This window comes from Aestuariibius sp. HNIBRBA575, from assembly GCF_040932005.1.
Lineage (GTDB): Bacteria > Pseudomonadota > Alphaproteobacteria > Rhodobacterales > Rhodobacteraceae > CANLNM01.
The window spans coordinates 903834-1133518 of record NZ_CP162414.1 but is presented as its reverse complement, the minus strand read 5'-3'; the positions used below and the strand labels follow the sequence as shown (position 1 = coordinate 1133518).

Genomic DNA, 229685 nt, shown 5'->3' with positions numbered 1-229685 from the left:
GGTCTGGCCGTGATGCAATCCATCACCAAAACCGATCCTGAAACCGGCGAAGACGTCACCGTGCTGGAACCGTTTGTTGAAAACAAACCGATCATGCAGCCCTTTGGGGATCGTTCCAAGGTTGTGATCGAGCCGATGTTGACCGATCAATGGTTTGTTGACGCCGCCAAAATCGTTGGCCCCGCTTTGGATGCGGTGCGCAATGGTGACGTGAAAATCATGCCGGAATCCGGTGAGAAAACATATTACCACTGGCTGGAAAACATCGAGCCATGGTGCATTTCACGCCAACTTTGGTGGGGGCATCAGATCCCGGTTTGGTTTGACCAAGATGGCAATCAGTTTTGTGCAACGACAAAAGACGAAGCTATTCTCCAGGCAAAGGATTACCACTCAATCCGGAATCCAGAACTTTCTATCGAAGTTGCCGAGGCTAACGCTGGACAAATGCGGTTGAAACCGGATTCTGCCGGGCGGCAAGATGAGGCGATTACAAATACCCAATCTGGATGGGTTAACGGGGGCGATGACGTCCTTTTCATCGAATTACGCCGCGACCCCGACGTGCTCGACACGTGGTTCTCATCCGGGCTTTGGCCCATCGGCACGCTGGGCTGGCCCGAAGACACCGATGCGCTGAACAAATACTTCCCGACCAGCACGCTGATCACTGGGTCAGACATCCTGTTTTTCTGGGTGGCGCGGATGATGATGATGCAGCTGGCCGTAGTCGATCAGATCCCGTTTGACACCGTTTACCTGCATGGCCTTGTGCGCGATGCTAAGGGTAAAAAGATGTCAAAATCCACCGGAAACGTCGTTGATCCACTTGAAATCATTGACGAATACGGCGCAGACGCGCTGCGGTTTACCAATGCATCCATGGCGTCGCTTGGCGGTGTTCTGAAACTCGACATGCAGCGGATCGCCGGGTACCGCAACTTCGGTACCAAGCTCTGGAACGCGGCCAGCTATGGCGACGTGATGATGGATGCCTACGGTCTGGATCGCGGCGCTGAGCCCCCTGCGGTCACGCTGACATTGAACAAATGGATCATCGGTGAAACCGCCAAAGTCCTAGAAGACGTGAATGCCGCCCTTGATGCGTTCCGGTTCAACGACGCCGCCAACGCGCTTTATGCCTTTGTCTGGGGCAAATTCTGTGACTGGTATCTGGAGTTCACCAAACCCATCATGCATGGCGACGATGAAGCCGCCAAATTGGAAACCCGCCGCACCTATGCGTGGGGCATGGACCAATGCCTGTTGATGTTGCACCCGATCATGCCCTTCATCACCGAAGAAATCTGGGACGTAACCCCGGATCGCGGCCAGAAAACCGGCGATGCGGCCAAAATGCTGATCCACGCGGATTGGCCAACCTACACGGCCGCCGATCTGGTGGATCCAGCGGCCGAGGCGGAAATGTCTTGGGCGATTTCCATGATCGAAGGCATCCGGTCCGCGCGGGCGCAAATGAACGTGCCTGCCGGGTTGAAAGTGCCGGTGATCCAGCTGGCCGCCGATGACGCCGCGCGCAAAGCCTGGGCCAATAACGAAGTGATGATCAAACGGCTGGCCCGGATTGACAGCATGACCGAAGCGACCGAGGCGCCCAAAGGGTCGCTGAGCATTGCCACCCAAGGTGCGTCCTTTGCGTTGCCATTGGCCGACATCATTGATGTGGACGCGGAAAAGGACCGCCTGAACAAAGCGTTAGGCAAGTTGCAAAAGGAACTGGGTGGCCTGCGCGGTCGGTTGAAAAACCCGAAATTCGCCGCCTCTGCCCCACCAGAAGTGGTCGCAGAAACCAAAGAAAACCTCGCTCTCAGAGAAGAGGAAGAGGCGCAACTAAACGCCGCCATGGCCCGGCTAAACGAGATCGATTAATCAAAATAGGGCCCGCCAGAATTTGGTGGGCCCTTTGCTTTTGTAGTCCTAATTCGTTCGCCGGTGGCGTTATGCCGATGGCCTCGTCAGTCAAATTTCGGGGCGCGTTTTGCCATATTGGCTGCGATCACTTCCATCATTTCTGGCTTACCGATCAGATCGCTTTGTGCGCGACTTTCGGCATATAAAACATCGGTTTCTTCGCCCGTATAGGCCACGTCGATCAACCGCTTAGCGGCCCGTATGGCCGTTGGGCTTTTGCCTGCGATTTCAACCGCCAGTTTCAGCGCCGCCGCTTTGGGATCGTCGGATATTTCTGTAATCAGCCCCCAATCCAACGCCTGAGCCGCCTCAATCGGTTCCGCCGTATAGGTCATACGTTTCACCACATCCGCGCGTGTCAGCCGTGGCAACAACACCATGCCGCCCATATCCGGGATCAGGCCCCATTTCATTTCCATAATCGCCAGTTTGGTATCCGGGGCCGCAATGCGAATATCTGCGCCCAAGGCCAGCTGAAACCCAGCGCCATAAGCCACGCCATGCAATGCAACGATCACCGGCATGGGCAGGCGCGACCAAATCATCGAAATCTCTTGGAATAGATTTGCGTTGCCATGGGTGCGTTTCATCACCAGCTCTTCTGGGTCTTGCTGCGCCATCATCGCAAATGACATCACATCCAGACCGGCGCAGAACGCGCGGCCTTGGCCGGACAAAACCACGGCCCGCACGTCATCGCGATCCATCAGATCCTGCCCTGCCGCAACCAACGCATGGCTCATTTCCATATCCATCCCATTCATTTTCTCCCCTCGGGTCAGGGTGACTTGGGCGATATGATCTTTGATTTCGACGGAAACGCGGCTCATTTTGTCCTCCAAAGCGATTGCTAAGGTGACTTAAACGTAAAGCTTAGCAAAACACTAACAGGACGTTGGGGCATTTACCGATTGGCTATGGGACCAGCCGATCTATGGCCCGCATCGCGCCGATGCTTTTGTCGTAAACAAGCGTCAAAATACGGCGGCCAGACGGCTTGGTGGCAATCTGTGGCAATGCACGCACCGATAGGCTGGCCGCGGTGACGGCCAAAAATCCACGTCGGGATAAATCAGGCATCGGTTCTCCTTTTTTTTGCCTCTAATTGCGAACCATTCTCATATAAAGTGAAACATTACGAATTCAAGATGTTGCCCCCTCCTAGTGCAAATGGTTAACGTTCGACCATGACGCAAAATGATCCACGACTGACCCCGCTTGCTGCCGCTTTGCCGGTTTCTGTTCCCTTTGTTGGCCCCGAAGCCCAAGAACGCGCCCAAGGCGGCGTATTTCAGGCGCGATTGGGGGCAAATGAAAACGTATTTGGCCCATCGCCCAAGGCGATCGCAGCCATGCAAGCCACCGCATCCGAGGCTTGGATGTATGCAGATCCAGAAGCGCATGATCTAAAGCAAGCCCTTGCCTTGCATCACAAAATTCCGGCCGACCATATCGTGATCGGCGAAGGGATTGATGGGTTGCTAGGGCTGTTAGTACGTCTGTTGATTGAGCCAGGGGACGCGGTGGTCACATCTGATGGGGCCTATCCCACCTTTAACTATCACGTGGCCGGTTTTGGTGGTGAATTGCACAAAGTGGCCTATGCCGGGGATTTTGAAGACCCAGAACGCCTGTTGGCCAAGGCCAAAATGGTTAACGCCAAGCTGATTTATTTTGCCAATCCCGACAATCCGATGGGCACGATGCATGACCGCGAGACTGTAAATAGGATGATCCGCGCAGTCCCTGAGGGCGCGTTATTGATCCTGGACGAAGCCTATTTGGAATGCGCGCCAGACGGATCAGCCCCGGTTTTGCGCCCAACTGAGGCCAACGTGATCCGCATGCGGACATTTTCCAAAGGATACGGATTGGCAGGCGCGCGTGTCGGCTATGCGATCGGCCCTGCCCCGTTGATCAACGCATTTAACAAAGTGCGCAATCATTTTGGCATGTCCCGTATGGGATTGGCCGGGGCGCTGGCGGCGGTGCAGGATCAGGACGGTTTAAAAAACATCCAAGATCAAATCGCCGCGTCTCGGGGGCGGATCGATGCCATTGCTGCGGCAAATGGATTGAAAACGGTGCCTTCTGCGACCAATTTCGTGGCCATTGATTGTGGTCGGGACGGGGAATTTGCCCGCGCGGTGCTGGACGCGTTGATTGCCAGGGGCATTTTTGTCAGGATGCCCTTTGTGGCGCCGCAAAATCGCTGTATCCGGGTTTCCTGTGGCACTGACGCGCAGATGGATTTGTTATCCGACGCCCTGCCCGCCGCATTGGCAACGGCGCGCAGTTTGCTTGATAAAACAGATACCTAAGGGCGAACACTTTGCGCGGCCGCGTCACATAAATGCTGGCTGGCCGCGTCTAATGCCCCTGCGCCATGCGGGATATTCAACGCCTTTAGCCCCATATCAATCGCACCCAGCATTCCCATAATCATATGGGCGCTGACATGTCCCATATGGCCGATCCTAAAATATCCAGATGCCGGATCACGCCCCAATCCGATCCCTAATGTGACCCCGGCAACCGTTTCGGTATAGGCCCTCAGGCGGTCGGCATTGGGCGCGGTCATGGCGATAGATGTGACCGCGTTTGACCGTTTTTCTGGGGTGGCAATATTAAGGGTCATTTCCCCTGTTTGCCCCCAGACATCCACCGCGGCCCAAATCGCCCCAGCCAAGGCAGCATGCCGCGCCCATAACGCCTCCAGCCCCTCTTCTTTGATCATGTTCAGGGCCTCGCGCAGACCATAAAGATGATGCGTCGGCGCGGTCCCATCAAAATGCTGCCAATATTCATCCGCATTGGCACGCGGTTTCCAATCCCAATATTGTGAGGGCTGGCAATTTTCCCGTGCAGCGGCCGCGCGATCATTGAAAAACACGAACCCGACGCCCGCCGGGGTCATCAATCCCTTTTGGCAGGCCGCGATGGTAACATCCGCCCCCCAATCATCCATCCGGTATTCATCGCATCCCAATGACGCGATGCAATCAATCATCATCAGCGCCGGATGCCCCACCAAATCCAAAGTTTTGCGCAACCCAGCCACATCGTTTTTCACGCTTGTGGATGTGTCCACATGCACCGCCAGAACCGCTTTGATCTGGTGATCAGTATCTGCGCGCAATGCAGCTTCGACTTGGGTCAGGTCAATGTCGCTCTGATTGCCAAAATCCAGAATCTGAGTTTTGAGCCCCAGATCCCGCGCCATTCCGCCCCAGCCCAGACAAAACGCCCCAGTGCCCAATACCAAAACCGTGTCCCCGGGGGATACAACGTTGCTTAGCGATGCCTCCCATGTGCCGTGTCCGTTGGTGATATAAATCGCCATCTCATGTTGGGTGCCGACCAATGCCTTTAGGTCCGGAAACAGGGTCCGCGTCATATCAATCAAAGGTCCGGTATAGATATTGGGCGATGGCCGATGCATCGCCGCCAAAACGCGATCCGGAACAACAGACGGGCCGGGAATGGCCAAATATGGGCGACCTTGGTGCAGGGACATGTACAACCTTTCTTGCATAACTTTGGCGACCTTATCCCTGTTCATGGCTGCGTCAACGCCCATATGTTTGGACAAGCCGCGACTTGCCCTATATGCGGAATTGGGCTTTATCCAATGGACCAGAATGCGAAAGGTCACATCCGTGTCATCCCCCGACCCCAAAGCTGATCCACACACCGATATGAGCGGAAAACACCTGTTTTCGTGGCTCTGGCGGGCCTATTTGCGCCCTCATTGGCCTTGGCTGGGGGTTGCGGGCCTGATGATGATGATGGAAGGCGTGGTCCCCGCGATCCTGAGTTGGGCGATGGGGCCGCTGTTTGATGACGTGTTCATCGGCGGCAATCAGGGGGCGATGGTCTGGGTGGGCCTAACGATCATGATTGCCTTTGTGCTGCGCGGGCTTAGCTCGGTTGCACAAAAGGTGGTCGTCACACGGATTTCACAGCGCACAGCGGGACAAATTCGCGGGGATTTGCTGCGGCATCTGATGCGGCTTGATACACAATTCCATCAGGAAAATCCGCCCGGTGCCTTGATCGAAAAGGTTCAGGGCGACGTCGAAGCGGTTAACCGGGTTTGGTCGGCAATTGTGACCGGGCTGGGCCGTGATGCCGTGTCTGTTATCGCCCTCTTTGGGGTGACTTTGTACATTGACTGGCGCTGGACCTTGGTTGCGTTGATCGGCATTCCGCTGCTGGTCGCGCCGTCCTATTTGATCCAAACCTATGTGCGACGCCGTGCACGTGATGCGCGCGCATTGGCCAGCCGCATGTCGACCCGATTGGACGAGGTGTTTCATGGCATCACCCCAATCAAACTAAACGCCCTAGAAGAGTACCAAGCGCAGCGTTACGAAACCCTGATCGACGACCGGGTAAATGCCGAAGTGCGCAACGTTTTTGGCCAAAGCATGATCCCGGCCCTGATTGATGTCATGGCGGGTCTGGGGTTTGTCGGGGTTCTGTTTTTGGGCGGCGCGCAGATCGCTGAGGGTGAAAAAACCGTGGGTGAATTCATGTCATTTTTCACCGCGATGTCGCTGACATTTGAACCTTTGCGCCGGTTGGGCGGCGTCACCGGAGTGCTGCAAACCGCGGCGGCCAGTATGGAACGGGTCTATCATTTGTTGCACCGTGTACCGGTCCAAAAAGGCCCCGTTGGCACAGCGTTGCCTGCACCATCCATGACGCAGGCCCCCGAAATTGTGTTGGACAACGTCACCCTTTCATATGGGGATTTCCCGGTTCTTCGCGGCACGTCCTTTGTGGCAGAGGCCGGCAAAACCACGGCGTTGGTCGGCGCATCCGGCGCGGGCAAAAGCACCATCTTTAATCTGTTGACACGGCTGTCAGAACCACAATCCGGGGATGTCACCATCGCAGGGATACCCAATAATGCAATGCAATTGGCCGATCTGCGGGGCCTGTTTTCGGTGGTGTCCCAAGACGCGGCATTGTTTGACGAAACCCTGCGCGACAATATCCTATTGGGGCGCGATGATGTTTCTGATGAGGAGCTGAACGACGTGTTGCAATCGGCGCATGTGACTGACTTTCTGGCGAAAATGCCGGATGGGCTGAACAGTTCCGCAGGGCCGCGTGGCAGCAATCTGTCGGGGGGGCAACGCCAACGGATCGCCATTGCGCGCGCATTGTTGCGTGATACGCCGATCCTGTTGCTGGACGAAGCGACATCCGCGCTGGACACCAAATCCGAAGCGATTGTGCAGGATGCGCTGGAACGCCTGTCCAAGGGCCGCACGACGCTGGTGATTGCCCATCGTCTGTCCACAATCCGCAACGCCGACAAAATCGTGGTCATGGATCAGGGGCGCGTTGTCGAACAAGGTCGCCATGATGATTTGCTGGCGCAGGGCGGCATCTATGCTGGGTTATATTCGCTACAATTCCGAGGGGAAGACACATGAACAATCGGGTGATTTTGGCGCTCACGGGCGCGGATCGGCACGATTTTCTGGACGGGTTGGTCACCAATGTTGTGCCCACAAATCAGGACGGGCTGCGTTATGCGGCCTTGCTGACGCCACAGGGTAAATTCATCGCGGATTTCTTTCTGCTGGAAACCGGATCGCAGCTGCTGATCGATGTGGATGCCAGTGCCGCGCCGGGATTGTTCCAACGTCTGAATATGTATCGTCTGCGCGCGGATGTGCAGATCGCTGAAACCGATCTGATCGTGTCGCGCGGGATCGATACGCCCCCTGCTGATGCCCTGCCCGACCCGCGTCACAGCGCACTTGGCTGGCGTCATTATGGTGAGGTTGATCAATCTCAGGACGTGGATTGGGATGCGATCCATGTGGCACATGTGATCCCGCAAACCGGGATTGAGCTTGGACCAGACAGCTACATCCTAGAAGCCGGGTTCGAACGTCTGAATGGGGTCGATTTCAAAAAGGGCTGTTTTGTCGGTCAGGAAATTGTCGCGCGGATGAAACACAAAACCGAACTGCGCAAAGGATTGGTGCCGGTTCATGTGGATGGTGTCGCTGAAACCGGCGCAGAGATCACCGTGAATGGCAAACATGTGGGCACGCTTCATACCCGATCCGGGGATGTTGCGATTGCCTATCTGCGTCTTGATCGCGCCAAAGAAGGCATGGTTGCCGGCCAAGCAACCCTGTCCATTAGCGCGGCATCGTAAAAATTTTATTAAACCAAAAATCAAAAGCCCCGCCAGTGGCGGGGCTCAACGTCGTTAAATCGTAAACATCCGACGCGCATTACGCGCGTTCTGAATATTCCATTGTTTCCGTACTGACGACAATCATCTCATCTTGGCCCACAAAAGGTGGCACCATGACACGCACGCCATTGTCCAAAACCGCAGGCTTAAAGCTGTTGGCCGCGGTCTGACCTTTGACGACAGGCTCGGTTTCAACGATCTTGCAGGTCACTTTTTGTGGCAATTGCGCGCTCAGCGCCTCTTCTTCGTGGAACTCAACCACGATGGTCATTCCGTCCTGCAGGAACGGACGACGGTCGCCCAAAATCTCGGCTGGCAGCTCAACCTGTTCGTAGGTTTCGGTGTCCATAAAAACCAGCATCCCATCGTTTTCATAGAGAAATTGCTGATCTTTCTGTTCCAAACGCACGCGTTCAACCTTGTCCGCGGACCGGAACCGTTCGTTCAGTTTTGACCCGTTACGCAGGTTGCGCATTTCCACCTGCGCAAAGGCCCCGCCTTTGCCGGGCTTTACGTGATCGACTTTAACAGCGGCCCACAGACCGTCATTATGTTCCAGCACATTGCCGGGGCGAATTTCGTTTCCGTTAATTTTTGGCATGGGTCGCTTTGTGTCAGAATTATGTCAAATGGTTGTTGTTTGCTTAACCAACCCTATATCTTGGGGATGGGTCCAATGCAACTTACCTATATACGGAAACGCCCCTGAATCAGCCATGCACCAAACGCATGGCAGCCATTCCAAAAGAGGCCACCCGAATCAACTGGAAATAGGCATATTCGCCCTCACGCCGGAACTACAAGTGCTAAAAATAAAAAAGGACCTCTCATGAGAGATTTTGTCGATGGTAGCGCCTATAACAACGAACAAGGCAATCGTGCGCGCAAATTATTTGCAGCCGTTGTTTTGGCCGCTTTGGACGATGCCATTGCCGACGATAAAAAGTATGGTAACGGTCCTGAGCAAATTGCACGCTGGGCTCGGTCACGTGATGGCCGCGAAGTACTGACCTGCGCTGGGATTGATCCCAACGAACGGGTTGTCGAAGGGCTGATGTCTTTTGTTGGTAAGGGTGTTCGGACTTCTGTTGCGCTGTCGCGCGAAGAAAGCGAACGTCGTAATGCCGCCGAAGCAGAGGCCGCACGCGCTGCGTGATCCAGATTTAAAAGTCTGCCAATGATGAAAACGCGGCCCTCTGCTCGGGCCGCGTTTTCCTTTTCCGCCCCCAAAACGCGATGGCCCGTGACAAACCCCATGCTGTCCCAGTGCCGTGCCTAAATTTTAGCCAAACAAAATATGGCCCAGATTGCTGATGGCCAGCTCTGCCATCAACAGCAAACCCACCAGCGCACGTTTGATCCAGCTTTTAAACCGACGGTAGAGCAAAACACTGCAAACCAGCACCAGTGACACTTCGATTGGGCCGACAATGCCGGCATGGTGATTGCGGTTCCAATAGCTGACCGGGCTTTGAAAAATCCAATCCGACATGGGCCAGAAATGCGCGCGTCCGTCATTATGATGCAGCGGGAAATCCAACGCCAAATGCAGCAATGCCGCGCCACATAACGCGATCCAAATGGGCCGTTTGGCCCAGATCGCAAAGCTGATCCCAATCCCCCAAAGCAAGAAAGAATTGTCGATCCGAAAAACCGCCTGCCATGAGGATGAAAAGTAGAGGTCGTTAAACACCACATCCGCAGGTGTGTTCAGGATCAGAAAATGCCAGCCCACCAGCAGATATAGCGACAGGTCCGGGATCAAAGCGCCAGACAACGCCGCCGCCGTGGTGCCGCGCACCTGTTCCTGCGCAAAGGCCGCCTTGCCGAAAATCAAATGCGCTGGCGTGTTCATTTGGTCGCTTTCATGGTTTCCCTTCGCCTCGCGGCTTCCTAGAACACTAGGGCGGAGGTTGGAAATGGCCAAATCACATATGCAAGCAAACGCGTTGATGATCCAGGGTGCGGGGTCCAATGTGGGGAAATCCATGTTGGTGGCAGGCCTGTGCCGGGCCGCGTTGCATCGTGGGCTGCGTGTGGCCCCGTTTAAGCCCCAGAACATGTCCAACAACGCCGCCGTGACGGTGGATAGCGGCGAAATTGGCCGCGCTCAGGCGTTGCAGGCGCGGGCCTGTGGGCTTGATCCGGTTGTGGACATGAACCCGGTCCTGTTGAAACCCGAATCCGATTTGGGCGCACAGGTGATCGTGCAGGGCAAACGCAAAGCCACAATGAAGGCGCGGGATTACGGCAAAACCAAACACAAATTGCTGCCACCTGTGTTGCAAAGCTTTGATCGGTTACGGGCCGCCTATGATCTGGTGCTGGTCGAAGGCGCAGGCAGCCCGGCTGAGGTGAACCTACGCGCCGGAGACATCGCCAATATGGGCTTTGCCGAGGCGGCCAACATCCCCGTGGCCTTGATCGGTGACATCGACCGTGGTGGGGTGATTGCGCAGCTGGTGGGCAGCCATACGGTTCTGTCAGAAAACGACCGCAATCGGATCAAAGCGTTCGGCGTGAATAAATTTCGCGGCGACCCCACCCTGTTTACCGCCGGAATGCAGGTCATTGCCGATCACACCGGCTGGGACGGCGTTGGGATCATCCCGTGGTTTGATCGTGCGCATCTGTTGCCTGCCGAGGATGTGATGGATGTGGCATCCCGTCCCGGTGGGGCGCTGAAAATTGTGGTGCCTCGGCTGAACCGGATCGCGAATTTCGATGACCTTGATCCGCTGGCCGCCGAACCATGCGTCAGTCTGGACATTATCGAGGCAGGGCGCGCCCTGCCCGGTGATGCGGATCTGATCCTGATCCCCGGATCCAAATCCACCATTGCTGATCTGGCCCATTTCCGTGCCCAAGGCTGGGATGTGGACCTACATGCCCATATCCGCCGTGGTGGGCGTGTTCTGGGCATCTGTGGCGGCTATCAGATGCTGGGGCAGCGCATTGTTGATGCTGACGGGATCGAAGGCGCGCCCTGTGATGTGGCCGGTTTGGGCCATCTGGACGTGGTCACCAATATGAAGCCTCAGAAACATCTGGCCCTGACCAAGGCCACCTACCGCGCCACGGGTGCGGATGTAGAAGGCTACGAAATCCATATCGGCGAAACCGACGGGCCGGACCGGGATCGCGCTTGGTTGGATATTGGCGCGCGCACCGAAGGCGCTGCCAGCGCTGACGGGCATGTGCGGGGCTGCTATCTGCACGGGCTGTTTGGATCAGACGAATTTCGCGCGACCTATTTGGCGGAATTGGGCGCAAAGGTTGATCCACTGGATTATTCGAAAGGGGTAGAAGACACGCTGGACGCGTTGGCGCAGCATCTGGAAACCCACATGGATGTGGATCGCCTGTTGGCGCTGGCCAGCACGACAGAGGGACCTTAGGATCACCTATATTCTTGGCGATTAATCCAGATTATTCAAAGTCTTGGCTGGACAGAATGCGGTAAATCTCGCGGCGGACCAATTTGCGCACATTGCGGGTGATCCGTTCGCCCAGCACACCTTGCAATTCGTTCCGAACGATTTCAGCAACCATGTCGCGCAACGCTTCTTCGTCGATCAGGTTTTCACCGTCCAGATAGGCCGCCAGATCAGAATCCTGATCATTTGGCAGATCTGCCACCGGTTCCTGTGCCTCTGGCGCCGCAGCTTTGGGCAGCTCAACCACAGTGTCATCCGCTACGGCCGCGTCCAGCGACGGCTCTGCTGTATTGTGAACCTCTGACGCCGTTTCTGCGGTTTCAACGGGCGTGTCGTCGGCCATCACAGCGTCTTCAACACTCAGATGCAGGCGTGGTGCGCGGCGTTCTGTGTCAGGGGTGGCGCTCCAATCCATAACCGGCTGCGCTTCACTGCCATCTGGTTCCCACTCTTCTGGTTGCGAACTGACGGCGGCTTCTAATTCGGCGATGGTTGCCATCAAATCCGCGCGCTGTCCGTTCAGCGTTTCCACATGAGCTTCGCCATTTTCCCAAATGACTTCGGCGCGGGCCTGATCGGATTGCGCGGCTTTGGAATATGCGTCATCCAGCTCGATCTGCTCTGCGACAGGGGCAGTTTCTGGATCATCCGCCCCATTCTGCGTAGCCTCATCGGCGATCTGATCGTCCTGAGACAATTCTAATGGCGCATCCTCCGCCATTGTGTCAGTGGCTGCAGCTAGTTCCGGGGCGGTATCGGACACCAGATTTAACAATACATCTTTCGTCTCTGATGTGGGTTCTGAAGAGGATTCTGGCGCAGCCTGCGCAATTTCCGCCGTATCTGCATCGACTTGATGATCTGTCTCTGCGAAATCAGGCTGCGATTCGGCGTGGGTTTGTGCATCCGATGCGGCATCCGTATCCTCACGGTCCAACACCCGGAATGCCGGGGTCAGCACCAGCCGATCCATGCCCCCATCCTTTGGCAAGGCTTCTTTTGCTGGTTCTTTCACCGCTTGCTCTTGTGGCTCACTCTGCGCCACAAGCCTGCGAATAGATGAAAGGACGTCTTCGATTTCGACGTTGGATACCGGATTTGACATAGTATTACCTGCTCTCGCCTCGTGATGCATTGTAGCTGTCACAAAGCGTTCAAACAACCGATACGCAGAATTTGAACTTAATCGCCAATCGCTTGCAGTACCCGGTCCAGCGCACGCCCCTGATCGGACAATGCGGCGGGGCTGTCTTTGACCAGATTGTAATAGGCCGTTGGGTCATACAATTCGACATTCAGGTTCAAATGATCCGCCGTCAAAAGCCCCATAGTCGACAAAACCGTGTAGCTGGCAATGATTTCATCCACTTGTGCGGAAATCAGATTGGCCCGCGCATCCAGTAATTCCTGTTCGGCGTTAAGCACATCCAATGTGGTGCGTGATCCCAATGTTGCCTCTTCGCGAACACCGCGAAACGCGGTTTGCGCGGCGCGGACCTGGCGATCAAAGGCTTCGCGGCTGGCGCGGGATACGCCAAGGATCGCATAGGCGTTGGCGACATTCTGGCGAATATCATGCTGGGCGATGTGCAAACCAGCGCGGGCCGAATCCCGGCGTGCATAGGCCTGACGCACAGCGCTGGCGATGGCACCACCGGCATAGATCGGGCCACCGGCGCTGATCCCGACGCTCAGGGCTTCGTTGAAACTTTCATCAACGCTCAGCCGACCATCGAGGTTAACGGTGGCATTGGTCGATGCCTCTGCGGCGCGAATGGCCAATTCCGTCGCGGTGACGCTGTGCTGCGCGGCCCGCAAAGAGGGGTGGGACCGCAACGCAAAGGTTTGCGCATCCTCTAAGGATCGTGAAATCGTCGCGCCGGATGCGGGCTGCAATTGCCCCGGAGCGCGGCCAACAGCGGCGCGGAATTCTTCTTTGGCGCGGGTCAATGCACCCTGTGCGCCGGCCTCTGCGGAACGGGCGGCTGCCAGGCGTGCTTCGGCCAGGGCGACATCTGTTCGGGTCACTTCGCCGACGTCAAACCGATCCCTCGCGGCGCGCACTTCTTGGGTGATGACGCGCACGTTGTTTTGACGCAAATCCACAAAGGCGATTTGGCGGCGCACTTCCATATAAGCGGCAACTGTGCGGAACAGCGCCTGCTGTTCAACGCCAATCAATTGCTGACGCGTGGCCAGAACGGTTTCTTTTTGGGCATCGATGCTGGCCTGAGAAACGCCACCATCATAAAGCAGCAACTGCCCCACGATCGACAAAGAGGCCGCATAATCATAGGCGTCATTGCTGCGCCCGGTCACGTTGGTTGCGTAACCTGCGCTGGCGGTCCAGTTCACAACCGGCAACAAATCCGCCACGGCCTGTGCCACGTCTTCGTCTGCGGCGCGTAACAGGGCCCTGTTCTGTTCGATCAGGCCGGAATGTTCATAGGTATAGGCCAACGCATCCGCGAGCGTTTCTGCCCGCGCCGAACCGGTGGCACCCATTGCAATTGTCATGGCCGCCACGGCACACAAGCTACGAATTCCCATAAAAATCCCTTTCACCAGATCTTAACTCCAAAGCTAAGCCTCAGATGGCCCGGCACAAGAGGTCAGAGAATAAATGCACTATGTTTTTCAAATCCGGGCAGCACTGGCGCACCCGCATTAAATGAATATCGCCACGTGACCGCGCCATCCAGCTTATAGCCGATCCGCACAACGCCCAGCGCGCCCTCTGCAAACAGACAGGCAATCCGCCCGCCATCTTTGAGCTGTTCCAGGATCGCATCCGGCAGATGTTCGACGGCGCCCTGCAGCACGATCACATCATAGGGGCCACTTTTGGCGGCGCCTTCGGCCAACACGCCTTCGACGATAGCTGCATTATCCACGCCCTGTTCAGACAGGATTTGCTGACCTTCTTCGGCGCGTTCAGAATCGCTTTCGACGCCAACAACAAATTCAGAAAGGCTGGCCAACAGAGCGGTCGAATAACCCAGACCACAGCCCAGATCCAAAACCACCTCATCCGGTTGCACATCCAACCCGTCCAACATTTTTGCCAATGTCCGGGGTTCCAGCACGACGCGCCCATCACCCAGATCAACGTTTTCACCGATATACGCGGCTTCGCGTTTGTCGGACGGCACGTATAATTCGCGTGGAACGGACAGCATCGCGTCAATGATCGGGAATTTGGTGACGTCGGATGGACGCACCTGCGTGTCGACCATCATTGTGCGACGGGTTTGGTAATCAGCCACGGCTAAACTCTTTCGTTCAGTTCATCATCTATTGTGATGCCACAAAGGTGGATGCGGGGCAACTGTCGATCGTGCCGCATTGCCCCGCAAATGCCCAGGATTTGATGAATTGCACCGTCATTGGCTGCCCCAGACGGCCTAATCCCCAAACCCGCGCTTTGTTTTACCTCAAATATTCAGGCCAAACTGATCAAAAAATCATGTGACTATTGTCAAAGTCCGCGAGGGTCACCCCCTCAAACACCACCACATCAGCCCCGTTGGTCAGGACCACATTTGCGCCAACCTGTGCGGTGTTTGCTGTCCAATCCGAAAACGTGTTGGTGCCGGTCAGCCCGCTCAGATCCAACAGATCCTGCGACTGATCCCAGTCCATCACGCGATCAACGCCATGCCCATTCTCAAAGACAAAGGTATCCGTCGCCCCGCCCCCGGTTAGCGTGTCGTTACCCACGCCCCCCGTCAATTCATCAAGCCCGCGTCCACCAAACAACACATCCGCACCTGCGTCGCCATTTACCTCGTCATTGCCAAGGCCGCCAAATACAGTGTCATTCCCTGTACCGCCATCCACCAGATCATTGGCGCCGCCGCCGAATAACAGATCGTTGCCGGTACCACCTGACAACAGATCAGCCCCGCGCTGTCCATAAAGCGTATCGTTGCCGCCTCCGCCATAAAGCGAATCCCCACCATCGCCACCGCCCAGATAATCATTGCCACCTGTTACGTTGGTTTCGTTCACCGAATCCCCGTAAATACGGTCATTCCCTGCCCCGCCGAGCAGCACATCGTCACCGCCAGTGACAATGCCAACATTGCCGGTATCCCCATAGATCAGATCGGCGCCAGCGCCACCATGAATGGTATCATCGCCCCCAATCAGAGTGCCCGAAATCGACGATGCCGCATCCCCGTTTATGGTGTCATTCCCGCCGCCTCCGGCTAAGAAATCATCGCCACCGGTTAGCGTTCCACCAGACAGAATCTGGTTCACGTCGCCATTCAGAGTATCGCCACCGGCCCCGCCAAACAGACTATCGTTGCCGCCCACAATCGTTCCGCGGGCAACGCTTACATCCCCCACAATGATGTCATTGCCGCCGCGCCCCAACAATCTGTCAGCGCCCATGGTCGTGGCCCCGGTTGTATCAACTGAATTTGCGTCCCCAACGATGTTATTGTCGCCGCGACCACCAAAAATTCGGTCATTCCCACCATAAAAGTTAGACGCGCCGACAATGGAACTGGCGTCACCATAATAAACGCTTGCTCCGGTGGCTCCACTGCGGGCGGTCATCAAATCGTCGCCCCCTGTCAGCGTGCTGGTACCCGACACCGAATTAGCGTCGCCAAAAACGACAACGCGCGACACGCTTCCCAAATCGCGGATGACATCATCCCCCCCCACGATGTTCGAACTGGCGCTCGAACTAACGTCAGCATAAATCCCCCAAAACGTGCTGGTTCCCGCGGCGATCGTAATGACATCATCACCGGCATTAACAATTCCAACGGCACTGTTCACATTGCGAATATCGGCAAAGATCGACCCGCCTCCGGACCCGGCAACCGATATGGTATCCCCTCCCAGGCTCAACACCTGAGAACTCGCTAAATAACTGATATCACCAAATATTGTTGCGCTTGCGGTGGAATCCCCGCGCAGGGTAATAATGTCGGCCGCTGCGGAAAACACCGACCCGGACTGAACATTATTGGCGTCCCCAAAAATAGTGGTGCTGCCTCCGGCTGTTAGCGTTATGCGATCAACCCCACCCACAAAGGTCGAAGAAGACGCCGTTCCGACATCCCCCATAATGGAGTATCCGCGACTGGACCCGACAACGCCGGTAAATGTATCGGCCCCACCCGTTGAACTGGCGGAACCACTTAGGCTGGACACATCCCCAACAAAGGAACCGGTCGTCGGTCCGCTATGGGCTTGTGTTTCGGTGTAAACATCATCGCCCCCATCCAAAGAAGCCCCGCTGCGGAGTGCCCCGACATCACCAAACACGCTCTGAAAGGTGCCGGTAAATACATCATTTCCCGCGGTCAACGTGCCATTGTCGAGAACCTGAAAGGCATCGCCATAAACGCGCTGTTGCGCCCCACCGCCGCCGGTAAACGTATCCGCAAGCGTGGTTACGCTGGTGCCAATTTCGACACTGACAAAATCACCAAAGATGGACGTCACATCATTGTTGTTTCCAAGCACAAATGAATCAGACCCCGCCGCGATTGCTGCGTAAAACGCGCGGTTCCCTGCGGCGTTTATGCCCCCGGGCAGCAAATTGGCATTGACCGACAGGCCTGTGATCACCACATCTGGAAAAGGCAGATCTATGTTAAAAACATTATCCAGCTCAATTTCGATACGATTTATGGTCCCGGTATAAGGCGCGCCGCCCCCCACATAGGACAATCCGGTTCCAGATATTTCGATGTCGTCGCTACCGACCGATGTTGGGTTGAGAAACGAAAAATCCCCCCCATTTTCAACGGCATGCGTACTAAAAACATTAAAAACAATTTGTCCAAAATCAACTTCTCGGTCGGCATTACTTAGATCAAACGTTGCCATAAAACAGGTATCCTATACAGCTGGTCACAAACACAATTCGCGAAAACGTTAACCCTTTTTGTCATGTGCCGCCATTGGTCATCCGATGAATTTGTAAAAAAACAATCGGTTGGCTTGCATCCCTCAAACGAATGATCGTCGCTACAATCGCGCATTATTTGTTATGATCCAGGCACGGCCCTGCCCCGCCTCACTCTCAATTGCCCCATAAAAATTGGGATAAAACGCGGTTTTGCAGGCTAAAGTTATTAAGCAATTCATCTGCGAATGTGGGCTGGACAAGCCTGCTGAAAACGGCAATAAGGCGCCTCGAACATACATTGTTCAGCCAGAATGTCCGAACAATCATCGACATTCACACCACAAAGGCGAGTTGGCGGAGTGGTGACGCAGCGGATTGCAAATCCGTGTACACCGGTTCGATTCCGGTACTCGCCTCCAAAAAAATCAATGACTTGCGTCATCCCACCTCTCCTTCACTGCCATTTTTGAAACAACCGTTGAAACTTTCACGTTTCGCTCTTGCTTCGTTCCATTTGATTTCTCGCCTCTTGAGCGCGCTTCGCGAGCTCCCTTTGCCGGATCGGCCCGCCGTATTTTTTCAGCATCTCAACGCCTGAGTGACCGGTGACGGCTTTGACCATCTCGTCATCACATCCAGCCAAATAAAGCTCGATCGTCGCGTTTTTCCTGAGTCCGTGCGTTTTGTAGTAGCTCGCCTTCTCATGCTTCATCTTCTTTTTGATGGTGCGCATTTCCTCCGCAACGATGCGGTAGCTCACCGGTCGACCTTTGGGGTCGGTCACGACAGTACCATCCGTTCGCGCGAGTCCGTCGAGATGGGCCTTGAGGCGATCGGTGAGCGGGATCCACAGCGGCTTGTCGGTTTTGCCTTGAGTGAAATCGAATCCCTCATCCGAAAAGTGCGCCCACTTCATCTTCACGACATCGCCAATGCGCTGGCCCGTGCCAACGCAAAGCTCGTAGACCAGCCGCGCGCGTTTTGAAGCCAGGGCTTCAAACTCTGCTCGAACATCGTCTGGCCAAGGCTCCCACCCGTCGCTTTGCTGCTTGAAGAGCGGAATGCCCTTCGCCGGATTGCCATGCTCTTTCTTGATAAAACCAATCAGACGGGCGTGGTTCATCAAGACGACCATGACCTGGACGAGATAGTTGGCTTGCCGCCAGTGATCCGCATTTGCCCGGTGCAGTTCATAAATGTGGTGGGTTTCGATCCTGGCCGGGTCTTTGTCGGCCCAGATCTCACGAATGTGGCTGATGTACCGCCGATAGTCGGATCTCGTCCGGGGCTTCAGCTTCTTGTAGGCGTCGCTCTCGTAGTAGCTAAGAATCAACGCCTCAAAATTGCGTTTCACCGGCGCTGGCGCTGGTTTTCCCTTCAGCAGGCGATTGTAATGATCCCAAAATTCCGGCGTGCCCGCTTCCTCGTGCATCATGACCGAGATACCGCGTGGACGCCGGATGAACCGTAGGTAACCCCTGTCATTATAGACGTATTTTGGCAGGCTCTTGCGGGTCATTCGCCCATTCTCAAGTCGCCGTTGAGAAAGTCGTCTGCGGCCTCTGGAGCGATCATGTTGGCATCGACGATGACGCTGCCATCGGGCTTGATCTCGAATTTCGCGCGCTGCCAACCTGCCTCCCGCGCCTCGCGGATGAAGGCCGAGGCTGCCTGTTTCGCTTTTGTTTGTGCACTAGCTTTGGTCATCTTATCGACACCTCTCTCACCTCGTTAACAACGCGCATTATCACCTTGATCCATATTGATATTTCCAATTGCTCCGCGCGTAGAACGTCTGTCTTTCGCCGCGCGAATGGCGCGGATCACTTCTGAATTTTGGGAGTTTCCATTGCGATCTGACTCCGCCTTGATCCACTCTTTGAGCTCTTGCGGAAGCCGAAGCTGCATTGGTTTACGACTTTTCATGAAACGCCTCCAGGTTGAAACCACAACCCGTTAGTGGCACTTAGCCACTATTGCGTCAATTGCTTTTTATGGCTTAGTGCCACTATGCCAGAACAAAGCTCTCAAAATCAGGATAAGTTCATCGTGCGGCTGCCAGATGGCCTGCGCGATCGAATACGCCTCGCAGCTGAGGCCAACCATCGCAGCATGAATGCTGAAGTCGTTGCCCTCCTCGAAGAAAACTATCCAGCTCCTGTGCCGGAAAAACTGGATGACCCCGCCGCGAGGCTGCTCTTCTGGCTTGCCAAACGCATCCGCCGAAGGAACCCGAAACCTGGAACACCAAGGGACAAACAAGCCGCCCTGTATGAGCGCATTGCGGGCGATATTGCGGAACGTATGAAGGGCATCGGCGAATAGCCTTAGTAGGCCGCCCACTCGTATCCGTGGTTGCCTTCGTGATCTTCCCATTCCACACCGACGCCTCGTCGCCAATTTGACGACGAACAGCGCCGTGACGGCAGAACCCATTGCGGGGCGGCGGCTGGTGTCGTGCGTTGCCAGCCGAATTCGCCCTGCGTGCCGTAGGTCCCGAGACGCATGTTGTAGCTCTCAGAGCAATCATCGTCGCGACCGCGCTCGCGATGGCTGTAGTACCGCACATCCCAGACGCGTATCGAGCGGACAAAATCGAATTCCAAACCGCTGATGTCGATATCGGCACCGCCTTCAGCTACCTGAGCCTGAATAACTTGGGCGAGTGTCTGACCATTGTGGTTGCTGGCCTCCCAGATATTCGGGGGCGTGCTTTGCAAAGGCGCGCGCTCAGAAATCCCCATCGGGCAGCGCCAGATTTGCAACGGCGGCTCAATCGGCCAGGGCGTGATCCGACGGATAAACACGGCACGGGCATGGGCACATTCTGCTGACGCGGGCCACCCACCAGCCAGGCAAAGCAGAATGGCGCAGTCAACCTGATAGGCTTTCGCCGCCTGCGGGACCACGGTTGAAAGCAGAGCCAAAGCCGTTCCGGCAGTCCAATTTCTGATAAGTCTGCACCACATATCAATATATGCCTTTTGATTTCATTACTACATTTTTGATACCTTACGGCTACACTCCTCCTTTACACCATATGCGAGTATCCCCTTTGTGAGGCTCGCGCGCGCTTTGTGGAATATATTCCGTAGAGCAATCTCAGCGATCTGGCCGAATACAGGCCATGAGATTGAGGGAAGAAGTAGGGTTAAATATCCGGAATCTAAGAAATTCCAAAGGTATGAGCCAGGAACAACTAGCTTTGGCTGCGGACGTGGACCGCAGCTATATCAGTGAGATCGAACTCGCCAAGAATTCAGTATCAATCGATATTCTGGAGCAGATTGCGCTTGCCCTTGATGTTGCCCCCAAGGAATTGCTTAACGAGAGGGGCTAGTTATGCCCGAACATGAAAGTGTCCGCTCAACGGCTGAAGCCATCGGCCGCATTACATGCATTAAAACAGGCGAAGAAATCGGCCTGCTGTATCGGTGGGACAATGGCGAGACGCAGGCCGCGATGTATAACGACGGCTTGGCTGCTTCGCCAACTTTCGAAGATCAAGCCACTAGACCGGACCTTGGTGCGAATCGCGGCTAGGAGCCGGAATGAGCCCAAAGTACGGGAGGCTGCGGCCAAAACTAATGTCTTCGATGCGCAAAGTGCGGACGCGCATCACGCAACTCAGAGCCTTTGTATTTCTCGTCCCACTGCCCAGAAACAAAGTTAGTGTCGAAAAATCGTATTGGACGGCTGCTCTTTCGTATCAATAGTTCCCGTTCCATGTTCAGATGGTTTGAGATTGTGAAAAGATACGAATAGACGTGACAGGAACAGTGTTTTTCAAATGATCAAAGTTACAATAAGAGTTGGGGATCATGCAGTCTGAGAGTGCGGCGATCGAGCTGAGATCAATAAATAGGCTGATCGTTGATGACGACGGCGCGCCTGCTCGGTACTGGATTCCCGCGTACCAGCGCGGATATCGTTGGGACCGGCTACAGGTTACCCAACTTCTTGACGACATTTGGGACTTTATCCAAGCCAGCGAGGAAAACCGCCGAACCTCCTTTTACTGCCTGCAGCCATTAGTTGTTCGGAAGCTGGAAGACGGGCGGTACGAGGTCGTGGATGGGCAGCAGCGGTTGACAACCATCTTTATCCTTCTGTCTCACCGCAAGGAAATCCTCACTCTGCTCGGTAAACAACGCTTTTCCATCGACTACGAGACCCGCGACTGTACATTTCTTGATGAGATTGATCTCGACCGATCCAACGAGAACGTAGATTTCCACCACATCTGTCAGGCTTGGCGAGCGGTCGAGGAATGGCTTGCCGGCCGAGACCGAATGCATGCGCTAAAGCTGCTGCAACATCTGCTCAACGATGATGAGGCCGGTCGGAACGTGAAGGTCATCTGGTACGAGCTGGCGCCAAATGACGACCCGGTCGCAGCTTTCACCAGACTGAACATAGGCAAGATACCACTCACAGAGGCCGAACTGGTACGTGCCTTGTTCCTGCGCCGTGCGGCCCAGGACGATGCCACCGGCAATCTTTCGTTACGAATTGCTTACGAATGGGACCAGATCGAAAAACGGCTGCAGGATAACTCAGTCTGGTACTTCCTGCAGAACACCGACCTCGATGACGCAAACCGGATCGGCCTTGTCTTTCGGCTCGCTGCAAGGATGGAAGGCCATGCGTTGAACGGGGAAGACTACGCGGTATTTTCCCATTTTTCTGACTTGTTGAGCGCAGAACTAAGTGCCGAGATCGAATGGCGCAAGGTTAAGGATATCTTCATGGCGCTGGAGGAATGGTACGAAGACCGATACCTCTTCCACGTCCTTGGGTTTGTTCTCAATCAGACCGATGGTGGGCTTTCCACGATTACCGAACTGCTTGCTGACAGCCAAGCATTTAGCAAACACGACTTTTCGCAAGGTCTTCGCGATCGGGTCTATCGGATGTTGCTCGGAAGTGATCTATCGGCTGCTTCTGCAGATGAACTTGAGGAAGAGATCACCAATCTCTGCCGTACAGTCGACTACACAAATGCACCCAAGGTGCGGAGCCTGCTCCTTTTGTTCAATCTGGCAACGCTGCTTGAGGATCCGCGATCAAACATCCGGTTCCAATTCGATAGTTTCAAGCGAGAGTCTTGGGATATCGAGCACATCCGCTCAGTGAGCGACGAACGACCTTCACGCCCCCGAGAGCAGGACGAATGGCTGCGCCATTGCTTGATGTTCCTGCGCACTGCCAAGGAAGAAGACGAGCAAGTGCTTGCTGAAAGCATTGAAGCCTACCTCGACCCAGATTCTGAGCCAGGCAGCCGGGCGAGCTTCGAGGAAATCGACGGCAAGATTCTGTCATTCTTCAACGAGGCGATGGACGGCCCTGACCACGACCTCGCAAACCTGACACTGTTGGATTCGCGGACCAACCGCGGCTATCGAAATGCGGTCTTTGCGGTAAAGCGCAGCGTTTTGTTGGAAAACGACAGGTCCGGGATTTTTGTCCCTCTCTGCACTCGTAACGTCTTCCTAAAATGCTACAGTCGCACGGTTGGCAACGTCATGTTTTGGACCGATCAGGACGGACAAGACTACCTAGATGCGATCAGTCGAACGCTGACGCGATTCTTCCTGGGGCAAGCAGGGGCAAGCCGATGACTTCGCGAACCACCTTCGGCAAGCTGATCGAACGTCACGGCCGTGTTGAGATCCCTGTTATCCAGCGAGACTATGCGCAAGGGCGGGCGGACCAGCACATCGTCCGAGACGACTTCCTCAAATCCCTTCACGACGCGCTGCGCCTGCCAAAAGAAGACCCAACACTGCCCCTCGATCTCGACTTCGTCTACGGGAGCATCGTAAACGGGTCCTTTCAGCCGCTCGATGGCCAACAGCGGCTCACCACGTTGTTTCTGCTGCACTGGTATCTCGCTTGGGTCGACGGCTGCAGCGAAGATCTCCGCACTCGGATCGTCACATCGGGACGGTCCCGCTTCAGCTACGAAGTGCGTCCCAGTAGTCGGGATTTCATCAACGCCTTTGCTAACTATATACCGGACATATCGGCCGGGGAATGCGAAGATATTGCAGGGATGATAACTGACCAGCCTTGGTATTTTCGCAGCTGGCGGTTCGATTCAACGATTCGTGCAGCGATATCAATGTTGGACAGGATGCACGAGGTCTTCCGGAAAACGTCAGGCCTTTATGCCCGGTTGATCGACGAAACGGCTCCCGCGATCACATTCCAACTTCTTGATCTTGAGCAGTTTGACCTTTCGGATGATTTGTACATCAAGATGAATGCGCGCGGGAAACCGCTAACTCCATTCGAGACATTCAAGGCACGTTTCGAGAGGCATCTGGAAAACCAGCTCAAGGACGCTCCGCCGGATCTCTGCAATGGGACGCCACTTGCAGACTTCTTCTCTCATCGGATTGATACGCGCTGGTCCGATTTTTTCTGGCCGTTCCGTGATAAGAAAACTGCCACCTTCGACGACGCAATGATGAACCTGCTGCGGGCAGTGATCATGGTGACAAGGGATCCCGAAGCTGCTGCAACCTCGCTTGATCTGGCCGACCTTCGCTCCATGGCGCGAGCTAGCAGCTATACGTGGTTTCACGACAGGGGTTGGCTGGATCAGAAAATGGTCCTGGCGCTGATCACGCTCCTGGAGCTGTGGAGCGCGGGGCCCGAAACGTTCTGCTGCTATCTTCCCGACACGCGGCATCTCGATGAACAGGCTCTTTTTCACGACATACTCACCAAACCGACCACCCTTACCTTCCAACAGCTTGCTCAGCTTGCCGGTTATGCCCAGTTCCTCGTCCATTCGCCCGGAGAGATTGATTCCAATGCTTTCGATGCATGGATGCGGGTCGTCTCCAACCTCGCAACCAACACCGATTACAATCGCCCCGAAGACCTGCGTCGGAGCTTTGCTGGTCTCCGGGACCTCACGCCGTGGATGAACGATATCCTCAACCACCTCGCGAGTTCGGACGGCGACGTGAGAGGTTTCTCCCGCGAGCAGGTCGCAGAGGAGCGGATCAAAGCTCATCTCATCGGTTTCGGCGACGGCTGGCCGGAACGGCTCGACCGGGCAGAGCGGCATACCTATTTTCGAGGGCAGATTGGGTTCTTGCTACGCTGCTGCGGCTTGAAGCTTGATGAGGTAGATGCCGAACTTGAGCGTCTCGACACAGCTACCGCAAGCGAACTAGTGGAACCGTTCGAACATTATCTCGCATGCGCCTCACAGATGTTCGGCGACCTTGTGAAACACCCGAAGGGTTCTGGCCTGCTCTGGGAGCGCGCACTTCTCGCGGTCGGAGATTTCTTGCCAAATGTCGGCAGAAATCGATCGTTGCTGACCACGTCATACGACGAGGCCTGGGGTTGGAAGAGACTTCTTCGCAATGCAGCTGCGGGTGGTCGGGCAAGCCAGATTCTAAAGGCTCTCTGGGACCAACTTGAAGACCCGGGCTCATATGCTGCTGATCTTGGCGGCGTCATCGAGTCTGCATCGGAAATCGATCCGTGGCGTGAGGCAATCCTCGCAACGCCGTCGGTCTACGACTACGGCACTTACAGAATGATGCGCTTCTCAGACGATGGAGGTATCTACCTTCTCAGAAAGACGCAGATGAACGGACGACATGCTGAACTGTTTACCTACTGCCTATTCGAAACCCTGGCGTCCGAATTGAAGCCGTACGGCTTTTCGGTAGAATATTATGAGGCAACATCGACCGATGATGAGCCTGGTATTTGTTTCACCAGAGACCTTAGCGGCTCCGAAATCACATTCTACCTGACTTTGTATGAGGCACCCAAAAAGTACCAGCTTTACTTAGAAGATATTAATAAGGCGGACGGTAGTATTAGGGAACGTCTCGAAGAATTAGGTTTTGAGGAAGACGAGGATGGTTTTTTGACAAAGATTGGCGGAATAAACAAGCTGAGAGCTAAAGTGGTGGGTTTGGCCAAATCACTTAATGAAGGTGATTAAAGTGCGCTCCCTAACGTAGGGGCTGATAATTTTGAAGATCGCGAATGGCTGGATTGTCCGCACCGGCGACCTTCGCCACCATGATTGTGAGTGGCTGCTTTCGCGACGACGCAGCCACTGTTATCTACCACTCCTCAAAACTTCCAAAACGCGCGCATAGTCCTCGCTGACTGCCCGCACTTGCTCAAAAACCTCGCGTCGCGCTTGGTCCTGGCACCGGAAGTACTGTTCGGCATCGACAAAGTATGCCTCTGCGTCACGCGTTAACAGGTCAGCATAAGCCCTGACATCATCGGGATCGGTGAGCATCAATGGCGGCACAGGTGGCAGGCAACTGCCCGCGAACGAGGCTGACCCATAATTCAAAAAAGCCAGTGCTGCCCATGTTTGTTTCAAAAGCGCCATATTATCTTGGCTCAGCCACTCCGTTGCAGTAAATTCGTTTCAACGCATGAATGGCGCAATAACTCAAATTGCGCCTATTGATTGCAAAATTATAATATTGTATCGGTTGGGTAGTCCATGAGGGACTGCCGGGCCAATGCACAATTCTGCAAGGCTCGATCCTATGAATTTGATGCAAGACGCCCCCAATGTTGTCAGTGAAGATGGGCTGCGCACGCTGCTTGCCGAGGGTCATTCGGCGGATGTTGTGTGCCGGGTTACGCCCAAACGTACAGGTGCTCAGTGGTCCGGAGTTTGGACCGTGCATTGCGTGTCGCCAGATGGTGAGACACGTCGCCTGCTTGTCACGGCACGCAACAACATGGCCGCGCGAGAGTTCAAGACAATCAACGGCCTATCCAGCTTCCTTGCCGGACTTGGTGTTTCGATCGTCTCAATCCCAATGGTCGAAGGCAAGATCGCCTCGCACAACCTGTACGACGAAGGCTAAACGACTTGCCGTACTTGCAGCATTCTTTGCTACCCCCGCCTATTCTGAAGGCTTCGTGCTTTCCATGCGGGCCGATGGTCAGCTGGAAATCAAAGCCCCCCAATCGGGTTTTGCGCAAAGTTATGTCGACGGGATTGGCGCAAACCCACCAGAGCTGATCGTATTCGCAGCGCCTGAACCTGAAGCTCCCCCTCCTGCACCAACCCGCGCGATCCCCCGCCCCGAAATCCTTGCAGCCCTTGAAAGCACCGCGCATCGCTATGGCGGGCACCCCGCATTGCGCCGCGCGGGTCTGTCTGTTTCAGAATGGCAGGCACTTTTCCAAGCCAATATCGAGATCGAAAGCGCCTATCGCCCGAATGCGCGCAGCTCCGCAGGCGCGATTGGGCTTGGACAGTTGATGCCTGCGACGGCCGCTCAGCTTGGCGTGGATCCGCATGACTGGCAGGCCAACCTGGATGGCTCTGCTCGTTACCTTCTCATGATGCTGGCACAGTTCGGCACGCCCGAACTCGCGCTTGCCGCCTACAACGCGGGGCCTGACGCGGTCGCGCGCTATAGCGGCATCCCTCCCTACCAAGAAACCCAAAGTCACGTGCGCCGGGTCATGGCTGTGCGTGACCGACTGACTGGAGCCTCCTGATGCACACACAATTCCGCACGATCCTGTCGCTGGCGCTGGCCAGCTTGATGATTGCCAACCCGGCCTTTGCCCAGAGCATCGACCTCTCGCCCGTGCAGAACCTTCTGCAAGGCATCGTCGACACGATCACCGGCCCCTTGGGCATTGTCATCGGCACCTTGGCTTTGATCGGTGTGTTCCTCTCCTGGCTCTTTGGCATTCTGGACTTCCGCCAAGCCCTCTGGGTGCTGGTTGCCATTGCAGGCATCGCAGCTGCACCGACGATCGTGACCGCCATCTGGGGCGCGTAAAATCAACATGGCAACGCAAACCCGCCTCTTTCTCGGCCTGATCCGGCCGCCAAAGCTCATCGGCTTGCCGATCATGTATGCCATGGTTTGGCTCTTCGGGTTTGTATTGCTGTTTCTGTGGGTCCAGAGCTGGCCGGTGATCATCATCGCCGCTCTGGCCTATCCCGCGCTTTGGAAAGCCGCTGACTGGGACCCGGCCTTTCTTGAGGTGATGGTCACAGCGCTGCAGGAGACGCCACCCACCCCAAACCGCAAGATCCATTCGGGGGACAGCTATGCTCCTTGACCCTTCGGATGACTTTGCCATGCTGCCAGACTGGGCGCGCAAAGAGCGGCCGATGGCTAGCATGCTGCCCTATGTCAGCCTCGTGAATAAAGTGACGATCCGCACGCGCGGCAATGCACTGTTCCAGTGCATCCGTCTTGACGGCGTCAACAGCATGACCAGTGATGACGCGCATTTGGAGAAGATCCGCGCGCTCTTCGCGGCGATCATCGCGCAAATCGGGCCAGAATACAGTTTCTACGTGCACAAGGTCTCAAAAGCGATCGAGACCGTCTTGCCACCGGTGCCAAGTGAGGGCTTTGCGCAAACGCTCGATACCCGTTGGCAAGCGGCCATGGCGCGGGCGGGCCTGCGGGACAAAACGCTCACGCTGACAGTGCTGAAACGTCCACCCCTCGGCACGCGACTGCGCCTGAAGCGCTCAGACTCAATCGCTCAACTGAAAGATCAGACGGCCAAGCAGCTGCGCAAGCTCGAGGAGGTCGTCGGGTTTCTGCGATCATCCTTTTCTGAGATGAGCCCGCGTCTGCTCGGCGCTGAAAGTGGCGAGTTACTGGGCTTCCTGGGTGCGCTCAACATCGGCCAGGAACGGCCGCTCTTCGCAAAATCCCGCTTTGGCATCATTGCCGAAGATGTGTCCAACACCCGCGTCACGTTTCACGGGCGAGACTTCACGCTGGACAATGGGACGCCAGGCAAGCGGTTTGGTACGAGCTTTGCGATCAAGACCTACCCGGCCAAAACCAACTGCACCATGTTCGATGAGCTGAACCTGCCCGTCGACATGGTGGTCACGCATTCCTTCACGCCGATCAACAGCAATATCATGGCCAGCCGGATTAAGCGTCAACAGCGCCTGATGAAGGCCAGCGATGATGGCGCGATTTCACTCGCCGAAGAACTGGTCGACGCACTCGACGATCTGGAATCCAAACGGCTCAGCTTCGGCGATCATCACATGACCGTCACGGTTTTCGCCGAGACAGAGGAAAAGTTGGAAGCGATAGCCGCCGAAGTACGCAATATCGCGGCCGGTGAAGGGGTCAATCTGGTGAACGAGAGCTTTGCCGCCCGAACCCACTATTTTGCGCAGCATCCTGGCAACGGGCAGATGCGCAGCCGAAAGGCTGCCATCACGAATACAAACTTCGCTGACCTTGCGGCGCTGCATCGGGGTCAACTGGGCAAACCTGGACACAAAGTGCCTTGGGGCAAGCCGATTACTCTCTTCCCGACGCCTGAACGTTCGGGCTTTCTGTTCAACTACCATGAGACGGGTCAGCCGGACAAAGAACCAACAGGTGGACATACATTGATCCTGGGCCGCCCTGGCTCCGGCAAATCGGTGTTGTCAGCCTTCCTTATGACCCAAGCCCGTCGCTGCGACGCGCGCGTGTTTGTCTTCGACTATCGCGCGGGCATGGAAATGGCCGTGCGCGCCAATGGCGGGCGTTACAGCGCCATCAAGGCCGGTGAAGCAACCGGCCTCAACCCGCTGCGCACTGAAATCGATGGGCGCGGCCAAGCCTGGCTGTCTGATTGGCTGGCCACGCTGCTTCATCGCGCCGACAACCCCCTGAGCCCGGTTCAAATCAACCGCATCCAAGAAGTCGTGCGACAGAACGCAGGGGCAAGCGATGCCGCTCTTCGCAATTGGCGGGATCTGGCCTCGCTCTTTGTGGCGGGGGCTGATGAAGGTGATCTGTTTGAGCGGATCCAGGAATGGACCGCAGACGGCCGTTATGGCTGGATCTTCGGACAGAGCGCCGAGGATACATTCTCGCTCGATGGTGATGTCGTCGGGTTCGACCTGACCGGTATTCTCGACAGCGAAAGTGAGAAGGAACGCATGGCGGTCCTGTCCTATCTGTTTCGGCGGGTGGAGCGCGTGATCGAGGATCGCAAGCCGACGCTGATCATCATCGATGAGGCCTGGAAGGCTCTGGATAACCCGTATTTTGCAGATCGGCTGAGCAACTGGCTCGTGACCGCGCGCAAACAGAACGCGGTCGTCGTTATGATGACCCAATACGCAAGCCAACTTGAGAAAACCCGCATCGGCAAGACGATTGTCGAGGCCGTACCGACGCAGCTTTTGCTTCCCAACATCCGCGCCTCGGCCAGCGACTACACCATGCTGGGGCTCACTGACAAAGAGCTGAGCGTATTGCTCGGCACAGGCAGCAGCTCCCGTCTGGCACTGGTGCGTGATGATCAAGGCTCGGTGGTAATCGACGCTGATCTGAGCGCCCTTGGCACTTACCTCACGATCCTTGGCGGCATGGAGAAAGGCGAAGCGCTGGTCGGCGCGGATTATCGCCAGAACCCCGAATTTTGGAGACAGATTGATGCGTAGATTGTTCGCCTTGACCCTCACCCTTTTGACCCTGACAGCCTGCGCGGAATACCGACCGTCTGAAGCTGAATGCTTCAACTCCTTTGCCGAGGTGAGCCGCAGCAATTGCAATTTCGAGCCGCTCGGGCCGATTGGTGGACTGAGTGAATAGTTTTCGCCCGCATATCCTAGCAGGCTTGTTGTCGCTGGCCGCGCCAATTGCCTCGGCCCAAGGCGTGCCCACGTTTGATGCGGGCATGTTCTTGCAGCGCGAGCGTGTGCTGCAGCAGGGCGAACAAGATTTGGCGCTTCAGCGGGATCGGTTGACCAAAGAGGAAGAGCTTGAAGAGCTCGAGCAAGAACAACTTCAGGCGCTGGAAGACATCCTTGATGCCACGACGTTGGTCAGCGGGAATTCCGGCGAACTGATCGCGAGTTTGGAAGCTGGTTCATCACCTGAAAGCGCCGCAAACACGCTCTACGGTCCGGTCGATCCAAACCCCGGCACTGCCCAGATGTTCGGCGATGCGTCTGGCTCGATCGAACAGCTGATCATTCGCGCCGCTCAAGAAACGCACCATATGTCCGGCGTGCACGCTGCGGGTCTGTCGCCTAAGCAATGGCGCTGCCTGTTGCAGGCGCTGATCTGGCAGGAAAGCCGCTTCACCGTCGGCGCGCGCTCCCCTGTCGGCGCTTTTGGCCTGACCCAGATTATGCCCGGCACAGCGCAGGATCTCGGGATCTATCCAGCCTATTACGAAAACCCCTACATCCAAGTCGCGGGCGGCGCGCGCTACCTAGCACAGATGCTGGCCATGTTTGACGGCAACATCATTCACGGTCTAGCCGCCTACAATGCCGGTCCCGACAATGTGCAACGTTATGCTGGTGTGCCGCCCTTTGCTGAGACCCAGCACTACGTGCAGGTGATCCCCGAGCGCTACAATCTCTACCTTGCCCGCGTTGGCGGCGTCGATGCGCTCGGCACCATCGATCCCGTTCTGCTTGCCAACTCCACCATGAGCCTGACCTCCTTCGGCGCGGGGGTATATGGCGACTACTCATTGGTCTCAGTTCAAGCGGCCGCGCTTCGGGTGCAGGACATCATCACCCGCATTGGCGAGACAGATGACATTCACGCGGCCATGTCGCTCAACACCTACGCGCGAGCCGAACTCGCCCGTCTGATCGCGATCCGCACGCGCCTCAAGGCCGCCCATACCCGCCCGCTCAGCGCGACCGAGCTGGCTATGGCGGCCGCGCAGGCACGCGAACAAGACTTCATGCAATTCGATCTGGAGGCACACCGATGATCCGCTTTCTTTCTACCGTTGCCACTTGCGCGTTGCTGGTTGCTTCACCCCTTTCCGCCCAAGGCGTTCCCACCGTCGACACGCGCAATATCGCGCAGGAAATTCGCCAGCTGCAGCAGATGCTGGAGGATTACGGGATCCAGACCGACCAACTAGACACGCTTCTCGAACAACTCGATCTTGTCCAGCAGCAACTCGACACCCTCAATGAGACCTACGCCGCCCTGACTGGTGCGACGGACATCATCGAGATGGCCATGGGCGGCGATCTCGACGGGCTTCTCGATCAGGAATTCGGCGACCTCCTTGGCACCATCCGACAAATCCAAAGCGGCGATTTCAGCGGCCTGATCGGCAACGCGGCCCCTCAGATGGAAGGCCGCATGACGCAAGCCTTGGAGGATGCAGGGTTCGGCCAAGATACCCTCTCCGACATGGCCAGCAGCGGCAATCCGGGGGCTGAGCGCATTGCCAGTCAGGCGGGCACTGGGGCCGTAATGTCAGCAGCCGCTGAGAACAGTTATGACGAGGCCGCGCAATCCCTTGAACGGGTCGAGCAGCTGGTCTCCCTGATCCCGGACATGGAAACGCTCAAGGAAGCCGTCGATCACAACACCCGCGTCACAGCCGAGCTGGCCATTGCCATGACGCGCATGTGGGAACTCGAAGCCATCCAGACGGTCGGCGCTGGCCAATCTGGCGTGGTGGATGCCGCGACACTGGCTGAAGAGCGCCGCTACATGGACTTTACCCTGCCAGACCTGCGTGCGGACTGACCCCATGAGCAGCGAGGCAGAAATCATCGAAGAAGAGCTCGTCTACGGAGCACGACGACGCGAGTTCATGTGGCAGAAGCTGGGGCTGACAGGCATGGCGTTTGGCATGGCAGGTTGCCTCGCCGCCACCCTCGTTGCCCTGCTCGACGTGGACCCGCCGCCCATGATCGTGCCCTTTGATAGCGAAACCGGCATGGCCCTCCCCAATGCCATGGTTGAAGCGGTCTCACTCACGGAACGCCCCGCTATCATCGAAGCACAGGTCTACCGCTATGTGATTGATCGAGAGACCTACAATCAGCTCGACAATGACGTGCGGGTGCGGCGGGTCCTGGACCAGTCGGACGGGGCGGCCGCCGCAGGACTGCGCGCGCTTTGGACCAGCGGCCATGAGGCCTATCCGCCGGACAGCTATGGCACAGATGCGCGCCTTGAAGTCGAGGTTCTGTCTATCACCCATATCAGCGCCAACCGTGCCCAGGTGCGCCTTCGCAAACGGCTCAATTCGCCGCGCGGCAGTCAAAACGGGTTCTTCACCGCAACCCTGATGTTTGAGTTTCGGCCCGAGAATAGTCGGTCGATCGACGATGTCTGGCAGAACCCTTTCGGCTTCACCGTCACCGAATACGCGATCCGTTCAGATCGTTTGGAGTAACAAATGCGCCGCCTGTTCCTGATCCTCGCTTTCCTCGTACCTCTTGCTGGCACCGCCAATGCCGAAACGCAGCCGCGCCAAGGCCCCTATGATGCCCGCGTCCGGCTGGCCACCTATCAGGATGGGCAGGTCTACCGCATCCGCACCAGCCTGACCCATGTGACCAGCATTGAATTCGGTCAGGGTGAGACCATCCGCTCGATCATTGCGGGCGACACTGAAGGGTTCCTCCTGGACGGCGTACCCGGCGGCCAGGCCTTTGCGATCAAGCCAGTCTCGCGCGGCGCGCATACAAACATCACCGTCTACACCAATCGGTGCAGCTATTACTTTAACGTCACCGAGGCGAGCTCGCCGACCTTCTACGTCATTCGCTTCACCTATCCCGAGGCGGCCCCTCGGCAATCGCGTGTGGCTGCAGGCGCGCCAGCAAATCACGCCTATGGCGTCAGCGCACGATCCGAGATCACCCCGCGCGAGATTTGGGATGACGGCACATTCACCTATTTCCGTTTTGCCGCGAACGCACCGCTTCCCGCGATCTTTCGATGGTCTGGGGGCAATGAGCGGAGCGTGAATGCGCTCGCGCGGCCAGACGGCGTGATCCGCGTGTCAGGTGTCAGCGATCGATGGGTTCTCAGGCTCGGCGAGGACGAGATTTGCGTGCAAGAGATGAGCGAGGCAAACCACGATGAGTGAAACGACTGAGCTTAAGAAACGCCTCGAAGCGCTTGAAGGAAAACCACAAAACCCAAAGGCACGTCCGTCTTTAATCACCGTTGCGCTCAGCATTGGGGCAATCGCGGCCCTTGGCGGCCTATTGCTGTTATTCTCTGGCGGTTCTGAACCCGCAAGCTTGGAAACCGCCTCACCGGACGAATTCCAAGCGGCCGGTCCGGGGTTTGGTACGCTCGAACCCACGCCTGCACCGATTGAAACATCGCCACCGCCTGAGCCGGAACCGGCCAGCGAAACAGAAGAGCTGCGTGCGCAAATGGACGCCATGCGGCGCGAGCTCGAAGCCATGCGCAACGCACCTGCACCTGAAGCCCCAACTGTCGACCTCGAGGCATTGGAAACCTTGGGCGCAGAGATCGACGCCCTGCGCAGCGAGGCAGCTGCAACGCAAACCGCCTTGCGCGAAGAGTTGGAAGAACGTGCGCGGCAAATCCAGCGCCTGCAGAACGATCTTGAGCTTGCACGCCTGGAAACCCCTCGCACGCCTGCGCCAACTGGCCCTTCGGCCGAAGAAATGCGCCTTCAGGAGCTCGAGCGGCGGCGGCAAGCCGAACTTGAGGAGCTGCAAGCCCGTATCGCCAGCCCAATCATCGCCTTTGGCGGCACCGGAGGCGGCAACAATGAACCCGCCGCGCAGCAGCGGCGGCTTGATGGCGACACAGACTTTGTCCGCAACGGCGCTGAACCTGCTGAGGTGACGCAAGCCCAGTTGATCGTGAACCCGTCAAACACTGTTGTTCAGGGCACGATGATCCAGGCCGTGCTGGAGACCACAATCGACAGCTCGCTCGCCGGTCAGGTCCGCGCGATGGTGTCCGAAGATGTCCACGCCTATGACGGCTCGCGGATCCTTATCCCGCGCGGCGCGCGTCTGATAGGACGGTATCAATCTGGCCTCGACATCGCGCAGCAACGCGTGACGATCGCCTGGGACCGGATCATTCTTCCGAGCAACCAAACCGTTGAAATCAGCGCTTTTGGTGGAGATGAGCTGGGGCGCTCTGGCACGACCGGTTTCGTCGACAGCCGTTTTGGCACGCGGTTTGGGTCCGCCGCCCTGATATCTCTGATCGGGGCTTTGCCCGCTGTGGCAGCCCAGAACACCGAAGATGAGATCACCTCTGATGTTCTCGAGGGCATTGGCGAAGACCTGCAAGACAGCGCGCAAAGCGTGATTGGCGAATATCTCTCCGTCTCGCCCGTGATCTATGTCGATCAAGGAGCCCGCGTCACAGTGATGGTCGACCGCGATCTGGAGATCTTCTGATTATGGCGGCCAGCTATCTGCAAAGCTCGATGGACAAGATCCCCGTGGCGCGTGACCCAAAGTTGATTGAGCTCTGCATCAACCCTGACGGCACACTTTGGGCCGAGTTTCAGGGGGATCATTTCATGCGGCCAATCAATCGGCCGCTCTTCCAAAATGAGATCAAAGACCTTGGCAACCAGATTGCCTCCGCCGCGAACACCACGCTCAGCCGGACCAAGCCGATCGTGTCGGTCAGCATCACCTATCGCGGCCGCCCGATCCGCGTGCAAGTCATTCAGCCTCCCGCCGTTGATGGCGGTTACGCGATTTCTCTGCGGTTCTTCGCCGACCTGCCATTGGAGCAAATCAGGCTGTCCTATCTCTTCGGAAAAGAGCGCAGCAACGAAGAAGCACGACGTAAGCGCAATGCCGAGCTGCGCGATGTCGTGGCCAACGGCGACATCGACGCCGCGATCAATTTCTGCGTCACGCACAAGCTCAACATGATCGTGTCCGGTGGCACCTCGACCGGCAAGACCGTCACGGCGCGCAAGATCCTCTCTTTTGTGCCCACCGAAGAGCGTATCGTCACGATCGAAGAGGCCGCTGAACTGCGCCCGACGCAGCCCAATGTCGTCACGCTGATGTCTGATCGCGACGAAGTCACCCGCAGCGCTGATGTCCTGCTGACCTCCACCCTGCGCATGCGTCCAGATCGCATTGTCCTCGGCGAAGTACGCGGCAGGGAGGCCATGACCTTCCTCGAGGCCATAAACACCGGCCATGGTGGCTCGCTCACCACGCTGCACGCTGAAACACCGCAACTGGCTGTCCAGCGCCTCGCCATCGCCGCCCTGAAAACCGATGTGCGCATGACATACCAGGACATGAACGATTACATCACTCGCTCAATAGATGTGATCATTCAGGCCGGTCGCCACGAAGGCGCGCGCGGCATCACCGAATTCTACCTGCCGGTTGATCCGGCCCAGTCAAAGGAAACAGCCCATGTTTGAATACAAGATTGAACAGATCAACACCGCCAAAACCAAGCCACCGAAGATCGAAGCGCAGCTGACGGCTCTTGGCCAGGATGGCTGGGAACTGGTCTCGGTCGTGCCGGATTTTGACGGCGAACACATCTTGAAGGCCTTCTTGAAGCGTCGCACTGGTGAGAGCGCCTAAATCCAACCAAGGGGGATCCGATGGGCGTCGTCACCTGGATGGTAGAGACAACCGACAACTTTCTGGACGACGCGGCACAAACCACCTTTGGCAACGTCGCTGGTCAGCTGGGTGGTGTCATTGCCGTGGCTTCGACGCTCGCGGTGATCGGCGTCTTCCTCAACACGATGTTTCAGTACAAATCGATGGATGGGCGGACCGCCTTCTGGTTTGCCCTCAAGCTCATGCTCATCTCTTTGTTTGCGATGAACTGGGTCCAATTCAACGCCGTGGCTAGCGCGCTGATCAATGGGCTCGACCAGCTCGCGGGCGGCATGGTGGCGGGGCTGGGCGGCGGCGGTGCAGGTGCGTCCTACTTTGCCGAGGCCTTCGACGATCTCATCGAAGAGTTCGGCGACTACCTGAACGCGGCCGGTGACAACATGCATTGGATGGCCGGAGCCCTGATCGGCGCAATCGGCGCTTTCCTCCTTGGTATGATCGGCGCGCTCTGCGGCCTTGTTCTGATTTTCGCAAAGATCATGCTGGCCTTTATGGTCGGCATAGCCCCAATCATGATCGCACTGTCGCTGTTTGATGTCAGCAAGGACTATTTCCATCGCTGGCTTTCCAGCACGGTATCCTACGCGCTTTACCCACTCGTAATCGCGGGCGTGTTTTCCACCGTCGTCGGGATGTCGCGCTCACTCATGACCGAACTCGGAGACCCCTCCGGCGCGAGAAACATCGGCGCGCTGGTGCCCTTCTTCATGATGATGTTCCTCGCAGGCGGTATGATCATCGCCACCCCGCTGATCGTCCGCTCAATCTCAGGCAACTTCATGATGGCCGGACCGCCGAGCATTCCCGGTCCCGGCGGGTTCGCAAAGGGCTTAATTGGCACCAAAGGGTCACGGGCGCGGGCACGGTTTGGGACCAGGTCAAATGCTGAGATCGCTGGGGCTGGAATACGTCAGGCAGGTGGCGCGACCTTTTCGATGGTTCAGCGGGTAGCAGAACGGGCGAAGCGGTTGGAATAAAATGTACGTACCTTGGTCATACTGGTTGAAACCAATGTCTCAGAACCACATTTTCTAAAAAGTGTTCATCCATGCCTTCTGCGATACATCGGCATGGTGACAAGCGCTGCATCAAAGCCAACTCTCTAAATACCCTCCCTTGACTTTCCATGAGCAACTAAGCGTTCATGCGAACATATTGCGTAGTTTATTTTGGAGCATGAAATTGCTACTCTGCGGGCGAGAAAAAGAACTAAAAATATTGGCGGAGTGTTGGCAACGCGTCAGCGATGTACAAAATCCCGAGCCTCAGCTTGTGATCTTGAAGGCTGAGCGCGGTGTCGGCAAGACCCGCCTCGCGCTTGAATTCTATAGATGGCTAAGTGAAAATGTGGATAAGCGCGGACCAAACGGGTACTGGCCCGACTCTGCAGCCGTACTAAAACGCAGCCTTGACGTGAACCCTGATCCGTATGACTGCAAATACGATCAACCGATCCCATTCCTCTGGTGGGGATTGCGTGCAGCGGATAGCGGCCTTGAGAATGCGATCTCCGGTGACGCCGTCGCGACCTATGATCGGTTCCTTGCCCCTCACCTTGTTGCTCTCAGCATGCGAGCGCGCTCGTTAAAAACTGGGACGGCGCTTCTGGGTGTCTGGGCCCAGTTCGCCAAGGGAGAAGCAGCCAGCTGGTCCGGCTACGATACTGTAATAACCGCCGGAGAAAGCCTGCTCAAGACAGTCAGCATTCTAAAGGGTTCAGCTGCGAAGACTCAGCGTCTGGCAGCCAAGGAAATTGGAGAGCGGCCGATCAGCCGGGTTGATGCGATTTTGGAAGATCTTGAGGCATCTTTCAATCCACGCTCGCTGACATTTGCGAAAACTCCGGGCGTCATATTTATCGATGATGCTCAATTTGCGACAAACGACCCCGGATTGTCGGTTTTCGTTGAACGCTTGCTTTACACGGCAATGAAACAATCCTGGCCGGTTCTGATTCTGGCGACGCATTGGAAGCGCGAACTTTCCCCTGAATTCGTTGATACCGAACGTTCCTTTGCCGGTATTTATCACCATGCGCTTTCGGGGTCTTCTGCTGCCAATGGGCCTGCGGCGGGTTTGCCCGGTGGTTTTCTAAACGATGAGAATACGGTGGAAATTGATCTCCCACCTGTGCTGGATCTGTCACAAGCGCTGACGGCGGCCTTGCCCGGACTGCTTCCTGATCAAGCAAACGCACTGCTGGAACATGCAGGCGGCAACCCTCGGCACCTGGAACAGATCATCGCTTTTCTGGACGAAAACGAAGATTTCTTCGAAGATTTTGACCCGACCAATGCCCTGACCGAAGAAGGCCTAGAAGAGGCTTTGCGCGAAACGCATGATATCTTCAAGGTCGTGATGCGACGCCTGCGTGATGCACCGATCGAAGTACAAGAGGCAATCTGTCTGGCAAGTTTGCAGGGCATTCGTTTTGTGTCTGATGTCGTCGAAGACTTGGCAAAATCCTTCTTAGACGAAAGCCGAGAAGGCAAGCTCGACCAGGCGATATCCCCTTACAGCATGGTATCACGTGAGCAATCCAAACTGATTGCAGAGTTTTCGGAGCGCTTGTTTTATTTGGTGGCAGAGAAACGGCGTAAATCCTTGAAGACCTTGCGTGATGAAGTAACGTTGCGCGAAACGCTCAAGGATATCTTGTTGAAGCGTATGCATTGCCTAGATGTGGACAATCTATCTGACCACGCGTCCGCCACTTTGATATGCGATTCAGTTGCCAGTCTTTTCTCATCTGAAGCACCTGAGATCGGTATGAACGCGTTGGTAAAACTCTGTGCGGTTGAAAACCATTGTAATTCATCGTTGGCAGCTCTAAGTGCTGCCGAGCGTTTTGTGGATCTGTATAAGCTGCAACTCAAAGAAAATTATGTCCCCAGTTTTGAGGGCGAAATCACACTATTTGTCCAAGCTGAAGACCCTGAGGGTATAGTTGGGACGAGCTTTGAGGATATGTATGGAATGCGCCTAGAGGAAATAGCCTTCGACCTTGATCACCATGCAGTATTAGACTGTATCTACACGCTAATATCCTATGGCCAATTAAGCGATGCCAAGCTGATAGGAATTTTTAGGCTGGCAGAAGCGCGCCGGAAATTTCAAGAGAATCAAACCCCAGAAAACCAACGACATATTGCGTCACTTCTGGCAGCGATAGGAATCGCCGCCAACGATTCAATGGATCATTATGGTTCTAGCCAAGCCTTCATAGAAAGCTTAGCTTTGCGCCGGGAATTATATGAAATTGAAGAAGATCCAAAGGATAAACGGTGTATTGCGAGCTTGCTACTAAGCATAGGTCGCATTGATTTAGTAAACTTGGATCCCGACCACGCGGCTATAGCGTTTGACGAAGCTTTGCTCATCATGCGTAATCTGGCTGAACATTTAGGTACTCCGGAAAGTGAATTGGATCTAGTTGCAATCCTAGACGCGATAGGGGATATGGCCCTTTCTCAAAGGGATCTGGATGCCGCAGACCTAGCATTCGGTGAAGGTTTAAACATCTCACGAAAACTGGCTGCCCAACTTGATGAACCTGACAGCCTTCGGAGCACAGTTGTTTTCTTGATAAAATGCGGGGATGTTGCGGAGGAGCGCGGTGATCTGGGCGCGGCAGCTAGAGCATATGATGAAGGGCTGAACATCGCTCGCAGCATAGTCAATGTACGAAGCAATCCTCAGAATTTTCGAGATATTGCGATACTACTAATGCGTATCGGTAACCTAGCCGAGAGGAATTCGAGCTTTGACGAAGCCTCCAGAGCCTATGAAGAAAGTACTGACATTTTGTGGGACCTTGCCGATCAGTTGCACACCGCTGAAAGCCATCAAGATCTAGCTCGTTCTCTAAGCAGAGCCTCAAGAGTCGCCAAGATAAAAGGAGATCTAAACGCCACTGCTCGCCCATATGACAAAGGACTAAGAATCCGACGAGAGTTAGCCGAGAAACTGGGCACAGAGAAGAGCCGATTAGTTTTTGCCGACTGGCTGATTTGGATCGGTAATTGGGAGAAGGATTTCGACTTAAAGAACATGGCATATTTAGAAGGTGCGAACATCCTTCGAAACTTACCGCAAGATTTTAACACGCAACAAAACCTTCGCAAATTTTCATCCTTGCTAAAAAGAATTGGCGACCTTGCGTTTGAACAGAATGATATGGATGCCGCCGTGCGCGCTTTTGAAGAACGCCTAGAAATCCACTGGTCTATAGAAGAAGTAGAGAGCACCGAGTACAGCCTGTATGATTTATGCAATGCACAAACGCGTCTAGCGGAAGTTTACCAAAAAACACGAAGAGAAATAGCTGCGCACAAGCTGATTAGGGAAGGTTTGGTGTTGTCCGCAAAATTACCAGATTATTGGCGAGACGTAATGACTGAGGGGTTTGTAAATCTAAGAGATGCGACCAAAAGTAATTCATAGTAATAATCGCTCCGAATTGGAAAGAAGCAGTGCCAGAGGTCTGCTTTCTCTGACGTAGAGATTTTCCTGCTGCCTACGTGTGCAGAAAAAATTCACCGTGACCGATTTGGTAACTTGCATGGGGCGGCTCTCTTATAAGCAGATTTTTGACACCTGCACTATGGCGCATTGCGACGCCGGTTGAAGCAGGAGCCATCCACCCCATCAGAAACCCCTCTTTCATCCCAGAACCGCATCTTCCATAAACTTTTTCACCCTCTCAGTTCCGACTTGATAGTCACCCGAACTGGCCTGAGCATCTGACTGTGCACTTTGACTACCGGACGCCAACTCCTCAATCTCATCGCGCCGTTTTCCGCCACCGGCAGAACTGTCACAGGCATCCCCTCGCGGCATCTCGAGAAGCTCGAATTTCGCCTCCAGCGCCTTGATCTGTCCTTGCAGCCCGCGCATCTGGTCCCCTGCTGAGGGGTATGGCAGATCGCCGGTCTGCTTGTCGAAGATATGCTTAAAGAACCGGTCGTCATAGTATTTGATCCGCTTGGCGCGGACGGGCATTTGCGCGTCGACGACCAGAACAATATCACCAAGATCCATGCGTCGAGCCTCATCCTCGGGTAGGAGCGCGGTTTCTTCGGTCCGTTCAGACATACTGCGCCCGGTAAATGGGTTGCGGCCGACGGAACGCGAGCGGGTCACAACGCGCTTGGTTGTTTTGCCGACGGCTTTGCTGAGCTCTTCGATGGTCTTTTCATCTGAGGGGGTCAGATAAAGCTTGATACCTGCGTTGCCCTGGAGCGCGCGGCGGGCATTTTCGCCGTAGATTTCATCTAGCGCCGGGATCGTCTGCGTGACGATCGCGAGATTGGCGCGATATGATCGCAGCGTTTCGATACTATCGAGAACGATTGGCATTTTGCCCAGGCGGTTGAACTCATCGAGCATGATCATCACCGGCCAGGGTTCGTCCTTGCCGGGTTCATGATCCTGAAGCGATGCCAGCAAATCCGAGAAGAACAAGCGGATCAACGGCGCGAGCGGTTTTACCATCAGCGGTTCAACCACGAGATAGACCGAAAACGGCGTTTTTCGGATGTCGCGAAAATCGAAGTCTGACGTTGCGGTCGCACGGTCGATCGCAGGGTTCGACCACTGCTTGAGACCTGATGTCATCAAGAGCGACAGGTAAGACGTCAGCGTGTCGTTGTTGGTCGAGGCCATGCGCATGAAGATCAGCTTGGCAGCTGGATTGACCACCTCATCTGCACGGCGGCGATATTCCTTCTGCTTGTCCCCGCCAGACGCGGTGATGCGGTAGATTTCGCCCAAGGTCGGCCGCTTACGCTCGAACGCCAAAAGCCCTGCCGCCACGAACAGATCGATACCGCCATCGAGGAGCCCTTGAACCCGGTCGTTATCAGCCTGAAGGAACAGCGAGGCCAGGAGTTGCAGCTCCATCTGCTGGCGGTCGACATTTTCGAGCGCCGATATGCGCAGCAAGGGATTGTAGCGGTGCGAGCGGCCGTCCTTCCAATCTGTGGGCGCGAACCTAAACACCTTGTCGCCCTGCGCTGCCCTGTGGCGCGCCGTCGCCTCGAAGTTTTCGCCCTTGACGTCCAGCACCACGGCACTGCCCTGATAGGTCAGAAGGTTCGGGATGACGAAACCCGTCGTCTTACCGCGCCCGGTCGGGGCGACGATCAGGGCATGGGGGAACACCTTGGACATCACGAAGGGTTTGCGACTCTTGGGCTTGCCCATTTTGCCGACGACAAAGCCGTGGCCGGGCTTGCCGAAGAAACCGTTTCGTTTCATCTCGGACATTTGCTGCCAGTGTGTTTCCCCAAATTTGGTCAGCGCATCGTTCATCAAGACCGCACTGAGTAAAACACCGGCACCGGTGCTGATCCCCACGATCAGGTGAACAATCTGCATATCGGCCGGATGGGTTGTTCGTAGAACCCCATAGCTGCGTGCCAACATCAGAAAATCGATGTCCGCCCCGACACCGAACCAGCGGAACGTCAAAAAGGCCGACGCCAGAACATAGCCCAACACCGCTCCCAGAAGAGCAAAGCTCATGACGCCGAGTGCGATCCGCGTCTTACCCATGCGTCAGCCCCTTTTCGCCGTCGGCATCGACTTGCCGCTCGCGTTGAACATCAATTTCTTCATCGGCGATCTCGTCGAGGACGTGCTCCATGGCCACGCTGTTCGCCAGAGCTGCGTCGCTCTGCAGATAGGCCTTAGCCGCATAGAGCCGGTCCAGCCGATCGCTCATGTGTTCCTCGAGCGTGGTATCATCACCGATTGCCAAGTCGGGGGCCTGCTCTTCACCGACCAGTTCCTCCAGCTCCGCACGCAAAGTCTCGCGTTCTAGATCGCTGTGGAAAGGATCTGCTGTTGGGTCGTCCCTCATACGGCTTAGGATGTCAGAAGCGGTCGGCGGCAACCTGTCGACCAAGGCTTCCTGCCGGTCGGCTTCCGCCGCCCCACTGTCTTTGAGAACCTCAGCATTGGCCAAGACACGGCCCAGATCGCTGTGAACCTGGTCAAGAAGGTCGATTGCTTTCTCGAGCTCATCGGCGCGCGCCAGGTCAAGGCCTTCCTTGTCGGCAATCGCCTTCAAATCCTGTCCAAGCCATTGACGCTCCAGCGCGGCATTGCCCGCGCCGATTTCGACGCGACGAGTCACATCCTGCGCATCAATGCCGGTGCCTTTCAAAGCCTGCTGAAGATGTTCGGTAAGAGCTGTATCCCGCAATGCGCTTTGGGCGTCGGCCTGAATATTCCCGGCCGAATAGATCCCACTCTTGGACGCATCCTCAAGCAAGGTATGGGACTGCGTTCCCATTGGGCTGAGATGCGACAAAGAGCGATAGATGTCGTTCAGCTCATGCTCGAGCGCTGCACGCCGCTCGACCGGAGCTTCAGCGACAATGCGTTCGGCTTGGTTGATCTTGTCGTGAAAGGCATCAACGACCTCATCAAACGAATGCTGTTCTTCGGCCATGCCATATACCTTTCCATCTGCTTCAACCGGTTTGCCCTGCGCCAAGAGCCGCGCGGCTTTGTCCAAGGCAGCTGCAATGTCATGCTGGTTCTCGCGCGAGGCCTCGGCCGCAAGGCCGCGATAAAACCGGGCGTTCTGCGCCACGTCAGCCAAGGCACGGTCAAGCTCCGGCCCCACGCGCTCACGCTCGGTCAGCTTCTGCCCCGTGGCTTCTGCACGACGTTGGTCCACATCGCTTGGCCTCTTCGTCGTGATCCCACGCTCCAGCTTTCGCGTCGCCTCAAGCCTCAACCCATAGCGGTCGGACACCTCCACCATGGCCTCGCGAAAACCGTCGTAGTTGAAGTGGTGCCCTTCCTTTAGGAAGAAGAACTCGCCGTCCTTGCTGCGCCGGTTCAGGACGATATGGGCATGTGGGTGGTCCCGGTCCTCATGCACGGCGGCGATGTAGTCAAAGTGACTGCCTTCGCCCTGAAAGAAGCGCTCGCAAATCTCGCGCGTGATCTCGGCGACATCTTCGCCGCGCGTGCCAATTGGGAAAGCCATCAAGAGATGCGAGGTATGTCCCAGCTTGGGATGGAACCCCTCATTCCACTGCGCTGCAAATCGGCGTGTAACCTGCTCGATCTCTTTGACTGACAGAACGCGTTGGCCGTCATAGGTGCCACGGCTGTCGATGATAAAGCTCGACTTGGTAGTCAGGTATTCCAACTGGTTGCGAAGCTGCATTTTGTTGTGTGTGCCGCCGTCGCGAATGGCTTTGAAGATCGCAGGGGAATGGCCCGTGGCCGCGCGGGCCATCTGCTTTGCCCGAGCGCGCGGTACGCTTCCGCGAATGCGGCTCCAGTCACGATCGAAGAAGGCCTCCTGCGCGGCGGCAACGGCGCTATTCCGGGCCATCGGCAAAGCCTCCCAGTACGCGGGCAACCTCGCCAGACAGCGCGCTTCGGCGGCGCTGCGCCATGTCCTGAACCTGGTCAGCGATGTCGAAGATCAGCCCAGCCAAGGCGCGCACCTGGCGATGGGCAGAGTTGCCATAAGGCGGCGTCTTGCCCTGGCGCTTTGCCTCGTTCAGGCGCTGCGCAATTTGGTTGATGTTGTTGCCGGTGCGATTGAGAGAGGCCGACAATCCCTGCATCTGATTGGCCAGTTCATCATCAGGGACAAAGAGAGCGTTCGAGGCATGGATCAGCCGACGCAGCCCTTCCGCCCGGCTGGCGATATCATGCCGCGTCAGCACCGCATCAAAGCCTGCCAGCTCCTTTGGCGTCAGCCGGACATTCACCAGTTCGGAGCGCACGCGCGCATCAAGCTTGCGGCTTTGATCGGCCTTCAACGTGTAGAATATGCTGCGGGGCGTGACGCCGAATTCATGGGCCAGATCCTCGATCGGCACCCCTTCGGCACGCTTGCGCACGATCGCAAAACGCTGGTTTTGCGTCAGTCGCTTGTGCCGTGGTGCGCGCGGTCGGCCCATGTGAAGTAATCACCCCTATTTCTTGCCAACATCATACAGGCAGCCCAGTTATGGCACTTCGCCATGATTGATTCAATATTATAATATTGCATCAACTGCCTGTATTCCGTTTGGAGCAGCCATAGGCTGCGATCGCCGGGCAAAGCCCGGCCACATGCGCAAGGCATGGCACCACTAATCGTGGTTCCATGCCTCAGCATCGCCAAGCAATTGCAGCGCTATTGTGCGGGCCGCGCCTTCGGCGCTGGAATAGGTTTGATGGTCGGGCAGCTCGTGTAGCTCAAAGGGCTGTTGCGGATCGTCTGGGGTCTCCACCCGATCATAAATCGCCCAGCCACCGATCCGTGCTGGATCATCACAATACTTTTGCCCGTCATCGGGCAGATTGTAGACCCCATGCAGCGGACATAGAATTACAGTCTAATTTCCCGATCTTTCTCTTTCGCTTGCCCTCTAGCCTTTTCGACTATCTCGCGACCTTTCCCAGAAAGCTCAATGTCAACTTTTGACAGCGCGATATTAATTATTCTCTTCTCAACCAATAGCTGTTTGATCGCACTCTTTATCATTTTGTCCAGCTCGAAGAATAATCCTTTTGTATAATCCCAGTCTTCATCTGACATGTTGAGCAGAAACTCATACTCAACCCCGTCAACTTCACACACTTGCACTCTCTCGCCTTTTTCTCCACCTTCATCAAAGACCACCAAGTCCCACTCTTCTTTCGGTACATTTGCTGAAAGCACACCCGGAAAAAAGAGATAGGGATCAAAAGTTGCGGCATCCTCAATGTCAAAGAACATCTTCTCCATGCCCGGATCAACATTAGCGTCATATATAATCTTTCTAATTGATTTTTTTAAATTTTTCCCACTGACGTTATTCCTGATAAGCTGATCAACATGTATTTTGGGATCAGGGTAATACTCTGGATAGCTTGAGAAGTGATGCTCTTGAGGCTCGTAAAAAGGGATATTTAGTTCAAGGTCATCCCAAAGAGAAACCATTGACGTTATAGCATCGTTCAAATCGTTTCTCATCAACACCAAACTTTCTCTCGTAGAGGCTAGAGATTGCTGTCGGGCTTCTGTGACTTGTCTAGCAGCATACCAAATTGCAATAAAAGTGAATACGGCAGCAAGCGGATTTATCCAGCCTCTCAAGCATATAACAGGCTTTTCATCAGCTTGGCACATCGCAGAGTATAAAGAGGCATCCCTGCCCCAAAGGTAATAAGCGGCTAGAGCAAGAGACATTGCGAAAACAAAAATCAGAGACGTGCGAACGGTACCCTTCAAGACAATTTTCCTTTAAATTTTGAGTTCATCCAAATTCTCATGCGATTGATGCACGCAAATTGCCTATGGTCAACGCCGCAAACTTACTCCTTCGGAATCCACCTCGACCTAACTCGTACGTGCCCTTTGGTTCGTGGCTGTATCGCTGCTCTGATCTCGGCCGATTTCCGGTTGCGCTTGTCTCCCCGGTAGAAAATCTTTGTCGTGATGGTCAGGGATCATGCTGCCACCTCGTCGCTCTGACCTGCTGCTTGCAAAACAAAGTCAGCGGCCTTTTGCGCCTCGGACGCCGCGCGAAAAATCGCCCGTTTGTCCTCTTTGAGCGCTTTCAAACACCCTTCAACATAGGCGGCGCTTTGGTCAAATTCCGTCGCGACGCCAATCTGAGTTCCAAGGAAACAAGCGCCGATTTCCGCCACCAGCTCTTCAAAGGCATAGGCCTCACGGTTCTCAAACTTCTTGATCCGCCCCAGCCGCTTTTCGCTGCCGGTCCAATGGATCACCTCATGAGCTAACGTCCCATAGTAGCCTGCCGCATTGTGAAACGTGGCAATCGGCGGCATGTGGATGTGATCTTTGGCGGGGCTGTAATAGGCGCGCGGGTCGTCGCTGGTGAGGATCTCCGCCCCTGTCCGGCTAAAAAACGCCTCGAGCTCTGGATCTTCCGCCGTGCCAAGATCGCGCGGGGCCTCGGGATGGATGTAGTACTCCTGCGGCAAACCTTCGATCTGATCCGCGTTGAAGACGCGATAGGCGCGCGCATAAGGCAGTTCTTCCTCAATGCCCAATTCATTCTCTCGGGTGAATGTCCCGTATTTGACCACGGTCGACGACGTTTCACCTTTGCGGACCTGTCCACCCAGCTCCTGAGCCTGTTTGTAGGTCATCCAGCGGCTGGACACATAACCATGCTTGGCCGCCATGACCCAGAGCATCAGGATATTAATCCCGCGATACTCCTCGCCATTGTGCCGTGTCGGCAAGGCAATGCCGGACGCGCTTCCGGTCCAGGGCTTACGCCATGGCGGCGTGCCTGCCTCGATCTCTGCAATAATGGTGTCGGTGACATGGGCATAAACATCAAACTTCGGTGCCATTTGTGGCCTCCTCGATCAAAGTGACGCGGGTGAGGCTTCGCGCCCCCTTCCGCCGATGGGCTGCGCCTCGGCCACCTGATCTGACCGAATACGCATGTATTCGGCGGAACAGAGTGGGAGAGGGCAAAGCCCGACCCACGACCCTGAACGGGGCTGTCAATCGGCCACATTTGCGAAGAAAATGTCTGCGCCGAAATCAGACGCCAATTTGCCGCGCGAGGAATGACTCGCCCTCGAGACAGGGGAAATTGGTGGCTGATTTTGGGGATGGACTAAGGTTGACCGCCACGGTCAGGGATGTTGGGCGGACAAAACAAAAAAAGGATGTCTGAACAGGGGGGAGCGGGCCTGCGGCCCGTTGAACCCCGGTGCAGTCTATTGCAATCAAGCCGTCCTAACGGGACGACAATCACGCAATTTCGTGTTTTAAGTGTGCTGCAAGACCAATTGTTAGAATCATGTTTTCAAGGAAAAATCGTGCAACCAGAGGGCTCATTCGGTCGAACAATCCAGCTTTTCCTCGTAGACGGAAAGCCAACCGGGCTGCGAAAAGCGACGATCCATGGTTGGACAGGTTTGCTTTTTGTAAGCGGGGCTTCAGCTTTCGGCGATCTGACCGCTCGTGAAGAGGTCGATCGGACCGGCATCTACATACTGTCAGGTCCTGATCCAGAAAAGGCCGGTGCATCCCGCGCCTATATTGGCTCTGGGAACTCTGTGGCTGAGAGGATCAAGCAAAGCGCGATCAAAAGAGATTTCTGGGAAACAGCCATCACCATCACCACAAGTGACGACGACCTATCCAAAGGGCACGCGGAATACCTTGAGGCGCGGCTCATAGAACAAGCAGCTCAAGCAGGCCGCGTCACGTTGGACAATGGCACTCAGCCGGACACAAGCAGACGACGACTGCCAGAGGCCGACATCGCCAATATGGAGCAGTTTCTATCAAACCTGCGCATCATCCTGCCCGTGATTGGCCTGGATTTGCTCAAACCACAACCGCGCGCGGTGACACAGACAGCGAAGCCGGTCGACGAGCGAACAGAAGGTGATGTGCAGTTCGAGATCCGCCACAAGAGCGGCGTCAAAGCGACCGCTGTCGAAGAAGATGGCGAATTTGTTGTGCTGGAAGGGTCCGAGGCGCTCACCGAGACCGGCTATGTCCAACAAAGCTACGGCGGCTTGAAGGAAAAGCTCGTCACAGACGGTGTCTTGGTCGCGGACGCGGGCCAAAAACTCAGGTTCACGAAACCTTGGTCCTTCAATAGTCCTTCAGCCGCCGCAGCTGTCATCTTAGACCGAAACAGCAACGGCCGCCTGGAGTGGAAGGTCAAAGGATCGAAGCAGACCTACCATGACTGGCAACAAGCTGAAGCGAACCGCCCCTCCTAGGCAGCGTCAACGCTTTCGCTAGACTTGCCCGCCGACCCCTTTGAACTTTTCGACAAAGGCCGAAATCTTCTCGAAGACAATCGTCTTCTTAGTCCGAAACTGCGGATTTAGTGGGCTCATTTTGGGAAGTATGGCATTTAGGTCGGCACCGTTTTCACTTGCAAATTCGCGTTTTATGGAAGCCGAAATATAACGCTTTGCGGCGTCAGAATTTAGATCTTCTGACTTGATAAGCTCCTCGACTTCCTTGCGTTGCTCCGCTTGGGCAAATGAAAAAAATGCGTCGATCACACCAGCCTTGTCATCAATCTGATCGAGATCAGTCCGGTTGATGAAGTCCACTATCAGACTCTCTTTTGCCCGATTGCCAAGACTGCCGCGAATGACACGCCGGGCATCTTCAATCAGATCTCCTTTGCTCTTCACCTTCTTGTTCTTGTCGAAGATCAACTCGAGGATGTAGTCGAGGTTGATCTCTTGCGATTTCAGAAGGTCGACCTCGAAAACGACGTCATCCCACTCGATAGTGTTCTGTTCTTGCTCAGCAGACGACTTTTCTCGACGTAGCCAATCGCGAATATCATTGTACGACGATCTATAATCTTGAATCGCCCTCTCTGAGGGTAGGTCTATTGCCTCCAAGTCACGAAGGTCTTCATCGTTCAAGTAGTGCATTTGCTTGAACTCTTCGACGGCATCAGCGTCTTTTGGGTCTAGGCCCTGATAGGCCTTCAATGCTGAGAATTCATCGTAGTTCCGAAGCACATTTTCGACTCTCAGATACTCACCAAAGAGCCTTGCAAACTCCTTCTTGTCTTCTTCTTTGACGATCTCGTCCGGATTGGGAAAGCGTTCGGTTAGCTCCTTCACAACATCACTGAACCCGCGTCGCGCCGCACCGGTTTCCTGATCAACGAAACCATTCATGTACTCGTCGTAGCTCTTTTCCAGCACAACGTTCTTTGTGTTCTTGTCACCGAACAACGTGATCGCATCAACTGTCGCTTGTTCAAGGTCCCTGAACGCTACGATATTGCCGAATGTCTTCGTTGCATCGTAGATCCGGTTTGTCCTGGAGAACGCCTGCATCAAGCCATGGTAGCGGAGGTTTTTGTCAACAAACAAGGTATTGAGCGTCGGAGCATCAAAGCCGGTAAGGAACATGCCGACGACAATTAGCAGGTCGATATCCTTCGAGCGAACCCGGCTGGCAAGGTCGCGGTAGTAGTTCTGAAAACCACTGCTATCGACACTGAAATTCGTCTTGAAAAAAGCATTATAGTCTTCGACTGCGGCGCTCAAAAATTCCTTCGCACTGCTATTCATCGCTGACACATCAAAGCTCTCGTCCTGAATGTCCCCGATCGCGTCTTGCTCTTCGTTGGCCGCAAACGAGAAAATCGTCGCGATCTTCAGCGGCTTTTCACTGTCTGCCTGCAGAGCGTTTAAGGTTTCGTAGTAGAGCTTGGCCGCATCCACACTGCTGACGGCGAACATAGCGTTGAAGCCACTGCTTCCCGCATGCATTCGGTGGGTTTTCTGACGGAAATTGTTTAGTATGTACTGCGAAACTTCTCGAATACGTTCTTGATGAAGCAGCGCTTGCTTGTTCTCAGCTGCGCTGAGCTTTTTTTCGTCTTGCTCTGTTTCAATGGCTTTAAACCGGGGACGTACATCGTTGTAGTCGACCTTGAATTTCAGAACCTTTTCGTCGCGAATGGCGTCAGTGATCACATAGGAATGCAACTCACGTCCAAACACGCTGGCGGTCGTTTCAGCCCCCAGTGCATTCTCAGGAAAGATCGGTGTTCCGGTGAAGCCAAACTGATAAAATCGCTTGAACTTCTTTTTCAGGTTCTTCTGCGCCTCGCCAAACTGACTGCGGTGGCACTCGTCGAAAATGAAGACCACCTGCTGATCGTACACCGGCAGATCGCCTTCTGATTTCATTAGATTATTCAGCTTCTGGATCGTCGTGACGATGATTTTGTTATCGTCTTTACTCAAGTTGCGCTTCAACCCGGCGGTACTGTCAGAGCCGTTGACACTGTCAGGGGAAAATCGCTGGTATTCCTTCATGGTCTGGTAATCGAGATCCTTACGGTCCACGACGAAGAAAACCTTGTCGATAAATCCCAGCTCAGTCGCTAACCGCGCAGCCTTGAAACTCGTTAGGGTCTTGCCAGAGCCAGTGGTGTGCCAGATGAAGCCACCACCCTCTGGCTTTCTCCAGTTTTTGGCCTCAAATGAACTCTTGATCTTCCATAGAATGCGTTCTGTCGCAGCAATCTGGTAGGGGCGCATGACCAGCAATGTGTCGCTGACATCGAAGACCGAATACTGCAGCAAAACGTTCAGCAGTGTGCGCTTCTGAAGGAACGTCGCGGTGAAGTCCTTCAGATCTTTGATCAAGCTGTTGTCCGACTTCGCCCAGTTCATGGTGAAGTCAAAGCTGTTTTTGTTGCGCTTGGTGGTGTTGGCGAAATACCGGGTGTCGGTGCCATTCGAAATCACGAAAAGCTGCAGGAACTTGAACAGGGAATTTTCGCTGTTGAAGCTCTCTTTGCTGTACCGGTGGATCTGATTGAACGCCTCTCGGATCGCCACCCCGCGCCGTTTCAGCTCAATTTGAACCAAGGGCAAACCATTGACCAAGATCGTCACGTCATAGCGATTGGAATGACTGCCCACTTGCTCGAACTGCTTGATCACCTGCAGTTTGTTGCGCGCCTTGTTCTTTTTGTCGACGAGGTAGATGTTCTGAATGCGCCCGTCGTCAAAGACGAAATCATGGATATAATCGTCGTGGATCTTGCGGGTTTTGTCGACGAGGTTGTCGCTGGGTTTGTCTAGGTAAGTCTCGGCAAAACGCTTCCATTCTTCATTCGAAAACTTGACGTTGTTCAGTTCTTCTAGCTGCACCCGAACGTTGGCGAGCATGGCTTCTTGGGTCGTGAGTGCAGGCATAAATTCATAGCCCTGATTGACCAGGTCCTGAACCAACTCACGTTCCAGATCATCTTCGCTCTGATACCGATCTGCGGCGTCCCATTCCTTGTTGTACTTGTCGAGGACGATGAAATTCTTCGTTTCCGCGATGGTTTTCGTCTGCTCACCCATTTTGCTCATCCTGTCGCCAATAGGCGTAATTCTTCACCAAGTTATCCAATAAGAGCTTCACAGTGTTTTTCTCGGCGGGCGAAGGATCCCTGACCTGTTCATTCGAAAGCGCCGAATGGGTGAAAGTGTTGATTGCCCGCACGTAGGCATCTTTGCTGCCTTCCACCGTGTCGAGCAGATCACTCCACCTTGCATAGCCCAGGAACCCAGCCGTTTTCTCATAAAGGTTCCGAAGCAGCGTAAAATGGTATCGCTCGACAGTGTTGCCGGCGATCGCCTCCTCCAACACTTTCTTCAAATGCAAATGATAGGAAAAACTCTTGTTCGCATCGCCGTATTTGACGTTCAGATTGAAGGTCCCATCTTCCAACCGTTCAAGCAGATAGCACCCTTCCTTCTTGCCCTGCTTCTTTAGATCAAGCTCGTTGTGCAAAACGTTGTAGAACAGAGGGCTATGGGTTGTGATGACGAATTTCAGTTGCTGCGGCGCAGCTTGGATCAGGTTCGCCAGGTTCACCGCCAATTCGATCAAGTGGTTTTCATCAAGAGAGCTGACTGGGTCATCAACAAAAACGTACTGCAGCCCATTGAACTGATCTGTTGGTCGATCGCCGACCTCGGCAATGTTCAGAACTGAAACCACTTCCTCGAGCAACGTGAAGAAGATGCTCCAGACGAAATTGCTCTCTTCGCCCTTAGAGATTTTCACAACGTCATATTGTTCGGTGACAATCGGATTGCCATCCTCGGCGACGATCAGCTCTCCTTCTTCTGTGACAAGATTGGTCGGATTCACTCGGAAAGTCACTTCTGAGTTTGCAGGCACATCAATCTTTTTGCCGTCTTTGTCAGTTACCTGATATACTGCGTTGAATGCTGGAGTGACCTTGTCTGTTGCGTACTTCTGAAAGTTGTTGACGATGTCCACACCTTTCCCCTGGTCCACCAAAATCCAGTCCGTAAAGCTGTTCGGCTGGACCCTTAGCCTTGGTATCGTGTCAGACTCAAGGTCATTGTCCCAATAGAACAGGTCCTCAGTGAAAGCATTGTAGTACAGTATTTTTTCGCGGGAGAGCGCGCCTTCCTCCCCTTCTTCGGGTTTCGGGGCAATGAGCTCCTTCATTGCCCGGGACAGGCGGGTTTTGCCGGTGCCATTGAATGCGTAGATTAACTGTACCTTTTTGTTGGCATCCCGCAGCTGCCTTGCGATCTCTTCGAGGGTCTGGCTCATTTACGCAGCCTCCTCGGATTTGGGGAAGCTCAAGAGCAGGTCGCGGTAGTATTCATACTGCTGCTGACGCAACTTGATTTCACGCGGCAGGCCCTCGCTGAGCGATGTGGTCAGCGTGTCAAACTTGTCGAGGATGGCAACGATGCGGGCCTGCTCTTCAAGGGACTTTTCAGAGTCGTCAGGACAAGGTACCGGAATCTCCGCCTTTCCAAACGCCTTTATAAGCAATGTGTTTACCTTAGTTCGGGCCACATATTTCGACTTTTTGGTGATAAATGACGAAGCTTGCATGCAATAAGCTACATACTTGGGATTCAATTTGTGCCGAAAAGCATAGCAGTGATCATGGATCGCGACCTTTGAGTCTCCAAGCCATGCAACAGCTTTACCCACCTCGTCTACTGTCTCACCGACGTCCGTCAAAATAACGTCGCCCGGCTCTGCATATTTAAGCGATTCGGCCAGATCCTTGCTGACTTGAGAAAACACTTGTGAGGCGTAAACCCCATAACGAGTATAGATCTCTCCATAGTGAATGACATCGACGCCGTCATCGACATAGTCGGCCTTTGTAAAACGCTTCCCACGAATAAATTCACCAATTTCATCAAGTGGTTTCCAGTCGACGTCACAACCCTCAAAGCTTAGCAATTGATCGCGGTAGTAGTTGTATTGTTTGCTGCGGGCCTTAAGCTCGGCTGTCAGCTCGGCTGTCAGCTCGGCTGTCAGCTCGGTGAAGCTCTCCAAAATCCGAACGATCTCAGATTGGATGTCACGCGACTTCTTTGGATCGTCTGGGCATGGAACCGGCACCGGGTATCGAATGATTTCTGGTTTGCTGCCGCGAGGCATCTTTGCCCCTTTGGAGTGCTGAATATTGAACTCAAAGAATTTTTCATCTGTGAGGACCTGATACAGGTAACGCGGATTCACAACGTCGTCTGTTGGATGGATGACCAGAACGTCACCGTTGGTTCCGCCTGTTCGGTCGGCAAGCCAGATCTTCCTAAGGTAGGGACGAATATTCCCGATTAGAATGTCGCTCGCCCGATACTCCGTCAGATTGCCAGAAGTGGGCACATAGCTTGAATCAACCCTTCCCGCTCGGTTCTGCAGAAGGTTGTCCACGCCCACATAATTTGTCTTGTCGAGGTGCTCTGAACTGATGCGCGTCTTTGAATACTGCGCGATATCGCCCAACGGCATCCATTCCACCGAAGCCCCATCCAGCAGCATTTCCAGGAAGCCTAGTTCGCTCATGCCTCGATCTCCGCGACGATGGCGTCGATGTCTGCGCGCAGTTGGTCGATCTTTGCGACAGTGGTTTCCAGCGCAGCATTCAGCTTGGTAATGTCGATAACTTCGCGGGTGTCCTTTGGCTCGACATAGGCGCTGACCGAAAGGCTGTAGTCTTTCTCGACAATCTTGTCGTAAGGGACGGTTTCGGCCACGTGAGCCACGTTCACTTTGCTTTCGAACATCTTGATGATTTCGGCAATGTGCTGGTCTTCCATGAAGTTGTTGTTCGTGCCCTTGCGGAAGAACTCCTCACCCGTCGCATCGATGAACTGAACGGCCGTGTCGGTCTTGTTCTTGGCAAGCACGAGAATGTTCACCGCGATAGTCGTGCCGAAAAACAGGTTTGGCGCGAGTGCGATAACCGTTTCGACAAAGTTGTTGTCGACCAGATACTTGCGGATCTTCTGCTCTGCCCCACCACGATAGAAGATACCCGGGAAGCAAACGATTGCAGCGCGCCCTTTTGCCGACAGGTAGTGCAGCGCATGAAGGACAAAAGCAAAGTCCGCCTTGGATTTCGGAGCAAGCACACCAGCTGGTGCAAAGCGTTCATCGTTGATCAGGGTCGGATCATCCGCGCCCTTCCATTTCACCGAATAAGGTGGGTTCGACACGATGGCATCAAAGGGCTTGTCATCGCCGAAATGCGGGTCTTCCAGCGTGTTGCCATGCTGAATGTTGAACTTGTCGTAGTTGATGTTGTGCAGAAACATGTTCATGCGGGCGAGGTTGTAGGTGGTGTAGTTGATCTCCTGCCCGAAGAAGCCGTCTTCGATGATGTGTTTGTCGAACTCATCCTTGGCCTGCAACAGCAACGATCCAGACCCGGCCGCCGGATCATAGATTTTGTTGACGCTGGTTTGCTTGTGCAAGGCCAGCTTGGCGATCAGCTTGGAGACATGGGTTGGCGTGAAGAACTCGCCGCCTGACTTGCCCGCATTGGCCGCATAGTTTGAGATCAGGAACTCATAGGCGTCGCCAAAGAGGTCGCCTTCGTTTTCGTCGAAGTTCAAGGTTACGCTTTCGACGCCCTTGAGGACTTCCGCCAGGCGTTCGTTCTTCTGCTTAACCGTGTTGCCAAGGCGGTTGCTGGTGGTGTCGAAGTCAGCAAAGAGGCCAATGATGTCGTCTTCCGACGGGTAGCCACTCGCTGAAGCCTCGATCGCCGAAAAGACTTCTGCCAAGTCGGTGTTCAGGCTGTCGTTCTTGCTCGCGGTCTTGGCCACATTTTGAAAGAGCTGACTTGGATAGATAAAGTATCCCTTGGTCTTGATCGCATCGACTTTGACGTCATCGGGGATGTCAGCGTCAGACATTCCAGCATAATCGATACTGTCGTCGCCACCTTCGATGTAGTTGGTGAAGTTCTCACTGATGAAGCGATAGAACAATGCCCCTAGGACGAACTGCTTGAAGTCCCAGCCATCGACCGCGCCGCGCACTCTATTTGCGATTTGCCAGATTTCCCGGCGCAAAGCCTCAGCTTGTTGCTGACCCGTCATTTCTGCTCCCCTTCTTGTTTTTGTTCCTGCTCAGCAATCCAGCGATCGATCTCGCTTTTGCGAAACCGCCATGCGCTTCCCACCTTGAACCCGGGAACCTTCCCCTCAGATGCGAACCGATAGGCCGTTTTCTCAGCGATTTTGAGATACTCAGCGAGCTCTTTCACGGTCAAAATGTCTTCATTGGGCATTTCAAAAATGTCCTCTCTGAGGGATATGGATTGAAACTAGTTGAAAGGAGACGAAGCGACAAGCTTAGCTTTCCAGTGATCGATTGCGTTCATTTGATGCCTACCCGTGGCGGCGCGCCAGGGCGAGAAAATCCGCCCTGGCATTGAGGTCACTCAGTGACCTGTTCTTCATCTCGACGCGGGAAGGCGACCATTTCGACGTCGGGGAACATGCTGTGTTTGACGTTGATCGACGTGATGTTGCCGCTGTCGTCGGTGTTGACGAAGAGGACGCCGCAGCGGTCCCAGAAGTTCTTGCCGTCTTTTTCGCCGGATTTGACGTTCAGTTTCAGAGTTTGAGTAGCCATGTTTTGATCCTCACTTTGAGTGTTTCGATGAACAGGGCCAAAGCAGGCACTAAGGGGAAGTCAGCGGGAAAATTGGCTCGCGAGGAATGCGCTGGCGCAGGGGAATTTTCTAGTTGAAGCGGGGCTTGCACCGCGTCTGGCACGGCTGCCAGCTTATGTTCAGCAATCAGAAACACGGCGTTGAGGATCTGAGTTTGGCCCTCAATCTCTGGGCTGGCCCGTCAAAGCTTGCTTGGAACGCTGCAACTACTGTACTGGGCCTGCAGATTGCTCACGGTAAATATGATCTACCGACCATAAAACGGAAATATGATCTGCGGATCATACGGCATGAAAGGCAATCGCCCGACGTCGTATGCCAGCAGCAATGGCATCTGCCAATGGCTGTGGAAACCCATCCGGCAGATCTGCTAGTGTCTTGCCCAAGGCGGGTTCAAGCTCAGACGCGACGCCCGACAAGACCTCTTCCGCCAGCGCCACACCAAAACCTGCCGCCTTCGCAGCCTGCAGGAAATGGCGGGGCACCACCTCATTGATCCGGTAGTGCCCGTCGACTGCCATCGCGAGACGCATCCGGTTCTGGCGGATTTGACCGTCATCCACGGCTTTCTGGGCGCTCAGCACATCATAAAGCGGGGTCATGCGGAACCCGCCGGGGCGCAATGCAATGCTGAAGTTCTTGGCGTGCCCGTCCGTCGCTCCCAAAAGCCAAAACAGCACCTGCGTGCGGAAAAACACGCGCTGATCCGCCTCGGGGTCATCACTGCCAGTCAGCAACCCGATTCCTTCGGTGATCCCCGGCCCGCCATCCATTTGGTATTTCTGGCTTGGCGGAACTGTGAGCGCTTGGCAAAAGTCTTCCTGCGGAAGGCGGATCAAGCGGCCATCCTTGGTCCAACGCCGATCGAACCGCGTCACAACAAGGCTGCGCACGTCTTCAAAATCAGCAATCTCGACCACCGCGACATCCATGCCCATGGCACGGCAAAAGCTCATGCAGAAATACTCGTTCTCAACGCTGTCGGACAAATCGATCCCAGCGGGCAGAACGCCGAGTTGGGTCTTGAGGATATGGGTTGTGGGGGCAAGCCCCGATGGACGGATCCACGTTCCCTCGTGGCGCAGCAGCGCTGTTTTCTCCTGCGCCCCAGCGATCGAAATGCGGAAGTCGTCTGCCTCATCCAAGCCCAGCGGAGCGCTCGCGAGGTTGCGCAGCATATCAGCAATCTGCGCCTCAGTTACGGGCTCTCCCTCGAGTGGGCCAACCTCGGGGACCTCACCCGAGACGAACTGCAACGCCCCTACGCAATCGCGCCCGATCTTCTCCAGCATGTGCCACGCGTCCGTGCCGCCCGCACGCACCCGCGCGGCAACGCGCTCACGTATCGCCTGATTGTCCGGCAGCAGGTTTTCCAGGTAGGCAATGACAGGGCCGCCTTGGTGCGCCTCTTCGCGCAAAGGCAGGGACAGCGAGATGGGCATGGCGTGCTCCCACGACAGCCAGTCCGGATCATAGTTGAAGCTGATTGCGCCTGAGCCAGCGAGACGCAAAGCCCCCACCAGCCTTCCATTCAGAAGAACCTGCATCGTGCCGCTACGCCCGCGTTTCGCCATCAGAAGATATCCTCGATTTCAAGCGAGCCACCGCGCTCCACCAATCTGAACTCAAGCCCAAGAGCCGCCATGACAGCGAGCACAGTGGCGAGTTTGGTGCCCGCGTCGCCATTCTCCAGCGATGAAATCGTCGCGACGCGCAAATTCGTGCGCGCGCTGATATCGCTTTGGGTCCAGCCGCGCGCTTTGCGCGTCCGGCGGAGTGCCTCGCCAATCTGCTCGGCCGTTCGTGCTGTGAAGTCCATGATGCGGCTCCTTTTACGGCGCAGCGTAAATGAAAACAAATTACGCCGCAACGTAAATATATACTTTTTACGCTATAGCGTAGCAATAGAGTCGCGCTCATGCCTGCAGCCCCGCAGCGCGCACCTGCTCAGGCGTCACCACCTTTGACGCGATTAAGTCCTTGATCTGCCCGTTGGTGATGTGGCGGCACAGGGGATGGCGCTCGTGGATCCACTCGGCGAGGCTGGCGCGACCTTTGGCTTCGGCCTCTCGCGCCTTCTCGCGGTCGGCTTGCAACTGGGCGAGCCCCTTTTCCCAACGGCGCATCTTGAACCAATTGTCCGAAAAACAGACCTTGCTGCGTGTATAGCCCTCGCTTTCCTTGGCATAGGCTTTGACCGCCTGCTGCAGGTCATCGGCCTTAACCCCTGCTTTCACGGCCGCTGCGATCAGGCGCAGACTGGTTCGCCGGTCTCGGATCCTGTCCTCGGGATAGACCGCCAAGATCGTCTCAGCTTCAAGATCTTCAACCTCCGCCGCCGCCTCGCGCCTGCGCGTAGGTGGTTTATGGATGGTTTTAGGATGGTTTGGGGTCCACCGTGAACCCCGTACCCCGTTCACCGTGGACCCCGTGCCGGGTTCAGGCTGGACGGGGTTCACAGTGACCCCCGTGTCGATGTCGGGCTCAGCCGTGGGTTCGAGCGCGGCAACGCGCTCCAGTACGATGCGGTAAATGACGGTGTAGCCGTTCTTGCAGTGCCGCCGCCCTGTCTCAATCAAAATGCCTTCGCGCAAGAAGTCGATGATGGTGCGCTTGACCGTGCTCTCACTAAGCTCTGTGTGGCGCTGGATCGTCCCTTTGGAGCACCAGATGCCTGAGCCGTCATCGCTCGCCTTGTCGGCCAGGAACATGATGATCTGTTTGCGCGCGGCGCTGCCAAAGCGGCGCTCGGCGCATTCGTTTGCGATGCGCCAGCTCATTGGACCACCTCGCCGCTCAGAGACCACGAAAAAGCCGACTGAGCATTTGCGGTGCAGCACTGGCCCATGCTAATGTGCTTCGAAAGCTGACAGGCTTTTTCTATTTGGCCCCGGTTCACAGTTGCCGCTGTGACGGGGCCTTTTTCGTTTTGAACCGGCGAATTTGGCTTTGAAACTTTCGCTTTTTGTTCACTTTTTGTCAGGGGGCATTTTGCACCCCTAAGCCGTTGTTTTTGCTTTATCTCTTTCTGGATTGCAAATCCGTGTACACCGGTTCGATTCCGGTACTCGCCTCCATTTAATTTCAATGGGTTAGCTACATTCGAAGGTTTTGAGCTTTCGATCTCTACCCATTTCCCTACTCATTCACGTTTTGTTTTTGTTCTGTCCCCGCCGTTTTTGAGCGTTCTCAGCCCGTGTTATTTGCCTCGTTGCCTTGCTGTAGTGAGCAAACATCTTAGGCGTTTTGTGGCCAGTGATCGCCATGCCCTCTTCATCCCCGCCACCTGCAGCTACGATCTCAGACGCAACGGTGTGCCGGATGTCATGGATAGCATGATCTTGCGCTCCAATTTCCTTCCGCAGCTTCATTACCGCGTCATGAGCGCCACGATACGACCACTTTCCCTTGCCTTGATAGTTAGCCAGGATCGTTGGGACTTCGTTGTAACGCTTCGCCTCCCTTAAGCATTTGGCCAGTTCTTCGGTAATTGGCAGAACCAACGGTGTTCCGGTCTTATTCTGCCGCACTGATATTCTTGAACCTTGAATGTCAGTCCACTCCGCATCAAGGACATCGCCAATCCTCTGACCGGTACAATACAGCAACTCAAACAGCAGTCGGGTCCGATCACCGGAGGGTCGGGCTTCCCGCGCTTTTTGGATCAATTCTAGAGGCCAAGGTTTAGCCTCTCGCTTTTGGTATTTAAGCGAAGGTATCCCTTTGGCGGGGTTGCTTGATAGAGCATCTAGATCAATTGCAAATTCAAATAATGGCCGCACAACACGGAGCCAATAATTGGCAAAATGTGGGGTGTGTTTAACCGCAAGTTGATCACGCCAAGCGATGATGTTCTTCCGCTTAATTGAACTAACGCCAACCGCTCCGGCGTTTTTCCCAAAAACATCCAGATACTTGATGTAGTCCTTTCGGCTTCGGTCAGCCAAATTCTTGAACTTTGGGGAATCATAATAGCGGGCGATGAGATCGCGAACCAGAAACACCGTGGGCTTAATTTCTACGCCGTTCAGTGTCCGCGCATATTCGGCCCAAAACCCGTCATTCAAAATCTGGTTCTGAAATCGATAAGTTTTCCATCCTCTACGTTTGAAATACAAAACACCCTTGAGGCGGACAACATATGCAGGAAGGTCTCGTTTCAATCATCCATCCTCACTAAATCCGCAACGTCGTGATGCTTCGAGTTAGGAGCATCGTTGTCGCGGAAATCAAGATGAACAACGTTGTTGTCGATCCTGACACCACAAATATGTCGGCCCTTTTGCTCGAAGTATTCAATCAAAGCATTTGCCCTGTCGGCCTGTCTCTCAAGAGATTTGCTTAATTTGATCACCATAAACCAATCCTCTTCCACATATTTTGAGCTGACTTGATCCCAACTACAATCTGACTTCGATCATCCATGCGCGGCCTCCTGATCGGCGTTGACTTTGAGGTGCGCGCAGTTTGCGCCGACCAGTGCTGCACCCATGTCGGGGCAGACGCTGTTGCCGCAGCAGCTGACTTGCGTTGCTTTGGTGAAGGGGTTCCATGTCCATTTGTCGGTTTCGGCTTCGTGGTTCCAGACGCCTTCGATTACATAGTCAGATGGGAAGCCTTGGGCGTTGAACAATTCGCGCGGGGTCAGCATCCGCATTCCGATATCCGCGATCACATAGGTTTCACCGTCGATTTCCAGTGTGACGAACTCGCCCCCGTCCCAAGCGTCATGGGCCCGCAGAAAGTCTGCAACTTCACGGGCACGGCTTTCCATTTCAGGGGTGAATGGCGGGGCTTGTATGTCGGCCTGCATGTGGCCAAAGCGATCCTTCACGGTGACCGTGTGCATGGGGTCGTCGGTCAGGGCCCCGTCGCCGGTTCCGTAGTATTTGGCAAACCACGACGCAATCACGCCTTGCTGGCTACCTGTACCTGTCACGGTGGATGCGGGTTGTTCCAAGGACCGGCCCGGATTGACGCCTTTTCGCGCTGTGTTGTGCTGGGCAAGGAAGGCCGTTGCTGCGCAACTGTCCGCCTTGGCTGTAATAGTCGCCAAAGGTTCGGGGCCACCCCTCGGTCTGCTTTGTGCCGCGCGACCACCGCAACCGACGATGGTTGGAATGATCACCGCATTCTGATCCTTGCTGTTTGCGCAGATTGTGTGGTGCGGGTCTGTGACCGATCGGTTTGATCCGCCTTGTTGGGCATAGGTCAGGACCGGTGCTGCAACATACAACCCTGCGCCCCCAGCTGTAATTGTGTGGGTAGGTTCATCTGCGTGACTAAACGGCTTCTGAGCGTTGCGCATTGTGGCGACGTGCGGTGCGATCAGCGCAGAATGAAATCCGCCGGCTAAAATCGTTGGATGTGGTTCAACGGCTGAACTGGATCGGCGCGATGTGCCTTTGAGGCTCATGAGGCTGGGTGCGATTACAGCGTGTCTATTTTCGGTTGTAACGGTGCGCAGCGGCTCTAATACGTTTGCGCTGCGCTTTCCCCGATTTCCAGTGTGGCCATAATAGGTTGCCAATGCCGGTGCCAGCAATCCAATCGGTGCGGCCCCACCTGGGCGTTTGATAAAGCTGTTCGCTGTAACCGTTGCCATTGGGTCGGTGATCGCGTGGCCTGTCGCGCCAGAATTGAACCGGGTGATCGATGGGGCAACCTGTCCACCTTGTGTCATGTTCACCAGAAAAGGGCGTTCCGCATCCAGAACATACCGTTTCATGCCGCGTGCAATCCGGGCCAGCGTGTTAACAGCCAGCGGGCGTTTGGCGGTCATGGGTTGAAACTAGTTGAAAGGAGAAGAAGCGGCAAGCTTCGCGCTGTAGCGAAGGCGATGTTCCATCACGCGTGGAACCAACGCCGTGCTCAAGCGCAAGACGCCATCAAGTCTGGAAAAGACCAACTTCGTGTTTTGGACAAGCAAATCGAAACGCTGCTGTCGCGCATCATGGAATCAACCAATGGCACCGTGATTGGCACTTATGAGACCAAGATCGGGGCGTTGGAAAAACAAAAGATCATCCTCGGCGAACAGCTGACACATCAAGCCGAACCGAGAGGAACTTACGAGGAAAAACTAGAACCGGTCCTCACATTCCTCTCAAATCCTCGGAAACTCTGGGAATCAGGTCACACAGCCCTGCGTCGCACAGTGCTAAAACTGGCCTTCGCAGACCGCATCCAATACGACCGTTTTAAGGGACCTAGAACCCCACAAATAGCCTTACCGTTCAAAGCTTTAGAGAAGATTGCAGACCAAGGTGTCTGTTTTGGTGCGGTCGGGGGGACTCGAACCCCCACGAGTGTTACCTCACAGCGACCTCAACGCTGCGCGTCTACCAATTCCGCCACGACCGCCGTCAAAGCTTGGTGTGCGGGTCAATAGCGGGGACAAGGGCGGATGTGAAGGGCAAAAATGCCGCCAATGCCGATTGATGATTGCATTCCTGCATTTGCAACACCGGCATGACAATTGCAGGGGGCCATCTGATGTAGGTCACGCAAATTTTGCACCTTTGCGGTGGTTTTTTGATGCTGCGCGCGCCTGCCGCCCGTTGGCATTCGTTAACGATGGTGGTAAATTGACCCTAACGGCAAGTGAGCGCAAATTTGGGGTGCTCCTGCCCAACAACAGGAGCGCCACTTGTCCCCTTCCCCGATGGAAACTGCCCGTCAACAGGTGCTCACTTGGGTCAAAAATCCGACGATTTGGATCGCGCTGATGTCTGCGGGGGTCATCTTTGGGATCGCGGGGCCATTTGAAACCCATGACAAATTATCACTGCTCGGACGCCTGATCTATTGGCCGGTCATGGTCACATTGACGTTTTTTACCGGCGCAATCGGCAGCATTTTTGCCGCCGAACCCATTCGCGCCAAAAAGAAGTTTCCCTATTGGGTTTCCGTAGCCGCCGGGTCAGTTGCAGCGGCGTTGCTGGTCTTGCCCGAGGTCGCCTTGGTCAATTGGTTGGTTTTTGGATTGGATCTGGCCGATATGAAAACCATGGTGATGTTGTGGCTAGAGGTGCTGGCGGTTGCGATTTGTGTCACGTTTACCTTTGCCATGATCAAATTGCGCATCGCCAAACTGACGACAGATCCCGTTTCTGCCACGTCCCGTCTGCTGGACCGGTTGCCCGCTGACAAACGCGGCGATCTGATATCGTTGTCGGCCACGGATCACTATGTCGATGTGGTGACAAACAAAGGCGGCGAATTGCTGTTGATCCGATTGACCGACGCCATCCAAGAAGTGCCGCCAACCAAAGGGTTGCGGGTGCATCGGTCCCATTGGGTCGCCCTGAACCAAGTGACCGATGCCCAGCAGACAAATGGGAAAACGGTTTTGCGGCTCAGTGATGGGCGTGACATTCCGGTATCGCGCACCTATCTGCCAGCCGTAAAGGAGGCCGGGCTGTTGTCCGGGGTAGAACATGGTTGAATGGATCACATCCCAAGGGCTGACCGATTACGACACGGCCGTCGACTTTATGGAGGACCGCGCCAATGCCATCGCGCGCGGCGACGCCTCAGAAGCGATCTGGCTGGTGGAACATCCCCCGCTTTATACGGCCGGGACATCGGCCAATCCGCGTGATCTGACCGATCCGGACCGGTTTCCGGTTTATGACAGTAAACGGGGCGGGCAATATACCTATCACGGGCCGGGTCAGCGGGTGGCGTATGTGATGCTGGATGTTGGCAAACGCGGTCATGATGTGCGCGCCTTTGTGCAGCAGCTAGAGGATTGGGTGATTGCCACATTGGCCGAATTCAACGTCACCGGTGAAAAACGCGACGGGCGTGTCGGCGTTTGGGTGGTACGTGACGACAAACCACTGACCCTCACCGGGGCCAAACCCGAAGACAAAATTGCCGCCATCGGAATCCGGCTGCGCAAATGGGTCAGTTTTCACGGCATTTCCATCAATGTAGAACCCCAGCTGGACCATTTCGACGGGATTGTCCCCTGTGGGATCACCGAACATGGGGTGACATCGCTGGTTGATCTGGGGCTGCCTGTGGGGATGGATGATGTCGATGTGGCTTTGCGCAAATGCTTTGATCAGGTGTTTGGCGCTTAGATTATTTTCCTCACATCTGTCATGGAGTTGTTACGTATTTCATATATTCGTGAAATATGGAATCACTGCTACTAGATCGTCTGTCTGCCCTGAGCCACCCCAAACGCATGGATGTGTTTCGTCTGTTGATGCGGCGGTGTCCTGATGCCCTGCCCGCAGGTGAAATTGCGACAGCGCTGGACCTAAAACCCAGCACTGCCTCGGTTTATTTGGCGACCCTTTCGCAGGTCGGGCTGATCCGCCAAAGTCGGGCGGGCACATCACTGCTATACGATCTGGATTTATCGGCGGCCCGATCCGTTGTGACCGATCTGTTCGATGATTGCTGTCGCGGTCGGCCGGATATGTGCCCCCCCATGGTCACCACCCCAGCCAAAGCCACCTATAACGTGCTGTTCATCTGCACCGGAAACGCAGCCCGGTCGATCATTGCCGAAGCGATCCTGCGCCATCTGGCACCTTACCGGTTCAATGTCTATTCGGCCGGAACCTGTGCCAAATCTGCGCCCAATCCCCGGGCGATTGCGGAACTGGAACGTCAAAATATCGACGTCTCGAATTTGTATAGCAAAGACCTCTCTCAGTTTCGCACCCCGGATGCGCCTCAGATGGATTTTGTGTTCACCATTTGTGATCGCGCCGCCAATGCCGATCATCACCTCTGGCCCAACCATCCGATTTGCGCCCATTGGGGCCTGCCTGATCCGTCGCGCAATGGGCCGACGTCATTTCAATCGGCATTTACGGCAATGTGGACGCGCCTACAGGCCTTTACATCCCTTAAACTCGACACGTTTGATCGCGTGACGCTTCAAAACCATATGGACGATATAGCAAGGACATCGACGATATCATGACCACTTATGCAATCAACGGTCTTGGCCGGATGGGTAAACTGGCACTCAAGCCTTTGTTGGACTCCGGCGCAAAGATCGCCTTTGTGAATGACGCGGTGGGGGATCCACATATGCACGCGCATTTGCTGGAATTTGACACGGTGCACGGTCGTTGGGACGCTGATTTTTCCGCAACAGACGACAGCATCACCATCAATGGCACCACCATTCCGGCCCTGTCGACCCGGTCCCTAACCGATCTGCCATTGGATGGCGTGGATGTGGTGATCGACTGTACCGGCGTGTTCAAAACCAACGCCAAACTGGCTCCCTATTTTGAGGCTGGCGTGAAAAAGGTCGTGGTATCCGCCCCAGTCAAAGAAGACGACGCCGCCAATATCGTAATCGGTGTAAACGACGATATCTATGATCCGGCCAAACACCGGGTTGTCACCGCGGCGAGCTGCACCACCAATTGCTTGGCCCCGGTCGTCAAAGTCATCCACGAAGGCCTGGGCATCAAACACGGATCCATGACCACCATCCACGATGTGACCAACACCCAGACCATTGTTGACCGCCCGGCCAAGGATTACCGCCGTGCGCGGTCTGCGCTCAATTCCCTGATCCCAACCACCACCGGATCGGCCACGGCGATCACGCTGATCTATCCCGATCTGGTTGGCAAATTAAACGGCCACGCCGTGCGGGTGCCGTTGCTGAACGCATCGCTGACCGATTGTGTGTTCGAAGTGAACCGAGCCACCAGCGTAGAAGAGGTGAACGCCCTGTTTGAAACCGCTGCCAATGGTGAATTAAACGGCATTCTGGGCTATGAAACCCGCCCTCTTGTGTCCACGGATTATACCAATGATACGCGGTCTTCGATTGTTGATGCACCATCCACCATGGTGGTCAATGGCACACAGGTCAAAATCTATGCCTGGTATGACAATGAATGGGGCTATGCCAACCGGTTGGTTGACGTGGCCCTGATGGTTGGCAAATCCCTGTAAGGGACTGACAAAAGGACCATTTACGTGACCAAACCTGCGGGCTTTTCGGCTTATATCGCTGTCACTGCTGCCTATTGGGCGTTCATGTTGACGGATGGCGCCTTGCGTATGTTGGTGCTGTTGCATTTCAACGGGCTGGGGTTTTCCCCGGTCCAGCTGGCCTATCTGTTCATCCTCTATGAGGTCGCAGGCATTGCCACCAACCTGTCCGCGGGCTGGATCGCGGCGCGGTTTGGCCTGACCAGCACGTTATATGCCGGGCTGGGCATCCAAGTCCTCGCGCTCTTGGCCCTGTCCCAGTTGAACCCGGACTGGTCCGTTCTGGCATCGGTCATTTTTGTCATGGCCATCCAGGGCCTGTCCGGCGTGGCCAAAGACCTGACCAAGATGAGTTCCAAAAGCGCGGTCAAATTGCTGGCCCCGTCTGAAAACGGCGGATTGTTTCGCTGGGTTGCCGTGTTGACCGGATCCAAAAACGCTGTCAAAGGGCTGGGTTTTTTGATCGGTGCCGCCGCACTGGGCCTGTTTGGATTTGTGCCAGCGATTCTGGGCATGGCCACAGCAATTGGCCTGATCCTGTTGATTTTGCTATTCAAAATGCCGGGTGGATTGCCCAAAGGCAAAAAGAGCGCCAAGTTCAAAGAGGTGATTTCAAAGAATAGCCGCGTCAATTGGTTATCTGCTGCGCGGGTGTTTCTGTTTGGCGCACGCGATGTGTGGTTTGTGGTGGGCATCCCGATTTATTTCCACGCTGTTTTGTCCCACGGCACCCCGGATGCAGATCGCACCGCGTTTTTCATCATCGGCACATTCATGGCCTTGTGGGTGATCCTATATGGGGCGGTGCAGGCCAGCGCGCCACGGATTTTGGCCGCCAAGGACAAAACCACCGACGCAATCCTGCACGACGCCCAGCGCTGGGTTGGTGCGTTGTTTTTCATCCCTCTGGTTTTGGCCGGGGCGGTTTGGATCGCTGGGGCCCCTGCCCTTTGGTTGACCATTTTGCTGATCATTGGATTGCTGGTTTTTGGCGCGGTATTTGCGATCAATTCATCCGTGCATTCCTATCTGATCCTTGCGTTCACCAGCGACGACCGGGTGACGATGGATGTGGGATTTTATTACATGGCCAATGCATCGGGGCGGTTACTGGGCACATTGCTGTCGGGGCTGACCTATCAATTTGGCGGCCTGCCACTGTGTTTGGGCACCGCCGCGTTGATGGTGGGCCTCAGCTGGCTATCAATCGCAAAATTACGTCAGGTCCCAGCCCCATTGCACCAGACCGCCCCGTGACCTAAGCCTGTTGCAGCACCAAACAGGCATCCGTCATGATCACGATCTTTCTTGCTATCGCTCCGGTTTTTGCCCTGATCCTGATGGGGTATGGATTGCGACGCGGAGGTATTCCTTCGACCGAGTTTTGGAACCTCAATGACCGGCTGGTCTATTGGGTGCTGATGCCCGCGCTGTTTTTTGCCAAAATTTCAGCCGCCGATCTGTCGGGGGATCTGGGGCAATACGGATTGGTTCTATATGCGGGTTTCTTTGCGGCTATCGCCTGTGGCTGGTGGTTTGGCCGCAGATTTGACGCACCCGTCGCGTCGTCCTTGTTGCAGGGTTCGGCGCGGTTCAACACCTTTGTGGCGCTGGCCATCGCCGAGGCATTATTTGGCACGCCGGGCCTGCAAATTGCGGTTTTGGGATCGGCCCTGTTGGTGCCTGTGGTCAATGTCACCGTGGTCACGTTGATGACCCGGCAATTGGGCGGCGGCAATGGCGCGGTTCTGATGGGGCTGGTGAAAAACCCGTTGATCCTGTCGATTGGCGCAGGGGTGGTGTTTAACCTTTTGGGGTTGAACGAGGTGCCCGTGTTGCACGAAATCGCCCGCATTCTGGGCCAGGCGGCCCTGCCGATCATGCTGCTATGTGTGGGCGCCAACCTAAAGCTGCGCGGCATCGGTGGCTCACGTCGGGCCATTGGCCTGTCGATGCTGGGTAAATTTATCATCAATCCGGTTGCGGTCATTTTAGCGGCTTTGGTGTTGGGCGCAGATCCGCTAACGGCCCAAGTCGCCATCATTTTTGCCGCCCTCCCCACAGGTGTGGCCAGCTACACCTTGGCGCGCCAAATGGGGGGCGATGCACCGTTAATGGCCGCGATCATAACCGTGCAAACCTTGGCCAGTTTCCTGACCTTGCCCCTAAGTTTGGCGCTGGGACAATATGTGCTTGGGGCGGGATAGAACGCCCCATAGCCGCAAATGCCACTGCTATTCTGTATAGCTGTCCAACGTGATGTCCAATGTATGAGACAACCCCATTCGGCCGGGCACCAAGCTGTAATGTATTGGTTCATCCGACTGACCAATGACATAAATATGGAACGTATTACTGCGTTTCATCCGATAGGTTTTGGGCGTTTCATCAATTGCACGTAACCCGATCAGCGCCCCCAGACTGGCTTCGCGAGCACGGACCGTTTCAGGCATATAACCCGCAAAAGCTTGCACTTTGTGCGTGATGTTCGCGACAGTTTCCGCTTCGTAAATCCGGACAACAATAGTGACGTCCGGATCAGCAAACATTGTTCGCAGGATTGCGGCAAAAACGACCGCCAAACCAATAAAAAATAGATACGACCGCATAATGCCCTCTCTTTGAGGTTACGTTAAACACGTCGCGATCTGACGCAAGTGCCGAAAATCGGTGCCACAGCAGCCGCCCAAAACCGTGAGCTGCGGGGCCTTTTGCAACAGACCTGCCATCAATTGTCCAAATTCAACCGGGTCACCGGCATCTAGGACTGTGGCTTGGTCAAGCTCTGCATGTGAACAGCGCGACGCATTGGCAACGATGCCCCGCACCCGTGGTTGTGTGGCGAAATCGATCAAGGCCATGTGATCTGGGTGGGCGCAGTTGACCATATAATAGGCAGCATATCCGTCGGTTGCGTCATCGACCTGCGCAATTGCACCGGCCAAGTCCATGCCATTTGCCAATCGCCCATTGGTTTCCACCGTAAAGGCCGCCATCACCGGCAGATACACTGCATTTGCGGCGCGGATCAATCCGATGACTTCGATCGGGTCCGAAAATGTATAGGCGCTGATCAAATCCACCGGCGTTTGCGCCAAGGTGTTTAACTGCGCGGCGTGATATTCCTGAGCTTGGGGGACCGACATCTGCGCATCTGCCGCATAGGCGTCCCGGCGCGGGCCGATATTGGCGCTGATGATGGCTGATGGATCATGATGCAGTCGCAACTGCGACAAAAACGCAATCGCCTGTGCGTTGCGCTGTGCCAAACGGGCCGCGTCATAGCCCAGCGCCGCCCCGCGATCCGCGTGCGCCAGCCAAGTCGGCGCCTCTAGCAGCACCCGCATCCCCGCCGCCTGCCCCAATGCCATCAATTCCACATAATAACGCGCCAATGCTGCGCGCCCCTGATCCGTTTCCAGCAACGGAAAGCTGGCAAATCCGGGCAAATCAATGCCTTGGGTGAAAATCAGATCGGTTTCATACCCCGTATAGGTCAAAAACCGGTCGGTTGTCTGGTGCGGCAAAACACGATTTAAACCCATGCTGATCCCCTGTTTAAACTGCGATTGCAGCCCATATAACCGCACCTTAGCAGCGATATTCAGGGTTCCAAACCCACGTCATCACCCACCGAATAACGATTGATCTGTATCAAAGACCCGCCCCCAATCCTGTCTTACATCCAGCGCAAACACACAATCTGTCCGCATCTGTGGGGGCGGGTCATCTGGGTGCGCCAATTTTTCACAACATAATTGGCCCTTGGAACATTGCGACTTGGAACAACTATCCCTAAAACCGCATGCAAGAGGGCGTCCGACAAGTGACTCGGCCGTCCCATTTTGACGCCAAGAGGGAGAGCCACATGGCAGATGCAGCCATTCACGGCCATGATCACGAGGACGACCGCAGCTTTTTCGTCCGCTGGTTCATGTCCACCAACCACAAAGATATCGGGCTTTTGTACCTGGTCGTGTCCGCGCTTGTCGGCCTGATCGCAGTTGCCTTTACCGTTTATATGCGCCTTGAACTGATGCACCCCGGTGTTCAGTACATGTGCGAAGAAGGGGCGCGTTTCTTCTCAGCCGCACCGCTGGATGAATGTACGCCAAACGGCCACCTTTGGAACGTGATGATCACCTATCACGGCGTTCTGATGATGTTCTTTGTGGTTATTCCTGCCTTGTTTGGTGGGTTTGGTAACTATCTGATGCCGTTGCAGATTGGTGCGCCGGATATGGCGTTTCCACGGATGAACAACCTGTCCTTCTGGATGTATGTTGCCGGTGTTAGCCTGGGCGTTGCATCGCTGTTGGCACCAGGTGGCAATGGTCAGCTTGGCTCTGGTGTGGGTTGGGTTCTGTACCCGCCGCTATCCACCACCGAAGGCGGCTATTCCATGGATCTGGCGATCTTTGCGGTTCACGTTTCGGGTGCCTCTTCGATCCTTGGTGCGATCAACATGATCACCACATTCCTGAACATGCGCGCGCCGGGCATGACCTTACACAAAGTGCCGCTGTTTGCGTGGTCGATCTTTGTCACCGCTTGGTTGATCCTGCTCTCTTTGCCGGTTCTGGCCGGTGCGATCACCATGTTGCTGATGGATCGTAACTTTGGCTTCGGCTTCTTTGACCCTGCACAGGGCGGCGACCCGATCTTGTACCAGCACATCCTGTGGTTCTTTGGTCACCCCGAAGTGTACATCATCATTATCCCCGGCTTTGGCATCATCAGCCACGTCATCGCGACATTTTCGAAAAAACCAGTGTTTGGCTACCTGCCAATGGTTTACGCGATGGTTGCAATTGGTGTTCTGGGCTTTGTCGTCTGGGCGCACCACATGTACACCGTCGGCCTAAGCCTGTCTCAGCAGAGCTATTTCATGCTGGCCACCATGGTGATCGCCGTGCCGACCGGTGTGAAAATCTTTAGCTGGATTGCCACAATGTGGGGCGGCTCGGTGGAGTTTAAAACGCCGATGCTGTGGGCCTTTGGCTTCCTGTTCCTGTTCACCGTTGGCGGTGTAACCGGTGTGGTTCTGTCCCAGGCCCCAGTGGATCGCGCCTATCACGACACCTATTACGTTGTTGCGCATTTCCACTATGTGATGAGCTTGGGTGCGGTGTTTGCGATCTTTGCCGGGATCTATTTCTACATGCCTAAATTCACAGGCCGGATGATGCCAGAATGGGCCGGGAAATTGCATTTCTGGGCGATGTTCATCGGCGCCAACCTGACGTTCTTCCCGCAGCACTTCTTGGGTCGTAACGGCATGCCACGTCGCTATATCGACTACCCAGAAGCGTTCGCACAGTGGAACTTCTACAGCTCCATCGGCGCGTTCCTGGCTTTTGCATCCTTCGTGTTCTTCTTGGTGATCATCATCAAGGTGCTGCTGTCACCAAAGAACTGCACAGAAGCAAACCCATGGAACGAATATGCCGATACGCTGGAATGGACCCTGCCATCCCCGCCACCAGAGCACACATTCGAAATCCTGCCAAAGCAGGAAGACTGGGACAAAGGCCATTCCCACTAAGGGAGCCGCCAGAACCTAAACAAAAGCCCCGGCAGAAATGTCGGGGCTTTTTTGTTGAGCGCATCGTGTTGGCCACTCGCTGAAACTGCTGAAAAAGAATTCATATGGACCGGTGCCGAAAGAACGAATTTTGGCGCAGAATGCACCGAATGTCAGCGTTGAACTCAATCTGACCGGTTCTGCACTGCGTGTGAATGTCGGCTTTGTTGAAACTACACTGGTTGCAGGAATATGTTTTGCCTTTCGGTAGAAAAGAGCGTCCTGTTTGCAACGGGCTTAGTAAGGTCAGTCGGTAATTGCTATGATCAAACAGGTATTTCGATCAATGAAAACAATGGTCAGCATTGTTCTTGCCGCGCTTTGTGCAGGCAGTTCTGCATTTATCTACGAGGCGAATGTGAACCCTGGCCATGGGGCAATGAGCCCTTGGAATATAGCAGGAATTGCAAGCCTCGCGGCGGGAGCTTGGGCTTGGATTGTCTTTCCGAAGATGGGAAGAGGGTGGATAACGGATCTCCTCTGGATCACGGCTGCATTTCCATTCGTTGGCGGTGTTGCGGGGCTTTTGGCTGCTTTAGGTCACCCTCTCGGAATTCTGATGGGGGCTTACGTGGCCCTAATGCTTCCGGTGTTGTTTCCGGTAAAGGTTTTGCCAATATACCTTATCGGTGCGATGTTGGCGTTTACCTTGCCTCGTGTAAGCCCAAGGACCTGATAGTCCCACTTGCAATAGGGTCGATTGGTAGACATTCACCGCAACGCATGACGGCTTTGCTCACATAACTACCGATTTGGACTAATGGAAAAGCAGTTTCTTTGCCTTCCCCCCAAAACAGATCAGACCGCGCTTATGCTCGCAAACGCTAAACAACAAACACGTCCAATATCTGCACCGCGACATCAATCTAGATGAATATGGTTTGAACTCTGATATAGTGCACCCGCGTCGTGACCCCACATTTGACCGGTTAAGACCAGCACATTGATCATAGTCCCGGAGTTGCGCCATGTTATATCTCTTGCTCCTCATCGTCCTTGCGCCCCCTGCCTTTATGGCATGGCGTGGATATCATGCGCGGATGCTTTATCTGGCGCATGGGGCGGGGCTGGCGGTTTTGGTGCTGTGGCAATGGCTGGTCTTCACATCATGGTCGCAGGATGCGCTGCGGAATTGGGTTTTGCCATCTTCGCTGATCGTGCATCTCGACACAGCCCCCGCGATCGGTGGATCTAGCGCCTCTTTTAGCTGGTTCACCAACCCATTGCTGGCCTGTATCGGGTTGGCATTGGCCAATTGGTCGGTGCGCAGCAAAGTTGGCACCACCTATGCATGGGCGGTCATCGCGTCACATATGGGCGTGTGGTATTGCCTCAATCAGATCATCCCCAAAGTGCAGGCCTATGTCGCCGACACTGCGTCGGTGGGGTTGCCCCTGCCCTTTATTTTGGCCGGAATTGTCAATCTGGTCTGGATCAGCGTGGTCTTCTTTGCCGCGGCCCATGGGATCAATACCTGGATCAAACAATCCCGCGCCGCACGTCAGGCCCGCAACGCCGACTGATGCCCTATCGCTGGTCCAATCCCGATCCGGACACATCAGAGCTGCGTCTGTGGCCGCACCGGTCCCTGCCCCGGCGCGGCTTTGTCGTGTTTATCGCATTGACGGTAATCCTGATTGCGATCCCACTTTTGTCATTGCTTGGTTCACCGTTATTATGGGTGATGTTCCCGTTTCTGGGGGTGGCCATTGCCGGAATGTGGTGGGCGTTGCAGCGATCATACCGGGATGGTGCCCTACATGAAATCCTGACCCTGACGGATGACATCGCCCGGCTCACCCGCCATGATCCACGCAAGCCCCCCCAATCATGGCAGGCCAATCCCTATTGGGTTCAGGTCAAAATCCACCCTGATAGCGGCCCGGTCGAAAACTACTTAACCCTCAAAGGCAATGACAGAGAGGTTGAAATCGGCGCGTTTCTGAGTTCTGAGGAACGCCAAGTGCTGCTGGATGAGCTGCGCAGAGAATTTAACCAAAGAGGTGCCTGATATGGCGCAGGCCCAAGCCACACCAAAATTCAAACGAGCCCGCAATTTGCTGTTGGCATCATTGGCGCCATCGCTGGCGGAACGTTCGGATTTACAGCCATCAGAACGACAAGCCTTAGAGGCGCGACGCCGCCACATCACCGCACCCGCCAAACAGGTCGTGTTCCTGATCCCATTGGTCCGGCGCGGCGACATTCAGGATTGGCCCGCAGTGTCGGCCCGGTTGGCGGCCACGATCAACAGCCTGAAATCTCAGACCAATCCCAATTGGCGCGCGGTAATCTGTGGTCAGGATCAACCCGAAGCCATCCACTTTGACGAACAGGTTCAATTTCTGCCCTTTACAAAACCTGTGGATGGCAACGACAAATGGGACAAACTGAACGCGTTGGCCCAGAACCTAAAGGCCACTCAGACCGGTCCCTCTTTTGTTATGCCATTTGACGCAGACGACCTACTGGCGCCAACCATTGTCGACGAAATGCTGACCCGTCAGGCCAGCGGTTACGTTGTGCAGGCGGGCTATGTTCTGGATGCGGGCACGGGTCAGGTTGCGCTTACCGCTGCCCAAAACCTACTGCAACCGGGGCAAAAGGCCTTCTGGAAACTCTGCGGATCCTGCGCGGCCTTTCGTTATGAAACCGCCGCAGATGCCGATTGGATTCAATCCATCACCGCCCATGAACATCGCATGTTTCCCTATCTGGCACAGCTTTCCGGGCGCGCCTTGATGCCGCTGTCACAGCCTGCAGCACTTTATGTGCTAAATCATGGCGATAATTTCGGGGTGCGCCGTGGACGTGTCAGTTTTAAATCGCGCTACGTCGAACGATTTGCCCTGACAGATACAACCACATTCGACGTCACATTCCCCGGCCAACGCGGCGCGTAACACCATTACCATGCGCCCGCCGGACCGCCCATCAGGCGGGCCTGATACAGCGACGGGCCCCGCAGGGCCCGTCACATTTTAGCAAATTGTCTGATCGATTATCCCAGTTGGGATTTGACCATCGGGCCCACGGCCCCAAAATCCATTTGGCCAGTGAATTGCGCCTTCAACGCGCCCATCACTTTGCCCATATCGCGGATGCTTTGCGCCCCGACTTTTTCAATCGCCTCGGCAACGGCTTTGGCCACTTCACCATCATCCAATTGCCGGGGCAGGAACTCTTCAATGATCTCAATCTCTGACCGTTCCTTTTCGGCCAGTTCCAGACGTCCGCCCTCTTCGTAGGCGCGCGCGCTTTCTTGACGCTGCTTGACCATCTTTCCGAGAATGGCCAAAATCTCATCACTTCCGACGGCCGCTTCTTCTCCTGTGCCACGGGCCGCAATTTCGCGGTCCTTGATGGCGGCATTGATCAGCCGCAGGGTCGAAAGCCGACCGGCTTCTTTGTTTTTCATGGCTGATTTCAAAGCGTCAGCAACACGAGTACGCATGTCCATCTCTTCCATCCTTGTGAGCGGTAACACGGGCCGCGACCATAGCGATGTGTTTGAGAACTGACAACCATCCAACTTTTGCTGTATCCTATGCTTGACCCCACGGCGCAGGACCCGTACTCCAAAGCCGGTTTTGGGTTAGGGGAATCGCGCCATGACAGTTCACACCGACAAAAACAAACCCACTGCTTGCCTTGTGCTGGCGGATGGAACGCTTTTCTACGGCAAAGGGTTCGGGGCCACTGGCCAAACCACCGCCGAGCTGTGTTTCAACACCGCCATGACCGGCTATCAGGAAATCATGACCGACCCGTCTTATGCCGGTCAGGTTGTGACCTTTACCTTTCCCCATATTGGCAATACCGGCATCACATCCGAGGATGACGAAACCGCCCAACCCGTTGCCGCGGGCATGGTGGTGAAATGGGACCCAACCGACCCGTCCAGCTGGCGGTCTCAGCAGGATTTGACCGCGTGGCTTGCCAGCACGGGCCGCATTGGCATCGGTGGCATTGATACGCGCCGCCTGACTCGTGCGATCCGCCAACAGGGCGCCCCCCATGTTGCCATCGCCCATAACCCCGACGGCATTTTTGACATAGAAGATTTAGTCGCTCAGGCCCGCGCCTTTTCCGGCCTCGAAGGTCTGGATCTGGCCAAAGAGGTCACCTGCGCGCAATCCTATACATGGAACGAAAAACGCTGGGCCTGGCCTGAGGGCCACGTTGCCCAGACAGACGCCAAATTCAAAGTGGTCGCCGTCGATTTTGGGGCCAAACGCAACATTCTGCGCTGCCTTGCCTCCGCTGGCTGTGACGTCACCGTGTTGCCCGCCACCGCCACCACCGCCGAAGTGCTGGCCCATAACCCCGATGGCGTTTTCCTGTCCAACGGCCCCGGCGACCCGGCGGCCACAGGCGCATATGCCGTGCCGATGATCAAGGGCGTGTTGGATCAAACCGACCTGCCTGTGTTCGGGATTTGCCTTGGACATCAGATGCTTGCGCTGGCTCTGGGTGCAAAAACGGTGAAAATGAACCACGGTCATCACGGCGCCAATCACCCGGTCAAGGATCTGGAAACAGGCAAAGTGGAAATCACATCGATGAACCACGGCTTTACCGTGGACAGCCAAACCCTGCCCGCCGGTGTCAAAGAAACCCATGTGTCGCTGTTTGACGGGTCCAATTGCGGGTTGCGCATGACGGATCGCCCGGTGTTTTCGGTGCAATATCACCCCGAAGCCAGCCCCGGCCCCCAAGACAGCTACTATCTGTTTGAACGCTTTGCCGCTGCCATGCAGGAACGTCTGGGCGAAACCGTCTAAGATCGGGCACTTACGCCGCCAGTTAACGCGACATTAACCTTCCCTACCGTAGGGTTTCCAACGGGATTATTGGGACGGAACGTTGGCTTATTCACGGCATCTCAAACTCGGGATGGACCGGCCAGATTTGACGCCGGGATCACAGCGCCATTCAGCGCTGGGACTGGCCTTGTTGCGTCGCGGATTGGTGTCATCGCGGCGTTTGTCCCAACTCGAAGCTCAGAGCCTGTCCCGCGAAGTGCGGCTGGCGGATTCGGTGCGCCTATCCCTGTCGATCCCCCCCGAAGCCTTGGCCGAAGCCGAAGCCGAGGCCTGTGACGCGCTGTTTGTTGACCCGATCAAAACCCCACCCGATGGGCGTTTGATTTCTGCGATCGATCCAGAAACCTGCGTTAAATACGGTCTTTTGCCATGGCGTCGTATGGGCGGCACCACTGTCATTCTAACCTGCCGCCCCGAACAATTTGTGCGCCACCAAAAGGTGCTCAGCGCCCTATTTGGCCCGATTTCAATGGCGATCGGCACAGAAAAGGCCATTGCGACGGCCATGAAACGCAGCGCAGATCGAAAATTGATCCACAGCGCCGAAACCCGCGTGCCAGTTCAAGAAAGCTGCCGAAACTGGAATTCGCGAGCGGCGTTTAACGTCGGGCTTGCGACGATGATCGGCTGTATGGTCTGGATTATTCTATCACCGGTGACGGCCTTTGCGGCGCTGGTTGGCTGGGCCGTTGTGACCCTGACCTTATCAAGCTTATTGAAACTGGCCGCGCTGTTTTTCTTCTTAAAACGCCCACAGCAGATTTCCCAAAACCGCCCCGCAACCCCGGCCCGCCTGCCCACGGTGTCGATATTGGTGCCATTGTTCAAAGAACGCGCCATCGCGTCCCATTTGATACAGCGTCTTGAAAAAATCGACTATCCGCGCGACCTGTTGGACGTGAATATCGTGCTGGAACACGATGATCTGACCACACGCAACACGCTGGCGGCGACAGATTTGCCCCACTGGATCCGGCCCGTTGTGGTCCCACCGGGGATGTTAAAAACCAAGCCACGTGCGTTGAATTACGCGCTGGATTTTGCCCGTGGTTCCATCATCGGGGTCTATGACGCCGAAGATGCCCCCGACCCGCAACAGATCAAAACCGTGATTTCCAGATTCGCGCAAAGGGATCGAAAAGTCGCGTGTTTACAAGGCGTTCTCGATTTTTATAACTCAAACACCAATTGGCTGTCGCGGTGTTTCACATTGGAATATGCAGTGTGGTTCAGGATCATGCTGCCCGGATTGGAACGTCTGGGGTTGGCGCTGCCGCTTGGGGGGACAACGTTGTTTTTCCGGCGGGACGTTTTAGAGGAACTGGGCGGCTGGGACGCCCATAACGTGACAGAGGATGCCGATCTGGGGATTCGTCTGGCGCGCTACGGCTATCGGACGGAAATGATCCCCACCATCACCCAAGAAGAAGCAAATTGCCGGGCCTGGCCATGGGTCAAACAGCGGTCTCGTTGGCTCAAAGGCTATGCGATCACCTATGGTGTGCACATGCGCAACCCGATCCAATTGTGGCGCGATCTGGGGACATGGAAATTTTTCGGGGTGCAATTGCTCTTTGGCGGTACGTTGTCTCAGTTTGTGCTTGCCCCCGCATTATGGTCATTCTGGCTGGTTTTCTTTGGTTTGCCCCACCCCCTGACTGGCATGATCCCAAATGGATGGCTGGTCAGTTTAGGGATTTTGTTTTTCTGTTCCGAAGTTTTGAACATCACCACCGCCATGTTGGCCGCGTCCCATGCCGGAAAACCAAAGGTGATGTTCTGGGCGCCCACATTGCACGTCTATTTCCCGCTGGCGACATTGGCCAGCTACAAAGGATTGTGGGAATTGGCCACCCGACCGTTTTATTGGGACAAAACCGCCCACGGGGTCGAAATGGCCAAGAAACCTATTCGTTGGCTTCGACGGCCTCCGCGTCCAGACGCAAACGGGTGACAAACGCCTTTGAAATATGGTCGCGCAGCGCGGCATAGGCCGCATCACCGTCACGCGTTTCAATCGCTTCCACGATGGTAGTGTGTTCTTCTAACGTGCCCTTTGACCGTCCTTCAGCCGCGAGGGATGTGGTGGCCAACAAGGCCATGGACCGATGCACCAAATCCAGTTGCCGCACCAGAAACCTGTTATGACTGGCTAGGTGAATTTGCTTGTGAAATCTGCGGTTTGCCCGGCTCAATGCCTCTGGGTCGTTCAGCAATGAACGGTCCGCTTCCAGCATTTCACGCAAAACGCGCACCTCTTCTGGGGTGGCATGTGTGGCGGCCAGTTTGGCGGCCAGACCTTCTAGTTCGCCCCGGACCACATAAAGTTCAGCCAGTTGGTTGTGATCCAACGAAGCCACGATCAACGACCGCCCATCCCGCGTCAGCAAGCTCTGAGTTTCGAGACGTTGCAGCGCCTCGCGGATCGGCGTGCGAGACACTCCAAATCGTTCGGCCAGCTCACTTTCGACCAGTCGGTCCCCCGGCCCATAAAGCCCGGTATCAATCGCCTCTAGGATCAGCGTATAGGCGTCTTTTTGGCTCATAACTGGCCCTCATTACATCCGTTCAGCTAGCTTATGCCTGCATGTGGCTGAGTTTCAAGCCAAACCAATTGCGTCCCATCCCCACGCCGCCTATGAAACATCCATGGTTGCTGCATCTTTTTCTCATGTGCGTGCCTGGGTCTTTGATCTGGACAACACGCTATATCCGCCACGGGCCCGGTTGTTTGATCAAATCGAAACGCTGATGACCCAGTATGTTTCGGCAGAATTGGGCGTTTCACCAGCCCAAGCAGACCGGCTGAGGTCCAGCTATTGGGCGCAATACGGGACAACATTGGCCGGGCTTATGGCCGAACATGACATCGATCCAGAGCCGTATTTGCACGCCGTGCATGACATCGATTTCAGTGTGCTAGACCCCGATCCAGATCTGGCGGCAATGATCCGCGCCCTGCCCGGACGGCGCATTGTCTATACCAATGGCGCACGGCCATATGCGCTAAATGTATTAAAAGCCCGCGGCTTAGACGGTGTTTTTGATGCAGTATACGGTGTCGAACACGCCAATTATTGCCCCAAACCTGAACAGGCCGCATTTGAGGCGGTATTTGCCTTGGACGATCTGCGCGCGGATCAAGGCGCGATGTTCGAAGACGACCCCCGCAATCTTGCCGCTCCGCATGCGATGGGGATGCAAACCGTGCTGGTCGCCCCAGAGCCACATCCCGGCGACCACATCCATCACCACACATCTGATCTGACGGGTTTCTTGTCGCAACTGGTCTGATGCCCCTTTTTATCCTGTTGAAACACGCCTAGTTTCCGGTTCATGACATGTGACACAGATATCCTGATTTCGGGCGGCGGCGTGGCCGGGCTCACGGCGGCGGCGGCGTTTGGCAGCGCTGGATTTCGCGTGGTGATTGTTGATCCGACCCCGCCCGTTACGGATGAAAATTCCACTGGCGCTGATTTGCGAACCACTGCGTTTTTGCAACCCTCCCAACGGTTATTGGAACAGGCGGGGCTGTGGTCGCGGTTGGCGCCGTTTGCCGCGCCGCTGCAAATCATGCGCATTGTGGATGCCGGCGGCGTTGAGCCAGAGCCGCGCGTGATCAAAGATTTCGACGCGGCGGATTTGTCAGAATTGCCGTTTGGCTGGAACCTGCCCAATTGGCTGCTGCGCCGTGAAATGGTGGCGCGGTTGGCAGAGCTGGGCAATGTCGATTTCCGACCCGGAATTGGGTTTGCATCCATGGTGACCCGTCAGGCCCATGCGCGGGTACGTTTGAGCGATGGAACCTCGCTCAATTGCAAATTGGTCATCGGCGCGGATGGACGTAATTCAGCAGTGCGCAACGCGGCAGATATTGGCGTAAAAACAACGCGCTATGGACAGAAAGCCGTGGTTTTCGCGGTTACTCATGGGCTTGCGCATCAAAACATCTCAACCGAGGTACACCGGTCTGGCGGCCCGTTCACATTGGTGCCGCTGCCCGATCAGGATGGCCGCCCCTGTTCGTCGGTTGTCTGGATGGAAAAAGGCCCTGAATGCCTGCGTCTGGCTGCGCTCAGCGATGCTGATTTCGAAGCCGAAGCCACCGCGCGATCCGCCGGCATGTATGGGCAGCTGAAACTTGCTTCGAAACGACAGGTTTGGCCAATTATCAGCCAAATTGCCCATCAGATGACCGCCGAACGCACCGCATTGGTGGCCGAGGCCGCCCATGTGGTCCCCCCGATCGGGGCGCAGGGGCTCAATATGTCATTGGCCGATATGATTTGCCTGCTAGAGCTGGCGCAGGCCAATCCGGATCAATTGGGCGACGCAAAAATGATGCAAACCTATGAACGCCGCCGCCACCCTGAGGTCGCGTTGCGGGTGCGGGGCGTTGATGCGTTGAACCGCACATCAATGTTAGGTGCGCCCAGCCTGCGGGACCTGCGCGCCAAAGGGATCGAGGCGCTGTACAGCCTGACGCCTTTGCGCAAATCCTTGATGAAATTGGGTTTAGGGACAGGTCGATAAAGGGCGCAATACACTGCGCCCGCTCTTTTGTAGGTGAAATACCCGCGCCAAAGGCGGCTATTCCGTCAAAACCGCATCCAAAACCGGCAATAGACGCGCCACCGTAGCGTCCACGTCATAAAGTTTATCCAGCCCAAATAGCCCCAATCGGAATGTGCTGAACCCGTCTGGTTCGTCACATTGCAACGGAACCCCGGCGGCGATTTGCATGCCTTTGGCACCAAATTTGGACCCGTTTTGCATGCCGGGATCGCTGGTATAGCTGACCACAACCCCCGGCGCGCCAAACCCATCCGCCGCCACGGATACAATCCCGCGTTTGGCCAGTTCAGCCCGCACTTTGTCACCCAATTCCCATTGCGCATCACACAATTTGTCGATGCCATAGTCGCGGGTTTCGATCATCGTGTCACGAAGCTGGCGCAACCCGTCAGTCGGCATTGTGGCATGATAGGCATGGCCGCCGTTTTCATAGGCCTGCATAATCGACAGCCATTTCCCCAAATCACCGGCGAAACTGCTGGTACCATTGGTTTTTACCTGCTCCGCCGCATCCGTAGATAGCATGACCATCCCCGCGCAGGGCGTGCCTGACCACCCTTTTTGCGGGGCAGAGATCAGCACATCCACCCCCAGCGACTTCATATCGATCCACGCACAGCCCGACGCAATGCAATCCAGGATCATCACCGCCCCCACCTGATGCGCGGCCGCCGCCATGGTTGCGATATAGTCATCCGGCAAAATGATCCCCGAAGACGTTTCCACATGGGGCGCCACCACAACATTGGGGCGTTCCTTTTGGATGGTTTCGACCACCTGTTCGATTGGGGCGGGCGCAAATGGGGATTGCGCGGCATTCCCTGTGGGGCGGGCTTTTAGCACGATTTCTTCTACGTTTAGGTTGCAGGCTTCGACGATCTGGCTCCAACGGAAGGAAAACCAACCGTTCCGGATCACCAGCATTTTGCCGGACCCAGCAAATGACCGTGCCACGGATTCCATCGCAAATGTGCCGCCGCCGGGCACCAACGCAACCGCATCTGCCTGATACACATCCTTTAGTGTGTCCGAAATATCATTCATAACCCCCTGAAAAACCTTTGACATATGGTTCAACGACCGGTCCGTGAAAACGACGGAAAACTCTGACAATCCTTGGGGGTCGATATCGTTGCGCAATGCGGCCATGGGGAAACTCCTTTGATCCTCTAACGCTAACCTGCCAAGGCGAACTTGGCAATCATACCCCCAGTGGACCGGGGCGGCGTTCCTCGCTCAGCAAGACATTTGCCTCAACGTTGCCCACACCGGGCAGCATCATGACGCGGCGCCGCAAAACCCGTTCAAAGTCGCCTAAATCCCGCGCCACCACGCGCAGACGATAGTCATAAATGCCCAATACATGCTCGACCGATTGCACCTCTGGGATCGCGGACACAGCGCGTTCAAAATCCTCCAGCGACACCTGCCCTTTGGTGGCCAATTTCACCCCCAAAAACACCGTCACCCCAAATCCAAGCTTTTCCGCATCCAGAACCAACCGCGTGCCGGCAATGATCCCCAAATCCTTTAGCCGCCGGATCCGACGCCAAGTCGCAGGCTGACTGAGCCCAACTTTGCGTCCCATGGCCCCGGCACTTTGTCCCGAATCCTTGCTCAGCAGCTTTAGCAGCGCCCAATCCACGTCATCTAAGTCGAAATCATGGCTCATAGCGGTAACGTTTCTTGGTGTTTGACTTGGGAAATGGTCATCAACGCTTCGATGTCGGTGATATGCGGCAGCGTTAAAATGCGCCCGCGATAGATGTCCTGATAATGGGGCATGTCACGGGCGATGATCGACAAACGCACATCCACGCGCCCCAGAAAGGTTTGGATTTCAATCACCTCTGGCACGTCCCTTGCGGCGTCGATAAATTCGTCAAACGCCCGGCCTTCGGTTTTGTCCAATGTGACGCGCAAGGACACCTGCACCGCATAGCCCATCACCGCCCAGTCGATCACCGCCGCGCGTCCCTTTAGGATTCCCGCCTCTTCTAATCGGGTCAGGCGGCGTTGGGCCTTGGCGTTGGTTAAACCGGCCAGCTCGGCCAGTTCCGCAATGGTCAGGTCCGGGTCCGATTGCCACAGACGCAACAGGCGTCGATCAATGTCATCATGCATGATTTATCTGTAAATCAACCAAATCGCGAATAGAAGCTTTTTAATGTCGTAAAATTTACGCTTTCCTAGTCTCGCATTCATCGCAGTATCCGATATTGTGCCCCCAACACGAACCCAAACCAGAAAGGACCGCCAAAATGCGCGTCTATTACGATCGCGATTGCGATGTGAACCTGATCAAAGACAAAAAAGTAGCCATCCTTGGTTACGGCTCACAGGGCCATGCCCACGCGCTGAACCTGCGCGATAGTGGTGCGAAAAACCTGGTTGTGGCCCTGCGCGAAGGATCGCCAAGCCAAGCCAAAGCCGAAGGCGAAGGCCTGACCGTGATGGGCATCGCCGAAGCGGCGGCTTGGTGTGATGTGATCATGTTCACCATGCCCGACGAATTGCAGGCTGAAACCTACAAAAAATACGTCCACGACAACATCAAGCCCGGTGCAGCGATTGCATTTGCCCACGGCCTGAACGTTCACTTTGGCCTGATTGAGCCCAAAGAAGGCGTTGACGTGATCATGATGGCGCCCAAAGGCCCCGGTCACACTGTGCGCGGCGAATACACCAAAGGCGGCGGCGTTCCTTGCTTGATCGCGGTTGATACAGATGCATCTGGCAAAGCCCACGAAATCGGCCTGTCCTATTGCTCTGCTATCGGTGGCGGCCGGTCCGGCATCATCGAAACCAACTTCCGTCAGGAATGTGAAACTGACCTGTTCGGTGAACAGGCCGTTCTGTGTGGCGGTATCGTTGAACTGATCCGTTGTGGTTTCGAAACACTGGTCGAAGCAGGCTACGAGCCCGAAATGGCCTATTTCGAATGTCTGCACGAAACCAAGCTGATCGTTGATCTGATCTATGAAGGCGGCATCGCCAACATGGATTACTCGATCTCGAACACTGCGGAATACGGTCAATATGTGTCCGGCCCACGCATCCTGCCATATGACGAAACTAAAAAGCGGATGAAAGACGTGTTGTCTGACATTCAAACTGGTAAATTCGTCCGTGACTTCATGCTGGAAAACGCGGTTGGTCAGCCAACACTCAAAGCGTCCCGTCGTGCCAATGACGAACATGAAATCGAACAAGTTGGTGGCAAATTGCGCGCAATGATGCCATGGATTTCTGCAGGCAAAATGGTCGACAAATCTAAGAACTAAGTTTGGTTCAAACCAAAACTATTTCTCGGGGGCGTCCATCAGGATGCCCCCGATTGCGTTTAAGAGGTGCCATATGACCGATCAACCACGCCCATCAGATTGGATGTCTATTTTGGCCCTCGGCTTTGTCTGGGGTGGGACATTTATGGTTATTTCGCTTGCACTTGACGGATATGGCCCGCTGACGGTGGCCTGTGCGCGCACCACATTGGGCGCGCTCAGCCTGTTAGGATTGATGGCCGCCACAGGCCGCCCGATGCCCCGCCCTGCCCCCAAACTCTGGAGCAGCATTTTCTGGATCGGGATGTTTTCCACCGCCGTTCCGTTTTTGTTGCTCAGCTGGGGGATCCGGTTGGTGCCCTCGGCCTTTGCGGGTATTTCGATGGCAGCAGTGCCGCTGTTTGTGCTGCCATTGGCGCATGTGTTTTCCGATGAAAAACTGGTGATGCGGAAATTCGCCGGTGTTTTGATCGGCTTTGTCGGGGCGCTGGTTTTGATTGGTCCGGGTTTGGCAACATTGGGCCAAGGCAGCGAACCTTTGGCGCAATTGGCCTGTGTGGGTGCGGCGCTGTGCTATGCCGTATCGTCCATCACCACACGGCGTTGCCCCCCGATTGACCCGATCACATTATCCGCGCTCACTCTGGCTGTTGGGTCCATCGCATTGATCCCATTGATGTTATGGGTCGAAGGCGTGCCCGGCTGGGCCGGGGCAAAACCCGGATTTGCCATCCTGTTTTTGGGGCTGATCCCAACGGCGGCGGCGACATTGCTGCGCGTGCGGGTGATCCGCAGCGCCGGGGCGGTGTTTATGACTTTGGTGAATTATCAGGTGCCGATCTGGGCGATGATTTTTGGCGCGGTTGTTTTGTCCGAGGCTCTGCCGCTTAGGTTTTTTGCGGCATTGGGCCTGATTTTAACCGGGCTTGCTATCAGCCAGTGGTACAGCCTGAAACGGCTGCTCACTGGCAAATAACGCAGGTTTAGTAGCGTCCGATGATCACGTTGGTGACGGATTCCAGAACCTGACCGTCGGATGAGACTGCTTTGATATCAACGCTATAGCGGTTCCCTGCCCCACCGGAACACGGGGGCAGATATCCAACCGATGCATAATCCCCGGTGCCGCGTCCCGCAGACACAACCTGCGCCCCGCCGGGCAGGTTCGTGCTGTTGGCTGGGACCGCTGGCAGGGTCGTCACTGCCCCCTGAACCGGGAACCCGATCACACCATGGCCGCCATTGCGCGACAGGGGCCGATAGGATTTGTCGTTAAACTCTGCGATCAGCCATACCGCACCGTCAGGCACGCCAGACACCTGCATAGGTGGCGTTTCCCCATGGCCGCCCTGCAATGCGCAATGCTGGCCATTCGGGATGTTGCGACCGCCCCATGGGGCCTGCAATTCAACCGACATATCCGCCAGCGCGGTCCCTGCCGCCATGAAACAGACACATGTGGACGGCAAAATTTTTGAAAGAAAAGTGCGCATAAAAACCTCGTTTGACAGCTGAGGCCATGATCAACATGCGCACTCTGGTTCGTCAAGCGAGTTGCGTCGCCACGGTTTCTACTTCGCTAACAATGCTGTCAACAACGCGGGCCAACAGGGTTTCGTCTTCGCATTCGGCCATCACCCGGATCAACGGTTCGGTGCCCGATTTGCGGATCAAAAGCCGCCCTTTGCCGATCAAATCCGCCTCTGCTTGGGCGATGGCCGCTTTGACGTTTTGGGCATCAAGCGGCGTGACCCCGGCATCATAGCGGACATTTTTCAACATTTGCGGCACGGTTTCAAAGCTGCGGGTCAATGCCGATGCGGGTTTGTCCGCTTCGATCATCGCAGACAGGAATTGCAGCCCTGCCAACAGGCCATCACCGGTGGTTGCATAATCGGTCATCACGATGTGACCGGATTGCTCGCCGCCCAGATTATAGCCCCCGGCGCGCATGGCTTCGACGACGTAACGATCGCCAACATTGGTGCGTTCCAGACGCAGCCCACGGCCATCCAGATACCGTTCCAACCCCAGATTGGACATCACCGTCGCCACCAAGGTGCCGCCTGCCAATTTGCCCTGATCGGCCCAGCGTCCTGCCATCAACGCCATCAGCTGATCACCGTCGGCAACCTGACCGTTTTCGTCCAAAATCATCACACGATCGGCGTCACCATCCAGACAAATCCCCACATCCGCCCCGTGGCTTACGATCGCTTCGGCGGCGGTCTGAGGGCTGGTTGAGCCACAATTTTCGTTGATATTATAACCGTTTGGGTTGGTTCCGACGGGAATGACCTCTGCGCCCAGTTCCCACAGAACTTCGGGGGCCACTTTGTAGGCCGCCCCATTGGCGCAATCGATCACAACCTTTAACCCATCCAGCCGTTTTGTGCCCGGAAAGGTCGATTTCACCCGTTCAGCATAGCGAAACCGTCCATCATCAATCCGCTTGGCACGGCCGATATTCATGGCCTGCGCCGGATCGATTTCAGTTTCCAAAATGGCTTCGATGTCTTCTTCGGCTTCGTCAGATAATTTGAACCCGTCGGGGCCAAAAAATTTGATCCCGTTGTCGTAATGCGGGTTGTGGCTGGCGGAAATCATGATGCCCAGATCGGCCCGCATTGATGTGGTCAATAACCCAACTGCCGGCGTCGGAACCGGCCCCAGCAGCAGCACGTTCATGCCGGTGCTGGTCAACCCGGCGGTCAGCGCGTTTTCAAACATATACCCCGACAATCGCGTGTCTTTGCCGATCACAACCCGGTGGCCGTTGGACCCGTCATTGCGGAAATAGCGCCCCGCCGCGGCCCCCAATTTCAGCGCCAAATCCGCTGTCATAGGATAGGTATTGGCCCGTCCACGCACGCCATCTGTTCCAAAAAATTTGCGCATTACTCGTCCTCGTTCTTGTCCGCGTTTATGGCCAGTTCAAGCGTCAAAGCCTGTCTGGTTTCTGTTATATCATGAACGCGCAAAATCTGCGCGCCTTGGCGTGCTGCAAAAAGAGCAACAGCCACCGACCCCGGCATCCGATCTTTGGCATCTGGCGTCTGCGACAGGGTTCCGATGAACCGTTTTCGCGACGCGCCCAGCAGGATTGGACATCCAAGCGCATGATACAGGGATAAATGCCGAAGCAGATTCAAGTTATGTTGCACCGTCTTACCAAACCCGATGCCCGGATCGGTGATGATCCGTTCGGGTTTGATCCCCATCTCAAGTGCTGCGTTGATACGCGCGCCGAGATAGTCGTAAACATCGGTTACAACATTGGAATAGTAAGGGTTTTTCTGCATTGTTGCCGGGTCGCCCTGGGCATGCATCAAACAGATCGGTACATCCGCACGCGCCGCAACCCGTCCGATTTCCGGATCAAAGCTTAGGGCCGACACGTCATTGATCATGTCCGCGCCTGCATCCAATGCGGCCTGCGCAACGTCGGCTTTGCGGGTATCGATTGAAATCGGCGTGGTGATCCCAGCGTTGCGAATGGCATGGATCACTGGGGCCGTACGCTGAATTTCTTCTTTGGTATCAACAGTTTTTGCACCGGGACGAGTGGATTCACCACCAATATCAATGATGTCCGCATGGCGCGACAAATCCTGCGCGCGGGCAATTGCATCGCTTAGATCATCGTGATCCCCCCCGTCAGAAAAACTGTCGGGGGTTACGTTCAAAATCCCCATGATCCGCGGGCGATCCATGGATAGCCCACAGATATCGGCACGCGGCTGCGTTAGTTTAGTCAAAAGGTCCGCGCTCAGATCCTCTGGTAAAAACAATTCATCTGGATCGCCCGCCAGATCGGTGACCATGTCAAACCCAACATAGGAATTCCCGGCCAAGCTCTGATCCGCTCCGCCCCCCACCGATCCGGTCGACGCAATGGCCAATGGATAGGTCAATGTCGCGCTGGGTTGGGTCATGACAGCACCTTTTGCACGGGGTGGGATATTTTCGGGGTGGTTTCATCCTTCAACGTCAGATTGGGATTGCCGATTGAAATCAATGCGCTGGCGCCCATCAGATCAACAAACCAAGCGGTGATCGCATCTGTATCGCGCACGTCGCCCGGGCCATCCACCGCATCCAGAACCATCTTGGACGGGGCCCAAACGCTGATTTGCCCGTTGCGCATCGCCCAATCAAGCTCCGTTCGGCTATCGACCACCTTGCATCTGTCGTCCTGCGCGGCAATCACCCAAGCATTGACGTCATAAGCCAGCAGATCAATACGTTTTTGCGAGGTTTCATTGGACACCTGCGGCTGGTTTTGGGCCACCGGCCCCGCGATCAGGATCAAGGCCGTGTCGTCGCTGGCAGTCAACTGATCTATCCAATTGGGCAAATACCCAGCCGCAATGGCGGCATGAGACAGGGACACAATTCGCGGGCGTGGCAATGGGTCGGCGGACGTGACATTTGGCAGATGCCCCCGGTCACGCACAATTTCCACCCCCAGCGCATAAGGCCCGCGATCCACCTTTTCGATCCGGACAAAAACACGTTGCGCCTGAGGTTCCAATAGAATGCGATCCGCGACGTTTTCTGCCAATGTTTCCAACAGGTTCAAACGTTCCGCAGCCAGTTCGGCATCAATCGCTTCGCTCACGCGGTCATAGGACAAAATGCGATCCACATCATCCTCAAGCGGATCGGTCACAGCCCCCACTTCGACCACCACGTTGAATTTAACGCGCTGCATCACATCGCGTTCTAACTGGAACGCGCCAATTTCGACCTCTACCACATAATCCCGCAGCGAAATGCGATCCAGCGGCGCGGGCGAACTGGCCATGGATTTGGCCCGCTCAAGCAGGGGATCAAACGCGGTGCGGGTGGTATTGCTCATGCCAGATGCCTTTTGTGAGTGGTGATTTCACATACGCGCCCAAATCTGGTCGGGCAAGCAATCTGGTGTGACAATTTATGTCACAGGCGGTTTCAGGATCAAAACCGCCCGAGACTATGAAGGGTCATGTGCCTTAGTTGGACGCCGTGCGAACCGGCTGGCGGTAAAAATGATGCACGCCAATTGTCGCGGTGCGTGGGAACCGACGCGCCCAGGACGGGCTGACGGCGCGGGTGTGGTAATGGGTTGCGCCTTCGGTCAGATCCCGTGGTGCCCCATCCATCAACAGACGGGCAATGCGCCCTGTGCGCACAAAGGCGGCGGGTTCGTTGATATGTTCCGGACGGCCATCACATGTATAGGTGAACTGACAGGCAAATTGGCGCCCCGTGCCCTGATTGATCACCCCGCAGATCGAATTGGGGTAGCGGCTGCTATCGACCCGGTTCAAGATCACTTCGCCCACGGCAAACAGGCCACGCACACTTTCGCCGCGTGCCTCAAAATAAAGCGCCTCAGACAGGCAGCGCCATTCGGCATTGCCACTGGGGGCGGGCTGGGTGGCCAAAAATGCGTTGTCATAGGCGAAATTGCTGACGGTCGTTTCGATGTTGCGCGCGGATGCGGGTGGCGGCGCGGTCAGCGCGCTCAGGCGTGCAGATGGGATCACCTCGATGGCTTCGCGTTCAGACCCCAACAGAGCCTCAAGCCGCGCGGCCATCAAATCATTCGCCAGTACAGTGCCGGTTGATCCAAAAATTGCCATCGCAGCGATCATAAATTGAACGCGTTTTCCCACCAGTTTAAACATCATCGATCCCACCAAAGTCATGAGCAAGCCCTCATGCAGACCAAGGCGAATTACGGCAATATCTGCTTAAAAGATAGGCTTTGAGGCGCAAACCGGCTTTGCGATACGAAAATGTCACGGATAAATTGAGGCGTCGACAGGATGTTGGCCTCCCCCCTTGTGTCGCCCCAAAATCTAGATTGCCGCATGATCCCGAATAGCCAGCTGCGCCGCGGATAATCGCGCAACAGGCACCCGGAATGGCGAACAGGACACATAATCGAATCCCTTTGAGCGGCAAAAATCGATCGCAGAGCGGCTTCCGCCATGTTCGCCACAGATCGACAATGTGATGTCAGGCACAGATTCGCGGGCACGTTCTGCGCCAATCGACAGCAATTCCCCGACGCCTTCGACGTCCAATGTGTGGAACGGGTCCTCTTCGTAGACGCCCTGCTGCACATAGACCGACATAAACCGCCCCGCATCGTCGCGTGACAACCCATAGGTCATTTGCGTTAAATCATTGGTGCCAAATGATAAAAACGCCGAATGTTCTGCAATGTCATTTGCCCGCAATGCCGCGCGTGGCGTTTCAACCATCACCCCTAGCCGATAATCAAACGCCTCTCCGGTTTCGTTGGCGACACTGGCCGCGATGCCGTCGATATTGGTTTTGACCAACTCGACCTCTTTCATCGCACTGACCAAGGGAATCATCACCTCGGGCACCACCGGGGCGCCGTTTCGGCTGGCTTCGATTGTGGCTTCGAAAATCGCGCGGGCCTGCATTTCGTAGATTTCGGGGATCGTGACCCCCAAACGCACGCCGCGCATCCCCAACATGGGGTTGTATTCTTCTAGCGCTTCGACGCGGGACTGAATGTCGCTCATGGTTAGGCCCAGCGCATCGGCCAGTTCGCGCATCCCTGATTTGTCAAAGGGTAGGAATTCGTGCAGCGGCGGATCAAACAGCCGGATACAGACGGGTTGGCCCTGCATGATTTCGAACAACTCAATGAAATCAGCACGCTGCATCGGCAGCAGCCGATCCAGAACAGCACGGCGATCCTCTGGGCTGTCGGCGAAAATCATTTCACGCATCACCGCCATACGCCCCGGTTCAAAGAACATATGTTCCGTCCGACACAGCCCAATTCCCTGCGCCGCAAAGTTGCGCGCCGTCTGGGCATCTGCGGGCGTATCGGCATTGGCGCGCACACCGATGTCGCGATAATCATCCGCCCAATCGAGCAACGTTTTAAACGCACCGTCCAATGCCGCCTCTAGCATCGGGGGTTCCCCAGCCAGAACATCACCGCTGGTGCCATCCACTGTGACGGTGTCGCCTTCGGAAAAACGGCGCCCATCAGGGGCGACGATTTGCTTGGCTTTGCGATCAATCACCAAATCAGAGGCGCCTACAACACAGGGAACACCAATGCCGCGACCAATCACCGCCGCATGGCTGGTCACGCCGCCGCGCAACGTCAGAACCGCTTGGGCGACATGCATGCCACGGATGTCTTCGGGGGTGGTTTCACGGCGCACCAGCACACAGGCTTCGCCCCGCGCCGCCGAGGCCTGCGCGTCATTGGCGGTAAATACCAGCCGCCCTGTGGCCGCACCGGGCGACGCAGCAATCCCGCGCACAATCAGGTCGCGGTCCGCGTCTGGGTTGACCTGACGATGCAGCAATTCGGACAGGGCTGTAGGTTCGACGCGCATGATCGCTTCTTGGCGCGGAATGATGCCATCCTCAGCCAATGCAACAGCGATCCGCACCTTGGCGCGCGACGTGCGCTGGACCAGCACCGCGTCCAAAATACGCAGAACGCCATCTTCGAGGGTGAATTCGATCTGCATCTCTTCGCGCAGGCTTTTGCGGCAAATTCCGCCAAATTTCAGCAATTGCGCAAAGGCTTCTGGGCAGATCTCTTGGAGGGATTTCCCCCGAGGATCCTTGGTCAGATATAGGGCACCGGATTCAGCCGTCAGCGCTTCGCGCCCCTGAGATTGGCTTAGATATCGCCCTGTGATTTGATGTAATCCATTGTTTGCATTCACAAACTCGATGACGCCTGATCCGCTTTCGCCTTTGCCGACGCCCAATGCCATCGCCTGAACCACGAGCCCAAGTCCCGCATCCGCAGGGGCCCCTCTGGCTTGGCGCAGCAATCTGGCGGTTGTGCCTTCCCATGCGCGTGCCATGGATGCCAAAACCGCTGAAATCTGACGGGCGGGATCCTGTGGAAATGGCTCATCCATTTCCTCTTCATAGGCTTTTAACGCCAATGCCAACGCTTCGTGGGTTGGCGTTTCGGGCAGATCAAAACTGTCCGGGTCCAGATGCGCCACTTCGACGGCGTAGGATTGAATGAACCGTAAATACAGGGACGTTGCGGCCGCTTCTCCGACGGTTTTGCACATTTTCGCATGCAACTGATCCGTCATGCCGATGTTCAGAATCGCACCGGGTCCCCCCCAGTCCGGGTCTTGGCTGCTAGGGCGCACAGATAAGAGCGGCGCATCCCCAAAAGGTTCCAGAATTTCCGTCACATCCGGCATCAGACCTTCGGCGATCTTTTTGACCGCATCAAAGGACAAGGCCACCGTTGTCGGTACCGGCAAGTCGAGCCGCACCAAACGCTGAAGGCATTTGGCACGACCACCATGAATGGCGGCGGACATCGGCACAGACGGTGTAATCAACGTCGTGTCGGGATATGCAATTTCATTCTGCAACGCAGCATCCTTTCAGAGGCACCATAGGGCCCCAGCGATTCGCTGCAAGGTTTCTGTTAAGAAACTGTTAATTTTGCGCGAATGATCAGCCTTCGATTCGGTTTAAATCAGCGACCGACAAACAGATCCCCCGGATACGGCTCAGCAAATTCAGCCGGTTGCGACGCAAAATCTGGCTTTCTGCATTGACCTGAACCGCCTCAAAAAACGCATCAATCGGCGCGCGCAAGCTGGCCATTGCTGCCATGGCTTGACCAAAATCCTCAGATTCCAGGGCCGGGGCGATCGTGGCTTCGGCCTGATCCAGCGCTGCAAACAGGGCCTTTTCGCTGTCATCTTCGGCATATTTCACGTCCGCACCGTAGGAATATTCGACACCATCCTTTTCTTCGGCTTGGGTCAGGATGTTGTTGGCGCGTTTATAGCCCTGCAACAGGTTTTCCCCATCATCCGTGGCCAGAACCGCGGACAACGCTGACGCTCGGTTCACCAACAACAGCAAATCATCATTGCCCGGCATCGCCAAACAGGCGTCGATCACATCATGCCGGATGCCTTCGTCGCGCAAATGCTGTTTCAACCGATCATGAAAGAAGCCAAGCAAACTGACAGAGGCATCTGGCACCTTCTTTTGCACCAGTTCAACAAAGTCGCCCTCAGGACGGTCCAGCGCATCAATGACACTGCGATAGGCCGCTCCGAAAACACCATGTTTGGCGATTTCCGTTGCGATATCTTCGAGCACCAGAATGTCTTGGGCACTCGCGGTGGTGCGGTTCAACTCAATCTTGTGTTTGAGCAATTGAAGATCAAAGAAATGATCCAAACGCAGACGAAGTTTATTGTCCAAAATCAAACGGATAACCCCAAGAGCCGCACGGCGCAGCGCATAAGGATCCTTTGAGCCAGTGGGCTTTTCATCGATGATCCAGAACCCGGTCAACGTGTCCAGTTTGTCGGCCAATGCAACGCTGACGGATACCGGCGCGGTGGGCACGTCATCGGATGGGCCAAGGGGCTGGTAATGTTCCTGTGCCGCCGCAGCGATATCGTCGTTATGCCCCGCCGGACCGGCGTAATAACGGCCCATCAGCCCCTGTAGCTCAGGGAATTCATAAACCATTTCAGAGCTCAGATCGACCTTGGCCCAACGCGCCGCCTGTCCGGCAATATCTGCATCGGCACCCGCAATCGGCGCCAGCGATTGCGCAAGCCCGGCAATACGGTCAATCCGTGCGGCCTGACTGCCCAATTGATTGTGGAAGGTCACATTTTCAAGGCTGTCGATCCAGCCCTGCGCGCCCTGTTCTGCCACACGTAAGTCATTCTGCCAAAAGAATTTTGCATCCGCCAGACGGGCCGCCAGAACCTTTTGGTTCCCGGCCAAAATAGTGGCGCCATTGTCAGAGGTTTCAACATTCGCAACCGTAACAAATCGCACGATCTGGCCTGATTTTGGGTCCCGAACTGAAAAGAATTTTTGGTGTTCTTTCATCGAAGTTGTCAGAACTTCTGGTGGCAATGCCAGAAAATCGGCGCCAATTTCGCCCATCAGAACGACCGGCCATTCAACCAGCCCAGCGACTTCGGCCAGCAGAGCTTTGTCTTCGACCAGTTCCAGCCCAACCGCAAAAGCCTGATTGGACGCATCCTGCCAAATTGCGTCGGCGCGTTCATCTGCGCGCAACACCACCTTGGCCTGCTTTAACTTTACTTCGTAATCATCGAATGACGTGACACGAATTGCGCCCTCAGATAGAAAACGATGCCCCATCGTGGTGTCGCCAGAAACAATCCCATCCACGTCCATCGGAACAACTTTTGCGCCGGTATCGTCGGTCAAAATGCACAGGATCGAATGCAGCGGTCGCACCCAACGCAACGCACCAGCCCCCCAGCGCATGGATTTTGGCCAAGGGAAGTTGCGGATTGTTGCTTCTAGAACATCTGCGATTATGTCCGCGGCGGGTCGGCCTTTATGTTCGATTATTGCAAAATACACTTCGCCTTTGGGCGTTTCACGCGCCACAAGGTCGGATTTTTGCACGCCCGCCCCCCGAAGGAAGCCTTCCAATGCCTTGTCTGGTGCACCGACTTTGGGGCCTTTGCGTTCTTCGCGTGTATCCGGGCTTTCGCTGCTCAGGCCTTCGATGGTCAGGGTCAAACGACGCGGTGTCGAAAAACTGGCCGCAGAGGCATAGGTCAGGCCAGCCTCGACCAAGCCATCTGTGATCAGCTTTTTCAGATCCGCGGCGGCCTTGGCCTGCATACGGGCGGGAATTTCTTCGGAAAACAGTTCAATCAGAAGATCCGGCATTTAGTTCCCCTCTTCGGGCAGAGCAGTTTCAAGCTGCGACGCATCAGGGGGCGTCGGGCAATTTTCGGGTGCGGGCTGGCCGTCAAAGACCACTTCGCCGCATGTATTGATCTGATGCCAGGAAAACGCCCGGCCATCAGGCATCACCGCAACAATGCGATCAATGCCGTATTTGATATTTTCCTGCCCCAGAAACGCGATTGCATCCCCGGTTTCCAAAAACGCGCCAATTTCAGCCGCATCAAAACAGTCAAACCAATCCGGAGCGTGATTGGGTTCTGCAGCCTCATAGGTCAGGAATTCTTCGGTCAACGCGGCCTGCGACATCGGGATGTCAAAACATGCCCGATACCGGATCGGAGAAGAGTCGCTGTCAATCGCCTTGAAGTTTTCGAACATTATCTCTTCTGGTTCGCCGGTGATCAGCGATGTGAGTTGCACATTTCCAACCTGAGGCGCTGATACCTCTTCGTAATAGGCATAGACCTGAAGGTAGTACAAAAAGACACCTGCAAACACGGCAGACATGACGATGGCTCCTATCGCTATCTTGGCCTTCATTGTGTGTCCACGGCGGGTTCAACGGCCAGATTTCCACCTGCTTCGGTCTGAACAAAGGCATCAGCGCATAGTTTGGCCAAATTGCGCACCCGTCCGATATAGTTCTGACGTTCAGTCACCGAAATCACCCCACGCGCATCGAGCAAGTTGAACATATGGCTGGCCTTGATGCATTGATCATAGGCAGGATGCGCCATGATGATGCGTTTGCCGGTTTTGGGGTCCAGCGCCTCTTGGGACAGAATGGTTTGGCATTCGGCCTCGGCCTCTTCGAACTGTTTTAGCAACACGTCGGTATTGGCCACGTCAAAGTTCCAGCGGGAATATTCCTGCTCTGTTTGGCGAAACACATCCCCATAAGTCAACGGAATGATCCCATCCGGATCATTGTAGGGCATGTCCATCACGTGATCCGCGCTTAGGATATACATCGCCAAACGTTCCAGACCATAGGTCAATTCACCGGTCACAGGATGGCAATCATGGCCGCCAACCTGTTGGAAATAGGTGAATTGGCTGACTTCCATGCCGTCACACCACACTTCCCATCCCAGTCCCCATGCGCCCAGAGTTGGGCTTTCCCAATCGTCTTCGACAAATCTGATGTCATGTTTGGACATATCAATGCCGATGGCGCGTAATGATCCCAGATACAGGTCCTGCAAATTAGGCGGGCTGGGTTTGATCACCACCTGATATTGGTAATAATGCTGCAACCGGTTCGGGTTTTCCCCATACCGCCCATCGGTGGGACGGCGTGACGGTTGCACATAGGCCGCAGCCCATGACCGCGACCCCAGGGATCGCAGCGTTGTGGCGGGGTGGAACGTACCGGCGCCCACCTCCATGTCATAGGGTTGCAGCACAGCGCAGCCCATTTCGCTCCAGTAATTCTGAAGTCGCAAAATGATTTCCTGAAAACTGCGCGGTGTGTCGGCCATGGTGCCCTCAATCTTTGGTCGAGGGTTGGATAATCCGTGCTGGCAGTGCTGACAATGGGGTCAATTGGGCCTTGGACGCTTAATTCGTGCAAAAACGGCCAATATTCCGGTTTTCCCCCCTTGTGCTTTGGCCCGTATTTGAGTTGGTAGCAGTGTTAAGATCAAAAAATAAATGTTGGGAAGCGTATGAAACGGGGTTTTTCTGGGATCATTTTAGCAGCGTCGATGGCTGGGGCTTTGGCTGCGCCGGCTTTTGGCCAGGACGTCGTTTATGTGCAAATCGAAGCACAGCGCACGTTAAACGCCGCGCAGAACAAAGTCCGCGAATATGCCGGAAGCCTGCCTGACGTGAATGGGTATTACCTTGGATCGGGCTGGTACGGCATCGCGTTGGGCCCCTATAGCCCGGATGACGCCAATGTGGCCCTGCGCCAATTGCGCGCCCAAGGCGCCATCCCGCGGGACGCCTATATTGTTACCGGCGATCAGTTTCAGCAGCAATTCTGGCCCGTTGGTGTTGGCGCACCGACCGATGCACAGCCCCTGCCCGACAATTTAGCCTCAAATGATGTGCAAACAGGCGACACAACGGCCGAAGCCGCCCCAGAAATTGTCGAGCCTGATCCGATTCAGGTCCCCGACGAAACCCTGCGCGAAGCCCAAGCCAGCGAATCCCAACTGACCCGTGATCAGAAAAAAGATCTGCAAATTGCTCTGCAATGGGCCGGGTTTTACTCTGCTGCCATCGATGGGTCCTATGGCCGTGGTACACGTCAATCCATGCGCGATTGGCAAGAGGCCAACAACCACGAAACAACCGGCGTGCTAACCACGGCGCAACGTGCTGAATTGTTTGCACAATATAACGCCGTTCTGGATGGCATGGATTTGCAGATTGTACGCGACGAAGCGGCCGGGATCGAAATCATGATCCCCACAGGGGTCGTTGGTTTCAGCGAATATGAGCCACCCTTTGCGCGGTATGACGCCAAAGGTGACCTTCAGGCGCAGGTGTTGTTAATTTCCCAAGAGGGCAATCAGGACCGTTTGTTTGGGCTTTACGAAATCTTGCAAACCCTTGAAATTGTGCCACTCGAAGGCGAACGTCAGCGGCGTGACCGGTCGTTCACCTTGGAAGGTGTGAATGACGACATCCATTCCTATACTCAGGTTGAATTGCGCGATGGCCATATCAAAGGGTTTTCCCTGATTTGGCCCGCCGGTGACGACGAACGTCGCACGCGCATTCTGGCTGAAATGAAAGACAGCTTTGCCATAGTCGAAGGAGTGCTGGACCCCGCCATTGCATTGCCGGATGAAAGTCAGGCCATTGATCTGGTTTCAGGATTGCAAGTGCGCCGCCCTGCCCTGTCGCGGTCTGGGTTTTACATCGACGCCCAAGGCAGCGTGTTAACCGTTGCCGAGGCCGTGCAGGGATGTGAACAGATCACGCTGGATGCGGATCACACCGCGACCGTAGCCCATGTGGACGAAGATCTGGGAATCGCAGTTTTGCGCCCTCAGGATGCGCTTGCCCCGCTGGATGTTGCAGAATTCCAAGTCGGTGTGCCCCGCCTGCAAAGCCAGGTTGCGGTGGCAGGATATCCGTTTGGTGGCTTGCTGAGCGCGCCAACGATGACCTTTGGGGTTTTGGCAGATCTGCGTGGTTTGGATGGCGAAGAGCATGTCAAACGCATCGCCATGAATGCAGATGAGGGCGACGCTGGCGGCCCGATTTTTGACAATGGCGGCGCGGTATTGGGCATGTTGTTGCCACGTCCGGCTGGTAATGCGCGGGTTTTGCCACAGGATGTCAATTTTATCACCGATGCCGAGGCGATTTTGGGATCTCTGAATGAGGCAGGTATTTCAGTGTCCACCACCGATGCTGCGGCCTTTATGGAACCCGAAACGTTGACCTTCAAAGCGGCAGATATGACCGTCTTGGTGAGCTGCTGGTAATTTGCCAGCACTGACCAGCCCGTTTTGCGGCTAAATTTGCTTCAAGTAGCGGCTGATTTGACCCAGTATCGACTGAGTCTTTTCGGCAAGGTCGCGCACATTGTCCGAAATCAATTTGAAACCAGCCCCTTCCTCTCCGACGCGCGCGGCCTCTAACGCCGCGTTGATGGCGATCATATGGATTGTACGGCCAACCTGATTGGCGGATGTCACAGATTCCATCAGGCTGGACACATTGGTTTTGTCGCGTTGATCCTGCGCATTTCTAAGCATTTGCGTCATCATCACCAAAAATTTGGTAACTTTGGGTTCGAATTCGTTCAAGCAAAAGCTTTGATAATCTTCAAATTTTTGCAATGCTTGCATTGGGTTATCAGATGCGCGCGTCAGGTGGTGGTGCAATTCCTGCACGCAATCACGTGCCTCTTGATAGAGGTGCAACAATTCAGGATTTGGTTCAATTCCAGCGGCAGTAAATTCAGATAGCACATGTTTACTGAGCGCCGTATGCGCCGCGTCGATACGATCAATCGAGAGTTCCAAGGCAGGCGCCTGAGCCACCTCTTGGGTCGTGAGGTTGCCATTTTCCAACGCAAATAATGTGAGCGCAGCAATCCGGCTGGGCCCAATAGCCATGAAAAGTTCAACCTGAACATCACGGGGACGTTTGCGCGCAGTTTCAATCATACTCAAAATGCAACCATGTTATCGAAATGTGTTTGGTTAATTTCTAAACGTAGAAACGTTTCCAAACTTCTAACTCAACACGATTTATTGGCGCCAGAATTGCCAAGTGAGAATGGTTAATACAGCCATAATTTCCAACCGTCCGACCAACATAGCGACCGTTAGCACCCATTTTGCAGTCGCGCTTAGGCCCCAGAAGTTACCGGCTGGGCCAATTTCGTCGCCCAAACCCGGTCCGATATTGGCCAACGCGGCCGCGGCGCCAGAAATAGAAGTCACAAAATCCAACCCGGTCATGCTGAGCGCGATGGCAAACACGCCAAGCGACACAATAAAGGCGACAAAGAACGCCATGACCGAGCTGAGGATGTCATCGCCAACGGCACGGCCTTCGTAGCGGGGCGTAAACAGGCCGTGTGGCGAATGAATGCGACGGATTTGCACTTTAATAGAGGCAAATAACAGCTGGTAACGAAACACTTTTATCGAACAGGCGGTCGATCCCGCACATCCACCAATAAGCCCGATGAAAAAGAACATCGTCACGGCAAATGGCCCCCAGATTGTGTAATCCATGCTGGAAAATCCGGTGCCTGAAATGATCGATGTGACGTTAAACAATGCCTCTCTGAAGCCTTGTTCCAGGGGCACGTCCGTTTGCGTGCGCCACACCCATAATGTCATCACCGCGACCAGCACCGATAGCGTGATGAAAAACACCCTGATCTGGCTATCGCGCCAGAGGGGCTGTGCAGAGCCAGAAATCAATTGCACGTAACGCACAAACGGCAATGCGGCGAGGAACATGAACAATGTAGCCACGTAATGCGCCCCGGCGCCAAACGCCCCAAAAGACGCGTCGTAATTGGCCATGCCTCCGGTGGCGACCGTGGTCATTGCGTGTGTCATCGCATCAAATGACGACATGCCTGCGGCCGCATATGCCACCGCACAGGCCATCGTCAAAGAGACGTAAATCACCGAAATACGAGACGAAATTTCTGTCGCCCGAGGAAGGATTTTTCCAAAAGTATCAAAGCCTTCGGATCGGAAGATTTGCATCCCCCCAACTTTGAGCTCTGGCAAAAACACCATGGCCACAACAATGATCCCGATCCCGCCGAGCCATTGCAGAATACCACGCCAGAGTTTGATCCCTTCGGGCAGGCCATCCAGCCCATTCACCACCGTTGCCCCTGTTGTGGTCAGGCCGGACATGGCTTCGAACATGGCGTTGGTCAGGTCCAGCTGCGTCGCCCCGATCATAAACGGGATCGCGCCAAATAACGGCAGCACTGACCAAACCAAAGTGGTCAGCAAAAACGTTTGTCGGATCGACAATCCCTGTGACACGCCGTTGGAACAGGACAAGGCGATCAACCCGCCCGACAAAATGGTTAAAAACGCGCTTTCTAGGAAAACCGGCCATTGCCCATTGCCTGCGGACAAATCGGCCACAAGCGGCGCCAACATGGTTAACCCAAGCGCGGCCACAAGCAGGCCAATAACATATCCGACAGGTCGAAGATCAGGCATTCGGCAGCGTTGGCCGCACCGCGTGAAAGTGTCAAGATGCAACCGGGCTTTGACAGGTTTCGACCGCACATAATGCGTGGTTTTCATCGCGTTTTGGGCGGCTTCAACTTGGTAAATGCCCAACTCATTGCCCTTAATTGCCCCAATCTTGTCCTATTGTCGCAATATCAGAAACGATAATATCTAAGACGAACAAAATTTCGGGGCATCACATGGACCATCCATATTCGGATCTGCCAGATAAGGCGTTTTGGCGAAATGGCGTCGTACAGACCGACCGTAATCGGTTTCCGGATTTGTTCACACCCAAGTTCGACATCACGCCAGACACCCGTGTCGCCACTGCGGGCAGTTGTTTTGCCCAACATATTGGACGGGTATTGCGGCAGGCCTGTTGCACCGTGTTGGATGCCGAACCCGCCCCCAAGCCCCTGACTGACGAGGATGCGAAAGCATTTGGTTATTCCATATTTTCAGGGCGTTACGGCAATATCTATACCACCCGGCAATTGCGTCAAATGCTGACTGACATCGCTGACGGTTTCACAGATCCACGTTTTGTCTGGGCCAAAGACAGCACCTTTGTCGATGCGTTCCGCCCGACGATCGAACCCTTTGGCCTGTCCAGTGTCGAAGAGGTGCTGCTGCATCGCGACTACCATCTGGAACGCACGTCGCAAATGCTGCGCCAAACCGATGTGTTTGTCTTTACCCTTGGGCTGACCGAAGCCTGGGAAGACGCCCCAACAGGGCGGGTTTTCCCGATGTGCCCGGGTGTGGTTGCCGGGACATTCGACGATGAAACCCATATTTTCCGTAACTTTCGGTATGGTGATATCCTTGAGGATTTAGAGGCCATTCAGAAATTACTGCGTCGGTTCAATCCGGATATGAAAATGATTCTGACCGTTTCCCCGGTGCCTTTGACGGCAACGGCCACGCAGGATCACGTTTTGCTATCAACCACATGGTCCAAATCGACATTGCGCGCCGCCGCCGGTGATTTTGCCGCCGACAACGACGACGTCGCCTATTTTCCATCCTATGAATTGATCACATCCCCCGCGACAGGTCCGGAAACAGGCGGTCCATGGTTTGAAAAAAACCTGCGCAGCGTGCGCCCGGACGGCGTGGATATGGTGATGGGGATCTTTTTGGAATCGCATGGATTGCTGGATCAGACCACAGATACCGATGCGCCAGATCCATCAAACACCGAGTCAGAGAACGAATACACATCCGACCAGGATGAAGAGGACGACCTGATTTGTGACGAACTTTTGCTACAGGCTTTTGCAAAATGAAAAAACGTGTCCTGATTTTTGGAAATTCCCATGTCGCCGCCCTCAAAGAGGCCGCATCGGCGCATCCAGACCTGTGGTCTGACTTGGACCTGACATTTGTCGGCACGCATCGCAACATGCTGCTAGAGACCACAATATCCGAGTCGGTTCTGACCCCGAATACAGACCGGACGCGGCAATATTTTGTGGATTACGGCGGGCAGCCATCGTTTGATTTGACAGAATATGACGTGTTGGCGATTGCCGGATGTCAGGTCACGGCCATGCGAATGATGCAGGTTTACCGGTTCGCGCGTTACATGAGCTTGCCCTCGATGACCAAGGTCAACGATCTAGCCACCATGTCACCCGCATTGGTGTCGCAACACGCCTTTGCGGCAGGGATTGCATCGTCGATCAAACCCACCCTGGGCGCCACTTTCGCCAGAAAGCTGAGACACGGGACAGATGCCCCAATCCTGTATCTTTCCCAACCGCGGGTGGCGCAGGCCGTGATGAAAACAACCAAAAACGCCCTTGGTGCGTTGAAAAAACCCGTACATCATGGGGATGGCCCGTCCCTGTCACATCTGTTTGACACCACCATCACCGATCTGATGAACGCCATTGATGTCACGTTTGTTCCTCAACCCCAAGACACCGTTTTTAAGGGGCTTTTGACGGCGCAGAAATATGTCAACGGCGCCATCCGACTGACAAGTGAGGGCCGGATCAAACAGCCCAAAGAGGACCTGCTGCATGCCAACAAGGCCTATGGCAAAAAGGTTCTCGATCAGGTGCAACAATTGGTTGCCGCCTAGCTGATCTAGCCGCTTTAACCGACGTGAAACAACGTGTTGAACAGTTTCGGATCCAGACTGTCTGCCGCAAAGGTGGGGCCTTCGGTCAGGATCGACACTGCATCATGGGAATGCAGGCTTTCTTGGTGGCTGGCCACAACCCGGAAATCGCCAATCCGTGGATCCGCACGTAGTTTTTCACAAAACAGCCGCGCGGCATCTTCGACAAAAATCGGATGGGCCGCGTTTAATTCAGCAAAGGCCTGTTCATCTTCGCGTTTGACCATCACCTGAGTTTCGGTCGGCACCGCATCGCGGGCCAATTCGATCAGATCTTCGTACCACAGGCATTTTTCGCTCTGAACTTTGACCGAAATGCGGGCCACGGACCGCTGGGAATGCGGCGTTGCCAATTGGCCGCGTACCTGACGGGCATGTTCGCTGAGTTCCAGTGAACACGGGCAAGTGGACGAATACACATAGTCCAAATGCATAATTTCACTGCGTTGCCCGCCCACATCCACCAATTCCAAGGCGAAATCGTAATATTGGAAACCCGACAGGCCCGATCGCAGGCTTTCGATGCGCATCGGAAACGAAAACCGCATCTGAATACGCGCATCAAAACTGTCCAGATCGGTTTTGTACGAATCAAGCGCGTTTTCAATCACCCCAAAACTAAACGTCTGTTCGGCATGTTTGTAGAAACTGCGCATGATCCGGGACATGTTAATGCCCTTCTTTTCCGCCTCTAGGCTGACGGTGCCGGTGACGGATGTTTCCAGCGACAGGTCATTGCCATCGCGACTGTGAAACCGGATCGGCAAACGGAAATTGGAAATGCCCACATGCTGAATCACCGTATTGGCGCCTTTGATCAACGAAGACGGGCCATTTTGCAGGTCAGGCAGGCTGGATTTATAGGCCGCATCGACCGTAAAATCGTCAGGATATTGGTTGTTCAGCGCCGGATAATTGGACAATTCCTGCCCCGGGATCAGCCGTGCAATGGCAGGATCAAGCGCGGCCACCTGTTCAGGGCTGGCCGATTGCGCCCAGCGCCGCAGCACCAATAGCGCCGTTTCAGCGTCATCCCGATCCGGGGACAATGTCAGGTCTTTGACATGCGAATTCATGTGGGCGTCCTTTGGGCAAATCCAGCAAATGCCAGACCAGTATATGAGATTTGTGGTCCCCAATGCCAATGAAAGCGGAGTTTTCTGTGCGCGAAACGTCAATTCCTATCTGAATTAACGATTTGCGGCCCCATTAGGGACCGCGCGAACTCTGCGCCGAACCGTATTACAGCGCGGTAATGGCACCGTTCAATTCGTTGATCAGATCACTGACATCCTCTAGCCCAACCGAAATACGGATTAGACCGGGCGTGATGCCCAATGCAATTTTCTGATCATCTGGCAGACGCTGATGGGTGGTTGTCGCCGGATGGGTCGCAATCGATTTGGCATCGCCCAGATTGTTGGAAATTGTGATGATTTCCAACGCATTCAGGATTTTGAACGCCGCCTCTTGGCTGCCTGCATCAATCGACAGAACCGTGCCGCCGCTGCCGGTCTGGGCCATGGCCAAATCATAATGCGGATGGTTGGTCAGCCCGGGATAGATCACCTGTTCCAGCTTGTTGCTGCCTTGCAATGCGGTTGCGATTTCCAGCGCAGAATCCGCCTGCGCGCGCACGCGCAAATCCATCGTTTCCAATCCCTTTAGCAACAACCAAGCGGTAAAGGGCGACATCGAACCGCCGGTATGTTTCATATAAGGTTCAAGCGTGCCGCGGATGAACTCTTTGGTGCCCAGAACCACACCGCCCAGCGCCCGTCCCTGCCCGTCAATGTGTTTGGTGGCCGAATAGACAATCACATCCGCGCCGTTTTCAGCTGCGTTGCTAAACACAGGTGTGGCAAACACATTGTCCACCACAACCAACGCACCCACTGCATGGGCCAGCTTTGAAACCGATGTGATGTCAACAACTTGCAATGTTGGGTTGGCGACGGATTCAAAAAACACCGCTTTGGTATCTGGACGCATGGCCGCCTGCCATTCGTCCAGATTAGCCCCATCAACAAAGGTCACTTCGACCCCGAAACGGGTTAGCACCTCTTCTAGGACATAAAGACAGGACCCAAACAGCGCGCGGGCCGAAACCACGTGATCGCCCGCCTTAAGCAGCGATGTCAGCGCGCCATTGACGGCCGCCATGCCAGAGGCACAGGCAAACGCATCTTCTGTGCCTTCCAATGCCGCGATCCGGTCTTCGAACATGGCCACGGTTGGGTTGCCATAGCGCGCATAGATAAATTCATCCGGCCCGCTTTCGATAAACCGGGCTTCGGCGTCTTCGGCGCTGTTGTAAACAAAGCCCTGCGTCATATAGATCGCTTCGCTCACTTCGCCATATTGGCTGCGGCGAATGCCGGAATGAACGGCCTTGGTGCGTTTGTTCCACGTCTTCATCGTCTTCTCCTTGGGCGGTTGCCCGTGTTGCGGGGGGCGTTTTGACAACAAAAAACCCCGACACCGGACAGGTATCGGGGCGCACCCGTACACCTATTTAGCGGAAATGTTTTACGTGGCCCGCAATCCGGTAACAAATCGCCACGACGTTCCAATAGCGCCGACACAGACCTGCCGTCAAGTCACGTCGCACAAGCTGCAAATTGTTAACCCACCGTTACGGTCCTGTTACGGCAATTTTAACCACTTGGCCGATGGTTTTTGCAGCAATACCGCAATGTATGGGGCTGGCATGGCACTTCTTCCGATAAATGCTGCTGATACGTATGATCCCGACGCCCTTAGCGCAGGATTGACCGGACTAAAGAAAGACGCCCCCGTTGTGGTCATGATCCATGGGTACAAATTCTGCCCCCATGCCGCGCCCCATAATCCCCACACCCATATCCTGTCCCTATCCCCCGCAAATCCCAGCCGCAAAGCCGTGCCTTGGCCGGCCATGTTATGCGTGGAAAAGGCGGGCGGTTTGGCCATCGGGTTTGGGTGGTCGGCGCGCGGGTCCATCTGGCAGGCGCATAAATCGGCGCAGCGTGCGGGCGATCAACTGCGCCGTCTGTTGACGCAGATCGAACAGCTGTCGCCCGGTCGGCAGGTGCATATCATTGCCCATTCTTTGGGGGCACGCGTCGCGATAGAGGCCCTGCATGATCTGGCACCGGGGATTGTGCGCCGGATGATCCTGATTTCAGCGGCCCTATTTCAACGCGAAGCCAATGCCGCCCTGGCCAGTGCTGCGGGTCAAGAGGTCGAAGTGTTCAACGTGACCGGGCGTGAAAACATGGCCTTTGACGTGTTGCTGCGCGCGGCCTTTCCGGTGCATGGCGCCACAACGGGGCGTGGATTATCACATCAAAACTGGCTGGATTTGCCGCTGGATCAACCGGATCGCCTGCGTGGATTGGCGCAATTGGGGTTCAACATCGATCGCCCGGATCGCAATATCTGTCATTGGAGCGGCTATGCGCGCCGATCCGTCTGGCCGCTTTATCGCGCTATTTTGCTGGCTGCGGATGAAACGCCGTTTGCTTTGCTCAGCGCGGCGATCCGCACCAACACGGCGACAAATCCGCGATCCTGTGCATCTGATCTGTTGCCATTGGGCATATAATCGCCATCCTGCGGGCAATGCATCAGCCAGCCGCGACAGGAAACGTTATGACCCCAATCGAGCTTTATTATTGGCCCACCCCTAATGGTTGGAAAATTTCCATCGCTTTGGCGGAAATGGATCTGCCGTTTCACGTCAATCTGATCAATATCGGCAAAGGGGATCAATTTGCGCCCGATTTCCTGAAAATAGCGCCAAACAACAAAATGCCGGTGATTGTCGATGCAGACGGCCCGGATGGCGCGCCCATCACCGTGTTCGAAAGTGGCGCAATCCTACAATATCTGGCACGCAAAACCGGTCTGTTCTATGGGCAAACCGAACGGGACCGGATTGCCGTGGATCAATGGCTGATGTGGCAAATGGGCGGCGTTGGCCCAATGGCCGGTCAGGCGCATCATTTCCTGAAATACGCGCCTAACATGACCCCTCCGCAGGATTTGCCCTATGCCAAGGATCGCTATCGCAGCGAAGTGGCCCGGCTTTATGGTGTTTTAGACAGCCAATTGGCCAAATCAGACTTTGTGGCCGGGGATTTCTATTCGATCGCGGACATGTCGATCTGGCCTTGGGCCAGCCTATGGGAAGGCCAGCAACAGGACCTGTCAGACAAACCAAACCTGACCCGTTGGTTGGATCAGATGGCACACCGCCCGGGCGTTCAGACCGGACGGGCATTGCATGCGGATCTGCGCGGTGAGCTGCAAAAAGACCAAGCCGCGCTAAAGACGTTGTTCACGCAACCCAAATAGCGGCCAATTTGGCCTGTGGTTTCTGGGCCCGATCCGCGGCCCTGAAACCCCTTGATCGCCCATTGCCCTTTTCATCTCTTGCGCATAAAAGCGCTGCGACGACAGATTGGGAAAGATAATGCCAGTTCTGGTAATGAAATTTGGCGGGACTTCCGTCGCAACACTCGACCGCATCAAACGCGCCGCCAAAAAGGTCGGCGTTGAGGTGGCCAAAGGCTATGACGTGATTGTCATCGTTTCGGCCATGTCCGGCAAAACCAATGAATTGGTGGGCTGGGTCAACGAAACTTCACCGCTGTTTGATGCGCGTGAATATGATGCGGTTGTGTCCTCGGGTGAAAATGTCACCGCCGGTTTGATGGCGTTGACATTGCAAGAAATGGACGTGCCCGCGCGGTCATGGCAAGGCTGGCAAGTGCCGCTGCTGACCACGTCTGCGCATTCCTCTGCCCGGATCGAAGAAATTCAAACCGACAATATCAACGCCAAGTTTGGCGAAGGCATGCGTGTCGCTGTTGTTGCCGGATTTCAAGGGCTTAGCCCAGAAGGTCGGATCACAACGCTGGGACGCGGCGGGTCTGATACCACGGCGGTTGCCTTTGCCGCGGCGTTCGAAGCAGAGCGCTGTGACATCTATACGGATGTGGATGGCGTTTACACGACCGATCCGCGCATCTGTGAAAAGGCGCGCAAACTCGACAAAATCGCGTTTGAAGAAATGCTTGAACTGGCTTCGCTTGGGGCCAAGGTTTTGCAAACCCGCTCGGTTGAGCTGGCAATGAAATACAAAGTGCGCCTGCGCGTGCTCAGCTCTTTCGAAGAACAATCCGACGAGGCCGGGACACTGGTCTGCGACGAGGAGGAAATCATGGAACAGAATGCCGTGGCCGGTGTGGCCTATAGCCGTGACGAAGCCAAAGTGACCCTGATTTCGGTCGCCGACCGTCCGGGAATCGCCGCCGCCATCTTTGGCCCCTTGGCTGATGCGGGTGTGAACGTCGACATGATCGTTCAGAACATTTCCGAAGACGGCCGCACGGATATGACGTTTTCCTGCCCCATCGATCAGGTCGCGCGCGCCGAAAAGGCCATGAACGCCGCCAAGGCCGCAGACAGCATCAATTTCCACGATCTGGTCGCGGATACGGATGTCTGCAAAGTGTCCATCGTTGGCATCGGCATGCGGTCCCATGCGGGGGTTGCCGCCAAAATGTTCGACTGTTTGTCGCGCGAAGGCATCAACCTAAAGGTCATCGGCACCTCAGAAATCAAGGTTTCTGTGTTGATTGATCGAAAATACATGGAATTGGCCGTGCAAGCCCTGCATGATGCCTTTGAATTAGAGAAAACCGCCTGATATAGACGCCTTACAACCGTGGCGCGAATGTCAGGGGCACCAGAAGGTGATGAGGGCGTATGTCTGAGAGCTTTGAGAGCGAAAGTCGTAAGCTATTGGGTCGCCTGCGCGATACAATGGCCGAAGATGCTGCTGGGCAGGAACGTCTGAACAAAATTGTTCAGCTGATTGCCCATTCTATGCAGGCCGAAGTCTGTTCAATCTATCTGTTTCGCGACGAAGACACGCTGGAACTATGCGCAACCGAAGGGTTGGCCGCAGAATCTGTGCATCAGACCCGCATGAAAATCGGCGAAGGTCTGGTGGGCAAAGTGGCCCGCACCAAACGTATCCTCAACACCGAAGACGCCCCGTCTGCCAAGGGGTTCCGCTATATGCCCGAAACCGGCGAAGAACGGTATTCAAGCTTTTGTGGTGTGCCGATCCAGCGGTTGGGCGACATGATGGGCGTTTTGGTGGTGCAATCCAAAGAGGCCCGTAAATTTGTCGCCGACGAAATCTATGCCCTCGAAGTGGTGGCAATGGTGCTGGCGGAAATGACCGAATTGGGCGTGTTTCTGGGCGACGGTGCGGCGCTATCTGCGCGCCATCAACAGGCGGTGATGCTGCGCGGCGCAACCGGCCAAGAAGGCACCGCACAGGGTCAGGTTTACCTGCATGAACCGCGTGTTGTGGTCACCAATCCGGTATCGGATGATCCGGTGGCCGAAATAAAACGCCTGACCGAGGCGGTGAACACGCTGCGTTTGTCGGTGGACGATATGCTGTCAGCCACGCCATCGACCAACACCGAACAGATGCAGGTCATGGAAGCCTACCGCATGTTCGCCAATTCCCGGTCGTGGATGAAGCGCATGGAAGCGGATATTTCCAACGGTCTGTCCGCAGAAGCCGCCGTGGAAAAGGAACAATCGCTGGCGCGCACTCGGATGGGGCAAGCCAAAGACGCCTATCTGCGCGACCGCCTGCATGATCTGGATGATCTGTCCAATCGGCTGCTGCGGATCCTGACCGGCCAGGGCGCACATACGGGGGCGGAAATGCCCGCCAATCCTGTGCTTGTGGCGCGCAATATCGGTCCGGCAGAATTGCTGGATTACGGCAAAAACCTAAAAGGCATCGTCTTAGAAGAAGGGTCCGTTGGCAGTCACGCCGCCATCGTAGCCCGTGCCTGGGCCATCCCGCTGATCATCCACGCCCGTGGGATTATCTCAGAGGCGTTGAACGGCGATGCGATCCTTGTGGATGGTGACCAAGGCATCGCCCATCTGCGCCCGGATGAAACAGTTCAGGCCGCGTTCAGCGATAAAATCGCCATGCAAACCCGGGCGCAGGAACGGTATACGTCCATCCGTGATTTGCCAGCTGAAACACGTGATGGCCAGCAAATCACGCTGCAAATGAATGCCGGTTTGATGGCGGATTTGCCTTCGCTGCCCACATCCGGCGCCGAAGGGGTGGGTCTGTTTCGGACCGAATTGCAATTCCTTGTGCGCAATCAAATGCCGCGCCGCGCCGAATTATCCGCACTTTATGCCCGTGTCATTGATGCCGCCGAAGGCCGGCGCGTGGCGTTTCGCACGTTGGATATCGGATCCGACAAAGTGCTGCCCTATATGAAGCCCAATGACGAACCCAACCCGGCCATGGGCTGGCGGGCGATCCGTGTGGGGCTGGAAAAACCCGGCGTTTTGCGGATGCAGCTTCAGGCGCTGATCCGTGCGGCCAATGGGCGGCCATTGTCGGTGATGTTCCCGTTTATTGCCCAGCTCGAAGAATTCCGGGCCGCGCGCGCCGAAATGGACAAAGCCATGGAACGCGAACGCATCCTCGGCCATCCCCTGCCTGCGGATGTGCAAATCGGCGCCATGTTGGAAACCCCATCGCTGGCTTTTGCCCCCGAAGTGTTCTTTGACGAGGTGGATTTCCTGTCCATCGGCGGCAATGACCTAAAGCAGTTTTTCTTTGCGGCGGATCGCGAAAATGAACGGGTGCGCAAACGCTATGACACGCTGAATGTGTCCTTTCTCAGCTTTATCGAACAGGTCATTGCGCGGTGTGAACCCCACAACACTGACCTTTCTTTCTGTGGCGAGGACGCCGGTCGCCCCATCGAGGCGCTTTGTTTTGCGGCTCTTGGCCTGCGGTCGCTATCGATGCGCCCGGCCTCTATTGGGCCGGTCAAACACCTGTTGCGCCGCAGCAATCTGTCTGAAATCCGCGATGTGATCGAAACCGCCAAAGCGTCCGGCGCCATGACCGTGCGCCCAGCCATTATGGATTATCTGAAAAAACAGGATTGGTCGATTTGACTGCGCGCTGTTTTGGCCTGTTTTGGTTGCTATGAAACCCGCCCCCACAAACGTGCGGCGCTAGTTGCGGATCACCGGCAGTTTTGACGCGGCCAATTGACGGTGGAATTCGTCCAAAACGTCGGCTTCGTCATGGATGCGCGCCAAGGCCCGCAACCCAAAATGCACCTGCGCCATTTCCACATAATAGCTGGTAAAGGCAAAGTTGGTCCCAGCCCCGGCCGCTGCGCCCAAAACCGGCACCGCTTGGCTGGCCAGTTTTTGCCCCAGCAAGGTGGCAAATTTCGGCGCGATGCTCTGGATCAGTTTATTAACGGCGGGCCCGGTCAGCGACAGGCGCGCCCCCACAAAGGTGGTGTCGATCCCATCATCCGCATCGCCCGGACCACCTGATCCAAACACCCGCAGGCATTCCACGCGGGTTTCTGGCGCGGTGGGATCTTCGCCCAAACTTTCGGCGACATCCTGAACCGCGCGGAAAATCAATGTCGTGGCCACCGGCAATTCTGCCAGCGCCGTAGGCAATCCGCCCAGCCCGCCCAGCGCCCCGGACACAGAGGCCAGCACTTTGTTGGCGCGGTCGCCTTTGACGCCAACGGATCGGCTGCGCCCGGCCAGATCATAGGATCGCACCAATGCGTCGCGCGCGCCGCTTTCTAATCGGGTTCGCGCCCCTTCTGGCAGCATTTTCAACGCGTCTTCGACCTGACCACCGGCAAAGCTGATGACTTTCATCAACACGGTGCCTGCCTTGTTTTGGCGGGCCACCAATGCGGCGATGTCAGACTTGGCGTCATCGCTCAGTGCCGGTTTGGTTTTGGCGGGGTTGATGATTTTCATATTTGGGTCAAGATCGCTCATCTTTCTAAGATGGGGGTGATCCCGGCCCACTTCAATCACAGAGTTTGATCTGCGCGCGCCACCTGCCCTGTAATTCCATCCCAGGCACCGGCGGTCAGCGCATAGCCCAAAACCCGATTTGGATTGGTGGGCGGGGGCATGATCACACCTGAAACGGGCATAAACCCAAACCGCTCATAATAAGGTGCGTCCCCAACCAGCAAAATCCGCGCCCAGCCCAATTTGCGCGCGCGGTCCTGGACTTGGGCGATCAATGCCCCCCCCAGCCCTTCGCCTTGGCGGGTGGGATGCACCGCCACAGGCCCCAGCAGCAATGTGGGATGCCCGGATATATCCACTGGCCAGACCCGGATCGCGCCGCCCAGAATGTCGGCGTCGTCGCGCATGACCAGACATAATTCAGGCACCGCCGTAACCCCATCGCGCAGCCGATAAGACGACAACGCTTCGCGGCCCGGTGCAAAACACAGATCATAGAGCGCCTCAACGTCCCACCAATCCTGTGCATTCTCTTGCCTGATCTGATCCATGCCCGATCCTTTTCACTGGCCGCCGACCTAACATGCGCCTAAATCTCGTGCAAACGCTTGGAGTCGCGATATGTTCTATCAGCCAGAAAACGGGCATGGCCTGCCCCATAATCCGTTTAACGCCATTGTCACCCCCCGCCCGATTGGCTGGATTTCCACCCGCGGCGCATTGGGTGACAATCTGGCACCTTATTCGTTTTTTAATGCTGTGGCCTATGAACCGCCGCAGGTTATGTTTGCCTCTACCAGCGCCAAACCGGATCGGGACGACACCAAAGACAGCATGGCCCAAATCCGTGAAACCGGGTGTTTTGCGGTGAACATCGTGGAATTTGCCGCGCGCGATGCCATGAATAAATCATCCGGGGCCTGGCCAGCAGGGCAGGATGAATTTGCACTTGCCGGGATCAACAAAGCGGAATGTGACACCATTGATTGCCCGCGCGTGGCGGATGCGCCTGCCACGCTGGAATGCAAAATGACCCAGATCGTGCAATTGCCCGGCGCGACCAATTTTGTGGTTTTCGGCACCGTCACGGGTGTGCATCTGCGCGACGATTGCCTGACGGATGGCCTGTTTGATGTCACTAAATTTCGCCCGCTCGCGCGGCTTGGATATCGGGATTACACGTCTGTCACCGACACATTTAGCCTGACACGCCCAGACGAATAGACGGACCCTATCAAGTTAGATCCCCCAAAAACCGGTACGTTTGAACGCGCCGGTTTTTGCTGATTCTGGCCGTGCGAATCCAATCATCTACAGATGGTCACTAACCATCGGACATACAAAATCACGGTAAAATTAGGAAAAATACGAAAATATGCGTAGATTTGTATCATCCATTGGAAGAAAGGTATAAGCCGCGCCGCCCCTTTCCGCCCCAATGTAAATGCACTGGATCAAAACAATCCGTACTTTCTGGGAGGAAACCATGAAATCTTTACGTAACACGGCTCTCGGCTTGACCCTTGGGGTTGCCGGTGCATCGATGGCCAGCATGGCCAGTGCGGGTGAGCTGACAATCGCCACCGTAAACAACGGCCACATGATCGAAATGCAGAAATTGACCCCTGTATTCGAAGAAGCCAACCCCGGCATCACCGTCAATTGGGTGACCCTGGACGAAGGCACATTGCGCAGCCGCGTGACCACCGACATCACCACACGTGGCGGTCAGTTCGACATTATGACAATCGGCATGTACGAGGCGCCAATCTGGGGCGAACGCGGCTGGTTGCAGGCGCTGGAATTTGGCGAAGACTATAACGTCGACGACATCCTGCCTGCCATGCGCAACGGTCTGTCCCATGACGGCAACCTTTATGCGGCACCGTTCTATGGCGAAAGCTCGATGATCATGTATCGCAAGGACCTGTTGGATGCGGCTGGCATGACCATGCCCGACAATCCAAGCTGGGGCCATGTGGCAGATGCAGCCGCCGCCATGACCGACAAAGACAACGGTGTTTATGGCATCTGTCTGCGCGGCAAACCGGGCTGGGGCGACAACATGGCGTTCCTGACCACCATGGCCAACAGCTTTGGTGCGCAATGGTTCAACGAAGACTGGACCCCCGCGTTGGACAGCGCCGCCTGGAACCACGCAGTGCATTTCTATGTGGATCTGCTGAACAATTACGGGCCTCCGGGATCATCCGGCAATTCGTTCAACGAAATTCTGGCCCTGATCAACGAAGGCAAATGCGGCATGTGGATCGACGCCACCATCGCGGCCTCTTTTGTGTCCAATCCTGACCAATCCCAAGTGGCCGACGTGATCGCATTTGCACAATCCCCGCAAGCGGTGACAACACGTGGCGCCAACTGGCTGTGGGCGTGGTCGCTGGCCATCCCTGCCGGGACAAACCAAGCCGAAGACGCACAGAAGTTCATCGAATGGGCCACATCTGCGGATTACATCGAACTGGTGGCTGAAACCAATGGCTGGGGCGCGGTTCCAACCGGGACACGTCAATCCACCTATGACAACCCGAATTTCCAGGATGCAGCGGTCTTTGCCGATGCTGAACTGGCGGCGATCCTGTCTGCGGATCCAGAAAATTCGACCCAGAACCCATCGCCTTATGTCGGGGTTCAGTTTGCCGCCATTCCGGAATTCCAAGCAATTGGGACAGCCGTCGGTCAGCAAATGTCAGCCGCATTGGCCGGTGACGTAACCGTCGAAGAGGCACTGGAAGCCGCCCAAGAAGCGGCCGACCGTGAAATGCGCAAGGCCGGTTACTACTAAACCCGGACCTTCCTCCACTGGGGCGACTTCGGTCGCCTCAGACTTTTCCTTTTGCCCCCGAGGTTCAACGCCATGAATCCGACACTTGTCAGATGGCTCCAAGCCCCCAGCATCATTGTTCTGTTTCTGTGGATGATCGTCCCGCTCAGCATGACGATCTATTTCTCAACCATCCGCTACAATCTGTTTTACCCAGAACGCACCGGATTTGTTGGCCTACAGAATTACGAATTTTTCTGGACCGATGCTGCGTTTTTTCCCGCCCTGCTGAATACGTTGATCTTGGTCGGGTCGGTTTTGGTGATCACCATCGTGTTGGGGCTGGCCATTGCCATTTTGATTGATCGCCCATTTCGGGGCCGTGGCATTGCCCGTGTGATGCTAATTTCGCCGTTTTTCATCATGCCCACTGTGTCGGCTTTGGTGTGGAAAAACATGATGATGGACCCCAATAATGGTCTGTTCGCCGCCTTTGCTAACGCACTGGGATTTACGCCAATCGAATGGCTGCAATCGGTGCCGTTGTTGTCGATAATCATCATGGTCAGCTGGCAATGGACCCCCTTTGCGATCCTGATTTTCATGACATCCCTGCAATCCCAAGACCAGGAACAAAAAGAAGCCGCCACACTGGACGGCGCCGGGTTCTGGGCGCAGTTTTTCAACCTGACACTGCCGCATCTGGCCCGCCCTATTTCTATCGTGCTGCTGATCCAGATGATTTTTCACCTGTCGATCTTTGCCGAAATATTTGTGACCACATCCGGTGGTCCCGGCGTGTCGTCAACCAACCTGACCTACCTGATCTACATCCAGTCCCAACAGGCCTTTGATGTTGGTGTGGCCTCGGCCGGTGGTGTCTTTGCAATTATCCTTGCCAATATTGTCGCGATTTTCCTGATCCGCGCGGTTGGCAAAACCCTGACGGTGTAAGCTCATGACAGATAAGCAACTGAAAACTCTGAAAAACCGTCTGGCCGTCGCCGGTGCCTGGATCGCCGCATGTATCTTCTTTTTCCCGATCTTCTGGATGGTCCTGACCAGTTTCAAAACCGAAGCCCAAGCCATCGCCGTGCCGCCGCTGCTGTTCTTTGAACCCACGTTGGACAATTACCTCGAAATTCAGGAACGCACGAATTACACCAAATTCGCGATCAATTCCGTGATCACCGCCTTTGGGGGCACGGCCATCGCCCTGCTGATCGCCATTCCGTCGGCCTATGCCATGGCGTTCAACACCACAAAATACACCAAAGACATCCTGATGTGGATGTTGTCGACCAAAATGCTGCCCGCTGTGGGGGTGTTGATGCCGATCTATCTGTTGGCGCAGAACTTGAACATCTTTGACACTAAAATCCTGCTGGTGGTCATCTATGCGCTGATGAACCTGCCCATCGTGATGTTGATCCTGTTCAATTATTTCCGCGAAATCCCCAAGGAAATTTTAGAAGCCTCCCGTATGGATGGCACATCGACCTATAACGAAATCCGTCAGATTGTTATGCCACTGGCATGGGGCGGCATCGCGTCTACAGCGTTGTTATCTATCATTCTTTGCTGGAACGAAGCGTTCTGGTCCATCGTGCTAACCACCACCGAAGCCAGCACGTTGACCGCCTTTGTGGCGTCATTTCAAGCCCCAGAAGGCCTGTTCTGGGCCAAGGTGTCCGCCGTGTCCACGCTGGCCTGTGCGCCGATCGTGGTGTTTGGCTGGCTGGCGCAAAAACAACTGGTCCAAGGCCTGACATTTGGGGCGGTGAAATGACAAACCACCCAATTCCAACCGATTTGACGGGAAAAACCTGCATCGTCACGGGCGCAAATGGCGGCATCGGTGCCAGCGCCGTGGAACATTTCGCCGCCCAAGGCGCTCAAGTCTTTGCCACCGATCTGGGGCCGCAATTTACTGGCGATTTCGACGGCGCTGATCGGGTTTCATATCAGGCGTTTAACCTGTTGGACGCAGACGGGCTAATCAACTGCCTCGCTTGGATCAAATCCGCTGACCCGGACGTGTTGTTCAACAATGCCGCGATTTTTGACATGGGCACAGTACTGGATGCGGATCTGGCGCAATATGACCGTCTATTTGGCCTGAATGTCCGGTCCTTTTATGCGGTGATGCAGGCCGCCGCCCAATCCATGGTTGCGCAAAATCGCGCCGGGTCCATCATCAATCTGGCGTCCCAAGCGGGCCATCGCGGCGAAGCGCTGGTCGCCCATTACTGCGCCACCAAAGCCGCCGTCATCAGCTATACACAATCCGCCGCATTGGCGCTGGCCCCTCATCATATCCGGGTCAATGCCATTTCCCCCGGCGTGATCGACACACCCATGTGGCAGGACGTGGACGCGTTATTTGCCAAGTTTGAAAACAAAGCCCCGGGCCAGAAAAAGCGCGAAGTCGGCGAAGCCGTGCCGCTGGGCCATATGGGATCCCCCTCCGATGTGGCCGGCACAGCACTTTATCTGGCATCGGATCTTTCCTCTTATGTGACAGCCCAAACGCTCTGCGTGGATGGCGGAAATGTGCTGAGGTAGACATGTCCATCATCCAACCCGAACTTGAATTTGTTGACCGCACCACCCGGTCCATCCGCTATCTGGAACATGGCTGGCCGTCTGATCTGTGCCGGTGGCATTACCACGAAGAATACGAATTGCACCTGATCACCAGCACCCGAGGCAAGGCGTTTATCGGCGACTATATCGGTGAATTCACCCCCGGAACGCTATATCTGACCGGCCCCAACCTGCCCCATAATTGGATCACTGACACGGTCCAAACCCAGCCCGTCGATGTACGCGATATGCTGGTGCAGTTTTCACATTCCTCGATTGAGGCGTTGGCCCAAGGGTTCCCCGAATTTGGCGAAGTCACTGAAATGCTGAACATGGCGCAATCGGGCATCGAATTTGTCGGCTTCAATCCGACCTTTGCCCGCGGTCACATGGAATCCATCCGCGACAATACTGGCCCGGAACGCATTCTGGCCTTTATCCGGTTTCTGGTGCGCCTGAATGAACATGCAGAAAAGAAAACCCTGTCAGTTGCGCGATTGATCCAGCCCTCAGGCGGGTCGCGTCAGGCCCGTATTGGCGAAGTTGTGGATCATATTCTGCAAAACTATGCCGATGACATTTCTGTGGAAACCGCCGCCGACATGGCCGGGATGAGCCCTGCCAGTTTCAGCCGAAATTTTCAAACCATGACCGGGCATCGTTTTGTTGGCTTTGTGAACCGTGTGCGTGTGGGTCAAGCCTGCGCGCTCTTGCTGGCATCAGACGATCAAATCACGTCGATCTGCTATCAGGTTGGGTTTCAGAATCTGGCCAATTTCAACCGCCATTTCCGCAAAATGAAGGGCATGACCCCATCCCAATACCGCGATACAGCCCAACGCGAACTGATGCGTTCACCGGAGACATTACAATGAACGCGCCTATGCAAAATGATTTATATTCAACATCTTATGATCGAAACGCCTGTAAAATCGGTGTCGTTCATTTGGGGTATGGCGCGTTTCACCGTGCCCACCAAGCGGTCTATCTGGATGATTACATGCAGGTCAGTGGTGATCTGCGCTGGGGCGTGGCTGCGGTCAATTTACGCGCCGGTGAAAGCAATGATTTCGCGACAAATGCTGATGTCGAAAACGGATATATCGTAAAATCATTTGCGCCGGATGGGGCTGAAAAACTACGACAAGTTCGCGCGCATCTTAGTTTTCATGATTGGGCCGTTGATCCGGTGGACGCAGAAAACCTGCTGTGCAACCCGGATGTGCATATGGTCACCCTCACCGTCACCGAAAGCGGATATTACGGCGATGCGGCCGGTGTTTTGGACCCAAATGCCGAAACCATAAAAACTGAAATCGCTGGCGGTCCCAGTCGGTCTGTTTATGCCTATCTGTCTGCGGCGCTAAACCTGCGACGCATCCAGATTGATCAGCCGATTACCATTCTTTGTTGCGATAATATCCAGCAAAACGGCCTGAAGCTGCGCGATAATATGATGTCTTATCTGTCGATTACAGGGCAGGATAAATTGCTGAACTGGATGCGCAATCACGTGACGTTTCCCTGTTCCATGGTGGATCGGATTACCCCACGCCTAACGGCCGATATGCGCCACCAAATTGAGGCTGATCTAGGCCCTCAATCCGCCGCACCGATCATCGCCGAAGCGTTCAGCCATTGGGTTCTGGAACGCAACTTTGCCGGGCCGATGCCGCAATTGGACCAAGTGGGTGTGATCGTGACCGATGATGTGCATCCTTTTGAAGAAGCCAAAATTCGCATCCTGAATGGCGGGCATACCTGCCTGACCTATCTGGCCGCACTCAAAGGCATGGACACCTTTGACGCCGCCATGTGTGATCCAGAATTGCGCGCCCATTTCACCGCCTACGAAACCCAAGAGGTGCTGTTTGGGATCACCTTTGATTTGCCGTTTGATAAATCCGCCTATCTGGCTGATATCACTGCACGATTTGGCAATCAGGCCATTGGTGACACGATTGCACGGATCTGTGCGGATGGGATGGTCAAATTCCCGATCTTTATTCGCCCAACCTTGCGCGATTGTCTGCGTCAGGGGCATATCCCCCGGCATGGTTTGCGGTCTGTGGCATCATGGTACGTGTTTGCAAAACATGTGGCTGCCGGGCGCATTCCTTTCAAATATGTCGAACCGGGCTGGGATGAAATTGTGCATCTCATCAAGGATCCCAGCATGGATCGCTTTGTTTTATCAACAAAACTTTGGGGCGACCTTCCTGAAACTTATCCAGAATTCGCACGCACACTGCGCGCCAGCATTACAGAGGTAGAAACACAATGGCCGGTTTAACAATCCGAAACCTAAAGAAAGCATATGGCTCTGTTCAGGTGATGCACGGGGTCGATCTGGACATCGAGGATGGTGAATTTGTCGTGTTTGTCGGCCCGTCAGGCTGTGGGAAATCGACATTGCTGCGCATGATCGCCGGGCTAGAGGAAATCACCAGCGGCGATGTGTCCATCGGGGACAAAGTGGTCAATGATGTCGACCCCTCCAAACGCGGCGTGGCGATGGTGTTTCAGACCTATGCGCTGTACCCGCATATGTCGGTTTATAAAAACATGTCCTTTGGGCTGAAACAGATCAAAACCCCGCCCGATGAAATTGACCGCCGCGTCAAAGAAGCCGCCGAAGTGTTGCAAATCAACGATTATCTTGACCGCAGCCCGCGCAATCTGTCGGGCGGTCAACGTCAACGTGTCGCCATTGGCCGGGCGATTGTCCGCGATCCAGAGGTGTTTTTGTTTGACGAACCCCTGTCCAATCTGGATGCCGCTCTGCGCGTGCAGACCCGTCTGGAAATCGCCCGATTGCATGAACGGTTGGGTGCTACGATGATCTATGTGACCCATGATCAGGTCGAAGCGATGACGCTGGCGGATAAAATCGTGGTGTTGCGGGATGGACGTATCGAACAAGTGGGCAGCCCGCTTGAACTCTATGAACGGCCAAAGAACGCCTTTGTCGCGCAGTTCATTGGCAGCCCCAAAATGAACTTTTTCCAGCCGGCCGATATGGCTGAAAATGCCCAACCGCCGCGTGCTTTGGGGGGGGATGACTTCATCGGTATCCGCCCGGAACATTTGCGGGTTTGTGATCCAGAACGGGCCATTGTCAGCGGGAAAATTGAACTGGTCGAACAATTGGGGGAATATGCGTTGGTGCATATGACCGGCCCACAGGGTGCTGATTTCATTGTTAAAATGGAACATGCCCCGACTGAACCCAAAGGGACGATCCTCTACTTTGATGCCAAACCAGAGCTGGTGCATTATTTCGATAACACAACACAACAACGCGTGGATTCATAGGCGCAAAACAGGTCTTTTGACGTTAGGGCAACTTTTCTCTTCTAAAATCGTTAACTTCACCCTATGGTTGTTTAATGGACTTCATGAACACCCAAAACGTTTTCTGAAAACCACGACCACCACTCACTAAAACGGAAAAAGCCACCCGGTTGGGTGGCTTTTTTGTATCGGTTAAACGGGCGGATTAGTGACCGCCGATGATCCCGGTGCGCACAGAATATTCTGCGGCGATCTGATAATCAGGATCGTCGTCGCTATCCACCATCAGATGCCCGGCCTTGGACAGCAATTGATGGCAGTCACGGCTGAGGTGGCGCAGCTGGATCCGTTTGCCCGCCGCTTCGTATTTGCTGGCCATGGCTTCGATGGCTTGCAATGCGGATTGATCCGCCACACGGCTGCCAGCGAAATCAATGATCACTGTGTCCGGGTCGTTTTCGACGTCGAACAATTCGATGAACCCTTCGACGGACCCGAAAAATAGCGGGCCTTGGATTTCGTAAACCCGTGCGCCTTTTTCGGAATCAGAATCGCGGGTGATGGCGTGAATGCGCGACGCGTTTTGCCATGCATAGGCCAGCGCGGACACAATCACACCAACAACCACAGCCGTCGCCAGATCGGTCGCCACAGTCACAACCGTCACCAAAATGGTCACAAATGCATCCGTGCGCGGGACCCGCGCCAACAGCTTGATCGAATTCCACGCAAACGTGCCGATCACCACCATGAACATCACGCCCACCAATGCGGCCAGCGGGATTTGTTCAATCAAACCAGAGGCAAACAGGATGAAGCTCAGCAGAAACAGCGCCGCAACAACGCCCGCGATCCGGGTGCGACCGCCGGATTTCACGTTGATCATCGACTGGCCAATCATCGCGCAACCACCCATGCCGCCAAAGAAACCGGTCACCGTGTTGGCCACGCCTTGGGCCACACATTCCTGGGATGATCCGCCCCGTTTGCCGGTCATTTCCCCGACCAAGTTCAACGTCAGCAAGCTTTCGATCAGGCCAATCGCCGCCAAAATCACCGCATAGGGCAGCACAATTTCCAGCGTTTCCCAGTTAAACGGCACGTTGGGAATGTGGAATGTCGGCAGCCCGCCTTGGATCGATGCCATGTCACCCACGCGCGGCACATCCAGTCCAAAGGCAATCACGATGATCGCGACAATCCCGATCCCGGCCAAAGGCGCGGGGATCAGATTGGTCAGCTTTGGCATCACCCAAATGATCGCCATCGTCAGGGCCACCAGCCCCAACATCAGCACCATCTGCCCCCCGGCCAGCCATTCGCCGCCCGACATGCCATGGCCAGATGCTTCGGCCGATCCGGGCACCTGAAACTGGCTCATCTGAGCAAGGAAAATCACAATCGCCAGCCCGTTCACAAAGCCAAGCATCACCGGATGTGGCACCAATCGGATAAATTTGCCCCAGCGCAAAATCCCGACGGCAATCTGAATGGCCCCCATCACCAGCACCGTGGCAAACAGGTATTCCACGCCGTGCTGCGCCACCAAACTGACCATCACAACGGCCAACGCGCCGGTTGCCCCCGAAATCATCCCCGGACGGCCACCGATCAACGCGGTGATCAACCCGACGATAAACGCCGCATAAAGCCCCACCAACGGATGCACCCCTGCCACAAAGGCAAAGGCCACCGCTTCGGGGACCAAGGCCAGCGCGACGGTCAGGCCGGACAGCACTTCGATGCGGATGCCCGCAATGGTGATTTTTTCCGCTCCGGGACGGTCATTCAAATTCAAACGGTCGGCAAAAGCCGCCATGAGGGCACGGCGCATGAGATATCCTGCGTATATGGGAAATGTTAGCGCCGCATTAGCGTATTTTCAGGCGATTGTCACCCCGCAACCGCGCCGTTGGAGCTTTGCGGATCAAACAGGGGCGTGACGTCGAATGCCATACGCGCTGCGCACGAAATTGGTAGGGTTTTCACCCGGCACCCGCGACGATAGTGCCGGTTAAAAATGCGCCCTCAATTTCTTAGGGTGGGCACGCTTCGGCACAAGCCGAATGCCTTGAAAAGGTCGAATTACTTGGGTTTGCCACTAGAATGGAGACAGTCCAAGGTAGGTTGTGACTGCGACCAAAATGATGACAGATGCGAGTAACAACCAAAAGTCCAAACGACTATTTGGATCTGGACCAATTTGGAATAACGCCAAAACTGCGAACACGCGCTTAAACACTCTGTTGTTTCTCTCGCTGTTTCGCTAGCCCACAGTATCGACGCATAGTATTTTGACTGTCAAAAAGGGCTCGGGATCGACCTTTCTCTGCCCTAATCTGCATTGTATGCCGCGATGTCCTGAATTAGTTTCAACCTAAACGCGCATCATCAAGGGGCACGCAACATGAAAACCAAAATCGGGATTATTGGCGGGTCGGGTGTGTATGACATTGACGGGCTGGAAAATGCTGAATGGGTTCAGGTCGATAGCCCCTGGGGCGCGCCGTCTGATCAGATTTTGACCGGGCAATTAAACGGGATCGACATGGCGTTTCTGCCCCGCCATGGTCGGGGTCACGTGCATTCCCCGACCGATGTACCGTATCGTGCCAACATTGATGCGTTGAAACGTTTGGGTGTGACGGATGTGATCAGCGTGTCGGCCTGTGGATCCCTACGGGCTGACATGGCGCCGGGGGATTTTGTCGTTGTAGATCAATTCATTGACCGAACGTTTGCGCGCGAAAAATCGTTCTTTGGATCGGGCTGTGTGGCCCATGTCAGCGTTGCACATCCAACCTGTCCGCGGCTGGGTGCGGCCTGTTTGACGGCGGCGCAGGATGTGGGTGTCACGGTCCATAATGGCGGCACCTATCTGGCCATGGAAGGCCCGCAATTTTCGTCCCTCGCCGAAAGCAAACTCTACCGCGAAGTCTGGGGCTGTGACGTGATTGGCATGACCAACATGCCCGAGGCCAAACTCGCCCGAGAGGCGGAACTTTGCTACGCTTCGGTTGCGATGATCACCGATTTTGATTGCTGGCACCCCGACCATGACAGCGTCGATGTCAGCGATGTGATCGCCACATTGGGCGCCAATTCGGCAAATGCCCGCGCGCTAATCGCCCAATTGACCACGCTGCTATCCCCCGATCGCGCCCCCTGCCCGCATGAATGTGATCGCGCGTTGGAACATGCGATTATGACCGCGCCCGCCAAACGGGACCCGGCCTTGCTGGCCAAACTGGATGCGATCATCGCGCGGGTGGCCTAACAGGCCGCGCAATGCGCCCTCTTGCAAAATAGGGCGGCTTGGGCAATGTCCCAATCGTGAACACAGAACCAAAGGTGCATCTCATGGCCCCCAAAACTATATCCGTTAAGGATTACATTCGCACCATCGTGGATTTCCCCCACGAAGGGATTATGTTTCGGGATGTCACCACGCTATTTGCCGATCCACGCGGGTTTCGCATGGCGGTTGATCAGATGCTGCACCCCTATGCGGGGATGCAGATCGACAAAGTTGTCGGGCTTGAGGCGCGTGGATTTATCCTTGGCGGCGCGATTGCGCATCAGTTGACCAAAGGGTTTGTACCGATCCGCAAAAAGGGCAAATTGCCCGGCACCACCATTTCGGAAAGCTATACGCTGGAATATGGCGAGGCCGTGGTAGAGTTGCATGATGATGCGATCCAGCCCGGTGAAAAGGTGTTGTTGGTCGATGATTTGCTGGCCACGGGCGGCACAGCCGAGGCCGGGATCAAGCTGATCGAACGGCTGGGCGGCGAAATCATCGGCTGCGCCTTTATCATCGACCTGCCCGAACTGGGCGGCCGCAAAAAGCTAGAAGATATGGGGATGGAAGTGCATGTTTTGTGTGACTTCGAAGGGCTGTAAGCCGCGTATCACTGATTTTTTAGTATCTTGCCCAGATCGAACAACTGGCGCGCCCCGCTTCGATGTCCGGTGAGCGGGACGAAGTTGCAGTTAACTGTTTTCGAATGAAGGTCTGCTACTGGGGGGTGCGGCCTCAGGTAAGACCGCAAACCCTCGTTCAATGTGTTTCAAGCGAGACGAAGACATCCATCTCTGCTTCAGGGTCGAAGTCGCTGAGGTCCATAACTGAGAAGAACATCGCACAGACGGGCGATTCCATCTCTTTTTTGACTACGTCTACGTAGTCATTGTGACTGCGAAACTGTATGATATCGAGGTAGCTTCCATCGGGCTTGCGAACAAGTTCACGGCGCAAAACGCCTGGCTCGTGCGCGACAAAGTCTCTTTGGAAAGCCGCCGAGGCCGCGATCAAATCGGCCTCTGTTTTGCCTTCAGCAAGTTTGATTGGTGCAAGAACGGTAACGGGTGACATATTATCTCCTTCAATGGTTGTCGTGTCAGGAGGGTTTCTATTGCTTAATATGACATTTTATGTCGTATTTCTATGATGGCGCGCTCGAATTCACATGATCGGCTAAGACGGCTTGAACTTCTTGCTGCACAGCTCAAGCAGGAGGGCTTTTGCACTATCAAGGATCTGGCGTTAAGTCATGACGTGAGCGAGCGCACGATCGCACGCGATCTACAGCTGATGCGAGAGCAAGGCCTTCCCATCGAAGCGGATCGTGGGCGCGGCGGTGGCGTCCGGCTGGATCGCCACTGGGGTATCGGGCGCCTCAATCTAAGCTATGCGGAAGCGGTTGATCTGCTGATCAGTATTTCCGTTGCCGAACAAATGAAGTCCCCAATTTTTCTTGCGAGTCTCGCGTCCATCAGGCGGCAGCTCGTTGCCTCATTCTCAGCAGAGAAGCGGGAAAGGGTTGATCGGTTGAAGTCCCGAATACTGATCGGAGAAACGGCTTCGACTTTCGTTCAAACGTCTGTTGTTTCGACCAATGGAAAAGCAGTTCAGAAACTGCACCAAGGCTTTCTGGATCAGACCAATCTGACCATTCTATATGAAGACGAACGCAGCAAAGTAACCACCCGAGAGATTGAGGCGCATTACCTTCTGCTGAACTATCCGATTTGGTATGTGCTTGCGGTTGACCACTTCCGCGGCGCTCTGCGAACATTCCGTTGCGACCGTATCCTGAGTGCTGAACTTACCAGCACTAGATTTCGGACATTGCCGCGGGCAAGCTTCGCGCAACCCCTCGAAGGGAATGTACTATTGAAGTAGAAAACCGGCCATTCGTGCGCTTTGCAGCATCAGTGGTTTTTGGGCTCAAACCGGACATTCGCTGCGTTCTGTCGAACGAACGGTTCTCGTTGTCTGTGTTAGTTATTGACGAAAAAGCCATAGGTATCTGACGTTTAACACAGGTGACGGCTTTTTGTTGGCTCAAATACTCAAATCACCCGGTCGCCAAAACCGCGCCGGGATTTAGGATTCCGTTCGGGTCTAGGGCCGCTTTGACCGCTTGCATCATCTGCAACTTCGCTGGATCGCCGTAGCGTTGCAAATCCGTGGTTTTCAGACGTCCGACCCCGTGTTCGGCACTGAACGAGCCACCGTTTTCCTGAACCAGATCATGCACGATGCGCTGAATGTCTTTGCTCAGATGCGTATAATCGGCACGGTCACGCCCCTTGGGGGGGAACACGTTATAGTGCAGGTTTCCGTCGCCCAAATGGCCAAAGCAATTGATCCGAAAATCGTCCAGCTTGGCCAATTCCGTCATGGCATGGGGGATAAAGGCCGGGATTTTGGACAAAGGTAGTGAAATATCGTGGCTGGAAATCGATCCGATGCGCCGATTGCCTTCGGGGATGTTTTCGCGCAACGCCCAAAAGGCCTGCCGCTGCGTCAGGGATTGGGCGATCACGCCATCGCTGCACAACCCGGCCTCATAGGCGGTTTCGAACACGTGTTCCAACGCATTTTGCGCAGACATTCCTGCCGGTAATCCCACGTCGATCAGCACGGACCAATCGGGCATATCCGCAAAGGGCAGCGTGACATCCACGCCAGTTTCCACAATAAAATCTGCGCCTTGGCGTGACATCAGTTCAAACCCTGAAATGTTGTCCCCCAGTTGGTCCGCAGCCAAAGCCAGCAAATCCAGCGCGGCCTGCGGCGACGCCACGGCCAAAATCGCCGTGCCGACCACGGCCGGTTGCGACATCAATTTCAACGCAGCACCTGTGATGATGCCAAGCGTGCCTTCGGCGCCGATCAGCAGGTCGCGCAGATCATAGCCGGTGTTGTCTTTGCGCAGGCGGGTCAACCCGTTCCAGATATCGCCGTTGGCCAGCACCACCTCTAGCCCCAGACATTGCGCGCGCGCATTGCCATAGCGCAGCACATTCACGCCGCCCGCATTGGTGGACAACACGCCACCCACTTGCGCTGTGCCTTCTGACGCAAGTGACAGCGCAAACAACCGGTCCACATCTGCGGCTGCAGCCTGAACATCGGCCAGAACACAGCCTGCATCGGCCACCAGCACGTTTTCGGACGGGTAAACCGCGCGGATGGACCGCATCCGTTCAAGGCTGAGGATCACCGGTTTGGGGCCGTCAGGCATGATCTGCCCCCCCACCAGACCGGTGCCGCCGCCATAGGGCACGATGCCCACCTTGGCCTTGGCGCAGGCTTTGACCACCTGCGAAACTTCGGCTGTGGATCCAGGTGCGATCACCAATCCCTGCCCTGTCCACCGGCGGCGCGGTTCTGTTAGATATCCGTCGCCCTGCCGAAAACAAGCGTCAGGCAGCAGGCCCCGCAAGTGGGCTTCGACATCCGCATCAACCGGGTTTAGTGCCATGTCTGGCCTCCTGCGCCTTAGACGGCCAGCCCCACATCGGTGCGGCCGCGTCTGTCAGATCGTAAATTGGCATAAAGCACGTGATTGCGCCAACGCCCGTTAATCTGCAGATAGCTTTGGGCGACGCCTTCGTATTTGTAGCCGCACTTTTCCAGCAAACTGCGTGACGGTGTGTTTTCCTGCAAACACCCGGCTTCGATCCGGCTGAGGTCCAGCGTGTGGAATGCGTAATGCACCACTGCCTGCACCGCTTCGCGCATATAGCCGTTGCGCGCGTGGCGTTCGCCGATCCAATAGCCCGTCGTGCCAGCCTGTGCCGGACCACGCCGAATATTATCAAGCGTGATCGCCCCCAGCAGAGCATTGTCCGACCGGCGGACCAAAAACAGCGGCACCGCATTGCCATTGCCAATGGATCGCTGCGCCCAATAGACCCGATTGGTGAAACTTTTGCGGCTTAGGTGATCTTCTGCCCAGGTGGGTTCCCAGGTTTGCAAAAACGCAGCACTTTCGCGTCGCAAGGTCGACCATCCGAGGAAATCGGAATGCACCGGGGGGCGCAGGGTCATGCGTTCGGTCTCAATCCGGACCTTTTTGCGCGCCCGCAGCATCAGCCAGACAGCCTTTGACGCAAGGCATCCAATGTGGGGGCGTGATCGATGGGTCCGTAAACGGCCATCGCGGCGGCCGCATCCTGGGCCAGTTTGCCACCAAAGCTGCGTACATCGGCCAGCGTCACGGCGTCCACTTTCTGCACCACTTCGTCGATATGTGGCACCCGGCCCCAGATCGACACCATCCGGGCAAGTCGCTCTGCGCGGCTGGACGGGCTTTCCAATCCCATCAGCATTCCGGCCTTCATCTGGGCGCGGGCACGGGCGATTTCGACCTCGCTCATGTCGTCGGCGGCGCGTTTCAATTCGTCCATGGTCACATGGGCCAGTTCATCAATCTGCTCGGCTGATGTGCCGGCATAGATTGTGGTCAGGCCGGTATCCTCATAGGCGCCCGCTTGGGCAAATATCGTGTAGCACAGCCCACGTTTTTCACGGATTTCCTGAAACAGCCGGGATGACATGCCGCCCCCCATGGCCACTGCGTGAATTTGCGACGTGTAGATTTCGGGGTCACGATAATTCGGGCCGTTCAGGGCCAGCGCAAAATGCACCTGTTCCAGATCTTTGCCTTCGCGCCGTTCACCACCGCGGAAATCTGCGGGTTGATACAGGGTGTTGGCGCCTTTGGCGGGCATCTGGCCAAACAGACGTTCGGCCATGGCCACCACTTGGTCATGATCCACGGATCCTGCGGCAGATAGAATCATTTCGCCGGACTGGTAATGTTCATCCACAAAGGTGCGCAGATCGGATTGGCCGAAATTCTGCACCCGTTCGGTTGGGCCCAATATAGTGCGGCCCAGCGCCTGATCGGGAAACGCCGCCTCTTGTAGCCAGTCAAACACCACGTCATCCGGCGTGTCCAACGCTTGGCCGATTTCCTGCAGGATCACGCCGCGCTCAATCTCGATCTCTTCGGGATCAAAGGCCGGGTTCAACAGGATATCCGCCAGCAATTCCACCGCCAGCGGCACGTCGTTTTCCAACACACGCGCGTAATAGGCCGTGGTTTCGCGGCTGGTATAGGCGTTTAGATAGCCGCCCACATCTTCGATTTCTTCGGCGATTTGCAGGGCAGACCGCTGGGCCGTGCCTTTGAACGCCATATGTTCCAGAAAATGCGCAATCCCGTTCTGTTCCACACGTTCGTGCCGCGCACCGGCCATTACCCAGACGCCAATCGACGCGGATTTCAGACCCGGCATATGTTCTGTTACGACACGAAAACCATTGGAAAGCTGGTGTTGTTGAACCGTCAAGCGTTGATCCGTTCTTTGATTAGGGTTTGCAGCGCTTTCAGGTCATTGGGGACCCGTGTGACGCGTTCTGGCCGGTCATACAGGTCCGCCATCCGGGATGGAAGGGGGGGACGAGTGCCGGTCGCATCCTCAACCGCATCCGGGAATTTGGCCGGGTGCGCGGTGGCCAATGTGACCATTGGGGTTGCGCCCAAACGGGACTGGGCGACATTCACCGCGACCGCGCTGTGCGGGCACAGCAATTCGCCGCTATTGGCCAATTCGGATGTGATTGTGGCGCTGGTGGTTTCCTCAGAAACGCGATCAGAATCGAAATGGTCACGCAGGGCCTGAATGGCGCCTTGGCTGATGGTGAACCCCCCGTTGGATTTCAGATCGTCCATCTGTGAAGCGACCGCTGCCCCGTCGCGGCCATAGGCATCAAACAAAGCCCGCTCAAAGTTAGAGCTGACCTGAATATCCATCGACGGGCTGATCGATGGTGTCACCGTGCCGGTGGTGTAATCGCCCGTGGACAAAGACCGGTGCAGGATGTCGTTTTGGTTGGTTGCCACAACCAGACGGTCGATGGGCAGGCCCATGCGTTTGGCGATATAGCCGGCAAACACGTCGCCGAAATTGCCGGTGGGCACGGTAAAGCTGATCTGACGGTCCGGCGCGCCCAGCGACACAGCCGAGGTGAAATAATACACCACCTGCGCCAGAACCCGCGCCCAGTTGATAGAATTGACCCCGGCCAGACGCACGCCATCGCGGAACTCAAAATCGTTGAACATGTCTTTGAGTGCGGCCTGACAATCATCAAAATCGCCATCCATCGCCAGCGCATGCACGTTGGATTCCGATGGGGTGGTCATTTGGCGGCGCTGCACTTCGGATACGCGGCCATGGGGGTAGAGGATAAACACGTCGACATTGGACAGGCCGCGGAACGCTTCGATCGCGGCGGATCCTGTGTCGCCCGATGTGGCCCCAACGATGGTAATACGATCGCCCGAACGGGTCAGCGATGCCTGAAACAATTGGCCGATCAATTGCATGGCGAAATCTTTGAACGCCAGCGTCGGCCCGTGGAACAATTCCAACAGGAAATGGTTGGGGGCCAGTTGCACCATTGGCGCGCGGGCCGCGTGACCAAAACCGGCATAGGCTTTGGCGATCAGATCCTTGAATTCCGCATCCGCGAACGTGTCGCCGATAAACGGTTTCATCACCCGAAACGCCACCTCTTCGTAGGATAGACCTGCCATGGCTTTGATGTCCTCATGGGACAGGGTTGGGATGGTTTCGGGCACATATAGCCCCCCATCGCGGGCCAGCCCGGTCATCATCGCCTGCTCAAAGCTCAGCGCTTCGGCGCCACCACGGGTTGAGATATATTTCATGGATCAGGACTCCTTCGCCTGAAGAGTTCGAAAAATCAGATAGCCGGTCATCAGGGCCCAAACGGCCGCCAACATGAACCAGGTGATTGCGTATTCTTTGTGATCGTTGGAAATGCCCGATGTGCCCACCGGCATCGGGGTCAATTGCGGATCGGTGCCGCCATGATCGGCTACAACAATCATCACGTTTTCGGCGTTCAGCGCTGCGGCCAACGGTCCGACATTGCGCGCAAAAATCAGATCACCGTCTTGGGCCGGGGTCCATTTGTCGGCCTCTTGGGGCCAGTGCAGATTGCCGCGATAGGTCACCTGCCCTGCATCCGCCAGATTGCCACGCAGATCAGCGGTGATAAACCCGCGATCCACCAACAGGCGGCGTCCCTCAACCAGCATCACGGATACCACCCGATAGCCCGGCGATGTGCCGCGCACAGGGGCCAGCATGTAAACATGTTCGTCGGTGATTTGGCCGGTTACAGTGACGGGCAGATATTTATCGCGGCTTTCGTCGGTGTCATCGGGCAAGGCCACAGGCGCATCGATAATGCGGGCTTCTATTTCGGCCAGATAGGCCTGTTTTTGGCCCAAGCGATCCACCTGCCAAAATCCAAGCGACATCAGCACAGCGCAGCCAGACAGGCCCAGCAAGATCGGGAAGATAAGTTTGCGCATGAAAGCCTTCCGAAATGCGAAAACGCGCGGGGTAAAACCCCGCGCGTCTGTTTCATCCTGATTGAGCAGGAGGGTCAAGACCCGCCCGGGCGAATTATGCCGCTTTATGCCCCCTGGCCCCAAATGTAGACCGCAACGAACAGGAACAACCACACCACGTCAACGAAGTGCCAGTACCAAGCTGCCGCTTCGAAACCGACATGTTTTTCAGCGGTGAAGTGACCGCGCGCAACGCGATACCAGCACACCGCCAAGAAGATCGTCCCGATGATCACGTGGAACCCGTGGAACCCAGTTGCCATAAAGAAGTTGGAGTAGAAGATGTTGCCACCAAATGTCCAATCATCATGCAGGATCAGTTCACGATATTCGTAGCCCTGCAGGATGGTAAAGATGATGCCCAGAACCACCGCGATGCCCAGACCTGTGGACACGTCTTTGCGTTCCTGTTCTGTGCCTGTGCCGTGGACCAGCGCGTGGTGCGCCCAAGTCACCGCACAACCCGACAGCAACAACACCAAAGTGTTGATCAGCGGCAGGTGGAACGGGTCAACCACGTGGATATCAGGCAACGTGTATTCTGTGCCGTAATAGGTGTGCATGGAATACAGCGCGTGTTTGAAGAACGACCAGAACCAAGCGGCAAAGAACATCACTTCGGACATGATGAACAGGATAAAGCCGTAGCGCAGACCGATGCGCACAACCGGTGTGTGGTCTATTTCGCCCTGCCCTTCGACCACCACTTCGCTCCACCATGCAAACATAGTGTACAGCACAGCGATAAAGCCGATGATGAACATGTAGGGTTGGTTATTCTCTACATTTGGTGACATCCAGAGCACCGCTCCGAATAGCATAAAAAAGGCCCCAACTGCGCCGGTCAACGGCCAGATAGAGGGGTTCAGGATGTGATAATCATGGTTCTTTTCATGCGCCATTTCGATTGCTCCCCAAGGATGGTCTAATTCAAGTCAGAGGCGGGTTGCGCCCCAATGATGTCGGCCTGCGCGATCTCTTCGGGCAGGTCAATTTCGTAAAACGTGTAGCTTAGCGTGATTGTGTGCACGTACTGGCCTTCGCGGTCATCCACAATCGCGGGGTCCACAAAGAACGACACAGGCATGTCAACGGATTCACCGGGCATCAAAACCTGTTCGGTGAAACAGAAACAATCGATTTTATCAAAAAAACCACCGGCCTCATAAGGCGTGACATTATAGCTGGCCTGCCCGGCAATGGGGCGGTCAGAAATGTTGGTGGCTGTGTAAAACGCCAATCCGGTTTCGCCGATGCGCAGGTCCATTTCGCGCACAACCGGCTTGAATTCCCAGGCCAATCCGCTGGCGATAGATCCATCAAACCGGATGGTGATGGTTTCATCCAGTATGAGATCACTGGCAGATTCAGCCACATTGGTGGCCCCGCCAAACCCGGTGACCCGGCAGAACCAGTCGTAAAACGGCACCGAGGCCCAGGACAACCCGCCCATCAACAACACAACGCTGACCAATTGGATCACCGTGCGTTGGGGGCCTTGGATATTTGGGAAAAGCTTCATTCGCTGTCCTCAGTCGTTGCGGGGGCCGCATTGGTTTGGGCCTCTACTTCGGCATCTGTGGGCAGCAATTGTGGCCGCAGTGCGTGATCGGTACGTTCAAATTCCGCGATATGTTCGAGGTTCAGAACCTTAACAATCGTCAGGCCAAAAACGATGGCCACAAACCCAACCAGCAGCAGGCCAACACCATTGTTGCGGCCTTTGCGACGGGTGTGCAATTCGTGTTCTACTTTGATCGCCATTACCAGCCTCCTAGCCCCCAAGGGGTCAATGCGGCCTCGGCCAGCAATGCGGTGAAATGGCCAAACAAATAGGCCAGCGATACCTTAAAGGCGCGGCGTTCTGCGGCGAATTTGTCGGCTTCGGCGGCGTCTTCGTTCCGGCGCCAAACCACGATACAGGCCTGCAGGAACCACAGGTTCAGACCCATCGAAACCGCCAGATAGATCGGCCCGCCAATGGATGTGAACGCAAGGCCCAGCGCAACAGGGATCAGGCAGATCATATAGCCAAGGATATGGTTACGGGTCACGCGGCGACCATGGGTTTCGGTCAACATCGGCACGCCCGCATTGCCGTAATCAGATTTCACAAAAATCGCCAACGACCAGAAATGCGGTGGTGTCCACATAAAGATCAGCGAAAACATCAGCACGCTTTCGATGCTGATTGATCCGGTTGCCACGGCCCAACCGATCATGGGGGGAAACGCGCCCGCCGCGCCACCGATCACGATGTTCTGCGGGGTCGAGCGTTTCAGCCACATGGAATAGACCACGGCATAAAAGAAGATGGTAAAGGCCAGAATGCCCGCCGCCAGCCAGTTTGACGCCAGCCCCAACAGAATGACCGAGAAACCGGACAAGGCCAGACCAATGGCCAGCGCTTCTTGGGGTTGGACGCGGCCCGACGGGATGGGCCGGTTGGCGGTGCGTTTCATGATACGGTCGATATCCGCATCCCACCACATGTTCAGCGCCCCGGACGCCCCGCCGCCAACAGCGATACACAGGATCGACACAAAGGCCTCAAACGGATGCAGGGATGCGCCGGGGGCGACAAGGATCCCAACCAGAGCCGTGAAAACAACCAGCGACATCACGCGGGGTTTCAGCAAGGCAAAATAGTCGCCCATGCCCGCCTCTTGCGTGGTGCTGTCCTGATAATTCAGATCGGTCATCTTGGTCCTAGCGCATCATCAAAAAGGCAATGCATGTCTGGGTGCAGTTTGGAACAAAGCGGGCCCCTCTGGGCCCGCCTCAGGTTCGGATCAGGCCGATTTAGGCCGCAAACTCGTCTTTGGCATTGATCAACCAAGCGTCGTACTCTTCTTGGCTCACAACTTTGACGGTGATGGGCATATAGGCGTGGTCTTTGCCGCAAAGCTCGGAACACTGACCAAAGTAGATGCCTTCTTCTTCGGCGGCGAACCACAGCTGCGCCAAACGACCGGGAACCGCATCCTGTTTCACGCCGAACGCTGGGATGGTCCAGGCGTGGATCACGTCCGCACCGGTGACATCCATCACAACCACAGTATCCACAGGCACAACCACAATAGTGTCAGTCGCCAGCAGCCATTCGTCTTCTGTGAAACCGGCAGCTTCCAGCTCAGCAATAGTTGCGTCGTTCAGGTTAGACCCGGCACCGATCATCCGGCTTTCGAAATAAACCGCATCATCGACATATTCATAGGACCAATACCACTGATACCCAGTGACTTTGATGTGCAGTTCCGCCTCTGGCATTTCCTGCTGTTTGAACAGAATCGGCAGTGAAAACGACCCGATAAAGACCAGAATAACGATTGGCACCACAGTCCAGGCGATTTCCAGCGGAGAATTATGGGTGAAACCCGCAGGTTTTGGGTTCGCTTTGCTGTTGAAACGCAAAATCACATAGGCCAGCAGGCCAACCACAAACAGCGTGACGGCGGTGATGATCACCAGAATCATTCCGTCCAGCCATTGCAGGTCACGCGCCAGTTCACTTGCAGCGGGCTGAAATCCCAGCGCGCCCGGTGTTGGTGCACCGATGATTTCACCTGCTTCTTGTGCGGTGGCCGCCGTGGCCCCCAACGTCAATGCAGCAACAGCTTTGGCAATATTGGTCAATCGCATGTCTTTCCCTGTCTCTCACTCGCGAAGGGGGTCCGACCCTGCCATTCGGCGGGCACATGCCTCCCTCCAACGGAATCCCGTTGTATCCGCTGATGGGTTTCCCATATCCTACCTCAACAGACAAGAAGGTGAGTTGCGGCAAACTGACCTTTTTTGACCCAGATCAATGCAAAAGTGGAATTCACCCCCGATGAATCACGATCCTTTCCGCCCATTCGACACGAATTTGGACCAAGAAACCGCGCTTGCGGCGCTGCGCGATGCCACAGCGGGGGCGGATGACGGTGAATTATTCCTCGAACGACGCCGATCCGAGGTGATTTCGTTTGATGATGGCCGGGTGAAAACCGCGTCATATGACGCCTCAGAGGGGTTCGGCCTGCGGGCTGTGCGCGGGGAAACCACCGGTTATGCCCATTCCACCACCCTGACCGAACAGGCCCTGCGCCGTGCGGTTTCGACAACCCGGCTGGCCGTCGGGGCCGGTGGCGGCACGATGGCTGATGGGCCGGTGCGCACCAATGTACAGCTTTATACGGATGCCGATCCAATGGCCGAGGCGACATTCCCGGCCAAAATCGATCTGTTGCGGGAAATTGATAACTTTGCGCGCGGGTTGGACAAACGCGTGGTTCAGGTCACAGCCACCATCGCCGCCTCACACCAAGAAGTGGCGATTCTGCGTCCCGAAGGCACGTTAGTGACGGATACACGCCCCATGTCGCGCCTGAACATTTCCGTCATTGTCGAAGAGAATGGCAAACGCGAAGCGGGAAGTTTTGGCGGCGGGGGTCGTGCTGGTTTGATCGGTTTGATTGGCCCGGATCACTGGCAACCCGTTGCACGCGAAGCGTTGCGGGTGGCGTTGGTCAATCTCAGCGCCGAAGCCGCCCCTGCCGGCGTGATGGACGTGGTGCTGGGCAATGGCTGGCCCGGGATTTTGCTGCACGAAGCGGTGGGGCACGGGTTAGAAGGTGATTTTAACCGCAAGGGCAGCTCTGCTTTTGCGGGGTTGATGGGCCAACAGGTGGCCGCCAAAGGGGTGACTGTGCTGGATGATGGCACGATTCCCGATCGCCGTGGATCGATCACGATCGATGACGAAGGCACGCCCAGCCGGAAAAACACATTGATCGAAGACGGTGTTCTGGTTGGCTATATGCAAGACCGCCAAAACGCGCGGTTGATGGGTGTGGACCCGACCGGGAACGGTCGCCGCGAAAGCTTTGCCCATGCGCCCATGCCACGCATGACCAACACCTATATGTTAGGCGGCGATACGAACCCGCAGGATTTGGTGGCCGATCTAAAGGATGGGATTTACGCGGTTGGATTTGGCGGTGGTCAGGTTGACATCACAAACGGCAAATTCGTGTTTTCCTGCACCGAAGCCTATCGGGTGATCAACGGTCAAGTGGGCGCACCGGTCAAAGGCGCGACGCTGATTGGCGATGGCGCAACGGCAATGAAACAAATCCGCGGGATCGGCAATGATATGGCACTGGATCCGGGTGTGGGCAATTGCGGCAAAGCCGGCCAATGGGTGCCTGTTGGTGTGGGGCAGCCCAGCCTGATGATCGGTGGTTTGACGGTGGGTGGTGCAGCGGCCTGATCCGCGGCCACCGTTGCTAACTCTCAAACCTGTTCGGCTGTGCCTTAGCTAGACCAGTTTGCTGTTTCGAGCATGCCCATCCCTGATCGGATCGGGCATGGAGGTCTGATCCGTTGGCCGCATAGAGGCGGCCATCATCAACCCGACGCTGCCATATCCAACAACAAAATAGGTCCCAATCGACATCCACAGGCCCCAATCCATTGCCCAATATGCGATAACACCGCTCAGGGTGGCCAGCGTTGCCCCAATCATCAAAAAGAACCAAATCACAGCGATATTTCCTTTTTGTTGTCAAATATCCATTAAAATCTAAGGCATCATCGCCTCGTATCCCTTTCCAAGACGTTAACGACTGGTCGGATAATCAGGCAACGCGCCTCTCGTGCAGTTCCTGCACATGTATCGCGCAAAATATCGTGAAACCTTGGTGGCTGCGGCCCTTAGAATGCGGGTCATATCCATTGTAAACCTTCCGTTAACCTCGACGGCGTAAACCTGATTCTGCAACAAGCGGAGACCAGGATGACAGAGGAACTCACTTCTTCCACTCACCCCCCACTCCCACCCACCACGGAAGACGATAGGTTCGCTAGCCTTCGCTTGTTGCGCTCTCGACGTGTTGGCATCTCAACCTATTACAGATTGTTGCGCGAACACGGTTCCGCCCAGTCCGCATTGGCGGCCCTGCCCCATGTTGCGCGATCCGCTGGTGTATCAGATTACACCATCTGCCCAACTGGCGTCATCGACGCTGAAATGCGCAATGGTGATCGCGCAGGCGCGCAGCTGATCTTTCGCGGGACGCAACACTATCCTTTGATGTTAAACGATCTGCCGGATGCGCCGCCGTTTTTGTGGTGTTTGGGGGATGTATCGCTGTTAAACCGCCCCGCCATTGCGATGGTGGGCGCGCGCAACGCATCCTCGCTGGGCACCCGAATGGCGCGTAAATTGGCGACTGACCTTTCGGCCGAAGGGTTCGCCATCGTGTCAGGATTGGCGCGCGGGATCGACGCGATCGCCCATTCTGCGGCGCTTGAATCGGGAACAATCGCGGTTCAAGCCGGAGGGGTCGACGTTATATACCCGCTGGAAAACACTGAAATCGCTCAGAAAATAGAAAAGTCCGGGTTACGTATATCTGAACAACCGATGGGGTTAAAACCACAGGCGCGCCATTTTCCGATCCGCAATCGTATCATTTCGGGCCTGTCTCGGGCCGTTGTTGTGGTAGAGGCCGCCGCCAGATCCGGCAGCCTGATCACCGCACGAAATGCCTTGGACCAAGGGCGCGATGTCTTTGCGGTGCCCGGCCATCCTTTTGATGCACGCGCGGCTGGCTGCAATATGTTATTGCGCGATGGGGCAACGCTGATCCGGGGCGCTGTTGACGTCACCGAGGCGGTTGGCCCAGCCAGGGACGTCGAAAACACGGTTCCCGATCAACCTGATCTGCAATTTGACGCCCCCTCATCCCAAAGCCCCCCCAAAAAACCACGCCGCAGCCTAAGGGAAACCGCCGATCTGCATCAACAAATCCTGAACAGACTGGGCCCATCCCCCGTCGCAGAGGATCAGCTGATCCGCGATCTGAACAGTTCCGCGGATCAATTATCTGCGATCCTGCTAGAGCTAGAGCTTGACGGCAGCCTGCATCGTCAACCCGGCGGGTTGCTATCGCTGGCCTCTTAGACAATCGCAACCATACCTATTTGCAATAATCCGCGATCACAGCGCCGTATTCGTCGCAATAAGGCGTCCAAGAAAACCAAACATCTGTGGATCCCATACCGAAATGCACCGCAACCCATGTCTGCCCTGACAATCGATACAAAACCTCGATCTGGGTTGGATCACTGATGACCGTATCAATCGTCCCACGCGCGAACCCCGGCGTGGATGGTACATGAATGGCGCCACCGCCCGGGCGCTGGGCCGATAACATCGCAAACCCATATTCCCCCGAAACCCGCAGGTCACGCACCACGAATTGAACCGGCGCGCAAAAAACCCACTCTGCATGGGGGCGCATCGCATCCATCAGCGCCGCACGGGTGTCGCTGCCGCGTTCAGGTTCGGTCCAGCCCCACGCCTGTGCGGCACCGATCACAATCAATATCATCGAATAAATCCAACGCATTTCAGCCCCCTTTGTAAATTCTGTGGCATAATATCATGTCAATTTGCCACTCCCTTAAACCAGCGCATTGACATTCCTACCCAAGCGCCCACATTTTGCGCGGCCATAGCACTTCGTTTGTATTCAAAGGATTCCCATGCCCGTTGTCGTCGTCGAGTCCCCCGCTAAAGCTAAGACAATTAACAAGTATTTGGGCTCTAACTATACGGTTTTAGCGTCGTATGGCCATGTTCGTGACCTGCCTGCCAAAAACGGTTCGGTCGACACCGAAGACGATTTTTCGATGATTTGGGAGGTCGGGAATGATTCCCGCAAACACGTCAAAGCGATCGCAGACGCCCTAAAAGAGGACAACGAACTGATCCTCGCAACTGACCCGGATCGCGAAGGAGAAGCGATTTCGTGGCATTTGCAGGAAACCCTGACCAAACGCCGATCCATCAAAAAGGACACTCCGGTCAGCCGGGTTGTGTTCAACGCGATCACCAAATCCGCCATCACCGAGGCGATGAAAAACCCACGCCAAGTGGATGCGCCATTGGTCGAAGCCTATCTGGCCCGCCGCGCGCTGGACTATTTAGTTGGGTTCAAATTGTCGCCGGTGTTGTGGCGCAAATTGCCCGGTGCGCGGTCCGCGGGACGGGTGCAATCCGTGTGCCTGCGCCTGATCGTGGAACGCGAAACTGAAATCGAAGCCTTTGACGCCAAAGAATATTGGACCGTCAAAGCCCTGCTGACCAACCCGCGCGGCCAAGACTTTGAGGCACGTCTGGTCACATTGGCGGGCGATAAGCTGGATAAATTTGATCTGGGCGATCAAACCAAGGCCGAATTGGCCGTCGCCGCCGTCCAAAGCCGCGATTTGTCGGTGACATCCGTTGAGGCCAAACCAGCAACCCGCAACCCGGCCGCACCGTTCATGACGTCCACGTTGCAGCAAGAGGCCAGCCGCAAATTTTCCATGGGCGCGCGCCAAACCATGAGCGCGGCGCAGCGTCTGTATGAGGCTGGATATATCACATATATGCGGACCGACGGGATCGACATGGCCCCCGAAGCGGTCACCGCCGCACGCGACGCCATTGGCACGAAATTCGGCGACAGCTATCTGCCCAAATCGCCGCGTATCTATAAAAACAAAGCTAAAAACGCCCAAGAGGCGCATGAATGTATCCGCCCGACGGATATGATGAAATCCGCCGATGATCTAAGCATCAAGGATGCCGATCAGCACAAAGTCTATGATCTGATCTATAAACGCACGATTGCCAGCCAGATGGAATCGGCCCGGTTTGAACGTACAACGGTCGAAATCGGATCTGCTGATGGTCAGGTTGGCCTGCGCGCATCCGGTCAGGTGGTGATGTTTGACGGCTTTATGAAGGTCTACGAAGAAGGCCGCGATGACGTGGTGGATGACGATGACAAACGTCTGCCAGCCCTGAGCCAGGGTGAACCAACCGCCAAGAAAACCGTGACACCTGAACAGCACCACACCCAGCCGCCGCCGCGCTACACCGAGGCGACTTTGGTGAAAAAGATGGAAGAATTGGGCATTGGCCGCCCGTCCACCTATGCGTCGGTGATCACCACGATCCAAGATCGCGAATATGTGCGCAAAGACAAAAACCGCCTGTTCCCAGAGGATAAAGGCCGGATCGTCACCATCTTCTTGATGAATTTCTTTCGCAAATATGTGGGCTATGAATTCACCGCGAATTTGGAAAGCGAGCTGGACGAAGTATCGGCCGGGGATCGCGACTATAAGACGGTTTTGCATGGGTTCTGGAGCGATTTCCACAAAGCCATCGATGAAACGTCTGATTTGCGCATTTCCGAAGTGCTGGACATTTTGGATGACGCGCTGGCGCCACAGCTGTACCCGCCCCGCGACGATGGCACCGATCCACGGGTCTGTCCGAAATGCGGCAATGGCAGCCTGCATTTGAAAACATCGCGCACCGGCGGGTTTGTCGGCTGCGGCAATTACCCCGAATGCACCTATACGCGCCCCATCGCGGGCGAAGGTGCTGATGGCGAAGAACGGGTTCTGGGCGAAGATGCAGGGGATGAAATCCACCTGAAATCAGGACGTTATGGGCCGTATGTTCAGCGCGGCGATGTCACGCCTGAAAACAAAAAACCCAAACGGACATCTTTGCCCCAAGCCCGACATGGCGGCTGGGAAAAGGATGCAACCACGCTGGAATTGGCGGTGCAATTGCTGTCTTTGCCACGCAATGTGGGTGAACATCCTGATGGCGGCCGGATCAGTGCCAATCTGGGGCGGTTTGGCCCCTATTTGATGCATAAATTGCCTGGGGATGAAAAACCCGTCTATGTGAACTTCAAACAATATAACGAAATGTTCGAAGTGGGCATGAACCACGCGGTGGAATTGCTGGCTCATAAACGTGCCAATCCCGGACGTGGCCGCACGGCAGCCAAAGCGTTGAAAGAAATGGGCGAACACCCCGATGAGGGCGGGCCGGTAAATGTCATGGACGGCAAATTCGGGCCTTATGTGAAATGGGGCAAAGTCAACGCGACGATCCCCAAAGACATCGACGTCGCCAACATCACAATGGATCAGGCGGTGGCCTTGATCGCAGAAAAAACCGCCAAGAAGAAGCCAGCCCGCAAAGCCGCAGCCAAGAAGCCTGCAGCTAAGAAAAAGGCCCCCGCAAAGAAGCCCGCGACCAAGAAGACAGCGGCGAAGAAAACTGCCGCGAAAAAGACCGACGAAGCCTGATTTTCACACCCTGATTTTCAACGGGTCAAACGGGGCTTACGTAGGAATACGTAGCGCCTGTGTGACCCGTTGACTCGCGCCCTTCTCAGCGTATCAAAGATGCAGATACTCTGAGGAGGCACCATGAAGAAAATCTATCCCAATGCCGCCGCTGCCCTGGACGGGCTGCTGAAGGACGGCATGTTTATTGCAGCTGGCGGATTTGGCCTATGCGGTATTCCCGAATTGCTGCTGGATGCGATCCGCGATGCGGGCACCAAGGATCTGACATTTGCGTCCAACAATGCGGGCGTTGATGACTTTGGCATCGGCATTTTGTTGCAGACCAAACAGGTCAAAAAAATGATCAGCTCATATGTTGGGGAAAACGCCGAATTTATGCGCCAATACCTGTCAGGCGAGCTGGAGCTGGAATTCAACCCCCAAGGCACGCTGGCCGAACGCATGCGCGCTGGTGGTGCTGGCATTCCGGGCTTTTTCACCAAAACCGGTGTGGGCACTGTGATCGCCGACGGCAAAGATCACCGCGATTTCAACGGCGAAACCTACATCATGGAAGAAGGCATTTTTGCCGACCTGGCCATTGTAAAGGCGTGGAAAGCGGACGAAACGGGCAATCTGGTTTTCCGCAAAACCGCGCGCAATTTCAACGCGCCCGCGGCCACATGTGGCAAAGTCTGCATCGCTGAAGTTGAGGAAATCGTCCCCACAGGGTCGCTTGATCCAGATGCGATCCACCTGCCCGGTATTTATGTGAACCGGATCATTCAGGGCGATCACGAAAAACGCATCGAACAACGCACCACAAGGAGCGCATAATATGTGGGATCGTAATCAAATGGCGGCCCGCGCCGCACAAGAACTGCAAGACGGCTGGTACGTTAATCTGGGGATCGGCATCCCTACTTTGGTGTCCAACTACATCCCCGAAGGTGTCGAAGTGACCCTGCAATCGGAAAACGGCATGCTGGGCATGGGCCCCTTTCCGATCGAAGGTGAAGAAGATGCCGACCTGATCAATGCGGGCAAACAGACCATCACCGAATTGCCCCAAACCGCGTATTTTGACAGCGCCCAAAGCTTTGCGATGATCCGGGGTGGCAAAATCGCCATGGCGATCCTTGGCGCGATGGAAGTGGCCGAAAACGGCGATCTGGCCAATTGGATGATCCCCGGCAAGCTGGTCAAAGGCATGGGCGGCGCGATGGATCTGGTCGCAGGTGTTGGCCGCGTTGTGGTGGTCATGGATCACACCAACAAACATGGCGACAGCAAAGTTCTGCGCGAATGCACCCTGCCGTTGACAGGTAAATCCGTTGTGGATCGCATCATCACCAACCTTGGTGTGCTGGATGTTGTTGAGGGTGGTTTGAAAATCGTCGAAACCGCCGATGGCGTGACCGAGGATGAATTGCGGGCCGCCACACAGGCAACCATTGTTTAATTCCAGACCACTTAGATCCCAAAAGGGGCCGCATTTTCCGGCCCTTTTTCCTCCCCCCCACTTGGTTGCTTTTTGTTGGTAAAAACATTCTTATCAACAGGTAACCTTAGGCGTGGCGGAATTTCATGACACACCAAAATGATGATGGCTGGACCAAATCGGCTGATGCCTGGATCACCACATTGGGCGACATTGGTGATCAAAGCCGCGCCTATGTGTTGGATCAGCCGATGATGGCGCGGGTGCGGGCCAGCGGGGCCAAACATCTGGTTGATGTCGGTTGCGGAGAAGGCAGGTTTTGCCGGATGGCCCGGAATGCGGGGCTGCAAACACTTGGCATTGATCCCACTCCGGCCCTTTTGGAACAGGCCCGGGCGCTTGATCCTGTGGGCACATATCTATCTGCCTTTGGCGAAAACCTGCCCCTGCCCGATGCCAGCACCGATCTGGTGGTGTTTTATCTGTCGCTGATCGACATCCCCGATTTTCCTGCCGCCATCGCCGAGGCAAAGCGCGTATTGCGGCCCGGCGGGCATATCCTGATGGGCAATTTGTCCGGCTTCTTTACCGCAGCGCGACAAACCGGGTGGACCGTCACAAAAACCAATACCGCAGATATCCACCTGCGCGGGTATCTGGAAAATGACGTGTATTGGGCCGAATGGAACGGCATAAGGGTCCATAATTGGCATCGTCCCCTGACCGCCTATTTTCAGGCTTTCCTGTACGAAGGCCTGATTCTAACCCATTTTGACGAACCGCCATCGACCCATCCGGATGCCGCAATTCGCGACCAATACAACAATACGGCCTATCTGATGCTGTCAGAATGGCAAAAACCAGCCTAAAAATCGTTTCCAAAATCGAAACAGCTTCACATTGTTGCCCCATTTTGTCGCTAATCATAGCGCAATGACCACAAGTAGCCTGCATAGCACCCCGCCCCATGCGCCTCAGCCCGCCGCGTCCGAAAAAAACCGGCGCTGGCGTGACATTGCCCTATTGGCAGTGTTGTTTGGGTTTGTTTTGGCCGGATTGATCAGTCTGGCACTGGCCACTGGCTGGGAAGAAACCAAAGCGCAGTTGATGAAACTGAACATGACACAAGTTGTGATCCTGTTTGCGCTGTCGCTGGTAAATTACCTGTTTCGCGGTGCGCGGTGGCATTTATTTGCCCGCCGACTGGGCCTGCCAACGGGACTGATCCAGGATTTGCGCCATTTTCTGGGTGGGTTCGCCATGTCCGTCACGCCGGGCCGGGTGGGTGAATTGATCCGCATGCGCTGGCTTCGTCGCGAAACCGGTTGGCCGGTCGAACGCACTGCCCCGTTGGTTTTGGTGGACCGCGCATCGGATTTGGCCGCAATGGCGCTGATCCTTGCACTGTCGATTGCACTGGGCACAGGCGGCATCAGTTTTGCGGTTCCTGTGGCCGCGCTGGCCCTGTTGGGGGCGGTGATTGCCACACGCCCACGCCTGTTGGCGGGGCTGACCACATTGACCTATCGCGCCACGGGGCTGTTTCCCCGGCTGATGGCGCGCATTCGCAGCGCTGCGCGGTCATTGACCGCCTTTACCTCGGCCCCTGTGATGATCACCGCCATTGTGCTGGGCCTGATCGGTTGGGCTGCCGAAGGCTGGGCGTTTCATCTGTTGTTGGTCTGGCTGGGGGCGGATGTGCATTTCGCCATGGCGCTGGCCATCTTCACCTTTTCCACGTTGGCAGGCGGCCTAACGGGCGCGCCGGGCGGTGTTGGTGGTGCCGAAGCCGCGATGATCGCGCTTTTGTCCCTCGAAGGGGTACCGCTTGAAACCTCTATCCCGGCCACGGCCATTATCCGTGTGACCACGCTTTGGTTCGCCATTGGGATCGGCCTGTTGGTCTTTCCTTTTGCTGAACGCATGTCCCTCAAATTCGCCCGCTAAGGTAGTAGAATGACTTGGAATAATATCACATATGCTGGCTGGGGCCGCGCCCGCAAAGCCAAAGGCGATGCCGCCCGGCCCGAACGCGCCCGCGCCCTGACCGCCCTGTCTAAAGAGGGGCCTGCCATGGGCAATTGCCGGTCCTATGGGGATGCATCGCTGAATTCCGGCGGCAAAATCACCGATATGACCCGGCTGGACCGCATCCTGTCCTTTGATGACAAAACCGGTCTTTTGCAGGTCGAGGCTGGCATGACATTGGGCGAATTGGCCGAAATGTTCGCCCCCAAAGGCTGGCTGCCGATGGTGATGCCCGGCACCGGGTTTTGCACAGTGGGCGGTGCCATTGCGATGGATGTGCACGGCAAAAACCACCATAACGAAGGATCCTTTGGTCAACACATCACCCAGATCACCCTGATCCAGAACGGTGTGTCGCGCGATGTGACCCCCAACGATGACGCGCTGTGGCGGGCCACGATTGGGGGCTTGGGCCAAACCGGGATCATCGCCAGCGCGACGATGCAGTTAAAATCCTGCAAAGGCGACGTGATGATGGTCACGGAACGGCGGGCCGAAAACTGGGATGATCATCTGGCCATTCTGGACGCATCCGATGCGACCTATGTGGTGGGCTGGATTGATGCAACTGCGCGCGGCGCGGCACTGGGCCGTGGGATCGTCGAAGAGGGCGAAACCGGCGCGGGTCTGGTGACCAAGCCGAAAAAATCGCGCACCATTCCGATGGATGCGCCGAATTTCGCGCTCTCTGCCCCGATCGTTAAAATGTTCAACAATGCCTATTATCGCCGGGTGCCTGCGGCGGGGCGGACTGTGGTCAAACCGATCCAGGAATTCTTTTTTCCGCTGGACAAAATCCATGACTGGAACCGGCTTTATGGCAAACGCGGATTTCATCAGTTTCAATGCGTGGTCCCGTTGGATCAGGCCGACGCCCTGAAGGAAATACTGGAAAAGATCGCCCATTCCGGGCTCGCGTCACCGTTGGCGGTTCTGAAACGGATGGGACCGGGGCGTGCGGGATATATGTCTTTCCCGATGGAAGGCTACACATTGGCCGTCGATTTCCCGGCGCGGGACGCTGCGCAATCATTGATCCAGCAACTTGAGGATAAATGCCTAAAGGCGGGCGGGCGGATTTATCTGGCCAAAGACGCCCTGTCGCGCGGCGACAACATCAAAGCGATGTACACCGAATATGGCCAATGGGCCGCCGAAGTCGCCAAAGCCGACCCCACAAAAACATATGAGACCGACATGGTCCGCCGCCTGCAATTGAGGAACGAACAATGAGCGAAACATGGATCATTCTCGGCGCGACGTCCTCAATGGCGCGCCCCTTTATGCGCAAACTGGCCGCGGCGGGTCATTCCCTGATCCTGGCCGGGCGCGATATGGACGATTTGAACGCCAGCTGCACAGATGCCATGGCGCGTGGGGCCACATTTGCCGAAGCCGCCGCGCTGGATGTGCGCAATGCGGACACGTTCCAACCCATAATTGATCGCGCTGTTGGGCTGCACAGCATCGTCAATGTAGCGGTGTTTGTTGGCTCGATGCCGGATCAATCTGACATCGACGCGGACCCGTCGCTGATCGACGGCGTTGTCATCGACAGCTTGACCGGCCCGGCCCGGTTCCTGCAAATGATAGCCCCCCAGATGGAAGAAATCGGCGCAGGTGTGGTCGTCGGCGTTGGATCCGTTGCCGGGGATCGCGGACGTATCGCGAATTACGTCTATGGTGCGGCCAAGGGCGGCTTTGCCACCTATCTATCTGGTCTGCGCAATCGTTTGGGACGTTCAGGCGTCCATGTGATGACCGTCAAACCCGGCCCTGTGGACACGGCCATGACCTGGGGACTTGGTAAAATGCCGTTTATGACCACCGCCGATGCTGTGGCCAACGATATCCTCAAAGGGGTGCGCAAAAAGCGCAACACGATCTATACGGCCGGGATTTGGCGCATCGTGATGACCGTAATCCGCTGTGTTCCCGAACCGATCTTTAAGAAGATGTCGTTCTGACACATCCGACATAAAGGCAAAACAAAACAGGGCGCGGGAATTATTCCGCGCCCTGTTTTGATGTTTATGTCGTCTTTGTTACAGCACGCCAATGCGGGCGAACCAGACCTCCCATAGGCCAGCGGCGTAGAACATCAGCGACAATGTGATCAGCAACAGGCCCATGCCGCGTTTGTCTTTGAGCGCAAAAACAATTGGGTCGTAATCCTGTTTTCCGTACCAGCCCAGCCGGATCATCCGCCACAGCCACCAGCCAATCGGCAACAGCGCCACCCACAAAAGCCAGCGATCAGGATAGAGAACCTGCGCCTGATCCGACAATGAATACAGGAAAAAGATCACCAAGGCCCCCGCCATGCCGATCCCGGCCATATTCAACAAATCCGGGCGATCCGGGCGGCCATAGCCGCGCCCCGGCAGACGTTCATCATCCACCGCCAGCGTCAATTCGGTCAGGCGTTTCACACAGCCCAGCGAGATAAAGATCGGGAAGATAAAGATCAGCATAAAGATCGACGCATCCACCCGACTGGCCGCCGCCCCGGCGACAACGCGCAATGTATACAGCGATGCCAGCACCATGATATCGACCCAGCGCATGCGTTTCAGTTTCAGCGAATAGGCCAGCGACAGCGTCATATAGGTGATTACCACCACCAAAAACGGCCCGCCCAGAAATGCGCCCAGCCCAATAGCGATTGCGCCCAGCGCCAATGTGGCCGCCATGCCCACCGATATGGGCACCGCCCCACTGGCAAAAGGGCGTTTGCATTTTTTGACGTGCAGGCGGTCGGCTTCTAGGTCCAGCAGGTCATTGACCAAATAGATACAGGATGCAGCGGCCGAAAAACTGGCCATGCCCAACAGCACCAACATCAATGTCCCCAAACCAAAATGATGCGACGCAATCATCGGCAGGATCAACAGGATGTTTTTCACCCATTGATGGGGCCGCATAGCGCGGATCAGATCGCGTGGTTCCCAGCCACCTTTGATGTCTGTGACCTCATGGCCATCACGGCGCAGTTTCGCGACGCTATCACCGGGATCGGTGACCACAATGGCCCCCGCCCCGCGCTGCCAGATCTTGAGGTCGGAAATGTCGTTACCGGCATAGTCAAACCCGCCTTCTCCGTAGGCGGCGACCAGCGCGTCTGCCTTGGCGTCGCCTTTGAGGTTCACATCGCCATCGGACGCAAATACCCGTTCGATGCCGTGATGTTTGGCCAGCGGTTCAACCAAAGACATGTCAGAGGCTGACGCCAAGGCCACTTCGCGGCCTTCAGATTTGGCAGTTTCGACCAATTCCATGACTTCGGGTTCAACCGGAAGCAAATCCGTGCGCAGCGGCGCGATCTGGGCCAGTTCCGATTTCAGCCGCGCGCGGTCACGCCAGTGCAACAGCGATGCTTTGAGCGTCGCCATGGGATCTTTGCCCAGCCCGGCCCAAAAACATTCCAACAACATATCGGTGCGCAGCAGCGTCCCGTCCACATCTAATACCAGCGGGCGTTTCGTCACGGTAATATCCCTCAATTCACGGAAAAGACGCAGCCATCGGTGATCAGCTGCGGGGGGGTTATGCACAGACCGCGGGCGACAGACCACGCAGCCAGAACTTTGGGTACATAGGCGCGCGTTTCAGCATAAGGCGGCACGCCGGAATTGTCGCGCACCGATCCTTCGCCTGCATTATAGGCGGCCAGCACCAATATCGGGTCTTTGTCGAAATGGTCCATCAGCCATGCCAGATAGGCCACGCCGCCTTTGATGTTATCAGCGCTGTTCATACGGTCCGTCACACCGAACCGTTCCGCAGTGGCGGGCATCAATTGCATCAATCCCGCTGCCCCGGCACCGCTGACCGCATCGCTTTGGCCCGCACTTTCGACGGAAATCACCGCCAGAGCCAGCGCTGGGGACACATCCGTGCCCACCGTGGCCCGCAAAATGTCCAGACCATGAGTGCTGGCAATCCCCTGCAGCGTGGCCAGACGCGGCTGTGGGACCGATCCTGCACGTATCGCCGCCAAGGCCGGGTCCAATCGGCCCGGACCGGATTCAGACACATCAGGTGAAATCGTTTCCCAGAACCAATCATATTCGCCCGGTGGACGTTGCTGAGGGGCAGCAGCGGTGGCGCCCCCCTGCCCGGCCGCATTGGGCGCAGCGGGACCGCTGGGCGCGGAAGGCGCGATTTGCACGGTGATCCGCGGCGCAGTTGATCCCGGTTCCGGGACCCCGACGCTGCGAAAGGTGAAATCAGGTTGCAAACGGTGACTGTCTGCCAACGCAGCCGAAGACAGGCCCACCGCAAGTGAGAGCCCATACAGTATATATAGTGCCATGTTTGATGAGCTGCGCGTCATTCGCGTCTGCCCTGCCTCATTATTGTTAAGACATATATTGCAGAAAACCGGTGATCAGGCCAGTGGGCACGCAAATCCAGGTCCAATTTAGCAGGAAAACGGGGCAAAAACGCCCCATTAACCCTTTATTTACCTTTGGTCATAGGGCGGGATTCGTTTGTAATTCGTTAATTTTCAATAACTTATAAATTTTTCGACAAAAAAACGCATTGCACGAAAATTGAACCAAACCGGCCCAAGTCTCGCCCCATTGTGGGGGCTATATATGTTCATCCAAGACGGGGAGCGGGCCATTGAGAGGCCGGTTCGCAACTGCCCCGGCAAGGTAACATAAACTGAGCGAACACCCCTAGGAGGGACCGAAATGCTGAACTTCATCAAAAACTTCCGTCAAGACGAAGACGGCGCCGTGACCGTTGACTGGGTTGTTCTGACAGCCGCAATCGTTGGTCTGGGCATCGCCGTTCTGACATCCGTTGGTAACGGTACAACCGCTCTGGGCTCCAAAGTTAGCTCGCAGTTGGCCAACCAAACCATCGTAACATATAACTAATTCTCGATCCGAAGGATAAAACACATGCTTAACTTCATCAAAAACTTCCGCAACGACGAAGACGGCGCTGTAACTGTTGACTGGGTTGTTCTGACAGCCGCAATCGTTGGCCTCGGCATCGCAGTTCTGACATCCGTTGGTAACGGTACAACAGCCCTGGGTTCCAAAGTATCCAGCCAGTTGGCCAACCAAACCATCGTAACATATAACTAATTCTCGATCCGAAGGATAAAACACATGCTTAACTTCATCAAAAACTTCCGCAACGACGAAGACGGCGCTGTAACTGTTGACTGGGTTGTTCTGACAGCCGCAATCGTTGGCCTCGGCATCGCAGTTCTGACATCCGTTGGTAACGGGACAACAGCCCTGGGTTCCAAAGTATCCAGCCAGTTGGCCAACCAAACCATCGTAACTTATAACTAAGTTTCGACGGCACGAATTGAACGGGACCGCATCCCTGATGCGGTCCTTTTCATTTACCCGGATATGACGTTCTCCGTCAGGACCATATCACGGCAAAACATGCCACGATCAGACGACACATCCAGCGCAATTTGAGTAAAACTCTGTCTAATACCAAACACAACGGCGCGGTTTTACCCATCAGGCACCAGATTGCTGACACATTGTCGGCGTCCAATGCCCTAAGCCTGGGTAAAATAATTGGAGATCCCAATGTATAATTTTTTTCAGCGGTTTCGCGGTGACGAAACAGGTGCTGTAACGGTTGATTGGGTCGTGTTAACGGCCGCCATTGTTGGGTTAGGTATTGGTGTGGTTACGATGATTTCTGTGACAGCAACAGACAGATCAAAAGGCGTGGGAAATCGCGTCGAAAATCAGGCTTTGGTTCAATATAACTAAAAATGCGTTGGGGCCGTCTAATCGCCCCGGCAGCGACCAAACCTTGTCCTGTTTTTGCCGCAATTTCGTGTCAGGAATCGAAACAGTGAATTTCATCTGACGTCAAAAAGTCAGTACAGGTCGAAAGGAAAGAGTATGCGAGCAGTGTTTGGATTGGTCTTGGTTATTGGGATGGGGCTTGCCGGCTTTGCCGTCTACATGGCCAAGGGTTACTTCCAGCAGCAGCAACTTGCTCTGGATCATGAACGCGCACAGGCAGCGGCGATCGTTCCCACAGTTGATGTCTTTGCACTAAAGCGGACGATCAATTACGGCGAACAATTGACCAAAGACGATGTGCAAATCATCCGATATGTAGAAGCCGCCCTGCCCGAAGGTGTGTACCGCACCGAAGAAGAGCTGTTTCCAGAGGGTGACGAAGAATTGCGGGTTGTGACCCGTCGAATGGAACCGCTGGAACCCGTTTTGGCCAGCAAAGTGTCCGATCCCGGCGAAGTTGTGGGGATTACGTCCCACCTGACTCGCGGCATGCGTGCCTTTGCGATCCGTGTGGATGCCACATCAGGTGTGTCCGGATTTTTGCGCCCAGGGGACCGTGTCGACGTTTATTGGTCCGGTCAGGCCCAGGACCAACGCGGCAATGATATCACGCAGCTGATCGAAACCAGCATCCGCATTATTGCGGTGGACCAATCTGCAGATAGTGGTGTGACCGAAGCATCCATCGCACGGACCGTCACAGTTGAGGCCAGCCCACATCAGGTGGCCGCCTTGGCTCAGGCGCAATCCAGTGGCCGTTTGTCATTGGCATTGGTGGGCGCGCAGGACGATTCAATTGTCAATGACGCCATCGCCGTTAATCAGGCCTCGTTGCTGGGTGTGACCGAACAGGCGCCAGAAATTGTAGAAGAAGAACGGGTTTGTACCATCGTCAACCGTCGTGGTGCAGATATCATCGAAATCCCGGTTCCCTGCACAAACTAATAAACCATGAAACACCTCAAACGCCCGGTTCATCCGGGCGTTTTTGCGTTTCAAAAAACGCCTTTGTTGCCACTTATCCACACAAACTTCACCCTCCAAGCAACTGATTCTTGCAAAAAACTATTAATTAGGGCAGCTTGGCCAAAGTATAGGGCAATAAGACCCATAATTTGGTCGTGGCACAGAGGCAGGTCACATGAAACATAGTAGATTTATAAAGGCCGCACTTGTCGGCTTTACACTTGCGCTTTCCACCACGGCGACATCTGTCCCCGCGGAAACATTGCAAGTGACACGCGGCGCTCCTTCTCGGGCGTTGGCTGTTCCCATGAACCGCGCGGTGGTCGTCGAAAGTGACGCGCCATTTGCACAGGTTTCCATCGCAAACCCAGGGATCGCGGATATTTCCACGCTCTCCGAAAGCACAATCTATGTGCTGGGCAAAGAGCCGGGGCGGACCACGCTGACGCTTTTGGGCGCGGATGGGCGGCTGATCACCAACGTTGAGGTGCATGTCACCCCCGACGTTGCTGAATTTAAGGAACGTCTGGAACAGATCCTACCCGGTGAAAGCATCGAAGTGCGCACCGCCAATGACGGGATTGTCCTGTCAGGCACCGTCAGTTCAACCGCGCGTATGGATCGCGCCTTGGATCTGGCACAGCGTTACGCACCTGATCGCGTTTCCAACCTGATGGTTGTCGGCGGCACACAGCAGGTGATGCTGCGGGTCCGTTTTGCAGAAATGCAGCGGTCGGTTTCCAAATCCCTGTCTTCTTCGTTGGCGCTGCAAGGCACCACATTGGGCGGTGATCTGGGCGTAAACGGCGGCGGTGGCGCATTTACCACTGCGGAAACAATCACATCCGCCCTTTCGGGTGACAATGTGGGCGCTGGTAACAATAACGGCGCGATCATGTTTGGCTTTAACGCCGGCGCGGTCGAAGTGGGCATCCTGTTGGAAGCACTGGAAAGCCGAGGCGTTGTACGCACATTGGCCGAACCAAACCTGACCGCACTCAGCGGCCAAGAGGCGCGGTTTTTGGCAGGTGGGGAATATCCGATCCCTGTGACACAGGAATCTGGGTCCACCACAATTGAATACAAACCCTTTGGTATCGCTCTGAACTTTGTGCCACGTGTTGTGGACGGTGATATCATCAATCTGGAACTCGAAGCCGAAGTTTCGGCCTTGGATACCAGCAACGGCATCGTTCAAAACGGCTTTACGGTCAGCTCTTTTTCAACGCGCAAAACATCCACCACGGTTGAAATGCGTGATGGCGAAAGCTTTGCGATCGCTGGTTTGCTGATGGATGATTTCCGCGACCTGAACGGTCAGGTGCCATGGCTGGGTGACATCCCGGTTCTGGGCGCTTTGTTCCGGTCCGCTGAATATGCGCGTGAACAAACCGAACTTGTCATCATCGTAACACCGCATCTGGTGACGCCAACCCGTGGCGAGGCTCTGGCCCTGCCAACGGATCGTGTGCGCCCACCATCTGAGCGTGATTTGTTCCTGTTTGGTCGGGTCGCGTCGACCGATGGCGGCGCAGGAGAGGTTGCACGTCAGGACTTTAGCGGGTCTTATGGCTACGTGCTGGAATGAGTGGGGACAGGCAGATGAAACGTCTAATTACAATGACTGTTATGGCTGCAACCCTTGCCGCCTGTAGCACCTCCGAAGTGGGCTTTGGCACAAATTCGGAAACCACAGGGACCATTCTGGGATCCACCGATTTCGGCAATTCCACGATGAACAACACGTTGGTTCAATCGGGCGAACGGGATTACACGGTCAATCTGGCACATCGGTTCGCAGCCGAAGTGAACACAACGATCAACTTCCCGTTCAATTCCACAGCCCTAGACGAAGAGGCCCGCGCGGTTCTGCGTCAACAGGCTGATTGGATCAAGCAATTCCCAGAAATCCGGTTCACCGTTTACGGTCACACCGATCTGGTTGGGGGGACGGCCTATAACCGTCGTCTTGGATTGCGCCGTGCCCAGGCGGTTGTTCTGTATTTGACCAGCCAAGGGATTGACCGCAGCCGTCTGGAAGCGGTCGTATCCCACGGTGAAACCCAGCCATTGGTTGTGACCGAGGGCCGCGAACGGCGCAACCGCCGGACCGTGACCGAGGTGTCAGGCTTTGTTCAGAACCACCCGACGGTGCTGGATGGCAAATATGCGGAGGTGATCTTCCGCGAATATGTCACCAGCGGCGAACCACAATCCGCTTTGACCACAGCAGAAGTGTCCGACACCCTGCAATAAGCCGGAAAATCCACGATTTTTACAAAAGCCCGCGATTTTCGCGGGCTTTTGCCTTTCCAATCTGTGAACAACCGCCCTCTGAGACCGTGATCGTCGCAAGAAACCGCACAATTACGATCTTTTGGCCCCAATCTCGTCACGATTGTCAGCGAATTTAGCTTCAACGGGAAAAGCACTCGGATGATTCCGGGCTGAGATCGCAGAAGGGATCTCGGAAATACCAAACTGGCATTTCTGCCAATCCCTGTCGTTGAAGGACCTGAAGGCAATGAGCAGTAACGCCGTATTGAGACCAGAACCGCAGCCGCTCCGGGCATGCACGATCAGTCGTGACGTGCAGATTTTCGATCTGTTGATCGAAGACATGGAGGCGAATCTTGGGGAAAGCTGGGGAGACCTGAGCTTTGAGGACGCGCTTGCGTTCCTTGATCAACCCGACGCAGAAGAGCTGCAATTCGTCGCCGTCGCGCTGGACGAAGAAGATGAGAGCGATCTAACGCTGATCATCAACATCATTTCGGCCGCCAAATCCAAAGGGATCAAGGTCGTCTTGATCGCCGAAGATTTGATGCCGGCCACATTGCGCCAATTGCTGAACGAAGGGGGGGATGAATTTGTCCCCTACCCTCTGCCAGAAGGCGAATTGGCCAAAGCCATCGAACGGGTGCTAACCCCGGTCGAAGAGCCACCGCTGGCCGCCGAACATCAAAACACGTTGAAACCCACAGATGATCGCAACGGGGTTGTGATCCCGGTGATTTCCATGGCCGGGGGCACGGGTGCCACGACCTTGGCGGTCAATCTGGCTTGGGAATTGTGTTTGCAGGACAAAACAGAGCCCCCTCGGGTCTGCATTTTGGATCTGGATCTGCAATTCGGGTCTGTGTCGACCTTCCTCGATCTGCCACGGCGCGAGGCGGTGTTTGAATTGCTGTCCGACACAGAAAGCATGGACGGCGAAAGCTTTATGCAGGCGCTGTTGACCTACGAACAGAAATTGCACGTTTTGACCGCACCAACGGAATTGATTCCGCTGGACCTGATCACCCCAGAAGACGTGGATCGTGTGATCAATATGGCCAAAGCCAATTTTGATTACGTGGTGATCGACATGCCATCCGCCTTGGTGGAATGGACCCAGAATGTGCTGGAACATGCGGCCATCGGGTTTGCGACCATCGAAATGGATATGCGATCGGCCAACAACACCGTTCGGATCAAACGCGCCCTTCAGGCCGAAGATCTGCCGTTTGAAAAACTGCGGTTCACGTTGAACCGCGCCCCGAAATTCACAGATCTCAATGGCAAGGCCCGCGTAAAACGCTTGGCCGAAAGCCTGGGGATTGGCATCGAAATTCAACTGCCGGATGGCGGCAAGCCTGTTGCACAAAACGCCGACCACGGGGTCCCCATGGCCGAAGGCATTGCCAAAAATCCGCTGCGCAAAGAAATCGCGAAGTTGGCCAAATCGGTCCATGACGTGAACCTCAGCACCGCGACCGGCAGCTGATAGAGAGGTAAGAGTATGTTTTCCAAGTATAAAAAGCCTGCACCCGCTGCGGCGCCCCCCCAACCCACCAATGGGGAAGCCACAGAAGTCGCCGACAAGGTCGCAACACCCGTCGCACCCGCCCCCAAAAAGGCGGCGCAGGCAGCCCCAATGGACAAAGAGAAAAAGCGCAAAGAGCGGCTCGGCGAGATTAAGCTGGAGCTGCACAAATCGCTTTTGGACAATTTGAACCTTGCGGCCTTGGAAACAGCCACAGAAAACGAATTGCGTCAGGAAATCACCGCGATTTCGGCGGAATCCCTAGAAGAAATGGGTGTGGTGCTGAACCGCGAAGAACGCACCACCCTCAATCAGGATCTTTATAACGAAGTGACGGGCCTTGGCCCGCTGGAACCGCTGCTGAAAGATGACACCGTCAACGACATTCTGATCAACGGCCCGCAGCAGATTTTCATCGAACGCGCCGGTAAGTTGGAATTGTCCGACATCACGTTCAAAGATGAACGCCATCTGATGCGGATCATCGACAAAATTGTATCGGCCGTTGGGCGTCGGGTGGATGAATCCAACCCCTATGTGGATGCGCGATTGGCCGATGGGTCACGTTTCAACGCCATGGTGCCGCCGGTTGCCGTGGATGGCAGCCTGGTGTCCATTCGGAAATTTAAGAAAGACAAACTGGCCATCGACGATCTGGTCAAATTTGGCGCCTTTACCGAAGAAATGGCCGCTTATTTGCAGGCCGCTGTGTCCACACGTCTGAACGTGATTGTGTCGGGTGGTACGGGGTCTGGTAAAACGACCACGTTGAACGCGTTGTCGTCGTTTATTGACGATGACGAACGTATCCTGACGATTGAGGATACGGCGGAACTTCAACTGCAACAGACCCATGTGGGCCGGATGGAATCCAAACCCGCCAACGTCGAAGGCAAAGGCGCTGTGACCCAGCGGGATTGTCTGCGAAACGCGCTGCGGATGCGTCCGGACCGGATCATCGTGGGGGAAACCCGTGGCGAAGAAGTGATCGATATGTTGCAGGCCATGAACACCGGCCATGACGGATCGATGACCACAATTCACGCCAACAGCGCCCGTGACGGGATCAGCCGTTTGGAAAACATGATTGCCATGGCCGGGATCGAAATGCCGATCAAAGCCATGCGCGCCCAGATCGCATCGGCGGTGAACCTGATCGTGCAAGCTTCGCGTCTGCAGGACGGGTCGCGGCGCATGGTGTCGATCACCGAAGTGACCGGCATGGAAGGCGACGTGATTTCGATGCAGGAAGTGTTCCGTTATCAGCGCGTTGGTCTGACGCCGGACAACAAAATCATCGGTCATTTCACCGCGACCGGCGTGCGAAGCCACTATTCAGAACGGTTCAAATTGTGGGGCTACGATCTGCCGCCTGCGATTTTTGAACCCTTTGCTGCGGAGTAATCGAACATGGGTATTTCACCAGAACCAATCATTTATGGCCTGATTTTTGTCGCCATTCTGGTCATGGTCGAAGGCATCTATCTGACGATCTTTGGCAAATCCATCAGCCTGAATTCCAAGGTCAATCGCCGTCTGGAATTGATGCAAAAGGGTGGCCAGCGCGAAGACGTGATGGAACAGCTGCGCAAAGAAATGGGCCAGCATATGAAATCGCAGGGCCTGCCGCTTTATGCGATGCTGGCCGAAAAGGCGCAAAAGGCGAATATCGCGTTTTCCCCGTCTCAGCTGATTATGATCATGGCCTTGTTGGCCTGTGTGGCCTTTGTTGGGTTGACCGTTGGCACCGCAACCGGTGTGGCCGTGCGGGCCGTGGTGTCCGTCGCGATGGGCGTGGGCGGTGTTTACGTCTGGGTCAACGGCAAGGCGAAAAAACGCATTGCCCTACTCGAAGAACAACTGCCCGATGCGGTGGAACTGATGGTGCGATCGTTGCGCGTCGGGAACCCGTTTTCGTTCGCGGTGGCATCGGTCGCCGAAGAGGTCCCTGATCCACTGGGCACCGAAATGGGGTTCATCGCGGATGAGGCCGCCTATGGGCGGGACATGGGTGATGCGCTAAAACAATTGGCCGAACGTATGGACATGCAGGATTTGCGGTTCTTGGCCGTGGCTGTGACCATTCAACAGCAGGCCGGTGGTAACCTGGCCGAAATTCTGCACGGTCTGGCCAAAGTGATCCGGGCGCGGTTCAAATTGTTCCGCCGCGTCAAAGCCATCACCGCCGAGGCCAAGTGGTCCGGCATGTTCCTGTCCATTTTCCCATTGGGCGCATTGGTGATGATCAACGTGATCCAACCCAATTATTATGACGACGTCAAAGAGACATCCGCCTTTATCCCGGCCTGTCTTGTCGTTGCTGGCTTCCTTGTGACGAACATGATCGTCATGAAGCGGCTCGTGAATATCAAAGTGTGAGGCGGTTATGGAATTTCTGAACCAGATCAACACCCAGATCACCGATTTGCTTGGCCCGCTGGGTCCGCTGTTTGTGTTGGGCTTTGTGGGCGTGGTCCTGATCCTGCTGACCCTGCCGGTCATGCTGAAAAAGGAAAAGGATCCGCTGGATAAGCTGCGCGAAGCCAACCGCGTCAGCAAACCCAACAAAGCTGACAAGCTGCGGATGAATGATGGCCATGACAAGCTTGAGAAATACTCAAACTTTTTGGAGCCACAGGATGACGAAGAATATTCCGCAATCCGGCTGAAACTGATCCAAGCCGGTTATCGCAGCAAAAACGCGGTGCGGATGTATCACTTTGCGCAATTTGCGCTGGGGTCTGGCCTGTTATTGCTGGGGGTTGCTTATGCGATCTACAATTCCAGCACCGGCGATCCAACGCCGCAAAACACAATCCTGTCGATCCTGCTGCCCGGCGTGGTTGGCTATATGGCGCCCAAATATTGGGTCAACAAACGCCATGGTCAACGCGAAGAGGAAATTATCAACGGTTTCCCCGACAGTCTGGATATGCTGCTGGTCTGTGTTGAGGCCGGTCAATCGCTGGATCAATCCATCGTGCGGGTTGCGGTCGAGTTGAAGGCCGGGCACCCTGCCCTGGCCGAAGAATTCGATATCGTCGCCCATGAAATGAAAGCCGGTAAAGATCGCCAACAAGTTCTGAAGGATATGTCAGAGCGGGCCGGCGTCGATGATGTGCGCAGTTTTGTGACCGTTTTGGTGCAATCTCAGAAATTCGGGACATCCATCGCCGATGCGTTGCGGGTCTATGCCGAAGAAATGCGTGACAAAAGGGTCATGCGCGCCGAAGAAAAGGCCAATACATTGCCCACAAAGATGACATTGGCCACGATGATGTTGACGGTTCCGCCCCTGTTGATCATTTTGATCGGGCCTTCGGTCTATGGGATCTACGAAACCCTGCAAGGCGCGAATTTCTAAGGGGCATTTTGCCCTCAGCTATGGGCGAATGATGCGACTAATCGGAATGACACTGACTTTGGCCGTTCTTGCCGCTTGCGCGCAGGACGGCCTTAATCGTGGGGACGGAACCTTTGCGCCGGGCGTGTCGGGCCTGATGGAAATGGACGGGCTGGAAATCGGCCACCGCATGATGGCCAACGGCGAATATGAACTCGCCCTAGAAGCGTATACCCGCGCCGCCGCCCAACAGGGATTGAACGTCGATACGCTGTCCGCACTGGGATCGGCCAACCTGCGATTGGGCCGTTTGGGCCAAGCCGAAGCCCTGATGCGCCGCGCCGTTGAAGCCGACCCAGCCTTTGCGCCCGCATGGAACAATTTGGGCGTGATCCTGATGGAACGCGGCAAAATTGGCGAAGCGGTCGAGGTTTTCCGTCGCGCCTTTGCAACGGATAGCGGTCAAAGCGACCAGATTCGCGACAATCTGCGCTTGGCACTCGCAAAATACGATGATCCTAACTACGGTGAAACCAATGAGAACGAAGAGTTCCGATTGGTACAACGTGGTGCGGGGGATTTCCTGCTTCAGACCGTGCCGTAGTGAGGCAAGAGCAGTAAAGGACGCAAAACATGCGCCACCCCCTTCTTATTTCCATCGGCGTTGCCGGGGTAATTGCCCTGTCCGCCTGTGATCAATCCGGCGAAGCCCAAGTTAACCGCGCCCTTCAGGACGTGAACGTTGTTGATGAAAGCAACCTCAATGACGTGATGCTCACGGTTGCGGATCCCAACGAAGCCGTCACCTATTTCACCCGTGCCAGCAACAATGAACCGGGACGGATTGATTTGATGCGTGGCTTGGCGTCGTCCATGGTGCGCGCAAGCCGGGGCCCTGATGCGGTGGCTGCATGGCAGGCCGTGGTGGATCACGAAGAAGCCAACAATGATGACCGTGTTGATCTGGCCGATGCCATGATCCGCGCCAATCAATGGGAAGACGCCGAAGGCGTGCTGAACACCATTCCCCCGACCCACGAAACGTTTAAGCGTTATCGCCTAGAGGCAATGGTCGCCGACAGCAACGAAGATTGGGACCGCGCCGACAGTTTCTATGAAACCGCCATTGGCCTGACCACCAAACCAGCAGGCGTTCTGAACAATTGGGGTTTTTCCAATCTGACACGGGGCGATTATACCGCCGCGGAACGTCTGTTTGTGGATGCCATTCGTCATGATCCACAGCTGTTTACCGCGAAAAACAACCTTGTTTTGGCCCGTGGTGCCCAGCGCAACTATGATCTGCCCGTCATTCCCATGACCCAGACCGAACGCGCGCAATTGCTACACACTCTGGCCTTGGCCGCCGTGCGTCATGGCGATGTGTCCACCGGCAAAGGTCTGTTGCGCGAAGCCATCGACACACATCCTCAGCATTTTGAGGCCGCCGTGCGGTCCTTGCGCGCCCTAGAAGACAACGTGACCAACTAAACATGGTCCCCGCAGACAGGTCTGATCTGACATGATGGCGCAGTTTTTCGCCCCGTTGGCAGAACCAATGCCGCCGCTTGCGGCGCTTTGGTTTTTGCCCTTCATCCTGCCGCTTTGCCTGCACACGGCCTATAGCGACATGAAATACATGAAGATTCGCGATTGGAATGTGCAATCCATGGCGATGGTGTTCATCCTGATCGGTCCGTTTGTGATGTCTTGGGAAACCTATCTGTGGCAATTGGGGCATCTGCCGATTGTGCTGATCATCGGGATGTTTTTGAACGCGGGCGGGATTATGGGGGCTGGGGATGCCAAATTCATCGCCGCCGCCTCGCCTTTTATCGCCAAATCCGATCTGCAATTTGTGTTTCTACTGCTGGCGGGCGCGTTTATTGCCGGGTTGGTTGTGCACCGCACCGCCCGCGCCACTGCCATCAAAAACCTGGTCCCCACATGGGAAAGCTGGGTCGCTGGCAAACGCTTCCCCATGGGATTACCCCTCGCCGGTGCACTGTCGATCTACCTGATCCAACTAGCCCGCGGCGCCCTGCTCTGATCCGGATGACTGGTCAGAAAGATTGGTTTTTTGCGTGTAGCTAAAGTTCACTTTAAGGGAACACGACATCGCGCACAGACAACTCGGCTCAAATCCAAACCTTGAGTGAGGGGGTTAAACGGGCAACTGAAGGTATTCAGAAAAATCTTCTGTAAACTCAAAGCGGTCAGTATTGTTGTGCGTCGTTTCAATAATCGCACCATAATTTTGCATAACTTTCAGCTTCGGCTTCAAGTTGTCGTGGTCTTCAAAGAAGTAGGAGAAAACTGGTTTCTCTGGGTCGCCAGTGTAGGACCATTTTCTCGAGAAAACTATGAACTCTCGGACAAATGGTTCCGTTTTCATATCGTCCCGCATTTCCGCCACGAGGTCCGGCATCTTGTTTTCAAGACTTTGAAAACTCCTAGACACTACAATCGCAAAGCCGCGAATACCCAGATATGCCCGCATCTCAGCGAGGGTTTTCCACTCCCTAAGATGATCAATGGAATGACTGGGGACATCAACGTCCACCAGCCTGCTGCAGGTTTGACAGAGCCAAATTCCATTTCCGGCAGCGGATCGTTCCTCGGGGGTCAAAGTAGGATCATACCTCGGCCCGCCCTCGGCAGCGGCAGTAATGTGCGCTGCAACACCAATGCTAGCGGTCTCGTTGGCACCGTCCGGTCCGATGGTTGGACGCAAACAAGTTTGATTTGAACAACGAAATCCTGCACGTTGCGCAATTGTTCTTACTACGGGTGCTCTAAAATCATCACGGTTTGCCATTTGAAGAGCAATACAACTTCAGGTGACTTTCTAAAAGCGGTCATTATCCGCGTCGGTGGAAAAGTGCTGCTCCGTCCCGCTGACCTTGGTTCAGGTCAGATTTGCAGATTTCTGTGGCCAAAGTGCCTGACAAACGTACCCTCAAAGGTGCCCTGTTCACTGCCCCCAAAAACGCAAAACGCCCCCGCGGATGCGAGGGCGTTTTAATTCATCCGGATCGAATCAAAGCTGCGACAAAACTTCGTCTGAGGCTTCAAAATTCGTGGTCACGGTCTGCACGTCATCGTCGTCTTCCAGCGCATCGATCAGCTTCATCAGCTTTTCCATGCCTGTCAGGTCCATTTCGGTTGTGATGTTTGGCTTCCAGATCAGCTTGGTTGATTCAGATTCGCCCAGCTCCGCCTCAAGCGCGGTGGAAACTGCATGTAATTCAGTGCCTTCGCAGAAAATCACATGGCCTTCTTCGCTGCTTTCGACGTCGTCGGCACCCGCTTCTAATGCGGCCATCATGACCGTGTCATCGTCGCCCACATCCGCCGGATAGGTGATCTGACCCGTGCGGTTGAACATGAACCCAACCGACCCGGTTTCCCCCAGATTGCCACCGTTTTTGGTAAACGTGGACCGCACAGTGGACGCAGTGCGGTTGCGGTTGTCGGTCATCGCTTCGACGATCACCGCCACGCCGTTGGGGCCATAACCTTCATAGCGGATTTCTTCGTAATCGTCGCCTTCTCCGGCGGCAGATTTTTTAATCGCGCGGTCGATCACGTCCTTGGGGACAGAATTGGATTTGGCTTCTTTGACAGCCATGCGCAAACGCGGGTTATTTTCCGGATCCGGGTCGCCCATTTTGGCGGCCACGGTGATTTCTTTGGACAGTTTCGAAAACAGCTTGGACCGCAATTTGTCCTGACGGCCTTTGCGGTGCTGAATGTTTGCCCATTTACTATGGCCTGCCATGGGATGCTCCTACGAATTTGAGTTCGGGCGAATTTGAGTTCGGGGTTTAATACTGCATCGGCCGGGGTCCCTGCAAGCGGTTCTGCCTTGACCCATGCGTGCGGTGCGTTAGCCTAGGATGGCGCTCGCGTCCTTTCCCTTTCTGGCGGCGTCCATTGTTCACCGAAAGGGAAGGAGGACGTCGATGACGGACTGGCTTATTCAGGGCGCGCAGACCATTTTGACCATGGATGACACGCGGCGCGAATTGACGGATGCCGACATTCATGTATCAGGCGGTGTGATCAAGGCAATTGGCCCTAATTTACATGCCCCGGATGCGGAAATCATCCATGCGCGCGGCTGTGTAGTGACGCCCGGTTTGGTCAACACGCATCATCATTTATACCAATCCCTGACCCGTGCCGTGCCCGGTGGGCAAAATGCGCTGTTATTTGGCTGGCTGCAGGCGCTGTATCCGATTTGGTCGCGCTTTGGGCCTGAGGAAATGTATGTGTCCGCCCAATTGGGGCTGGCCGAATTGGCCCTGTCGGGCTGTTCGCTGACATCTGATCATCTGTATCTCTATCCCAACGGATCGCGGCTGGATGACACAATCGCCGCCGCCGCCGATATCGGGTTGCGGTTCCATCCAACCCGCGGGGCGATGTCGATTGGGGTCAGCGATGGTGGCCTGCCACCGGATGCGTTGGTCGAGGCAGAGTGTGACATCCTAAACGACAGTATCCGCGTCGTGGATCAGTTCCATGACCCATCCGAAGGGTCCATGTGCCGGGTTGGTCTGGCCCCCTGTTCGCCATTTTCCGTCAGCCGCGATCTGATGCGGGATGCAGCGCTATTGGCGCGCGACAAAGGCGTGATGCTGCACACGCATTTGGCTGAAAACGACGAAGACATTGCCTATTCGTTGGCAAAATTCGGCTGTCGTCCAGGCCAATATGCCCAAGATTTGGGCTGGGTCGGGGATGATGTCTGGCATGCGCACTGCGTGAAGTTAGACGGGCAAGAGATTGATCTATTTGCCAAAACAGGCACTGGTGTTGCCCATTGTCCCTGTTCCAATTGCCGGCTTGGGTCCGGCATTGCACCGGTGCGCGCCATGCGGGATGCCGGTGTGAATGTGGGGTTGGGCGTGGATGGATCGGCCAGCAATGACATGGCCAATTTGATGGATGAAGCCCGCCAAACCATGCTGTTGCAGCGCGTCGCAGGCGGGGCCGACAGCATGTCATCCCGCGAAGCGCTGGAAATCGCCACGCGCGGGGGGGCTGACGTGTTGAACCGCCCGGATTGCGGCCGATTGATGGTGGGAAAACGCGCCGATATTGCCATCTGGGACACCACCGGGATTGAAGCCGCCGGATCATGGGACAAAGCGGCCATGCTGTTATCCGGCCCGCGAAAAGTGCGGGATTTGTTGGTCGAGGGACGCCAGATCGTGCGCGACGGCGTGCTAAAAACAGCGTCAGAACACGCGATCATTGACCGCACCAACACACTGGCCCATGCTTTGGTGGACTAGCCAAACGGAGATCCCCCAATGAAAGCCGCACTTGCCGCCATTCTGACCTGCGCCGCCCTAACCGCCTGTGTGACCACATCGCAAACCGGATCATCCAGTGCGTCAAACGCCGCCATTCCGGATACGTCCTCGATTGGGCAGAGCCTGAATGCCTATCGTGCGTCCAATGGGCTGGGGGCATTGACGCGCAATGCAGCATTGGATCGTGCAGCGGCCGGTCACGCGGCCTATATGGCGCAGACCGATACGTTGTCTCATACCGGTGCTGGTGGGTCGAATTTTAGCCGCCGTATTCGGGATACGGGCTATTGTTTTGGTGGACATGGCGCCGAAAACATATCCGGCGGTTACAGTTCTGATGCGCAGGCCATGCAGGCCTGGACCAACAGCCCCGGCCATCAGCGCAACCTCCTGAACCGCAATGTCACGCAATATGGATATGGCGTCAGCGGGTCCTACCGTGTGATGGTTTTTGCCAATGGCTGCTGATTAAGCCGACCGCGGCTGATGCCGGTTTCCGGCGATCCAGACATCGCGAATGGCCCGGTCATCCCCCATCATAATGGTTGGGAACAATGCCTCCCATAGATCAGTGGTACGGGTGCTGCGTTGGGCGATCGCGGGTGTGGATTGCAGGTTCAACACGGTGATATCCGCCATCGCCCCTACATTCAGTGACCCGATTTCGCCCGCTTTGTGCAATGTCTGTGCCGATCCTTCGGTAGCGAGCCACATCAATTGCGCTGGATGCAGGGGCACGTGACGCAATTGCGCGATTTCATAGGCCGCAGCCATGGTGCGCAGCATCGAAAAACTGGATCCGCCGCCCGTATCCGTGGCCAAACCAACCGGGATTTGGCGTGCCTTTAGGCCGGCCATATCAAACAGCCCCGACCCAATGAACGTGTTGGATGTGGGGCAATGCACCACGCCAGCGCCCAGTTCAGACAGGCGGTCCAATTCACGCGCCTCCAGATGGATCGCATGCCCATAAAGCCCCTTTTGTCCAAGCAAACCAAAGGCTTCGTAAGTGTCCAGATAATCACGCGCATCTGGATATAGCCCGCGCACCCAGTCAATTTCATCGACCTGTTCGCTGAGATGGGTTTGCATCAGACAATCGGGATGTTCGGCCCACAAATCCCCCAATGCGCGCAGTTGATCCGGCGTGGATGTGGGCGAAAACCGCGGCGTGATCGCATAGGTCGCACGGCCCGTCCCATGCCAGCGATCTATCAACGTTTTGCTGTCATCATAGGCCGATTTCGCATCATCGCGCAGACCGTCTGGCGCGTTGCGATCCATACAGGTTTTGCCCGCAACCACCGCCATGCCGCGCATGTCCGCCGCGTGAAACAACGCATCCACCGATTGCGGATGGATCGTGCAAAACGACGTCAGCGTCGTTGTCCCATGGGCCAGCGCCAGATCCAGCGTCCGCCCGGCGATGTCAGCGGCGTAATCGGGATCAGCAAAACGCTTCTCTTCTGGGAATGTATAGGTGTTCAGCCAATCAATCAGCCGTTTGCCCCAGGACGCAATCATCGCCGTTTGGGGATAATGCATGTGGGCATCCACAAACCCGGCGGTGATCAGGTCGGACCCATAATCCGTCACCGGGATTTGCGGATATTTCTGGCGCAGGGTTTGTGCCTCGCCCATTTCCGCAATGCGCCCATCGCGCACCAACACCGCGCCAGATGTGGAAATATGGGTCACGGTTTCAAACGGAGCGTCAAACGGGTCGCCAGAAAACCGCAAGGTCTGGCCAAGGATCAGATGTTCATTCATCCAGCCATCTTAGGGGGTTTAAACTGGGGCGTAAATCGTCGCCGGGGGGGGCTCAACGCTTGCCGTAGCGTTGCAATCCTCTATGCTGCGCCGCAACGCGATAGGCAGATAGGGGGCGATCACATGGCGGACAATTTCGCGGAAAATCCCCCACCCGATTATGAAGAAACAGACGATGTTTCATATGCCCTAAGCCGCGATTTGATGGATGAGGTTAAATCAGCCGTCAAAGATCGTGATTCGCTGGCATTGGCCGCACTGTTTGAACCGCTGCACGCGGCCGACATCGCCGATGTCATAGAACAAACCGACGAAAAACACCGCGCCGACCTGCTTGGCCTGATGAAGAGCACCCTGGAAGGGGACGTTCTGTCAGAGCTGGATGAATCCCTGCGCGAAGAAGTTCTGGATGCGCTGAACCCCGATCAACTGGCCGAAGCGGTCCGTGATCTGGAAAGCGATGACGTCGTTGATCTGCTCGAAGATCTGGACGAAACCCAGCAAGAGGCGGTGCTGGAACATCTGGAACCGTTGGACCGGGTCGCGGTTGAAAAATCCCTGGCCTATCCCGAGGAATCCGCCGGACGCTTGATGCAAGTGGAGGTCGTGCGCGCGCCAGATCACTGGAGCGTCGGCGAAACCATTGATTTTCTGCGCGAACAAACCGACGAATTGCCCGAACAATTTTACCACGTCATTCTGGTTGATCCCCGGATGAAGCCCATTGGCAATGTCACCCTGGGTCGGTTGCTGGGGTCCCATCGAGACGTCAAGCTGACGGATATCAAAGAAGAGGTTTTTCAAACCATTCCCGTGGATCAGGACGAAGGCGAAGTGGCCTATGCGTTCAATCAATACCACCTGATTTCCGCCCCGGTTGTGGATGAAAATGACCGGCTGGTGGGTGTGATTACCATCGATGATGCGATGGTGGTTCTGGACGAAGAACACGAAGAAGACATTCTGCGGCTTGCCGGTGTTGGCGACGGGTCGCTGTCAGATCGGGTCTGGGACACAGTCGGGCGGCGCTTTCCTTGGTTGGCGGTCAATTTGGTCACCGCGATCCTTGCTTCATTGGTGATTGCCCAATTCGAAGCGGTGATTGCCGGGTTTGTGGCCTTGGCGGTATTGATGCCGATTGTGGCGTCCATGGGCGGCAATGCGGGCACCCAATCCCTGACCGTGGCCGTGCGCGCCATCGCCACGAAGGATTTGACCGGATCCAACGTCTGGCGCGTGATCCGCCGCGAAGTGATGGTCGGGCTGGTCAACGGGCTGATCTTTGCGATTGTGATGGGCATTGTTGGCATGATCTGGTTTGGCGCGCCCATGCTGGGGGTGGTCATTGGCGTCGCCATGGTCGTTAATCTGGTGATTGCTGGCCTAGCCGGGACAATCATCCCGGTGGCGCTTGAAAAATTGAAAATCGACCCGGCGCTGGCATCAGGTGCGTTTGTGACAACGGTCACGGATGTCGTTGGTTTCTTTGCCTTTCTGGGACTGGCCGCGATGGTGTTGCTATGAATGATCTGATCGAAATAAAAAACGCCGCCCGCAAGGCTGCCTTTGAACGGCGCAAAGGTGCCTTTGATGCCGGGCTGGGCTCTGCGGCGCTGTTGTCGTCGGTTTTGGCCGGCTATCGCGGCGTGCCCCTGTCGGGGTTCATGCCGATCCGCACCGAAATATCCCCCCTGCCCGCCATGGAAGAAGCCGCCGCCCACGGCCCCGTTGGCATCCCCGTTATCCGCGGTGCAGGCCAGCCATTGGTGTTTTCGCAATGGGAACCGGGCTGTGAATTGATCGACGGTCCGTTTGGGGCGCGCATTCCCGCCACGGAAACCCTGATCACGCCGCAAATCCTGATCGTGCCTCTGGTGGCGTTTGATCGCAATGGCGGCCGTTTGGGCTATGGCGGTGGGTTCTATGACCGCACCTTGGAGGGCCTGCGCGCCAATGGTCCAGCGCTGGCGATCGGGTTTGCCTTTGCGGCCCAAGAGGCAGAGGATTTGCCGCTGGAACCCACCGATCAGCCGCTGGATATGATGATCACCGAACGTGAAATCATCGAATTCAGCTAAGCTTTGGGCACAGCCGCGCGGCAATCCAGCCTGCGACACGCGCCCCCCTTGCCCCCGGTCACAACCCGAATTAAACGCCCTGCATGCGTATTATGTTTCTAGGCGATGTCATGGGCCGCGCGGGGCGCGCTGCCATTACCCACCACCTTCCTAAGCTGCGGCAGGAATGGCGGCTGGATTTTGTTGTGGTCAATGGCGAAAACGCCACCGGCGGCATGGGCCTGTCGGGCAATCACGCCAAACTTATCCTAGAAGCAGGCGCCGATGTGATCACGCTGGGCGATCATGCCTTTGATCAAAAGGACATGCTGCAGTTTTCCGAACAGGAACCGCGCATCATTCGTCCGCTGAATTTTTCCAAATCTGCACCGGGCAAAGGCGCGCGCGTGTTTGCCGCCACCAATGGCCGCAAGGTTCTGGTCGCGCAGGTTTTGGGCCAAGTGTTCATGAAACGCCCGTTTGATGATCCGTTTTCAGCGGTTGATACCGTGATGAAAGCCCATCCCATGGGTGGCATGGTGCAGGCCAGCCTGATCGACATGCATTGCGAAGCCACATCTGAAAAAATGGCCATGGGCCATTATTGCGATGGCCGCGCCAGCATCGTGGTTGGCACGCATACCCATGTCCCGACGGGTGATGCGCAGATCCTAAACGGTGGCACGGCGTTTCAGACCGATGCTGGCATGTGTGGCGACTATAATTCCGTGATCGGTATGGAAAAAACCGAACCATTGCGCCGGTTTATCACTGGCATGCCAAAGGATCGGTTCAGCCCCGCACTGGGGGATGCCACATTGTCTGGCTTGTATGTGGAAACCGATGATCGCACCGGCAAAGCCACCCGAGTGGAAATGGTGCGCCAAGGTGGCCGACTGGCCCCCGCGGGGCCGAATTAGGGCTTTGATCCCGGCGTTTTTCTACCGATGCGTATTTCTGCCAACAAAAAACGCGGTTTCGCCAAAATTTAACTGATTTAAGTCACAGGAAACCGGGAATGCAGGGCCGGTGTGATCTTGTGCTTGTTCTTGGGGGCCAGCCGCGTAAAATCACCGAAGTTCATTGGAACCTTGGATTGATCACAGCGATGGGCAAGAGCTTAGATGACTGATATTTTTGCACTTTCCCAAACCGGCGAGGCCGTGTTGGCCCTGACCATCGTTTTGGTGATGTTCATTCTGTTTTTGCGCGAAACATTCCCAACCGAAGTTGTGGCGATGACAGGCGTGTCGATGATGCTGATCACCGGGGTGCTGCCCTATGAATTGGCGTTGCCGGTTTTGGCCAACCCCGCGCCGTGGACGATTGCGGCGATGTTTGTGATCATGGGCGCCTTGGTGCGCACCGGCGCGTTGGAAAACCTGACCAGCTTTGCCACGCGGCATGCCAAAACCCGCCCGGCATTGGCGCTGGGGGGATTGATGGGATTTGTCGTCCTCAGCTCGGCGATTGTGTCCAACACGCCGGTGGTTGTGGTGATGATCCCAGTCTTTGTGCAGCTGGCGCGCACGATGGATTTGTCGGCCTCTAAGTTGTTGATACCGCTGTCATATGCGGCCATTCTGGGCGGGACATTGACGCTGATCGGGACGTCAACTAACCTGTTGGTGGACGGGGTTGCGCGCGCGCAGGGATTGGACGGTTTTTCCATCTTTGAGGTCACGCCGCTGGCGATCATTTTGGTGATCTGGGGCATGATTTATTTGCGCTTTATTGCGCCACGCCTGCTGCCTGATCGCGACAGCATGGCGAACCTATTGTCGGATCGATCCAAAATGCGGTTTTTCACCGAGGCCGTGATCCCCCCCGACAGCAACCTGATCGGACGCGACGCGATTGGCGTGCAATTGTTCAAACGCGAAGGCGTGCGGCTGGTCGATGTGGTGCGCGGCGATACATCCCTGCGGCGCGATTTGAAGGCGGTGCAATTGCAGGTCGGCGACCGGGTGGTTTTGCGCACCGCGATGACCGAATTGCTGAGCTTGCAACGCAATAAATCCCTGAAACGCGTCGACCAAGTCAGCGCGGTTGAAACCCAAACCGTTGAAGTTTTGATCACACCGGGCTGTAAAATGGTGGGGCGCACATTGGGCGCACTGCGATTGCGGCGTCGATTTGGGGTCTATGTTTTGGCGGTGCATCGGCGCAATCAAAACATCGGTCGCCAATTGGATGATCTGACCGTGCGCGTGGGCGACACATTGTTGCTGGAAGGGTCCCCAGAGGACATCCAGCGGCTGGCCAGCGATATGGATCTGGTCGACGTTTCGCACCCATCCGCACGGGCATTTCGCCGTGCCCATGCGCCGATTGTGATCGCAGCGCTGATCGGGATTGTGGTGTTGGCCGCGCTGGGTGTCGCGCCGATTTTTGCGCTGTCAGTGCTGGCCGTGACCTTGGTCCTGATCACCCGCTGCATCGACGCAGAAGAGGCGTTTTCCTTTGTCGAGGGCCGCCTATTGGCGCTGATTTTTTCCATGCTGGCCATTGGGGCCGGGCTGGAATCGTCGGGCGCCGTTGAAATGCTGGTCAATGCCGTCGCGCCCTATGTGGGCATGTTGCCGCCGTTCCTGATTGTTTGGGCGGTGTATTTGCTGACATCCGTGTTGACCGAATTGGTGTCCAACAATGCCGTTGCCGTGGTGGTGACGCCCATTGCCATCGGTTTGGCAACCGCTCTTGGGCTTGATCCACGGCCGTTGGTGGTGGCGGTGATGGTGGCCGCATCAGCCAGTTTTGCCACGCCAATTGGCTATCAGACCAACACGTTAGTTTACGGTCCCGGCGGCTATAAATTCAGCGATTTCATGCGCGTGGGCATCCCGCTGAACCTCAGCATTGGGTTGCTTGCCTCGGCCGCGATCCCGTTTTTATGGTCGCTATAGCGGTGTTGTTGGGCCAAAGGTTCTCGCCAAGGGCTTAGCGATAGCGCTGCACAAAATTCCGTAGGATTTTTTCTGGCTCAACCACATCCGAAGCGCGGCACATATCGATCAACTTGCCTGCATCAGCGGGGTCGAAATAGCCTTTGTCTTTGTAGAACTTAATGCGCGTTTCAAACCCGTCTGCATCCGCTTCGGGGTGGAATTGGGTGGCATAGACGTTCTGACCATGGCGGATCATTTGAAACGGGCACGGATCAGAGGCCAGCAAATGCACGCAGCCGTCTGGCAGGTGTTGCACCGCTTCTTTGTGGCCAACAAAGGCCGAAAACGTCGACGGCATATTCGCCAACATCGGATCCTGCGCGCCTGCATCGGTCATCTGACAGATCGTCGGGCCGACAGATTCGCCGTATTGGGATTTATTGACATCGGCCCCCAGATGATGCGCCAGAATGCCGATCCCGTAACAACAGCCCATAAAGGGATGATCTTGTTCAATAATCTGCGGCATCAGTCCCAGGACTTCGGCTTCGATCCGGGCCTCCATCGGGGTTTTCTGCGCGGGGCTGTCAGACACACAGCCCGGCCCGCCGCCAACAATCACACCGGCATAATCCGTCACGTTCAACGATGATGGAATATCTTCGATATCCAACCGAATCCGATGGGTTTGATCCGCCGTCAGACCACCTTTTCTGAGGATGGCGGTAAATTCATCGTCCGAAACTTCGGCCTCGGGGCGCAATTGCAGGATCAAAAACTTTTTCATGGGCCTGCCTTAGCCTGATAGCGGCCAAAAAACCAGTATGGATGGGATCGAAACCGCAACAACCAAGATTTCCAGCGGCAGCCCCATTCGCCAATAATCGCCGAACCGATAGCCGCCGGGGCCAAGGATCAAGGTGTTGTTTTTATGGCCAATTGGGGTGAGGAACGCCGCCGAAGCGGCAATGGCCACAGCCATCAAAAACGGATCGGGTGACACGCCCAAGTTCTGTGCCATTTGGATGCCGATTGGCGCGGCGACAATGGCCGTGGCCGTGTTGTTTAACACATCCGACAGGGTCATGGTCACCACCATCAGCAATGTCAGGATCATCCAAGCGGGCAAGCCGTCCGTGAGGTTTAGCAAGCCACCGGCGATCAATTCGGTGCCGCCCGATGCCTCTAGGGCGGCGCCAAGTGGGATCATTGATCCCAGCAACACCACCACCGGCCATTCGATGTGATCATAGAGTTCTGCCAGCGGCACAATGCGCGTCAAAACATACGCCACCACCACCAAGCCCAAGGCGACCGGGAGGTAGATGAACCCGAACGACGCCGCGGCCACAGCACCTGCAAATAACCCAATGGCCAACCAGATTTTTGAGTTTTCCGTCACCGTCAGACCGCGATCCGCCAATGGCAAACAGCCCAGCCAATCCGCGACCGCATCAGCCCGGTCAGACGGGGCCAAAAGCAGCAAAATATCACCGGGTTTGATGATGGTGCGGCGCAATTGCGATGTGATCCGTTTGCCCTGACGGGAAATGCCGACCAATATGGATCGCTGCCGCCAATGCAGCCCCACCGCTTGGGATGTTTTGCCAGCGATCCGCGCATCACGCGGCACAACCACTTCGATCAGGGACAGACCGTCTGCCTCACCGGCTACGATTTCTTTGCGGCTTTCATCAATGAATTCAAGGTTTAGGGCCACGCGAAATTCGTCCAACGCATCTGGCGCGGCCTCTAGGATCAAAATATCCCCCGCCTTTAGCGTCACATTGCGCCCTGCCCCAAACCGACGTTTGCCATCCCGAATGAGCCCCAAAATGCCCACATCCGCCTTAGCGGCGTCTTCGTCCAGATCAGACAGTTTCTGGCCCAGTTTCTTGTTCCCCTCAGGCACGGCCAATTCCGCGATATAGGCAGATGTTTCCATCAGCTTTTTGGCGGCGTCGTTTTCGGTGGCGGCTTTGGGGATCAATCGCCAGCCGATCAATGCCACAAAAATCAGCCCCGTGATGGCCGCGATCCCGCCCACGGGGGCAAAATCAAACATCCCAAATGGTTCGCCCAATTGGTCCTCGCGGATGGCGGCGATGATGATGTTGGGCGGCGTGCCAATCAACGTGACCATGCCGCCCAGAATGGTGGCAAAGGATAGCGGCATCAGGCTCAGCCCCGGTGCGCGGCCTGCTTTGCGGGCGGTTTGCATATCAACCGGCATCAACAGCGCCAGCGCTGCGACATTGTTCATAAACGCCGACAGAACCCCACCGATCAGACCCATCAAAGTGATATGCCCACCCAGCGGCGTGTTGGGCGACACCAATGTGCGGGTGATCAAATGCACCGCCCCGGACCGCACCAGCCCAGCCGACACAACCAAGACCAAAGCCACCACCAATGTCGCGGGGTGGCCGAACCCGGCAAAGGCGTCTTTGGACGGGACCAAGCCCAGAACGACGGCGATCATCAACGCAGAAAACGCCACCAGATCATAGCGATAGCGCCCCCATAGCAACATGCCAAAGACAACAGCGAATAGGGTGAACAGCAGGATTTGATCTTGGGTCATGCCTGTTTGTGCCTTGCTGGTGTGATTTAGAAAAGGGGGAAACCGTCGCACCGGTCCCCCTGCCGCCGCCAAATGCGATGTTTAGTCAGCAAACGGGGCCAAAAGCGCCAAGGCTTGTGCGTGAATTTGGGCATTGGCCGCAGCGATCACCTGACCGCCTTGGTGGGCGGGGTCGCCGCGCCAATTGGTCACCACGCCCCCTGCGGCCTGCACCACGGCGATGGGCGCTTGGATGTCATAGGCCTGCAATCCTGCCTCGATCACCAGATCCACCTGCCCGGTCGCGATCAAAGCATATCCGTAACAATCCATCCCATAGCGGGTTAATTTCGTTTTGTTTGCAACGGCTTGGAACCCTTGCTGATCACGCGGCGTGTTGATTTCGGGAAAGGTCGACAACACAATCGCGTCGGATAAATCCCGCGGCGCGTGGCTGCATAATTTGCGCGGTCCCTGCGGTCCGTTCATATCAGCACGGCCAAAGCCACCCTCAAAACGTTCGCCAATATAGGGCTGATCGATGATCCCATAAAGCGGGCCTGTTTCATCCGCGATCGAAATCAAAACGCCCCAAGTCGGCGTGCCCGATATAAACCCACGTGTGCCATCAATCGGGTCCAACACCCAGGTCAGACCGGATTTTCCCGGCTTGGCGCCGAACTCTTCGCCCAGAATGGCATCGTCCGGGCGGTCACGATCTAGAATATCGCGCATGGCACGTTCGGCGTTGCGATCCCCAACGGTTACGGGATCAAACCCTTTGGCCAGTTTGTTGTCTTCGGTCAGGGCTTGGTTGCGAAAATGGGCCAGTGTTTCAACACGAGCCGCATCCGCCAACCGATGCGCCACCAGCACAATTTGGTTTTGTTCGATGGTTGTCAGGGGTGGTTTTGGGGACATTTCGGTGCGTGTCATAAAATCGCTGCGCAGCTTGGCGCGCTCCTGCCTCTGATAAAGTTACCAAAGCGGTAGCGGTCCCGCACCTGTCGGTCAAGCGCCGGGAACAATGTCCCCGGCGGCTTGAATTATGTGTGATTAAGCGGCTTCTGACAGAACACGCGCCAGATCAAACAGGCGGCGGCGTTGATTTTCAGGAATCGCGTAATAGGACCGCAGCAGTTCAAGCGCTTCGCGATCTGACAGGATATCGCTGGGCATAGAGCCATCAGTCTGGGGCATGTCACCGGCGGCCAAACCTTCAAAGAAGAAGGACACAGGCACATCCAATGCGTGCGCAATATCCCAGAGCCGAGACGCGCTGACGCGGTTCATGCCGGTTTCGTATTTTTGAATCTGCTGGAATTTGATCCCAACTTTTTCAGCAAGCTGTTGTTGTGTCGTTCCGATCATCCAGCGGCGGTGGCGAATGCGTTTTCCCACATGGACATCAACTGGGTGTTTCATGTTCGTTTCCTTTACTAGTCACGTTGTGCGCGCCGAAGTCTCATTCGTTACGCAGCCGGGCATCGGCCCTCTCCCATCCGACTCGTGTCGGTCTCTGACCTATCATTGACAGGATGAAACAAAAACACGCAACGGTTGCAGTGCCCAACCTACCCTTAAGGACAGGTATGCGTCACAAGTTTGTTAAATATCATTTCGAAGCGTGGCGAAATCCCGCAGACCCGTCGGCAAAATCATGCTAATAACCCATAAAGACTACTAAGAATGGACAAATACCCCAAATGCGCGCCTATCAGACCTTGTCTTTTGACACTCCTCCACAGCTCGTCGATGTTCCGTTAACCATTCCCGTCAAAGGAGAGGTATTGGTTAACGTCGAGGCTTGCGGTTTGAATTTCGCTGACTTGCTGATGACGCGTGGTCAATACCAAGACACCCCAGAGCCGCCCTTTACCCTCGGCCTAGAGATTTGCGGGACGGTTGCGCAACTGGGACCCGACACAAAAGGCCCCGCCATTGGAACCCGGGTGGCTATTTTTGGCGGTCAGGGTGGTCTGGCGGAACAGGGGTGTTTTGACGTCTCCCGCTGCGTGCCTGTGCCCGATAGCATGTCATCCACCGTAGCCGCCGGGTTTATGGTGGCTTATGGCACATCCCACCTTGCGTTGTCTCGGCGTGCGCGATTGCAACCGGGGGAAACATTGCTGGTCACGGGGGCAGCGGGCGGTGTGGGTCTGACTGCGGTTGAAATCGGAAAACGGATGGGGGCGCGCGTGATTGGTCTGGCACGGGGCGCGGAAAAATGCGCCATCGCCCAACAGGCCGGTGCGGATCACGTCTTTGACAGTGGCGATCCGGATTTGTTGCAAAAGTTAAAGGACCTTGGGGGCGTGGACGTGGTGTATGAGGCGATTGGGGGGGATTTGTTCAAAACCGCCCTGCGGGCCTGTAACCGCGAAGCCCGTATTCTGGCCATCGGATTTGCCGGTGGGGACGTGCCTCAGGTGCCGGCAAACCATCTGTTGGTTAAAAACGTCGATGTCATTGGGTTTTATTGGGGCGGTTATTTGAAATTCGCCCCCCAAGCGTTGACCGATTCCCTTGCTACGCTGATGCAATGGCATGCCCAAGGCAAACTCAGCCCGCATATATCACATGTTTTGCCGCTGGATCGGGCCGACGACGCGCTGGCCCTGCTCAGAGATCGCAAATCCACCGGCAAGGTTGTCGTGACGCCTTAATCCGTGATCATGGTTCGCAACAGGTTGACCAAATCCCCGACAATCGGGCCTTCGCCCACATCACTGTGATAGACGTTGATCTGATTGTCGCGCAGCTCTGGCAGGGCTCCGTTGTGATTGATCCGCTCAAAATAAGGCGGTTCGGTCCCGTCCAACATGGCGTAAATCGCCAAATCCGCGCTCACCGTCGCTTCGATTGTGCGAGTTGAATTGCTTTCAACCGCCATTTCCCAAGGGATCCCTGCTTCATCTAACCGTCGCTGAACACCGGCGCGAAAAATGCAGCGTTCTTCAAACGCCAATCGCAAAGGCCGCTCTTTCCATGCGGTTCCGTTTGGCGCACCAACCCATGTCAATCGACGCGACGCCAAGGTTTCGCCCCCCGATTCCACACCGGTTTCCGTGGACAGGATGACATCGGCCTCTCCTTTGGCAAAAATTTCCTTCAATCGGCGGGTAAACGACGAAATCAGATGAACTTTTACCCGCGGATAGTCGCGCGCGAATTGTTTCAGGACCTGAGGAATCGCCGGATAGACCACATCATGCGGCACCCCCAATACAATTTCGCCTTCGAATTCCTGAGACGTCAATTTACGTACAATTTGATCGTTCAACGTCAGAATTTGCCGCGCCTGAGACACCAATTGTTCCCCGGCCGGGGTCAGGCCAATGGTGCGCCCCGTGCGATCAAGCAGGTTCGCGTCCAGGCTTTCTTCTAGTCGTTTCAACTGCATAGACACCGCGGATTGGGTCAGATTCAGCAATCCGGCCGCCCGCGTCACCCCCCCAGAATCAGCCACCGCCACAAAACTGCGCAGGGCCGTCATGTCCAAATTTCGCAACATATCACATTCCTTGATGTTCAATCCGATAAACATTCATTTCACTTATGCATCCAGCACCTGCATATATCAAGCATCGAAATACAAACCCGACGACTCATCACTTTCAAAGGAGAGACACAATGGCCACCATGATCCAAACCGCCGCCTGCGCCCCACGCAAAGTTAGCCTGCTTAAGCGTCTGTCCGATGCGCATTCCCTGTTCCGTCAGCGCCGCGCCCTTGCAAAATTGGACGCAACTGCGCTGAAAGACATCGGTCTGAGCACAGCAGACGTTCTGATCGAAACACAACGCCCCCTCTGGGACGCGCCATCCAACTGGCGTGGGTGACAAAGACCGCAATGTTGCCCACCCGCAATTTGATTGGGAAACACTGCGTTCACCTTAGAAAACCTTGAAAAAGCTGTCGCGAACACCGATATTCACCACAATCCCTTTCATGCGTCGCATGCGGGGTCATTGTTCAAGCCCCTGGAGGTATTGATGGCTGAATATAATACAATCGGTTCTGTGAGCGGCGTTCGCGCGGCTGAAATCGATGCGGGCCTTCGCGCCCATATGAACAAAGTTTACGGCACGATGTCTGTCGGCATGTTGCTGACCTTTGCTGTGGCATGGGCATTTGGGTCCAACCCAGAATTGCTGAGCGTGCTGCGCGATCCGGCCACGTTTAGACCAAACATCCTAGGTTACATTGTGATGTTTGCACCTTTGGGCATGGTTTTTGTCTTTGGTGCGATGATCAACAAAATGTCCGCCGCCGCCGCGCAATTGTTTTTCTATGCTTTTGCCGCTGTTATGGGCCTGTCGATCAGCTGGATTTTCGCCGCGTTTACGGGCGTGTCCATCGCGACCACATTCCTTGTGACGTCGATCGCGTTCGCCGGTCTTAGCCTTTATGGTTACACCACCAAAAAAGACCTGTCCGCCATGGGCACGTTTTTGATCATGGGTGTGATCGGCCTGATCGTTGCGTCAATCGTCAACATGTTCATCGGCTCTAGCGCGATCCATTTTGCGATCTCTGTATTGGGTGTTTTGATCTTTGCCGGTCTGACCGCCTATGACACACAGAAAATCAAATCCGAATATGTGGCCCATGCGGCGCATAGCGATCAGGAATGGTTGGGCAAAGCGGCCATCATGGGCGCATTGAACCTGTATATGGACTTTATCAACATGTTCATGTTCCTGCTGCAATTCCTGGGCAACCGCGAATAATTCGGAACTGACCTTACGTCATTTAGGGCTGCCTTCGGGCGGCCCTTTTCTTTTGTGGGTATGGCCCTAAAGTTCGGCCATGGAACATAATATCAGTTTACCCGTCACATCCGTAACTGCCCTGCTCCTGGGCGCTTTGATCCTTTGGCTGACGTTAAAGGTGGTGAAAATGCGCCGTCTGCATAAGGTGGTGCTGGGCGACAATGACAACCGCGACATGGCCAAGGCGATCCGGGGTCATGCCAATGCGGTCGAAACCATCCCCATGTCGCTGATCCTGATGGGATTGTCAGAATTGGCCGGTGCCTGGACGTCTTGGTTGGCGCTGTTGGCCTGTGGTCTGATCATTGGGCGGGGATTGCATGCGCGGTATTTCACCGCCCCCGGCACCCATTTCAAATTCCGCTATTACGGGATGTTGACCACGGTGATTGTGCAGGTCAACCTGTTGCTGACATTGGGGCTGACGCTGATCCTGTGATCAAAACCACAGCTGCATTTCCATCGCAGGAAAGTGTAGATCCGTCTGCAATGGCACGTCGATTGCGCCAATATCGCTAAACCCCATCGCGTGATAAAATGGCACGGCCGTCAGGGTGGCAATGCAATGCATCCACCCCATGCCTGCGCGTTTGGCATCTGCAAGGATATGCTGCATCAACGCGCGGCCCACCCCCTGACGCACAACCGTTTCAGCCGTGACCAGATGGCGAATATTACCCCGATCCGGCAAGGCCGCGCCGCCGCCGGGCAACCCCCGTGACCACCCCCCTGCTCCCAGCAATTGCCCGTCTTGGTGGGCGACGAAATAGGTGCCGCTGGACAATAATTCGGGATTGGCGCGGGATATGATTGGCAATGCCTTGGCCAATAAATCCGCCCGATAATCCGGGGCCAGCAGCACCGGATAGGCGCAACCCAACAGGTCGTCAACCGCGTCAAAGTCGGCGCCGTGGCTGGGACGAATATCAACGTTAAGGTGGGGCATCACATATACTTATATAAACAAAAAGGCCGCGTCCTTGCGGAGCGGCCCTTTGAAATCCAATGTCCAGCGATCTTACTTGATCTTGCCTTCTTTGTATTCCACGTGCTTGCGCACAACCGGGTCATACTTACGGACAACCATTTTTTCGGTCATGGTCCGTGCGTTTTTCTTAGCTACATAAAAGTGGCCAGTCCCCGCGGTGGAGTTCAGGCGGATTTTGATAGTGGTCGGCTTCGCCATGTTTCTATTCTCCGGTTCGCGGGCGGTGTGCCTCGCGTGAATTCGTATGAGGTTTGCCTTGTAGCCTGCACCGCCCCCGAGTCAACACCAATTCACGTGAAATGGCCGCTGATCTTTAGAAAAGAGTCACACAAATGGCGAAAACAGGCGATTTCGCACGATTAACCCTCCGATTGCGCCCCGCCCTTTTCATATAGAATATAAAGCGGGGTGCGGCGCACTTCGGTCAGATCATCTGTGCCCACCTCTTGGATCGCTTCCAGAACTTGGCCATGTACATCATAGGCCAGCGGGCAAATCGGCACCAGCAACAGATCCGCATCCTCATAGCCCGGCAGGCCACCATAATACCAAGGCGCGCCGCCATCCACCGGTGTCAGGTTGCCAAACAACCAATAAGAACTGAACAAATCCGCCGCGAACAGTTTGCGACCATCAGCCCAACCGCTGTTTTCCAGATCTTGGGTGATGGCATCAAAAAACGCCGATAGGCCCAGTTCGATCGAACAATATTCAAAGGTTTCGCCCATAAAGGTGGTCAGATCATCGCGATCCGCCGCTTCTTTATAAGCTTCTAGGCCTGAGCCTTCGCCATCCCAGGCCACACGGGCATCCACGCGCATGGCGCGCACTTCGTTGGTTTGGATATCCGAATGCCGCCCGCCACGGGGCAGCAGCGGCGCATATTCCGTCGCATCAATCGCGATATGGCGGAATGGCGAAAATGCGAGGTTAAAGAAGGACGGCATGCCAAAGGCCAGCGCCATCGCCCCGGTGATGTTCACCGCCTGACGCATGTTCCAGCCATAGGAATTCACCACATCCGCCGCAGGACGCCATGCAAACAGGATCAACGCCAGCACCCACAGCCATTGCGGATCATTGCCGAAATTCTGAAAGGTCACATAGAAAAAGCCCGGCAACAGCAGCAGCAAAACCAGCCCCGCCGCCTTGGCGCCGGATTGACGCAACACGATCACAGATGCCAAAGCCAGCAGTGACGCGCCTTTGTAGGCAGGGGCGGAAATCACCCCAACAAAGTCCTCGCCCGGCTGTGGGCGGACTTCGGACCCAGCCACGGTGATCAGGTCGGTCAGGTAGGCGGTCCAGTAAATGTCACCTGCAATCATCGTGATCACGGCAATGATTCCAACACCGGTCAATAGCGATACAATCGTGGCCATATATTGCCGGGTGACAATCAAGGCGACCAAAACGGGAATCGCAAAAGCGGCGAAATAGGTCATCTTGATCATGACCAAAACAGCCATCATCCCGCCGACAATCACCCCATCCGCGATGCCGGTTTTGCCTTTTGAGGGGATCAACGCTGTTAAAATTGCAACAAATGCCGCCGACCAAGCCCAGCGATTGTAATGCATCGAAATCGAAATCGCGCGTTCGCTTTCGCCGTGCACCAGCGCCAGCATCATCACCATAATCACCAACGCAAACAGCAGCCCCAGCGTTTGATTGAACCGGGTGCGGGCCACATGCCACACAATCGGCGCGATCAAAACGGCCATCAGGATTTGCGCATAGATCACCGAAATGCCGATCCCAAACCCTTGTTTCACAAAGAAAACAATCGGCGCAAAGGCCAAGGCCCCAATCGGTGTCATGAAATCAATATGCGGCACCTGTCCGGTCGACATTCGAAACACGATCTGCATCAGATGCAGCGTGTCACCTTCGTGTTTCCCAATGAGCAACCCACCCTTCATCAGGGCAACGGCGCCCATCAAAACGATCAGAATCCCGATGAAAAGCGGCAATCTTGCCGCGTTTGAACTGTTCATGTCTGCCTCTTTGCAATGGTTTGCCCATTTGTGGCCACATTAGGCTGGCAAAACACCAAAAGCAAAGCCTGTGCTGTGTGTGTTCCCAAATGGTTAACGACGCGGCGCAAAGGCCACAAATAGGACGAGCAAACCGAGGCCAAGACCGATGAATATGCAAGTTTCAAATGTGATTGCACCGCCCGCGCCAAAATCGCTGGAGGCCATGCAATTGCCCGTTGTGATGATGCGCGACATTCTGTTGAAAACCATGTTCCGCAAAAACCTGACGATGGTGACCGCGCTGGCGCGGGCCATTTGCCTGCCCGTTCCGGTGACGCAGGAACTGATCGATCTCAGCCGCACCCAGCAATTGGTAGAAGCGATGGGCACCATGTCGGCCGCCGCGACCAGCAATGAAATGGGCTATCAGCTGACGGATAACGGCAAAGCGCGCGCGCTGGATGCGCTGGCGCAGTCGGAATATTTCGGGGCGATGCCCGTGCCGCTGGATGTGTACCGCGAACAGGTTAAACGCCAATCGATCCGCAACATTATGGTTTCCCGTGGTCAGCTGACCAATGCGATGGGCCATCTGATCCTGCCCCCGACCCTGCTGGACCAATTGGGGCCAGCGGTTGGCGCGGGTCGTTCGATCCTGATGTATGGCCCTCCGGGGAATGGTAAATCGTCAATCTCAAACGGGATTCGCGACGCGCTGGGGGACAAAATTTATATCCCACGCGCCATCGAATATTCTGGTCAGGTGATCACCGTTTATGACCCGATTGTGCACACTTCGGCAGAGGACGACGTGGATGACCCAAACTCCCTGCGTCGCACATCGGGCCGATTTGACACACGTTACGTGCGTTGCGAACGCCCAACCGTGATCACCGGTGGTGAATTGTCCCTATCGATGTTGGATCTGGTTTATAACCCCACTGCGCGGACCTATCAGGCCCCGTTGCAGCTAAAATCCTCGGGCGGCGTGTTTATCGTGGATGACCTTGGACGTCAGGCCGAGCCGCCACAGGCGCTGGTCAACCGCTGGATTGTTCCGCTGGAAGAAAGCCGCGATATTCTGGCCCTGCAATCCGGTGAAAAATTCGAAGTTCCGTTTGATACGTTGGTGATTTTTTCGACCAACTTCCACCCGAACGAAATCTTCGACAAAGCGGCGTTGCGTCGGATTTTCTACAAAATCAAGATCGACGGCCCCGACCAAGAGGACTTCCTCAAGATTTTCGCCCTCGTTGCGCGTAAGAAAAAGATGCCCCTGGACGAAGCGGCGCTGATCCATTTGTTGAACAACAAATATCCGGAAATCGATAATATCTATGCGAACTATCAGCCGGTGTTTTTGATTGATCAGATGATTTCGATTTGTGAATTCGAAGGCATCCCCAATCAGATGACCCCGGAACTGATTGACCGGGCTTGGGAAAACATGTTCGTCAAAGAAGAAGAGATCGTTCACTAATCCCGCTTGGCGGTGTAAATTCCACCAAGAAACACTGGACCTTTGGCGCGGCGGCTGTTTCCCAATGCCGCCCATGTTTCCCGTGTTACAAATCATTGCGATGGCTATGGTTTCGACCTGTTCCAACCTGTCACGCGCGGGCGCAGGATCGCAATAGTTCCACCGATCTTGATCTTGGACTTGCCCCTTAGATGGGGCAGATTGCGCAGATGAGCAATTTGCCCCCTCGTTTTTCTGACTGGTTTGCATCGCGCGGATGGACAGTTCATCCGCATCAATCCGATATGCTGGCGCGATCCGCTGACCCCGCGTTGATGTTGATCGCCCCGACCGGCGGGGGTAAAACATTGGCGGGGTTTTTGCCGTCTTTGGTGGAATTGGCCGATGGAAATCACGACGGGCTGCACACGCTTTATGTTAGCCCGCTTAAGGCCTTAGCCGCCGATATTAAACGCAATCTTTCCACACCAGTTGCGGAAATGAACCTGCCGATCCGTATTGAGGATCGCACTGGCGACACATCCGCCACCCGCAAAAAACGCCAACGCGCCGACCCGCCGCATATTTTGCTGACCACACCCGAAAGTCTGGCTTTGTTGACATCGTATGAGGATGCGCCGCGTATGTTTGCCGGGCTACAGCGGGTGATTGTTGACGAAATTCACGCGCTGGATGACAGCAAACGGGGCGATCAATTGATGCTGGCCCTGTCGCGGTTGCAAACCATAGCGCCGGGCCTGCGCCGGGTTGGATTATCCGCCACGGTCCAAGACCCCGAGTCGCTGGCCAAAACTCTGGCGCGCCATCCCGATCCTTGCCCGATCCTGCACGCCGATCCCGGCCCGGCCCCCGATATTTCGATGTTGGTCACAGATGCGCCACCCCCTTGGTCTGGCGGCGGGGCCAAATACGCAATTCCCGCGGTGCTGGAACAGGTGAAACAGCACAAAACCACGCTGATTTTTCACAACACACGCGCGCAGGCCGAAATCTTTTTTCACAATCTGTGGCTGGCCAATGACGATGCCCTGCCCATCGGCATTCACCACGGCAGTTTGGCCCGCGAACAGCGTGATCGCGTCGAAGCCGCCATGCTGCGCGGCGACTTGCGTGCGATTGTTTGCACCGGCACGTTGGATCTGGGCATCGATTGGGGGGATGTGGATCTGATCATCCAGATCGGCGCGCCCAAAAACGTCAAACGCCTGATCCAACGCATCGGGCGGGCCAATCACCGCTATAATGCCCCGTCCAAAGCGATCCTTGTGCCGGCCAATCGGTTCGAAGTGATCGAATGCGTCGCCGCGCTGGACGCCGCCCGCGAACACGATCTGGACGGCGATCCCAAAGGCCCCGGCCCGCGCGATGTTTTGTGCCAGCATATCCTGATCCGCGCCTGTGCAGGTCCGTTTGATGACACGGAATTGTTCCACGAAATCAAAACTGTGGGCGCCTATCGTGATCTGTCTCGGGCCGCATTTGACGATTGTCTGGATTTCTGTGCCACCGGGGGCTATGCCCTGCGCGCCTATGACAAATGGCAACGATTGATGCTGCGCGACGGGCTGTGGACGTTGCGCGATCCACGCGCCGCACAGCGTATTCGCATGAACATTGGCACCATTCAGGATGCGGACCTGCTAAAGGTGCGGATGGGCGGGCGTGGCAAACCGTTGGGCGAGGTCGAAGAAAGCTTTGCCATGACATTATCGCCCGGTGATACGTTTCTGATTGGCGGTCAGGTTGTCGCCTATGAAAAGATCAAGGAAATGACCGTTCAGGTCCGTCGCCGCGCGGATAAAACCCCACGGGTTGCGGTGTTTTCCGGCAGTAAATTTTCCACATCAACCCAGCTGAGCCAGCGCATTTTGCGGATGTTTCAACAGACCGACTGGCCCGAACTGCCCCCTCATACGCGCGACTGGCTAACCTTGCAAAAAGACCGGTCCAAATTGCCTGAACCTGATCGTTTGTTAATCGAAAGTTTTCCGCAGGATGGACGGGAATATACCTGCATCTACGGCTTTGCTGGACGCAATGCGCAGCAAACATTGGGTCTGTTGATGACCCAACGGATGGAGATCGCAAAACTCGCGCCTCTGGGCTTTGTTGCGACGGATTATGCCACACTTATCTGGGGGTTAGAGCCCGTTTCTGATCCGACATCGCTGCTGACAAATCACACTTTGGGGGATGCGTTGGACGATTGGCTCAGCGGGAACGCCATGATGAAACGCAGTTTTCGCGGGACGGCGACCATCGCTGGATTGATTGAACGCAATCTACCCCAAGCTGCGCGAAAATCAGGGCGACAGGCGACCTTTTCCAGCGACATTTTGTATGACACTTTGCTGAAATACGACCCCGATCATCTGATGTTGCGTATCACCCGCGAAGAAGCGTTGCGCGGGTTGGTCGATTTCGCCCGGATCGAAGAAATGTTGGATCGCACGGCCGGGCGCATTGATCATGTGACAACAGATCACCTAACCCCGCTCAGCGCGCCTATGTTTTTCGAAGTGGGCAAAGTCCCTGTCATCGGTGCCGGCGCTGAACAATTGGCCGCACGGGCGGCAGCGCAATTGATGAAAGAGGCCGGACTGGATCAATTGTGAAAAGGCGTCGAATTTGATTGCCTGGCCGAATTGAAACGGGCAAGAACAGATCATGAACGGACATTCCTTAACTTTTTGCGGGACCCAATTGATCGCGCTGGCGTCGGGGGCATTGTATTGGCCGGACGAAAAAACGCTGTGCGTCTCTGATTTGCATTTGGGAAAATCAGAACGCATCGCGCGGCGTTCGGGGGGATTATTGCCGCCGTATGAAATTCGGGCAACTCTGGACCAGTTGGAACAGGATTTGGACCACATTTCGCCGCGCAGGGTCATTTGTCTGGGCGATAGTTTTGATGATCTGGCCGCTGCAAATGCGCTTAATCCCGATGATATTTCACGACTGCAACGCCTGCAGGCGGGGCGGGAATGGATTTGGATCGAAGGCAATCATGACCCCGGTCCGGTGGCATTGGGGGGCACACATTTATGTGAATGGACCCATGGGCCGCTGACGTTTCGCCACATCGCGGACCCGAACAAAAGCCACGAAATATCAGGACATTACCACCCAAAGGCCAGCAGGCCTGCCGCCTATGGGTCCCGCCCCTGTTTCGTCGTGGATGCGCAGCGCATGATCCTGCCCGCCTATGGGGCATTCACAGGTGGGCTGCGCTGTCAGGACGCGGTTTTACAGGACTTGTTCCCGTCCAAAACCATCGCAATCCTTACCGGATCCACACCTTTGGTCATCCCGTTTCCGCGCCCCAATCAATCGCGCGGCGCCAATAGGTTCACCCGCACCAAAGTGTCCCGATAAGTGCGCCCCACCGGGACTTTGCCCCCGGTATTCAGCAACACAAACTCGCGGCCATTGTCGCGCTCTACGGAACGGATCGCGGCGTGGCTAACCCAATGCGACCGATGCACCATATGGCCCGGCACTCCGTCCATCTCGGCAACGGCATCGCGAAAACGCATTAACAATCTATGGCGCAAACCATTGGATAGCAAAATTTCCACATAGTGATCATCCACGGTTAAATGCACAATTTCCGCGTTATTATGACCTTGGATTCGATCCAAAAGACGCGGTGGTGTTGGTTTGCTTTGCACCATAGGTGTCATTGCGGGCGCGTGAATTTTGTCCTCTGGGCGGGACATTTTTCGGATCGCGACGCCGAATAAATGAAACAACATCGTGTAAACAAAGGCTTGTTCGATTGGGGGCAATTGGAACTGGGTGTTGGTTGCCATTTCCCGCGTGAGCCCCACAAAAATCGGCACTGAAATCAGCGCAAAACAACCAGATTCCAGCAACAGATGGGGCTTACGTCCGTGATATTTGATGAGGGAAACCGTCACAACACGTACAAAGCTGGCGACAACAACACCGGTGGTGCAAATCACCCCCCAGAACGTCAGGCGCGTCGCAATAGACATGCCCGTATAGGTCCCAAACGGGCCTGTCACGACAAATGCGCCGAGCAAAACAAACCAGATCAGACAGGTCTGGCCTGAAAATAGAACCGTGAAAAAGCTCTTTAATCCGAGTCGAACAAGAGCGGTAAAATCACCCCGAAGCACGTAGAACCCACCAAATGCACATAATTATAGCAGAAATTTAAACTAACTTTTGTCTTATGGCCAGACACTTAGCAAATCCAATCGTCGAACCTGCGTAATTTTTAGGTTGATGGGCCGGGCACCGTGAACCCGGTTTGTTTATGGGTCCCGTCGCAAAAGGGTTTGTTTTTGGACTGCCCGCAGCGACATAAAAACAGCTTTTCGGCGCGGTTGATGCGTTTGCCGGTGCCTGTGATCACCTCGGCGGGGCCGGACATAATTAGGGGGCCGTTTTCAACCGGTGTGACGGTCAATGTGGCTTTGGAATCCTCAGCGGGGCGGTCTTGGATGTCGGGGTTGGGTTCGCCGGATGCGGTAAATTCGGCCTTGGTGTGAGAATAGTCACAATAGGGCATATTGGCGGATTGCCCACAGCGGCAAAGCGTGGCGCGTGCGTCGGGTTTGCCGTCAATGTTCAGATCCCCGGCCAAAGCCAGCGGACCGTTTTCCAATACCTGAACGCGATTGATCACCGGGGGTGTTTCGTCAACCCCGCCATCCAACCGTTTGAACCCCAGCGCCCCAGACGGACAGGTGCGCACCATGGCGGCGATGTCTTCGGCATGGGCTGCATCGGGGCTGACCCAGGGGCGTTTGGCGGGGTCAAACACCTGTGGCAATTTCAAAAAACAGGCCCGCGCATGAATGCAGCGGGCCATGTCAAAACTGATCTCAATGTCTTTGCCGGAATAGGTCTTGGCCATGGCTCTCTCCCTTGGGTTTGAGCCATGGTAGTTCAAGACCGCAAAACCGCAAAGCCTGTTCCCAAAGCGGGCTTAGGCGGTCAGGCCTTCGGGTTCGGCCAGATCATTGGCGCGGCAACAGGCCGTGACCGTATTGGCCAGCAGACAGGCAATGGTCATGGGGCCAACACCACCGGGAACCGGAGTGATCGCGCCAGCCACGGCCGCGGCAGATGCAAATTCCACATCGCCGACCAGCTTGGATTTGCCTTCTTTTTCGGGGTGCGGGATGCGGTTGATGCCCACATCAATCACGGTTGCGCCGGGTTTGACCCAGTCACCTGTGATCATTTCAGGGCGCCCGACTGCGGCGACCAGAATATCGGCCTGTTTGCACACGGCTTCGATGTCTTTGGTGCGTGAATGCGCGATGGTCACCGTGCAGCTATCGCCCAACAGCAATTGCGCCATTGGTTTGCCAACGATGTTGGACCGGCCCACAACCACCGCGTTCAGCCCGGACAGCGATCCAAGGTGATCGCGCAGCATCATCAAACAGCCCAGCGGTGTACAAGGCACCATGGATTTCTGCCCTGTGCCCAACAGACCAACATTGGATATGTGGAACCCGTCGACGTCTTTGGCGGGGTTGATGGAATTGATCACCAGATCAGAATCAAGATGATCCGGCAGTGGCAATTGCACCAGAATCCCGTGGATCGCTGGATCGTTGTTCAACTGATCGATCAGTGCCAGCAGATCAGCCTCGGATGTGTCGGCTTCTAGTTTGTGTTCGATCGAATTCATGCCGACTTCGACGGTCATTTTGCCCTTGGAGCGCACATAGACCTGACTTGCCGGGTCTTCGCCCACCAACACAACGGCCAGACCGGGGGTGATCCCGTGCTCTTCTTTTAGGCGGGCAACATGGCCGGCCACTTTTTCACGGACATTGGCCGCAAAGACCTTACCGTCGATAATATGTGCGCTCATCAGAGGCTCCTTTTGTGTCTCAAATTCAAAATTCTGCGCGGGCATAGCTTTCGCGGTAATGCTCCATCTGCATGCGCGTGGCTAGGACTGCGTTTTTCATCAACGTGGCGACCGTAACGGGGCCGACCCCGCCGGGCACGGGCGTGATCCAGCCGGCCACTTCGGCGCAGCTGTCAAAATCTGCGTCGCCTACGGTTTTGCCATCGACCCGGTTGATGCCGATATCAATCAGCGCTGCCCCCGGTTTTAACATGTCGCCCGTCACCAACCCCGGTTTGCCCACGGCCACAAACACCGCATCCGACGCGCGGCTATGCATGGCCACGCTGCGGGTCATGTGGTGACACACGGTGACCGTGGCCCCTAGCCCCATCATCAAAAACGCAATCGGTTTGCCAACGATTTCGGAATGGCCAATCACAGTGACATTCAGCCCTTCCATTTGCATAGGCAGAGTTTTCAGGATTTCCACCGCCGCCACAGCCGTACAGGGCCCCAGCGCGAGGTCGTTATAAACGATGTTGCCGATGCTGGCGGGGTGCATGCCTTCGACGTCTTTTAGGGGGTGGATCGCCTTTTGCAGGGTTTTAACCGGGATGTGATCAGGCAGCGGGCGCTGAATGATCACACCGTTCACACGTGGATCCGCGTTCAAGCCCTGCAAAATGCCCATCAATTGTTCCAGCGATGTGTCGGCTGGATAGGCGCGCGCTTCAAATTCCACACCGGCGCTTTGGGCGCTACGTTGTTGGTTGCGCACGTAAAGTTCAGCGGCTGACGTGTCGCCAACGCTGACGGACACCAATCGCGGCGCCCAGCCATGGTCGGTCAGTTCAGCGGCCTCTTTGGCCACGTCAGCGCGGATTTTCGCGCCAATGGATTTTCCGTCAATTAATGCGGCCCGCATGGGCAATTCCCTTATTCGGGATCGATCACCATGGCTTCGCGGGCGATCGACCAGTCAATCAATCTGCGCCACAGCGCTTCTACCAGATCCGCATCCAAACCGGTTTCGGTTGCCTCGGCTTTCACCTTGGTGACCACATCTTCGACACGGGTTGGAATCCGTGCCGGTAATCCGTTGCCACGTTTGATTTCAATGGCCCGGTCGATATAGCCCGCACGGATCGTCAACAGTGCCACCAATTCACGATCTACAACGTCAATGGCCTGTCGTAATTCGACCATATCGGCACAATCTTGGGGCGGTTTCAGATCTTTCATCGGGGTTCCTGTCGCGCAATCCACGGGCCAAATCGGCCCCGCCCAGCAAAAACCGTATTTTGGTGATCAGGGCAAGTCCTTTGCCCTAGATCGGTTTTAACGCACGTAAATGCAAGTGGGGTGCATCATGTGGCCGCAGGGGGTTGCGACCGTTGTGACCCCACTTGGATCGACGGCTTAGAACAAGCCTTCGACGACGCCTTCTTCGTTGATGCGGATGTTTTCCGCGGCTGGTTTGCGGGGCAAACCCGGCATGGTCATGATTTCACCACAGACCGCCACGATGAACCCGGCGCCTGCGGCCAGACGCACTTCGCGAACTGGAACCGAATGGCCGACCGGCGCGCCGCGCAGGCTTGGATCGGTGCTAAAGGAATACTGGGTTTTTGCCATACAGATCGGCAGGTTACCGTATCCCGCATCTTCCCAAGCTTTCAGCTGATCGCGGATTTTCTTGTCAGCCAAAACTTCGTCAGCGCGATAAATACGTTTCGCGATGGTTTCCATTTTTTCAAACAAAGGCAGTTCGTCTTTGTAAAGCGGTGAGAACTGGCTGACATCCGCTTCGGCGATTTCAGCCACACGTGTTGCCAGTTCCTTGGTGCCTTCGGACCCTTTGGCCCAGTGCATGCACAGGATGGCTTCGGACCCTTGAGTTTCCACATAGTCTTTGACGGCCTGCACTTCGGCGTCTGTGTCGGTGACAAAGTGGTTGATCGCAACCACAACCGGCACGCCGAACGATTTCAGGTTGCCAATGTGACGTCCCAGGTTTGCGCAGCCTTCGTTGACCGCATCGACGTTTTCGTCGCCCAGATCGGCCTTGGCCACGCCGCCGTTCATTTTCATCGCGCGGATCGTCGCCACCAGAACCACACAATCAGGTGCCAGACCTGCTTTGCGGCATTTGATGTTCATGAACTTTTCAGCACCCAGATCGGCACCAAAGCCGGCCTCGGTCACAACAAAATCGGCCAGTTTCAGCGCGGTGTTTGTCGCAATAACAGAGTTACAGCCATGGGCGATGTTGGCAAATGGGCCGCCATGTACAAAGGCTGGGTTGTTTTCCAGCGTTTGCACGATGTTTGGCTGCATGGCGTCGCGCAGCAGAACCGTCATCGCACCGTCGGCTTTGATGTCACGGGCATAGATCGGGCTGCGATCACGGCGATAGGCCACAATCATGTCACCCAGACGTTTTTGCAGATCGTCCAGATCGTTGGACAGGCACAGGATCGCCATCACTTCGGAGGCAACGGTGATGTCAAACCCGGTCTGACGTGGGAAACCGTTGGACACGCCACCAAGGGATGTCACGGTGTCACGCAGCGCGCGGTCGTTCATGTCCAGAACCCGGCGCCATGTCACACGGCGTTCATCGATTTCCAGCTCATTGCCCCAATAGATGTGGTTGTCGATCATTGCGGATAACAGGTTATGGGCGGATGTGATCGCGTGGAAATCGCCTGTGAAATGCAGGTTCATTTCTTCCATCGGAACCACTTGGGCGTAGCCACCCCCGGCAGCACCACCTTTCATCCCAAAGTTCGGCCCAAGGGATGCTTCGCGGATACAGATCGCGGCGTTTTTGCCGATCGCATTCAGACCGTCACCCAGACCAACCGTGGTGGTGGTTTTGCCTTCCCCAGCCGGGGTAGGGTTGATCGCTGTCACCAGAATCAGTTTGCCGTTTTCGCGGTCCTGAACGGAATTGATAAAGTCCTGGCTGACCTTTGCTTTGTCATGGCCATAGGGCAGCAGGTGTTCGCTGGCGATGCCCAGTTTCGCACCAATCTCTTGAATCGGCTTTTTGTTGGCCTCGCGGGCGATCTCAATATCGGTCTTAAAGCTCATAACGTCGTTCCCTATTGGCACCGGTAGAAAAGAAACGGGTGCGTGTTCTGATGCGTTGTCTTATGCGTCCCCCAAGATGTAGCCGTCCGTCAATGGTCCGTGAAATTCTATAGCGACATTTTCACGACCAAAATCGTCAATTCCAGAAATGAGTTTCGTGGATAAGAAACCTGTGCACCGTTATGGGGTCATTTGTCCTGCCCCGGCACGTTGGACGGGCGCAGGCTGCGGGCTTTGCTATTTCTATAAAGTCAGCACAGCGCCTGACGCGCCTTAACTGGCGACAACCATAAATAACCGCCGAAACGGGAACACGACCCCCCCGTCGGATTGTCGCGGATATTGCGCAATCAACGCCGCATCATAGTGAGATATGAATTGCGCGGTCTCTGCATCAGAAAGTTTGGCAAGGATCGGGCGCATCGCGGTGGATTGGGTAAAATGGCGCACGGGGTGGCCTGCTGTCACGGGGACCAAACGTTGGTAATATTCGGTTTCCCAAATCTGCGTCGCGCCCAGTTCTGACAGCATCGACATATATATGTCCGGCGTCGCCACCGGCGGGGACCAATAATCAAAGTTAAACCTGTCGGGAAACATCTGTTGCGCAAGATCGCGCAATAGATGATGGGACGGCGCCATAAACTGGCGTGGCATTTGCACAGCAAGCACGCCGCGCGGCGCAAGCATTTGAACAAGTCGGGCAAACAGGGCTGAGTGATCCGGCAACCAATGCAGCACGGCGTTGGAAAAAATCAATGCCGGGCGATCATGCGGCGACCAAAGCGCGATATCCGCCTGATCCAACCGGTGATACAGCCCCGTTTGGATGGCTTTGCCAATCATCGTTTCGGATTGTTCCACGCCTATTAATTTGCGACCCGGAAACCGCGTTTGCAGATCCGCCGCCGCAACGCCCGTGCCACACCCCAGATCAATCACATCCCCTTGCGGCAGGCTGGGCACCCGCGCCAGCAAATCCAGTGCTGGCTGCAATCGCAACGACCTGTACGCAGTATACTGGGTGGTATTCCAATCGACTGATGTCATTTTTCCGCGCCTCACAATTTGGTATACAATTGCATACAAAGCAATCCAATCGCAACCCTGCTCAATCGACGACCGTCCTTTGTTCAGATGTCAAAAATTTGCCACCGCTGCAGGCATGAAAAACCCAGTCACCTAACTATTGGAAAAAACGATGTATCTAAGAGTTGCCCTTTGTTTGGCCCTCATCACCCCCACACATGCCTCTGCCTATGATTTCGGATTTGTCCGTGGCCCGGATTGGATGGATTCCTACCTGTTGGTCCTATTGGTTACGACCGTTTGTTTGATGGCGGCAACGCTGGTTTTTATACCGCTCGGCGCGTCGTTCAATGAAATGTACAAACTTTTTCAGGACTTCAGCAAAGTTGGCCGGATCACCTATGTCGCGTTTGGCGTGTCATTCGGTGCGTTGATGATCATGGTGTTCCTCGGCATGGGATTACAACGCGCCGCCGAAGCCGGGCTTTGATTTAATCAAGCCACATGATCCTGCACGATATTGATCGCTGCCCTGTGTTCTAACAGGGCCTTGGCGGCAATCGCCACCTGATTAAAGCCCCCTGTTGACGCTAATGCAGCGGCGTTGATTTCAGCACCAGGGCCTGCAAATCCGCTTTCGGTGATGGTCATCACCGTGCCATCATCCACGCCTTCAAACGTCCAGACCACTTGGGTAAATTGATCCTCATCGCCCCAGTCGATGATAATTTCGCGCGGTGCGATCGCGGATTTGACCCGCACCGTGATCGCATAGGCGTCTGTGTCTGTCCCCAAATACCACAACACGTCTTTGCCCGTTTCCAATTGGCCGCGGGCCTTGGGGAACCAAAACTTTGTCATGATTTCAGGGTCGGCAAAAGCGTCGTAAACGGCACTGACGGGACGACGGATGAACACTTTGGCGGTGGCACATGGGTTTGTCATGCCAACAGCATAACAGCGGCCACATTCCCGATCCAGACGCGCATCAAACCCCAAAACCAAAAACGGCCGGGTTACCCCAGCCGTTTCTTTGTTTCGGACCTGACGCGTGATTACGCGCTTGGCTCTGGCTCCATGTCGCCATCAGATTTTGGTTTCTTTGGCTTGGTTTTGGGTACCGCGGTCACAGAAGGCGCATTGCCAGAATCCGAATGCGTGTCATCATCATCAGATTTCAGCGGCTCACCGGCCATGACCCGTTTGATTTCGTCACCCGTCAGGGTTTCATATTCCAACAGACCCTGCGCCAGACGTTCGAACTCAACCGAATATTCTTCGATCAGACGATAGGCTTCGTTATAGCCCTCATCGATAAAGCGTTTCACTTCTTCTTCGATCATTTCTTTGGTGCTGGCCGACACTGAAAAACCAGCCGTGTTGCCGGAATAGCCTTCGGCTGCTTCTGCGTAATCGATGTTGCCGACCTTGTCGGACATGCCATACCGCATCACCATGGATCGCGCTAAAGCGCTGGCCTGTTGGATATCGCCAACCGGACCCGATGATACACTTTCGGCGCCGTATTTCCAGATTTCTGCCGCTTTGCCCGCCATGGTCATGGCGATACGCTCTTCGGCTTCGTCTTTGAACATTTGCAGCTTGTCCATTTCAGGCAGGCTCATCACCATACCCAAGGCCCCGCCGCGCGGAATGATCGTCGCCTTATAAACCGGATCACATTTGGGCAATTTAATCCCAACCAGCGCATGGCCAGCCTCGTGATAGGCGGTCTTTTCTTTCTGATCATCGGTCAGAACCATGGATCGCCGTTCCGCGCCCATCATCACTTTGTCTTTGGCCTGTTCAAAGTCCAGCATCGTCACAAAGCGTCGCCCGATCCGGGCGGCCATCAACGCGGCTTCGTTCACAAGGTTGGCCAGATCCGCACCGGAAAAACCGGGGGTCCCACGGGCAATGATGCGCAGATCTACATCAGGGCCCAGTGGCACTTTGCGGGCATGCACGCCAAGGATTTTGTCGCGCCCTTTGATATCTGGGTTGGGCACAGTCACCTGACGGTCAAACCGACCCGGACGCAGCAAAGCCGGGTCCAAAACATCACGGCGGTTGGTGGCAGCAACGATAATGATGCCTTCATTGGCCTCAAAGCCGTCCATTTCCACCAGCAATTGGTTCAATGTCTGTTCGCGTTCGTCATTGCCACCGCCAATGCCCACACCACGGGCCCGGCCCACAGCGTCGATTTCATCGATGAACAAAATACATGGCGCGTTTTTCTTGGCCTGTTCAAACATGTCGCGCACACGGGATGCACCCACACCGACGAACATTTCCACAAAGTCAGACCCCGAAATGGTAAAGAACGGCACGCCCGCTTCGCCTGCAATCGCACGCGCCAGCAGCGTTTTACCTGTCCCCGGAGGGCCCACCAGCAACGCGCCTTTGGGGATTTTCCCGCCAAGACGGCTGAATTTCTGTGGATTGCGTAGGAATTCGACGATCTCTTCCAGCTCTTCTTTGGCTTCGTCGATCCCGGCCACATCGTCAAACGTGACACGACCGTTTTTCTCGGTCAGTAGTTTGGCCTTGGATTTGCCAAAGCCCATCGCGCCGCCTTTGCCGCCGCCCTGCATCCGGTTCATGAAATAGATCCAGACACCGATCAGCAGCAAGAAGGGCAACAGCCCAAGGATGAAGGTTGCGAAACCGTTCTGCTCTTGGGCTTCGGCGCGCACAGGAATGTCGTTGGCGATCAGCATGTCGGTGACTTTGGCGTCATCCGGGCGGATCGTGACATAGGCATCGCCGCCCGTTGTGACATAGCGCAATTGTTCGCCATCCAGCACAACTTGGGTCACGGTGCCATTATCGACAGCCTCAACAAAATCGGAATACGTCCGCGCGGTCGAAGACGTCGTGCCTTGCCCTCCGCTGAACAGATTGAAAAGCGCGAGGATCAACAAGAAGAGGACGACCCAGAAAGCCAGATTACGTGCGTTGCCCAAAGGAGGCTCCTATAGAATTATTTGCGGGCGCGCGTGGGGCGCGCCGACCACCTGTCTAAAATAAGGGTTTGTGCGCGTACTTCAATGCGAAAGCAGGAACGAGTTGAAATCCGTGGCAATCTGCGCCGTCCAATTGGGATTTAACCCCGCCAAAGGGGCCGCAATCAGGGTTTCACCCTGCCAAACCGCCGGCGACGCCATCAAAGATTTGCGCGGCAAACCAGAATCACGCCAGTTCGGACATTGCGAAACCGCCTCTGCGAGGGGGGCGATATGCGCAATTCCCTGCGTATCTTGCGACGCCAATACGCCCGATATACGCCACCGCCCGTCCCAGATCATAAATTGCGCGCCGATAGGATTACACTCGATCTTTTCTTCAGCCACGGCGTTAAATTCCCGGCTTAACCTCAGGGTCCCGTCCCGTTGTGGCGAAAACAGCACCCCGCCCAATGTGCGCGCTTTGCCCTGTTGGGCCGTCGCAACCGCATCCTGCAGCGCCTCTAGGCGGGGGCGATAATCGGCATTGCTGATCCATTGCACAGCCGCAGCCATCACCCGCGGTTCCGTATCCGAATGATGCAATCGCAAGGCAGGCAGATCAAAAATGAGATCCCCAAAATCCTGCGTGACATGGTTCTGTGCAAAGTCATGCGCCGCCATAGACAGCGCCGTTTTCGCCTTTTTCATATGTGAAACGGTCTGCAAAATCCGTGTTTGGGTCAATCCCAATGTTTCCAACTGCGCCCGCATTTGACGGGCTTTGACCCGATCAAATTGGGTATCGTCATTGGACGGATCATCGACCCAATCGATGTTTTGGTCCTGCAAAAAATCACGCAATTCTTGCCGGGATGTGTTCAGCAATGGGCGGTGAAACAGCCCCGTATCCGGCGACATCCCCGCCAAGCCATCCACCCCGGACCCACGCGCCAGCCGCATCAAAAACGTTTCGGCCTGATCATCCGCAGTATGGCCCAGCAACACGCGCGCTACACCGTGGGCATTGGCCCAGTTTGTGATCAAATCATAGCGGGCGTTGCGGGCTGCGGCCTGCAAATTCCCCTGCCCCGACCAGTTTTCCCAATTGAGAATAGTGTGGGAAATGTTCCGGGATTTGCAAAACTGACCAACGGTTTCGGCTTCTTGTGCGGCCTCGGCGCGCAATCCGTGATCGACCGTCACGGCCATGATATCCTGCCCGGATTTCTGCCCCGCAATATGCGCCATCTGAAGCAGTGCCATACTGTCGCCACCACCAGACACGGCGATACCAATCAATCCGTTTTGTGAATGAACCGCGTGGGCGTCGCAAAAGGCGTCAACCGCCGCCTGCCCGCTTAGCTGCATCCCAGATTGGCCCGCGCAGATTGCGCATCCATGGCCGCTTCGGAACTTGGGAAACGGGTGACCACTTCGCTTAGGGTGATGCAGGCATCCTGTTGTTGACCAAGCGCACCCAGTGACGCGCCCAGCTTAAACAACGCATCCGGTGCGCGCGTCCCTTCTGGGGCGCCACTAAACGCATCCAAATAGGCCCGCGCCGCATTGGTCATTTCCCCAAGACTTTCAAACGCTTCGCCGCGCAGATAGTCCGCTTCGGGGGCCAAATGGCCGCCGGGATAGGTCACGTTAAACGTGGCAAACTGGTCCGCGGCAGACCGGTAATCCCCCGCCTCAAAGGCGGATTTGGCAGCGTCAAAATCGGCACGTTCCCCGACGGCCAGAACCGGCCCGTTTTGTGTCGGCGCATCAGCCACAGGCACGCTGGTATCATTGTCGATCCCACCCAAAGACGGCGTGTCGCCCAATGCCGCAATGTCGCAAACCGTTTCCAGTTCACATAGACGGAATTCCAGATCGCCGATCCGGTTGGTCCCGTCGCGGGTGATGCGATTGATGCGAAATTCCAGCTCTTCGGTTTTGCCGGTCAGGCGCTGCAATTCGCCTTCGATGGCGGTCAACCGTTCCAGCGCAGACCCGGCCCCAGCAGCATTTTGCGGGGTTCCGGTTGTGTTCAGCTCACCTTTGAGGCGCTGAATTTCCACGTAAAGCACCGTCAATTCCTGACGGATATCCGCCAGGGTCTGATCGTTTGCATCCTGCGCCATGGCCGGGCCAGCCAGCCCGGCAATCAAAGCCAAAGTCCCCAAAATCCGCATCATAATCCCCGCATCATCACCGCTGATTTAGCTCAGCGAGCCAATCGAAATCACCGTCACAGACCGACGGTTTTCTGCATAGCAGGATTCCGCAGAACAAACAGCCGCCGGGCGTTCTTTGCCGTAGCTGATCGTGCGAATGCGGTTCGATGGAACGCCTTTGGACACCAGATATTCCCGCACAGCATTGGATCGGCGCGCCCCAAGCGCGAGGTTATATTCCCGTGTGCCTTGTTCGTCGGCATGACCTTCGATCACGGCCAGATAATCTGAATTGGTCAGCAACCACTGGGCCTGTCCGTCCAGAATGCCCATCGCAGTTGGGGTCAATGTGGATTGATCCACCGGAAACAGAACCCGATCGCCAATGGTTTGGCTGAAATATTGCGGCGTTGCCGGATCAGACGCCGGATTGATCGGCGCAACCGGCACATTGGTGCCAGCGGGCGATAGGTTTGTGCTGCTGTCTTCGCCAAAGCGGTTGGGATTGGTACAGGCCGAAACGGCCAGTGCGGAAATCAGCACGCCTGCTTTGATAAGGGTGTTCATGGTTAATATCCTGTATGCGTTTTCTTGTTAGGGCCTATTTATCATGACGTGGCCCGGCCTGCCTATAGATTATCTGTGCATTAGTTCTGCAAAGGACCCCATGACGGATCAGAGGCAAATCCAGGCGTTGAGACACGACGTAAATTGCGCCCCGACACATCCACAGAATAGAGCGACGGACCACCGGTCGCCCCCAGCGTTTCGCGGGTGAACATCACCACGCGGCCATTGGGGGACCAGCTTGGACCTTCGTCCAGTGGGGAATTGGTCAACACCCGTTCGCCGGACCCATCTGTGCGCATTACGCCGATATGAAACCGGCCTTCGCTTTGACGGGTAAAGGCAATCAGATCCCCACGTGGCGACCAAACCGGGCTGCCGTAACGGCCGCTTTCGAACGAAATTCTTCTGGCTTCTCCGCCACTTGCGGACATGATGTACAATTGCTGCGTACCAGAACGATCACTTTCAAACACGATCTGCGACCCGTCCGGACTAAAGCTGGGCGCGGTTTCGATGGACGGTGCGGATGTCAGGCGCTGATGCTGCCCCGTGGCCAGATCGGTGCGCCAGATATCAGTGTTGCCACCAGATGCCAGTGAATAAATAACCTGACGCCCATCGCGGCTGAACCGAGGGCTAAACGCCATTTCACCCGGTTGGGTCGTCAATTGCTGCCGGGTGACGCTGCCAACATCCAGCACATTGATGCGCGGAAAACCGCTTTCATAGCTGGTATAAAGGACCCGATCACCGTTTGGCGAAAACCGAGGGGCCAAAACAATAGCACCGCTATCGGTGAGGTATTGCAGGTTTTCACCGTCAAAATCCATGATTGCCAAGCGTTTGCGACGGTCATCTTTGGGGCCTGTTTCGCCCACCATCACAACGCGGCTGTCAAAATATCCGGTTTCACCCGTGATCCGCGAATAGACCTGATCGGCCACTTTGTGCCCCATACGACGCCAGCCATCGGTGGTGCCAACCAATTGCTGACCGCTGCCCATTTCTTCGCCCAGAAACACGTCATGCAGGCGGAATTTCACCACAACCTGACCGCCCTGAACCGCCACGGCCCCAGTGATCAGCGCCTGTGTGTTGATCGCGCGCCAATCGGTAAAGGCCACCGGTTGCGCAAAACTGTTATGCTGCGAAATGAAGGCACTGGACGGCACCGGACGAAACAGGCCGGTTCCAGCCAAATCCTGCGCGATCACTTGGGCGATCTGCTGCGCCATTGCTTCGGCACCGGGGGTTTCGACCTCAAATGCGGGAATGGCAAACGGCATGGGTTCTGACACCCCGCGATCCAATTCCAGTCGCAAAGGTTCGGCAAACACGGCCGGGCTGGCCAATGTCATCACCGCAACCCCAAAGGCGCTAAGAAGGCGTTTCAAATGTCTCATTTCGGGACCTCATGGATCGGGGTCATTTGCTGTATCTTGCAAGGCAAAGCCGGGCTTGTCAGCAGGGAAAAATTGAGTAAGCGGATCATTTCTGGTCTCATAGACGTTGCACCGCCTCTGGTCCGTTAAAGATCATTTCGACGTCTCGCCATTGTTCGTATTTTTCTGGCGGCAATTGATATCCATCGCGCTGGCAGGAAATAATGGCGCGTTTGGCGCGGGTAAAGGCCGTTGTGACCGCGCTTTGATCCCCGCCTTGGGATGAAATCAGGCGCATCGGCCCCGACACCATCCCGTTGATATCAAGCGAAAACCCAACCACGACCACGACCTGCGACGCCGGTGAACCGGAATCGATGGCCCAGCAGCGTTGTGCGGCCACTTTGAACCCTTCCAGTTCAGTGCCCGTCAACGGTGGGCCGTCTTGCCCGGCATTTGCCACCGGGTTGGAATTGGCTTCGGCCACAGCATTGGCAATGGCGTCGGCCACGTCGTCAGCGGGATCATCTGACACATCGGACGCGACGTCGGTTGCCGGTTCAGGGCGCGCTGCACGTGGTGGGCGCGGCGAAGATTGCGGCGCAAGTGACGCGCTGGCCGGTTCGGAATCGTCGTTCAGAACTTCGGTGCTGGCTTCTTCTTGGGCGGTGGCTTCGTTGTTTTCTTCGGCCACATCCGGTGTCACCGCATCGGGCGAGGTCGCTGTTTGGTCGATATCTGCGATCTGCACATCCGGCTCGGATGGTGCCACAGCTTCGGGGGCAACACGGGGGGCGGGTCGTGCGCGCGGGCGCAGAGATGCGGTCAAATCAGGGGTTGGCGGCACATAGACTGGCACATCCGGCGCGGGCGGCGTGGGGGGTGCAGTTTCCTGAACCTGCTCTACCGGTTGGGGGGCAGGTTCGGGCGGGGTTAATTCCTGTTCCGGCGCAGGTGGCGGGGCCACGGGCGCGGGTTGTTCCACAGGCTCTGGCGGGGTTTCAACCACCGGCGCGGGGGGCTGTTCAACAGGATCAGGTGTTTCCAATGACGGCGTTTCGATCAACGGCGCGTCTGGTTCCAAACCTTGGGTCATGGCGGCAAATTGTTCGCCGCTGATCACGGACACATCCGCCACTTCGAAATCAAGCGGTTCGCTGGACAATCCCCAGCCAAGCACCAACCAAGTGAGCAATCCCACATGACCGATCCCCGAGATATAAGAGCCTGCGCTCATCGTTTACCCGTCGCTGCCATCCAAAGAGGGCCCGCCAATATCTGTCACCAGACCGATATTATTGAACCCAGCCGCATTTAACGCGCCCATGATTGTGGCCACTTCGGTCCACGCATTGGCCCCATCCGCGCGTAAAAACACCCGGTCCGAGCTGCGTTCAGACGCAATAGCGCGCAGTTTGGGAATAAATTCGTCGCGATTGGTTGGGGTGGTCATGATCATGATGTCCCCCTCTGCCGTTAGGGTGATGGTCAGCGGATCCTCTTGTTCGCTGGGCAAGGCGCTGGCGGCGGTTTCCGGCAATTCCACCGGTACCCCAACCGTCAGCAAAGGCGCCGCCACCATAAAGATGATCAGCAAAACCAGCATCACATCCACAAACGGCGTGACGTTGATTTCCGCCATTGGCTGAGTGCGTTTGCGACGACGACGGCGACCACCGCCCCCATCACCACCAGATTTCATGACACCTGCGCCCATGACTTAGCTGTCCAACTGACGCGACAGGATCGTAGCGAACTCATCGGCAAAGGCTTCGTAGCCGCCAACAATGCGATCACTATCCGCGCTAAGTTTGTTATAGAAAATAACCGCCGGGATCGCCGCCAACAGGCCCAGACCGGTCGCCAACAGCGCCTCAGCAATACCCGGTGCCACAACGGCCAAATTGGTGTTTTGCTGTTCGGCGATTTCGATGAACGCGTTCATGATGCCCCAAACGGTGCCGAACAACCCGACAAATGGCGCGGTGGACCCAACGGTGGCCAGCACCGGCAGACCTTTTTGCAGCTCGCCGGTTTCCTTGGCGATGGCCACATCCATAGATCGGTCGATGCGCGCCTGAGCACCGGCAATCAACGCGCCATCCTGACGGTGGGACCGACGCCATTCCGTCATCCCGGCGGCAAAAATCCGTTCAGACCGCCCACCCGGCTGTGCGCCGATTTTATCAAACAACGCATCCAGCGGTTCGCCGGACCAGAACGCCTGATCAAAACGGGCCGCTTCGGCGCGGGCTTTGCGATATTGGATCATTTTGTCCACGACCACAGCCCAGCACCATCCCGAGGCGCAGATCAGCATGATCATGACAAATTTTACGGTAAGTGTGGCGCGCGCGAATAGCGCCCACATCGTGAAGTCGGTTGCTGCTTCCATTTGCCTGCTCGTTATCCCGGCCCATTTTGGGCATTATTACCCAACTCGTAGCGCATCTTTACGGGGAAATCCAACGAAAGCCGCGTCACGAAGGTGTCAGAGCCGCAATTTCGGCGTAAATCGCAGCTTTTCAGTGCAATTGTCGGCGAATACTCGCCGGAAGCCGCGCCGGAGCCCCGTTTTCGTTTATGGCCACCACGGTGACAAGCGCGGAAAACAGGACCTCGCCAGCGCGTTTGACCTCTTGGCGGCAAATCATCCGCACCCCGGTCATTTGTTCCAACGTGGTTTCCACCACCAATTCGTCATCAAATTTCGCCGGTGCCAGATAATCTGCCTCTACCCGGCGCACCGCGAACACTATCCCGTCTTCGTCGCGCAAGGCCGCCTGATCGATCCCCTGATCGCGCACCCATTCCGTGCGCCCCCGTTCAATGAACTTCAGGTAATTGGCGTAATACACGATCCCAGCCAGATCGGTGTCTTCGTAATAAACGCGGACAGGAAATTTATGGGTCATGGCTTTCTCCTATTTGGCCAGATCAATCCGCGCGGCCAATCGCAGCGCGTGGGTCGAGTCTTGGGCCACCGATGGCATGACCGGATCATAGGCGGCGCGGATCACATTGGCGATTTCGGGGCGCAGCACCGCATTGCCATCCAGCAAGGCCAGCGGCGATTGATCGTCAAACGCAGTGTCTGACCACAACAGGATCGATTGCACGGCCTGCCCCAACGCTAATGTATCGGCGGGCAGATCGGCCAAGGCCCCTGCCATGCGCAGGAACACAAAATTCGCTTTGATTGCGCCGTTTTCTTCGAACCGAAAGGCGCGATATTGCAGCGCATCCGCGGATTTCAATCGTGCCACCAAGGGCGTCAAATCCGGGATCAACCGATCCAGATCCGGTACGTCCAGCAATTCATCCCAGTCGGAAAAGAAAAAGAACATCAAATTGGTGCCCAATTCCGGGTCCGTTTCGGCCATTTGATGCCCGGCCAAGGTCACAACCGCTTCGATCGCGCCTTTGATGATGGGCAATGTTGCCTCATCCACGCCAAACACAACCGGCACAATCGGGCGTTCCCAGCGGGCACATAAATAGGTGCCATCCGCCCGCGTAAACAATTTGGATATCTGATCTGTCATGTCGCACCCGTTTTTTATTGGCAAATAGTCCCGCTGGTGGCCTAAAATCGAATGCTTCCTAGGTCAACCAAACAGGTCACCTTCGGATTTCTTTGGAGCGTCCAGCCCCAGATGGCGCCACGCCGCCTGTGCCAGCATCCGCCCGCGCGGTGTGCGCTGGATCAATCCCTGTTGCAGCAAAAACGGCTCGATCACTTCTTCTAGTGCGTCGCGGCTTTCGCTCAGGGCGGCCGACATGGTTTCGATCCCCACCGGCCCGCCGCCATAGCTTTCGGCGATCAGGCGCAGATAACGTCGATCCGCCCCATCCAGCCCCAGATGATCCACCCCCAACCGGGTCAGCGCCCCATCGGCCAGCGCCTGTGTCACCAGCCCGTCGCCTTCGACGACCGCGAAATCCACCACGCGACGCAACAGACGACCAGCGATCCGGGGCGTGCCGCGGGCGCGTTTGGCGATTTCGCGCGCGCCGTCATCATCCGCCGGGCATCCCATCAGCCGCGCCCCGCGTGACACGATGTCATGCAATTCGTCCACGGTGTAAAATTCCAGCCGGGTCGGAATGCCGAACCGATCCCTCAGCGGCGTGGTCAACAGGCCCAACCGCGTGGTCGCCCCCACCAGCGTAAAGGGCTGCAATTCGATCCGCACCGTGCGTGCGGCCGGGCCTTCGCCGATCACCAGATCCAGCTCAAAATCTTCGAGTGCGGGATAGAGGATTTCCTCAACCACCGGGTTCAGACGGTGGATTTCATCAATGAACAACACGTCGTTGGCTTCGAGGTTGGTCAGGATCGCGGCCAGATCCCCGGCCTTGGCCAAAACCGGCCCCGACGTCATGCGAAACCCGACCCCCAATTCACGTGCCACGATTTGCGCAAGGGTGGTTTTGCCCAATCCCGGCGGGCCGTGAAACAGGGTGTGGTCCATCGCTTCGCCACGTTTTTTGGCGCTTTCGATAAAAACCCGCAAATTGGCGCGCGCTGCCTTTTGGCCGATAAATTCATCAAGCCCCTGCGGGCGCAATGCACGGTCATTGTCCTGAGGTTGTTCCTGGGGGCGCAGATTGGGATCAGATTCCATCATTTAGCCCTTTGGTGCCAGCAATTTCAGCGCCGCCCGGATCAACCCGGATGTATCCAGATCGGGGGTGTCGCCCAAAGCTTCGGCGACCGCGCTGGCCGCATCGCCGGGCGCATAGCCCAGATTGGTCAGGGCGGATAACGCTTCGGGTTGGGCCATATTGGTGGCTTTGGCCGGTTTCGACTTGGGTTTGTCAGCCACATCGATCACGTCGTCGTCCAAATCCGCGCCGTCCTTCATGGCAGTGGCCAGATTACCGCCCATGGCCATCACGGCGGGGGCTTTGTCTTTCAATTCGTTGACCACACGTTGGGCGATCTTTGGCCCCACGCCTTTGGCCTTGGCGACGGTGTTCCAATCCCCCAGCGCAATGGCCCGGCTGACCTGATCAGGGCCCAAAGTGCCCAAGATCGCCATCGACGCCTTGGCGCCAATGCCCTGCACCGACACCAGCAGGCGGTGCCATTCCTTTTCGACCAGCGACGGAAAGCCGAACAATTGCATCAGATCTTCGCGCACCAGCATTTCCGTATAAAGCGACACGACTTCGCCATTACCGGGCAGCCCGGCCATAACCCGATCGGACACATAGACGATATAGCCCACGCCGCGCACATCAATCAGGATGTGATCGCTGGCGCGGTATTCCAGACGGCCTGTCAGTTTGCCAATCATGCGGTTGCCTTTCGGATTGCGCGTTCCATCTGGCCCGCTGATTGCATGTTATGGGCATGACAGATCGCAATGGCCAGCGCATCCGCGGCATCCGCCCCGGCAATCTCAACACCGGGCAATTGCAGCCGCACCATATGGTCCACTTGTTTCTTATCCGCGTGGCCCACGCCCACCACGGTTTTTTTGACCGCGTTAGGGGCATATTCGCCGATGCTGATCCCGGCCTGCGCAGGCACCAACAGGGCCATGCCCCGCGCCTGCCCCAGTTTCAGGGTCGCGACCGCGTCTTTGTTAACGAAAGTCTGTTCCACGGCGGCCGTGGTGGGCTGATAGGTGGTCAGCACGTCGGTCAGTTGGGTGTGCAGGGATAACAGCCGCGACGCCAGATCGCCGGTTTTTGAATGGCAAATCCCATTGGCCACATGGGTCAGCTTGGATCCGGCCACATCGATGATTCCCCATCCCATGTTCCGCAACCCGGGATCGATTCCCATTACACGCATGATTTGCCCCTGTTTGGTCGTTTTTTCATTGTTCGTTCACAATTAGCACAAAACGCGAACATATTCCTAGCCCCCGCGAACAGGCGCAGAAATATCACACTTTTTCTGCAATGCAGCAAAAGCGACGTCGCCAAGTCGGGAATTGCGGTTAATTCCCATTAATAACAGTCGCTTTCACCCACTTCCGGTCGCAAAATGCACATGCAATTAGCGCATATCACCCATGCGATTATTCTGCTGGTGCATCATTGCCAGGACGCCTAAATGATGATCATCGAATACAGCATAACGCCTTTTTTTCAGGCGTTGCGAAAACCACAGAAAATAAAAGGAACAAGGCCATGGCCGTTTTTGAAACTACCCGTCCCGCAGCTATCGCGCCGCGCTCCGCAGGCTTCTTCGCCCAAATCGTTGGCGCATTTGCCGCTTGGAACGACGCACGCATCACACGCAACGCTCTGTCCAAATTGTCTGCACGTGAACTTGAAGACATCGGTCTGGTTCGCGGCGACATCGACCGTATCGCCAGCAGCGATTACTACTAATTTTCAATTGGACCTCCCTGTCTAATGCAAAGGCCGCACCCATCACTGGGCGCGGCCTTTTTGTTTGTTCAACGGGCATGCCGAGGAGGATCAGCAAACCCGTTAGAACAATCCGTTACACTGTGCCCCGTGGGGGGCGGTTGTTTTCTTTGGTGAAAATCATCCCATCCAGCAATTCCGACAATTCTGGCCGCGCAGAGGGCCCGTTGGACAGCGCAATCAACAACAGGCTGCCATCCGGGCGGATCACATAGGTCCCCGGTTCGGCAAAGCGACGGATGGTTTCCGCATCTGACAATGGGTCCGTGACATATAGGCCCAGCGTTTCCATCTGGGTTTCGCTCAGGTCATAGCCCAGATCAAAGTCCCAGCCGAATGCACCCTTGTCAGCCTGCGCCTTTTCCAACGGGTCCGCAGACACAACAGCCACGTCGAACCCGGCGGCGGTCCAATCCCCCAACATTCCGTTCAGGATGTTGAGGTATTTTTTGCATCTGGGGCAATGTTTGCCGCGATAGACCACAAACAAGGTCCAGTTTGGTCTGTTGCCGCCGACAGTGACCGTGCCGCCCCCCACTTTGGGGAATGACATAGGGGCCAGAATACTGCCGGGGATGGGTTTGGGTGTGGGCATGGATATGCCTTCCTTTCAGTGAGGTGGGGATCAGCCCAGCAGTGAGGGCAACCATAGGGATATGGCCGGGACATAAGTGACCAAAATCAGCGTCACCAGAATGGCCAGATAGAAGGGCCAGATGGATTTTAGAGCCTGTTCGATTTTGATTTTACCAACGGCGCAGCCAACAAACAGGCAGGTTCCGACGGGCGGTGTGCACAGGCCCAGACCCAGATTGACCAACATCATGATGCCAAATTGGGTTGGGTCCATGCCCAAACCTTTGGCAATGGGCAGGAAAATCGGCGTGCAGATCAGGATCAACGCGGCCATGTCCATGATCATGCCCAACACCAGCAGGATCACGTTGATCATCAGCAGGATCATGATCGGATTGTCGGAAATCGACACCAACAGATCGCTCAGCTTGGCGGGCACTTGGTAGAGGGCCAGCAAATAGGCAAACGACGACGCAAAGGCGATCAGGATCATCACCATCGCCGTTGTCCGCACAGCCCCCGTGACGGCCAGAACAAACGCATTCCACGACAGGGATTTGTAGTAGAATTTGGTCAGCAGCAGCGCATAAAGCGCGCCAAATGCACCGGATTCAGTGACGGTGAACACACCGGACAACGTTCCGCCAACGATGATCACCGCGGTGATAAATCCGGGGATCGCGTCCATGGCACTGCGGCCCACTTCGGTCCAACCGGGAAAAGGTTCGGCGGGATATTTATGTTTCACCGACAGGACATAGGCGGCGACGGCGATGCTGAGGCACATCAGAATGCCCGGCACCACACCGGCCAAGAACAGCTTGGAAATCGACAGACCACCACCGGCGGCCACGGCGAAAATGATCATGTTGTGGCTGGGGGGAATGACGATCCCGGCGATGGATGATGTCACGGTGACGTTGACCGCAAAATCGGGCCGGTAACCGCGTTCTTTCATCACCGGCACCAACAGCGATCCCAGCGCCGAAATGTCGGCCACGGCTGATCCTGAAATGCCACCAAACAGCATGGATGAGAAAATGTTGACCATGGCCAAGCCACCTTTTAGGTGCCCCACCAGCGCCGCGGCCAATTTCACCAGCCGCTGCGCGATCCCGCCATGCAGCATGATTTCGCCCGCAAACACAAAAAACGGGATGGCCAGCAATGAGAAAACCGAAACCCCAGCCGTGGCCCGCTGGAACGTGATCAACATCGGGAAACCTTCGAACCAAAACGCGGATGCGGCGGCAATCCCCATCGCAAACGCGACCGGCATTCCGACGACAACCAACAGGCCGAAAACAAGGAGAAGTATCATGAGGCCCATGGGTTAAGCGTCCAGTTCTTGAGGAATGAGCTGCCAGTCGGCAAAGGTGAGAATGCGCAAAACGCCGCGCGCGCCTGCAAACAAAAAGATCAACAAACCACAGGATGTAATGGCCAAGGTGCGAAAACTTTCTGGGATATCCAGCATCGGCAGCAACGTGTCCCAGCCAAAAATCATCAACGTTACACCGGCCAAAAACATCACCGCCCCAAAAGCCGACAGCACAAAATCGATGAGGATCATCAGGACTTTTTGCACGCCATTTGGCATCAGATCGCGAAACAGGCTGACCCCTAGATGGGTGTTTTCCTTGATCCCGGCGGCCGCCCCCACAAAGGCGATGTAACAGATCAACAAAAGCGCCAGTTGTTCGACCCAAGTGGGCGTAACGTTCAGCACATAGCGTCCAAACACCAACCAGCCAAAGGTGATGATCAAAGTGACCAGGGCGATGGATGCACATAAAATGCAGGCCGCCCGAATGATGTCTAACGAAGCTTCGAGCCTCTGAAATTTGGATGAATGCCCCACGATCAGGGTCCCCTTTTCGTTGGTGTCTGATCGCCGCAGCAACGGGACACTGAAATAATGAAGGCCCGCCCATAAAATGAACGGGCCTTGTTTTTCGTTGTGGTGGATTTAGTCGGCGTTGCGGATCATGTTGACCAGCTCAACCAGATCTGGGTTTGCCGCCAGGAATGCGTCGTAAACCGGGCCCATCGCATCCTGGAACGGGGCTTTGTCGGCGACGGTGTTGACGGTTGTGCCACCGGCTTGCACGATTTCCATGCTGGCCGCTTCGCGTTCCTGCCACAGCTCGCGCTGCATTTCGGCACTGGCTTGACCGGCCTCTTTCAGAATGTCCTGCTGCTCGGGTGTCAAAGTTTCCCACGTTTTCAGGCTCATGCACAGACATTCAGGAATGATCAGGTGTTCGGTCAATGAATAGAACTGCGCCACCTCAAAGTGGTTGGTCGATTCATAAGAGGGTGGGTTGTTTTCCGCACCGTCCACAACGCCGGTTTTGATCGATTGGTACACTTCGCCAAACGCCATGGGTGTTGCGTTGCCGTCCATCGCTTCGACCATGCCAACAAACAGATCGTTGCTCATGACGCGCACTTTCAGGCCTTCGACGTCGGCAGGTGTGTTGATCGCACGCACCGAATTGTAAAAGGACCGCGCACCGGCGTCATACCAGCCCAGTGGAACGATGCCTTTTTCGATCATGCCCGCGCCGATGGCTTCGCCGACTTCACCATCCATCAATTCATACATCTGAGGGATGGATTTAAAGATGAAGGGCAGCGAAACAACATTGGTTTCCGGGATCGACTGCCCCATCGGCCCAAGGCTAAACTCACCAAAATCGATCACACCCAAGCGGATTTGTTCAATCGCATCAGGCTGGCTGCCCAGAACGCCGTTGTGATAAATCTGACCGGTGATTTCGCCATTTGTGCGCTCGGCCACTTCGGACATGAAAAATTCCATGGCGATGGAAACCGGGTAATCCTCAACGTGAATATTCCAGCCGCGCAATTCGTTGGCTTGGGCAGATACACCCGCCAGCGCCATGGTCCCGGCCGCAACCGCACCCAAAATGGATTTCTTGAACGTTTCGTGTTTCATGACTTGATCCTCCCTGATCATTCATTTGGCCACTGGGCCAATCTTGCAGGCCTTCCAACAGGCGGGCCGTTTACAACTTTTTACATATTAAGTTGATTTGTTTTTAGTTGTCAAAATTTAATTTTCAAGAGGGCAGAACGTTGGTTTTTGAACGGACAAAATGGGGGATTCACGTTCAAAACTATGCGACGGAAAAATCAAACCACAGGTCATCACACTGACAATATTAAATATATCAAGAATCAGCTTGCGAAAACCAAGGCAGTCAACCTTAAATTGAAATTTGTAATATTTATAATTGAGACGGCGATAGATCAAAGAGTTCCAAGAGCGAAACCCGAAGAATCTCGCGCCTATCCCTGTCTGGGGTTTACAAATTTGTCATGGGGATTCTTGGACCAAAACGAACAAACCCCTGCCGCAAATGGATGCGCAGGGGTTATGTCGGTTTCGTCGTCGGGGCAGCGCAAGGCGCCCCAGATATACGCAATGATCCGGGAACTCGGATCGCCGGTCAGGCTTTAGGCGGCAAAAGACGCGATTTGTTGGGCAACCCACAGGGTTGCGGGGTCCAGCTGCATCAGAAATCCGCCAACCTGATCCACAGTGTTTTCTGTGTTCAGATTGGCCAGCCGTTCTTCGTAGGCGGCGGTCCCTAAACGGTGAACAACAACGGCCTTAAAGACAATAAACCCAACGGCAAGAAGAAGTAAGGATTTCAGCGGAAACCGGGGCATCGAAAACCATTTTCGACGGGACACAATCAACCCGTCTTTGCCGATCTTATGGCGCGACCGCCCGGTTGACAGGCGATCATGGTCTTTGGCGATCCGGCGCAGGCGCTGATCGAAATCTGTTGTGCTGAAAGACATGGCACACTCCGTTCATGGCCCCCACCGTGAACAGAACAAATGTAGAATCAAAATGTGGCAAAGTCGAGGATTCCGCGAATTTTGCCCCGAAATGGCCTTATTTCGCTCAAATTTTATTCAAAATGAGCGTGGTCCATTCACCAATCTGATTGTTTTCAACCAGATTAAATCCATTCTGTGCATAAACCGCGATGATCTCATCCGCTTGTTCATTCAGCAAACCAGACAGAATCGCATAGGCGCCGGGGGCGGCGGCGCGGGCCATGTCGGGGGCCAGTGCGATCAGTGGTGGTTTCAGAATATTGGCAAAAATGAGGTCAAACGGAGCCGCGTCCGCCAGTGCTGGCGCGTCAAAACCTGCGGCCACCACGCAATTGACCCGCCCGGTCATATTGTTGGCGCGCACGTTGTCTTCGGCGACTTCGATTGCGACCGGGTCAATATCACTGGCCAGCGCCGGGTTGGGGTACACATGTGCGGCGGCCATCGCCAACACGGCCGTCCCACAGCCAATATCGGCCACGTTATGGGCCACAAACCCACGTTCAACCAAGCTGTCCAATGCCTTTAGGCAGCCCAACGTCGTGCCGTGATGCCCGGTGCCAAAGGCCAGAGCCGCATCAACCAACAGACCGATTTTATCGGCGGGCACTTTGTCAGCGTCGTGGCTGCCGTAAACGAAAAACCGGCCTGCGGGCACTGGCTTCAATTCGTTTTGCACATGGGTAATCCAGTCCGTTTCCGGCAATTCAGCCACCACATAGGGGGTAGCGTCGAAACTGGCCGCCAACAGCGCAAGGCTGGCGGCGTCGGGGGTGTCTTCGAAATAGCCGCCCACTTCCCAATTATCGCTGCCATCTTCGATCTCAAACACGCCAACGCCCGTAGGTTCGGGCATCAGGTTTTCCATGGCTTCGCCCAGCTTTTCTGCTTTGGCTTTGCCGGTCAGGGTCGTCAGGGCGGTGAATGTGGGCATTGCGGCATCCTTACTTGTTATGCCCGCGCTATGGGGTTCAGCCGTCGCGGTCAAGATGCATCAGCACTTCTGACACCATCATCGCCAAGGGTTGTTCGGAATTCAGAACGTGAACCGGGCAATTCAGGGTCTGTTCCCAGGTTTTATGCCGGGCCAGTGACCGTCCCGGACGATCGCCTGCCTCATAGCCATCAGCCCATTTCAGGAAATCTTGTGACTGTTGATACATCGCGCCACCGGGCTGAACCGCAGCACCATGCCGGCGCTGATCACGATTGACCAAACGCGCATGGCGGATGTCTTTGTCCAGTTCCAGACGAAACACATGCGTGAACCGATCCCGCACGACCCCATCCCACGAATCCACCGATCCAGACAGGACCCAATCGCTGCGCGGCACAAAAACGTCCTGCATCAGGCGATAGCGATCCTCGACCGGGCGCCGCGTCTGAAATGGCGGGTCTGAGGGCTGAAAATAGAAATCATCCGCATCAAAATGCTGGGTCGCAATGTGGGTGGCCAAAGCCCGCCCCAGTGTCGAACATCCCGACCCAGAAGGTCCAAATATGTGAATCCTGTGGTTCATTCATCGCTCGTTTTGTTTGGGTCCGTCCCGACAGGTCCAAGACCGATCGGGCATGTGACACCCGTACCGCCAATCCCGCAATAGCCCGCAGGGTTTTTGGCCAGATATTGCTGATGGTAATCCTCAGCGAAATAGAAATTCGGGACCGCTAAAATTTCGGTGGTGATCGCCCCATAGCCCGCATCGCCCAAACGGGTGGCAAAGGCGGTTTTGGTGGCTTGGGCCGCTGCGGCCTGATCCGCGTCAAAGGTATAAATCCCCGACCGATATTGCGTGCCGCGATCATTGCCCTGACGCATGCCTTGGGTCGGATCATGGCCTTCCCAGAATCTCACCAGCAATTGGTCAAACGAAATTTTGGCTGGATCAAACACAACCCGCACCACTTCGTTATGACCGGTTTTGCCTGAACACACCTCTTCGTAGGTGGCGTTGGGGGTATAACCGCCCGCATAGCCAACCATGGTCAGATACACGCCATCCAGCTGCCAGAACATCCGTTCAACGCCCCAGAAACAGCCCATGCCAAACATGGCGACCTGCAATCCGTCCGGCACATCCGCCGTCAGAGGGCGTTTGAAAACAAAGTGTTCCGTTGCCGCCATGACACCCGTATCCCGTCCAGCCAAGGCGTCCTCGGCAGGTATCATTTTGTCTTTTAATGTCAGTCCAAACATGACGCACTCCCTCTTTGATCGCCTTAAATGTCGCTGTTACCGGCAGTATTGCAAGTGGCGCGCACGCGGAAGTGAGGGAAAACCTGCCTTGCCAAAACGGGAAAAATCGGCACTATTTCGCGCGATTCACAATCCCCTTGGATAAGGGGGTTATTTCCCAAGCACTTGGCCGATTATTCCGCCGCGCTAAGCACGGAACGTGAAAAAATCGTTTCCTGCCCTTTGACCGGGTGACGTGGGATCATCAGCGACAGGATCAGCGACACAGCCGCCATAGATGCCGCTAAAATGAACACCGCACCGGGCGACATCAGCCACAACATGCCCAACAGCACCGGCAAAAACACCGCAGCGATATGGTTTATCGTAAACGCCACGGCCGCTGTGGGGGCAATATCGGCGGGATCGGCGATTTTCTGAAAATAGGTTTTCAACGCTAGGGCCAGCGCGAAAAACATATGGTCGATCACATAAAGTGCGGATGCTAGGATCACGCCCCAACCGAAATAATAGATGCCGCCATAGGCCAGAAACACGCAGATCAACCCCACATATTCAAAGGCCAGCGCCCGTCGTTCGCCCCAAACCGCCACGATGCGCCCCATCAAAGGGGCAAAAATCATGTTGGCCACCAGATTGATCAACATCAGGCGGGTGACTTCGTGCACTTCGAACCCAAACTTTTCGACCATCATAAAACCGGCAAAAACGACAAAAATCTGCCGCCGCGCACCGGCCATAAATTGCAGCGCGTAATACAGCCAATACCGTTTGCGCAGTACCATTTTCTTGATCTGGGGATGTGGGCTTTCGAATTGGGGATAGGCGATCAGGCAATAGATCGCGACCAGCGCGGTGAACCCGCCTGATGCCCAATAAACGATGGAATAGGTCAGTCCCAGCGTGTCCCACATCAGCACGATCAACACATAAATCACCAGCGTCGCGGCTGACCCTGCGGCCATCAACCAGCCCAGCATTTGCGGCGCGCGGGCTTTGTCGATCCATTGCAATTGCAGGCTTTGATTGACGGTTTCGTAGTAGTGAAACCCAATCGAAGACAACATGGTGATCGTCAAAATCCCACCCATTGATGGGAATTGCGCCGTCACAGCCGTGGCCAGCCCCAGCATCGCCAACGACACCAGCCCCAACACTTGTTCGCGGATGAAAATGATCAGTGCAATGACGCCGATTGCCAGAAAACCGGGGATTTCGCGTACCGTGTGCAGCAATCCGATATCGGCCCCGTCAAACTCTGCCGCCTCAATGACAAAGTTGTTCAGCAAAGCCGACCACGTGGAAAACGCCACAGGCATGGCGATTGCACCCAGAAACAACAGGGCAATCGGGCGGCGCCACAGCGGTAAAAGCTGTGCATCGGAAAGGGACAGTGTTTTCATAGGCGCAGGCTTACGCCAGTTTCGCCAGTGTGAACAGGGTCCGTCGCGCACAGATCATCTGCAAAATTCAACGCCCCGTTTAGCAGACAATAACGGCGTAAAGATCCAGTTCCACGCCTTGTTCTTCTAGTTTTTCCAGCGTTTCGTCGTCCAGAATGTAGGATTCAACGCCCAGCTTTTGCAGGTTGGGAATGTCCAACAACGCGGATGTATCTTCTGGCAGATGCGCGTTGATCGACAGATCAGTTAGTCCCGGATGCCGGGCCAAGGGCGCTAGATCAGGGATGCTGCCATTAAATAGATTTAGCCGCTGCAATCCCGGCATATCCTGCAAATAGCCGATACCATCCTCGGTCACCACATCCACCGCCAATTCGCGCAGCCCCCGCATGGCATAAACAGGCGTATAATCCGTGACATAGCGCATGCTCGACACATGCAGAACCTCTAGACTTTCGAAATATTCCAATGCTGACAGGTCCGAAATGTCTGTGCGGGCAATATGCAATTCCGTCAGTTGTGACAGATGCGCGACCTGCGCCAAATCGGTCAGATTGGTGTCGCTGACCATCAGGATTTTCACGTGGCTCATCCCCGTGATGACGCTGAAATCCTCTAGCATCGTGCCATCCAGATCCAATGTTTCACATTGCGTCGCGACGCAATCAGCCACGATCTGTGCGCCGCGTTCCTTGGCGCGTTCTCGGGCCAAATTGGCCGGATCAGGCTGACAAGCCGAAAGGAACATGGCGCAAAAACCAGCCGATAATGCTGTAAAAATAGTGGGTTTCATAAAATCACCTTTGAAAACTGACCTAAATCTGGGCAATTTTCGCTCTTGCGCGCTCTCAGATCAACTCACGTATGATTTCAAAGCTGTGTCAGTAAAATGTCTGAGGGTCGATATCGATGGCCATACGCAGATCCCCCTTTAATTTGAATTGCCCGGCCCATTGCGCCAATGCCTTTTGGATGGGCGCGGTTTTTTCAGCTTTGACCAGCAATCGCACCCGATGTCGTCCGCGCACACGGGCAATCGGTGCCGGGGCTGGGCCGTAAACCTGCGCGCCGATCCGCCAAAGCGGCTCTGCCTGCCGTGCCATCGCATTGCCCAGATCAAACACCGCCTGCACATCACTGGCAGACAACACAATCCCGGCCATGCGCCCATAGGGCGGCACGCCGGCGGCTTTGCGTTCTTGGGCCTCTGCGGACCAAAACGCATTTTCGTCGCCCCCCAGAATCGCCCGGATCACCGGGTGTTCAGGTTGAAAGGTCTGCATCAACGCCTGGCCCTTGGCTTCGGCGCGCCCGGCCCGGCCTGCCACCTGTCGCATCAGCTGAAACGTGCGTTCTGCGGCGCGTAAATCTGACCCTTGCAGGCCCAAATCCGCGTCGATGACCCCAACCAATGTCAGTTTCGGGAAATTGTGCCCCTTGGCCACCAATTGCGTGCCGATGATGATGTCGGCCTCACCTGCGGCGATGGCCTCAATGCGGGCCTTTAGCGCGCGGGCCGAGGCATACATATCGGACGACAGAACCTCAATTTTTGCGTCCGGCCAAAGGTTTACCGCCTCTTCTGCCAGACGTTCCACACCGGGACCGACGGGGGCCAATTTGTCCTCAACCTCGCAAGAAGGGCAGACATTTGGCATCGGTTTGCTTTCGCCGCATTGATGGCACATCAGCCGTTTCAAAAACCGGTGTTCCACCATACGCGCATCACATTGATCACAGCCAATCTGGTGCCCACAGGCCCGGCACACCGTCACCGGCGCATAGCCGCGACGGTTGATAAACAGCAACGCCTGCTGTCCCTCTGCAATCCGTTGATCGACCGCGTTTTTCAAGCTGGGCGATATCCAGCGCTGCCCCGGCAGATCCTCGCTGCGCATGTCGATTGCCTTCATTTCAGGCATCACCGCAACCCCAAAGCGCGACGTCAATTCCAGTTTCTTGTATTTGCCGGATTCCGCGTTTGCCCAACTTTCTAAACACGGCGTGGCCGAGGCCAAAACCACCTGCGCGCTGTTCAGGGACGCGCGCAAAACAGCCATGTCGCGGGCATTATACAACACGCCATCCTCTTGTTTATAGGATGTGTCATGTTCCTCATCGACGACAATCAGGCCCAGATCGCGAAACGGCAGATAGAGCGCAGAACGCGCCCCGACAACCATTTGCGCATCCCCCTGCCCGACCATTTTCCACACCCGGCGACGTTCGGTCATGGTGACGCCCGAATGCCATTCCGCGGGTTTCATGCCAAACCGCGCCTCAACCCGGGTGATAAATTCGGCCGTCAGCGCGATTTCTGGCAACAGGACCAGCGCCTGCCGCCCCTGCCGCAAACATTCGGCCACCGCTTCTAAGTAGACTTCGGTTTTGCCGGATCCGGTCACGCCCTTTAGCAACGTCGTCCCGTAGGTGCCTGACGCCATATCGCGGCGCAAAATGTTGGCGGCGCTGGCTTGATCCGGGCTCAGCTCTTTGCCGCCATAATCGGGCACCAATCGCGGAAATGGCAGGTCACGGGGGGTGTTTTCCTCGGCCACGGCCCCCATTTGAACCAAACCTTTGACCACCGACGCACTGACCCCGGCATGATCCGCCAATTCCTTGAGCGTAAAGGACAATCCGCCAAATTCTTCGAGCACGGCCAGCACTTTTTCGCGCGCGGCGGTGCGTTTGGTCAATTCGGCATGGCCCATCCGGTATACTTTACGCATCGAAGGCGGATCGCCCAGCCCCGGCGCGCGTGTGGCCAACCGCAGCATCGCCGACATCGGCGTTAGCGTATAGCCGCCAACCCGGGTCAAAAAATCCCGCATTTCGCCGCGCATCGGGGCCACATCCAGCACCCGCAGCACCGCGCGCACCTTTTTGATATCCCAATCACCCCGCCCGGGGCCCCAAACCACGCCCAACACCTTGCGCGGGCCCAGCGGCACTTCGACAAATGCGCCCAACCAGCACCCGCCTTCGGGCGCTTTGTAGTCCAAAACCCGGTCCAATGGCTGTGCCGTTAGCACGCCGACCAATTGCCCCTGCTCAAAGAACTCAGTTTCGTTTGACGTTTGGCTCGGGTGCATTTATTTTACCATCAAAAATAATCTTGCGCAGGGCTAGGCCCCTAGCGTCTCATGCGGTAAAGGCAGACGCAAGACATCCAAATCCGGCTTTGCTGGCCAATCTGGCTTTGCTGACCATCCGCCCCTAAAGGAGCACGTTATGAAATTTTTCGTTGATACAGCAGAAATCGACGCCATCGCCGAGCTAAACGCCCTTGGCATGGTGGACGGTGTGACAACAAACCCGTCCCTGATCAAAAAATCCGGTCGCGACATTCTGGAAGTGACCAAAGAAATCGCTGATTTGGTTGATGGCCCCGTTTCAGCCGAAGTGGTCGCGCTGGACGCTGACGCCATGATCGCCGAGGGGCGCAAACTGGCCGATATCGCTGAAAACATCGCCGTCAAAGTGCCGCTGACATGGGACGGGCTAAAAGCCTGTAAAACCCTGTCGAGCGAAGGAAAAATGGTCAATGTGACGCTGTGTTTCAGCGCCAATCAGGCCCTGTTGGCCGCCAAGGCGGGCGCGACGTTTATTTCGCCCTTTATTGGCCGTTTGGACGACATCAATCTGGATGGTCTGGAGCTGATCGAAGATATCCGCACCATTTATGACAATTACGGTTTTGACACTCAAATTCTGGCCGCATCGATCCGGTCCGCCAACCACATGTCAGAATGCGCAAAAATCGGTGCTGACGTCTGCACGGCACCGCCAAACGTGATCAAAGCCATGGCAAACCACGTTTTGACCGACAAAGGTCTGGCCGGGTTTATCAAAGACATCGAAGCCGCAGGCATCAAAATCCTGTAAGCGTTCATGTTGAAAAAGTACAAGCAAAGCCCCGGTTTCGCCGGGGTTTTGTCGTTTTAGGGCAAAAAAGTGAAGCAATCCCCGTTTGGTTTGTTATACTGCCCCCAATAACAAACAAACGAGACAGGCATGAGCAGTACCCAGGCGATGGACGAATCCGTCCGCGAACGCATTATTTCCGATCCCGATACCCTGTTAGAAGATCAGGACATCATGCGCGCCCTAGTGGCCGCAAACGAAAAAACCATGGGCGGCAACATCGTCGATCTGCGCGGCATCGCGATGGAACGACTAGAAGCCCGGCTGGACAGACTAGAAGACACCCATCGGTCCGTGATCGCCGCAGCTTATGAAAATCTGGCCGGCACCAACCAAATTCACCGCGCCGTGTTGCGGATGATGGACCCCACCGAATTCGAAGTGTTCCTGCATGATCTGGGCGGCGAAGTGGCCGACATCCTGCGGGTTGATTCGATTCGTCTGGTACTGGAAAGCGAAAGCGGCGACGAAGACGCCACGGTCAAAAAACTGGACGATGTGCTGAACGCCGTCGCCCCCGGTTTTATCGACGACTACATCACCCGTGGCCGCAATTTACCTGTGCGTCAGGTCACGTTGCGTCAGGTGTCGGGCAATGATGGGCAGATTTACGGCGACAAAGCCGATTATGTGCGCTCAGAAGCCTGCCTGAAACTGGATCTGGGCGAAGGCCGTTTGCCGGGCATGCTGGTAATGGCATCTGAGGACCCACATCAGTTTTCGCCCCAGCAAGGCACTGATTTGCTAGCCTTTTTCGGCGGAATTTTTGAACGCGCCATGCGGCGCTGGCTGTCCTGATCGCCCCAAAACACATATCGCCAGCGTTGACCTTTGCGCTGGCGGAATGGCTTGCCCATGAAAGCGCGCTCAAAGCGGCGTCAGAAAACACGATTGAGGCATATCAAAGGGATGTGCTGAATTTTCTGAGCTTTATGACCCAACATCATGGCGCGCAGCAGGGGCTTGAACCGCTGTCGCATATCACCATCAGCGATATGCGGGCTTGGATGGCGTTTGAACGGGGGCATGGCATTGCGGCGCGATCTTTGGCGCGCAAATTGTCCGCCGTGAAAACCTTTTATGGGTGGCTGGCGGATCGCGAAGGGTTTGAACCCACTACGGTTTTATCCACACGCGCTCCTAAGTTTCAGAAAAAACTGCCCCGTCCTCTGCCCGAGGAAACAACCCCCGCATTGTTGTCACAGGTGGAGTTGCAGGCCAGCGAACCGTGGGTCGCGACACGGGATTTGGCGGTGGTGACGTTGCTTTATGGCTGTGGTTTGCGGATTTCTGAGGCATTGGGCCTAAAAACCAAAGACGCCCCCTTGCCAGAAATTCTGCGCATCGTTGGGAAAGGCGGCAAGGAACGAATTGTTCCCGTTATCCCTGCGGCCCGCAATGCGGTTGATGCCTATGTCACCGAATGCCCACATGATTTGACCGAAGATATGCCCCTGTTTCGCGGGGTCCGCGGCGGCGCATTGGGCCCACGTGCCATCCAGAAAGTCATGGAAAAGGCGCGGCTTCAGCTGGGACTGCCGTCTTCGGCCACGCCACACGCGCTGCGTCATTCCTTTGCGACACATTTGTTATCTGCCGGTGGGGATTTGCGCGCAATCCAGGAATTGCTGGGGCATGCATCCCTATCGACCACACAGGCCTACACGGCCGTGGACAGCACCCGGTTGATGGAAATCTACGACGCGGCCCATCCCAGATCGTGACCCAGATCGTGACGCGCATCGGCCTGCCGTCGCTTGTGTACTGACCGACGCTTGCCCTTTGGCGTTAAATCCCCCATGACAGGCCTATGACACTTTCAGCCAAAGCCCTTTCCGTTCACCTGCTCACTGCGACAGGTGCTATTTTTGCCATGTTGGCCATGTTGGCCGCCGTTGAGTCCCAGTGGTCGTTGATGTTTTTATGGCTTGTTGTTGCGTTTTTTGTGGATGGCATCGATGGGCCATTGGCGCGGCGATATGATGTGAAAACCAACGCGCCGGAATTTGACGGTGTGTTGTTGGATTTGATCATCGACTACCTGACATATGTCTTTATTCCGGCCTATGCGCTGTTTGCGTCCGGGTTGTTGCCCGGATGGACGGGGTGGGTTGCGATCATCATCATCACCTTTGCCTCTGCGATGTATTTCGCCGATACACGCATGAAAACAAAGGATTATTCATTCTCAGGCTTTCCGGGCTGCTGGAACATGCTGGTGTTGGTCCTGTTCGCGTTGGAACCTAATTTTTGGCTGATCCTCGCGATCGTAACCTTCTTGGCTGTGGCGATGTTTTTGCCGATCAAATTTGTCCATCCCGTGCGCACAGAACGCTGGCGATTGCTGACATTGCCAATGGCACTGGCATGGACGTTTTTTGCAGGCTGGGCCGCTTGGGTTGATTTTCACCCCCAAAGCTGGGCGCATTGGGGATTGGTCATCACCTCCATCTATTTGATGGTGGCCGGGGCGTTGCAACAAATCATGTATGGCAAAGACGGCTAAATCAGCAGTCCGGCCGCACCTTCGTGGCGCAGCAGCCAGACCTTGGTTTCCACGCCGCCGCTGCCCGAAAACCCGCCCAGCGATGATGCCCCCAGAACCCGGTGACACGGAATGATCACCGGGATCGGATTGCCGCCACAGGCATTGCCCACAGCCTGCGCTGATCCGGATACATCTGCCGCGATATCGCCATAGGTGCGGGTTTCGCCGAACGGAATGGCGGACATCGCGTCACAAACATCACGCTGAAATTGTGATCCGGCGACGTCCAACGGCAGGTCAAATTCCTGTAGATCCCCGGCGAAATACGCCTCCAGTTGCGCCGCCGCACACTGCAACAACGCGGTTTGATCCACGCCTTTGGGACCGGGCATGCGATCCCCCCAATCCAACCGCACAATGGCGCCATCACGTTCAACAATCGTCAGGGCGCCGGTGGGCGAAGGAAGGGTCAGGCGTGGCACATCAATACACTTTTTCGAGGATGAATTTCACACCATTCTGCTCAAACTCATCGCCTTCTTGCAAGCCCGATATCTGGCGATAAATCGGGGTGTCCACGGAAATGCCCATATAGGTTTCGCCGTTGCAGTCAAATTTGCGCGTGGACACAGACACCACAAAATTGCGCCCGCCAAAGCTAACAACCGCGCCGGGCTCCACTTCGGATTTCGGTGTAAAATCAAGCGATTGAAGCGCTACGATTTTGGCTTCGTGGGTGTGGATGGGCGCATCGAACGAATGGGCCAGATCGGCGTTGATGCGCGCTTGGCTCATTTCATCGCGATCAATGGATGACCGATCATCCAGATGGCTTTCGGCCAGATAGGTTTCGTAATGCTCGCGCGCGGATTCCAGTTCGGCGGATTCAAGCGCCAGCATGGCGTCGCGCAGGGCGGATTTTTTAGCATGGGGCATGGGAAAACTCCTTCCTCTGTTCAAGGATGAGTTAACCGCAAAACCCGTCAGGCCCGCCCTGACACAGATCAATCAAATGGCGTTAGCCAAGCGCGGTACTACAGCGTCCGCAGGTGCCGTCATGGGCGTGGCTGCCCACATCTGGCAGCACTTTCCAGCAGCGTTGGCATTTGCCGCCTTCTGCCTTTTCAAACACCACGCCGACCCCTTCGATTTCGGGCAAACGGAACGCTTCGGCCGGGCTTGGATCGCCGGACAATTGCACCGCGGATGTGATGCACACATCGTCGAAATCAACCGATTTCAAAGCAGCCAACACGTCGGCGTTTTCCACATGCACAACCGGTGCCGCCTCAAGTGACGCTCCGATCACCTTGTCGCGGCGCTGGATTTCCAACGCGGCTGTGACCACCCGACGGACCTGACGGATACCGGCCCATTTGGCGGCTAGATCGGCGTCTTGCCATGCGCTTGGCGTGTCCGGGAAATCCTCTAGGTGGATCGACGTTTCGTCGCCTTCGTTCCGCTCTAGCCAGATTTCTTCCATGGTGAAAACAAGGATCGGCGCCAGCCATTTGGTCAGGCGTTGATACAGGATATCCAGCACCGTGCGCGCTGCGCGACGTTCGATTGTATCGCCATCGCAATACAGCGCATCCTTGCGGATATCAAAGTAGAACGCCGACAGATCGACAGTGGCAAAGTTGAACACAGCCTGCCAAACGCTTGTGAAATCAAACTCTTGGTAACCTTTGCGCACCTGTTCGTCCAATTCCGCCAACCGGTGCAGCACCAGCCGTTCCAGTTCGGGCATATCCGCAGGTTCAACGCGATCTGCCTCGGTGAAATCATTCAGCGAGCCAAGGATAAACCGCATTGTGTTGCGCAGCCGGCGATAGCTGTCGGCCACACCTTTCAGGATTTCTGGCCCGATGCGCTGATCGGCCATGTAATCCGTTTGGGCCACCCACAGGCGCAAGATATCAGCGCCATATTGTTTGACGATGGTTTCAGGCACGATGGTGTTGCCCAATGATTTGGACATTTTATTGCCCTTCTCATCCAGCGTAAACCCATGTGTGACCACGTTGCGATACGGCGCGCGGCCCAATGTGCCACAGGCCTGCAACAGCGATGAATGGAACCAGCCCCGGTGTTGATCGGTGCCTTCCATATAGACGTCAGCGATGCCGTCTTTGGTGCCGTCTTCGCGGTCGCGCAGCACAAAGGCATGGGTTGATCCACTATCAAACCACACGTCCAACACGTCAAACACCTGATCGTAATCGTCCGGGTTCACGTCATCGCCCAAGAACCGCTCTTTGGCGCCCTCAGCGTACCAACAATCCGCACCTTCCACTTCGAACGCTTCGGCGACGCGGGCATTGACCGCCTCATTGCGCAGCAAGAACCCTTCGTCGGTTGGCAGCAAGCCTTTGCGGGTGAAACAGGTCAGCGGCACACCCCAAGCACGTTGACGCGACAGAACCCAATCGGGACGCGCTTCGATCATGGAATGCAGACGGTTCCGCCCGGTCTGCGGCCACCATTTGACCTGCTGGTCGATGGAATTCAGCGCACGATCCCGGATGGTTGTGCCCATGTCGTCCTGACCATCATTGATGTCACGATCCACAGCGGCAAACCATTGCGGCGTGTTGCGATAGATGATCGGCGCTTTGGACCGCCAAGAATGCGGATAGGAATGCTTGATCTTACCACGGGCCAACAGACCGCCCACTTCGACCAGTTTGTCGATGATGGTTTTGTTTGCGTTGCCTTCTTTGCCTTTGCGATCAAGGATATACGTCCCGCCAAAGAACGGCAGATCAGCGCGAAAGCCCCCATCATCCATGACGTTATAGGTGATAACCTGTTCCAACATGCCCAGATCACGGTAGAGTTCAAACTCTTCCATCCCGTGGGACGGCGCGCAATGCACAAAGCCCGTGCCTTCGGTGTCGGTGACAAAATCGGCGGCGCGGAAATCGCGTGTACCATCCCATTCGCCATTGCCCCCCTCAACACCAGCAAGTGGGTGTGACAGCGCCAAACCCGCCAGTTCATCCGCAGGCACATCCCGCACTCGGGTCCATTGATCATCGGCCAGACGCGCGCGGGTCATGACATCCGCGGCCAGATTGTCGGCCAGCAGGTATTTGTCCCCCACCGCGACCCAGCTTTCATCCGGGGTGCCGGTGACTTCGTATAGGCCATAGGCGATGTTTTCGCCGTAAACGACGGCTTGGTTGGATGGGATCGTCCAAGGCGTGGTCGTCCAGATCACAACCTGGGCCCCATTCAGGTCATGGCCCGCATTGGTGACCTTAAACTTCACCCAGATGGTGAAGCTTTCTTTGTCGTGATATTCCACCTCAGCCTCGGCCAGCGCGGTTTTTTCAACCGGGGACCACATCACGGGTTTGGACCCTTGATACAGCGTGCCGTTCATCAGGAACTTCATGAATTCCTCGGCGATCACCCGTTCGGCGTGGAAATTCATCGTCAGATAGGGATCAGCCCAATTGCCGGTGATGCCCAGACGTTTGAATTCTTCGCGCTGGATTTTGACCCAGCCATCGGCAAAGGCGCGGCATTCCTGACGGAATTCCACAACGTCAACGGCATCTTTGTCTTTGCCTTTTTTGCGGTATTGCTCTTCGATTTTCCATTCGATCGGCAGGCCGTGACAATCCCAACCCGGCACATAGCGCGCATCAAATCCCATCATCTGATGGGACCGCACGATCATGTCTTTGATGGTTTTGTTCAACGCGTGACCGATATGCAAATGCCCGTTGGCATAGGGCGGTCCATCATGCAGCGTGAACGGGTCGCGCCCCTGTTTTTCCCTCAGGCGATCATAGACGCCAATGCGCGCCCAGCGATCCAGCCAGTTGGGTTCACGTTTGGGCAGGCCTGCGCGCATCGGAAAATCCGTTTTCGGCAGGTTCAGCGTGGACTTATAATCAGGAGCAGTGTTTTCGGGGGTCGTTTGGTCGGCGCACATGTGGTTGGCGTCCTCTGGATTAGATATCTCAAAAAGGGGTCAGGTCGGTGCGATGTCTCAACACCTTTGCCCGGCGTCTCATAAATCAGAGCGCCGGGGTCATAATTCGAATGATGATCACACCGAGATATGCCATGACGCGCTTATAGGCATCCGATTTACTGGGGTAAAGGTATGAGTAACGCACAATTACAGATCGCCGTCGTGGGCGCAGGTATTGGCGGTTTGGCCGCAGCATCGCTTTTGGCGGATCGTGGATTTGACGTGACGGTGTTCGATCAGTTTGACGCACCGCGCCCGGTTGGGTCGGGGCTGGTTATTCAGCCCGTGGGGCGCGATGTATTGGATGCGATTGGTGTGGGCGATGCGGCGCGCGCAATGGGCAACAATATCCACCGGATGTTTGGCGACGAAGCCGATCACGGCCGCCCGGTTCTGAACGTACATTACACGGGCCGCAAAGGGCTGGCGATCCACCGCGCGGCGCTGTTTCAGGCGTTGCTGGGTGGTGTGCAAACCCGCAACATCCCCCTGATCACATCCGCAGAAATCACCGGGTTTTCGGATGGTTTCCTCCAATCGCGGGACGCACAATACGGGCCGTTTGATTTGGTCGTGGATGCGGCCGGCGCTGGGTCGCCTTTGTCGCCACTTCAATCCCGCCCCCTGCCCTATGGGGCGATCTGGGGCACCGTGGATTGGCCCGATACTATTTTACCCAAGGATCAACTGAGCCAGAAATATCGCCGCGCCGACCGCATGATCGGCGCATTGCCCATCGGCAAAATGCCCCAGAATACAGAACACGGCGACGGCAGGTTTAAGGCGGCGATCTTCTGGTCCATGCCCCGCGATGCCTATGGCGATTGGCAGCAGGCCGGTTTAACGGCGTGGAAGGACGAAGCCCGCGCCCTTTGGCCCGACTTTGCCCCGTTTCTGGATCAAATCACCGATGCGGATCAGATGCTGATGGCGCGCTATACCCATGGCACATTGCGACGTCCCTTTGGGGATGGGATTGTCCATATCGGGGATGCCGCGCATCGGGCCAGTCCGCAGCTGGGCCAAGGGGCCAATATGGCGTTGCTGGATGCCCATGCGCTGGCGCTGGCACTGGTCAAGGCTTGTGAAACCGCAGGTCGCAGCGCTGACATCGTGTCGCAGGCCCTGCCGATTTATGCACGTGCGCGGCGGTGGCATGTGCGGATCTATCAAACCATGTCAGCCGCGTTCACGCCGCAATATCAATCAGATAGCCGTTTGTTGCCGAAATTTCGCGACCGCATTCTGTTTCCGGTTTCGATGATCCCACCGACGCCACGGATTTTGACATCTTTGGTGGCAGGGACCATGTTGCCGCCATTGGCGTCGCTAACCCCCCCGAGCAAGGATTAAACCATGGCCATCCCCCCCCGATTTGACGTGACCGAACCCGATATCGCGCGGGTTGTGGCCAGCTTTTATGAAAAAGTCCGCCAGCATCCGGGATTGGGGCCTGTATTTTCCGTCCACATCACAGATTGGCCAAGTCACGAAGCCAAAATCGTGCGGTTCTGGTGCAATGCGATCCTGCATGAACGGGTTTACGACGGCAATCCCATGGCCGTGCATAAGGCGGCGGGCAATGTGCAACCCGGCATGTTCAGCACATGGCTGGCGCTGTTTGACCATGTTTTGCAGACGGAATTGTCGCCAGACGCCGCGGCGGGCTGGTCTGAGCTGGCGCATCGCATTGGGCGATCATTGCGCGCGGGGGTGTCTGATGTCACCCGCCCCGGCGAGGTTCCGATTTTTCGCTAGCAACCCTTAGGAACGCCCAAATAACCCCGTCAACGCACGCCGCACCAGCGCGGTCACGGACGGTTTGGGCGTTGTATTGAACGGCAATGGGCGGCAGACCTCGATTGCGGCCACGCCAACCCGTGCGGTCAGCGCCCCGTTGATCACGCCTTCGCCAAAACGACGCGAAATTTTCGACAAAGCGCCCCCACCGGCCACTGAATTGATCAGGTCGTCGCCAATCGCAACGGCCCCAGTGGCGACCAAATGGGTCAAAACCGTGCGGGTCAATCGCCAAGAGCTCAGCCCGCCGGAACGTCCGCCATAGATTTCGGCGATGCGGCGGATCATGCGTAAATTCGCAGTGAGCGCGGTGAACAAATCGGCCAGCGCCAGCGGTACAATCGCGGTGACCGTGGCGACCTGGCGCGCGGCGGCTTCAACTTCGCGCATGGCGCGTTGATCCAGCGGCCCCAGCAAATCCGTTTCCGCCAATCCCAACAGCCCATCTGCGTCCAGAATTTCGCCTTGGCGTTCCTTTAGGCGATCGCGCCCCCACCGCGTATCATCGCGGCCCGCATAAAGCGATGTGAGCTGTGAAACGACCTGTCGTGCAGCGCCCAGATCCGCGTCAGCCAGCGCCAATTCGGCGGATTTGTGGATACGATCAACCCGCCGCAATCGACCAAAGGCAGCCATTTCACCCAGGCTAAGCACCAATAAAACAACACAAAATGCGCCAACCAATGCGGAGGCGATCCCGCCCAGAACTGGGGATCGCATCAACAAACCATTCACGAAATCCCACGCAGCCACCGACGCCGCAAAGCCGATTATGGCCAGCAGCAGTGACCAAAACCACCGCATCAATCGCGAAGGTTTGCGCGCCGCCAGCGCGGCCACCTGCTGCATTGCGCTCTTGTCGGGCCCGGTGGTGATATCTGGAACCGGGGGGGCCAATGATGGGTCAGATTGGGGCGTGTCCGCGTCCAAATCGATCAAAACGGGCCCTTGGGGGCGGTTGTCATTTTGCGAGGTCATGACCGGGTCCAATCGACTGTAAAATCAGGCATTTTTGCTGCGCAGCGGCGTGTCATAATTTGTCACCGATCAAAAATTGCGCCGCTTTGTCCAGCCGAATATGGGGCGGCCCATCGCCGGGCTTTAGCGTCAGCGGCGCGGGGGCAAAATTCATGATCTGGTAATCCGCATCCAGCCATTTCTGTGCACCTGATCGCGCAGAGGCCAATAAATGCCCCGGATCATCCGGCAATGCGCCGGGATAAAACGCAGCCTGTTTGCCATTTTGCAACCGGCCGCGCACCACGTTCAACAGCGTGCCGTTGTGGTCGATGCGATCCTCGGTTGTGGTCCGCAATGCTGCAATCGACATGGCGGCGGTTTTTGCCCCGGCGAAATCAGCGCGATCTTTGGCTTCGCGCAACAAAGCCTGAGTGATCGCAGTCAATTGTGGATGCTGGGCGTGATGCAGATGATCCGCTTTGGTGGCGGCAAACAGAATGCGATCAATGCGCCGCCCCTGAAACAAACGCGTCAGAAACGCATTTCGCCCCGGACGAAAGGCAGCAAGGATATCTGCCATGGCTTGGCGCAAATCATCAACCGCGCGCGGTCCAGCATGAATGGCGCCCAACACGTCCACCAAAACGATCTGGCGATCAATGCGCGAAAAGTGGTCCCTGAAAAACGGCTTTACCACATTGCGTTTGTAACTTTCGAACCTGCGTTCAAATTCACGATATAGGGTCCCGCGCGCGGCCTTTGGCAATTCCGGTAAGGGGGCAAAAGTCAAAACCGGTGACCCAGCCAAATCCCCCGGCAACAAAAACCGCCCCGGCCCGCAATCGGAATATCCGTTATTTCGCGCGACGTTAAGATAAGATGTGAATTGTTGCGCCAAATGCTGAGCCACAGGTTCATCCAGCTTTTTAGCGGTGTCTGTTTGGGTCAAAGCGGCGTTAAATGCCTCAGCTTCGTGGCGATCAGCAATCCGCGTCAGAACCTCTGTGGACCATTGCGCATAGGATTTTTCCAACAATCCTAAATCCAGCAACCATTCGCCCGGATAGTCGACAATGTCCAAATGCACGTTGCGCGGCCCTTGCAGACCCGACAACAGCCCCGTGGGCTGCACCCGCAATGACAGTCTGAGTTCGCTGACCCGTTTGGTTCCGGTGGGCCATTGCGGCTGGGATTGGGTAAGGTTCGAAATGTGATCTTCGTAGGTGAATCTGGGCAGGGTATCATCGGGTTGAGGTTGTAAATATGCAGTTCGGATCGCGCCATTTGCGGCGCCGATCAGCTGTGGCATACGGCCACGATCCATCAGGTTGGCCACCAGTGACGTGATAAACACCGTTTTTCCGGCCCGCGACAATCCTGTCACCCCTAAACGGATGACCGGCTCTGAAAAGGGGGCGGTTACGGTGTCGCTCACGGCCTCGATTGATCGGGCGATGCCATCTGCTATCTCTGTGAAAACCAATCTCTGCCCCTTTTCAAAGCGCCACATTCATGGCTAGGCCTAAAATAAGCCGCCCCACGCATAATGTGTAGGGATTGATTTCGTCCGGTGTTCCCCCTAAGGCGACACTTATGCCCAGATATGCCCTAAAAATTGAATATGACGGCCGCCCGTTTTCAGGCTGGCAACGTCAAATTGATCTGCCCACAGTTCAAGGCGCGATTGAGACGGCCCTAGCGAAACTGGAACCGCGTGACCACAATATCGCAGCGGCCGGTCGCACCGATGCCGGGGTCCATGCCACAGGTCAGGTGGCGCATTGTGATTTGGATCGCGAATGGGATCCGTTTCGCCTGTCCGAAGCCCTGAATTATCACCTAAAACCGGCCCCCGTCGCGATTGTGGAATGCGCCCGGGTTGACGATGAATGGCATGCCCGTTTTTCGGCTCAGGAACGGCGCTATTTGTTCCGTCTCATGAGCCGCCGCGCCCCGCTGACATTCGATGATGGGCAATATTGGCGCATCAATCATGAGCTGGACGTTGACGCGATGCAAACGGGTGCGACCCATCTGATCGGACAGCATGATTTCACCACGTTTCGATCCACGATCTGTCAGGCGCAAAGCCCGATAAAAACCCTAGAAGAGCTGCGTATCGAACAGATCAACCATGCAAATGGCATCGAATACCGGTTCCATGTGCGCGCCCGGTCGTTTCTGCACAACCAAGTGCGCAGCTTTGTGGGGACATTGGAACGGGTCGGAGCCGGGTCATGGACGCCGGATGATGTGCGCACCGCACTTGCGGCAAAAACCCGCGCAGCCTGCGGGCCGGTTTGTCCGCCACAGGGGCTTTATCTGGCGCATGTGACCTATCCGGATGATCCGTTTTCAC

At 55.7% G+C, this 229685-nt stretch carries 223 protein-coding genes, 2 tRNA genes and 1 riboswitch (2 of these 226 cut by a window edge); of the genes, 107 read left to right on the top strand and 118 right to left on the bottom strand.

Annotation, left to right across the window (positions count from 1 at the left end; genetic code table 11):
• Positions 1-1890: the 3' portion of a valine--tRNA ligase gene (locus AB1F12_RS05735; RefSeq protein WP_368187226.1), read on the top strand. It extends 1197 nt beyond the left edge of the window; 1890 of the gene's 3087 nt are visible here — the last part of the coding sequence; its start codon lies beyond the left edge, outside the window; its stop codon occupies positions 1888-1890.
• 86 nt (positions 1891-1976) lie between these two features.
• On the opposite strand, the gene AB1F12_RS05730 is transcribed toward AB1F12_RS05735, so the two are convergent.
• Both AB1F12_RS05730 and AB1F12_RS05725 read right to left on the bottom strand, forming a co-directional pair.
• Positions 1977-2762: a crotonase/enoyl-CoA hydratase family protein gene (locus AB1F12_RS05730; protein WP_368187225.1), complete on the bottom strand. Its 786-nt coding sequence runs from the start codon at positions 2760-2762 to the stop codon at positions 1977-1979.
• A gap of 85 nt (positions 2763-2847) precedes the next feature.
• Entirely contained in the window at positions 2848-3012 is a 165-nt protein-coding gene (locus AB1F12_RS05725) for a Tat pathway signal protein (protein WP_368187223.1), read from the bottom strand.
• Between the two features lie 107 nt (positions 3013-3119).
• On the opposite strand from AB1F12_RS05725, the gene AB1F12_RS05720 reads away from it, so the two are divergent.
• A complete protein-coding gene (locus AB1F12_RS05720) occupies positions 3120-4253 on the top strand; it encodes a pyridoxal phosphate-dependent aminotransferase (RefSeq protein WP_368187222.1) in 1134 nt (377 codons plus the stop codon).
• Here the strand turns inward: AB1F12_RS05720 and AB1F12_RS05715 are convergent.
• On the bottom strand, positions 4250-5449 hold the full coding sequence (locus AB1F12_RS05715; protein WP_368187220.1) for an alanine--glyoxylate aminotransferase family protein: 1200 nt from the start codon (positions 5447-5449) through the stop codon (positions 4250-4252). The genes AB1F12_RS05720 and AB1F12_RS05715 overlap by 4 nt on opposite strands.
• Positions 5450-5630: 181 nt before the next feature.
• Here AB1F12_RS05715 and AB1F12_RS05710 point away from each other — a divergent pair, with 181 nt between their 5' ends.
• A complete protein-coding gene (locus AB1F12_RS05710; RefSeq protein ID WP_368188288.1) occupies positions 5631-7379 on the top strand; it encodes an ABC transporter ATP-binding protein in 1749 nt (582 codons plus the stop codon).
• A complete protein-coding gene (locus AB1F12_RS05705; RefSeq protein ID WP_368187219.1) occupies positions 7376-8116 on the top strand; it encodes a folate-binding protein YgfZ in 741 nt (246 codons plus the stop codon). Before AB1F12_RS05710 ends, AB1F12_RS05705 begins: the two co-directional genes overlap by 4 nt.
• A 79-nt stretch (positions 8117-8195) precedes the next feature.
• Here the strand turns inward: AB1F12_RS05705 and efp are convergent, their stop codons facing one another.
• Positions 8196-8759: an elongation factor P gene (gene efp, locus AB1F12_RS05700; protein WP_368187217.1), complete on the bottom strand. Its 564-nt coding sequence runs from the start codon at positions 8757-8759 to the stop codon at positions 8196-8198.
• 228 nt (positions 8760-8987) lie between these two features.
• Between efp and AB1F12_RS05695 the strand changes: the two genes are divergently transcribed.
• Positions 8988-9314, top strand: a complete 327-nt coding sequence (locus AB1F12_RS05695) for a DUF6280 family protein (protein ID WP_368187215.1) — start codon at positions 8988-8990, stop codon at positions 9312-9314.
• A 126-nt stretch (positions 9315-9440) separates the two neighbouring features.
• On the opposite strand, the gene AB1F12_RS05690 is transcribed toward AB1F12_RS05695, so the two are convergent.
• The gene (locus AB1F12_RS05690; RefSeq protein WP_368187213.1) at positions 9441-10013 is read right to left on the bottom strand and encodes a cobalamin biosynthesis protein CobQ; all 573 of its coding nucleotides are present in this window, start codon (positions 10011-10013) and stop codon (positions 9441-9443) included.
• A 64-nt stretch (positions 10014-10077) separates the two neighbouring features.
• On the opposite strand from AB1F12_RS05690, the gene AB1F12_RS05685 reads away from it, so the two are divergent.
• Positions 10078-11556, top strand: a complete 1479-nt coding sequence (locus AB1F12_RS05685; protein WP_368187212.1) for a cobyric acid synthase — start codon at positions 10078-10080, stop codon at positions 11554-11556.
• 31 nt (positions 11557-11587) lie between these two features.
• Here AB1F12_RS05685 and AB1F12_RS05680 read toward each other — a convergent pair whose 3' ends face one another.
• The 4 genes from AB1F12_RS05680 to AB1F12_RS05665 all read right to left on the bottom strand — a co-directional run bounded on the left by AB1F12_RS05680 (position 11588) and on the right by AB1F12_RS05665 (position 17448).
• A complete protein-coding gene (locus AB1F12_RS05680) occupies positions 11588-12700 on the bottom strand; it encodes a hypothetical protein (protein WP_368187210.1) in 1113 nt (370 codons plus the stop codon).
• A 77-nt stretch (positions 12701-12777) separates the two neighbouring features.
• On the bottom strand, positions 12778-14145 hold the full coding sequence (locus tag AB1F12_RS05675) for a TolC family outer membrane protein (protein ID WP_368187208.1): 1368 nt from the start codon (positions 14143-14145) through the stop codon (positions 12778-12780).
• 62 nt (positions 14146-14207) lie between these two features.
• Positions 14208-14861 (bottom strand): protein-L-isoaspartate O-methyltransferase, encoded by a 654-nt coding sequence (locus AB1F12_RS05670; protein WP_368187207.1) that lies wholly within the window; start codon positions 14859-14861, stop codon positions 14208-14210.
• A 190-nt stretch (positions 14862-15051) separates the two neighbouring features.
• Entirely contained in the window at positions 15052-17448 is a 2397-nt protein-coding gene (locus tag AB1F12_RS05665) for a beta strand repeat-containing protein (protein ID WP_368187206.1), read from the bottom strand.
• Positions 17449-17815: 367 nt separating this feature from the next.
• On the opposite strand from AB1F12_RS05665, the gene AB1F12_RS05660 reads away from it, so the two are divergent.
• Positions 17816-17889: transfer RNA gene (locus AB1F12_RS05660), tRNA-Cys, on the top strand.
• A gap of 68 nt (positions 17890-17957) precedes the next feature.
• Here the strand turns inward: AB1F12_RS05660 and xerC are convergent.
• Genes xerC through AB1F12_RS05645 form a run of 3 tightly spaced genes read right to left on the bottom strand, consistent with a single transcriptional unit; the run spans position 17958 to position 19396 of the window.
• On the bottom strand, positions 17958-18989 hold the full coding sequence (xerC, locus tag AB1F12_RS05655) for a tyrosine recombinase XerC (RefSeq protein WP_368187204.1): 1032 nt from the start codon (positions 18987-18989) through the stop codon (positions 17958-17960).
• Positions 18986-19177: a hypothetical protein gene (locus AB1F12_RS05650; RefSeq protein WP_171727567.1), complete on the bottom strand. Its 192-nt coding sequence runs from the start codon at positions 19175-19177 to the stop codon at positions 18986-18988. The genes xerC and AB1F12_RS05650 overlap by 4 nt, the downstream gene beginning before the upstream one ends.
• A 24-nt stretch (positions 19178-19201) precedes the next feature.
• Entirely contained in the window at positions 19202-19396 is a 195-nt protein-coding gene (locus tag AB1F12_RS05645; RefSeq protein ID WP_368187203.1) for an Arc family DNA-binding protein, read from the bottom strand.
• 84 nt (positions 19397-19480) lie between these two features.
• On the opposite strand from AB1F12_RS05645, the gene AB1F12_RS05640 reads away from it, so the two are divergent.
• Complete coding sequence (locus AB1F12_RS05640) at positions 19481-19795, top strand: Arc family DNA-binding protein (RefSeq protein WP_368187201.1); 315 nt, start codon at positions 19481-19483, stop codon at positions 19793-19795.
• 2 nt (positions 19796-19797) lie between these two features.
• Here AB1F12_RS05640 and AB1F12_RS05635 read toward each other — a convergent pair whose 3' ends face one another.
• Entirely contained in the window at positions 19798-20397 is a 600-nt protein-coding gene (locus tag AB1F12_RS05635) for a hypothetical protein (RefSeq protein ID WP_368187199.1), read from the bottom strand.
• Between the two features lie 257 nt (positions 20398-20654).
• On the opposite strand from AB1F12_RS05635, the gene AB1F12_RS05630 reads away from it, so the two are divergent.
• From AB1F12_RS05630 to AB1F12_RS05545, 18 genes are all read left to right on the top strand, one after another.
• Positions 20655-20810 carry a helix-turn-helix domain-containing protein gene (locus tag AB1F12_RS05630; protein WP_158524511.1) on the top strand — a complete coding sequence of 52 codons (156 nt, stop codon included), beginning with the start codon at positions 20655-20657 and terminating at the stop codon, positions 20808-20810.
• Positions 20811-20812: 2 nt separating this feature from the next.
• Positions 20813-21013 (top strand): hypothetical protein, encoded by a 201-nt coding sequence (locus tag AB1F12_RS05625; protein ID WP_368187198.1) that lies wholly within the window; start codon positions 20813-20815, stop codon positions 21011-21013.
• 278 nt (positions 21014-21291) lie between these two features.
• On the top strand, positions 21292-23091 hold the full coding sequence (locus AB1F12_RS05620; RefSeq protein ID WP_368187197.1) for a DUF262 domain-containing protein: 1800 nt from the start codon (positions 21292-21294) through the stop codon (positions 23089-23091).
• Positions 23088-25448: a DUF262 domain-containing protein gene (locus AB1F12_RS05615; RefSeq protein WP_368187195.1), complete on the top strand. Its 2361-nt coding sequence runs from the start codon at positions 23088-23090 to the stop codon at positions 25446-25448. The genes AB1F12_RS05620 and AB1F12_RS05615 overlap by 4 nt, the downstream gene beginning before the upstream one ends.
• A gap of 568 nt (positions 25449-26016) precedes the next feature.
• Positions 26017-26343, top strand: a complete 327-nt coding sequence (locus tag AB1F12_RS05610; RefSeq protein ID WP_174861692.1) for a hypothetical protein — start codon at positions 26017-26019, stop codon at positions 26341-26343.
• 64 nt (positions 26344-26407) lie between these two features.
• Positions 26408-26986: a lytic transglycosylase domain-containing protein gene (locus AB1F12_RS05605; RefSeq protein ID WP_368187194.1), complete on the top strand. Its 579-nt coding sequence runs from the start codon at positions 26408-26410 to the stop codon at positions 26984-26986.
• Positions 26986-27276 carry a TrbC/VirB2 family protein gene (locus AB1F12_RS05600; protein ID WP_090219049.1) on the top strand — a complete coding sequence of 97 codons (291 nt, stop codon included), beginning with the start codon at positions 26986-26988 and terminating at the stop codon, positions 27274-27276. Before AB1F12_RS05605 ends, AB1F12_RS05600 begins: the two co-directional genes overlap by 1 nt.
• Before the next feature lie 7 nt (positions 27277-27283).
• On the top strand, positions 27284-27562 hold the full coding sequence (locus AB1F12_RS05595) for a type IV secretion system protein VirB3 (protein WP_024096577.1): 279 nt from the start codon (positions 27284-27286) through the stop codon (positions 27560-27562).
• On the top strand, positions 27552-29918 hold the full coding sequence (locus AB1F12_RS05590; RefSeq protein WP_368187192.1) for a type IV secretion system protein B4: 2367 nt from the start codon (positions 27552-27554) through the stop codon (positions 29916-29918). Before AB1F12_RS05595 ends, AB1F12_RS05590 begins: the two co-directional genes overlap by 11 nt.
• Before the next feature lie 236 nt (positions 29919-30154).
• Complete coding sequence (locus tag AB1F12_RS05585; RefSeq protein ID WP_368188287.1) at positions 30155-31210, top strand: lytic transglycosylase domain-containing protein; 1056 nt, start codon at positions 30155-30157, stop codon at positions 31208-31210.
• A complete protein-coding gene (locus AB1F12_RS05580; RefSeq protein WP_368187191.1) occupies positions 31207-31986 on the top strand; it encodes a type IV secretion system protein in 780 nt (259 codons plus the stop codon). The genes AB1F12_RS05585 and AB1F12_RS05580 overlap by 4 nt, the downstream gene beginning before the upstream one ends.
• Positions 31987-31990: 4 nt before the next feature.
• Positions 31991-32641: a virB8 family protein gene (locus tag AB1F12_RS05575; protein WP_368187190.1), complete on the top strand. Its 651-nt coding sequence runs from the start codon at positions 31991-31993 to the stop codon at positions 32639-32641.
• 3 nt (positions 32642-32644) lie between these two features.
• On the top strand, positions 32645-33340 hold the full coding sequence (locus AB1F12_RS05570) for a TrbG/VirB9 family P-type conjugative transfer protein (RefSeq protein WP_368187188.1): 696 nt from the start codon (positions 32645-32647) through the stop codon (positions 33338-33340).
• Positions 33333-34646: a TrbI/VirB10 family protein gene (locus tag AB1F12_RS05565; RefSeq protein ID WP_368187187.1), complete on the top strand. Its 1314-nt coding sequence runs from the start codon at positions 33333-33335 to the stop codon at positions 34644-34646. The genes AB1F12_RS05570 and AB1F12_RS05565 overlap by 8 nt, the downstream gene beginning before the upstream one ends.
• Before the next feature lie 2 nt (positions 34647-34648).
• A complete protein-coding gene (locus AB1F12_RS05560; protein ID WP_368187185.1) occupies positions 34649-35644 on the top strand; it encodes an ATPase, T2SS/T4P/T4SS family in 996 nt (331 codons plus the stop codon).
• Complete coding sequence (locus AB1F12_RS05555) at positions 35637-35813, top strand: DUF4177 domain-containing protein (RefSeq protein ID WP_368187183.1); 177 nt, start codon at positions 35637-35639, stop codon at positions 35811-35813. The genes AB1F12_RS05560 and AB1F12_RS05555 overlap by 8 nt, the downstream gene beginning before the upstream one ends.
• Before the next feature lie 20 nt (positions 35814-35833).
• Entirely contained in the window at positions 35834-36832 is a 999-nt protein-coding gene (locus AB1F12_RS05550; RefSeq protein WP_368187182.1) for a type IV secretion system protein, read from the top strand.
• A gap of 199 nt (positions 36833-37031) precedes the next feature.
• A complete protein-coding gene (locus AB1F12_RS05545; protein ID WP_368187181.1) occupies positions 37032-40298 on the top strand; it encodes a hypothetical protein in 3267 nt (1088 codons plus the stop codon).
• A 219-nt stretch (positions 40299-40517) separates the two neighbouring features.
• On the opposite strand, the gene AB1F12_RS05540 is transcribed toward AB1F12_RS05545, so the two are convergent.
• From AB1F12_RS05540 to AB1F12_RS05515, 6 genes are all read right to left on the bottom strand, one after another.
• Entirely contained in the window at positions 40518-42410 is a 1893-nt protein-coding gene (locus AB1F12_RS05540; protein ID WP_368187179.1) for a type IV secretory system conjugative DNA transfer family protein, read from the bottom strand.
• A complete protein-coding gene (locus tag AB1F12_RS05535; RefSeq protein ID WP_368187177.1) occupies positions 42403-44211 on the bottom strand; it encodes a relaxase/mobilization nuclease domain-containing protein in 1809 nt (602 codons plus the stop codon). Before AB1F12_RS05535 ends, AB1F12_RS05540 begins: the two co-directional genes overlap by 8 nt.
• Positions 44198-44788, bottom strand: a complete 591-nt coding sequence (locus AB1F12_RS05530; RefSeq protein WP_368187176.1) for a hypothetical protein — start codon at positions 44786-44788, stop codon at positions 44198-44200. Before AB1F12_RS05530 ends, AB1F12_RS05535 begins: the two co-directional genes overlap by 14 nt.
• Before the next feature lie 174 nt (positions 44789-44962).
• Positions 44963-45103 carry a hypothetical protein gene (locus tag AB1F12_RS05525; protein ID WP_368187174.1) on the bottom strand — a complete coding sequence of 47 codons (141 nt, stop codon included), beginning with the start codon at positions 45101-45103 and terminating at the stop codon, positions 44963-44965.
• A 98-nt stretch (positions 45104-45201) separates the two neighbouring features.
• A complete protein-coding gene (locus tag AB1F12_RS05520) occupies positions 45202-46086 on the bottom strand; it encodes a hypothetical protein (protein ID WP_368187172.1) in 885 nt (294 codons plus the stop codon).
• 218 nt (positions 46087-46304) lie between these two features.
• Positions 46305-47183, bottom strand: coding sequence for an ArdC family protein (locus tag AB1F12_RS05515; RefSeq protein ID WP_368187171.1), 879 nt, complete (start codon positions 47181-47183; stop codon positions 46305-46307).
• A 477-nt stretch (positions 47184-47660) separates the two neighbouring features.
• Here AB1F12_RS05515 and AB1F12_RS05510 point away from each other — a divergent pair, with 477 nt between their 5' ends.
• Positions 47661-48578: a GIY-YIG nuclease family protein gene (locus tag AB1F12_RS05510; RefSeq protein ID WP_368187169.1), complete on the top strand. Its 918-nt coding sequence runs from the start codon at positions 47661-47663 to the stop codon at positions 48576-48578.
• An 18-nt stretch (positions 48579-48596) separates the two neighbouring features.
• On the opposite strand, the gene AB1F12_RS05505 is transcribed toward AB1F12_RS05510, so the two are convergent.
• From AB1F12_RS05505 to AB1F12_RS05445, 13 genes are all read right to left on the bottom strand, one after another.
• Positions 48597-51698, bottom strand: a complete 3102-nt coding sequence (locus tag AB1F12_RS05505) for a type I restriction endonuclease subunit R (RefSeq protein ID WP_368187167.1) — start codon at positions 51696-51698, stop codon at positions 48597-48599.
• Complete coding sequence (locus AB1F12_RS05500) at positions 51691-52929, bottom strand: AAA family ATPase (protein ID WP_368187165.1); 1239 nt, start codon at positions 52927-52929, stop codon at positions 51691-51693. The genes AB1F12_RS05505 and AB1F12_RS05500 overlap by 8 nt, the downstream gene beginning before the upstream one ends.
• Positions 52930-54189, bottom strand: a complete 1260-nt coding sequence (locus AB1F12_RS05495; RefSeq protein ID WP_368187163.1) for a restriction endonuclease subunit S — start codon at positions 54187-54189, stop codon at positions 52930-52932. It lies immediately after the preceding gene.
• Complete coding sequence (locus AB1F12_RS05490) at positions 54186-55730, bottom strand: type I restriction-modification system subunit M (RefSeq protein WP_368187161.1); 1545 nt, start codon at positions 55728-55730, stop codon at positions 54186-54188. Before AB1F12_RS05490 ends, AB1F12_RS05495 begins: the two co-directional genes overlap by 4 nt.
• Positions 55727-55921, bottom strand: a complete 195-nt coding sequence (locus AB1F12_RS05485) for a helix-turn-helix domain-containing protein (RefSeq protein WP_058239057.1) — start codon at positions 55919-55921, stop codon at positions 55727-55729. Before AB1F12_RS05485 ends, AB1F12_RS05490 begins: the two co-directional genes overlap by 4 nt.
• 149 nt (positions 55922-56070) lie before the next feature.
• Positions 56071-56268, bottom strand: coding sequence for a hypothetical protein (locus AB1F12_RS05480; RefSeq protein WP_247034448.1), 198 nt, complete (start codon positions 56266-56268; stop codon positions 56071-56073).
• A 321-nt stretch (positions 56269-56589) separates the two neighbouring features.
• The gene (locus AB1F12_RS05475) at positions 56590-57882 is read right to left on the bottom strand and encodes a type II toxin-antitoxin system HipA family toxin (protein ID WP_368187159.1); all 1293 of its coding nucleotides are present in this window, start codon (positions 57880-57882) and stop codon (positions 56590-56592) included.
• On the bottom strand, positions 57882-58127 hold the full coding sequence (locus AB1F12_RS05470) for a helix-turn-helix domain-containing protein (RefSeq protein WP_106164137.1): 246 nt from the start codon (positions 58125-58127) through the stop codon (positions 57882-57884). Before AB1F12_RS05470 ends, AB1F12_RS05475 begins: the two co-directional genes overlap by 1 nt.
• A gap of 97 nt (positions 58128-58224) precedes the next feature.
• Positions 58225-59088, bottom strand: coding sequence for a hypothetical protein (locus tag AB1F12_RS05465; protein ID WP_368187158.1), 864 nt, complete (start codon positions 59086-59088; stop codon positions 58225-58227).
• 366 nt (positions 59089-59454) lie between these two features.
• Positions 59455-60471, bottom strand: a complete 1017-nt coding sequence (locus AB1F12_RS05460) for a tyrosine-type recombinase/integrase (RefSeq protein WP_368187156.1) — start codon at positions 60469-60471, stop codon at positions 59455-59457.
• Positions 60468-60665: a hypothetical protein gene (locus AB1F12_RS05455; protein ID WP_368187155.1), complete on the bottom strand. Its 198-nt coding sequence runs from the start codon at positions 60663-60665 to the stop codon at positions 60468-60470. The genes AB1F12_RS05460 and AB1F12_RS05455 overlap by 4 nt, the downstream gene beginning before the upstream one ends.
• A 60-nt stretch (positions 60666-60725) precedes the next feature.
• Positions 60726-62090: a hypothetical protein gene (locus AB1F12_RS05450; RefSeq protein WP_368187153.1), complete on the bottom strand. Its 1365-nt coding sequence runs from the start codon at positions 62088-62090 to the stop codon at positions 60726-60728.
• 494 nt (positions 62091-62584) lie between these two features.
• A tRNA-Leu gene (locus AB1F12_RS05445) sits at positions 62585-62671 on the bottom strand.
• A gap of 286 nt (positions 62672-62957) precedes the next feature.
• Between AB1F12_RS05445 and AB1F12_RS05440 the strand changes: the two genes are divergently transcribed.
• From AB1F12_RS05440 to AB1F12_RS05415, 6 genes are read left to right on the top strand one after another with little or no spacing between them, the layout of a single operon-like run.
• Positions 62958-63755 (top strand): LytTR family DNA-binding domain-containing protein, encoded by a 798-nt coding sequence (locus AB1F12_RS05440; protein WP_368187152.1) that lies wholly within the window; start codon positions 62958-62960, stop codon positions 63753-63755.
• Positions 63748-64398 (top strand): lipoyl(octanoyl) transferase LipB, encoded by a 651-nt coding sequence (gene lipB, locus AB1F12_RS05435; protein ID WP_368187151.1) that lies wholly within the window; start codon positions 63748-63750, stop codon positions 64396-64398. Before AB1F12_RS05440 ends, lipB begins: the two co-directional genes overlap by 8 nt.
• Before the next feature lie 56 nt (positions 64399-64454).
• A complete protein-coding gene (locus AB1F12_RS05430; protein ID WP_368187150.1) occupies positions 64455-65255 on the top strand; it encodes a helix-turn-helix domain-containing protein in 801 nt (266 codons plus the stop codon).
• Positions 65252-66250 (top strand): ArsJ-associated glyceraldehyde-3-phosphate dehydrogenase, encoded by a 999-nt coding sequence (locus AB1F12_RS05425; RefSeq protein ID WP_368187149.1) that lies wholly within the window; start codon positions 65252-65254, stop codon positions 66248-66250. The genes AB1F12_RS05430 and AB1F12_RS05425 overlap by 4 nt, the downstream gene beginning before the upstream one ends.
• 24 nt (positions 66251-66274) lie before the next feature.
• Positions 66275-67546 carry an organoarsenical effux MFS transporter ArsJ gene (gene arsJ / locus AB1F12_RS05420; RefSeq protein WP_368187148.1) on the top strand — a complete coding sequence of 424 codons (1272 nt, stop codon included), beginning with the start codon at positions 66275-66277 and terminating at the stop codon, positions 67544-67546.
• A 35-nt stretch (positions 67547-67581) separates the two neighbouring features.
• Positions 67582-68496, top strand: a complete 915-nt coding sequence (locus AB1F12_RS05415; protein ID WP_368187147.1) for an AEC family transporter — start codon at positions 67582-67584, stop codon at positions 68494-68496.
• Between the two features lie 27 nt (positions 68497-68523).
• Here AB1F12_RS05415 and AB1F12_RS05410 read toward each other — a convergent pair whose 3' ends face one another.
• Together AB1F12_RS05410 and AB1F12_RS05405 are read right to left on the bottom strand one after the other, a co-directional pair.
• Entirely contained in the window at positions 68524-68898 is a 375-nt protein-coding gene (locus AB1F12_RS05410) for a hypothetical protein (RefSeq protein WP_368187145.1), read from the bottom strand.
• Between the two features lie 18 nt (positions 68899-68916).
• Positions 68917-69834: a homocysteine S-methyltransferase family protein gene (locus AB1F12_RS05405; protein WP_368187144.1), complete on the bottom strand. Its 918-nt coding sequence runs from the start codon at positions 69832-69834 to the stop codon at positions 68917-68919.
• A 323-nt stretch (positions 69835-70157) separates the two neighbouring features.
• On the opposite strand from AB1F12_RS05405, the gene ctaD reads away from it, so the two are divergent.
• From ctaD to AB1F12_RS05380, 5 genes are all read left to right on the top strand, one after another.
• Positions 70158-71834, top strand: a complete 1677-nt coding sequence (gene ctaD / locus AB1F12_RS05400) for a cytochrome c oxidase subunit I (RefSeq protein WP_368187143.1) — start codon at positions 70158-70160, stop codon at positions 71832-71834.
• A gap of 301 nt (positions 71835-72135) precedes the next feature.
• A complete protein-coding gene (locus AB1F12_RS05395) occupies positions 72136-72549 on the top strand; it encodes a hypothetical protein (RefSeq protein WP_368187142.1) in 414 nt (137 codons plus the stop codon).
• Between the two features lie 292 nt (positions 72550-72841).
• The gene (locus tag AB1F12_RS05390) at positions 72842-73396 is read left to right on the top strand and encodes a hypothetical protein (protein ID WP_368187140.1); all 555 of its coding nucleotides are present in this window, start codon (positions 72842-72844) and stop codon (positions 73394-73396) included.
• Positions 73396-73884 carry a DUF2244 domain-containing protein gene (locus AB1F12_RS05385; RefSeq protein ID WP_368187138.1) on the top strand — a complete coding sequence of 163 codons (489 nt, stop codon included), beginning with the start codon at positions 73396-73398 and terminating at the stop codon, positions 73882-73884. The genes AB1F12_RS05390 and AB1F12_RS05385 overlap by 1 nt, the downstream gene beginning before the upstream one ends.
• Positions 73847-74776 carry a hypothetical protein gene (locus AB1F12_RS05380; protein WP_368187137.1) on the top strand — a complete coding sequence of 310 codons (930 nt, stop codon included), beginning with the start codon at positions 73847-73849 and terminating at the stop codon, positions 74774-74776. Before AB1F12_RS05385 ends, AB1F12_RS05380 begins: the two co-directional genes overlap by 38 nt.
• A gap of 98 nt (positions 74777-74874) precedes the next feature.
• On the opposite strand, the gene AB1F12_RS05375 is transcribed toward AB1F12_RS05380, so the two are convergent.
• Positions 74875-75333 carry a GatB/YqeY domain-containing protein gene (locus AB1F12_RS05375; RefSeq protein ID WP_368187135.1) on the bottom strand — a complete coding sequence of 153 codons (459 nt, stop codon included), beginning with the start codon at positions 75331-75333 and terminating at the stop codon, positions 74875-74877.
• Positions 75334-75484: 151 nt separating this feature from the next.
• Here AB1F12_RS05375 and carA point away from each other — a divergent pair, with 151 nt between their 5' ends.
• Together carA and AB1F12_RS05365 are read left to right on the top strand one after the other, a co-directional pair.
• Complete coding sequence (gene carA, locus AB1F12_RS05370; protein WP_368187134.1) at positions 75485-76657, top strand: glutamine-hydrolyzing carbamoyl-phosphate synthase small subunit; 1173 nt, start codon at positions 75485-75487, stop codon at positions 76655-76657.
• Positions 76658-76739: 82 nt separating this feature from the next.
• Positions 76740-78653, top strand: a complete 1914-nt coding sequence (locus AB1F12_RS05365) for a glycosyltransferase family 2 protein (protein WP_368187133.1) — start codon at positions 76740-76742, stop codon at positions 78651-78653.
• Here AB1F12_RS05365 and AB1F12_RS05360 read toward each other — a convergent pair.
• The gene (locus tag AB1F12_RS05360; protein WP_368187132.1) at positions 78607-79245 is read right to left on the bottom strand and encodes a GntR family transcriptional regulator; all 639 of its coding nucleotides are present in this window, start codon (positions 79243-79245) and stop codon (positions 78607-78609) included. The genes AB1F12_RS05365 and AB1F12_RS05360 overlap by 47 nt on opposite strands.
• 103 nt (positions 79246-79348) lie before the next feature.
• Here AB1F12_RS05360 and AB1F12_RS05355 point away from each other — a divergent pair, with 103 nt between their 5' ends.
• Together AB1F12_RS05355 and AB1F12_RS05350 are read left to right on the top strand one after the other, a co-directional pair.
• Positions 79349-79993 (top strand): pyrimidine 5'-nucleotidase, encoded by a 645-nt coding sequence (locus AB1F12_RS05355; RefSeq protein ID WP_368188284.1) that lies wholly within the window; start codon positions 79349-79351, stop codon positions 79991-79993.
• A gap of 42 nt (positions 79994-80035) precedes the next feature.
• Positions 80036-81235: a UbiH/UbiF family hydroxylase gene (locus AB1F12_RS05350; RefSeq protein ID WP_368187131.1), complete on the top strand. Its 1200-nt coding sequence runs from the start codon at positions 80036-80038 to the stop codon at positions 81233-81235.
• 57 nt (positions 81236-81292) lie between these two features.
• On the opposite strand, the gene AB1F12_RS05345 is transcribed toward AB1F12_RS05350, so the two are convergent.
• From AB1F12_RS05345 to AB1F12_RS05335, 3 genes are read right to left on the bottom strand one after another with little or no spacing between them, the layout of a single operon-like run.
• Positions 81293-82426 (bottom strand): aminotransferase class V-fold PLP-dependent enzyme, encoded by a 1134-nt coding sequence (locus tag AB1F12_RS05345; RefSeq protein ID WP_368187130.1) that lies wholly within the window; start codon positions 82424-82426, stop codon positions 81293-81295.
• A gap of 52 nt (positions 82427-82478) precedes the next feature.
• Complete coding sequence (locus AB1F12_RS05340) at positions 82479-82949, bottom strand: Lrp/AsnC family transcriptional regulator (protein WP_368187129.1); 471 nt, start codon at positions 82947-82949, stop codon at positions 82479-82481.
• A complete protein-coding gene (locus AB1F12_RS05335) occupies positions 82946-83401 on the bottom strand; it encodes an Lrp/AsnC family transcriptional regulator (protein WP_368187128.1) in 456 nt (151 codons plus the stop codon). The genes AB1F12_RS05340 and AB1F12_RS05335 overlap by 4 nt, the downstream gene beginning before the upstream one ends.
• 137 nt (positions 83402-83538) lie before the next feature.
• On the opposite strand from AB1F12_RS05335, the gene ilvC reads away from it, so the two are divergent.
• Together ilvC and AB1F12_RS05325 are read left to right on the top strand one after the other, a co-directional pair.
• The gene (gene ilvC / locus AB1F12_RS05330) at positions 83539-84561 is read left to right on the top strand and encodes a ketol-acid reductoisomerase (RefSeq protein ID WP_368187127.1); all 1023 of its coding nucleotides are present in this window, start codon (positions 83539-83541) and stop codon (positions 84559-84561) included.
• Positions 84562-84634: 73 nt separating this feature from the next.
• Positions 84635-85537 carry a DMT family transporter gene (locus AB1F12_RS05325; protein ID WP_368187126.1) on the top strand — a complete coding sequence of 301 codons (903 nt, stop codon included), beginning with the start codon at positions 84635-84637 and terminating at the stop codon, positions 85535-85537.
• Positions 85538-85544: 7 nt separating this feature from the next.
• Here AB1F12_RS05325 and AB1F12_RS05320 read toward each other — a convergent pair whose 3' ends face one another.
• The 9 genes from AB1F12_RS05320 to AB1F12_RS05280 all read right to left on the bottom strand — a co-directional run bounded on the left by AB1F12_RS05320 (position 85545) and on the right by AB1F12_RS05280 (position 96776).
• Positions 85545-86054 (bottom strand): hypothetical protein, encoded by a 510-nt coding sequence (locus tag AB1F12_RS05320; RefSeq protein ID WP_368187124.1) that lies wholly within the window; start codon positions 86052-86054, stop codon positions 85545-85547.
• A 52-nt stretch (positions 86055-86106) separates the two neighbouring features.
• Positions 86107-87459 (bottom strand): phosphoglucosamine mutase, encoded by a 1353-nt coding sequence (glmM, locus tag AB1F12_RS05315; protein ID WP_368187122.1) that lies wholly within the window; start codon positions 87457-87459, stop codon positions 86107-86109.
• Positions 87459-88385 carry a dihydropteroate synthase gene (gene folP, locus AB1F12_RS05310; protein ID WP_368188282.1) on the bottom strand — a complete coding sequence of 309 codons (927 nt, stop codon included), beginning with the start codon at positions 88383-88385 and terminating at the stop codon, positions 87459-87461. The genes glmM and folP overlap by 1 nt, the downstream gene beginning before the upstream one ends.
• A gap of 107 nt (positions 88386-88492) precedes the next feature.
• On the bottom strand, positions 88493-89422 hold the full coding sequence (locus tag AB1F12_RS05305; RefSeq protein WP_368187121.1) for a dihydroneopterin aldolase: 930 nt from the start codon (positions 89420-89422) through the stop codon (positions 88493-88495).
• Between the two features lie 133 nt (positions 89423-89555).
• Entirely contained in the window at positions 89556-90188 is a 633-nt protein-coding gene (locus tag AB1F12_RS05300) for a cell wall hydrolase (RefSeq protein ID WP_368188279.1), read from the bottom strand.
• A 219-nt stretch (positions 90189-90407) separates the two neighbouring features.
• On the bottom strand, positions 90408-92903 hold the full coding sequence (locus AB1F12_RS05295; RefSeq protein ID WP_368188277.1) for a putative PEP-binding protein: 2496 nt from the start codon (positions 92901-92903) through the stop codon (positions 90408-90410).
• Between the two features lie 139 nt (positions 92904-93042).
• The gene (glyS, locus tag AB1F12_RS05290) at positions 93043-95274 is read right to left on the bottom strand and encodes a glycine--tRNA ligase subunit beta (RefSeq protein ID WP_368187120.1); all 2232 of its coding nucleotides are present in this window, start codon (positions 95272-95274) and stop codon (positions 93043-93045) included.
• The gene (locus tag AB1F12_RS05285) at positions 95275-95802 is read right to left on the bottom strand and encodes a DUF6446 family protein (RefSeq protein ID WP_368187118.1); all 528 of its coding nucleotides are present in this window, start codon (positions 95800-95802) and stop codon (positions 95275-95277) included.
• Between the two features lie 29 nt (positions 95803-95831).
• Positions 95832-96776 (bottom strand): glycine--tRNA ligase subunit alpha, encoded by a 945-nt coding sequence (locus AB1F12_RS05280; protein ID WP_368187117.1) that lies wholly within the window; start codon positions 96774-96776, stop codon positions 95832-95834.
• Positions 96777-96962: 186 nt separating this feature from the next.
• On the opposite strand from AB1F12_RS05280, the gene AB1F12_RS05275 reads away from it, so the two are divergent.
• Positions 96963-98738: a trypsin-like peptidase domain-containing protein gene (locus AB1F12_RS05275; protein WP_368187116.1), complete on the top strand. Its 1776-nt coding sequence runs from the start codon at positions 96963-96965 to the stop codon at positions 98736-98738.
• A gap of 30 nt (positions 98739-98768) precedes the next feature.
• Here AB1F12_RS05275 and AB1F12_RS05270 read toward each other — a convergent pair whose 3' ends face one another.
• Positions 98769-99374 carry a methyl-accepting chemotaxis protein gene (locus tag AB1F12_RS05270; protein ID WP_368187115.1) on the bottom strand — a complete coding sequence of 202 codons (606 nt, stop codon included), beginning with the start codon at positions 99372-99374 and terminating at the stop codon, positions 98769-98771.
• 135 nt (positions 99375-99509) lie between these two features.
• Positions 99510-100961: a TrkH family potassium uptake protein gene (locus tag AB1F12_RS05265; RefSeq protein ID WP_368187114.1), complete on the bottom strand. Its 1452-nt coding sequence runs from the start codon at positions 100959-100961 to the stop codon at positions 99510-99512.
• A 212-nt stretch (positions 100962-101173) separates the two neighbouring features.
• Between AB1F12_RS05265 and AB1F12_RS05260 the strand changes: the two genes are divergently transcribed.
• Positions 101174-102265: a GSCFA domain-containing protein gene (locus AB1F12_RS05260; protein WP_368187113.1), complete on the top strand. Its 1092-nt coding sequence runs from the start codon at positions 101174-101176 to the stop codon at positions 102263-102265.
• Complete coding sequence (locus AB1F12_RS05255) at positions 102262-103065, top strand: hypothetical protein (protein ID WP_368187112.1); 804 nt, start codon at positions 102262-102264, stop codon at positions 103063-103065. Before AB1F12_RS05260 ends, AB1F12_RS05255 begins: the two co-directional genes overlap by 4 nt.
• A gap of 14 nt (positions 103066-103079) precedes the next feature.
• On the opposite strand, the gene folE2 is transcribed toward AB1F12_RS05255, so the two are convergent.
• Both folE2 and metZ read right to left on the bottom strand, forming a co-directional pair.
• On the bottom strand, positions 103080-104180 hold the full coding sequence (folE2, locus tag AB1F12_RS05250; protein WP_368187111.1) for a GTP cyclohydrolase FolE2: 1101 nt from the start codon (positions 104178-104180) through the stop codon (positions 103080-103082).
• Between the two features lie 166 nt (positions 104181-104346).
• Positions 104347-105522, bottom strand: a complete 1176-nt coding sequence (metZ, locus tag AB1F12_RS05245) for an O-succinylhomoserine sulfhydrylase (protein ID WP_368187110.1) — start codon at positions 105520-105522, stop codon at positions 104347-104349.
• Between the two features lie 76 nt (positions 105523-105598).
• Positions 105599-105677: riboswitch (SAM riboswitch) on the bottom strand.
• Between the two features lie 137 nt (positions 105678-105814).
• Between metZ and AB1F12_RS05240 the strand changes: the two genes are divergently transcribed.
• From AB1F12_RS05240 to ptsP, 4 genes are all read left to right on the top strand, one after another.
• Entirely contained in the window at positions 105815-106690 is an 876-nt protein-coding gene (locus AB1F12_RS05240) for an alpha/beta hydrolase (protein WP_368187109.1), read from the top strand.
• A gap of 47 nt (positions 106691-106737) precedes the next feature.
• On the top strand, positions 106738-107442 hold the full coding sequence (locus AB1F12_RS05235) for a glutathione S-transferase N-terminal domain-containing protein (protein WP_368187107.1): 705 nt from the start codon (positions 106738-106740) through the stop codon (positions 107440-107442).
• A gap of 118 nt (positions 107443-107560) precedes the next feature.
• A complete protein-coding gene (locus tag AB1F12_RS05230) occupies positions 107561-108799 on the top strand; it encodes an aspartate kinase (RefSeq protein WP_368187106.1) in 1239 nt (412 codons plus the stop codon).
• 59 nt (positions 108800-108858) lie between these two features.
• Positions 108859-111111: a phosphoenolpyruvate--protein phosphotransferase gene (gene ptsP, locus AB1F12_RS05225; RefSeq protein WP_368187104.1), complete on the top strand. Its 2253-nt coding sequence runs from the start codon at positions 108859-108861 to the stop codon at positions 111109-111111.
• 60 nt (positions 111112-111171) lie between these two features.
• On the opposite strand, the gene AB1F12_RS05220 is transcribed toward ptsP, so the two are convergent.
• Together AB1F12_RS05220 and AB1F12_RS05215 are read right to left on the bottom strand one after the other, a co-directional pair.
• Positions 111172-111972 carry an EcsC family protein gene (locus AB1F12_RS05220; RefSeq protein ID WP_368187102.1) on the bottom strand — a complete coding sequence of 267 codons (801 nt, stop codon included), beginning with the start codon at positions 111970-111972 and terminating at the stop codon, positions 111172-111174.
• A gap of 35 nt (positions 111973-112007) precedes the next feature.
• A complete protein-coding gene (locus tag AB1F12_RS05215; RefSeq protein ID WP_368187101.1) occupies positions 112008-112502 on the bottom strand; it encodes a GNAT family N-acetyltransferase in 495 nt (164 codons plus the stop codon).
• A gap of 70 nt (positions 112503-112572) precedes the next feature.
• Between AB1F12_RS05215 and AB1F12_RS05210 the strand changes: the two genes are divergently transcribed.
• The 8 genes from AB1F12_RS05210 to AB1F12_RS05175 all read left to right on the top strand — a co-directional run bounded on the left by AB1F12_RS05210 (position 112573) and on the right by AB1F12_RS05175 (position 120634).
• Complete coding sequence (locus AB1F12_RS05210; protein ID WP_368187099.1) at positions 112573-113175, top strand: flavin reductase family protein; 603 nt, start codon at positions 112573-112575, stop codon at positions 113173-113175.
• A gap of 262 nt (positions 113176-113437) precedes the next feature.
• A complete protein-coding gene (locus AB1F12_RS05205; RefSeq protein WP_368187097.1) occupies positions 113438-114754 on the top strand; it encodes a sugar ABC transporter substrate-binding protein in 1317 nt (438 codons plus the stop codon).
• Positions 114755-114826: 72 nt separating this feature from the next.
• Positions 114827-115687 (top strand): carbohydrate ABC transporter permease, encoded by an 861-nt coding sequence (locus tag AB1F12_RS05200; protein ID WP_368187095.1) that lies wholly within the window; start codon positions 114827-114829, stop codon positions 115685-115687.
• Positions 115688-115691: 4 nt separating this feature from the next.
• On the top strand, positions 115692-116522 hold the full coding sequence (locus tag AB1F12_RS05195) for a carbohydrate ABC transporter permease (RefSeq protein WP_368187093.1): 831 nt from the start codon (positions 115692-115694) through the stop codon (positions 116520-116522).
• Positions 116519-117298 carry an SDR family oxidoreductase gene (locus AB1F12_RS05190; protein WP_368187092.1) on the top strand — a complete coding sequence of 260 codons (780 nt, stop codon included), beginning with the start codon at positions 116519-116521 and terminating at the stop codon, positions 117296-117298. Before AB1F12_RS05195 ends, AB1F12_RS05190 begins: the two co-directional genes overlap by 4 nt.
• A 2-nt stretch (positions 117299-117300) precedes the next feature.
• The gene (locus AB1F12_RS05185; RefSeq protein ID WP_368187091.1) at positions 117301-118194 is read left to right on the top strand and encodes a helix-turn-helix domain-containing protein; all 894 of its coding nucleotides are present in this window, start codon (positions 117301-117303) and stop codon (positions 118192-118194) included.
• Positions 118195-118202: 8 nt separating this feature from the next.
• Positions 118203-119612, top strand: a complete 1410-nt coding sequence (locus AB1F12_RS05180; protein ID WP_368187089.1) for a mannitol dehydrogenase family protein — start codon at positions 118203-118205, stop codon at positions 119610-119612.
• Positions 119600-120634: an ABC transporter ATP-binding protein gene (locus AB1F12_RS05175; RefSeq protein WP_368187088.1), complete on the top strand. Its 1035-nt coding sequence runs from the start codon at positions 119600-119602 to the stop codon at positions 120632-120634. Before AB1F12_RS05180 ends, AB1F12_RS05175 begins: the two co-directional genes overlap by 13 nt.
• A gap of 184 nt (positions 120635-120818) precedes the next feature.
• Here the strand turns inward: AB1F12_RS05175 and AB1F12_RS05170 are convergent, their stop codons facing one another.
• Entirely contained in the window at positions 120819-122447 is a 1629-nt protein-coding gene (locus tag AB1F12_RS05170; RefSeq protein ID WP_368187086.1) for a SulP family inorganic anion transporter, read from the bottom strand.
• A gap of 573 nt (positions 122448-123020) precedes the next feature.
• Between AB1F12_RS05170 and AB1F12_RS05165 the strand changes: the two genes are divergently transcribed.
• Together AB1F12_RS05165 and AB1F12_RS05160 are read left to right on the top strand one after the other, a co-directional pair.
• A complete protein-coding gene (locus tag AB1F12_RS05165; RefSeq protein WP_368187085.1) occupies positions 123021-123890 on the top strand; it encodes an S-methyl-5'-thioadenosine phosphorylase in 870 nt (289 codons plus the stop codon).
• Positions 123891-123973: 83 nt separating this feature from the next.
• Complete coding sequence (locus AB1F12_RS05160; RefSeq protein ID WP_368187084.1) at positions 123974-124516, top strand: adenine phosphoribosyltransferase; 543 nt, start codon at positions 123974-123976, stop codon at positions 124514-124516.
• Positions 124517-124673: 157 nt separating this feature from the next.
• Here the strand turns inward: AB1F12_RS05160 and AB1F12_RS05155 are convergent, their stop codons facing one another.
• Positions 124674-124988: a hypothetical protein gene (locus AB1F12_RS05155; protein WP_368187083.1), complete on the bottom strand. Its 315-nt coding sequence runs from the start codon at positions 124986-124988 to the stop codon at positions 124674-124676.
• Between the two features lie 72 nt (positions 124989-125060).
• On the opposite strand from AB1F12_RS05155, the gene AB1F12_RS05150 reads away from it, so the two are divergent.
• Positions 125061-125798: a helix-turn-helix transcriptional regulator gene (locus tag AB1F12_RS05150; protein WP_368187082.1), complete on the top strand. Its 738-nt coding sequence runs from the start codon at positions 125061-125063 to the stop codon at positions 125796-125798.
• 175 nt (positions 125799-125973) lie between these two features.
• Here the strand turns inward: AB1F12_RS05150 and AB1F12_RS05145 are convergent, their stop codons facing one another.
• The 10 genes from AB1F12_RS05145 to coxB form a co-directional block, all read right to left on the bottom strand.
• Positions 125974-127386 carry an FAD-binding oxidoreductase gene (locus AB1F12_RS05145; RefSeq protein ID WP_368187080.1) on the bottom strand — a complete coding sequence of 471 codons (1413 nt, stop codon included), beginning with the start codon at positions 127384-127386 and terminating at the stop codon, positions 125974-125976.
• Positions 127387-127403: 17 nt separating this feature from the next.
• Complete coding sequence (locus AB1F12_RS05140) at positions 127404-127997, bottom strand: GNAT family N-acetyltransferase (RefSeq protein ID WP_368187079.1); 594 nt, start codon at positions 127995-127997, stop codon at positions 127404-127406.
• Positions 127997-129262, bottom strand: coding sequence for a M16 family metallopeptidase (locus AB1F12_RS05135; RefSeq protein ID WP_368187078.1), 1266 nt, complete (start codon positions 129260-129262; stop codon positions 127997-127999). The genes AB1F12_RS05140 and AB1F12_RS05135 overlap by 1 nt, the downstream gene beginning before the upstream one ends.
• Positions 129259-130647: a threonine synthase gene (thrC, locus tag AB1F12_RS05130; RefSeq protein WP_368187077.1), complete on the bottom strand. Its 1389-nt coding sequence runs from the start codon at positions 130645-130647 to the stop codon at positions 129259-129261. The genes AB1F12_RS05135 and thrC overlap by 4 nt, the downstream gene beginning before the upstream one ends.
• Positions 130648-130650: 3 nt before the next feature.
• The gene (locus tag AB1F12_RS05125; RefSeq protein ID WP_368187076.1) at positions 130651-131319 is read right to left on the bottom strand and encodes an SURF1 family protein; all 669 of its coding nucleotides are present in this window, start codon (positions 131317-131319) and stop codon (positions 130651-130653) included.
• A gap of 104 nt (positions 131320-131423) precedes the next feature.
• Entirely contained in the window at positions 131424-132260 is an 837-nt protein-coding gene (locus AB1F12_RS05120; protein WP_368187074.1) for a cytochrome c oxidase subunit 3, read from the bottom strand.
• A 23-nt stretch (positions 132261-132283) separates the two neighbouring features.
• The gene (locus AB1F12_RS05115; protein WP_368187073.1) at positions 132284-132880 is read right to left on the bottom strand and encodes a cytochrome c oxidase assembly protein; all 597 of its coding nucleotides are present in this window, start codon (positions 132878-132880) and stop codon (positions 132284-132286) included.
• Positions 132877-133122, bottom strand: a complete 246-nt coding sequence (locus AB1F12_RS05110) for a hypothetical protein (RefSeq protein WP_368187072.1) — start codon at positions 133120-133122, stop codon at positions 132877-132879. Before AB1F12_RS05110 ends, AB1F12_RS05115 begins: the two co-directional genes overlap by 4 nt.
• Positions 133122-134060, bottom strand: coding sequence for a heme o synthase (gene cyoE / locus AB1F12_RS05105; RefSeq protein ID WP_368187071.1), 939 nt, complete (start codon positions 134058-134060; stop codon positions 133122-133124). Before cyoE ends, AB1F12_RS05110 begins: the two co-directional genes overlap by 1 nt.
• Before the next feature lie 100 nt (positions 134061-134160).
• On the bottom strand, positions 134161-135000 hold the full coding sequence (gene coxB / locus AB1F12_RS05100; RefSeq protein WP_368187070.1) for a cytochrome c oxidase subunit II: 840 nt from the start codon (positions 134998-135000) through the stop codon (positions 134161-134163).
• Between the two features lie 190 nt (positions 135001-135190).
• Between coxB and tldD the strand changes: the two genes are divergently transcribed.
• Positions 135191-136612 carry a metalloprotease TldD gene (tldD, locus tag AB1F12_RS05095; protein WP_368187069.1) on the top strand — a complete coding sequence of 474 codons (1422 nt, stop codon included), beginning with the start codon at positions 135191-135193 and terminating at the stop codon, positions 136610-136612.
• 48 nt (positions 136613-136660) lie between these two features.
• On the opposite strand, the gene AB1F12_RS05090 is transcribed toward tldD, so the two are convergent.
• Positions 136661-136885, bottom strand: a complete 225-nt coding sequence (locus AB1F12_RS05090; protein WP_368187067.1) for a hypothetical protein — start codon at positions 136883-136885, stop codon at positions 136661-136663.
• 252 nt (positions 136886-137137) lie between these two features.
• Here AB1F12_RS05090 and dprA point away from each other — a divergent pair, with 252 nt between their 5' ends.
• Entirely contained in the window at positions 137138-138307 is a 1170-nt protein-coding gene (gene dprA, locus AB1F12_RS05085) for a DNA-processing protein DprA (protein ID WP_368187065.1), read from the top strand.
• Between the two features lie 16 nt (positions 138308-138323).
• On the opposite strand, the gene AB1F12_RS05080 is transcribed toward dprA, so the two are convergent.
• Positions 138324-138755 carry a hypothetical protein gene (locus AB1F12_RS05080; protein WP_368187064.1) on the bottom strand — a complete coding sequence of 144 codons (432 nt, stop codon included), beginning with the start codon at positions 138753-138755 and terminating at the stop codon, positions 138324-138326.
• A gap of 136 nt (positions 138756-138891) precedes the next feature.
• Between AB1F12_RS05080 and topA the strand changes: the two genes are divergently transcribed.
• The 7 genes from topA (at position 138892) to AB1F12_RS05045 (ending at position 146925) form a co-directional block, all read left to right on the top strand.
• Positions 138892-141507, top strand: a complete 2616-nt coding sequence (gene topA, locus AB1F12_RS05075; RefSeq protein WP_368187062.1) for a type I DNA topoisomerase — start codon at positions 138892-138894, stop codon at positions 141505-141507.
• A gap of 123 nt (positions 141508-141630) precedes the next feature.
• On the top strand, positions 141631-142326 hold the full coding sequence (locus AB1F12_RS05070) for a CoA transferase subunit A (RefSeq protein WP_368187060.1): 696 nt from the start codon (positions 141631-141633) through the stop codon (positions 142324-142326).
• 1 nt (position 142327) lies between these two features.
• Positions 142328-142951, top strand: a complete 624-nt coding sequence (locus AB1F12_RS05065; protein ID WP_368187059.1) for a 3-oxoacid CoA-transferase subunit B — start codon at positions 142328-142330, stop codon at positions 142949-142951.
• A gap of 125 nt (positions 142952-143076) precedes the next feature.
• On the top strand, positions 143077-143799 hold the full coding sequence (locus AB1F12_RS05060) for a class I SAM-dependent methyltransferase (protein ID WP_368187058.1): 723 nt from the start codon (positions 143077-143079) through the stop codon (positions 143797-143799).
• Positions 143800-143863: 64 nt separating this feature from the next.
• Entirely contained in the window at positions 143864-144877 is a 1014-nt protein-coding gene (locus AB1F12_RS05055) for a YbhN family protein (protein ID WP_368187057.1), read from the top strand.
• A gap of 9 nt (positions 144878-144886) precedes the next feature.
• Positions 144887-146191, top strand: a complete 1305-nt coding sequence (locus AB1F12_RS05050; RefSeq protein ID WP_368187056.1) for an FAD-dependent oxidoreductase — start codon at positions 144887-144889, stop codon at positions 146189-146191.
• A complete protein-coding gene (locus AB1F12_RS05045) occupies positions 146188-146925 on the top strand; it encodes an SDR family NAD(P)-dependent oxidoreductase (RefSeq protein ID WP_368187054.1) in 738 nt (245 codons plus the stop codon). Before AB1F12_RS05050 ends, AB1F12_RS05045 begins: the two co-directional genes overlap by 4 nt.
• 78 nt (positions 146926-147003) lie before the next feature.
• Here AB1F12_RS05045 and AB1F12_RS05040 read toward each other — a convergent pair whose 3' ends face one another.
• Positions 147004-148446 carry a UbiA family prenyltransferase gene (locus AB1F12_RS05040; RefSeq protein ID WP_368187053.1) on the bottom strand — a complete coding sequence of 481 codons (1443 nt, stop codon included), beginning with the start codon at positions 148444-148446 and terminating at the stop codon, positions 147004-147006.
• An 11-nt stretch (positions 148447-148457) separates the two neighbouring features.
• Complete coding sequence (locus AB1F12_RS05035) at positions 148458-149273, bottom strand: lytic transglycosylase domain-containing protein (protein WP_368187051.1); 816 nt, start codon at positions 149271-149273, stop codon at positions 148458-148460.
• 385 nt (positions 149274-149658) lie between these two features.
• On the opposite strand from AB1F12_RS05035, the gene AB1F12_RS05030 reads away from it, so the two are divergent.
• The 14 genes from AB1F12_RS05030 (at position 149659) to AB1F12_RS04965 (ending at position 160917) form a co-directional block, all read left to right on the top strand.
• Complete coding sequence (locus tag AB1F12_RS05030; RefSeq protein ID WP_368187049.1) at positions 149659-149847, top strand: hypothetical protein; 189 nt, start codon at positions 149659-149661, stop codon at positions 149845-149847.
• A 24-nt stretch (positions 149848-149871) separates the two neighbouring features.
• Entirely contained in the window at positions 149872-150060 is a 189-nt protein-coding gene (locus AB1F12_RS05025; RefSeq protein WP_368187048.1) for a Flp family type IVb pilin, read from the top strand.
• A 24-nt stretch (positions 150061-150084) separates the two neighbouring features.
• Positions 150085-150273, top strand: coding sequence for a Flp family type IVb pilin (locus AB1F12_RS05020; protein ID WP_368187048.1), 189 nt, complete (start codon positions 150085-150087; stop codon positions 150271-150273).
• A gap of 252 nt (positions 150274-150525) precedes the next feature.
• Positions 150526-150714 (top strand): hypothetical protein, encoded by a 189-nt coding sequence (locus AB1F12_RS05015; RefSeq protein WP_368187046.1) that lies wholly within the window; start codon positions 150526-150528, stop codon positions 150712-150714.
• 135 nt (positions 150715-150849) lie between these two features.
• The gene (cpaB, locus tag AB1F12_RS05010) at positions 150850-151698 is read left to right on the top strand and encodes a Flp pilus assembly protein CpaB (RefSeq protein ID WP_368187045.1); all 849 of its coding nucleotides are present in this window, start codon (positions 150850-150852) and stop codon (positions 151696-151698) included.
• Between the two features lie 196 nt (positions 151699-151894).
• Positions 151895-153307 (top strand): type II and III secretion system protein family protein, encoded by a 1413-nt coding sequence (locus AB1F12_RS05005; RefSeq protein ID WP_368187044.1) that lies wholly within the window; start codon positions 151895-151897, stop codon positions 153305-153307.
• 14 nt (positions 153308-153321) lie between these two features.
• A complete protein-coding gene (locus tag AB1F12_RS05000; RefSeq protein ID WP_368187043.1) occupies positions 153322-153975 on the top strand; it encodes an OmpA family protein in 654 nt (217 codons plus the stop codon).
• A gap of 334 nt (positions 153976-154309) precedes the next feature.
• The gene (locus tag AB1F12_RS04995) at positions 154310-155485 is read left to right on the top strand and encodes a CpaE family protein (RefSeq protein WP_368187042.1); all 1176 of its coding nucleotides are present in this window, start codon (positions 154310-154312) and stop codon (positions 155483-155485) included.
• A gap of 15 nt (positions 155486-155500) precedes the next feature.
• Entirely contained in the window at positions 155501-156928 is a 1428-nt protein-coding gene (locus AB1F12_RS04990; protein ID WP_368187040.1) for a CpaF family protein, read from the top strand.
• 6 nt (positions 156929-156934) lie between these two features.
• A complete protein-coding gene (locus AB1F12_RS04985) occupies positions 156935-157903 on the top strand; it encodes a type II secretion system F family protein (protein ID WP_368187039.1) in 969 nt (322 codons plus the stop codon).
• A 7-nt stretch (positions 157904-157910) separates the two neighbouring features.
• Positions 157911-158888: a type II secretion system F family protein gene (locus tag AB1F12_RS04980; protein ID WP_368187037.1), complete on the top strand. Its 978-nt coding sequence runs from the start codon at positions 157911-157913 to the stop codon at positions 158886-158888.
• 46 nt (positions 158889-158934) lie between these two features.
• A complete protein-coding gene (locus tag AB1F12_RS04975; protein ID WP_368187036.1) occupies positions 158935-159471 on the top strand; it encodes a tetratricopeptide repeat protein in 537 nt (178 codons plus the stop codon).
• Positions 159472-159500: 29 nt separating this feature from the next.
• Positions 159501-160358 (top strand): tetratricopeptide repeat protein, encoded by an 858-nt coding sequence (locus tag AB1F12_RS04970; protein WP_368187034.1) that lies wholly within the window; start codon positions 159501-159503, stop codon positions 160356-160358.
• Positions 160359-160425: 67 nt separating this feature from the next.
• On the top strand, positions 160426-160917 hold the full coding sequence (locus AB1F12_RS04965) for a prepilin peptidase (RefSeq protein ID WP_368187033.1): 492 nt from the start codon (positions 160426-160428) through the stop codon (positions 160915-160917).
• A 114-nt stretch (positions 160918-161031) separates the two neighbouring features.
• Here the strand turns inward: AB1F12_RS04965 and AB1F12_RS04960 are convergent, their stop codons facing one another.
• Together AB1F12_RS04960 and AB1F12_RS04955 are read right to left on the bottom strand one after the other, a co-directional pair.
• Positions 161032-161685, bottom strand: coding sequence for a hypothetical protein (locus tag AB1F12_RS04960; protein ID WP_368187032.1), 654 nt, complete (start codon positions 161683-161685; stop codon positions 161032-161034).
• A gap of 222 nt (positions 161686-161907) precedes the next feature.
• Positions 161908-162648, bottom strand: coding sequence for a YebC/PmpR family DNA-binding transcriptional regulator (locus AB1F12_RS04955; protein ID WP_368187030.1), 741 nt, complete (start codon positions 162646-162648; stop codon positions 161908-161910).
• 184 nt (positions 162649-162832) lie between these two features.
• Here AB1F12_RS04955 and AB1F12_RS04950 point away from each other — a divergent pair, with 184 nt between their 5' ends.
• Together AB1F12_RS04950 and AB1F12_RS04945 are read left to right on the top strand one after the other, a co-directional pair.
• Positions 162833-164170 carry an 8-oxoguanine deaminase gene (locus AB1F12_RS04950; protein ID WP_368187029.1) on the top strand — a complete coding sequence of 446 codons (1338 nt, stop codon included), beginning with the start codon at positions 162833-162835 and terminating at the stop codon, positions 164168-164170.
• Positions 164171-164188: 18 nt separating this feature from the next.
• Positions 164189-164659 carry a CAP domain-containing protein gene (locus AB1F12_RS04945; RefSeq protein WP_368187028.1) on the top strand — a complete coding sequence of 157 codons (471 nt, stop codon included), beginning with the start codon at positions 164189-164191 and terminating at the stop codon, positions 164657-164659.
• On the opposite strand, the gene guaD is transcribed toward AB1F12_RS04945, so the two are convergent.
• Complete coding sequence (gene guaD / locus AB1F12_RS04940; RefSeq protein ID WP_368187026.1) at positions 164660-165961, bottom strand: guanine deaminase; 1302 nt, start codon at positions 165959-165961, stop codon at positions 164660-164662.
• Between the two features lie 204 nt (positions 165962-166165).
• Here guaD and mgtE point away from each other — a divergent pair, with 204 nt between their 5' ends.
• The 4 genes from mgtE to AB1F12_RS04920 all read left to right on the top strand — a co-directional run bounded on the left by mgtE (position 166166) and on the right by AB1F12_RS04920 (position 170924).
• Positions 166166-167485 (top strand): magnesium transporter, encoded by a 1320-nt coding sequence (gene mgtE / locus AB1F12_RS04935; protein ID WP_368188274.1) that lies wholly within the window; start codon positions 166166-166168, stop codon positions 167483-167485.
• On the top strand, positions 167482-168039 hold the full coding sequence (locus AB1F12_RS04930) for a 5-formyltetrahydrofolate cyclo-ligase (RefSeq protein WP_368187024.1): 558 nt from the start codon (positions 167482-167484) through the stop codon (positions 168037-168039). The genes mgtE and AB1F12_RS04930 overlap by 4 nt, the downstream gene beginning before the upstream one ends.
• An 83-nt stretch (positions 168040-168122) precedes the next feature.
• Positions 168123-168938 (top strand): TIGR00282 family metallophosphoesterase, encoded by an 816-nt coding sequence (locus AB1F12_RS04925; RefSeq protein ID WP_368187022.1) that lies wholly within the window; start codon positions 168123-168125, stop codon positions 168936-168938.
• A 204-nt stretch (positions 168939-169142) separates the two neighbouring features.
• Positions 169143-170924: an SLC13 family permease gene (locus tag AB1F12_RS04920; RefSeq protein ID WP_368187020.1), complete on the top strand. Its 1782-nt coding sequence runs from the start codon at positions 169143-169145 to the stop codon at positions 170922-170924.
• Between the two features lie 34 nt (positions 170925-170958).
• On the opposite strand, the gene AB1F12_RS04915 is transcribed toward AB1F12_RS04920, so the two are convergent.
• The 4 genes from AB1F12_RS04915 to AB1F12_RS04900 form a co-directional block, all read right to left on the bottom strand.
• Positions 170959-171693, bottom strand: a complete 735-nt coding sequence (locus AB1F12_RS04915; RefSeq protein WP_368187018.1) for a glutamine amidotransferase — start codon at positions 171691-171693, stop codon at positions 170959-170961.
• Between the two features lie 9 nt (positions 171694-171702).
• Positions 171703-173490, bottom strand: coding sequence for an SLC13 family permease (locus tag AB1F12_RS04910; protein WP_368187016.1), 1788 nt, complete (start codon positions 173488-173490; stop codon positions 171703-171705).
• Between the two features lie 81 nt (positions 173491-173571).
• The gene (locus AB1F12_RS04905; RefSeq protein WP_368187015.1) at positions 173572-174405 is read right to left on the bottom strand and encodes an inositol monophosphatase family protein; all 834 of its coding nucleotides are present in this window, start codon (positions 174403-174405) and stop codon (positions 173572-173574) included.
• Between the two features lie 120 nt (positions 174406-174525).
• Complete coding sequence (locus AB1F12_RS04900; RefSeq protein WP_368187014.1) at positions 174526-174894, bottom strand: helix-turn-helix domain-containing protein; 369 nt, start codon at positions 174892-174894, stop codon at positions 174526-174528.
• A gap of 281 nt (positions 174895-175175) precedes the next feature.
• Between AB1F12_RS04900 and AB1F12_RS04895 the strand changes: the two genes are divergently transcribed.
• On the top strand, positions 175176-176135 hold the full coding sequence (locus tag AB1F12_RS04895) for an NADPH:quinone oxidoreductase family protein (RefSeq protein WP_368187013.1): 960 nt from the start codon (positions 175176-175178) through the stop codon (positions 176133-176135).
• Here AB1F12_RS04895 and AB1F12_RS04890 read toward each other — a convergent pair.
• Positions 176132-176983, bottom strand: coding sequence for a LysR family transcriptional regulator (locus tag AB1F12_RS04890; RefSeq protein ID WP_368188271.1), 852 nt, complete (start codon positions 176981-176983; stop codon positions 176132-176134). The two genes, AB1F12_RS04895 and AB1F12_RS04890, sit on opposite strands and share 4 nt — an antisense overlap.
• Before the next feature lie 119 nt (positions 176984-177102).
• On the opposite strand from AB1F12_RS04890, the gene AB1F12_RS04885 reads away from it, so the two are divergent.
• The 3 genes from AB1F12_RS04885 (at position 177103) to AB1F12_RS04875 (ending at position 178684) form a co-directional block, all read left to right on the top strand.
• The gene (locus AB1F12_RS04885) at positions 177103-177312 is read left to right on the top strand and encodes a DUF1127 domain-containing protein (protein ID WP_368187012.1); all 210 of its coding nucleotides are present in this window, start codon (positions 177103-177105) and stop codon (positions 177310-177312) included.
• A gap of 153 nt (positions 177313-177465) precedes the next feature.
• Complete coding sequence (locus AB1F12_RS04880; protein WP_368187010.1) at positions 177466-178203, top strand: Bax inhibitor-1 family protein; 738 nt, start codon at positions 177466-177468, stop codon at positions 178201-178203.
• A 79-nt stretch (positions 178204-178282) separates the two neighbouring features.
• The gene (locus AB1F12_RS04875) at positions 178283-178684 is read left to right on the top strand and encodes an MAPEG family protein (RefSeq protein ID WP_368187008.1); all 402 of its coding nucleotides are present in this window, start codon (positions 178283-178285) and stop codon (positions 178682-178684) included.
• On the opposite strand, the gene AB1F12_RS04870 is transcribed toward AB1F12_RS04875, so the two are convergent.
• The 3 genes from AB1F12_RS04870 to AB1F12_RS04860 all read right to left on the bottom strand — a co-directional run bounded on the left by AB1F12_RS04870 (position 178685) and on the right by AB1F12_RS04860 (position 181230).
• On the bottom strand, positions 178685-179191 hold the full coding sequence (locus AB1F12_RS04870; protein ID WP_368187007.1) for a GNAT family N-acetyltransferase: 507 nt from the start codon (positions 179189-179191) through the stop codon (positions 178685-178687). It lies immediately after the preceding gene.
• Between the two features lie 72 nt (positions 179192-179263).
• Positions 179264-179431 carry a 50S ribosomal protein L33 gene (gene rpmG, locus AB1F12_RS04865; protein ID WP_132831491.1) on the bottom strand — a complete coding sequence of 56 codons (168 nt, stop codon included), beginning with the start codon at positions 179429-179431 and terminating at the stop codon, positions 179264-179266.
• Positions 179432-179592: 161 nt separating this feature from the next.
• Entirely contained in the window at positions 179593-181230 is a 1638-nt protein-coding gene (locus AB1F12_RS04860) for a hypothetical protein (protein WP_368187006.1), read from the bottom strand.
• A 148-nt stretch (positions 181231-181378) separates the two neighbouring features.
• On the opposite strand from AB1F12_RS04860, the gene AB1F12_RS04855 reads away from it, so the two are divergent.
• The 3 genes from AB1F12_RS04855 (at position 181379) to pdeM (ending at position 186067) form a co-directional block, all read left to right on the top strand.
• A complete protein-coding gene (locus tag AB1F12_RS04855; RefSeq protein WP_368187004.1) occupies positions 181379-182692 on the top strand; it encodes an ATPase in 1314 nt (437 codons plus the stop codon).
• A 209-nt stretch (positions 182693-182901) separates the two neighbouring features.
• Positions 182902-185307, top strand: a complete 2406-nt coding sequence (locus AB1F12_RS04850; RefSeq protein ID WP_368187003.1) for a ligase-associated DNA damage response DEXH box helicase — start codon at positions 182902-182904, stop codon at positions 185305-185307.
• A 52-nt stretch (positions 185308-185359) separates the two neighbouring features.
• A complete protein-coding gene (pdeM, locus tag AB1F12_RS04845; RefSeq protein WP_368187002.1) occupies positions 185360-186067 on the top strand; it encodes a ligase-associated DNA damage response endonuclease PdeM in 708 nt (235 codons plus the stop codon).
• On the opposite strand, the gene AB1F12_RS04840 is transcribed toward pdeM, so the two are convergent.
• From AB1F12_RS04840 to AB1F12_RS04810, 7 genes are all read right to left on the bottom strand, one after another.
• Positions 186019-186690 carry a LytTR family DNA-binding domain-containing protein gene (locus tag AB1F12_RS04840; protein WP_368187000.1) on the bottom strand — a complete coding sequence of 224 codons (672 nt, stop codon included), beginning with the start codon at positions 186688-186690 and terminating at the stop codon, positions 186019-186021. The two genes, pdeM and AB1F12_RS04840, sit on opposite strands and share 49 nt — an antisense overlap.
• A gap of 245 nt (positions 186691-186935) precedes the next feature.
• Complete coding sequence (locus AB1F12_RS04835; protein ID WP_368186998.1) at positions 186936-187577, bottom strand: CDGSH iron-sulfur domain-containing protein; 642 nt, start codon at positions 187575-187577, stop codon at positions 186936-186938.
• Between the two features lie 72 nt (positions 187578-187649).
• Positions 187650-188549: a bifunctional methylenetetrahydrofolate dehydrogenase/methenyltetrahydrofolate cyclohydrolase FolD gene (gene folD, locus AB1F12_RS04830; protein WP_368186997.1), complete on the bottom strand. Its 900-nt coding sequence runs from the start codon at positions 188547-188549 to the stop codon at positions 187650-187652.
• A gap of 25 nt (positions 188550-188574) precedes the next feature.
• Entirely contained in the window at positions 188575-189456 is an 882-nt protein-coding gene (locus tag AB1F12_RS04825) for a bifunctional 5,10-methylenetetrahydrofolate dehydrogenase/5,10-methenyltetrahydrofolate cyclohydrolase (protein ID WP_368186996.1), read from the bottom strand.
• A gap of 11 nt (positions 189457-189467) precedes the next feature.
• Complete coding sequence (locus tag AB1F12_RS04820) at positions 189468-189773, bottom strand: chorismate mutase (RefSeq protein WP_368186994.1); 306 nt, start codon at positions 189771-189773, stop codon at positions 189468-189470.
• Between the two features lie 177 nt (positions 189774-189950).
• Positions 189951-191627 carry a formate--tetrahydrofolate ligase gene (locus AB1F12_RS04815; RefSeq protein WP_368186993.1) on the bottom strand — a complete coding sequence of 559 codons (1677 nt, stop codon included), beginning with the start codon at positions 191625-191627 and terminating at the stop codon, positions 189951-189953.
• 273 nt (positions 191628-191900) lie between these two features.
• On the bottom strand, positions 191901-192677 hold the full coding sequence (locus AB1F12_RS04810) for a methyltransferase domain-containing protein (protein ID WP_368186991.1): 777 nt from the start codon (positions 192675-192677) through the stop codon (positions 191901-191903).
• A 151-nt stretch (positions 192678-192828) separates the two neighbouring features.
• On the opposite strand from AB1F12_RS04810, the gene AB1F12_RS04805 reads away from it, so the two are divergent.
• Positions 192829-193146: a hypothetical protein gene (locus tag AB1F12_RS04805; protein ID WP_368186990.1), complete on the top strand. Its 318-nt coding sequence runs from the start codon at positions 192829-192831 to the stop codon at positions 193144-193146.
• Positions 193147-193151: 5 nt separating this feature from the next.
• Here the strand turns inward: AB1F12_RS04805 and AB1F12_RS04800 are convergent, their stop codons facing one another.
• The 14 genes from AB1F12_RS04800 to ruvC form a co-directional block, all read right to left on the bottom strand.
• On the bottom strand, positions 193152-193601 hold the full coding sequence (locus AB1F12_RS04800; RefSeq protein ID WP_368186988.1) for an SRPBCC domain-containing protein: 450 nt from the start codon (positions 193599-193601) through the stop codon (positions 193152-193154).
• Between the two features lie 110 nt (positions 193602-193711).
• Positions 193712-195625, bottom strand: coding sequence for an ATP-dependent zinc metalloprotease FtsH (gene ftsH, locus AB1F12_RS04795; protein ID WP_368186987.1), 1914 nt, complete (start codon positions 195623-195625; stop codon positions 193712-193714).
• Positions 195626-195706: 81 nt separating this feature from the next.
• Positions 195707-196975, bottom strand: a complete 1269-nt coding sequence (gene tilS / locus AB1F12_RS04790; RefSeq protein WP_368186985.1) for a tRNA lysidine(34) synthetase TilS — start codon at positions 196973-196975, stop codon at positions 195707-195709.
• Complete coding sequence (ybgF, locus tag AB1F12_RS04785; RefSeq protein ID WP_368186983.1) at positions 196966-197790, bottom strand: tol-pal system protein YbgF; 825 nt, start codon at positions 197788-197790, stop codon at positions 196966-196968. The genes tilS and ybgF overlap by 10 nt, the downstream gene beginning before the upstream one ends.
• A 24-nt stretch (positions 197791-197814) precedes the next feature.
• On the bottom strand, positions 197815-198336 hold the full coding sequence (pal, locus tag AB1F12_RS04780; protein ID WP_368186981.1) for a peptidoglycan-associated lipoprotein Pal: 522 nt from the start codon (positions 198334-198336) through the stop codon (positions 197815-197817).
• A gap of 80 nt (positions 198337-198416) precedes the next feature.
• On the bottom strand, positions 198417-199742 hold the full coding sequence (gene tolB / locus AB1F12_RS04775) for a Tol-Pal system beta propeller repeat protein TolB (RefSeq protein ID WP_368186979.1): 1326 nt from the start codon (positions 199740-199742) through the stop codon (positions 198417-198419).
• Positions 199743-199839: 97 nt separating this feature from the next.
• Positions 199840-200958, bottom strand: a complete 1119-nt coding sequence (locus tag AB1F12_RS04770; RefSeq protein WP_368186977.1) for a hypothetical protein — start codon at positions 200956-200958, stop codon at positions 199840-199842.
• A gap of 3 nt (positions 200959-200961) precedes the next feature.
• Positions 200962-201438 carry an ExbD/TolR family protein gene (locus AB1F12_RS04765; protein ID WP_368186976.1) on the bottom strand — a complete coding sequence of 159 codons (477 nt, stop codon included), beginning with the start codon at positions 201436-201438 and terminating at the stop codon, positions 200962-200964.
• Between the two features lie 3 nt (positions 201439-201441).
• The gene (tolQ, locus tag AB1F12_RS04760) at positions 201442-202116 is read right to left on the bottom strand and encodes a protein TolQ (RefSeq protein ID WP_368186974.1); all 675 of its coding nucleotides are present in this window, start codon (positions 202114-202116) and stop codon (positions 201442-201444) included.
• 130 nt (positions 202117-202246) lie between these two features.
• Positions 202247-202636, bottom strand: a complete 390-nt coding sequence (gene ybgC / locus AB1F12_RS04755; RefSeq protein ID WP_368186972.1) for a tol-pal system-associated acyl-CoA thioesterase — start codon at positions 202634-202636, stop codon at positions 202247-202249.
• Positions 202637-202645: 9 nt separating this feature from the next.
• Positions 202646-203266, bottom strand: coding sequence for a hypothetical protein (locus AB1F12_RS04750; RefSeq protein ID WP_368186970.1), 621 nt, complete (start codon positions 203264-203266; stop codon positions 202646-202648).
• 63 nt (positions 203267-203329) lie between these two features.
• Positions 203330-204352, bottom strand: a complete 1023-nt coding sequence (gene ruvB, locus AB1F12_RS04745; protein ID WP_368186968.1) for a Holliday junction branch migration DNA helicase RuvB — start codon at positions 204350-204352, stop codon at positions 203330-203332.
• A complete protein-coding gene (gene ruvA / locus AB1F12_RS04740; RefSeq protein WP_368186966.1) occupies positions 204353-205024 on the bottom strand; it encodes a Holliday junction branch migration protein RuvA in 672 nt (223 codons plus the stop codon). It lies immediately after the preceding gene.
• Positions 205021-205527 (bottom strand): crossover junction endodeoxyribonuclease RuvC, encoded by a 507-nt coding sequence (ruvC, locus tag AB1F12_RS04735; protein ID WP_368186964.1) that lies wholly within the window; start codon positions 205525-205527, stop codon positions 205021-205023. The genes ruvA and ruvC overlap by 4 nt, the downstream gene beginning before the upstream one ends.
• Before the next feature lie 341 nt (positions 205528-205868).
• Between ruvC and AB1F12_RS04730 the strand changes: the two genes are divergently transcribed.
• Positions 205869-206072 carry a DUF1127 domain-containing protein gene (locus AB1F12_RS04730; protein ID WP_368186963.1) on the top strand — a complete coding sequence of 68 codons (204 nt, stop codon included), beginning with the start codon at positions 205869-205871 and terminating at the stop codon, positions 206070-206072.
• A 115-nt stretch (positions 206073-206187) separates the two neighbouring features.
• Here the strand turns inward: AB1F12_RS04730 and AB1F12_RS04725 are convergent, their stop codons facing one another.
• The 11 genes from AB1F12_RS04725 to AB1F12_RS04675 form a co-directional block, all read right to left on the bottom strand.
• Complete coding sequence (locus tag AB1F12_RS04725) at positions 206188-206706, bottom strand: redoxin domain-containing protein (RefSeq protein ID WP_368186961.1); 519 nt, start codon at positions 206704-206706, stop codon at positions 206188-206190.
• Between the two features lie 30 nt (positions 206707-206736).
• The gene (locus AB1F12_RS04720) at positions 206737-208017 is read right to left on the bottom strand and encodes a TRAP transporter large permease (protein WP_368186959.1); all 1281 of its coding nucleotides are present in this window, start codon (positions 208015-208017) and stop codon (positions 206737-206739) included.
• Between the two features lie 3 nt (positions 208018-208020).
• The gene (locus AB1F12_RS04715; RefSeq protein WP_368186957.1) at positions 208021-208548 is read right to left on the bottom strand and encodes a TRAP transporter small permease; all 528 of its coding nucleotides are present in this window, start codon (positions 208546-208548) and stop codon (positions 208021-208023) included.
• 108 nt (positions 208549-208656) lie between these two features.
• Entirely contained in the window at positions 208657-209649 is a 993-nt protein-coding gene (locus AB1F12_RS04710) for a TRAP transporter substrate-binding protein (protein WP_368186956.1), read from the bottom strand.
• A 521-nt stretch (positions 209650-210170) separates the two neighbouring features.
• Positions 210171-210521, bottom strand: coding sequence for a hypothetical protein (locus AB1F12_RS04705; protein ID WP_368186954.1), 351 nt, complete (start codon positions 210519-210521; stop codon positions 210171-210173).
• Positions 210522-210627: 106 nt separating this feature from the next.
• A complete protein-coding gene (locus tag AB1F12_RS04700; protein ID WP_368186953.1) occupies positions 210628-211497 on the bottom strand; it encodes a 50S ribosomal protein L11 methyltransferase in 870 nt (289 codons plus the stop codon).
• A gap of 37 nt (positions 211498-211534) precedes the next feature.
• The gene (locus tag AB1F12_RS04695; RefSeq protein WP_368186951.1) at positions 211535-212083 is read right to left on the bottom strand and encodes a hypothetical protein; all 549 of its coding nucleotides are present in this window, start codon (positions 212081-212083) and stop codon (positions 211535-211537) included.
• Complete coding sequence (gene msrA / locus AB1F12_RS04690; protein WP_368186949.1) at positions 212080-212760, bottom strand: peptide-methionine (S)-S-oxide reductase MsrA; 681 nt, start codon at positions 212758-212760, stop codon at positions 212080-212082. Before msrA ends, AB1F12_RS04695 begins: the two co-directional genes overlap by 4 nt.
• Before the next feature lie 173 nt (positions 212761-212933).
• Positions 212934-214163 carry an MFS transporter gene (locus AB1F12_RS04685; protein WP_368186948.1) on the bottom strand — a complete coding sequence of 410 codons (1230 nt, stop codon included), beginning with the start codon at positions 214161-214163 and terminating at the stop codon, positions 212934-212936.
• A gap of 79 nt (positions 214164-214242) precedes the next feature.
• Entirely contained in the window at positions 214243-214956 is a 714-nt protein-coding gene (locus AB1F12_RS04680; protein WP_368186946.1) for a leucine-rich repeat domain-containing protein, read from the bottom strand.
• Positions 214957-215044: 88 nt separating this feature from the next.
• Positions 215045-217258 carry a primosomal protein N' gene (locus tag AB1F12_RS04675; protein WP_368186944.1) on the bottom strand — a complete coding sequence of 738 codons (2214 nt, stop codon included), beginning with the start codon at positions 217256-217258 and terminating at the stop codon, positions 215045-215047.
• 139 nt (positions 217259-217397) lie between these two features.
• Between AB1F12_RS04675 and fsa the strand changes: the two genes are divergently transcribed.
• The 4 genes from fsa (at position 217398) to AB1F12_RS04655 (ending at position 220596) form a co-directional block, all read left to right on the top strand.
• Positions 217398-218051, top strand: coding sequence for a fructose-6-phosphate aldolase (gene fsa / locus AB1F12_RS04670; RefSeq protein ID WP_368186942.1), 654 nt, complete (start codon positions 217398-217400; stop codon positions 218049-218051).
• Between the two features lie 129 nt (positions 218052-218180).
• On the top strand, positions 218181-218888 hold the full coding sequence (locus AB1F12_RS04665) for a DUF484 family protein (RefSeq protein WP_368186940.1): 708 nt from the start codon (positions 218181-218183) through the stop codon (positions 218886-218888).
• Positions 218889-218914: 26 nt separating this feature from the next.
• Positions 218915-219814, top strand: a complete 900-nt coding sequence (locus AB1F12_RS04660; RefSeq protein WP_368186939.1) for a tyrosine recombinase XerC — start codon at positions 218915-218917, stop codon at positions 219812-219814.
• A gap of 86 nt (positions 219815-219900) precedes the next feature.
• Positions 219901-220596: a phosphatidylcholine/phosphatidylserine synthase gene (locus AB1F12_RS04655; RefSeq protein ID WP_368186937.1), complete on the top strand. Its 696-nt coding sequence runs from the start codon at positions 219901-219903 to the stop codon at positions 220594-220596.
• Here the strand turns inward: AB1F12_RS04655 and AB1F12_RS04650 are convergent.
• From AB1F12_RS04650 to ileS, 3 genes are all read right to left on the bottom strand, one after another.
• On the bottom strand, positions 220593-221060 hold the full coding sequence (locus AB1F12_RS04650) for a methylated-DNA--[protein]-cysteine S-methyltransferase (protein ID WP_368186935.1): 468 nt from the start codon (positions 221058-221060) through the stop codon (positions 220593-220595). The two genes, AB1F12_RS04655 and AB1F12_RS04650, sit on opposite strands and share 4 nt — an antisense overlap.
• Position 221061: 1 nt before the next feature.
• A complete protein-coding gene (locus AB1F12_RS04645; protein WP_368186934.1) occupies positions 221062-221514 on the bottom strand; it encodes a hypothetical protein in 453 nt (150 codons plus the stop codon).
• Between the two features lie 82 nt (positions 221515-221596).
• Positions 221597-224524, bottom strand: a complete 2928-nt coding sequence (gene ileS, locus AB1F12_RS04640; RefSeq protein ID WP_368186933.1) for an isoleucine--tRNA ligase — start codon at positions 224522-224524, stop codon at positions 221597-221599.
• Between the two features lie 174 nt (positions 224525-224698).
• On the opposite strand from ileS, the gene AB1F12_RS04635 reads away from it, so the two are divergent.
• The gene (locus AB1F12_RS04635) at positions 224699-225919 is read left to right on the top strand and encodes an FAD-dependent oxidoreductase (RefSeq protein ID WP_368186932.1); all 1221 of its coding nucleotides are present in this window, start codon (positions 224699-224701) and stop codon (positions 225917-225919) included.
• A 3-nt stretch (positions 225920-225922) separates the two neighbouring features.
• The gene (locus AB1F12_RS04630; RefSeq protein ID WP_368186931.1) at positions 225923-226324 is read left to right on the top strand and encodes a group III truncated hemoglobin; all 402 of its coding nucleotides are present in this window, start codon (positions 225923-225925) and stop codon (positions 226322-226324) included.
• 6 nt (positions 226325-226330) lie between these two features.
• Here AB1F12_RS04630 and AB1F12_RS04625 read toward each other — a convergent pair whose 3' ends face one another.
• Entirely contained in the window at positions 226331-227344 is a 1014-nt protein-coding gene (locus AB1F12_RS04625) for a YcjF family protein (RefSeq protein ID WP_368186929.1), read from the bottom strand.
• A gap of 52 nt (positions 227345-227396) precedes the next feature.
• The gene (locus AB1F12_RS04620) at positions 227397-228809 is read right to left on the bottom strand and encodes a YcjX family protein (RefSeq protein ID WP_368186928.1); all 1413 of its coding nucleotides are present in this window, start codon (positions 228807-228809) and stop codon (positions 227397-227399) included.
• Between the two features lie 110 nt (positions 228810-228919).
• Here AB1F12_RS04620 and truA point away from each other — a divergent pair, with 110 nt between their 5' ends.
• On the top strand, positions 228920-229685 hold the 5' portion of the coding sequence (gene truA / locus AB1F12_RS04615; protein ID WP_368186927.1) for a tRNA pseudouridine(38-40) synthase TruA. It continues 14 nt past the right edge of the window; only the first 766 of its 780 coding nucleotides appear in the window; the start codon lies at positions 228920-228922; its stop codon lies off the right edge, out of view.

Excerpts from the sequence above, each read along its gene's own strand:
- AB1F12_RS05730 (WP_368187225.1), bottom strand. The coding sequence starts at position 2,762 with ATGAGCCGCGTTTCCGTCGAAATCAAAGATCATATCGCCCAAGTCACC.
- AB1F12_RS05725 (WP_368187223.1), bottom strand. The coding sequence starts at position 3,012 with ATGCCTGATTTATCCCGACGTGGATTTTTGGCCGTCACCGCGGCCAGC.
- AB1F12_RS05720 (WP_368187222.1), top strand. The coding sequence starts at position 3,120 with ATGACGCAAAATGATCCACGACTGACCCCGCTTGCTGCCGCTTTGCCG.
- AB1F12_RS05715 (WP_368187220.1), bottom strand. The coding sequence starts at position 5,449 with ATGTCCCTGCACCAAGGTCGCCCATATTTGGCCATTCCCGGCCCGTCT.
- AB1F12_RS05710 (WP_368188288.1), top strand. The coding sequence starts at position 5,631 with ATGAGCGGAAAACACCTGTTTTCGTGGCTCTGGCGGGCCTATTTGCGC.
- AB1F12_RS05705 (WP_368187219.1), top strand. The coding sequence starts at position 7,376 with ATGAACAATCGGGTGATTTTGGCGCTCACGGGCGCGGATCGGCACGAT.
- efp (WP_368187217.1), bottom strand. The coding sequence starts at position 8,759 with ATGCCAAAAATTAACGGAAACGAAATTCGCCCCGGCAATGTGCTGGAA.
- AB1F12_RS05695 (WP_368187215.1), top strand. The coding sequence starts at position 8,988 with ATGAGAGATTTTGTCGATGGTAGCGCCTATAACAACGAACAAGGCAAT.
- AB1F12_RS05690 (WP_368187213.1), bottom strand. The coding sequence starts at position 10,013 with ATGAACACGCCAGCGCATTTGATTTTCGGCAAGGCGGCCTTTGCGCAG.
- AB1F12_RS05685 (WP_368187212.1), top strand. The coding sequence starts at position 10,078 with ATGGCCAAATCACATATGCAAGCAAACGCGTTGATGATCCAGGGTGCG.
- AB1F12_RS05680 (WP_368187210.1), bottom strand. The coding sequence starts at position 12,700 with ATGTCAAATCCGGTATCCAACGTCGAAATCGAAGACGTCCTTTCATCT.
- AB1F12_RS05675 (WP_368187208.1), bottom strand. The coding sequence starts at position 14,145 with ATGGGAATTCGTAGCTTGTGTGCCGTGGCGGCCATGACAATTGCAATG.
- AB1F12_RS05665 (WP_368187206.1), bottom strand. The coding sequence starts at position 17,448 with ATGGCAACGTTTGATCTAAGTAATGCCGACCGAGAAGTTGATTTTGGA.
- xerC (WP_368187204.1), bottom strand. The coding sequence starts at position 18,989 with ATGACCCGCAAGAGCCTGCCAAAATACGTCTATAATGACAGGGGTTAC.
- AB1F12_RS05650 (WP_171727567.1), bottom strand. The coding sequence starts at position 19,177 with ATGACCAAAGCTAGTGCACAAACAAAAGCGAAACAGGCAGCCTCGGCC.
- AB1F12_RS05645 (WP_368187203.1), bottom strand. The coding sequence starts at position 19,396 with ATGAAAAGTCGTAAACCAATGCAGCTTCGGCTTCCGCAAGAGCTCAAA.
- AB1F12_RS05640 (WP_368187201.1), top strand. The coding sequence starts at position 19,481 with ATGCCAGAACAAAGCTCTCAAAATCAGGATAAGTTCATCGTGCGGCTG.
- AB1F12_RS05630 (WP_158524511.1), top strand. The coding sequence starts at position 20,655 with ATGAGCCAGGAACAACTAGCTTTGGCTGCGGACGTGGACCGCAGCTAT.
- AB1F12_RS05625 (WP_368187198.1), top strand. The coding sequence starts at position 20,813 with ATGCCCGAACATGAAAGTGTCCGCTCAACGGCTGAAGCCATCGGCCGC.
- AB1F12_RS05620 (WP_368187197.1), top strand. The coding sequence starts at position 21,292 with ATGCAGTCTGAGAGTGCGGCGATCGAGCTGAGATCAATAAATAGGCTG.
- AB1F12_RS05615 (WP_368187195.1), top strand. The coding sequence starts at position 23,088 with ATGACTTCGCGAACCACCTTCGGCAAGCTGATCGAACGTCACGGCCGT.
- AB1F12_RS05610 (WP_174861692.1), top strand. The coding sequence starts at position 26,017 with ATGAATTTGATGCAAGACGCCCCCAATGTTGTCAGTGAAGATGGGCTG.
- AB1F12_RS05605 (WP_368187194.1), top strand. The coding sequence starts at position 26,408 with ATGCGGGCCGATGGTCAGCTGGAAATCAAAGCCCCCCAATCGGGTTTT.
- AB1F12_RS05600 (WP_090219049.1), top strand. The coding sequence starts at position 26,986 with ATGCACACACAATTCCGCACGATCCTGTCGCTGGCGCTGGCCAGCTTG.
- AB1F12_RS05595 (WP_024096577.1), top strand. The coding sequence starts at position 27,284 with ATGGCAACGCAAACCCGCCTCTTTCTCGGCCTGATCCGGCCGCCAAAG.
- AB1F12_RS05590 (WP_368187192.1), top strand. The coding sequence starts at position 27,552 with ATGCTCCTTGACCCTTCGGATGACTTTGCCATGCTGCCAGACTGGGCG.
- AB1F12_RS05585 (WP_368188287.1), top strand. The coding sequence starts at position 30,155 with ATGTTCTTGCAGCGCGAGCGTGTGCTGCAGCAGGGCGAACAAGATTTG.
- AB1F12_RS05580 (WP_368187191.1), top strand. The coding sequence starts at position 31,207 with ATGATCCGCTTTCTTTCTACCGTTGCCACTTGCGCGTTGCTGGTTGCT.
- AB1F12_RS05575 (WP_368187190.1), top strand. The coding sequence starts at position 31,991 with ATGAGCAGCGAGGCAGAAATCATCGAAGAAGAGCTCGTCTACGGAGCA.
- AB1F12_RS05570 (WP_368187188.1), top strand. The coding sequence starts at position 32,645 with ATGCGCCGCCTGTTCCTGATCCTCGCTTTCCTCGTACCTCTTGCTGGC.
- AB1F12_RS05565 (WP_368187187.1), top strand. The coding sequence starts at position 33,333 with ATGAGTGAAACGACTGAGCTTAAGAAACGCCTCGAAGCGCTTGAAGGA.
- AB1F12_RS05560 (WP_368187185.1), top strand. The coding sequence starts at position 34,649 with ATGGCGGCCAGCTATCTGCAAAGCTCGATGGACAAGATCCCCGTGGCG.
- AB1F12_RS05555 (WP_368187183.1), top strand. The coding sequence starts at position 35,637 with ATGTTTGAATACAAGATTGAACAGATCAACACCGCCAAAACCAAGCCA.
- AB1F12_RS05550 (WP_368187182.1), top strand. The coding sequence starts at position 35,834 with ATGGGCGTCGTCACCTGGATGGTAGAGACAACCGACAACTTTCTGGAC.
- AB1F12_RS05545 (WP_368187181.1), top strand. The coding sequence starts at position 37,032 with ATGAAATTGCTACTCTGCGGGCGAGAAAAAGAACTAAAAATATTGGCG.
- AB1F12_RS05540 (WP_368187179.1), bottom strand. The coding sequence starts at position 42,410 with ATGGGTAAGACGCGGATCGCACTCGGCGTCATGAGCTTTGCTCTTCTG.
- AB1F12_RS05535 (WP_368187177.1), bottom strand. The coding sequence starts at position 44,211 with ATGGCCCGGAATAGCGCCGTTGCCGCCGCGCAGGAGGCCTTCTTCGAT.
- AB1F12_RS05530 (WP_368187176.1), bottom strand. The coding sequence starts at position 44,788 with ATGGGCCGACCGCGCGCACCACGGCACAAGCGACTGACGCAAAACCAG.
- AB1F12_RS05515 (WP_368187171.1), bottom strand. The coding sequence starts at position 47,183 with ATGGCACCGAAGTTTGATGTTTATGCCCATGTCACCGACACCATTATT.
- AB1F12_RS05505 (WP_368187167.1), bottom strand. The coding sequence starts at position 51,698 with ATGGGTGAGCAGACGAAAACCATCGCGGAAACGAAGAATTTCATCGTC.
- AB1F12_RS05500 (WP_368187165.1), bottom strand. The coding sequence starts at position 52,929 with ATGAGCCAGACCCTCGAAGAGATCGCAAGGCAGCTGCGGGATGCCAAC.
- AB1F12_RS05495 (WP_368187163.1), bottom strand. The coding sequence starts at position 54,189 with ATGAGCGAACTAGGCTTCCTGGAAATGCTGCTGGATGGGGCTTCGGTG.
- AB1F12_RS05490 (WP_368187161.1), bottom strand. The coding sequence starts at position 55,730 with ATGACGGGTCAGCAACAAGCTGAGGCTTTGCGCCGGGAAATCTGGCAA.
- AB1F12_RS05485 (WP_058239057.1), bottom strand. The coding sequence starts at position 55,921 with ATGCCCAATGAAGACATTTTGACCGTGAAAGAGCTCGCTGAGTATCTC.
- AB1F12_RS05480 (WP_247034448.1), bottom strand. The coding sequence starts at position 56,268 with ATGGCTACTCAAACTCTGAAACTGAACGTCAAATCCGGCGAAAAAGAC.
- AB1F12_RS05475 (WP_368187159.1), bottom strand. The coding sequence starts at position 57,882 with ATGGCGAAACGCGGGCGTAGCGGCACGATGCAGGTTCTTCTGAATGGA.
- AB1F12_RS05470 (WP_106164137.1), bottom strand. The coding sequence starts at position 58,127 with ATGGACTTCACAGCACGAACGGCCGAGCAGATTGGCGAGGCACTCCGC.
- AB1F12_RS05465 (WP_368187158.1), bottom strand. The coding sequence starts at position 59,088 with ATGAGCTGGCGCATCGCAAACGAATGCGCCGAGCGCCGCTTTGGCAGC.
- AB1F12_RS05455 (WP_368187155.1), bottom strand. The coding sequence starts at position 60,665 with ATGGTGATCAAATTAAGCAAATCTCTTGAGAGACAGGCCGACAGGGCA.
- AB1F12_RS05450 (WP_368187153.1), bottom strand. The coding sequence starts at position 62,090 with ATGACCGCCAAACGCCCGCTGGCTGTTAACACGCTGGCCCGGATTGCA.
- lipB (WP_368187151.1), top strand. The coding sequence starts at position 63,748 with ATGGTTGAATGGATCACATCCCAAGGGCTGACCGATTACGACACGGCC.
- AB1F12_RS05430 (WP_368187150.1), top strand. The coding sequence starts at position 64,455 with ATGGAATCACTGCTACTAGATCGTCTGTCTGCCCTGAGCCACCCCAAA.
- AB1F12_RS05425 (WP_368187149.1), top strand. The coding sequence starts at position 65,252 with ATGACCACTTATGCAATCAACGGTCTTGGCCGGATGGGTAAACTGGCA.
- AB1F12_RS05415 (WP_368187147.1), top strand. The coding sequence starts at position 67,582 with ATGATCACGATCTTTCTTGCTATCGCTCCGGTTTTTGCCCTGATCCTG.
- AB1F12_RS05410 (WP_368187145.1), bottom strand. The coding sequence starts at position 68,898 with ATGCGGTCGTATCTATTTTTTATTGGTTTGGCGGTCGTTTTTGCCGCA.
- AB1F12_RS05405 (WP_368187144.1), bottom strand. The coding sequence starts at position 69,834 with ATGGGTTTAAATCGTGTTTTGCCGCACCAGACAACCGACCGGTTTTTG.
- ctaD (WP_368187143.1), top strand. The coding sequence starts at position 70,158 with ATGGCAGATGCAGCCATTCACGGCCATGATCACGAGGACGACCGCAGC.
- AB1F12_RS05395 (WP_368187142.1), top strand. The coding sequence starts at position 72,136 with ATGATCAAACAGGTATTTCGATCAATGAAAACAATGGTCAGCATTGTT.
- AB1F12_RS05390 (WP_368187140.1), top strand. The coding sequence starts at position 72,842 with ATGTTATATCTCTTGCTCCTCATCGTCCTTGCGCCCCCTGCCTTTATG.
- AB1F12_RS05385 (WP_368187138.1), top strand. The coding sequence starts at position 73,396 with ATGCCCTATCGCTGGTCCAATCCCGATCCGGACACATCAGAGCTGCGT.
- AB1F12_RS05380 (WP_368187137.1), top strand. The coding sequence starts at position 73,847 with ATGAGCTGCGCAGAGAATTTAACCAAAGAGGTGCCTGATATGGCGCAG.
- AB1F12_RS05375 (WP_368187135.1), bottom strand. The coding sequence starts at position 75,333 with ATGGACATGCGTACTCGTGTTGCTGACGCTTTGAAATCAGCCATGAAA.
- carA (WP_368187134.1), top strand. The coding sequence starts at position 75,485 with ATGACAGTTCACACCGACAAAAACAAACCCACTGCTTGCCTTGTGCTG.
- AB1F12_RS05360 (WP_368187132.1), bottom strand. The coding sequence starts at position 79,245 with ATGAGCCAAAAAGACGCCTATACGCTGATCCTAGAGGCGATTGATACC.
- AB1F12_RS05355 (WP_368188284.1), top strand. The coding sequence starts at position 79,349 with ATGGTTGCTGCATCTTTTTCTCATGTGCGTGCCTGGGTCTTTGATCTG.
- AB1F12_RS05350 (WP_368187131.1), top strand. The coding sequence starts at position 80,036 with ATGACATGTGACACAGATATCCTGATTTCGGGCGGCGGCGTGGCCGGG.
- AB1F12_RS05345 (WP_368187130.1), bottom strand. The coding sequence starts at position 82,426 with ATGGCCGCATTGCGCAACGATATCGACCCCCAAGGATTGTCAGAGTTT.
- AB1F12_RS05340 (WP_368187129.1), bottom strand. The coding sequence starts at position 82,949 with ATGAGCCATGATTTCGACTTAGATGACGTGGATTGGGCGCTGCTAAAG.
- AB1F12_RS05335 (WP_368187128.1), bottom strand. The coding sequence starts at position 83,401 with ATGCATGATGACATTGATCGACGCCTGTTGCGTCTGTGGCAATCGGAC.
- ilvC (WP_368187127.1), top strand. The coding sequence starts at position 83,539 with ATGCGCGTCTATTACGATCGCGATTGCGATGTGAACCTGATCAAAGAC.
- AB1F12_RS05325 (WP_368187126.1), top strand. The coding sequence starts at position 84,635 with ATGACCGATCAACCACGCCCATCAGATTGGATGTCTATTTTGGCCCTC.
- AB1F12_RS05320 (WP_368187124.1), bottom strand. The coding sequence starts at position 86,054 with ATGCGCACTTTTCTTTCAAAAATTTTGCCGTCCACATGTGTCTGTTTC.
- glmM (WP_368187122.1), bottom strand. The coding sequence starts at position 87,459 with ATGCGCAAATTTTTTGGAACAGATGGCGTGCGTGGACGGGCCAATACC.
- folP (WP_368188282.1), bottom strand. The coding sequence starts at position 88,385 with ATGGTCACCGATCTGGCGGGCGATCCAGATGAATTGTTTTTACCAGAG.
- AB1F12_RS05305 (WP_368187121.1), bottom strand. The coding sequence starts at position 89,422 with ATGAGCAATACCACCCGCACCGCGTTTGATCCCCTGCTTGAGCGGGCC.
- AB1F12_RS05300 (WP_368188279.1), bottom strand. The coding sequence starts at position 90,188 with ATGGCAATTTTTGGATCAACCGGCACTGTACTGGCGAATGATTTGATG.
- AB1F12_RS05295 (WP_368188277.1), bottom strand. The coding sequence starts at position 92,903 with ATGTCCGCCGCCATTCATGGTGGTCGTGCCAAATGCCTTCAGCGTTTG.
- glyS (WP_368187120.1), bottom strand. The coding sequence starts at position 95,274 with ATGCCGGATCTTCTGATTGAACTGTTTTCCGAAGAAATTCCCGCCCGT.
- AB1F12_RS05285 (WP_368187118.1), bottom strand. The coding sequence starts at position 95,802 with ATGTCTGCCGTGTTTGCAGGTGTCTTTTTGTACTACCTTCAGGTCTAT.
- AB1F12_RS05280 (WP_368187117.1), bottom strand. The coding sequence starts at position 96,776 with ATGGCCGACACACCGCGCAGTTTTCAGGAAATCATTTTGCGACTTCAG.
- AB1F12_RS05275 (WP_368187116.1), top strand. The coding sequence starts at position 96,963 with ATGAAACGGGGTTTTTCTGGGATCATTTTAGCAGCGTCGATGGCTGGG.
- AB1F12_RS05270 (WP_368187115.1), bottom strand. The coding sequence starts at position 99,374 with ATGGCTATTGGGCCCAGCCGGATTGCTGCGCTCACATTATTTGCGTTG.
- AB1F12_RS05265 (WP_368187114.1), bottom strand. The coding sequence starts at position 100,961 with ATGCCTGATCTTCGACCTGTCGGATATGTTATTGGCCTGCTTGTGGCC.
- AB1F12_RS05260 (WP_368187113.1), top strand. The coding sequence starts at position 101,174 with ATGGACCATCCATATTCGGATCTGCCAGATAAGGCGTTTTGGCGAAAT.
- AB1F12_RS05255 (WP_368187112.1), top strand. The coding sequence starts at position 102,262 with ATGAAAAAACGTGTCCTGATTTTTGGAAATTCCCATGTCGCCGCCCTC.
- folE2 (WP_368187111.1), bottom strand. The coding sequence starts at position 104,180 with ATGAATTCGCATGTCAAAGACCTGACATTGTCCCCGGATCGGGATGAC.
- metZ (WP_368187110.1), bottom strand. The coding sequence starts at position 105,522 with ATGAAGACGTGGAACAAACGCACCAAGGCCGTTCATTCCGGCATTCGC.
- AB1F12_RS05240 (WP_368187109.1), top strand. The coding sequence starts at position 105,815 with ATGGCACTTCTTCCGATAAATGCTGCTGATACGTATGATCCCGACGCC.
- AB1F12_RS05235 (WP_368187107.1), top strand. The coding sequence starts at position 106,738 with ATGACCCCAATCGAGCTTTATTATTGGCCCACCCCTAATGGTTGGAAA.
- AB1F12_RS05230 (WP_368187106.1), top strand. The coding sequence starts at position 107,561 with ATGCCAGTTCTGGTAATGAAATTTGGCGGGACTTCCGTCGCAACACTC.
- ptsP (WP_368187104.1), top strand. The coding sequence starts at position 108,859 with ATGTCTGAGAGCTTTGAGAGCGAAAGTCGTAAGCTATTGGGTCGCCTG.
- AB1F12_RS05220 (WP_368187102.1), bottom strand. The coding sequence starts at position 111,972 with ATGAGCGATCTTGACCCAAATATGAAAATCATCAACCCCGCCAAAACC.
- AB1F12_RS05215 (WP_368187101.1), bottom strand. The coding sequence starts at position 112,502 with ATGGATCAGATCAGGCAAGAGAATGCACAGGATTGGTGGGACGTTGAG.
- AB1F12_RS05210 (WP_368187099.1), top strand. The coding sequence starts at position 112,573 with ATGTTCTATCAGCCAGAAAACGGGCATGGCCTGCCCCATAATCCGTTT.
- AB1F12_RS05205 (WP_368187097.1), top strand. The coding sequence starts at position 113,438 with ATGAAATCTTTACGTAACACGGCTCTCGGCTTGACCCTTGGGGTTGCC.
- AB1F12_RS05200 (WP_368187095.1), top strand. The coding sequence starts at position 114,827 with ATGAATCCGACACTTGTCAGATGGCTCCAAGCCCCCAGCATCATTGTT.
- AB1F12_RS05195 (WP_368187093.1), top strand. The coding sequence starts at position 115,692 with ATGACAGATAAGCAACTGAAAACTCTGAAAAACCGTCTGGCCGTCGCC.
- AB1F12_RS05190 (WP_368187092.1), top strand. The coding sequence starts at position 116,519 with ATGACAAACCACCCAATTCCAACCGATTTGACGGGAAAAACCTGCATC.
- AB1F12_RS05185 (WP_368187091.1), top strand. The coding sequence starts at position 117,301 with ATGTCCATCATCCAACCCGAACTTGAATTTGTTGACCGCACCACCCGG.
- AB1F12_RS05180 (WP_368187089.1), top strand. The coding sequence starts at position 118,203 with ATGCAAAATGATTTATATTCAACATCTTATGATCGAAACGCCTGTAAA.
- AB1F12_RS05175 (WP_368187088.1), top strand. The coding sequence starts at position 119,600 with ATGGCCGGTTTAACAATCCGAAACCTAAAGAAAGCATATGGCTCTGTT.
- AB1F12_RS05170 (WP_368187086.1), bottom strand. The coding sequence starts at position 122,447 with ATGCGCCGTGCCCTCATGGCGGCTTTTGCCGACCGTTTGAATTTGAAT.
- AB1F12_RS05165 (WP_368187085.1), top strand. The coding sequence starts at position 123,021 with ATGAAAACCAAAATCGGGATTATTGGCGGGTCGGGTGTGTATGACATT.
- AB1F12_RS05160 (WP_368187084.1), top strand. The coding sequence starts at position 123,974 with ATGGCCCCCAAAACTATATCCGTTAAGGATTACATTCGCACCATCGTG.
- AB1F12_RS05155 (WP_368187083.1), bottom strand. The coding sequence starts at position 124,988 with ATGTCACCCGTTACCGTTCTTGCACCAATCAAACTTGCTGAAGGCAAA.
- AB1F12_RS05150 (WP_368187082.1), top strand. The coding sequence starts at position 125,061 with ATGATGGCGCGCTCGAATTCACATGATCGGCTAAGACGGCTTGAACTT.
- AB1F12_RS05145 (WP_368187080.1), bottom strand. The coding sequence starts at position 127,386 with ATGGCACTAAACCCGGTTGATGCGGATGTCGAAGCCCACTTGCGGGGC.
- AB1F12_RS05140 (WP_368187079.1), bottom strand. The coding sequence starts at position 127,997 with ATGCTGCGGGCGCGCAAAAAGGTCCGGATTGAGACCGAACGCATGACC.
- thrC (WP_368187077.1), bottom strand. The coding sequence starts at position 130,647 with ATGAAATATATCTCAACCCGTGGTGGCGCCGAAGCGCTGAGCTTTGAG.
- AB1F12_RS05125 (WP_368187076.1), bottom strand. The coding sequence starts at position 131,319 with ATGCGCAAACTTATCTTCCCGATCTTGCTGGGCCTGTCTGGCTGCGCT.
- AB1F12_RS05120 (WP_368187074.1), bottom strand. The coding sequence starts at position 132,260 with ATGGCGCATGAAAAGAACCATGATTATCACATCCTGAACCCCTCTATC.
- AB1F12_RS05115 (WP_368187073.1), bottom strand. The coding sequence starts at position 132,880 with ATGAAGCTTTTCCCAAATATCCAAGGCCCCCAACGCACGGTGATCCAA.
- AB1F12_RS05110 (WP_368187072.1), bottom strand. The coding sequence starts at position 133,122 with ATGGCGATCAAAGTAGAACACGAATTGCACACCCGTCGCAAAGGCCGC.
- cyoE (WP_368187071.1), bottom strand. The coding sequence starts at position 134,060 with ATGACCGATCTGAATTATCAGGACAGCACCACGCAAGAGGCGGGCATG.
- coxB (WP_368187070.1), bottom strand. The coding sequence starts at position 135,000 with ATGCGATTGACCAATATTGCCAAAGCTGTTGCTGCATTGACGTTGGGG.
- tldD (WP_368187069.1), top strand. The coding sequence starts at position 135,191 with ATGAATCACGATCCTTTCCGCCCATTCGACACGAATTTGGACCAAGAA.
- dprA (WP_368187065.1), top strand. The coding sequence starts at position 137,138 with ATGACAGAGGAACTCACTTCTTCCACTCACCCCCCACTCCCACCCACC.
- AB1F12_RS05080 (WP_368187064.1), bottom strand. The coding sequence starts at position 138,755 with ATGCGTTGGATTTATTCGATGATATTGATTGTGATCGGTGCCGCACAG.
- topA (WP_368187062.1), top strand. The coding sequence starts at position 138,892 with ATGCCCGTTGTCGTCGTCGAGTCCCCCGCTAAAGCTAAGACAATTAAC.
- AB1F12_RS05070 (WP_368187060.1), top strand. The coding sequence starts at position 141,631 with ATGAAGAAAATCTATCCCAATGCCGCCGCTGCCCTGGACGGGCTGCTG.
- AB1F12_RS05065 (WP_368187059.1), top strand. The coding sequence starts at position 142,328 with ATGTGGGATCGTAATCAAATGGCGGCCCGCGCCGCACAAGAACTGCAA.
- AB1F12_RS05060 (WP_368187058.1), top strand. The coding sequence starts at position 143,077 with ATGACACACCAAAATGATGATGGCTGGACCAAATCGGCTGATGCCTGG.
- AB1F12_RS05055 (WP_368187057.1), top strand. The coding sequence starts at position 143,864 with ATGACCACAAGTAGCCTGCATAGCACCCCGCCCCATGCGCCTCAGCCC.
- AB1F12_RS05050 (WP_368187056.1), top strand. The coding sequence starts at position 144,887 with ATGACTTGGAATAATATCACATATGCTGGCTGGGGCCGCGCCCGCAAA.
- AB1F12_RS05045 (WP_368187054.1), top strand. The coding sequence starts at position 146,188 with ATGAGCGAAACATGGATCATTCTCGGCGCGACGTCCTCAATGGCGCGC.
- AB1F12_RS05035 (WP_368187051.1), bottom strand. The coding sequence starts at position 149,273 with ATGGCACTATATATACTGTATGGGCTCTCACTTGCGGTGGGCCTGTCT.
- AB1F12_RS05030 (WP_368187049.1), top strand. The coding sequence starts at position 149,659 with ATGCTGAACTTCATCAAAAACTTCCGTCAAGACGAAGACGGCGCCGTG.
- AB1F12_RS05025 (WP_368187048.1), top strand. The coding sequence starts at position 149,872 with ATGCTTAACTTCATCAAAAACTTCCGCAACGACGAAGACGGCGCTGTA.
- AB1F12_RS05020 (WP_368187048.1), top strand. The coding sequence starts at position 150,085 with ATGCTTAACTTCATCAAAAACTTCCGCAACGACGAAGACGGCGCTGTA.
- AB1F12_RS05015 (WP_368187046.1), top strand. The coding sequence starts at position 150,526 with ATGTATAATTTTTTTCAGCGGTTTCGCGGTGACGAAACAGGTGCTGTA.
- cpaB (WP_368187045.1), top strand. The coding sequence starts at position 150,850 with ATGCGAGCAGTGTTTGGATTGGTCTTGGTTATTGGGATGGGGCTTGCC.
- AB1F12_RS05005 (WP_368187044.1), top strand. The coding sequence starts at position 151,895 with ATGAAACATAGTAGATTTATAAAGGCCGCACTTGTCGGCTTTACACTT.
- AB1F12_RS05000 (WP_368187043.1), top strand. The coding sequence starts at position 153,322 with ATGAAACGTCTAATTACAATGACTGTTATGGCTGCAACCCTTGCCGCC.
- AB1F12_RS04990 (WP_368187040.1), top strand. The coding sequence starts at position 155,501 with ATGTTTTCCAAGTATAAAAAGCCTGCACCCGCTGCGGCGCCCCCCCAA.
- AB1F12_RS04985 (WP_368187039.1), top strand. The coding sequence starts at position 156,935 with ATGGGTATTTCACCAGAACCAATCATTTATGGCCTGATTTTTGTCGCC.
- AB1F12_RS04980 (WP_368187037.1), top strand. The coding sequence starts at position 157,911 with ATGGAATTTCTGAACCAGATCAACACCCAGATCACCGATTTGCTTGGC.
- AB1F12_RS04975 (WP_368187036.1), top strand. The coding sequence starts at position 158,935 with ATGACACTGACTTTGGCCGTTCTTGCCGCTTGCGCGCAGGACGGCCTT.
- AB1F12_RS04970 (WP_368187034.1), top strand. The coding sequence starts at position 159,501 with ATGCGCCACCCCCTTCTTATTTCCATCGGCGTTGCCGGGGTAATTGCC.
- AB1F12_RS04965 (WP_368187033.1), top strand. The coding sequence starts at position 160,426 with ATGCCGCCGCTTGCGGCGCTTTGGTTTTTGCCCTTCATCCTGCCGCTT.
- AB1F12_RS04960 (WP_368187032.1), bottom strand. The coding sequence starts at position 161,685 with ATGGCAAACCGTGATGATTTTAGAGCACCCGTAGTAAGAACAATTGCG.
- AB1F12_RS04955 (WP_368187030.1), bottom strand. The coding sequence starts at position 162,648 with ATGGCAGGCCATAGTAAATGGGCAAACATTCAGCACCGCAAAGGCCGT.
- AB1F12_RS04950 (WP_368187029.1), top strand. The coding sequence starts at position 162,833 with ATGACGGACTGGCTTATTCAGGGCGCGCAGACCATTTTGACCATGGAT.
- AB1F12_RS04945 (WP_368187028.1), top strand. The coding sequence starts at position 164,189 with ATGAAAGCCGCACTTGCCGCCATTCTGACCTGCGCCGCCCTAACCGCC.
- guaD (WP_368187026.1), bottom strand. The coding sequence starts at position 165,961 with ATGAATGAACATCTGATCCTTGGCCAGACCTTGCGGTTTTCTGGCGAC.
- mgtE (WP_368188274.1), top strand. The coding sequence starts at position 166,166 with ATGGATGAGGTTAAATCAGCCGTCAAAGATCGTGATTCGCTGGCATTG.
- AB1F12_RS04930 (WP_368187024.1), top strand. The coding sequence starts at position 167,482 with ATGAATGATCTGATCGAAATAAAAAACGCCGCCCGCAAGGCTGCCTTT.
- AB1F12_RS04925 (WP_368187022.1), top strand. The coding sequence starts at position 168,123 with ATGCGTATTATGTTTCTAGGCGATGTCATGGGCCGCGCGGGGCGCGCT.
- AB1F12_RS04920 (WP_368187020.1), top strand. The coding sequence starts at position 169,143 with ATGACTGATATTTTTGCACTTTCCCAAACCGGCGAGGCCGTGTTGGCC.
- AB1F12_RS04915 (WP_368187018.1), bottom strand. The coding sequence starts at position 171,693 with ATGAAAAAGTTTTTGATCCTGCAATTGCGCCCCGAGGCCGAAGTTTCG.
- AB1F12_RS04910 (WP_368187016.1), bottom strand. The coding sequence starts at position 173,490 with ATGACCCAAGATCAAATCCTGCTGTTCACCCTATTCGCTGTTGTCTTT.
- AB1F12_RS04905 (WP_368187015.1), bottom strand. The coding sequence starts at position 174,405 with ATGACACGCACCGAAATGTCCCCAAAACCACCCCTGACAACCATCGAA.
- AB1F12_RS04900 (WP_368187014.1), bottom strand. The coding sequence starts at position 174,894 with ATGAAACACCCAGTTGATGTCCATGTGGGAAAACGCATTCGCCACCGC.
- AB1F12_RS04895 (WP_368187013.1), top strand. The coding sequence starts at position 175,176 with ATGCGCGCCTATCAGACCTTGTCTTTTGACACTCCTCCACAGCTCGTC.
- AB1F12_RS04890 (WP_368188271.1), bottom strand. The coding sequence starts at position 176,983 with ATGTTGCGAAATTTGGACATGACGGCCCTGCGCAGTTTTGTGGCGGTG.
- AB1F12_RS04885 (WP_368187012.1), top strand. The coding sequence starts at position 177,103 with ATGGCCACCATGATCCAAACCGCCGCCTGCGCCCCACGCAAAGTTAGC.
- AB1F12_RS04880 (WP_368187010.1), top strand. The coding sequence starts at position 177,466 with ATGGCTGAATATAATACAATCGGTTCTGTGAGCGGCGTTCGCGCGGCT.
- AB1F12_RS04875 (WP_368187008.1), top strand. The coding sequence starts at position 178,283 with ATGGAACATAATATCAGTTTACCCGTCACATCCGTAACTGCCCTGCTC.
- AB1F12_RS04870 (WP_368187007.1), bottom strand. The coding sequence starts at position 179,191 with ATGCCCCACCTTAACGTTGATATTCGTCCCAGCCACGGCGCCGACTTT.
- rpmG (WP_132831491.1), bottom strand. The coding sequence starts at position 179,431 with ATGGCGAAGCCGACCACTATCAAAATCCGCCTGAACTCCACCGCGGGG.
- AB1F12_RS04860 (WP_368187006.1), bottom strand. The coding sequence starts at position 181,230 with ATGAACAGTTCAAACGCGGCAAGATTGCCGCTTTTCATCGGGATTCTG.
- AB1F12_RS04855 (WP_368187004.1), top strand. The coding sequence starts at position 181,379 with ATGAATATGCAAGTTTCAAATGTGATTGCACCGCCCGCGCCAAAATCG.
- AB1F12_RS04850 (WP_368187003.1), top strand. The coding sequence starts at position 182,902 with ATGAGCAATTTGCCCCCTCGTTTTTCTGACTGGTTTGCATCGCGCGGA.
- pdeM (WP_368187002.1), top strand. The coding sequence starts at position 185,360 with ATGAACGGACATTCCTTAACTTTTTGCGGGACCCAATTGATCGCGCTG.
- AB1F12_RS04840 (WP_368187000.1), bottom strand. The coding sequence starts at position 186,690 with ATGTCTATTGCGACGCGCCTGACGTTCTGGGGGGTGATTTGCACCACC.
- AB1F12_RS04835 (WP_368186998.1), bottom strand. The coding sequence starts at position 187,577 with ATGGCCAAGACCTATTCCGGCAAAGACATTGAGATCAGTTTTGACATG.
- folD (WP_368186997.1), bottom strand. The coding sequence starts at position 188,549 with ATGAGCGCACATATTATCGACGGTAAGGTCTTTGCGGCCAATGTCCGT.
- AB1F12_RS04825 (WP_368186996.1), bottom strand. The coding sequence starts at position 189,456 with ATGCGGGCCGCATTAATTGACGGAAAATCCATTGGCGCGAAAATCCGC.
- AB1F12_RS04820 (WP_368186994.1), bottom strand. The coding sequence starts at position 189,773 with ATGAAAGATCTGAAACCGCCCCAAGATTGTGCCGATATGGTCGAATTA.
- AB1F12_RS04815 (WP_368186993.1), bottom strand. The coding sequence starts at position 191,627 with ATGAGCTTTAAGACCGATATTGAGATCGCCCGCGAGGCCAACAAAAAG.
- AB1F12_RS04810 (WP_368186991.1), bottom strand. The coding sequence starts at position 192,677 with ATGACATCAGTCGATTGGAATACCACCCAGTATACTGCGTACAGGTCG.
- AB1F12_RS04805 (WP_368186990.1), top strand. The coding sequence starts at position 192,829 with ATGTATCTAAGAGTTGCCCTTTGTTTGGCCCTCATCACCCCCACACAT.
- AB1F12_RS04800 (WP_368186988.1), bottom strand. The coding sequence starts at position 193,601 with ATGACAAACCCATGTGCCACCGCCAAAGTGTTCATCCGTCGTCCCGTC.
- tilS (WP_368186985.1), bottom strand. The coding sequence starts at position 196,975 with ATGCAGCTAAGCGGGCAGGCGGCGGTTGACGCCTTTTGCGACGCCCAC.
- ybgF (WP_368186983.1), bottom strand. The coding sequence starts at position 197,790 with ATGATGCGGATTTTGGGGACTTTGGCTTTGATTGCCGGGCTGGCTGGC.
- pal (WP_368186981.1), bottom strand. The coding sequence starts at position 198,336 with ATGAACACCCTTATCAAAGCAGGCGTGCTGATTTCCGCACTGGCCGTT.
- tolB (WP_368186979.1), bottom strand. The coding sequence starts at position 199,742 with ATGAGACATTTGAAACGCCTTCTTAGCGCCTTTGGGGTTGCGGTGATG.
- AB1F12_RS04770 (WP_368186977.1), bottom strand. The coding sequence starts at position 200,958 with ATGAGCGCAGGCTCTTATATCTCGGGGATCGGTCATGTGGGATTGCTC.
- AB1F12_RS04765 (WP_368186976.1), bottom strand. The coding sequence starts at position 201,438 with ATGGGCGCAGGTGTCATGAAATCTGGTGGTGATGGGGGCGGTGGTCGC.
- tolQ (WP_368186974.1), bottom strand. The coding sequence starts at position 202,116 with ATGGAAGCAGCAACCGACTTCACGATGTGGGCGCTATTCGCGCGCGCC.
- ybgC (WP_368186972.1), bottom strand. The coding sequence starts at position 202,636 with ATGACCCATAAATTTCCTGTCCGCGTTTATTACGAAGACACCGATCTG.
- AB1F12_RS04750 (WP_368186970.1), bottom strand. The coding sequence starts at position 203,266 with ATGACAGATCAGATATCCAAATTGTTTACGCGGGCGGATGGCACCTAT.
- ruvB (WP_368186968.1), bottom strand. The coding sequence starts at position 204,352 with ATGATGGAATCTGATCCCAATCTGCGCCCCCAGGAACAACCTCAGGAC.
- ruvA (WP_368186966.1), bottom strand. The coding sequence starts at position 205,024 with ATGATTGGCAAACTGACAGGCCGTCTGGAATACCGCGCCAGCGATCAC.
- ruvC (WP_368186964.1), bottom strand. The coding sequence starts at position 205,527 with ATGCGTGTAATGGGAATCGATCCCGGGTTGCGGAACATGGGATGGGGA.
- AB1F12_RS04730 (WP_368186963.1), top strand. The coding sequence starts at position 205,869 with ATGGCCGTTTTTGAAACTACCCGTCCCGCAGCTATCGCGCCGCGCTCC.
- AB1F12_RS04725 (WP_368186961.1), bottom strand. The coding sequence starts at position 206,706 with ATGCCCACACCCAAACCCATCCCCGGCAGTATTCTGGCCCCTATGTCA.
- AB1F12_RS04720 (WP_368186959.1), bottom strand. The coding sequence starts at position 208,017 with ATGGGCCTCATGATACTTCTCCTTGTTTTCGGCCTGTTGGTTGTCGTC.
- AB1F12_RS04710 (WP_368186956.1), bottom strand. The coding sequence starts at position 209,649 with ATGAAACACGAAACGTTCAAGAAATCCATTTTGGGTGCGGTTGCGGCC.
- AB1F12_RS04705 (WP_368186954.1), bottom strand. The coding sequence starts at position 210,521 with ATGTCTTTCAGCACAACAGATTTCGATCAGCGCCTGCGCCGGATCGCC.
- AB1F12_RS04700 (WP_368186953.1), bottom strand. The coding sequence starts at position 211,497 with ATGCCCACATTCACCGCCCTGACGACCCTGACCGGCAAAGCCAAAGCA.
- AB1F12_RS04695 (WP_368186951.1), bottom strand. The coding sequence starts at position 212,083 with ATGAACCACAGGATTCACATATTTGGACCTTCTGGGTCGGGATGTTCG.
- msrA (WP_368186949.1), bottom strand. The coding sequence starts at position 212,760 with ATGTTTGGACTGACATTAAAAGACAAAATGATACCTGCCGAGGACGCC.
- AB1F12_RS04685 (WP_368186948.1), bottom strand. The coding sequence starts at position 214,163 with ATGAAAACACTGTCCCTTTCCGATGCACAGCTTTTACCGCTGTGGCGC.
- AB1F12_RS04680 (WP_368186946.1), bottom strand. The coding sequence starts at position 214,956 with ATGAAACCCACTATTTTTACAGCATTATCGGCTGGTTTTTGCGCCATG.
- AB1F12_RS04675 (WP_368186944.1), bottom strand. The coding sequence starts at position 217,258 with ATGCACCCGAGCCAAACGTCAAACGAAACTGAGTTCTTTGAGCAGGGG.
- fsa (WP_368186942.1), top strand. The coding sequence starts at position 217,398 with ATGAAATTTTTCGTTGATACAGCAGAAATCGACGCCATCGCCGAGCTA.
- AB1F12_RS04665 (WP_368186940.1), top strand. The coding sequence starts at position 218,181 with ATGAGCAGTACCCAGGCGATGGACGAATCCGTCCGCGAACGCATTATT.
- AB1F12_RS04655 (WP_368186937.1), top strand. The coding sequence starts at position 219,901 with ATGACACTTTCAGCCAAAGCCCTTTCCGTTCACCTGCTCACTGCGACA.
- AB1F12_RS04645 (WP_368186934.1), bottom strand. The coding sequence starts at position 221,514 with ATGCCCCATGCTAAAAAATCCGCCCTGCGCGACGCCATGCTGGCGCTT.
- ileS (WP_368186933.1), bottom strand. The coding sequence starts at position 224,524 with ATGTGCGCCGACCAAACGACCCCCGAAAACACTGCTCCTGATTATAAG.
- AB1F12_RS04635 (WP_368186932.1), top strand. The coding sequence starts at position 224,699 with ATGAGTAACGCACAATTACAGATCGCCGTCGTGGGCGCAGGTATTGGC.
- AB1F12_RS04630 (WP_368186931.1), top strand. The coding sequence starts at position 225,923 with ATGGCCATCCCCCCCCGATTTGACGTGACCGAACCCGATATCGCGCGG.
- AB1F12_RS04625 (WP_368186929.1), bottom strand. The coding sequence starts at position 227,344 with ATGACCTCGCAAAATGACAACCGCCCCCAAGGGCCCGTTTTGATCGAT.